Genomic DNA, 163,492 nt, shown 5'->3' with positions numbered 1-163,492 from the left:
GCGCCCTGCCGGGCGCCCCTTTTCCGTATGCCTACCGCTACGCGGACTTCTCGTGCCGCCCGCCGTCGCCCTTGCCGATCGTCCGCGGCTCGCGCGGGACCAGCGTCGGGTTCACGTTGTCGCGGACGACGTCGGCCGTGATGACGACCCGGGCGACGTCCTTGCGGGACGGCACCTCGTACATCACGGACTGGAGGACCTCCTCCATGATGGCCCGCAGGCCACGCGCGCCGGTGCCGCGCAGGATCGCCTGGTCGGCGATGGCCTCCAGGGCCGGGCGGTCGAAGTCCAGCTCGACGCCGTCGAGTTCGAACAGCCGCTGGTACTGCTTCACCAGCGCGTTGCGCGGCTCGACCAGGATCTGCAGCAGCGCCTCGCGGTCCAGGTTGTGGACCGAGGTCAGGACGGGCAGCCGGCCGATGAACTCCGGGATCATCCCGAACTTCACCAGGTCCTCCGGCATGACCTCCTGGAACTGGTCGCTCGCCTCGATCTCCCGCTTGGACCGGATCGTGGCGCCGAAGCCGATGCCCTTGGCACCCGCACGGGACTCGATGATCCGCTCCAGACCGGAGAAGGCGCCGCCCACGATGAACAGCACGTTCGTCGTGTCGATCTGGATGAACTCCTGGTGCGGGTGCTTCCGGCCGCCCTGCGGCGGTACGGAGGCGGTGGTGCCCTCCAGGATCTTCAGCAGGGCCTGCTGGACGCCCTCGCCGGAGACATCACGAGTGATCGACGGGTTCTCGCTCTTGCGGGCGACCTTGTCGATCTCGTCGATGTAGATGATCCCGGTCTCGGCCTTCTTGACGTCGTAGTCCGCGGCCTGGATCAGCTTCAGCAGGATGTTCTCGACGTCCTCGCCGACATAGCCGGCCTCCGTCAGCGCCGTCGCGTCGGCGATGGCGAACGGGACGTTGAGCATGCGGGCCAGCGTCTGCGCGAGCAGCGTCTTGCCGGAGCCGGTGGGGCCCAGCAGCAGGATGTTGGACTTGGCCAGTTCGATGGCGTCGTCACGGCCCTGCGCGCCGCCGTTCTCACCCGCCTGGACCCGCTTGTAGTGGTTGTACACAGCGACCGAGAGGGCCTTCTTCGCGGGCTCCTGCCCGACGACGTACCCCTCGAGGAACTCGTAGATCTCGCGCGGCTTGGGGAGTTCCTCCCACCGCACCTCGGAGGTCTCCGCGAGCTCCTCCTCGATGATCTCGTTACAGAGATCGATGCACTCGTCGCAGATGTACACACCGGGTCCTGCGATGAGCTTCTTCACCTGCTTCTGGCTCTTTCCGCAGAACGAGCACTTGAGCAGGTCGCCGCCATCACCGATGCGTGCCACGAGGTGCTTCCCCTTCGCCTGGGAGCAGCTTGGTTCAGCGGCTCCTGGTGCCTCTATCCGACGGTACCTTGCCTTGCCCCCCGTTCGGGCCCCCCTTGGCACGGTTCACACGGCAGAGACCGGGCGAATGTGGTGTGCCAAGGGGTGAAGGCGGACGTCAGGCGGCCGCTCCGGCCGCGCTCTTGCGGGTCGACACGATCTGGTCGACGAGACCGTAGGCGAGGGCGTCCTCGGCGGTCAGGATCTTGTCGCGCTCGATGTCGTCGCGGATCTTGTCGATCGGCGTGGTGGAGTGCTTGGCCAGCATCTCCTCCAGCTGGGTGCGCATCCGCAGGATCTCGTTGGCCGCGATCTCCAGGTCGGAGAGCTGCTCACGGCCGGTCTGCGAGGACGGCTGGTGGATCAGCACACGGGCGTTGGGCAGCGCCATCCGCTTGCCGGGCGTACCCGCGGCGAGCAGCACGGCCGCGGCGGAGGCCGCCTGGCCCATGCAGACCGTCTGGATGTCCGGCTTCACGAACTGCATCGTGTCGTAGATCGCGGTGAGCGCGGTGAACGAGCCGCCGGGGCTGTTGATGTAGATCGAGATGTCCCGGTCCGGGTCCATCGACTCCAGGCACAGCAGCTGCGCCATGACGTCGTTGGCGGAGGCGTCGTCGATCTGCACGCCGAGGAAGATCACGCGCTCCTCGAAGAGCTTCGCGTACGGGTCGTACTCACGCACGCCCTGCGAGGTGCGCTCCACGAAGCGCGGCACGATGTAGCGGTTGTCCACCTGCGGGCCGGTGTAGAGGCCGCTCGCGGAGGCGCCGGGGAAGTTGTTCATGTGGGTGTTCACCATCCTGGTGGCGTTCTGTGGCTGGGTGTCTCGGCGTACGAGAGGTGCGCGGGGCGGTGGAGCCGGATCCGGTGGGTACCGGATCAGGCGCCGGTGCCGCCGCCGCCCGGAACGCCCGATGCGATCGTGATGATCTCGTCGATGAGGCCGTACTCCTTGGCCTCCTCCGCGGTGTACCAGCGGTCGCGGTCGCCGTCGCGGATGATCGTCTCGACGGTCTGACCGGAGTGACGGGCGGTGATCTCCGCCATCCGCTGCTTGGTGCGCAGCAGGTACTGGGCCTGGATCTTGATGTCCGAGGCCGTACCGCCGATGCCGGCCGAACCCTGGTGCATGAGGATGTCGGTGTTCGGGAGCGCGAAGCGCTTGCCCGCGGTGCCGCCGGTGAGCAGGAACTGGCCCATCGAGGCCGCCATGCCCATTCCGATGGTGACGACGTCGTTCGGGATGTACTGCATGGTGTCGTAGACCGCCATGCCGGCCGTCACCGAACCGCCGGGGCTGTTGATGTAGAGGTAGATGTCCTTCTCGGGCTCCGCGGCGAGAAGAAGCAGCTGCGCGGTGATCTTGTTGGCGATGTCATCGTCGACCTGCTGACCGAGGAAGATGATGCGCTCGCCGAGCAGCCGGCTGTAGACCTGGTCACCGAGGCCTCCACCGAGGGACGGCTCTCCGGCGGCGTAGGGCATCAGATTCGTCACGTATCCACCTGCTCGTCTCTGACGGCTCCGGCCGTCTCAGCGTCTTCGTACCGGGTGGGCGGGGACTCCCCTGCCCTTCCTATTCATGGACCCTAACGCGCAGGTAGGACAACGCCATCCCGCTTCCGCAACTGTTCGCTGGGAGCGCAAGCTCCGCAGTCCGCACAAGGGTTGTGGGGCACCGTACGCCATACGGCGACGGGCTCCGGACGCACATGCGTCCGGAGCCCGTCGTTCGGGTTCAGCGCGAGGCTCAGGCCTCGTTCTTCTCCTCGGCGGCCTCGACGGCGTCGGCCGCGGCCTCGGTGGTGCCCTCGGCGGCCTCGACGGCCTCCTCCGCCACCTCTTCGTCGTCCTCCAGCTCGACGACCTCACCGTTGGTGTCGACGACCTTGGCGGCCTCGACGACCACGGCCAGCGCCTTGCCGCGGGCGACCTCGCCGACGAGCATCGGCACCTGGCCGCCCTCGACGACGGCCTGGGCGAACTGGTCGGGGCTCATGCCGGAGGAAGCAGCGCGCCGCATGAGGTGCTCGGTGAGCTCCTCCTGGTTGACGTTCAGCTTCTCCTTGTTGACGATCTCGTCCAGGATGAACTGGGTCTTGATGCCCTTGACCGCCTGCTCGGAGGTCTCGGCGTCGAACTCCTCGGCCGTCTTGCCCTGGATCTCCAGGTACTTGTCGAGGGTCAGGCCCATCTGGCCGAGCTGGTGGTGCTCCAGGTTGTGCTTGCGGGTCTGGACCTCGTCCGCGAGCAGCTTCTCCGGGATCGGGACCTCGGCGAGCTTGAGCAGCTCGTCCAGGACACGCTCCTGGGCCTGGGTGGCCTGGTCGTACTGCTTGGTGTTCTCCAGGCGCTTGCGGCTGTCCGCCTTCAGCTCGTCCAGGGTGTCGAACTCGCTCGCCATCTGGGCGAACTCGTCGTCCAGCTCGGGGAGCTCACGGGCGGCGACCGTGGCGACCTTGACGGTGACCTCGGCCTCCTTGCCCTCGGCGGAGCCGCCCTTCAGCTCGGAGGTGAAGGTGGCCTCGCCACCCGCCTCCAGGCCGGTGACAGCGGCGTCGATGCCGTCGAGGAGCTCTCCGGAACCGATGGTGTACGAGACACCCTCGGCCACGCCGTCCTCCAGGACCTCGCCGTCGACCTTGGCCTGCAGGTCGATCGTCACGACGTCGCCCTCGGCGGCGGCGCGCTCGACCGGGTTGGTGGAGGCGAAGCGCTCGCGGAGCTGCTCCACGGCCTTCTCGACGTCCTCGTCGCTGACCTCAAGGGCGTCGACGGTGACCTCGATGCCGGAGTAGTCCGGAATCTCGATCTCGGGGCGTACGTCAACCTCGGCGGTGAAGGCCAGCAGTTCGCCGTCCTTCAGCTCGGTGATGTCGACCTCGGGCTGGCCGAGGACGTTCAGCTCACCCTCGTTGACGGCCTCGGTGTAGAACTTCGGGAGGGCGTCGTTGACGGCCTCCTCCAGCACCGCACCGCGGCCGAAGCGCTGGTCGATGACCCGGGCAGGGATCTTGCCCTTGCGGAAGCCCTTCACCGTGACCTGCTGGTTGATCTTCTTGTACGCCGCGTCGAGGCTGTCCTTGAGCTCCTCGAAGGGCACCTCGACAGTGAGCCGAACCCGGGTCGGGTTCAGGGTCTCCACGGCGCTCTTCACGGTTCGGTCTCCTTGTGGCTGACTTCTTGGGGTTCTGCTCCACCGCACTGGAGGCGGCTTCGCGGACCGAGCCCGGTACATCAGACACACGGGCACGCATTTTGCATAGTAACGGCAAGGAGTCGGACTCCCACAATGCGATCTTGCCCGTGGTCTGCGATCTTGCGGGTGGTCCCTGATCCTGCTTGCGATGGTCCTGGATCTTGCCGGTGGTCGGGGTGGCCGGATTCGAACCGACGACCTTCCGCTCCCAAAGCGGACGCGCTACCAAGCTGCGCCACACCCCGTCGGTGCGACACGTAGGGTACATGCAGTCAGGCACCGCATCGGCCGCTTTGCGCGGGCACCGCCGAACGCGACACCGGCCGGCCGCAATCGGGTGTGCGGGCAGCGCCCGCGACCCGCTACGATGCTTCACGTACCGCCGGTCCCCGGACCTGCGGTGCGGCTTTGCGGGCGTAGCTCAATGGTAGAGCCCTAGTCTTCCAAACTAGCTACGCGGGTTCGATTCCCGTCGCCCGCTCCATGCTTGGGCCCGGTCCGGCGAATTCCTCGCCGGACCGGGCCTTTTGCGTTCCGTATGTGCTCCGCCCGTATGCGGTCCGCCGCCCGTGCCGGAGCGCGGGCGGCGGACCGGCCGGGTTCAGAAGGAGATCTGATTGATGGTCTCCGCTATCGAGTTCATGAACCTGTTGATCGACGGCGCCATGCCGGTCGATGCCAGGAAGAAGCCGAAGAGCGCCGCGACGATCGCCGGCCCGGGCTTGATCGAGCCGCCCCGGATCAGGACCACCAGGATGATCGCCAACATCAGCACCACAGACAGTGAAATGGCCACGACTGCTCACACCCTTGGTCGGTCCGCCTTGCCGGCCCGGAGGTGTGCGGCCGAGCACTCCTCCGTCCCGTCCATCGTGCCACCAACTCCCCTGTGGTCGCTGCCGGGTGACGGATCGAAGCGACGGGATCGCGCCATCCTTGCGCCCCGCGCGCACTCGGGGCGCACGGCTGCACGAGGGGTCGCACGGCGCCCCGCCCTTGCCCCGCGGGCCTGCGGACGGCGTCGCGCAATCCTGTGGGTGAACTGTGAATCGATCATTCGCAATGGCTTGCGAATGTGACGGTTTCCATATCCACACACTTCATTCACAGGCAATTCCAAGCATTGAGTGCGATTAAATTCACGCTCCCCAACTGCCTGCCGATATGCCCCATTTAAGGTGGATGAATCGGTGCATAGCAGGCGGTTGTCGGTGGTTTCACTTTCGATTGGACCGGAACACGCGATATCCGGGAGCGGTTTTACGAATTGCAATCGGGGCGTCTAAGGTGCATGAGATGTTCCACGCTCCGAACGTATTTCAGAGGGCCCCGCTCCCATCGGTGACCCGGGAGTCGGAGCCCAGACACCGAGGGACGACGACAGCCACCGCGCCACCACCCGCGCCGGTCGCGAACAGGCCTCCGGCCGCCACGCCGGCGAAGCGGCGTGATGCCTACTTCGACAACGTCAAATATCTGGCCATCGTGCTCGTCGCGGTGGCGCACTCGTGGGAACCGGTGATGGACGGCAGCCGGACCGCCCGGGCGCTGTACATGGTGGCGTACACCTTCCACATGCCGGCGTTCATCATCGTCTCCGGCTACTTCTCCCGCTCCTTCGACATGTCCGCCGCGAAGGTGAAGCGCCTGATCACCGGCGTCGCCGTGCCCTACGTGGTGTTCGAGACGGCGTACTCGCTGTTCAAGCGGTACGCGGACGACGCGGCCGATCAGTCGATCAGCCTGCTCGACCCCTGGTACCTCACGTGGTTCCTGATCGCGCTGTTCATCTGGCGGATCACCACTCCGCTCTGGCAGGCGCTGCGCCATCCGCTGCCGGTCGCGCTCGTCATCGCCGCGCTCGCCTCCTTCTCCCCGACGATCGGCAACGACCTCGATCTCCAGCGTGTCCTGCAGTTCCTGCCGTTCTTCGTGCTGGGGCTGCGGCTGAAGCCCGAGCACTTCGAGCTGGTGCGCCGGCGTGAGGTGCGGATGGCCGCGCTGCCGCTGTTCGCCGGGGCCCTGCTGTTCGCGTACTGGGCGGCGCCGCGGATGCAGCTGGGCTGGTTCTACCGCAGCAACAGCGCTCAGGAGATGGGCGCGCCGTGGTGGTCCGGTGCCGTGATGACCCTGGCGATGTTCGGCTGCGCGCTGCTGCTCACCGCGGGGTTCCTGGCCTGGGTGCCGCGCCGCCACATGTGGTTCACGGTGCTCGGCGCCGGCACGATCTGCGGCTATCTGCTGCACGGCTTCCTGATCAAGGGAGCCGAGTACGCCGGGGTGTTCGACGTCTACGACTGGCTCGCGGCCCCCGTCGGCCTGGTCCTCGTCTCGGTGGTCGCGGCGGTCGCCGTGACGCTGATGTGCACGCCGGTGGTGCGGCGGGTGCTGCGCCCGGTGACGGAGCCGGACATGGACTGGGCGTTCCGGCGGGCCTCCGCCCGGCTCTGAGCCGGGCGGAGAAGTGGATCAGTCCTTCGCCGTGTTGGCTTGAACCGATTGCTCGGCGGGCGATTCGCCCGGGGTGAGCCCCAGCATCGCCCGTACCTGCGCATACTTCTCCGTCAGCCGGGTACGGGTCGCCGGTTCCAGCACGGCGAGGCGGGCCGGGTCCGCGTTGTGCGCCAGGTCGGACTCCTTGATCAGCAGGGCGCCCGGGGTGTCCAGGATGCGCCGGGTGTACGCACGGAGGTCCTCGCCGTCACGTTTGGTGACGGCGAGGACCATGTCCTTCACCTGTTGCGGCAGCGCCGCCTCCGCCAGCCAGCGGGCCGACAGCGCGTCGTCCTCGACCGCGTCGTGCAGCCAGGCCGCGGCGATCTGTTCGTCGCTGCCGCCCCGGATCCGTACCCCCTCGGCGACCGCGGCGAGATGTTCGGTGTACGGGCGTCCCGCCTTGTCCCGCTGCTCGGCGTGGGCCTCGCGGGCGATCGCCTCGACTTCGGCCAGGGTCAGGTGTGCGTGCGGCTCGGTCATGGGCCGACTCTACGGACGGGCGGCCGTCCTGCGCAGGGCGGCCCGGGCCGGGATCAGGGTGGCGGCGAGGCCGAGGCCGACGGTCGCGGCGACGAAGCTCCCGTACAGGACCGGCGGGATGTAGGGCGATTCGCCCGTCAGGCCCTTCATCATCGGGAAGAGCGTGGCCAGCGCGATTGCGGTGCCGAGGGCGGCGCCGGCCACCGTGACCAGCAGTGTCTCCCAGCGGATCATGCCCATGACCTGGCGGCGGGTGGAGCCGACCAGGCGCAGCATGGTCAGTTCGCGGCGGCGGTCCAGGACGGTCATCACCAGGGTGTTGATGGCGGCGACGGCGGCGAATCCGCCGAGCACCGAGGCCATGACGGTGTTGGCCCAGGCGTTGAGTTCGCGGTCCTTGTCCTGTGCGGCGGCGTAGCCGGAGCGGTCGGTGACGGTGCCGAGCGCGGTCAGTTTCTGTGCGGCTGCGGGGGTGGCCCGTACCAGCACGTCGGAGACGTACGGCGAGGTCAGGTGGGCCTTCAGGTCGGCCGCGGGGAACGTGACGAGGCTGGTGCCGAGGCCACGTCCGTAGACGGCGACGATCTTCGGGTTCGCCTCGGTGCCGTCCGGGAGGCGCAGGGGCAGCCGGTCGCCGGTGCCGACCTTCGTGGAGCCGGCGAGGCTGGTGTCGATGGCGACGGTGCCGGGCCGCAGGCCGCTGAGCGATCCGGTCCTGACGTCGAGGTCCTGGACCTCGGCGAGGTCGCCGCCGGAGCCGGTGACCCCCTGGGCGGAGGTGCTCTGGAGCCTGCGGTCCCCGCCCGATCCGGTGGGTACCAGGACGGAGCTGCGGAGCAGCCCGACGGCGGTCGTGACACCGGGTGTGGCGGCGGCCCGTTCGGTCGCGTCGGAGGCGAGCGGGCCCGGGGCGGAGACGATGTGGTCGGCGGTGATGGCGTCACGCTGCTGGTGAGCGATCACCCGCTCCTCGCTGGTCTGCATGAAGACGAGCGTGGAGGAGAAGGCCATGGCGAGCACGATCGGGGTGATCGCGGAGGCCAGCCGGCGCGAGTTCGTCAGGGAGTTGGCGGCGGCCAGCGAGCCCGACGCGCCTGCCGCGCGCAGCGGGAGGCCGATGACGGCGGCGCAGGTCCGGGCGATCAGCGGGCCGAGCAGGCCCACCGCGAGCATGAAGAACATGACGACGCCGAGTGCGGCGTTCGCCGCGTCCTCGCCACTCGTGGACGCGGCGAGTCCCGCGAAGAGTCCGCCGCCGACGAGGGCGGCGATGCCGAGCGGGGTGCGGATCCAGCCGAACGGGGGGCGTTCCACGGCGGACTGCGCGAGGGCCTGCCCCGGCTTGCTCTTCGACGGCTTGCGGGCGGCGAAGTATCCGGCGCACAGCGCTGTGAGCATCGTGGCGGCCGTGGCGATGGCCGGCGGCAGCCAGGAGACGTGCAGATCGACGGGCCCGGGGATGGCTCCCCGGTCCTGGAGCTGACCGAACCACCAGTGGGCCAGGGCGATTCCGGGCAGGCAGCCGAGCGCTCCGGCGAGCGGGGCGATGAGCAGGGATTCGGTGGCGATGGAGCGGCGCAGCTGGCGCGGGGTGGCACCGATGGCGCGCAGCAGGGCGAACTCGCGGCTGCGCTGGCCGACGGAGAGGGCGACCGTACCGGCGGCGGTGAAGACGGCGACCATGGTGGCGACGCCGCCGAAGGATCCGCCGAGGCCCACGAGGAGTTCCGTGGCGCCCGCGAGTTGCGCGTCCTCGACGGCGCCCCGGTCGTCACCGGTGTGGACCTCGGCACGGGCGGTGTGGCCGACGGCCTCGCGCACCTGGCCTGCGAGGGTGTCGGTGGTGGTGCCCCGGGCGGCGAGCACGGCGATGGCGTCGACGCGGCCGGGGTGGCCGGAGAGCTCGACGGCCTGCCGGTCGGCGAACCAGGCGGTGGCGTCGGTGGCGGTGGTGCCCGCGACGCGGAACTCCCGTGCGCCCGCGGGGGTGTCGAGGGTGATCCGCTCGCCGATCCGGGCCCCGGTGCCGGTGGGGACGAGGACTTCGCCGGTCCCGGGCGCCTCGCCGGTGAGCAGCCGTGTGCCGGTGAGGGCGGCGGAGCCCCAGCCGTGAGCGGTGAGGGGGGTGCCGCCGTGTCGTACGGAGTAGCTCACGTCCCCGATCGCGGCCGCCGCGCCGGAGGCCGAGGCGACCTTGGCCACCAGGGATTCGGGGAGCCGTGCGGTGTCCGGTACGGGGTGGGCGGCGTCGTACTCGCCCTCGCCGCTGCCGACCGTCATGTGGACCTGCTGGTCGGCGGCGACGACCACGGGGGCCTTCGCGTAGCGGTCCGCGGGTACGGAGGCGCGCACGCCGGTCTCCAGCAGGATGCCGCAGGCGGAGACGATGGCCGCGGCCAGCAGGAGCGCGACGAAGGTCCCGATGAACGACGAGGGTTTGAAGCGGACGGCCGCGCGGGCGAGGCCGTTCGGGGCGTGCGGGCTGAACATCAGGCTGCTGCTCCTGCATGAGCGGGGGTGGTCCGGGTGGTCAGTGCGGCCATCCGGGCGGCGATCTGCGCGGCACCGGCGCGCGGCAGGCGGTCCACGATCGCGCCGTCGGCGAGGAAGAGCACCTGGTCGGCATGGGAGGCGGCAGCCGGGTCGTGGGTGACCATGACGACGGTGGCGCCGAGGCCGTCCACCGCGTCGCGGAGCAGGGCGAGGATCTCGGCGGCGGTGGTGGTGTCCAGGGCGCCGGTCGGCTCGTCGGCGAAGATCACGTCGGGGCGGGTGACCAGGGCGCGGGCGACGGCGACGCGCTGCTGCTGGCCGCCGGAGAGCTGGCTGGGGCGGCGTCCGCCCTTGTCGCCGAGGCCGACCCGGGTGAGCATCTCGGTGGCTTCGCGGCGGCTGCGGGTGGAGCCGGTGCGCTGTCCGGCCAGGCGCATCGGCAGGACGACGTTCTGCTCGACCGTGAGGGACGGCAGCAGGTTGAAGGACTGGAAGACGAAGCCGAGGCGGGTGCGGCGCAGCTCGGTGAGCCGGTTCTCGCTCAGGCCGGTGATCTCGGTGCCACCGAGGCGTACGGAGCCCTCGGTGGGGCGGTCGAGTCCGGCCGCGCACTGGAGGAAGGTGGACTTGCCGGAGCCGGAGGGGCCCATCACGGCGGTGAAGGTGGCGCGCGGGAGGGCGAGGTCGATGCCCCGCAGCGCGTGGACGGCGGAGCCGCCGCGGCCGTACTGCCTGCGGACACCGCGCAGTTCGACGGCGAGGTCCATGGGCACGGGCCCCCGGTGGAAGTCCGCCGTGTGCTGCCTGTCCTGCGCGCGCTGCCTGCTGCGTCGCAGCCCCATGATGTCCGCCTTCCGTTGCTCGACGGCCGCTTCTTCGACCGTGATTCGAACCTACGGATCGGGGCGGGCCGGGAACATGGCGGCTGCTGGCGGATCGGGGGTGGGGAAAACCCCAGGTCCGTACTGGGGAAGGCGGAGCCGGGCAGGTCGGGGCAGGGGACTCGGGGCCGGCGACTCGACGGGGCACACAGTTGCAAGGTCAATCGTTCGGTAAACTAATTACTGACGCTTTCTTGACGCTCTCTTGACCTAACGAAGGACCGGGCTCATCGGACACGCAGACACGCTCATCGCCATGGGCGGCGCCTTCCTCGCCGCCGCCGTTCTCGCCCGCGTCGGCAGCCGCATCGGACTGCCCACCATCCCTCTCTTCATCCTGGCCGGAATCCTGCTCGGCCCGCACACCCCGGGCATCGTGCTCGTCGCCGACCCGCACGAGCTGGAGATGCTCTCCGCACTCGGTCTGGTGCTGCTGCTCTTCTACCTCGGTCTCGAATTCCATCTCGACGACCTCAAGACCGGCGGCCGCAAGATGGCGATCGCCGGTGGCACCTATCTCGCCCTGAACGTCGGCGCCGGGCTCGGCTTCGGCTTCGCGCTGGGCTGGGGCACGTCCGAGGCGCTGGTCCTCGCCGGTGTGCTCGGCATCTCGTCCTCCGCCATCGTCACCAAGGTCCTGGTCGACCTGGGCCGGATCGGCAACCCCGAGACCAAGCCGATCCTCGGCATCATCGTGGTCGAGGACGTCTTCCTCGCCCTCTACCTGGCCGCCCTCCAGCCCATCCTGTCGGGCGCCGACAGCCTCTCCGCCGCGGCGGTCGACGGCGGCAAGGCCTTCGGCTTCCTGCTGCTGCTCGCGCTGGCCGCCCGGTTCGGCACCAGGGTCATCGGCAAGCTGATCAACACCCGGGACGACGAACTCCTGGTCATCTCCTTCCTCGGTGCCGCGGTCCTCGTGGCCGGTGTCTCGGAGTGGTTCGGGGTCGCGGACGCGATCGGCGCCTTCATGGTCGGCCTGATGCTCGGCAGCACGGCCTCCGGGCCACGCATCCTCAAACTGGTCCACCCGCTGCGGGACGCCTTCGGCGCGGTCTTCTTCTTCGCCTTCGGGCTCTCCATCGACCCGGGCGATCTGCCGACCGTGCTCTGGCCGGTGCTGGCCGCCGTCGCGGTGACCCTGGTGATGAACGTATGCGCCGGCATCGCCGCCGCGAAGGTGTACTCGTTCGGTCCGCAGGCCACCGCGAACATCTCCACCACTCTGGTGGCGCGCGGCGAGTTCGCCCTGATCCTCGCCACGATGGCGGCGGCCGCCGGGCTGGACGAGCGGCTCTCCCCGTTCATCGCGGGCTACGTACTGCTCCTCGCGGTGCTCGCACCGCTGGCGGCCGGGCGCTCGCACTGGCTGGCCCGCGTCCTGCCGGGCGGCCGGGGCCGGGGTGAGGACAGTGGCCGCGAATCCGGGAAGCTCTCGGTCCCGGCCTGAGCCGGCGCCCGCCGCGTTCCGGGTACGGGGAGACGGGCTTCGGCCCGCCCGGCCCCGTGCCCGGAGACGCCGGTGTCCGGCGGTTCAGGACCTGCGCGACAGCAGCAGCAGCGCCCGGTCGTCGTTGACGTCCTTGGCGCACGCCTCGATCAGATGCCAGGCCGCGCCCTCGAAACCGGTGGTGACATAGCGGTCGGCCTCGCCGGTCAGCCGGTCGATGCCCTCCGCGATGTCCCGGTCGGACGCCTCGACCAGGCCGTCCGTGAACAGCATCAGCACGTCGCCGGGGGCCAGCGAGCCCTTCACGGCGTCGAACTGCGCCCCGTCGTACACCCCCAGCAGCGGCCCCTCGGCCGCCTTCTCCTCCCACTGGCCGCTGCCCGAGTGGAGCTGGAGGGCGGGCGGGTGTCCGGCCGACAGGATTTCGTAGTCGCCCGATTCGAGGTCCAGGACCAGATGGATCGAGGTGGCGAACCCCTCGTCCCAGTCCTGGCGCAGCAGATAGCCGTTGGCCGCCGGCAGGAAGCCGTGCGGTGGAAGCGAACCGAGCAGCCCGCCGAAGGCCCCGGACAGCAGGAGGGCGCGGGAGCCCGCGTCCATGCCCTTGCCGGAGACATCGGTGAGTACGGCTTCCAGGGTGCGTCCGCCGTTGGTGCGCGCGGCGACGACGAAGTCCCCGGAGAAGGACTGCCCGCCCGCCGGGCGCAGCGCCATCTCGCGGTGCCAGCCCTGCGGCAGCCGGGGCAGGGCGCTCTGTACCCGGATGCGTTCGCGCAGGTCGAAGAGCATGGTGCCGCCGCGCCGCCACGGCACTCCGACCCTGGCCCGGAACTGGGCGAGGACCAGTCCGAAGAAGCCGCAGGCCGCGACCACCAGGACGATTCCGGGGGTCACCCGGGCCGGGCCGTCGCCGTACGGGCCCAGCGCGACCGACTCCACGATCAGGGCGGTGGCGGCGGTCGCGTACAGCCCCAGCAGGCTGGCCGGGCGCAGCAGCAGGCCGCCCGCGACGATCGGCAGGACGAGCGCGGCCGGGGAACACCACACCGCGTTGAAGAGGGTGGCGCAGGTGATGGCCGGAATGGTGAGCAGCAGACCGGCCAGCGCGATCCAGTCCGATCCGTCGCCGCGGAAGTAGTCGACCCCGGACTTGCGCAGCGCGACGCGTGCCCGGTGCGCCGATTTCCTCAATCGGGCCGGGTACGTGTCTGCTCCTGCGCGACGGGCCATTGCGGGGACCTTATCTACCCGGCCGCCCGAGGTGCAGGGGGACCCCGCGACAATGCGTTCGAAATCGGGTCGCACTCGCTGCGTCGCCCCTGGTAGGCATGGCCCATGACTACAGAGCTTCGCGTCCTGCGCCCGTCCGAATGGAATCAATGGTTCGACTGTCTTGAACTGGCGTTCGGCGGGGATCCGGAGACTCCCGAGGAGCGCGAGCTGTTCGAGCAGCTGACCGAGCACGAGCGGTCGCTCGGCATCTGGGACGGCGACGACGTGGTCGGCACGGCGGGAGCGTTCAGCTTCCGGGTCGCCGTGCCGGGCGGGGCGCTGGTGCCCGCCGCCGCGATCACGATGGTGAGCGTCGCCTCCACACACCGCAGGCGCGGTCTGCTGACCTCGATGATGCGCCGGCAACTGGACGACATCCGCGCGCTGGGCGAACCGTTCGCCGTACTGACGGCCTCGGAACCGGCGATCTACGGCCGGTTCGGCTACGGCGCCGCCTCGCGGCAGATGTCCCTGACGATCGACAAGGACCGGGTCCGGCTGGACGTACCGCCGGGCACGGACGAGGTGCGGCTGCGCCACGCGAAGCCGGACGAAGCGATGGCGGCGTGCGAGAGCGTGTACGAGCGGCTGGTCTCCGGCCGTCCCGGCGTCCCGGTCCACGCGCCCGGCTGGGAGCGCAAGCCCATGGTCGACCCGGTCGCCAGCCGGCAGGGCTCCTCGGCGCAGCAGTGCGTGCTGGCGGAGCGGGACGGGGAGATCGTCGGCAATGTGACGTACCACATCAAGCCGGAGTGGGAGCCGTCCGGCCCCAAGGGCACCATCGTGGTCAACGACCTGGCCGCCCTGGACCCGGCGGCGTACGCGGCGCTGTGGCGGTTCGTCTTCGAGATCGACCTGATGACGACGGTCGTGGCCCGCAACCGGCCGGTCGACGACGCGGTGCTGCACCTGGTGTCGGACGTGCGGCGGTGCAACATCCGGGTCCGCGATTCGCTCCACGTGCGCCTGGTGGAGCTGGGCGCGGCGCTGGAGGCCCGGTCCTACCGGGGCCCGCTGGACGTGGTGTTCGAGGTGGAGGACGCGTTCTGCCCCTGGAACGAGGGGCGTTGGCGGCTGACGGCCGACGAGAAGGGCGTCGCGTCCTGCCGGCGGACCGATGACCCGGCCGATCTGGCGCTCTCGGTCCGGGAGTTGGGCTCGGCCTACCTGGGCGGCGAGTCGCTCGGCTCCCTGGGTCAGGCCGGGCGGGTGCGGGAGCTGCGGGCGGGCGCGCTGGCGGAGGCGTCGTCGGCGTTCCTGTCCGACGTGGCGCCGTGGCTGCCGCGTGGCTTCTAGGAGCCTGCCAGGGCCTTTCGCCCGGATCAGGCCGGATCCGGGCGCAAGCCCCTAGCCCTTCTGGCACCCCGGGCACCAGAAGAGATTGCGGGCGGCGAGATCGGCGGTGCGGATCTCGCCGCCACAGATGTGGCAGGACTGCCGGGCCCTGCGGTAGACGTACACCTCACCGCCGTGGTCGTCGACTCGCGGCGGGCGGCCCATCGCCTCCGGCATGTGCTCGGGGCGGACCGTGTCGATCCGGTTGTTCCGCACGCCCTCGCGCATCAGCACCACCAGGTCCGCCCAGATCGCGTCCCACTCCGCGCGCGTGAGGTCCCTGCCCGCGCGGTACGGGTCGATCCCGTGCCGGAACAGCACCTCCGCGCGGTAGACGTTGCCGACGCCCGCGATGATCTTCTGGTCCATCAGCAGGGCCGCGACGGTGATCCGGCTGCGCGAGATCCGCTGCCAGGCCCGCTCGCCGTCCTCGTCGGTCCGCAGCGGGTCCGGTCCGAGGCGGTCGTGTATCGCGCGCTTCTCCGGCTCGGTGATCAGCGCACAGGCCGTCGGGCCGCGCAGATCCGCGTGGTGCTCCTCGTTCAGCAGGCGCAGCCGGACCGTGTCGGTGGGCGGCGGGGCCGGGACCGTACCGAATCCGAGCTTGCCGAACAGGCCCAGGTGGATATGGACCCAGCCGGCGCCCTCGAAGCCGAGGAAGAGGTGCTTGCCGTGGGCGTCCACGTCGGTGAGGGGCAGGCCGTCGAGCAGCGCGGCGCCCGCGGCGAACTTGCCCTGCGGGCTGCTCACCCGCACCGGGCGCCCGGCGAACCTGTCCCGGTGGTCCGCGGCGAGGCGGTGGATCGTGTGTCCCTCGGGCACGGTGGCGGCTCTCCTCGGTGGGATGCGGGGGCGGACATGACTGTGCCGCCGGCAGCACCGGCGGCACAGGAGTGGAGGCCGGTCAGCCCTGCTGCGGGTGGTGGGCCGGGATCGGGGGGAGCTCGCCGGTCGTCTCGTACGCCGTCAGCATCTCGATGCGACGGGTGTGACGCTCCTCGTTGGAGTACGGGGTGGCGAGGAAGATCTCGACGAACTTGGTGGACTCCTCCACCGAGTGCATCCGGCCGCCGATGGCGACCACGTTGGCGTTGTTGTGCTCGCGGCCCAGGGCGGCGGTCTGCTCGCTCCAGGCAAGTGCGGCACGGACGCCCTTGACCTTGTTGGCGGCGATCTGCTCGCCGTTGCCGGAGCCGCCGATCACGATGCCGAGGCTGTCCGGATCCGCGGCGGTCCGCTCGGCGGCGCGCAGGCAGAACGGCGGGTAGTCGTCCTGGGCGTCGTAGATGTGGGGGCCGCAGTCGACGGCCTCGTGGCCCTGGGCCGTGAGCCACTCGACGAGGTGGTTCTTGAGTTCATAGCCGGCATGGTCCGAGCCGAGGTACACGCGCATGTTCCGAGTGTGGCACGTGCGACGCGGGGTAGCCGCCATCGGGGTCGGAACGTTCCGGCCGGGCCGCCCGGACCTGCGGCGGACCCCGTGCGACCGCGATGCGCGGCTTCGGTGTGAGCGGGGACACATGGGCAACGATCGGGTCAACGATTCGGAGGAAGGGGTTCCGTTTTTACCGTTCGCCGGGCTTCAATGCATCACTCGCTGCCGCACCCCACTGCGGCGGCCGGGCGCGCAACGCGTGATCCGAGAACGTAAGGATTCGATCCATGACGTCGCAGACGACCACGGCCGGGCCGGTCGACCGGCCCGCCGAGCCGGACTCCCCCCACTCCTCGGACGGTCTCAAGCCGGGACTCAAGAACCGCCACCTGTCGATGATCGCCATCGGCGGCGTGATCGGCGCGGGCCTCTTCGTGGGCTCCGGCGCCGGTATCGCCGCCGCCGGACCCGCCATCCTGTTGTCGTACGCCCTGGTCGGCCTGATGGTCGTCTTCGTGATGCGGATGCTCGGGGAGATGGCCGCGGCCCGCCCCAGCTCGGGCTCCTTCTCCGCCTACGCCGACCAGGCGCTGGGCCGCTGGGCCGGTTTCTCGATCGGCTGGCTGTACTGGTTCTTCTGGGTCGTGGTGCTCGCCGTCGAGGCCACGGCGGGTGCCAAGATCCTGGAGGGCTGGGTGCCGGGCATCCCGCAGTGGGCGTGGGCGCTGATCGTGATGGTGGTGCTGACCGCGACGAACCTGGTCTCGGTCGGGTCGTACGGCGAGTTCGAGTTCTGGTTCGCCGGGATCAAGGTCGTGGCGATCGGCGCCTTCGTGGTCGTCGGACTGCTCGCCGTCTTCGGGCTGCTGCCCGGTTCGGACAACCCCGGCGCGGGGCTCGCGCACCTCACCGACACCGGCGGGTTCTTCCCCGAGGGGCCGGGCGCCATCCTCACCGGTGTGCTGATGGTCGTCTTCTCCTTCATGGGCAGCGAGATCGTCACCCTCGCCGCCGGCGAGTCGGAGAACCCGCAGCGCGCCGTCCAGAAGGCCACCAACAGCGTGATCTGGCGGATCGCCGTCTTCTACCTGGGCTCGATCTTCATCGTGCTCACCCTGCTGCCGTGGAACGACGCGTCGATCGTGAAGGACGGCAGCTATGTCGCCGCCCTCAACTCCATCGGCATCCCGCACGCCGGCCAGGTCATGAACGTCATCGTGCTCACCGCCGTGCTGTCCTGCCTGAACTCCGGCCTCTACACGGCCTCCCGGATGGCCTTCTCGCTCGGCGGCCGCGGGGACGCGCCGAAGGCGTTCGCCCGGACGAACAAGCGGGGCGTGCCGCAGGCCGCGATCCTGTCCTCGGTGGTCTTCGGCTTCGTCGCGGTGTTCTTCAACTACAAGTGGCCCGACACCGTCTTCCAGTTCCTGCTGAACTCCTCCGGCGCGGTCGCCCTGTTCGTCTGGCTGGTCATCTGCTTCACCCAGCTGCGGATGCGCGGCATGATCCTGCGCGAGTCGCCGGAGAAGCTGGTCGTACGGATGTGGCTCTTCCCGTACCTGACCTGGGCGACCATCGCGATGATCTCGTTCGTCCTGGTCTACATGCTGACCGACGACAGCGGACGTGAGCAGGTGCTGCTCTCGCTGCTCGTCGCGGCGCTGGTGGTGGCGGTCTCGCTGGTCCGCGAGGCCAGGAACCGCCGGAACCGCACGGCCGGGAAGACACCCGCCAATACCTGACGGCCGTTGTCAGGTTTACCGGAAAGGCTCTCCCCGCAACGCCACCGAGCGAGCGAGCGGAGAGCCTTTCCATGACCACCACCCCGTCCGGCTTCCAGACCGGTTTCGCGATCCGCCCCGACCTCGTCGTCGAGGCCGCCCACGCCCGCGACGTGCGGAGCGCCGTGGCCGACGCCGCCGCGCGCGGCCTCCCGGTCCATGTCCACGCCACCGGCCACGGGCTGCCCGGCGCCATCGAGGGCGGGGTTCTGATCAGCACCCGCCGGATGGACTCCGTCGGGATCGACCCGGTCCGCCGCACCGCCCGGATCGGCGCGGGCGTCACCTGGGGGCAGGTGATCGAGGCCGCCGCGCCGTACGGCCTCGCCCCGCTGAACGGATCGTCCCCGTCGGTAGGCGCGGTCTCCTACACCCTCGGCGGCGGGCTCCCCATCCTGGCCAGGGAGTTCGGATACGCGGCCGACCATGTGCACGCGCTGGACGTGGTGACGGCCGACGGGACGCTGCGCCAGGTCTCCCCGGACAGCGAGCCCGATCTCTTCTGGGCGCTGCGCGGCGGGGGCCACCGGCTCGGCGTGGTGACCGCCATGGAGATCGGCCTGGTGAAGGCCGAGCGGCTGTACGGCGGCTCGATCGCCTTCTACGGGGACGGGACCGCCGCCGCCGAGGTGGCCGGCCGCTGTCTGGAGTGGGCCGGGACCGTGCCCGACACCCTGACGTCCTCGATGGCGGCGATCCGCTACCCCGGCCTCCCGCAGCTGCCGGAGCCGCTGCGCGGGCGGTACGTGATCTCGGTGCGGGTCGCGTACACCGGGAGCGCGGCCGAGGGCGAGCGGCTGGTCGCGCCGCTGCGGGCGATCGGGCCGGCCGCGGCGGATTCGCTGCGGGAGATGACGTACGCCGACAGCCACACCATTCACAGCGACCCGCCGTTCCCGCACGCCTACTACGGCGACAGCGTGGTCCTCGACGACCTGGACGGGGACCTTGCCGCGCGCGTGCTGGAGCTGACCGGGCCGAAGGCGCCGATGATGACCGTGGTCCAGCTCAACCACCTGGGCGGCGCGCTCGCCGCCCGGCCCGCCGTGGACAACGCTGTGCCCTACCGCGAGGCCGGGTTCCTGCTGCGGCTGCTCTCACCGCTGGACGGCACGGACGTGGCGTCGGTGCGGGCCCTGTACGCGGAGGTGGCCGAGCTGCTCGCCCCCGGCGCCCTGGGCCGGTCGCTCGGCTTCTCCTTCGGCGGCGGGGACCGGACCGAGGGCTTCCACGATGCCCGGACACGGCGGAGGCTCGCCGGTCTGGTGTCGCGTCACGACCCGGCGAGCCTCTTCGGGGGAAGTTACGGGATCAGCCCCGGCGGCCGATGAGCTTCCAGGCCGCGGGCAGCGCGCCCATGGCCAGCGCGGCCTTCAGCGCGTCACCGATCAGGAACGGCACCAGGCCGGCCGCGATCGCGGCGCTCGCCGACATGCCGGTGGCCAGCGCCAGGTACGGGACGCCGACCGCGTAGATGATCGCGGAGCCCAGCACCATCGTGCCCGCGGTGCGCAGCACGGAGCGGTCGCCGCCGCGGCGGGCGAGGCCGCCGACCACGGAAGCGGCGAGGAGCATGCCGAGGACGTAGCCGAACGAGGGGAAGCCCATTCCGGAGGTGCCCTCGGAGAACCACGGCATGCCCGCCATGCCCACCAGCGCGTACACCGCGAGGGAGAGGAAGCCGCGGCGGGCGCCGAGCGCGGTGCCGACGAGGAGCGCGGCGAAGGTCTGGCCGGTGACCGGTACCGGGGAACCGGGGACCGGCACGGCGATCTGGGCGGCGATGCCGGTGAGCGCGGCGCCACCGAGGACCAGGGCCGTGTCGACGGCGTAACGGTGCCTGGCGGCGGGCAGCAGGTCGGCGAGGACCGCTCCGGTGCGGGCAGGGGCGGCGGCAGCAGTGCTCATCGGGACTCCGCGGGGTGAGGACAGGTGGGGACAGACTGAGCCCGACGTTAGCCCACGGGTTAACGCCCGATCACCATCAGTGGCCCACAAAGCGTCGACCGGGCCATTGGTGGGGTCCGCACAAAGGGCGGTGCGCAATCGTGCGGCGGCGTGATGCTCGTCACTGAGGTGGGGGCGGAGCGACCCCGATCCGGCCGGGCGGCGTCACCGGGACGGACTGTAGGTTCCCGCCAATTCCGCCCGGGGCCGACCGCCGGCTTCCACTCGGGGTCGACCGATGGCCGAGCGGGCGCCGACCCGGCCGCGACCCGTACGGCCGCCCCTCGTGTCCGGGTGTGCACCTTGTGTGAGCATCGTGCCCGTATGGCGGACAGTGGTTCCCCGTCGGCGGGGCGCGTGCTCAGACTGTGCGCGCACGTTCCCCCACGTATCCACCACGTGCCCCCACGTCTCGCCTACCGAACAGAGCTTGTGCATGTCTCGGAATTCCGCGTCTCCCCCCACCGGCTCCCCGGCCGCCGTCTCCGACGCCGGGGCCGATTCGGCTCTCACCCACGGGCTCAAGCAGCGCCATCTGTCGATGATCGCCCTCGGCGGGGTCATCGGCGCCGGACTCTTCGTCGGCTCGGGCGCGGGCATCGCCGCCGCGGGCCCGTCGATCATCATCGCGTACGCCGTCTCCGGGCTGCTGGTCATGCTCGTGATGCGCATGCTCGGCGAGATGTCCGCCGCGAACCCGGCGTCCGGCTCGTTCTCCGTCCACGCGGAGCGGGCGATCGGCCCCTGGGCGGGATTCACCGCCGGCTGGGCGTTCTGGGTGCTGCTCTGTGTCGCCGTCGGCCTGGAGGGCATCGGCGCCGCGAAGATCGTCACCGGCTGGCTGCCCGGCACCCCGGAGTGGGCCTGGGTCGCGCTGTTCATGGTGGTCTTCCTGGGCACCAACCTGGCCTCGGTGAAGAAGTTCGGCGAGTTCGAGTTCTGGTTCGCCACCCTGAAGGTCGTGGCGATCACGCTCTTCCTGGTCCTCGGCGTGCTGGCGATCCTCGGCGTGCTGCCCGGCACCGACGCCCCCGGCACCGCCAACCTCAGCGGTGAGGGCGGCTTCATGCCGAACGGCACCGAGGGCCTGGTGATCGGGCTGCTCGCCTCCGTCTTCGCGTACGGCGGTCTGGAGACCGTCACCATCGCCGCGGCCGAGTCCGAGAACCCGGTGCAGGGTGTCGCCAAGGCCGTTCGGACGGCGATGTGGCGGATCGCGCTGTTCTACGTCGGCTCGATGGCGGTCGTCGTCACGCTCGTCCCGTGGGACGACCCGAAGGTCGTGAAGGTCGGCCCGTTCTACGCGGCCCTGGACCATCTCGGCATCAACGGCGCGGCCGAGATCATGAACGTGGTCATCCTGATCGCCCTGCTCTCCGCGATGAACGCCAACATCTACGGCGCCTCGCGGATGGCCTGCTCGCTGGTCGCCCGCGGCCAGGGCCCGAAGCGGCTCGGCAAGGTCTCCTCGGGCGTCCCGCGCACCGCCGTCCTGATCTCGTCCGTCTTCGGCTTCCTGTGCGTGCTGCTCAGCTACTGGCGCCCCGACGACGTCTTCCCGTGGCTGCTCAACATGATCGGCGCGGTGATCCTGGTCGTCTGGATCTTCATCGCCGTCTCCCAGCTGATCCTGCGCGACCGGCTGGAGCGCGAGGCCCCGGAGAAGCTCGTCGTACGGATGTGGCTCTTCCCGGTCCTGACGGTGGTGGCGCTCCTGGCGATGGCGGGCATCTTCGTCCTGATGCTGCGCCAGCCGGACACCCGTGACCAGCTGATGGCCAGCGGCGCACTGACCCTGGTGCTCGGCGTCATCGGTCTCGTCCGGCAGCGGCGGGCGTCGGCCGTCAGGGGCTGACGCCGGGGGCGTCCGGCGCGCAGGGCACATTGAGGGAGAGCAGCGCACCGCCCGTCGCCCCGATCCGCACCTCGCTCACCGCCGCGTTCCGCAGCTGCGGGAAGACCCGGCGGTAGGAGCCCAGCGGAATCGACAGCAGTTCGCACAGCACGAGCCGCAGCAGGGTGTTGTGCGCGACGACGAGCACCCGCTGCCCCGGGTGCCCGTCCGCGATCCGGCGCAGCGCCGCCGTCCCCCGGGCCGCCGCGGCCCGGGGGTCCTCGGCCCCCGGGAAGGGGTGGGCCACCGGGTCGGCGCGGTACTGCCGGGCCCGCTCCGGGTGCTCGTCCGCGAATTCCGCCAGGGTGCGCCCCTCCACCTCGCCGAAGTCGCATTCGCGCAGCTCGTGTTCGCGCCGGGGGACGAGGCCGAGCGCCTCGCACGCGGGCTGCGCGGTCTCGATCGCGCGGCCGACCGTCGAGGTCCAGACCGCGTCGATCCCGCTCCGGGCCGCCCACTGCCCCAGCCGCCGGGCCTGGCGGCGGCCCTCGTCGGTGAGGGCGATGTCGCTGACCCCGGCGTAGCGGTTCTCCGCGTGCCAGACGGTCTGGCCGTGGCGGGCGAGCAGCAGGGTGGCCGGGCTCCTGGTCATGGCTTCTCCATTCGGGTCCGGGTGGTGGCGCGTGGTCACGACCGCTCCGCCCGGGTGCGGGCGTGGGCGGCGACCGGGCCGGGGAGCCAGCCGCGTCGCTCCAGTTCGTCCACCAGCGTGAGGTACGGCTCGGTGTACCACGCCGTGCGCACCGGGTGCGGGTGCAGCACGTGGCGCATCCGCACCATCGCACCCGCCGTCCTGATCAGGCTGGTCCCGGGCCCCGCCCCGTACGCGGCGAGGACGGCCATGCCGAGTGCGGGTTCGCTGTACTGCGGGACGCACACGGACCGGCCCAGGATGTCGGCGCGCAGCCGGCTCCAGTAGCCGCTGCGGGCCGCGCCGCCGGTGAAGGTGAGCCGGTCGTGCTGCTGGGCGCCGAGCAGGTCGAGGTAGTCGAAGCAGAGCCGTTCGACCAGGCCCACCCCGGTCAGCAGGGCCAGCCAGTGCTCGGCTTCGGAGGCGGGCTCGCCGAGCAGGAACCCGGTGGCCTCCGGCGCCACGAACGGGAACCGCTCCCCCGTCGCCACCAGCGGATACGCCACCACCCGCGCCGGTTCACGGTCGCGGGCCAGCGCGTCCATGCGGATCGGGTCCACCGCCGGGAAGGCGGCCGTCAGCACCCCGCCACCGACCCCCGAGGCGCCGCCCGGCAGCCAGCTCCCGTCCGGCGCGCGGTGGTTGTAGACGACCCCGGCCGGGTCCTCGACCGGCGACGAGGTGACCCCCTTCAGGACCAGTGTCGTACCGAGCACCGAATTCCAGGAGCCGACGTTCAGCGAACCGGAGGCGAGCTGTGCCGCGCACCCGTCCGTCATCCCGGCCACCAGGAGCGTGCCCTCCGGGATCCCGGTCTCCTCGGCCGCCGCCCGCCCCACCTCGCCGATCCGGGTGCCCGGCCGCACCACGTCCGGAAACAGCCCCTCGGGCAGGCCCAGTTTCCAAAACCGCCGCCGGGGCCAGTCCTCCCGCTCCAGGTCGTAGCCGGTCTTCAGGGCATGGCTGGAGTCGGTGGGCAGCGGTGTTCCGGCGAGCCGCGCCAGGACCAGATCGGCCTGGTGCATGACCCGTACGGACTCGTCCGCCCCGCCCCCGTACTCCCGCAGCAGCCACATCAGCTTGGGCAGTGCCCAGCTCGGCGCGGTCCCTGCCCTGGCGGCCTCCGCGACGGCCCGCCCGTCGTCGTACATCACCCCCGGCGTCAGCGGCCTGCCTGCCCGGTCGCCGAGCAGCACGGTGCCGGAGGTGGCGCAGACGGCCAGCGCACGCGGGGCGGGGCAGTCGCGCAGCGCCTGCCGGCTGGCCGCGCACAGCGCCGTCCACCAGTCGAGGGGCCGCTGCTCATGCCGTACGCCGTCACGTCTGCCCGTGAGCGGGGCGGAGCCGCTGCCGAGGATCTCGCCGTCGTCCGCCGCCACCACCGCCCGGACGCTCTGCGTGCCGAGATCGATGCCCATCCACATATCGGTCCCCTCTGTGAAGTTCTCACTCTGCACCGAGAATTTCCGTTGCGCGAGGGATTGACGGCCAACTTGCGTTGTTCCAAGCTCTGTTAACCAGTCGATTCAACGTGTGAACGGGCACCCCACCCATCTCCGGCCGGACCGTGGAGGTCACGGATGGACATGCACGCGCACGACCGGCGACGGTTCCTCGCCATCGGTGCGGCCGCGGCCGCGTCCGCCGCCCCGCTGCTGACCGCCTGCGGCGCGGGCTTCGGCGGCGGCGGGTCCGAGGGCGGCGGCTCCGCGGCCGACGACGTCACCGGCCCGTTCGACTGGAAGCGGGCCAAGGGCACGACCGTCAAGGCGCTGCTCAACAAGCATCCGTACACCGATGCGCTGATCGCCGACCTGAAGGCGTTCACCGAGAAGACCGGGATCAAGGTCGAGTACGACGTCTTCCCCGAGGACAACTACTTCGACAAGCTCACCGTCGACCTCTCCAGCGGGCGCGCCTCCTACGACGTGTTCATGCTCGGCGCGTACATGGTGTGGCAGTACGGGCCGCCGGGCTGGCTGGAGGATCTCGGCCCCTGGATGCGCAACTCCTCCGCCACCGGGGACGACTGGGACCGGGAGGACTTCTTCCCCAACCTGCTGGCGGCCGACCAGTGGTCGCTGGAGGCGGGCGCGCCGCTCGGGCAGGGCGGGCAGTACGCGCTGCCGTGGGGCTGGGAGACCAATGTCGTCGCGTACAACACCGAGGTGTTCCGCAAGCTCGGCCTGAAGCCCGCCGAGACCTTCGACGAGCTGCGCGAGATCGCCGGCGCGATCACCCGCCGGGCGCCGGGGGCGGGCTTCGACGGGATGTACGGGGTCGCGGTGCGCGGCTCGCGGAGCTGGGCGACGATCCATCCCGGCTTCATGACGATGTACGCCCGCAACGGCCTGAAGGACTTCACCGTCGAGGGCGGGAAGGTGAAGCCCGCGATGAACTCCCCGGAGGCGATCGCGTTCACCCGGGACTGGGCGGAGATGGTCAGGAAGGGCGGGCCGCCGTCCTGGACCTCGTACACCTGGTACCAGTGCTCCGGCGACCTCGGGGCGAAGAAGGCGGGGATGCTCTTCGACGCGGACACCGCCGCGTACTTCCAGGCGGTGAAGGGGGCCTCGCCCGCCTCCGGGAAGATCGCCTTCCACCCCGGCCCGAAGGGCCCCGGCGGCTCGCTCGCCACGAACATGTGGATCTGGTCGCTCGGCATGAACGCCCGCAGCCGCAACAAGTCCGCCGCCTGGCTGTTCCTCCAGTGGGCGACCGGCAAGGAGCATCTGCGCAAGGGCGCCGTCGAGCACAACCACATCGACCCGGTACGGAAGTCGATCGGCCGGGACGCCGCGTACAAGGACAAGATGCGGGCCATCCCCGGCTTCATCGAGACCTTCGAGACGGTCGTCGACGAGACGAGCATCCAGTTCACCCCGCAGGAGCAGTTCTTCGACGCGACGACCAGCTGGGCCGCCGCGCTCCAGGAGATCTACGGCGGGAAGAACGCCTCGTCCGTGCTGAACGGCCTGGCCGGCGATCTGGCGTCGAAGGTCGGCTGACCGATGCCGGGACGCGCGGCCACCGTGCCGGAGACCGGCCACGCGGCGGCGGCCGGCCCGGAGGCGGGGAAGCGGGCGGTGCCGGCGTGGCGCCGCTCGCTGCGGCCGTATCTGCTGATCGTGCCGGCGCTGCTGCTGACCGGCGGCATCCTCTACCCGTTCGGGCTCGGCCTCTACTACACGGTGTTCGACTTCGCGGCGAGCAAGCCGCAGCCCGACCTGGTGGGCATCGAGAACTACCGGCGGATCTTCACCCAGCCGGCGTTCTGGGACTCGGCGCGGGTGACGGTGGCGTACGCGGTCGGCGCGGCGGCCGTCGAGACGGTGCTCGGGGTGTCCGTGGCGCTGCTGCTGCACCGGTCGAGCCGGGTCGGGCGGGTGCTGGAGAAGATCCTGATCCTGCCGCTGATGATCGCGCCGGTGATCGCCGCGATCATGTGGAAGCTGATGCTCCAGCCGTCGGTCGGCGTCATCAACCATCTCCTGGAGCCGTTCGGCCTCGGCGGTGTGCAGTGGACTGACACCCCGACGGGTGCGCTGCTCTCCTCGATCACGGTGGACGTGTGGGTCTACACCCCGTTCGTCGCGATCCTCGCGCTGGCCGGTCTGCGCTCGCTGCCCGCCTCGCCGTTCGAGGCGGCGGCGGTCGACGGGGCGGGCTGGTGGTTCACCTTCCGGCGCCTGACCCTGCCGATGCTCTGGCCGTACGTGCTGGTCGCCGTGATCTTCCGGTTCATGGACTCGCTGAAGGTCTTCGACATCATCTACGCGCTGACCGAGGGCGGGCCCGGCGACTCGACGATGGTGCTCCAGATCCGGGCCTATCTGGAGGCGATCCGCTTCCAGCGCTACTCGTTCGGGATCAGCTACATGATCGTGCTCTGGGCCGTGGTCTACCTGGTCACGATGGTGTTGGTGCGCTATCTGGGCCGCATCCAGAACCGGGCGGCGGAGGTGCCGGGATGAGGCGCAGGGTGCTCTCCGTCGCCGCCGATCTGGCGCTGATCGGCTACTTCGTCTTCGCGCTGTTCCCGGTCGCCTGGATGGTGGTCCTGTCGCTGAAGCCGACGAACGAGCTGTTCAGCACGTACTTCTCGTTCACCCCGACCCTCGACTCGTACCGCACGGTGCTGGGGGCCGGGGACGACCAGGGGGTGCCGTTCCTCCGGTTCTTCGTGAACAGCCTCGTCGTGTCGCTGGGCGCGGTCGCGCTGTCGCTGGTGATCGGGCTGCCCGCCGCGTACGCCGCCGCGCGGTGGCGGTTCCGCGGCTCGGAGAACCTGATGTTCACCCTGCTCTCGTTCCGCTTCGCGCCCGAACTCACCGTGATCATCCCGCTGTTCGTGCTCTACCAGAAGCTCGGGCTCTTCGACACCTACGTCGGCATGGTGTGGGTGCTGCAACTGGTGACCCTCCCGCTGATCGTCTGGATCATGCGGTCGTACTTCTCCGATCTCTCCCCCGAGCTGGAGCAGGCGGCGCTGCTGGACGGCTACACCCGCAAGCAGGCGTTCTTCAGGGTCGCGCTGCCACTGGTGAAGCCGGGGATCGCGGCCGTCTCGCTGCTGGCGTTCATCTTCGCGTGGAACAACTTCGTCTTCCCGCTGATCCTCACCTCGTCGAACGCGCAGACGGTGACGGTCGGGGCGCTGTCCTTCCTCGGCGGCGACCGGCCCAAGTACAACCTGACGGCCGCCGCGGCGCTGGTCTCGGTGGTCCCGCCGCTGCTGCTGGCGCTCACCATCCAGCGGTATCTGGTGCGCGGGCTGTCGTTCGGGGCGGTGAAGTCATGACCGGCCCGGCGGCCATCGTGCTGCGCGGGGTCGGCAAGCGGTACGGGAAGCACACCGCGCTCGACGGCCTGGACCTGGAGGTGGCCGAGGGCGAGTTCTTCTGTCTGCTCGGCCCGTCCGGCGCCGGGAAGACGACCACGCTCAAGACGATCGCGGGCCTGGAGCAGCCGCAGGCCGGGACGGTCGAGCTGGGCGGTGCGGACATGGCGGGCGTGGAGCCCTACGACCGGGGCGTGGCCATGTGCTTCGAGTCGTACGCGCTCTACCCGCACCGCACCGCGTACGACAACCTCGCTTCCCCGCTCCGCTCGCCGCGCCACCGCCTCCCCGCGTCCGAGGCGCGCGAGCGGATCGGGGAGGTCGCCGAGCTCCTCGGCATCGGCGCCCTGCTGGACCGTCAGGTGGGCCGGCTCTCCAACGGCCAGCGGCAAAGGGTGGCGCTCGGCCGGGTGCTGGTGCGGCCGGCCAGGGCGTTCCTGCTCGACGAGCCGCTGTCGCACCTGGACGCGAAGCTGCGGCAGGCGATGCGCGCGGAGCTGCGGGCGATCGGTGCGGTGCGGCGCACCACCACGCTGTACGTCACCCATGACTCGGTGGAGGCGCTGGCGCTCGGCGACCGGATCGGGGTGATCCGGGACGGCCGGATGGTGCAGACCGGCACCCGTGAGGAGCTGTGGCACCGCCCGTACGACACCTTCGTCGCCCGGTCCTTCGGCCGGCCGCGGATCAATCTGCTGCCCGGGACGGTGACGTCCGAGGGGCACTTCCGGTCGCCGGACGGGGCGTACGAGCTGCCGCTGACGGTGCCCGCACCGCCGGGCACCGCCGTCCAGCTGGGCGTACGGCCCAGGGACATCGGCCTTCGCGGCCCGGCGGATGGCCGCGGGAGTCCGGCCCTGGAGCTGACCGGCGCCGTCCATGTCACCGAGCTGCTCGGCCGGGCCACCGAGGTGACCGTACGGATCGGCGGTCAGCGGCTGTCCCTCGTCGTCCCGCGCGCCGAGGCGGCCGGCCTGAGTCCCGACCATCCGGTCCGGCTCTCGGTACCGCCTGAGAGTCTGCTGCTGTTCGAGGCCGACCGGCCGGCACGTCCAGGACGAAGGATCAGCACGTGAGCAACGTTCCGCAGCGGGGCCCCGCCCCGCGCCAGGCATCCATAGCCGAGTACGTCCTCGCGCAGGGCGAGGTGAGCGCCGCAGAGCTGGCGGAGCGCTTCGACGTCAGCCTGATGACCATTCACCGCGATCTGGACGAGCTGGAACGGCAGGGCATCGTCCGCAAGTTCCGCGGCGGCGTCACCGCCCAGCCGTCCGGTGTCTTCGAGTCGAACGTCTCCTACCGGCTGAAGACGATGCGGGCCGAGAAGGCCGCCGTCGCCGAGCGGGCCGTGAAACTCATAGAGCCGGGCATGGCGGTGATGCTCGACGACTCGACGTCCACGCTGGAGATAGCGCGCCGGCTGCGCTCCATCACCCCGCTGACCGTCGTCACCAACTTCCTGGAGGCGATCAATCTGCTGTCGCAGGAGCGCGGCATCCATCTGATGGGCCTCGGCGGGGACTTCGACCCGCTGCACTCCTCGTTCCTCGGTGTCTCCTGCGTGGAGGCGGTGCAGTCGCTCCAGGTCGACATCTGCTTCACCTCCACCTCGGCCGCGTCCGGCGGCTTCGCCTACCACCAGGAGCAGCACATCATCTCCGTGAAGCGGGCGATGCTCGACTCGGCGAGCCGCAATGTGCTGCTGCTGGACCACTCGAAGCTGGGCCGGGTCGCCCTGCACCGGCTGGCTCCGCTCTCCCGCTTCGATCTGCTGCTGGTCGACGACGGGGCGTCCCCGCAGGCGCTGCGCGAGCTCGACGAGCACAAGGTGCCCTACGAGGTCTGCTCCACCGGCCGGGACCCCGGAGCGGGGGACGGCGATGACGGGTGACGGTGAGGCGGCGGTGACGGATGACTGAACTGGCCCTGCGCGCGCTGCGCAAGACCTACACCGGGCGGGGCCGGGTGGCCGTCGAGGCCGTCCGGTCCGTCGACGTCGAGCTGCGCTCCGGCGAGCTGCTGGGGCTGCTCGGCCCGTCCGGCTGCGGCAAGTCCACCACCCTGCGGATGATCGCCGGCCTGGAGACGGTCACCGGCGGCGACATCCTCATCGGCGGTTCGTCGGTGGTGCCGCTCCCGGCCCGGCAGCGCAACATCGGGGTGGCGTTCGAGAACTACGCGCTGTACCCGCCGCTGACGGTCGCGGAGAATCTCGGTTTCGGGCTGGCCGCCCGGGGCGGGTGCGGCCGGGCCGAGATCCGCCGCCGGGTCACCGCGATGGCCGAACGGCTCGGGATCACCGACCTCCTGGACGCCCGCCCGGCCGGGCTCTCCAGCGGCCAGAAGCAGCGGGTCGCCCTGGCCCGGGCACTGATCCGGGTGCCCGACGTGCTTCTCCTGGACGAGCCGCTCTCCCATCTCGACGCCGGCCAACGGGACACCACCCGGCGAGAGTTGAAACGCATCCAGCGCGACAGCGGCCACACCACCATCCTGGTGACGCACGACCAGGAGGAGGCGCTGTCGCTCGCCGACCGGATCGCGGTGATGCGGGACGGCGAGATCCAGCAGCTCGGCACCCCCGAGGAGATCTACGACGCCCCGGCGAACCTGTTCGTCGCCGACTTCGTCGGGGAGCCGGCCATCAATCTGCTGCCGGGCACGGCCACCGGGTCGGGCGGGGTGCGCCTCTCGGACTCCGTGCGCGTTCCCGTACCGCACCGGATCGCGGCGGGACGCGCGGTGGTGCTCGGCATCCGCCCGGAGGATGTGCGCCTGGACGACACTGGTGCACGGGCCCGGGTCGCCGCCCATGAGCCCCTGCTGGAATCCGGCATCGCCACGCTCTCGCTCGACGGGGTGGCGGAGCCACTGGTCGTCGTGACCGGTCCGGAGGTACGGCTCGACCGGGACGACACCGTACGCATCACCGCCGATCCCCGGCACGTCCATGTCTTCGACGCCCAGACAGGAGACGCTCTGCGATGACCCGCCCCCAGACGGTCCGCCCCGCCACGAGGATTCTGCTCGCCGGTGACCACTTCGTCCGCAACTCGCTGCTCGCCGAGGCCCTGCACCACGCGCTCGGCCCGACCGGCACGGAGCCGCAGCTCGCCGAACTCACCCTGCCCTGGCCCCTGGAACCCTTCGGCAAGGTCGCCGAGGTCGACGAGGCGAGCGATGTCGAGGACGCGCTGATCGCCGCCCTGGACGGGGTCGCGGTGTGCGTGACCCAGATGGGCCCGTTCACCGAGCGGGTGCTGGCCGCCGCCCCCGATCTCCGCCTGATCGTGGTCTGCCGGGGCGGTCCGGTCAATGTGAACGCGGCCGCCGCGCGCGCCCGGGGCGTACGGGTGTGCTTCGCGCCGGGGCGCAACGCGGCGGCGACCGCCGAGTTCACCGTCGGGCTGATCCTCTCCGCGCTGCGCCGCATCCCCGAGGCCCACCACTCCCTCGCCTCGGACGGCCGCTGGGACACCACCCACTACACGTACGAGAACTGCGGCCTGGAGCTGGAGGACACCCCGGTCGGCCTGATCGGGTACGGCGCGGTGGGCAGCCGGGTGGCCCGGGTGCTGTCCGCGTTCGGTGCCGAGGTCGAGGTGTACGACCCGTATGTGCGCGGCGACGTCCACGGCATGCGCGCCGCTTCGCTGGAGGCGCTGCTGTCCCGCTCCCGGGTCCTCACCCTGCACGCCAGGCTCACCCCGGAGTCCCGGCATCTCATCGGCGCCCGCGAGCTGGCGCTGCTGCCGCACGGTGCGGTGCTGGTGAACGCGGCCCGGGGCGGGCTGCTGGACACGGACGCGCTGTGCGACGCCCTGGACTCGGGGCAGTTGCGGGCGGCGGCGCTCGACACGTACGAGCAGGAGCCGCCACCGGCCACGTCTCGGCTCTTCCGTACCCCGCATCTGCTGATGACCCCGCATGTGGCGGGGGCCAGCCAGGCCGTCGCGCAGAAGGCGGCCCGGATCGCGGCGGCCGAGGTGGCGCGCTACGTGCGGGACGAGCCACTCGCCCACGCGCTGTGAGAGGAGCCGTGACGATGACCGGAAGCACGACGCGATACATCGGCATCGATGTCGGCACGTCCGTGGTGAAGGCCGCGGCCTTCGACCCGTGCGGCCGCACCCTGGCCGTCGAGTCCCGCCCGGTGGGGCTCGCGATCCACGACGGGTCCGTGGAGCAGGACATGGACGAGGTGTACGGCGCGGTCCGCGAGGTGCTGGCCGCGCTCGGCCCCGACCAAGTGGGGTTCGTCGGCCTCACCGGCCAGGGCGACGGCGTCTGGCTGGTCGACGCGGCGGGCCGGCCGGTCCGCAAGGCGATCTCCTGGATGGACGGCCGGGCCCACGAACTGGTCGGCTCCTGGCTGGCGTCCGGGGTCTTCGAGACCGTCTACCGGCGCACCGGCAGCGCGATGTTCCCCGGCTGTCCGGGCCCGCTGCTGGCCTGGCTCGACCGGCACGAACCGGCCTCGCTCGACGCCGCGACGACCGCCCTGTACTGCAAGGACATGGTGTTCCAGCGGCTGACGGGGGTCCGGGCCACGGACGTGTCCGACGCGTCGATGCCGTTCCTGGACCCGGTGACCCGCGCGTACGCCCCGGACGTCGTGGCCGCGCTCGGCCTCACCCACCGGGCCCCGCTCCTCGCCCCCGTCAGCGACCCGGTGGCCACCGCCGAACTCCCCTCCGGGGCACGGATCTCCAACGGCCCGTACGACCTGCCGGCCTGCGCCCTCGGCGCGGGCGTCACCCGCCCGGGCGACGGGCTGCTGATCGTCGGCACCTGCCTGGCCTCACTGGTGGCCACCGAGCGGCTCGACCTGGACGGCGAACCGGCCGGCCTGCACATCTCCACCGACAGTCCCGGCCACTGGCTGCGCGCCATGCCGGCGATGGTCGGCACGGCGGCCCTGGACTGGGTCCTGACCACCACCGGCGTACGCCACACGGAGGTCGACGCGCTGCTCGCCACCACCCCGCCCGGCGCGAACGGGGTCCGGGTGCTCCCCTACTTCGCCCCGTCCGGCGAACGCGCCCCGTTCGTCGAGCCGAGGCTGCGCGCCGAGTTCACCGGGGTGTCCCTGGAGACGACCCCCGCCGATCTGATCCGCGCCGTCTGCGAGGGCATCGGCTTCGCCGCCCGGCACTGTCTGGAGGCCGCGGGTCTCACCGGCACCCTCGCCCTGTGCGGCGGCGGCACCCGCTCCCCCGCGTGGATGCGGCTGTTCGCCGATGTGCTGGGCCGGCCGGTCCGGATCGTGGAGGGCGAGGTCGGGGCGCGCGGCGCGGTTCTCGCGGCGGCGGAGCGCTTCGGAGTGGGGCTGGACACGGCCGCGTGGACGGCCCCCACATCGATCGTCGAACCGGACCCGGCGCACGCGGCGCACTACGCGAAGGCGTACGAGGACCACCTGAACCGGCTCACGGAGGCCCGCGCGCACGCCCGCACCTGATCACTCACTCCCGTCGGGCCGCCGGCGCCCCGGAGACACGTCCTAGGTCGAAGGACTGATCACTTCGCCACCCTTCCTGCTGTTAGCCTGCTCTTGCATATAGGTTGCAATAACAACAGGACAGCAGCTGGAGGGTTCGACCACATGGCCACGTACACGCTTCCGGAACTCCCGTACGACTACGCGGCGCTCGAACCGGTCATCAATCCGCAGATCATCGAGCTCCACCACGACAAGCACCACGCCGCCTATGTGAAGGGTGCGAACGACACCCTGGAGCAGCTGGCGGAGGCACGCGACAAGGAAGCCTGGGGCGCGATCAACGGGCTTCAGAAGAGCCTCGCGTTCCACCTCTCCGGCCACATCCTGCACTCGATCTACTGGCACAACATGACCGGCGACGGCGGCGGCGAGCCGCTCGCCGCGGACGGTGTCGGGGACCTGGCGGACGCGATCACCGAGTCGTTCGGCTCGTTCGCCGGCTTCAAGGCCCAGCTGACGAAGGCCGCGGCCACCACGCAGGGCTCCGGCTGGGGCGTCCTGGCGTACGAGCCGGTCAGCGACAAGCTGATCGTCGAGCAGGTCTACGACCACCAGGGCAACGTCGGCCAGGGCTCCGTCCCGGTCCTGGTCTTCGACGCCTGGGAGCACGCCTTCTACCTCCAGTACAAGAACCAGAAGGTCGACTTCATCGAGGCGATGTGGGCCGTCGTCAACTGGCAGGACGTGGCGAAGCGTTACGCGGCCGCCAAGGAGCGCGCCGACGTCCTGCTGCTCGCTCCCTGACCGGAGCGCCCGAACGTCCTGCCTCGTGATCGTCTTCTCAACCTTCACCGGGCAGGCGGATGAAGGGAGAACCCCCGCCTGGACGTGACAGGCGGGGGTTCTTCTGTGCGTTCTCGCCGGCTCAGGCGGCCGTGGCGCGCCCCAGCAGTGTGCTCAGCACCTGCTCGGCGTGGGTCCAGAGCACCGCCCCGCCCGCCTCCGGCACCAGGTGCCGGACCGCGCCCGGGATGCGCGAGGCCAGTCCGGCCCCCTGGTCGGGCGAGTGACCGGTGTCCTTCTCCCCGTACCAGAGGTCGACGGGTACGGCGATGCCCGACAGGTCGATCCCCCAGCGCCCCATGGCCAGGACGGTGTCCCGGGCGTAGCCGGCCGCTCCCTGCGCGAAGGCCTCGTCGAGGGCCCGGCGGTAGGCGGCGGCGAAGGCGGGCTGCCGGTACACGGCGAGGTCGCACGCCGGGCTGCCGGACATGACCATGTCCCACATCGCCTGCGCACCGAATCCGGCGAAGACCTGCTCGGCGGCGGCCGGATCGGCCACGGCCAGGCCGACGAGGCGCCGCAGCTCCTCCGGGAGCGCGTCGGCGAAGCGCGGCTCGGCGACCTCGTCCGCACCGGAGACCACCGCGAGCGCCCGGACCGCTCCGGCAGCGGCGCACGCCAGCGCGAAGGGCGCCCCCTGCGAGTTGCCGACCATCAGTGGCCGCTCCAGGCCGCGCAGGGCGGCGAACGCGCGGACGTCGTCCACGAAGTCGTCGAAGGTGCGGCCGGGCCGGGGCGAGGAGGCGCCCAGGCCGGGGCGGTCGACGGAGATCAGCCGCACGCCGAGCGCGTCCAGCGCATCGGCGCCGAAGCCGAGATGCCTGCTGGTGGCCGCCCCCGGCGAGAACAGCACCGGCACCCCGTCCCCCGGTCCCCACTCGGCCCAGCCCAGCGACCGCCCGCCCGGGAGCTGTTCCGTACCGAGGCGAACCGGGTCGATCACGTACACAGTCATGTGCCCGATCATGACCGGATCCGCTGCCGGCGTCGAAGGATTTTCCCCCGAGGTCCCGACCGGACCGCTACGCAGGACGGCGCGTCCGCGTCACCGGTCATGACCGGCAAAATCCGTCGACCGGCCCGCCGCCGGCTCCTACGCTCTGCGCATGCACGAGGACCGAACCGACGCCCGCGAGCTCTTCCGCACCCTCGTCGACCACGAAGGGCCCGATGCCTTCGGCCGGGTGGCCGTGCCGTGGCTGGCGAAGGCCGGACGGGAGTACCGCGACGCCCTCGCGCATGCCTCCGCCGACGGCGCCTGGCGCACCGGCGAAGGGGTGCCGGAGCGCCCTGATCTGCATCTCCCCCACGAGCTCTACGCCCTCAGCCGCGTCAGCGACGCCCTGCTCCACCACTTCCAGCCCGCGCCGGACCCGGACGGCACCCGACCGTGGGCCCGGAAGCTCAGCACGTACGACGGATGGCCGGTGGTTTCCCCCGCCGAATACCTGGAGCTGTTCACCGCCCTGGGCATGAGCCCGTTCGGCGGCACCGGTTTCGACCCGTTCCTGCACGAGATCGCCGAGGTGGAGCAGAGCGACGACCCGGACGAGCCGATCCGGATCACGGAAGTGGTCTGGCCGGGGCTGATGCTCGGGCAGCTGCTCTTCGGCCGGTCCGGGGTCCGGGTCCGGGCGGGGGCGAACCACGCGCGGCGCGGCGTCGCCGACTGCTCCCCGCTGTACTGGACGTATCTGCGCCGCCACCGCCCGACCGTCGATCTGTCCCAGGGCTGGGGAAGCAACTCGCAGTGGAGGACCGATCTCCGGCTCGACTACCGGACTCCGGCATCCACACACCTCAATGTGGCCGAGCACACGGACATCGACGACCCGGCGAACCTCGGCGACGAGGAGCGCCTGCTGACCTCGGCCGAGCGGCGCGAACTCCTGCGCCACCGCTGCCTGCTGAAGGCTCCCGCCGCCGCCGAGGAGCTGGGCGACCCGTCCCGGTGGGCCGGGGATTTCTTCCCCTACTCGTGGCGGCTGCCCGGTCCCCAGGAGAACACCGGGCAGGCCCGGTGAGCCGTCCCCCGCGCGGAGGCACTTCACCGACCGGCCGCCGCCCCGCGCACCACAATCGCCCGGCGTATCGCGCCCGCCCCGCGCTTCGCGGGCGGCGATCAGCCGGTGACCAGCGCCATCATCAGCCCGTCGTACCCCTTGCTCCCGACGGTCTGCAGTGCGGTCGCGCTCAACGTCGGCTCGGCCGCGACGAGTTCGGTGAACCGGCGTACGCCCTGCACCTTCGGGTCCTCGCTGGCACCGTCGACGACCTCTCCGTCGCGCACGACGTTGTCGGCGACGATCAGGCTCCCGGGCCGGGTCAGCTTCAGGGACCAGGCCAGGTAGTCGGGGTTGCTCGGCTTGTCGGCGTCGATGAACACGACGTCGAACGGCCCGTACCCCTCCTCCGCCAGCTCCGGCAGCGTGTCGAGCGCCGGGCCGACCCGGATCTCGACGACGTCCGCGAGCCCCGCCCGCTCGATGTTGGCCCGTGCCACCTCCGCGTACGCCGGATCGGCCTCCAGCGACACGACCTTGCCGCCCTCCGGCAGCGCGCGGGCCAGCCAGATGGTGCTGTAGCCGCCCAGGGTGCCGATCTCCAGCACGGTGCGCGCGCCCTGGAGCCGGGCCAGCAGGTTCAGCAGCTTGCCCTGGTTGGCCGCGACCTGGATCGCCGGGAGGCCCGCTCCGTCACTGGCCTCCACGGCCGCGTCCAGCGCTTCGTCCGGCCCCACCAGCAGGCCGTCGAAGTAGTCGTCGACCTCGGCCCACCGCGCATCCGTCATGGCTTTCCCTCTCTCCGGACCCAATCAGTTCCCAAAAGGAACTTACATCATGCGAGGTGGATGCGATGATGAGCGCCATGGACACGAGCCCGGCCCCCGCCGACCCCACCGTTCTGCACCCGATGCCCGGTCAGCCCCGGGTCGTGCTGCTCAAGCCCCTGGTGAAGTCCGGGCTGATCGAGGTCGGGGACTTCTCGTACTACGACGACCCGGACGACGCGACCGCGTTCGAGACCCGCAACGTGCTGTACCACTACGGCCCGGAGAAGCTCGTCATAGGCAAGTTCTGCGCGCTGGGGACCGGGACGCGGTTCATCATGAACGGCGCCAACCACCGGATGGACGGCCCGTCCACCTTCCCGTTCCCCTCCATGGGCGGCTCCTGGGCCGAGCACTTCGACCTGCTGACCGGACTGCCGGGCCGGGGCGACACGGTCGTGGGCAACGACGTCTGGTTCGGGTACAACTCCATGGTGATGCCGGGCGTACGCATCGGACACGGCGCGATCATCGGCGCCGGCTCGGTCGTCACCTCCGACGTACCCGACTACGGCATCGTCGGCGGCAACCCGGCCCGGCTGATCCGCACCCGGTACGACGAGGAGACCGTCGCCCGGCTCCTTGCCGTCGCCTGGTGGGACTGGCCCACCGACCATCTCACCCGCCACATCCGCACCATCATGTCGGGCAGCGTCGACGCCCTCGAAGCGGCTGCCCCGGAGGGGACACCATGACGATCACCGTCCGCGAACTGGCGTACTACCCGGTCAAGGGCTGCGCCGGGACCACGGTCGACTCCGCGCAGGTCCTCGGGACGGGGCTGGAGCACGACCGTACGTTCATGGTGGTGGACGCGGCCGACGGCTCCTTCCGCAGCCAGCGCACGCACCCCGCGATGGCCGCGATCAGGGTCGGCGTCCTGGACGGCGGGGCGGCGTTGGCCCTGGCCGCCGAGGGCGTCGAGCCGTTGCGCCTGGACGTGGACCGGGACGGCGCGCGCCGCGACGTCAGCATGTTCGACCGCCCCCTCGGCATGGCCGCCGACCAGGGGGACGAGGTCGCGGAGTGGTTCTCCGACGCGCTCGGCGTGAAGTCCCGTCTGGTGCGGGTGCTTCCCGGCTTCGACCGGGACGGCTGGGGCGACACCCCCGGCAAGGTCAACTTCGCGGACGCGCACGCGGTGCTGGTCACCTCGACGGCCTCCCTGGACGACCTCAACGCCCGCATCACCGCCCGGGGCGACGCGAAGGCCGTCCCGATGAACCGCTTCCGCCCCAACATCGTCCTGACCGGCGACGACGAGCCCCACTTCGAGGACCGGGTACGCCGGATGCTCCTCGGCACGGTGGAACTCGCCCACTCGACCCGGGCGACGCGCTGCGCCGTCCCCATGGTCGACCAGACCACCGGTCACCGCGCGGGCCCGGAGCCGATCCGCACCCTGTCGACGTACCGCCGCGAACCGGAGTTCAACAACAAGGTCAGCTTCGGCGCGAAGAACGCGGTGGTCTGCGAGGGCGTGGTGAGCGTCGGGGACGTGGTCGAGGTCGCGGAGTGGCTCGGCGCGTGAGCACGCCGGGCGTCACCGCACCCCGCGATGGCCGGGCTGCCGGGCATGGGCATGGCGATCCCGCTTCCGAACGGGCCCGCATCCCGGACTGAGACACCACTCTTGTTCCCTTGTGGGTTACAGCGGATTCAGCCTCCTGGTGGTGGGGCGAGTGGGCCACGCCCCCCGACAAGCAAAGGGGCGAAGAGAGCCAAACGGCGATTTTTGGTTTATCTCTGTGGCCAATCGGCATATCAGGCCGTTTGGGTGACCTCTCCGAGCAGCAAAATCCCCCTCGCAAGGTTCGAGGTAAGGGGACAGGAAAATGGCTGACTGGAAGAACGTCTCCGGTGGTCTCACTTCGATCTCGGTCGGGTCCAGGACTCATGTCTGGGGCGTGAACTCCCTGGGCCAGATGTACCGCTACACCGGCCACGACTCCAACCCATGGGTAGGCATCCCCGGCAAGGCCGTCGACATCGGCGTAGCGGCCGACGGCACCGTATGGCACGTCAACTCAGCAGGCGGCATCTACCGCTACACCGGAGACCAGGGCTCCACCGACTGGGTCTCCGTCCCGGGCGGCCTGACCCGCATCTCCGTCGGATCCAGGACCCACGTCTGGGGCGTGAACTCCCTGGGCCAGATGTACCGCTACACCGGCCACGACACCAACCCATGGGTAGGCATCCCCGGTAACGCCGTCGACATCGGCGTAGCAGCCGACGGCACCGTATGGCACGTCAACTCAGCAGGCGGCATCTACCGCTACACCGGAGACCAGCCGAGCTGATCCCGGACGCCGGGGAGAGTGGGCCCACGTGTGGTGTGCGTGGGCCCACTCTCGTTGGCGGCGGACGCAGTCGGTAAAACGTGTATGCGTACGGGATCCCCGCCGTGCAGGATGGCGTCGGAAAGCGAGGTCTCGTGGACGAGTTGAGGCGATTCCGTCAGGCGGTGGTCGCATGGGCGGCCGGTGGAGCGGGGGCGGACGCGGCAGCCGTGGAGGCGCGGGAGCTGGCCGGCGGTGTGCGTACGGTCGTGCTCGTCGAGGGAAGCAGCGACCAGGTCGCGATCGAGGCCCTGGCCACGCGCCACGGCCGCGACCTCGGCGCGGAGGGCGTCGCGGTCGTACCGCTCGGCGGCGCGACGAGCATCGGGCGCTTCCTGAACGTGTGCGGCCCGCCGGGGCTCGGCCTCCCGCTGGCGGGGCTCTGCGACATCGGCGAGGAGCGGCACTTCCGGCGCCATCTGGAGCGGGTCGGGCTCGGCTCCGGCCTCACCCGTGCCGGGCTGGAATCCCTCGGTTTCCAGGTGTGCGTCGCCGACCTGGAGGACGAGCTGATCCGCGCCCTCGGCGCCGACGACGTACAGCAAGTGATCGAGGCCCAGGGGGAGATCCGCCCGTTCCTCACGTTCCAGGGCCAGCCGGCACAGCGGGAACGCCCTGTGGAACACCAACTGCGGCGGTTCATGGGCACGCACAGCGGCCGCAAGGCGCTCTACGCGCAGGCCCTGATCGCCCACCTGGACCTCAAGCACGTGCCCCGGCCGCTGGAGCGCCTTCTCGCGAACGTCTAGCCCCCGCCCCCGGGTGCGTCAGCCCCCGAAGGCCGCACCGCGCGGGCGGGGCCGCCGTGTTCAACGGGCCCGCACGCCGCGTGCGGGTCCTGCCGTGACTGCGGTCACCGCGGTTCTGTGGCCGGCCCCGGCCGCTTCCGGCGGGTTGTACCGAAGCCGGCCGCCCGGCCGGTCGGGCATCGGCCGCCGGATCTAGCATGGCGGCCATGGCGTTCATGGCGGAGGCGCAGGTAGGAGCGGCGGAACGGATGCTGCGCGGCATTCTCGGCGTTGCCCGGGGTGCGGACGGGACGGACCCGGCGGATGAGGGCACCGCTCTGCGGGCGGTGGAGCGGGGGCGGCCCGCGCGTACGGTGGCGGCGAAGGTCGCCGCGGCCGGTGGGGTCGACGGCCGAGCGGCCGGGCTGTTGCGGGAGTTGTCCGGGCGTCACCTCGGCTCCGACGTGGGCCGGTGGCGCGGCCTGTTCGACGCGCTCCCCGGGTACCGGGGCGACCTGCCCGCACTGCTCGCCGAGCAGCCGGCGCCCCAGGGGCCCGGCGACACGCTCCGCGCGCCCGCGCCCCGCAGCGTCCACGCCACACTGGGTCTGCTCCTGGAGCACGCCGAGCCGTGCGACGCCGCCGCCGCGCTGGCCGCCCTGCCCGAGCGGGCGACGACGGATCTGCTCGCCGGTGGGGCACCGCCCGCGCCCGCCCTCGTCACCGCCGTGCTCGACCACGGCGACAGCCGTTCCCGTACCGCGCTGGCCCGCCATTCCCGGCTCGACACCCGGGTTCTCGCCCGGCTGGCCGCGATCGGCGACTCCCGCGTCTCGGCCGCCGTCTACCGCAACCCGCGCACCACCGCATCCCTGCGCCGCACCATCGCGCACCGGACCGACACCGTCCCCCTCGACGACACGCTGCTCGCCGAGCTGACGGCACCGCACGGCGATGTGCCGCACTCCTGGCTGGCGCCGCTGCTCGGCTCCGGCGACCCGCGGCTCGTGGGCCTCGCGCTGCGGGTCGGGTTCCGCCAGGCCGCGCAGCAGTACGCGCTGTTGCGGGTCTGGGAGCGCAGCGGCCCGGACGCCGTACGCGCACTGCTCGACGACCCCGCCGCGACCGCCTGGCTGAGCCGGGCCGTCGTGACCACGGTGACCGGGGCCCTGTCCGATACCGGCGGCGACGCCCGGCACCGGCTGCGCGCGCGGTGCGAACCGTACGAGGACCCCGCCCGGCTGCCCGCGCTGCTGGCCACCGCGCGGGGCACCAGCACCCTGCGCGATCTGCTGGCCGAGCCGTACGCGCACGATCTCGGCGCCCTGGCCGCGGCCCATGCCTCTACCCCGTTCATGCCCAAGGCCTGCGAGGAGCTGGCCCGCCACGAGGCGGCGGACGACACACAGCGCCTGGCGTTCCGGCTGAGCGTCCTCAACGAGCCGTGGCGGGCCGGCGGACGCCGTGCGGGCAACAGCACCCCGCCCGCGCGACGCCTGGCCGAGGAGGCGCTCGACGACAGCGCGACCCGCTGGGCGGAGGGCATGGTGGGAGCGGGTCTCCTCGACCCCGTCGAGCTGGTCCGCACCGCGCGGCCCGCCGTCCACGCCATGGCCGCGCTCGCCCGGCTCGCCGAACGGAACCTGCTCGACGAGGCGACCGCCGCCGAACTCCGGGCACTGGCCGCCGCCCACCTGGGCGAACGGCCGCACACCTGGGCGGCGCTCGACACCCTGCTGCCCGAACACCGCGGAACGGTCGTGGAGTTGATCGCCGGGGCGGGAGCGGCCCCCGTCGCGGAGACCGGCGACCCCGGCGCGCCGGCCGCGGCGGCGCCACCGCCCCGGCCGCCCCTGAACCGGGCGGAACGGGTCCACGCCCTGGCCGCCCTCGATCTGCTGTACTCCCTCGCGCCCGCCGATGCGCCACGGCCCGCCTCCCCCGACGTCCTGCGCGCGCTGAGCGTGTACGACTGGAGCGACGCGCCCGGCCTCGCCACCCCCGATTGGTTCGCCGACGCCTGCGCCGCCGAGGGCATCCCCGCGTCCGAGGACGGCTTCGCGTACGCCGCGCCCAGCCTCGACGAGATACGGGCGAAGCTCCCGGCGACGCAGGGATCGGGCGCACAGCTCACCGAACACGCCTACCGCCAGGGCGTGTTGCCCGCGGAAGAGCTGATCGCCCTGCTGCCCGCACACCGACTGCTCGCGCTGCCCCACGACTGGCGCCGGCTGGCATTCGCGGAGGCATGGCGCTCCGCGCTCGCCCGGCGGCTGCGCTCCGGGCTCGGCACCGACCCCGACGCATGGCTCCGCCTGGCCGCGACGGTGACGGCGTCCGAGGCCGCCTCGGAGGGGCTGACCTGGGCGGAGTTGCTGGGGCGCGCACAGTCGCGGTCCGGTGAAGCCGTCGGGGCGACGGGCGGCGGGCCACTCGTGCCGAAGCCCGGACCGGGCACACCCGACGAGGCGATCAAGCTCCTGGAGCGCGGCAACCACCTGTGGACGTGGCCGGTGGGCACTCTGCTCTGCCTGGCCGATGCCGAGGTCGTCGATGCCGTGCTGCCCCGGCTCGGCCCCGACGGGCCCTGGCTCCTGGCCGCGTACCTGCTGCGGTACGACCGCACTCCGCGCCGGGTCCTGGACCGGCTGCTCGCCGGACGCGACCGCGACGCGCTGCGCGTCCTGGCCGCGCAGGCCCGCTGGATGAAGAAGAGCGGGTCGGTGGAGCGCCTCGTCGACCTCGACGACCCCGACGTGGACCTCGCCCTGCTGCGGCACTGGAGCCCCCGGCGCACCGTCCACCGGATCGTGACCCGCTCACGGCCCGGCGCGGGGAGGATGTCGCTGGGCGGCCGGGTGCTGGCCGACTGGCGCGCCCGCGGCTCCGCCCGCCCCGCCGGGGGCCTGATGTGGCTCTGTTCCGCCGAACCCGATCTCGTCGGGGAACTGCTCGCCAAGGAAGGGACGAAGCTCGACGTCGCCCATCAAATCCTCGGCTGTCTGCGGCTGTTCGAGCACGGTGGCGCCGACCGGCTGGCCCGCGTCGCGGGCGCGGACCTGCTGGGCCGGGCCGCCACCACCGTGTGCGCGAAGGCTCTGGCCGCCGCCGACCCCGCCACCGTGCTCCGCGCCCGGCTCGACCGCGAGCTGGCACCGGGCAAGCTCGTCGCGAAGCTGCGGCGCGCCCGGCACGCCGCGTTCGCGCGCCACATCATCGAGTCGCTGCCGCCGGGCGAGGCCGTGGACTGGGCGGCCCTCGAAGCCGCCCACGCCGAGGACCCGCTCCCGTACTGGTCCGACGTGGTCCGCCTCGACGACGTGCCGGAGGAGGTCCGGCTGCGGCACGCGGCGCTGCTGCCCGAGCCGGGCCCCGACGGCCTGTCCGGGAGCGTGCGGCTGACCCGGGAACGGGCCCGGCACGGGCTCGGCGGCCTGTTCCACTGCGCACCGGCCACCCAGTTGGACGGCCTGCTCGCGGCGGGCCTGCTGACCGGCGCGGACCTGCTGCGGTCGGCCGCCCCGGCCGCGCGGATCCTCGCCTACCTGGGCGGAACCGCCCGCCGCACGGACGCCCCGCCCGAGGCCACCACCGCCCGGACCGGCCTCGCGGAGCTCGTACACTCCCGGCTCGGCACGGACGAGACGGCCTGGACCCACGTCGCCGAGCGCCTGACCGGGCAGGACCCCGAGTGGGAGCCCATGTCACCGGTGACCGCCCTGCTCAGCGGGTGCTCCACCGGGGAGAACCATTCACCGGAGAAGTGGCCGAGTACCGGTACGGGCACCTGATCAGCCTGGACGAGGTGGACGGCCGGGGCTTCGACCGGTACGAGGTGTACCGCTTGGTCCGGGTCACCGCCGCCGAGGTGGCGGCGGTGCGGGTGGAGACCGATGAGGCGCGGTACGGGCATCGCCGGTGGACGGTGGACGAGTTGGCGACCACCCGGGAGTCGGTCCGGCCGAAGGGGATGGGCGGGCTGCTGCGGCCCCTGCTCGGCGCCCCGTCCCCGCCCCGTGCGCCGCTGCATCCGGGCGACTTCGGCCGGGACAACGTCCCGGCCGGGCCGGGCGCCGGCGTGCGCGGCTGACGCCGGCCGTGGTGCGGTGCGGGCCGGCAGCCGCCGGGCCCCGCACCGCCCCGTGCGGGTCAGTCGAAGATCGGGCCCTGTGTGCGGGTGCGCTTGATCTCGTAGAAGCCGGGGATCGACGCCACCAGCAGCGTGCCGTCCCACAGCTTCGCCGCCTCCTCGCCCTTCGGGGCGGGGGTGACGACCGGGCCGAAGAAGGCGATCTGCTCGCCGTCCGCGCCCGGAACGGCGATGACCGGGGTGCCGACGTCCTGGCCGACCTTGTCGATGCCCTCCTTGTGGGAGGCGCGCAGCTCGGTGTCGTACACGTCCGAGTCCGCGAAGTCGGCCAGCTCGGCCGGCAGGCCGACGTCCTGGAGCGCGGCCACGACCGCCTCGCGGGTGGCGCCCTCGCCCTGGTTGTGGAAGCGGGTGCCGAGCGCGGTGTACAGCGGGCCCACGACGTCGTCGCCGTGCTTCTGCTGGGCGGCGACGACGACGCGGACCGGGCCCCAGCCCTTCTCCAGCAGCTCGCGGTACTCCTCCGACAGCTCGTCGAGCCTGTCCTCGTTGAGGACGGACAGGCTCATCACGTGCCAGCGGACCTCGACGTCACGGACCTTCTCCACCTCCAGCATCCAGCGCGATGTCATCCAGGCCCAGGGGCAGAGCGGGTCGAACCAGAAATCGACGGGGGTCTTTCCGGTCGTCGCCGTGCTGTTGTCAGACATGTCTCTCCTCATGAGGGCAATCGCATCCGTGCGCGAGAACGTCCCGGGGCACATCAGCCATTCCCGTATGCCGGGGCGAGTGACGGCATGGGAGGATCAAAGTATTCGAACGTGACACAAAGGAGTGTGCCCGTGCCCGGTGAGAACCTGTCCCGCGACGAGGCCCGCGAGCGGGCCGAGCTGCTCAGCGTCGACGGCTACGAGGTCGATCTCGATCTGCGTTCCGCCGTCGGCGGGCCCGACGGGGACGGGGACGCCGCCTCCGGTCCGCGGACCTTCCGCTCGGTGACCACGATCCGGTTCCGCAACGCGCGGGCGGGGGCGTCGACCTTCGCGGATCTGGTGGCGCCTGCCGTGAACGCGGTGACGCTGAACGGGCAGCCGCTCGACCCCGCCGCCGTCTTCGACGGCACCCGGGTGGCGCTGGAGGACCTCCCGGAGGGTGCCAACACCCTGGTGGTCGACGCGCAGTGCGCGTACAGCCGGACCGGTGAGGGTCTGCACCGGTTCGTCGACCCGGAGGACGGCGAGGTCTACCTCTACACGCAGTACGAGCCGGCCGACTCGCGTCGTGTCTTCGCGAACTTCGAGCAGCCCGACCTGAAGGCCCCCTTCCGCTTCCAGGTGACGGCGCCCGAGGGCTGGACGGTCCGGAGCAACGGAGCAGAGGAGTCGCGGGACGGCGAGGTCCGGCGGTTCGCCGAGACGAAGCCGATCTCCACGTACATCACGGCGGTCGTCGCCGGTCCGTACCACTACGTGACGGACTCCTACAGCCGCACCTTCGAGGACGGCACGACGCTGGAGATCCCGCTCGGCGCGATGTGCCGCAAAGGTCTCGCCCGGCACTTCGACGCGGACGACATCTTCCTGATCACCAAGCAGGGCCTGGACTTCTTCCACGACAACTTCGACTATCCGTACCCGTTCGGGAAGTACGACCAGGCGTTCGTGCCCGAGTACAACCTCGGCGCGATGGAGAACCCGGGCTGTGTCACGTTCCGCGAGGAGTACATCTTCCGCGGCAAGGTGACGCAGGCGGCGTACGAGAGCCGGGCCAATGTCATCCTGCACGAGATGGCCCACATGTGGTTCGGGGACCTCGTCACCATGCAGTGGTGGGACGACCTGTGGCTGAAGGAGTCGTTCGCCGACTTCATGGGTGCCTTCACGATGGTCGAGTCGACCCGTTTCAAGGACGGCTGGGTCACCTTCGCCAACAACCGCAAGTCCTGGGCGTACCGCGCCGACCAGCTGCCGTCCACCCACCCGGTCACGGCCGACATCCGTGACCTGGAGGACGCCAAGCTCAACTTCGACGGCATCACGTACGCCAAGGGCGCCTCGGTGCTGAAGCAACTGGTGGCGTACGTGGGGCGGGAGGCGTTCCTGGAGGGCGCCCGGCGCTACTTCAAGAAGCACGCCTACGGCAACACGCAGCTGGGCGATCTGCTGTCGGTGCTGACCGAGACGTCGGGGCGGGACATGGCCGCCTGGTCGCGGTCGTGGCTGCAGACCGCGGGCGTCAACTCGCTGGCCCCGGTGGCGACGTACGACGCGGCCGGCCGGATCACGGAGCTGGCGGTCATCCAGGAGGCGGCCGAGTCGCACCCGGAGCTGCGGCCGCACCGGGTCGCGGTCGGCCTGTACCGGCGTGCCGCCGACGGCGACCTGGTGCGCTACGCCCGCGCCGAGGTGGACGTGGCCGGGCCGCGCACGGTGGTCGGGGAGCTGGCGGGGGCCGAGCGGCCCGAGCTGATCCTGGTCAACGACGACGACCTCACGTACTGCAAGGTCCGCTTCGACGAGGTGTCGCTGGCCACGCTGCGGGCGCACCTCGGCGACATGACCGACCCGCTGGCACGGGCGCTGTGCTGGTCCGCGCTGTGGAACATGACCCGGGACGGGCTGATGCCGGCCCGCGACTTCGTCTCCCTGGTGCTGGCCTTCGCCGGCCGGGAGTCCGACATCGGCGTGCTCCAGATGCTGCACGCCTGGACCCGGACCTCGCTGACGCAGTACGCGACGCCCGGGTGGCGCGAGGAGGGCGGCCGGGCGCTGGCCGAGGGCGCGCTGCGGGAGCTGCGGGTCGCCGAGCCGGGCAGCGAGCACCAGCTGGCGTGGGCGCGGTTCTTCGCGTCGGTGGCCGACTCGGAGGCGGACTTCCGGCTGCTGTCGGGGCTGCTGGACGGCTCGGCCCGGATCGACGGGCTCGACGTCGACCAGGAGCTGCGGTGGGCGTTCCTGTCCCCGCTGGCCGCGCACGGGGTGGCCGACGAGTCGGTCATCGATGCCGAACTGGCCCGCGACGACACGGCGTCCGGCAAGCGGCACCAGGTGCGGTGCCTGGCGTCGCGGCCCTCCGCCGCGGTCAAGGCACAGGCGTGGGCGGGTGTCGTGGAGTCGGACGCGCTGTCCAACGCACTGGTGGAGGCGACGATCTCGGGCTTCACGCAGTCGTCGCAGCGGGAGCTGCTGGCGCCGTACACGGGCAAATACTTCGACGCGATCGAGCGGGTCTGGGCCGAGCGGTCGATCCAGATCGGGGTGATCGTGGTCAAGGGCCTGTTCCCGGCACTTCAGGACGACCCGGCGACGCTGGCCGCGACGGACGAATGGCTGTCCGCCCACGCGGACGCGGCGCCGGCGCTGCGCAGGCTGGTACTGGAGGCCCGGGACGATCTGGCGCGGGCGCTGCGGGCACAGGCCTGCGACGCGAACGCGGCGGAGGCCGGGGCAGCGGCCGGGCTCTGAGGACGCGGACGGGGTGGGGCGGGGCCGGCGTGTCCGGTGCCGCCCCGCTCCGGCCCGCACGGCTGTCGGAAGGGGTCGGGCCGGGCCTTTTCGGTCGCCGAGCGTGCGTACTTCAGGACGGCGTTGTCCTGAATTGTCGACGAGCGTGTAACAGGGGTTAGCGCCGCCACGCCCTGCGGGATACCCCGGAGCATGACCAAGAACACCCCACCCTCCGCCGCCTCCCCCTGCCACTCCCGTACCGCCGCCGATCTCCGTCAACGCGTGCTGTCCGCAGCGCAGTTGAAGATGCGGGGCGTGTCCGTCGCGGAGGCCGCCGCGCGCTGCGGGGACGGCGGGCCGTGGCAGCGGCCGCTGCCCGGCGTGTACCTGCTGCACCGGGAACCGCCCACCGGCGAGGAACGGCTGCGTGCCGCCCTGCTGTACGCCGGCCGGCCACCGGCCTCCGGCCGCCGGAGCGTACCGGTGCAGCCGGGCCGGGAGACGGAGCCGGAGTCCGGGTACGGCGAGGCCATGATCACCGGGCTCGCCGCGCTCGCCCTGCACGGGTTGGCCGCCGCCCCGCCGCCCTCGTCGGCGGACGCCGTCGACGTACTGGTGCCGCGCACCCGGCGACTGCGCTCGGTCGGGTACGTACGCCTGGTGCGCTCCGCCGGGACGCCCCGTGCCGCGCAGTTGCGCGGCCTGCCCGTGGCCCCCGTGGAGCGGGCGCTCACGGATGCGATCGCCGGGCTCGGTGATCCCCTGGCCGTACGCGGGCTGCTCATCGAGGCGGTGCGCGGCGGGCACTGCGAACCGGCCGTCGTCGTACGCGAGTTGAACCGCGCCAAGCTGCTGGGGCGGCCCCAGGTGGTGGCGGCCGTCGACTCCTTCCTCGCCGAGGGCCGGGCGCTGGCGGAGGGCCGGCTCTACGACCTGGTGCGGACGTACGACCTGCCGGAGCCGTTGTGGAACGTGGAGCTGCGGCTGCCCGGCGGCCCCCCGCTCGGCGGCGTGGACGCCTACTGGCCCGAGCAGGCGGTCGCCGTGGAGCTGGAGACCAGGGCGCCGCGGCGCGGCGGGCCCGGGAACGGCCGGTACCGGGAGGAGCGCGAGGACCGGTGGTCCGCGTACGCCGCCCGGCGGGAGCACCTGGAGCGGCTGGGCATCACCGTCGTCCACCTCTCGCCGAGGAAACTCCGCGACACGGGCGAGCAGCAGGCGGTCGTGGTGCGTACGGCGCTGATGGCGGCGGCCTACCGCGAACCGGCCGCGCAGGTGATGGTCCTGCCCCGTTGAGGCGGAACGGCGAAGAACGGCGGAGCGGGCCACAGGCGCCACATATCCACCGCTTCATCCCTGATGGCGCATCGGTACCGGTGGCGGGATTCTGCCATGTCCACATCTCGCCCCCTCCAACTCTCCACAAACCCCTGTCATTTACGAAAGGGTGAGCGGTCATCCGGTACCGAATTCCGGACTCTCTCTTTCATATCCAGGGATGCTGATGACCTCCGAATCCCCCAGTTCCATACCCGGGGCGAGACGCGTGGCCCGAGTCGCGGCTGCCGCCGGTCTGGTGGCCGCACTGGCCGCCACCGGCGTCGCCCCCGTCTTCGCCGCCGACGCGCCCGACACCGCTCCCGTCAAGTCGGCTGCCGAGGGCGCCACGGCGGACAAGCTCGGCACCAACGACGAGCAGCTTCTGGCCAAGGCGAAGGCCAAGGGCCAGAAGAACATCACGATGATGGTCGCCACCGCTCCCGGTGCGACCGAGCAGGTCTCCAAGCAACTGGACGCCGTCAAGGGCTCCGTGCTGGGACGCACGTACGACAAGCTCGGCTACGTACGGGCCACCGTGCCCACCGCGACCGCCGACGCGACCATCAAGGCGGCGTCCAAGCTGTCGTCCGTCCACGGCATCGATCTCAAGCAGGAGATCAAGCTGGACGACCCGACGCCGACCGCGGACCGGGCCACCGGCGCCAAGGTCAGCACCCGGTCGACCGGTTCCTACCCGGCGCCCGGCAAGAAGACCCCGGCGAGGAACCCGTACAACCCGTCCTTCGAGACGGGCGCGGTCGACTTCGTCCAGCAGCACCCGAAGGCCGACGGCCGCGGGGTGACCATCGGCATCCTCGACTCGGGTGTCGACCTCGGCCACCCGGCGCTGCAGAAGACCACCACCGGTGCCCGCAAGATCGTCGACTGGGTGACCGCGACCGACCCGGTCAGTGACGGCGACGGCACCTGGCTGCGGATGACGGACGCCGTGTCCGGCCCGACGTTCACGTACAAGGGCAGCACGTACAAGGCGCCCGAGGGCGACTACCGGATCAAGCTGTTCGCCGAGGCCGCCACCAGGGGCGGCGACATGGCGGGCGACCTGAACCGCGACGGTGACACCACCGATGTCTGGGCCGTGCTCTACGACCCGGTCACCGGCACCACCCGCGTCGACCTGAACGGCAACGCGGACTTCTCCGACGACGGCGTGCTCAAGCCGTACAAGGAGAAGCACCAGGTCTCCTACTTCGGCAAGGACGACCCGCGGACCGATGTCGCCGAGCGGATCCCGTTCGTCGTCGAGACCCGCAAGAACGTCGTCTACAACGCCGCCGGCGACACCTCCGACTACGTCAACATCGGTGTCATCGAGAGCGAGCACGGCACCCACGTCGCGGGCATCACCGCCGCGAACGGCCTGTTCGGCGGCAAGATGAACGGTGCCGCGCCGGGCGCGAAGATCGTCTCCTCGCGTGCCTGCACCTGGGACGGCGGCTGCACCAACATCGCGCTCACCGAGGGCATGATCGACCTCGTCGTGAACCGCGGTGTCGACGTCGTCAACATGTCGATCGGCGGTCTGCCGCCGCTCAACGACGGCAACAACGCCCGCGCCGCGCTCTACAAGCGGCTCATCGACATCTACGGCGTCCAGCTGGTCATCTCGGCCGGCAACGACGGCCCGGGCGTCAACACCATCGGTGACCCCGGCCTCGCCGACCACGTGATCTCCGTCGGCGCGTCGATCTCCAAGGAGACCTGGGCCGCCAACTACGGCTCCAACGTCACCAAGAAGTACGACATGATGCCCTTCTCCTCGCGCGGTCCGCGTGAGGACGGCGGCTTCGCGCCGATCCTGACGGCCCCGGGCGCGGCCATCAACACCACCCAGACCTGGCTGCCCGGCGGCCCGGTCAAGGAGTCGGGCTACTCGCTCCCGGCCGGCTACTCCATGCTGCAGGGCACCTCCATGGCCTCGCCGCAGGCCGCCGGTGCGACCGCGCTGCTGCTGTCCGCCGCGAAGCAGAAGCACATCGAGCTGCCCCCGGCAGACCTGCGCACCGCGCTGACCAGCACCGCCACCCACATCAAGGGTGTGCCCGCGCACGCCCAGGGCTCCGGTCTGATCGACATCGTCGGCGCCTGGAAGCAGATCGAGAAGCAGGGCACCCCGGCGCACGAATACTCGGTGAAGGCCCCGGTCGACACCGCGATCGACTTCGCGCTGGCGACCCCCGGCTTCGGCACCGGCCTGTACGACCGCGAGGGCGGTCTCAAGGTCGGCCAGACGAAGACGTACGACGTCACGGTCACCCGCACCACGGGCCCGGACAAGGCCGTCAAGCACAAGCTGTCGTGGAAGAACAACGACGGCACCTTCAAGCTGACCGGTCCGAGCACCGTCTCGCTGCCGCTGGACAAGCCGGTCACCGTCAAGGTGCAGGCGAAGCCGGGCAGCAAGGGCGTGCACAGCGCGATCCTGAAGGTGGACGACAGCAAGACCGTCGGCGTGGACCAGCAGATCCTCACCACGGTCGTCGTCTCCACGAAGCTGGTGAAGCCCGCCTACGCGTTCAAGGCGTCCGGTTCGGTGCAGCGCAACAGCAGCGAGTCGTACTTCCTGACCGTTCCGGAGGGCGCCAAGACCCTTGAGGTCGCCATCGGCGCGCTGCGCTCGGGCAGCCAGACCCGCTTCATCTCGATCCACCCGTACGGGGTGCAGATGGAGGACAGCTCCACGATCTTCTGCTACCCGAACTACGAGAACCCGGCCAACACCTGCCGCCCCGACGTGCGCTCCTACAAGGACCCGCAGCCGGGCGTCTGGGAGATCGAGGTCGAGGCACGGCGTACGTCGCCGCTGCTGGACAACCCGTACAAGCTCGACGTCTCGCTGCTCGGCGCCACCTTCGACCCGGCGGTGCAGACCATCCCCGAGGCGAAGATCGGCACCCCGGCCGCGGTGGACTGGAAGGTCACCAACAACGCGGGTGACCTGGAGGGCAAGCTCAAGGGCGGCTCGCTGGGCTCGGCCAAGGTCGACAAGCCGTCGATCAGGACGGGCGACCAGCAGGAGTACACGGTCACCATCGGTGAGGGCGTCGAGAAGCTGGACGTCAACATCGGCGGCACGGCGGACGCCAACGCGGACCTGGACCTGTACGTCTACCTGGGCGACACCGAGGTCGGGAAGTCCACCACGGCGGGCTCCGAAGAGGCCGTCAGCCTGGCCAAGCCGGCCGCCGGCACGTACACCGTCGTCATCGACGGCTACGACGTCCCGGCCGGGACCACCACGTACGACTACCGCGACGTGTACTACGCACCGTCGCTCGGCACGATCAAGGTCGACGAGTCGAAGGCCGTGAACCTGGCCAACGGCGCCTCCGCCCGGATCGCCGCCGAGGTCGCGGTCGCCGGGGCGGCCCCCGAGGGCCGGCAGTTCTTCGGCGAGGTCCACCTGGTGAACAGCCGCGGCACCGCCGCGGGCACCGGCAGCGTCGTGATCGAGAAGGTCACGAAGTAACGGTCACCGTGTGATCCGTACGACAGGTACGGCGGTGGGGCGGGCGCTCGATGGAGCTCCCGCCCCACTTCTGTGTGCCCGGCCGGGCGGTTGCTGTCCGTACCCCGGACAATGGATTGGACAAGAAAGCCGTGGACATACGCATCATGGAGCGGCAACCGTCTCAGTTCGTACGTTCGAAGGAGTCCCTGTGAAGGTCGGAATCGTCGGCGCCACCGGTCAGGTCGGCACAGTCATGCGCGGGATCCTGGCCGAGCGGAAATTCCCGGCCGACGAACTGCGACTGTTCGCCTCCGCACGCTCCGCGGGCTCGACGATCGAGTGGGAAGGCCGGGAGATCACCGTCGAGGACGCCTCGACGGCCGACTACACCGGGCTGGACATCGTGCTGTTCTCGGCCGGCGGCGCCACGTCGAAGGCGCTCGCCGAGAAGGTCGCCTCGCAGGGCGCCGTCGTGATCGACAACTCCTCCGCCTGGCGCAAGGACCCCGAGGTCCCGCTGGTCGTCTCCGAGGTCAACGCGCACGCGATCGCCGACCGGCCCAAGGGCATCATCGCCAACCCGAACTGCACCACGATGGCCGCCATGCCCGTGCTGCGCCCGCTGCACGACGAGGCCGGTCTCCAAACGCTGACCGTCGCCACCTACCAGGCGGTGTCCGGCTCCGGTCTGGCCGGTGTCGCCGAGCTGCACGGCCAGGCTTCCAAGGTCGTCGCCGAGGCCGACAGGCTCACCCACGACGGCGAGGCCGTCGAGTTCCCCGAGCCGAACGTCTACAAGCGCCCGATCGCCTTCAACGTGCTGCCGCTGGCCGGTTCGATCGTGGACGACGGCTCCTTCGAGACCGACGAGGAGCAGAAGCTCCGCAACGAGTCCCGCAAGATCCTGGAGATCCCGGAGCTGAAGGTGTCCGGCACCTGCGTCCGGGTGCCGGTCTTCTCCGGCCACTCGCTCCAGGTCAACGCCCGTTTCGCCCGCCCGATCAGTGTGGAGCGCGCGTACGAGCTGCTGAAGGACGCGCCGGGCGTCGAGATCTCCGAGATCCCCACCCCGCTCCAGGCGGCCGGCAAGGACGCCTCCTTCGTCGGCCGGATCCGGGTCGACGAGACCGTGGAGAACGGCCTCGCGCTCTTCGTCTCCAACGACAACCTGCGCAAGGGCGCGGCGCTGAACGCGGTGCAGATCGCGGAGCTGGTCGCGGCGGAGCTGAACGGCTGACGCCGAACGCGTGAAAGGGCGGCCACCGGGTCCGGTGGCCGCCCTTTCGTGTGCGTGGTGTCCGGTGTCCGTCAGAGGGCGAGGTGGCGCCGCAGGGCGGCGTCGATCTCGGCCATGCGCCGGCGGGGGACGGTGCCGATCCGCTTCAGCACACGTTCCGGGGTGACTGCCCGAACCTGTTCGCACTGGGCCTTCGAGTCCTTCGGCAGACGGCACTCGTCGGCCCTGAGCAAGACCTGGAACGTGAGAACACGGGCGGTGTTGGACGTCAGAGGCACCACGGTGACGACGCCCCTGCCGTTGAGCTCGACCGACTGGTTCGCGGCGTTGTTGGACACGATCACGGCCGGTCTGACCTTGTTGGCCTCGCTCCCCCTGGCCGGCTCCAGATCGACCAGGTGGATGTCCCCCCTACGCATCTGCGATGCCGTCCCCGACCGTGCGGTCCCAGAGCTCGGCGTCCTCGCTCGCGTCCCACTCCTCGAACGCCTCCGTGTACTCCGCCTCCAGTCCGGCGGCACGCAGCAGCTCGATCGCGGCGTGTATCACCGCGGACCGGGAGTCGGCGTTGGTCTTCACGGCGTACTCGTCGACGAAGGCGACGTCCTCCTGCGGCAAGCTCACACTGATCTTCACACCATCGATGCTACCGCTGGTGGCACGCATATGGCCACTCCACCGGGGCCTGCGACGTGGAAGGATGACCGGAAACGTCACATACCAAGGAGATGACCGCGTGCCTGGCACGAATCTGACCCGCGAAGAGGCACAGGAGCGGGCGCGCCTGCTGACCGTGGACGCGTACGAGATCGATCTCGACCTCTCCGGAGCGCAGGAGGGCGGCACCTACCGGTCCGTGACCACCGTGCGCTTCGACTCCGCCGAAGCCGGTGCGGAGACCTTCATCGACCTGGTCGCCCCGGCCGTGCACGAGGTCGAGCTGAACGGCAAGTCGCTGGACGTCGCGGCCGTGTTCCGCGACTCGCGCATCGCCCTGCCGCACCTGGTCGCGGGCTCCAACGAGCTGAAGGTCGTCGCCGACTGCGCGTACACCAACACGGGCGAGGGCCTGCACCGCTTCGTCGACCCGGTCGACCAGCAGGCGTACCTCTACACCCAGTTCGAGGTGCCGGACGCCCGCCGTGTCTTCGCGAGCTTCGAGCAGCCGGACCTGAAGGCGACGTTCCGGTTCACCGTGACGGCTCCGGAGGGCTGGACGGTCATCTCGAACTCGCCGACGCCCGAGCCGCGGGACAACGTCTGGTCCTTCGAGCCGACGCCGCGCATCTCGTCGTACATCACGGCCCTGATCGTCGGCCCGTACCACTCGGTGCACAGCAGCTACGAGAAGGACGGCCAGTCCGTCCCGCTCGGCATCTACTGCCGTCCGTCGCTGGCCGAGTTCCTCGACGCGGACGAGATCTTCGACGTCACCCGGCAGGGCTTCGACTGGTTCCAGGAGAAGTTCGACTACGACTACCCGTTCGCCAAGTACGACCAGCTCTTCGTCCCGGAGTTCAACGCCGGCGCGATGGAGAACGCGGGCGCGGTCACCATCCGCGACCAGTACGTGTTCCGCTCGAAGGTGACGGACGCGGCGTACGAGCGGCGTGCCGAGACCATCCTGCACGAGCTGGCGCACATGTGGTTCGGCGACCTCGTCACCATGGAGTGGTGGAACGACCTGTGGCTGAACGAGTCGTTCGCCACGTACACCTCGGTCGCCTGCCAGGCGTACGCCGAGGGCTCGAAGTGGCCGAACTCCTGGACCACGTTCGCCAACTCCGAGAAGACCTGGGCCTACCGCCAGGACCAGCTGCCCTCCACGCACCCGATCATGGCGGACATCCGTGACCTGGACGACGTGCTGGTCAACTTCGACGGGATCACCTACGCCAAGGGCGCCTCGGTCCTGAAGCAGCTGGTGGCGTACGTCGGCATGGACGAGTTCTTCAAGGGCGTCCAGGCGTACTTCAAGGCGCACGCGTTCGGCAACACCCGGCTGTCCGACCTGCTGGGCGCGCTGGAGGAGACCTCCGGCCGCGACCTGAAGACCTGGTCGAAGGCGTGGCTGGAGACGGCGGGCATCAACATCCTGCGCCCGGAGCTCACCACGGACGAGAACGGCCACGTCACGTCGTTCACCGTGCTCCAGGAGGCCCCGGCCCTCCCGGCCGGCGCGAAGGGCGAGCCGACGCTGCGGCCGCACCGCATCGCCATCGGCTGCTACGACCTCGACGGCTCCGGCAAGCTGGTCCGTGCGAACCGGATCGAGCTGGACGTCGACGGCGCGCGCACGGCCGTGCCGTTCCCGGCCGGTACCGCCCGCCCCGCCGTGATCCTGCTCAACGACGACGACCTCTCGTACGCGAAGGTCCGGCTCGACGAGGAGTCGCTGCGCGTCGTCACCGAGCACCTCGGTGACTTCACCGAGTCCCTCCCCCGCGCCCTGTGCTGGGCCTCCGCCTGGGACATGACCCGCGACGGCGAGCTGGCCACCCGCGACTACCTGGCCCTGGTGCTCTCCGGCATCGGCAAGGAGTCGGACATCGGCGTCGTCCAGTCGCTGCACCGTCAGGTGAAGCTCGCGCTGGACCTGTACGCGGCGCCGGAGTGGCGCGAGGCCGGGCTGACCCGGTGGACCGAGGCCACGCTCGCGCACCTGCGCGCGGCGGAGCCGGGCAGCGACCACCAGTTGGCCTGGGCCCGTGCCTTCGCGGCGACGGCCCGCACCCCGCAGCAGACGGACCTGCTCCAGTCGCTGCTGGACGGCCGGGAGACGATCGAGGGCCTGGCCGTCGACACCGAGCTGCGCTGGGCGTTCGTCGAGCGGCTCGCCGCGACCGGTCTCATCGAAGAGGACGAGATCGCCGCCGAGTACGAGCGCGACAGGACGGCGGCGGGCGAGCGCCACGCGGCGACCGCCCGCGCGGCACGCCCCACCGAGGAGGCGAAGGCGGAGGCGTGGGCCTCGGTCATCGAGTCCGACAAGCTGCCGAACTCCCTCCAGGAGGCGGTCATCGCCGGCTTCGTCCAGACGGACCAGCGCGAACTGCTGGCCCCGTACACGGAGAAGTTCTTCGCCGCGGTCAAGGACGTCTGGGACTCGCGCAGCCACGAGATGGCCCAGCAGGTCGCGATCGGCCTCTACCCGAGCCTCCAGGTCTCGCAGGCCACCCTGGACGCCACGGACGCCTGGCTCTCCTCGACGGAGCCGAGCGCGGCCCTGCGCCGTCTGATGTCGGAGTCCCGCTCGGGCGTGGAACGCGCCCTGAAGGCCCGCACGGCCGACGCGGCGGCGGCGACGGTGTAACGGCCGTCCCCGCGCCCGCCGGGGGCAGGAGAACAGGGGCGCCCCGGACCGTGCGAACGGTCCGGGGCGCCCCTGCCGTTCCGCGCTTCGCCGGGAGGCGCGCTCCGGTCCGGGCTCCCGCCCGGCTCACACCCAAAACGTATTGCCGCCCGGGTCGACCACCGCCTCGATCCGTGCGCCGACGCATGCCCGTGCCGCGCTGTGGGCATCAGGCAGTTCGCCTCGAAGGGCGGGAACCCGGGGCCTTCGAGGCGCATGCGGAGCCAGATCATCCGGGAGGTGCCGTCCTGGCTCACGTCCTCGGGGCCGACCTCGATCACTTCCGCCACGGCCTCGATTCCGTCCGCTTCGAGGCCGATCGTCGACTGCCGGACGGTCCAGTCGTACAGCACCGTGCCGAATCCCACGTGGGCGACGAGCGCCGCGAACAGGGCGGCGGCGGCCGTGAGCACCAGGTCCACGTCCCTCACCTCGCCGGACGCCGCCCGCAGCCCCATGACCACGGCCGTGCCGGCGCCGCCGAGGAGGAGCGCCAGGCCGATGGCGCAGGCGATCACGGCCAGGACCGGTCCGATCGGGGCCATCCGCTCGGCTCCGGTGCTGCTCTCCTCGGGCATGGCGGCACCGTAGCCCGCACCGGCCCCGGGCAACAGGCTTGCCGCCGGGGGCCGTTGGCGGTGCTGGAGACCGCCCGTCGGACGGGCGCCGATCGCGCAGCCGTCCGACGGGCGGAAGCAGGGAGGCGCGGGGCCCGGGTCAGGCGCCCGACTCCTCGTAGCGGTGGGCGAGTTCGGTCGCGCCGGATTCCGTCAGGCTGCCGTGCAGGCGCATGCGGGCGACGCCGCCGTCCGGGAAGGCGTCGAGGCGGACATGGGTGACGATCGCCCGGGCGCGGAGCGGGAAGCGGTGCAGGGTGTCGGGCTGGAGCCGGGTGCGGGGGATGATCTCGAACCATTCGCCGGTCTCGCCGTTGCGGCCCTGGAGGGCGATCCAGCCGGCCGAGTTGCCCTTGAGGTAGGCCGTGTCGATCTCGATCGCGCGGACCGCGCCCTGGGCGGGCAGGCGGAAGCGGACCCAGTCGTTCGTGTCGCGGACCCGGCGGCGGCGGTTCTCCCAGCCGTCGTCCATCTTGCGGGAGGTGCCGGGCAGGATGATCTGGGTCGGCGAGGAGTAGAAGCGGTCGGAGGCGTCCTCGTAACTGCCGCCGTTCAGGACCGAGATCAGGTCGAACGTGCCGAGCGTGGCGAGCCAGGACGGGTCGGGGAGGACCTCCCCGTGGACGCGGAGGCGGGCGATGCCGCCGTCGGGGTGCTGGCACAGGCGTACGTGGGTGTAGCGGCGGCCGCCGGTGATCTCGAAGCCGTTGGCGGCGTGGCCGCGCACAGGGGTCGGCGGGACGATCTCCTCCCACTTCACGTCGTCGGCGAGGAGTTCGGCGGGGCTGGGCGAGCCCTCGACCGAGGTGGCCTGGACCGAGACGCGCTGCGGGTAGTTGCCGCGGAAGTGGGCCGTGTCGACGACGATGCCGCGGATGATGCCGGGCGCGCCGAGGCGGATCAGCGCCCAGTCGTGCTCGTCGGGGGCCGGGAACGGGTGCTCCGCGTCCGCGCCGCGCCGGCGGCGGGTCTCCCAGCCGTCCATGATCTTGCCCTTGTGGCCGAAGTGCTCGGGGTCGAAGACCGCGCGCTCCCGGAGCAGGAGGTTCTCGCGCTGGGCGAAGAACTCGTCGTTGGCGGCGATCACGCCCGCGCCGAGGCGGCGGTCGGCGAGGTCGACGAGTTCGGTGAAGGGGAGGTCGGTGGTCCGGTAGTCGGCGTACGGGTCACCACCGCTGTACGGGGCGGCGTCGTTGGCGTGGGGGTCCTCGTGGTGGTTCTCATTCTGGTCGAAGGTCATGCGCCTACTGTCACGGCGGATCACCCATCAGGTCCAGTGAAAGTTTTTGCACTGTTCATTCAGTCGAAGTGAATGATTCGGCGGTCGTGGTGAGCGCGGCGAGGACCCTGGCCACCGCGGGGCCCCGCTCGGCGCCCTGCCGTACCGCCGCCACTACATGACGGCGCGGCTGGTCGGCGTCGAGCGCCCGCATCACCACGCCGCCCCGGCTGCGGCGTTCCGCCGACGCCATGCGCGGGACCAGGGCCACGCCCATGCCCGCCTCGACCATGGCCAGGATCGCCGTCCAGCCGGAGGCGCTGTGCGCCTGCTCGGGCACGAACCCGGCGGCCTCGCAGGCGGCCGTCGTGATCTGCGACCAGGGCCCCGAGCCGCCGAAGATCCACGGCTCGCCGGAGAGGTCCGCCAGCCGGAGTGCGGGCGCGGCGGCGAGGCGGTGGTCCGCGGGCAGTGCCACGTCCAGGGGGTCCGCGAGCAGCGGCAGCACCGCGAACCGGGGATCGCGGGCCGTCGGGGCGTGCGCGGCGAGGGACAGCGCGAGGTCCACGTCACCGGCGGCCAGGAGCTCGTACGCCTGCGCCGCCTCCGCCTCCCGCACCCGCACGTCGGGCCCCGGGCGGTCCTCGGCGCGCAGCCGCTGGATCGCCGGTACGACGAGGGCGGACACCGCCGTGGAGAACGCCGCGATCCGCACCTCGCCGGCCTCGCCGCGCAGATAACCGGTCAGTTCGGCGTCGGCGCGCTCCAGTTGGGCGAAGACCGCCTCGGCGTGGCGCAGCACCAGGTGCGCGGCGTCGGTGAGCCTGACCCGCCTGCCCTGGGCCTCCAGGAGCGGTACGCCGAGCTGCCTGGACAGGCCGGCGAGCTGCTGCGAGACCCCGGAGGGGGTCATCAGCAGGGCCTGTGCGGTGGCGGTGACCGTGCCCCGGTCGCGCAGGGTGCGCAGGATGCGGAGCTTCTTGACGTCCCACTCGATCATGGCCGCAACCTACCCGGCACCCCGGGCGGGGGAGACCGGCCGCGGACATGCGTGTGCGCCGCGCGGTACTCGGGGAGTACCTGCGGCGCACTCGGGACGGGCGTGGAGCGTCAGGCCTGCTTCTTGGACTTGTCCAGGACCATGACCAGGCCCGTGATGACCAGGAACAGGACGATGGGTGCCACGACGTAGAGGCCGATGGTCTCCATCGCGCTCAGGCCGGGCCCCGGGTCGTCACCGTCGTCGCGGGTGAGCGCGAGCGCGGGGGACGACATGAGCAGCATCATCAGCGTCGTTCCGGCCGCGACGGCGCCGGCGCGCATAGCGTTCTTCTTGTCCACGGTGCAAACGTAGCGAACGCCCGCGAGGGGCGCGCGCCCGGGGGTGCCGTACGGGGTTCGGGGCGGGATCCCGGGCGGAGTTCGGGTGGCGTCGCTGCCCTGGTCGCGGGACTCGCCGCGGCCTCGATCGCGGGCCGGGTCACCGGCCGGACTCCGGGTGGTCCCCCTGGGGTTCGAAGACTTCCATCAGCCGGTGCAGGCGGGGCGCGGCGGCCAGTTCCTCCAGGGTGACCGGGTGGCCCTCCGCGTCGGCGACGGGCAGGCGCCAGTTGGGGTACTGGTCCCAGGTGCCGGGGAGGTTCTGCGGGCGGCGGTCCCCCAGGGCGTCGGGCAGCCAGACGCCGGTCATGCGGGCGGGGGTGCGCAGCAGGAAGCGGTGCACGGCGCGTACGGCGCCTTCCTCATCGCCCTCGCCCTCGGGGAGCAGGCCGAGCCTGGAGAGGTACCCCAGCCATTCGGTGGTGTCCGCCGCGTCCGCCGTCACCTCCTGGTCGAGTGGGCGGGTGAGCAGGCCGAGGCGGTGGCGCAGCGTCACATGGTCGCCGCTCAGCCGGGCCGCGGTGGACGGCAGGTCGTGGGTGGTGACCGTCGCCAGGCAGTCCTCGCGCCACTGCTCGGGGGCCAGTGGGCGGCCGGTGCCCGCCCAGTCCCGTTCGAACCAGAGGACGGAGGTGCCGAGCACCCCGCGCCGGGCCAGCTCCTCGCGCACCCCGGGCTCGACGGTGCCGAGGTCCTCCCCCATGACGACCGCGCCGGCCCGGTGCGCCTCCAGGACGAGGACGGCGAGCATCGCCTCGGCGTCGTGGCCGACGTAGGTGCCCTCGGTGGGCGGGCGCCCCTCGGGCACCCACCAGAGCCGGAACAGGCCCATGACGTGGTCGATGCGCAGGGCGCCCGCGTGGGCGAGGAGCCCGCGCAGCAGTCCGCGGTACGGGGCGTAGCCGGACGCGGCGAGGACGTCCGGGCGCCAGGGCGGCAGGCCCCAGTCCTGGCCGCGGGCGTTGAAGGCGTCCGGGGGCGCGCCCACGGACATGCCGTGCGCGAAGGCGTCCTGCTGGGCCCAGGCGTCGGCGCCGCCGGGGTGCACGCCGACGGCGAGGTCGTGGACGATGCCGACGGACATGCCCGCGTCGAGGGCGGCGCGCTGGGCGTCGGCGAGCTGACCGTCGGTCAGCCAGGCGAGCCGGCAGTGGAGGTCGACCCGGTCCAGCAGCTCGCCGCGGGCGCGGGCGGTCTCCGTGGAGCGGGGGTCGCGCAGCCCGTCGGGCCAGGTGTGCCAGTCGGGACCGTGCACCTCGGCGAGGGCGCACCACAGGGCGTGGTCCTCCAGGGCCTGCCCCTGCTCGGCCAGGAAGTCGCAGTACGCGGCGCGGCGGCCCGGGGTGAGGGGCACGTTCCGTACGAGTTCGAGAGCCTGGCGCTTGAGCTCCCAGACGGCGTCACGGTCGATCAGTGCGCCCTTGTTCAGGACGGTGTCGCTGAGCGTCGCGGCGTCCTGCCGCAGGTCGTCGAGGGTGGCCCGGTCCGTCACGTGTCCGTACTCGGGGATGGACTCGATGTGCAGATGCACGGGGTCGGGGAAGCGCCGCGAGGAGGGGCGGTACGGGGACGGGTCGGAGGGGCGGCCGGGCACCGCGGCGTGGAGCGGGTTGACCTGGACGAATCCGGCGCCCAGCATCCGCCCGGACCAGGCGGCGAGGTCGGCGAGGTCACCGAGGTCGCCCATGCCCCAGGAACGGGCGGAGAGCAGGGAGTAGAGCTGGACGAGGAAGCCGTGGCTGCGGCCGGCCGGCCCGGGCGCCCGGGGCGGGGCGACGACGAGCGTGCCGGACCCGGTCCGGCCGCCGGGTGCCCGTACGGCCAGCCGGTGCACCCCGAGCGGCGGCTCGGTCCACCAGGCGGGGGCCGCGGGCGCGTGCGCACCGGCGCCCGCCGCCGCGCCCGTACCGCCGGCGCCCCGGCCGCCCCCCGGGTCCGTACGCGCGTCGGCGGCGCCCCACGCCGAAACGGCCGGATCCGGTCGGTCGGCCGGAATGCGCATCCGCGGGGGCGGGCCCGAGCCGGGGTCTTCGAGGCCGATGTCCAGAGTGGTGCCGGGCGGCAGGGCGGTCAGGGCCGCGGGCAGCGGCTCGCCGGTCCACACCACCAGCGTCGGCGGGAGCAGCCGGGAGCGGGCCGCGGACTCGGCGGCGGCGAGCGACTCCCGTACCGCCTCGGGTGTGGCGGCGTCCACGCCCAGCGCGGCGAGCACGGCAATGACCGTGTCGTCGGGGACGGACACCGTCACATCGGCGGACGGGGAGTAGGAGGTGGCGACACCGTGCAGTGCGGCGAGCCGGGACAAGCCCATTCAGACTCCTGGGGACTCCGTGCCCCATGCGCCGCCGGACGTGGCCGGCTCGCTGGTCAGCGGGGCGTTTACGGCGAGCGGGGGTTCGCTGGTCAGAGGTGTGGCGTCGGCGAGCGGCGGCTCGCTGGTGAGGGGTATCGCGTCGGCGAGCGGCGGCTCGCTCGTCAGCGGGCCGGTGCGGGGCGCCGGAACCAGGAGCGCGTCGGGGCCGGGAGCCGGGGACGCGCCGGCCGGCGGGGCGGTGGCACCCGGCGCCTGTCCGGAGAGGGCGGAGAGCAGAAGCTGTGCGGCAGCGGGCATGGCGGCCTCCTGGCCGTGGGGATACAGGACACAGCAGACCTACCCGGCGGGCTCGACCACAGACGTAGGCGTCATCACAACGAGTCCAACGTGCCCTGGGTCACATTCCGTTCCCCCCGGGCCGGTTCCCCGCAAGTTGTCCGCTCCTTTCGGCCATCCGGCGTCATCTTTGGCGTCCGCCGCCGCGCCCGATCAACGCCCGCCCCATCTGCGACTTCGGGCATTTCCGGCACACCACCCACGCGCATTGACACCCTCGCGCGCGGGTGGTGGGCTCGGAGCCCACCGGCGGCAACGAGGGAGACGAGCTATGCGGCTCAGGCGCGGAAAGCAGGCAGCGGCCATCGCGGTCGCCGTGCTCGGCGGACTGCTCTCCACAGGAGCTCCGGCCGCCGTCGCGGCCCCTTCGGCACCCGGCTCCCTCGCCGTCACCACCCCCGACCGCACGGACGACGCCGGGCTGCCCGCCGTATGGCCCCGTCCGCAGTCCATCGAGGCCGCCGGGCAGTCCGTACCGCTCTCCGCCGAGGCCACCCTCGTCGCCGACGCGCACGCCGATCCGTACGCGGTCGACGCGCTCCGGCGCGTACTGCGGGACGCGGGCGTGCGCACCGTCCACGAGGGCCTGCCCGGCCGCGGCCCGGTCCTCAGGCTCGGCGGCGACGGCGCCCGCGACGCGCTGCGCACCCTGCGCGCCCCGGAGCGCGGCGATCTGCCCACCGGGGGCTACCGGATCGCGGTGGGCCGGGTCGCCGGCCGGGACACCGTCGCCGTGGACGGTGTCGGCGAGGACGGCCTCTTCCACGGCGTGCAGACGCTGCGGCAGCTGATCCGGGACGGAGCTGTCGCCGGAGTCACCGTCAGGGACTGGCCGGGCACCGCCGTGCGCGGGATGACCGAGGGCTTCTACGGGCAGCCGTGGAGCCGCGAGGAGCGGCTGGCCCAGATCGGCTTCATGGGGCGCACCAAGCAGAACAGGTATCTGTACGCGGCGGGCGACGACCCGTACCGGCAGGCCCGTTGGCGCGACCCCTACCCGGCCGGCCGGCGCGCCGACTTCCGGGCGCTGGCCGAGCGGGCCCGCGCCGAGCATGTGACGCTCGGCTGGGCCGTCGCCCCCGGCCAGGCGATGTGCATGTCGTCGGCCGGTGACGTGAAGGCGCTGACGAAGAAGCTCGACGCGATGTGGGCGCTGGGCGTGCGGGTCTTCCAGCTCCAGTTCCAGGACGTCAGCTACAGCGAATGGCACTGCGACAGCGACGCCGAGACCTTCGGCAGCGGCCCCCGGGCGGCGGCCAGGGCGCAGGCCCGGGTGGCCGGCGAGGTGGCGCGGCACCTCGCGGACCGGTATCCGGGTTCGCAGCCGCTGTCGGTGATGCCGACGGAGTTCTACCAGGACGGGTCCACCGACTACCGCAAGGCGCTCGCCGAGGAGCTGGACGACCGGGTCCAGATCGCCTGGACCGGGGTCGGGGTCGTGCCGAGGACCATCACCGGCGGGGAACTGGCCGGTGCCCGCGCCGCGTTCGGGCACCCGCTGGTCACGATGGACAACTACCCGGTCAACGACTACGCCCAGGACCGGATCTTCCTCGGCCCGTACACCGGCCGGGATCCCGCGGTGGCCACAGGTTCCGCGGCGCTGCTCGCCAATGCGATGGAGCAGCCCTCCGCGTCCCGCATCCCGCTGTTCACCGCCGCCGACTTCGCCTGGAACCCGAAGGGGTACCGGCCGCAGGAGTCCTGGCGGGCGGCGATAGACGATCTGGCGGGCGGTGACGCACGCACCAGGGAGGCGCTGCGCGCCCTGGCCGGGAACAGCGCGACGTCGGTGCTGGGCGGTGACGAGTCCGCGTATCTGCGGCCGCTGCTGGCCGCCTTCTGGAAGTCCCGCGCGGCGCACGACGTCACGGCCCGGGACGACGCGGCGCGCGCGCTGCGGGAGGCGTTCACCGTGATGCGGGAGGCCCCGCAGCGGCTGAAGGGCCTGGCGGACGGGCGTCTGGACGACGAAGTGCGTCCGTGGACCGAGCAGTTGTCGCGGTACGGCCGGGCGGGCGAGCTGGCCGTGGATCTGCTCCAGGCCCAGTCTCGCGGCGACGGCGACGCCGCCTGGCAGGCGTCGCTGGCCCTGGAGCCGGTACGCAAGGCGGCGAAGGCGGACGGCGCGACGGTCGGCAAGGGGGTCCTGGGCCCGTTCCTGGACCGGGTGCGCCGGGAGGCGGACGCCTGGACGGGCGCGGACCGCGACGCCGGTACGGTCACGAAGGCCGCGGGCAGCTACACGGTCCGGCTTAACCGGTCGCGTCCGGTGGAGGCCGTGACGGCGATGACCCTGCCCGGCGGCGGCACGGTGGCCGGCGCGGCGCTGGAGGCGCATGTGCCCGGCGAGGGCTGGCGCCGCCTGGGCGCGCTGTCGGAGACCGGCTGGACCCAGACGGCGGGCAAGGGGCTGCGGGCCGACGCGATCCGGATCAGCTGGCCCACGGGCGGCCCGTCGATGCCCCCGGTCATCGCGGGCCCGGTGGCTCCGATGGCCCCCGGGGGCAGCGCCGCCGGAAACACCTCGGCGCCTGCTCCCCGGGTGCACGCGCTGGTGCCCTGGTTCGGCGACGAGCCCGCGGCCCGGCTCGATCTCGCGAGCGGCGAGACGGACGCCGAGATCGGCGGCGGGCCGCAGCGGGTCGACGCGCGCCTGGCCGCCCGGCGCCCCACCGAGGTACGCGGCGCACTCACCGCGAAGGCGCCCAAGGGCATCAAGGTGGACATCCCGAAGCAGACGAGGGTGCCGCGAGGTTCGCGTACCGAGGTCCCGGTCGAGATCACGGTCCCGGCGGGCACCCCGGCCGGGGAGTACGAGGTGCCGCTGAGCTTCGGCGACGAGCGCAGCACGCTCACCGTCCGGGCGTTCCCGCGCACCGCGGGCCCCGATCTGCTGCGTACCGCCACCGCGTCCTCGTCCGGCGACGAGACCGCGGACTTCCCGGCGTCGGCCGCCGCCGACGGCGATCCGGAGACCCGCTGGTCCTCACCGGTGGAGGACAACGCCTGGTGGCAGGCGGAGCTGCCGCGGTCCGCCCGGATCGGCCGGGTGGTGCTGAACTGGCAGGACGCGTACGCCACCCGCTACCGGCTCCAGGTCTCCTCGGACGGCCGCAGCTGGCGCACGGCGGCGACCGTCCGGGACGGCAGGGGCGGGCGCGAGTCGGTCCGGATGGACGCGAAGGACGCCCGCTACCTCAGGGTCCAGGGCGACGCCCGGGGCAGCGAGTTCGGCTACTCGCTCTGGTCGGTGGAGGCGTACGCCGTCGCCGGGACGGAGTAACGATCCGGGCCCCTGCCGCCCCGGGGACGACGAAGGCCCGGATCTCTCAGGCAGAAATGCCGTCGATCCGGGCCATGGCGTCGTCCGCGCCGAACGGTTGCAAGTACGGCAACCAGCGCGGGTCGCGATGTCCCGTGCCGATGATCCGCCAGGCCAGGCCCGTGGGCGGGGCGGGTTGCTGGTGCAGCCGCCAGCCGAGCTCCGGCAGGTGCCGGTCCGCCTTGACGTGGTTGCAGCGGCGGCAGGCAGCCACCACGTTGTCCCAGACGTGCTGTCCGCCGCGACTGCGCGGAATCACGTGGTCGACACTGGTCGCGGCGGCGCCGCAGTACATGCAGCGCCCCCCGTCCCGGGCGAACAGCGCCCTGCGGGTCAGCGGTACGGGCCCCCGGTAGGGGACGCGTACGAACCGCTTCAGGCGGACGACGCTGGGGGCCGGGACGGCCCGGGTGGCACTGTGCATGAAGGCGCCGGACTCCTCTAGGCAGATGGCCTTGTTTTCGAGGACGAGGACGAGCGCGCGGCGAAGCGGTACGACGCCGAGTGGCTCGTACGACGCGTTGAGAACCAGGACATGCGGCACGGTGGATGCCTCCTTGTACGCCGGCGGCGCGTGGCTCGCGCCGGGACGATCCGATCTCAGTCTCTACTCCTGCCTGGTCGGAGCGCCACCACGTGCGGGTAACGGGCCGGGAGGATTTTTCTCCCGGCCAACCGCGGTGCGTGCCGCTGCCGTGCGCCGGAAGCGGGCGTTCCGGCGCCGCTGTCCGGGCGGCCGCACCCGATGTGCGATCGGCCACAGACGGCCTCGGCGGCCGCTCGCCGCACCCGCTTCCCGACCTCGGTATCCCCTCGTGAGACGTGTCTCTCCCCCCGGTCACGGCAACGGAGCACTCACGATGCCCCGTTAGTGTGGTCGGGCCGTCGTCGCCCAGCTGGAGGTCCCACCGTGTCCCTGTCCGCCCTGTTGGCCGCAGCCCCGTCACCCGAGCCCGGCAGCTCGTTGGACGAAGCCGCCAAGCAGGCCGGCGACGCCGCGGGCTGGGTGGAGGAGAACTGGTCCACCTGGCTGAACACCGGTCTGCGCATCATCCTCATCGCGGCGATCGCGATCGTGTTGCGGATAGCGATCCGGCGTGCTCTGACCAAGCTCATAGAACGGATGAACCGCAGCGCCCAGGCGGTGGAGGGCACCGCGCTCGGCGGGCTGCTGGTCAACGCGGAACGCCGCCGCCAGCGCTCGGAGGCGATCGGTTCGGTACTCCGCTCGGTCGCGTCGTTCCTGATCCTCGGTACGGCCGCCCTGATGATCCTGGGCGCCTTCCAGATCAACCTGGCCCCGCTGCTGGCCTCCGCCGGTGTGGCCGGTGTGGCGCTCGGTTTCGGTGCGCGCAACCTGGTCACCGACTTCCTCTCCGGTGTCTTCATGATCCTGGAGGACCAGTACGGCGTGGGCGACACCGTCGACGCGGGCGTCGCCTCCGGCGAGGTCATAGAGGTCGGCCTGCGGGTCACGAAGCTGCGTGGCGACAACGGTGAGATCTGGTACGTCCGCAACGGCGAGGTGAAGCGGATCGGCAACCTCAGCCAGGGCTGGTCCACGGCCGGCGTCGATGTGACGGTGCGCCCCACCGAGGACCTGGGCAAGGTCCGTACGGTGATCACCGAGGCCGCCGCGGCCATGGCCAAGGAAGACCCCTGGAACGAGCGCCTGTGGGGCCCGGTGGAGATCCTGGGCCTGGACTCCGTGCTCCTGGACTCGATGACGGTCCGGCTGAGCGCCAAGACGATGCCGGGCAAGGCGCTGGGCGTGGAGCGCGAGCTGCGCTGGCGGATCAAGCAGGCCTTCGACGAGGCGGGCATCCGTATCGTCGGCGGCGTCCCGGCCCAGGCGGACGAGCCCTCCGCGGCCGACCCGGCGGCCTCCGTGGCCGCCCCCTCGGCCTATGCCTCGACCACCTCGCCCCAGTCACTGGCCACGGCTCCGATCACGCCGCCGAACATCTCGAAGTAGTCCGCCGTCCGGCCCGGGCGGCCGACGGACCGGCGTCTCCCCAACTCGGTTCGCCGACGGCCCGATCGGGCATGCGCCACCATGGACCCGGGGATTCCGGAAGTGACCCGGGTAACGCTTTGGTTGCCACCGGGGCGCTGCCCATTGACGCCCCGGTGACGTGCGCATACCGTCCTCTCACCGAATAGGAAACTTTCCTAACAGAGGGCAGGTGCAGCACTCATGGCCGGAACCACACCGGGTACCCCCCGCGTTCTGCGGGCCATGAACGACCGGGCCGCCCTCGATCTGCTGCTGGAGCACGGCCCCCTTTCCCGGACCAGGATCGGGAAGCTGACCGGGCTCTCCAAGCCGACCGCCTCCCAGTTGCTGGCCCGGCTGGAGGCGGCCGGGCTGGTCGTGGCGACCGGGACGGTGGCAGGACGCCCGGGGCCCAACGCGCAGTTGTACGGGGTGAACGCGCGGGCCGCCCATGTCGCGGGGCTGGACGTGAACGCGCGCCGGATCGTCGCCGCCGTCGCCGATGTGACCGGCGAGACGGTCGGCGAGTTCGAGCTGCGCACCCCGGGACGGCGGGCCGACAGCGTGGTGCGGCAGGTGGCGGACGCGCTGGACGGGGCGGTGAAGGACGCCGGGCTCACCCGTTCCGATGTGCACCGGGTCGTCATCGGCACCCCGGGCGCCTTCGACCCCGGGACCGGGCGGCTGCGGTACGCCTCGCACCTGCCGGGCTGGCACTCCCCCACGCTGCTGGAGGAGCTGGCCGCCTTCCTGCCGATGCCGGTGGAGTACGAGAACGACGTGAACCTGGTCGCGGTGGCCGAGCAGCGGCTGGGCGCGGCACGGGGACACGACGACTTCGTCCTGCTGTGGAACGAGGAGGGGCTCGGTGCCGCCCTCGTCATAAACGGACGGCTGCACCGCGGCTTCACCGGGGGCGCCGGCGAGGTCGGCTTCCTGCCGGTGCCGGGCGCCCCGCTGGTCCGTCAGGTCACCAAGGTGAACGCGGGCGGCTTCCAGGAGCTGGCCGGCGCCCAGGTGCTGTCCCGGCTGGGCCGGGAGCTCGGCATCGACGACGAGCCTATCCGCGCCTCCGGCACCCACCACGAGGTCGCGGCCCGGCTGCTCGCCCGCGCCGCCGAGGCCGCGGAGGCCGGCGAGGAAGGCCCGTACCCCCGGCTGCTCGATCAGTTCGCCACCGGCCTCGCGACCGGTCTCGCCTCCATGATCGCCGTGCTCGACCCGGAGATCGTCGTGCTGTCCGGCGAGGTCATCGCGGCCGGCGGGGAGCCGCTGCGCTGCCGGGTGGAGTCCGAGCTCACCCAGCTGGCGGCCTCCCGTCCCCGGCTGATCGCCGGGGAAGTGATGCACCGCCCCGTACTGCGCGGCGCGCTGGAGAGCGCCCTCGCCACCACTCGTGACGAAGTCTTCGACACGTCCCGCTGAACCCTTCTCGGCCCGCCCGTTCCCTCCGTGCCCCCTGCCCCATTCCTTCACCGGGAGACCGCCATGTCCGGAAACCGCCGGAAAACGGCCGCCGCGCTCGCCGCGACCGCCGCCATATCTCTGCTCGCCTCGGCCTGTACGGGTCAGAGCAACTCCGGTGCCAGTGATGACCCGTCCAAGGAGACGACCATCAACTTCTGGCACGGCTGGAACTCCCCGAACGAGGTCAAGGGAATCCAGGCGACGGTCGACGCCTTCGAGAAGGCGCACCCCAACATCCATGTGAAGGTCATCGGCAACATGACCGACGACAAGGTCAACCAGGCATTGCGGGCGGGCGGCTCGAAGGCCCCGGACGTCATCTCGTCGTTCACCACGAACAACGTCGGCAAGTTCTGTTCGTCGAAGGCGTTCCTCGACCTCAATCCCTTCCTGAAGAAGGACGGGATCGACCCGGACAAGACCTTCCCGAAGGCGATGAACGAGTACACCCAGTTCGACGGGGTGCGCTGCACCGTGCCGCTGCTCGGTGACGCGTACGGCCTCTACTACAACAAGGACGCGTTCGAGAAGGCCGGCATCAAGAGGCCCCCGCAGACCTGGTCGGAGCTGGCCGCGACCGCCAAGCAGCTGACGAAGACCAAGGGCGACTCGTACGAGCAGCTCGGCTTCATGCCGAACTACCACGGCTACGAATCGACCACCGAGCACTACCTCGGTGGCTGGAACCCGAAGTACTTCGACGCGGACGGCAAGTCGAACATCGCCCAGGACCCGGCGTTCGCCGCCATGCTCAAGACCCAGAAGAAGCTGGTCGACGACCTGGGCGGCTACGAGAAGCTGGAGAAGTACCGCACGTCGTTCGGTGACGAGTGGGGCGCCAAGCACCCGTTCCACACCGGCCAGGTGGCCATGCAGCTGGACGGCGAGTGGCGGCTCGGGATGGCCGAGGAGACCAAGCCGAAGTTCGAGATCGGCGTCGCCCCGATGCCCGTCGCCGACGACGAGGCCGACACCTACGGCAAGGGCTATCTGACCGGCACCATCGCCGGTATCGCCGCCACCTCGAAGAAGCAGAACGCGGCCTGGGAGCTGGTGAAGTTCATGACGACCGACACCGACGCCGTGGTGAACTTCGCCAATGCCATCCACAACGTGCCCTCCACCCTGGCGGCGCTGAAGTCGCCGAAGCTGAAGTACGACCCGCGGTTCAAGACCTTCCTCGACATCGCCGCGGACCCGAAGAGCACCACCACCCCGCCCTCGGTGAACGGCGGCGCGTACCTGGTGTCCCTGCAGAACCTCGGATTCGACATCGAGAAGGGCAAGCAGAAGGACATCGAGGCGGGTCTGAGGAACACCGCCGAGGAGATCGACGCAGCCATCGCGCAGGCGAAGTAGCGCCGCGATGACCACGTACACACTCCGTGCGAAGCGCCGCCGGTCGGCGCTTCGGACAGCGGCCTTCATGTCGCCGTGGCTGATCGGGTTCTGCGTCTTCTTCGCCTACCCGCTGATCTCCACCGTCTACTTCTCCTTCACCTCGTACGACGGTTTCACGGCCCCCGAGTTCAGCGGGCTGAAGAACTGGTCGTTCGTCTTCAACGACTACCCGCTGTTCTGGCCGGCGCTGCGCAACACGCTCTGGCTGGTCGTGGTCATGGTCACCTGCCGGGTGGTGTTCGGCCTCGGTGTCGGGCTGCTGATCACGAAGATCAAGACGGGTGCCGGGGTCTTCCGGACCCTGTTCTACCTGCCCTACCTGGCCCCGCCGGTCGCGGCGACCCTCGGCTTCGTCTTCCTGCTCAACCCGGGTACCGGGCCGGTCAATTCGATCCTCGGCGAGATCGGGCTGCCCACGCCCGGCTGGTTCACCGACGCCACCTGGTCCAAGCCGGCCCTGACCGCGCTCGCGGTCTGGGGGGTGGGCGACCTGATGGTGATCTTCATGGCCGCGCTGCTCGACGTACCGAAGGAGCAGTACGAGGCGGCGGAGCTGGACGGGGCGACCGCGTTCCAGCGGTTCCGCTTCGTCACCCTGCCGAACATCTCGCCGATCATCCTGTTCGCGGTGGTCACGGGGATCATCCAGACGATGCAGTACTACACCCAGCCGTTCGTGGCCGGGAAGGTCGCCTCGGGCGTGATGGGCGGCTCCGGGCAGCAGTTCGAACCGGGCTATCCCGACAAGTCGACACTGACGCTGCCGCAGGTCGTCTACAACCTCGGTTTCCAGCGCTTCGACTACGGCTCCGCCTGCGTGGTCGCGCTCGTCCTCTTCGTACTCGCCATGGCGTTCACCGCACTGCTGATGCGGCGCCGCAGCGGACTGATCCAGGCAGGTGAGTGACGTGGCGCAGACTCTCGACGCCGTGAAGACGGCCGGCCCCGCGACCGGCCCGGCCACCCCGGCCGAACGCGTCGCGCGGCGCAAGTCGCTGCTGAACTGGATCGCGGTGCACGCGCTCGGCGTCGCCGCCGCGCTCTTCTTCGTGCTGCCGTTCGTCTTCCTGCTGCTCACCTCGCTGATGAGCGACCAGCAGGCGCTGACCCGCGATCTGTGGCCGCACCCCTTCGAGTGGAGCAACTACCGGCGGGTCTTCGAGACCGACGGCTTCCTGACCTGGTGGCGCAACACCCTGCTGTACGCGGGGCTCGGCACCGTCCTCACAGTCGTCTCGTCGCTGCCCGTGGCCTACGCGCTCGCCAAGTTCCGCTTCCGCGGCCGGCATCTGTCGCTGATGCTGGTCATCTCGATGATGATGCTGCCGCCGCAGGTCGTCGTCATCCCGATGTATCTGTTCTGGGCCAAGCAGCTGGACATGTCCGGCACGCTCTGGCCGCTGATCATCCCGATGGCGTTCGGCGACGCGTTCTCCATCTTCCTGCTGCGGCAGTTCCTGCTGACCATCCCGAACGAGTACCTCGACGCGGCGAAGGTCGACGGCTGCGGCGAGTTCCGCACCCTGATGCGCGTCGTGGTGCCGATGGCCAAGCCGGGCATCGCCGCCGTCGCCCTCTTCCAGTTCTTCTACGCCTGGAACGACTACTTCGGCCCGCAGATCTACGCCTCGGAGAACCCCGGTGCCTGGACGCTCAGTTACGGCCTGGATTCCTTCAAGAGCGCACACCACACCGACTGGAACCTGACCATGGCCGCGACCGTACTGGTCATGGCCCCCGTGATCCTCGTCTTCTTCTTCGCCCAGAAGGCATTCGTCGAGGGCGTCACACTGACCGGAGTAAAGGGCTGACCTATGAAGCTCGCAGTAGTTGGTGGCGGGTCCACCTACACACCTGAACTGATCGACGGTTTCGCCCGGTTGCGGGACACGCTGCCCATCGAGGAGCTGGTGCTCGTCGACCCGGCGGCCGACCGCCTGGAGCTCGTCGGCGGCCTCGCCCGGCGGATCTTCGCCAAGCAGGGCCACCCGGGGAGGATCGTCACCACCTCCGACCTGGACGCGGGCGTCGCCGACGCCGACGCGGTCCTGCTCCAGCTGCGCGTCGGCGGCCAGGCCGCCCGCAACCAGGACGAGACCTGGCCGCTGGAGTGCGGCTGCGTCGGCCAGGAGACCACCGGCGCCGGCGGCCTCGCCAAGGCGCTGCGCACCGTGCCGGTCGTCCTGGACATCGCCGAGCGGGTCCGCCGGACCAACCCGGACGCCTGGATCATCGACTTCACCAACCCGGTCGGCATCGTCACCCGGGCGCTGCTCCAGGCCGGCCACAAGGCCGTCGGCCTGTGCAACGTGGCGATCGGCTTCCAGCGCAAGTTCGCGCGGCTGCTCGATGTCACCCCCGCCGAGGTGCACCTCGACCATGTCGGGCTCAACCACCTGACCTGGGAGCTCGGGGTGCGCCTCGGCGGCCCGGACGGCGAGAACGTGCTGCCGAAGCTGCTCGCCGAGCACGGCGACGCGATCGCGGACGATCTGCGCATGCCCCGGGCGATCACCGACCGGCTCGGCGTCGTCCCCTCCTACTACCTGCGTTACTTCTACGCGCACGACGCGGTCGTGCGGGAACTCGGCACCAAGCCGTCCCGGGCGGCCGAGGTGGCCGCGATGGAGAAGGAACTGCTCGCCATGTACGGCGACCCGGCGCTGGACGAGAAGCCCGCGCTGCTCGCCAAGCGCGGCGGCGCCTTCTACTCCGAGGCGGCCGTGGACCTGGCGTCCTCGCTGCTCGGCTCGGGCGGCTCCGCGGTGCAGGTGGTCAACACGTACAACCGGGGCACGCTGCCGTTCCTGCCGGACGACGCGGTGATCGAGGTGCAGGCCCGGGTCGACGGGACGGGCGCGACGCCGCTCGCCGTTCCCGAGCTGGACCCGCTGTACGCCGGTCTGATCTCCAACGTGACGGCGTACGAGGACCTCGCCCTGGAGGCAGCGCTGCGCGGTGGCCGCGACCGGGTGTTCAAGGCGCTGCTCGCGCACCCGTTGATCGGCCAGTTCGAGTACGCCGAGGCGCTCACCGACAAGCTGATCGCGCACAACCGGGAGCACCTGGCGTGGGCGTGAACGCTTCGGTCCTCGCGATCGACGCGGGGAACAGCAAGACCGACGTGGCGCTGATCGGGGCGGACGGAACAGTGCTATCGACGGCCCGGGGCGGTGGCTTCCAGCCGCCTGCCGTGGGCATCGAGACGGCCGTCGACGCCCTCGGTGCGGCGGTCGGCCGGGCGCTGGAGCAGTCCGGCGGACCGGTCGGCTCCGTCGCGCACGTGTCCGCCTGTCTCGCCAACGCCGACCTTCCGGTGGAGGAGGAACAGCTGGCCGCCGCGCTGCGCGCGCGGGGCTGGGGCGACACCGTCGAGGTACGCAACGACACCTTCGCGATACTGCGCGCGGGGGTGGACGAGCCGCGGGGCGTGGCCGTCGTCTGCGGTGCGGGGATCAACTGTGTCGGCATGGTGCCGGACGGGCGGACCGCGCGCTTTCCCGCCATAGGCCGGATGTCCGGCGACTGGGGCGGTGGCTCCGGGCTGGCCGAGGAGGCGATGTGGGTCGCCGCGCGGGCCGAGGACGGCCGCGGCGCGCCGACCGAGCTGGCCCGTACGCTGCCCGGGCACTTCGGGCTCGACTCGATGTACGCGCTGATCGAGGCGCTGCACCTGGGCCGGATCGAGCCCGAGCGCCGGCACGAGCTGGCTCCGGTGCTCTTCGCGACCGCGGCGGCCGGGGATCCGGCGGCGGGCGCGCTGGTGGACCGGCTGGCCGAGGAGGTCGTGGCGATGGCCTCGGTCGCGCTGGGCCGGCTCGGTCTGCTGGCCGACGAGGCGCCGGTGGTGCTGGGCGGCAGCGTACTGGCCGCCCGCCACCCGCAGTTGGACGCGAAAATCGCCGAACTCCTCGCGGCGCGCGCCCCGAAGGCGGTGATCCGGGTCGTGACCCAGCCGCCGGTGCTGGGCGCCGCGCTGCTCGGCCTGGACCACACGGGTGCGGCGGCCCCGGTGCACGAGAGGCTGCGCGCGCAGTACGGCTGACGCGTCGTCCGCCGCCAAGGGGCGTCCCCCGGTGCCTGTGCGCCGGGGGACGCCCCTTGCGTACGGGAACCGATCAGTTGTCCCGGACGTGTTCATGAGTGGGGAGATCGGCCCGCATCGGGTACTGGTCCGCCGATCGTCTTGATCGGCGGCGCAGGCCTTGATCGAATGCGGGGTGACCGCAGTCGGATGTGTGCGAGCGCATCCGTGGGCCGATGCAGGATCCGGACGTTCCAGGTGTGGATGTCGGTCCCTGCGGCCATACTTCATGGCCGGGCACCAGCTCCCGATCGGCCGGGGGCCGGGCCACCGTCAGTGACCGAGGGGGAGGTCGAGTGACATACCCGCCGAATGTACGCACGGCGCCGGAACACGAGCAGGCATCGCCGCCCGCGCCCGCGACCGTACCCGCTCCGCCGCATCGCGGTGTGCTGTCCACGACGGCCGGCAAGGTGCGGGCCGCGGCCACCACCGAGCCCGGCAGGCTGCAGATCATCGGGGCCGTGCTGGCCCTGCTCGTCGTGGCGTTCGGGGCCGTGACGGCGTTCGAGGTCGCCGACCGGGAGTCCGCCGCGAGTGATGTGGTGGGCCGCAGCCAGCCGCTGAGCGCCGACGCGGCGGCCGTCTACCGCTCGCTGGCGGATGCCGACACCGCCGCTGCGAGCGGCTTCCTGGCGGGGGCGCAGGAGCCGCAGGACGTCCACGACCAGTACGAGCGGGACATCAAGGAGGCGTCCCGGCTGCTGGTGAAGGCCGCCGCCAACACGGACGCGGCGACGAAGTCCGGGCAGGAGATCGCCACCCTCAACGTGGAACTCCCCCGCTACACGGGCCTGATCGAGCGGGCCCGCGCCAACAACCGGCAGGGCCTGCCGCTGGGCGGCGCCTATCTCCGGTACGCCAACCAGAAGATGAGCAACGTACTGCTGCCGGCCGCCGAGCGGCTGTACGCGGCGGAGACGGGCAGGCTCGGCGAGGACAACGACTCGGCGCGTACCTGGCCGTTCCTCTCGCTGGGGCTCGGTGCGGTGGCCCTGGCCGGGCTGTTCTGGGCGCAGCGGCGCAACTACCGCCGCACGAACCGGGTCTTCAACCACGGGCTGCTCGTGGCGACGGCCGCGTCCACCGTGATCCTGCTGTGGCTGGCCGTGGGGCACACGGTGGCCCGGTCCCAGCTGCATGCCGCGGATGTGAACGGGCAGCAGTCCCTCGATGTGCTCAACCACGCGCGGATCGACTCGCTGAAGGCCCGCGCCAACGAGAACCTCACGCTCGTCGCCCGGGGCGCGGTGCTCACCCCGGACGGCAAGAACGACAAGTACGAGTCGGACTACACGACGGACATGAAGGCACTGCGCGAAGCGCTGGGGAGCGCCGGTGGGCTGGCCGAGGACGACGGGGGGCAGTCCCCGGTGAAGGCCGCCGTCACCGCCGCCACCGAGTGGCAGGAGCGTCACCGGGCCGCCCGTACCACCGACGACAACGGTGACTACGAGGGCGCCCTGGAACAGATCATCGGGCCGGAGGAATCGACCGGCCGGTCCTTCCAGCAGGTGGACGACGCGCTGGCGAAGGCGCTCGCCCACGAGCAGGACCAGTTCACCCGGGCCGCCGAGGACGGGCGGGGGGCGCTGTGGGGGCTGTCGGCCGGGGCCGCCGCGCTGGCCGTGCTGGGCGCCGCCGCCGCGATCGTCGGGGTCAACCGCAGGCTCTCGGAGTACCGATGAGAAGGGGAGCGATGACCGACAAGCGCATGGGCGCGCGGTCCGCCCGGGTCAGGCTGCGCGGCTGGGGCGGGGTGACGGCCATGGCCGCGGCCTGCGCGGTGACGGCCTCGCTGACCCTGCTGCCGCTCTCCCACGGCGGCGCCGAGGCCCTCGGCGGGGTCGTCGCGGGCCAGCGGGCCGCGCAGGCGATGCAGGCCGGGGCGGACGGCTGCACGGACCCGGAGGCGAGCCTCCCGCCGTCCTCCGCCGACGGCCCGAACATCGAGAGGATCAAGAAGCGCGGCAAGCTGATCGCGGGCGTCGACCAGAACAGCTTCCGCTGGGGCTACCGCAACCCGGAGAACCGCCGGATCGAGGGCTTCGACATCGATCTGGTGCGGGCCATCGCCGAGAACATCCTGAACGACCGCGACGCGGTGATCTTCCGGGCCATCCCCACCAACAAGCGGGCCGAGCTCCTGGCGGACGGCAAGGTCGACGTCGTCGTCCGTACGATGACGATCAACTGCAAGCAGGCGCGCAAGGTCTCGTTCTCCACCGCCTACTTCCAGGCCGGTCAGCAGGTCCTCGCGCCGAAGGATTCGACGATCACCGGGTACGACAAGTCCCTGGCCGGCAAGCGGGTCTGCACCGCCAACGGCTCCACCGCCTACGACGCGCTGAAGAAGCAGTCGTTCGGCGCGGTCTTCGAGGACCCGCACGACGGCACCGCCGCGGACGAGAACCAGCTCACCGTCCCCAACCAGCTGGACTGCCTGGTGCGGTTGCAGATGGGCGAGGTCGACGCGGTGGTCACGGACAACGCCCTGGCGGCCGGACAGGCCGCCCAGGACCCGGCGGTCGAGCTGAAGGGCGACAAGCCGTTCACCACCGAGTACTACGGTGTGGCGGCGAAGCTCGGGGCGGACGATCTGGTCGCCAGGGTCAACCAGGTGCTGGTCGACTACCGCAGTGGCGGTGCGAAGAGCGACTGGATGCTGTCGTACCAGGAGTGGTTGGAGGCCGGGCTGCCGGGGATAAAGGGACCGCCGGCCCCCAAGTACCGGAGCAACTGACCGCCGGTTCCGGCCGGGTGAGCGCGATGGCGCGGATCCGGGCGGTGAGGCAGTGGCACTGATCCTGCCGGGCACGTCCCGGCAGTAAGAGCGGAGAGGTGATCGATGGGCGCGGGCCCCTTCCCCGGCTATGCGGCCAGGCCCCCCGGCCCGGTCATGGACCGGGACGAGGCGGACCGTGCGCTGGCCCGGCTCGGCGCGGAGCACGAGGCGATCGAGACCTCGCTGCTCGCCCTCCAGGACCACGCGGGCCGCCGGCTCCTGGAGGGCGCCGAGCTGACCGGTGTCACCAGGGAACGCTGGGCCTCCACCGAGCAGTCGATCACGCTGCTGTGGGGGTATTTCGACGCCTACGCGGGGGCGCTCGCCCAGGCCCGTTCGGTGCGGGCCCGCCGTCGCTATCCCAACCGGGACGATCTGGTGGCCCTGACCGAGCTGCTGCGCGGCCAGGGCGTCACCGTGGCGCACGCGGCGGCCCGCCCCGACCCTTCGGTCAACGGTCCGGCCAAGCTCTCCGAGCGGTTCACGCTGGAGGAGCTGGTCGCCCGGATGAACGAGCTGTACGCCCGCTCGCTGGACATGGTCGTCGCCTCCGACTCCGTGTGGTCCGCGCTGCCCGCCCGGATAGATCTGCTCGCCGCCGAACTGCACCGCACCCGTTCGCTGGCGCACTCCGTGGGGGTGCGGCCCGGTGAGCACCCGGCGGGCGACGACCTGGAGGCGATCACCCACGAGCTGACCACGCTGCGGGTGCAGGTGATCTCCGATCCCCTGGCGTTCTGGCTGCCGGGGCCCGGCAGTTCGGCCCCGGGCGGCGGTCGCCCCGACACGGCGCGCTACGACCGGGCGGCCCGCGCCCTGGACGACGTACGCCGGGAGATCGAGGCGGTGCTCGCGGTCCGGCAGGACGCCGAGCAGCGCCTGGTCCAGCTGCGCGATGTGCTCTCCCGCGCGGACCGCACCCTGACCGAGGCCCGGTCGGCGCGCGGCGAGGTGCTGGCGAAGATCGCGGCCTCCGAGGTGCCCGCGGTCAGCGGCCCGGCGACGGTCCTCCAGGAACGGCTGGCCGCCGCCTCGGAGTACCGCAGGCACGCCCAGTGGCACCGGCTGTCCCCGCTGCTGGAGACGCTGGAGCGGGAGGCGGAGGAGGAACTGCTGCGGGCCCGCGAGTCGTTGACCGCGGTCACGGCCCCACTGGCCGTACGGGCGGAGCTGCGCGGCAGGCTCGACGCGTACAAGGCGAAGGTCGCCCGGCACGGTCTGGCCGAGGATCCACTGCTGATCGAGCGGTACGACGCGGCGCGCCGGATGCTGTGGAGCGCGCCGTGCGATCTGCGGGTCGCCGGGCAGGCGGTGCTGCGCTACCAGGAGGCGGCGGCCGAGCTGCTGTCCCAGCGCCGGGCGTCGGGGTCGGAGGACCGGCGATGACCACAGACGTGTGCAAGGTGGCAGGGCCGCTGCGGCGGCGGGGCGATCAGGGGGACCGACCATGAGTACGCAGTGCCAGCGCCCCGCGTGCGAGGGCAATTACGAGGACATGGGCGGCGGCGAGCTGTACTGCGACACCTGCGGTCTGGCTCCGGTCGTCTCGCCGAACGGAATGGTGAGCTCGCCGGCCACCGGGATCGCGGGCGGCGGTGCGAACAGCCGCGGCAGCCGGGGCAGCAACAGCAGTTCGCGGTCCTCGTCCCGGGCGTCCTCGCGTTCGTCCCGCTCGTCGACCTCACGTCGTTCGGTGTCGGGGCGGCTCTCGCGTTCGCTTTCCGGCGCCGCCACCTCCCCCTCGGTCTCGGTCCGTTCCTCCGGTTCGTCCTCGGGCGCGTCCGCCCGGGGCAGGCTGGGCGTGGGCCTGGTCGAGGTGCCGGACGTGCCGCGTCCCGACCCGCGCTCGGCGGTGATGGAGAACCCGGAGGTGCCGGAGCGGAAGCGTTTCTGTTCGCGTTCCGACTGCGGGGCGCCGGTGGGCCGGTCGCGCGGGGACCGGGTGGGCCGCACGGAGGGGTTCTGCACCAAGTGCGGCCACCCGTACTCCTTCGTGCCCAAGCTCCACGGGGGCGACATCGTCCACGGCCAGTACGAGGTGGCCGGCTGTCTGGCGCACGGCGGGCTCGGCTGGGTCTATCTCGCGGTCGACCGTGCGGTCTCCGACCGCTGGGTGGTCCTCAAGGGCCTGCTCGACACCGGTGACCAGGACGCCATGGAGGCCGCGATCTCCGAGCGCCGCTTCCTCGCCGAGATCGAGCACTCCAACATCGTCCGGATCTACAACTTCGTCGAGCACCTCGACCAGCGCACCGGCTCGCTCGACGGCTACATCGTGATGGAGTACGTCGGCGGCAAGGCGCTCAAGGACATCGCCAACGAGCGCCGCACCGCCGCCGGGAAGCGCGATCCGCTGCCGGTCGAGCAGGCGTGCGCGTACGGCATCGAGGCGCTGGAGGCGCTCGGTCATCTGCACAGCCGCAACCTGCTGTACTGCGACTTCAAGGTCGACAACGCGATCCAGACCGAGGACCAGCTGAAGCTGATCGACATGGGCGCCGTCCGCCGGATGGACGACGACGAGTCGGCCATCTACGGCACGGTGGGGTACCAGGCGCCGGAGGTCGCGGAGGTCGGCCCGTCGGTCGCCTCCGACCTGTACACCGTCGCGCGGACGCTCGCGGTGCTCACCTTCGACTTCCAGGGCTACACCAACGTCTTCGTGGACTCGCTGCCCGACCCGGACAACATCGAGGTGTTCCGGACCTACGAGTCGTTCTACCGGCTGCTGGTGCGGGCCACCGACCCGGATCCGGTGCGGCGGTTCGCCTCGGCGGCGGAGATGGCGGAGCAGCTGACGGGTGTGCTGCGCGAGGTGGTGTCGCTCCAGACGGGGCGGCCCCGCCCGGCGCTCTCGACGCTGTTCGGCACGGAAGTGCGGGTCACCGACACGGAGTTGTTCCCGGAGCTGATGGGCGATGTGTCGCAGCTGGGTGGCCGGGCCACCGCTCCGGCCCGGTCCGGCCGCTTCGGGCGTCGCGGCGGGGCCGGCACCACGCCCCGGACCGCGGCACCGCTGACACCCGCCGCACCGGCGCCGGGCGCGCTGCCCGCGGGCGCCCCGCCCGCGCCCGGGCACCCCGTGCCGGGGGCCGCTCCGCTGACCGCGCCGCCCACCCACGTACGGGCGGGCAACGGGCCGGGCGGGAACGGCTCGGCCATGGCGTACGCGCAGCCGCAGGCCGCGATTCCGGCCCCCCGCGTCCCGGCCGCCGTCCCCGGTGCGCCGTCGCTCTCCCCCGTCCCGGGCGTCCCCCGGCTGTCCAGGCTCGACGTACGGTCCACCTCGCTCGCGCTGCCGGTGCCCCGGGTCGACGCGAGCGACCCCAACGCGGGTTTCCTCGCCGGTCTGATGACCACCGCCCCGTCCGAACTGGTCTCCGCGCTGGGCGCGGTGCCGGTGGCCTCGCTGGAGACCCGGCTGCGCGAGCTGCGCGCCCGGCTGGAGCTGAACGACCTCGTTGCGGCGGGGCAGACCCTGACGGCGCTGGAGGGCCAGTACCCGGACGACTGGCGGGTCGTCTGGTACCGCGGCGTCACCTCGCTGGTGACCGGTGACAACGAGAACGCGGCACTGTCCTTCGACGCGGTGTACGACGCGTTCCCCGGTGAGCCGGCGCCCAAGCTGGCGCTGGGGATCTGTGCGGAGGTGCTGGGCCAGCTGGACAACGCCGCCGAGTACTACCGGCTGGTGTGGACGACCGACCCGAGTTTCGTCAGCGCCGCCTTCGGGCTGGCCAGGGTGCAGCTCGCCGCCGGGGACCGGGCCGGGGCCGTGCGGGCGCTGGAGTCGGTGCCGGAGGCGTCGATCCACTACACGGCGGCCCGGGTGGCCGCGGTGCGTGCCCGGCTGCGCGGGCGGGCCCCGGACGAGCCGCTGATCGCCGATCTGATGGCCGCCTCGGCCCAGGTCTCGGGGCTGGCCGGTTTCGGTCTGGACGCGGTGCGCCGGGAGCGGCTGTCGACCGAGGTGCTGGGCACGGCGCTCGACTGGGTACTCTCCGGTAGCCCCACGGCCCGCCCGTCGGTCGGGCCGGCCGGGCCGAGCACGCTGCTGGGCAGTGAGCTGGACGAGCGGGGCCTGCGCTTCGGGTTGGAGCGTTCGTACCGGATGCTCGCCAGGCTTGCGGAGCCCGGCGATGAGAGGATCGAACTGGTGGAGCGGGCCAACCGTTTCCGCCCCCGGACGTGGGTGTGAAAATGTCGCAGAAGCCCCAGGAGACGGCCCTGTCGAAGTGCCCCGGCTGCGAGGAGCCGCTGGAGCCCGGGGACCTGTTCTGCGGTGCGTGCGGGTACGACCTGTCGGCCGTGCCCGCCGTTCCCCAGGACCATCCGACGATCGCCATGACCGTGCCGGCGGGCGGCGCGGCGGAGGTCCGCTTCGGCCGGCGGCGCGACTCGGACGGCGCGGGCGGCTCCGGCGGGCCGGGCGGATCGGACGACTTCGAGCTGGCCGCACCCGCGCCGGCCGGTGCCCCGTCCGCCGACGCACCGGCACCGGCACCGGCGGGCGATGCCCCGGCGCCGACGGCCGCGCCCGACCCCCGTACCCCCGCCGTGGATCCGGTGGCGGCCACCCCGCCGGCCGGAGCCAAGCGCTGTGTGGCCTGCCGGGCGGGCAGTGTCGACACGGACGGCTACTGCGAGAACTGCGGGCACGCCCAGCCGCGCGAGCGCGACCACATGGAGCAGGAGCTCGGTTCGGTGGCCGCCGTCAGCGACCGGGGCCTGCGCCATCACCGCAACGAGGACTCGTTCGCGGTGTCGACCACCGCCCTGCCCGACGGTTCACCGGCCGTCGTCGCGATCGTCTGCGACGGCGTCTCGTCGGCCAGCCGGCCGGACGAGGCGTCGGCGGCCGCCGCGAGCGCGGCCAACGAGGCGCTCCTGGAGTCGTTGCCGCGCGGCACCCATCCGCAGCAGGCGATGCACGAGGCGATCCTCGCGGCCGCCGAGGCGGTCAACGCCCTGGCCCAGGAGCCCGCCCGGGCGAGGGAGCGCGACCAGCACCGTCATCAGAACGCCCCGGCGTGCACCCTGGTCGGCTCGATCATGGCGGGCGGTCTGCTGATCGTCGGCTGGGTCGGCGACAGCCGCGTCTACTGGGTGCCCGACGACCGCTCCACCCCGCCCGCCCGGCTGACCGAGGACGACTCCTGGGCCGCGCAGATGGTGGCGGCGGGCCTGATGAACGAGGCGGAGGCGTACGCGGACGAGCGGGCCCACGCGATCACGGGGTGGCTCGGTGCCGACGCGTACGACTTGGAACCGCACACCGCGTCCTTCAAGCCGGACCGGTCCGGTCTGGTGGTCGTCTGCACGGACGGCCTGTGGAACTACGCGGAGTCCGCGGTCGAGATGGCCGCGGCGGTGCCGGCCGACGCGCATCAACGGCCGTTGCACGGCGCCCAGGTGCTGGTGGGTCATGCGCTCGACGGCGGGGGCCACGACAACGTAACAGTGGCTCTGCTGCCGTTCGCCGTGGAGCCTCAGGGGGCAGGATCGGCCTGCGGTACCACGTGAGTCCCGTTCCGTAACGCTTGATTCCAGTTCCGACCGCCCAGTCCGCCACCGCTGCCTTCGTCCGTTTTTCTTCCCTCACAGCTGTCTTCATCCGACACCTGGAGTCCCAAGGAGCCGACCAGATGGCCAACTTCTCCAAGTCGAACGTGCCGCAGTTCTCCGTCGAGGTGTACCAGAACGAATATCTGCCGGAGGGCGGTCGCGAGGTCAACGCGATCGTCACGGTCACCTCGACCGGGGGCGGCACCACCGGCGGCGTCCCGCTGTCCGGTGGTGCCGCGTCGCCCGCGCACGTTCCCGGGCAGGCGCCGAACGCCGCCGTGGTGATCATGGTCGACTGCTCCGGTTCGATGGACTATCCGCCGACCAAGATGCGCAACGCCCGCGACGCGACGGCCGCGGCCATCGACACCCTGCGCGACGGCACCTCGTTCGCCGTCGTCGGCGGCACGCACGTCGCCAAGGAGGTCTACCCGGGCAACGGCAGGCTCGCCGTGGCCGACGCGCAGACCAGGGCCCAGGCGAAGGGCGCCCTGCGGGCGCTCAGCGCCGGTGGCGGTACGGCGATCGGCACCTGGCTGCGGCTGACCGACCGGCTGCTCGGCGCGGCCGATGCAGAGATCCGGCACGGCATCCTGCTCACCGACGGCCGCAACGAGCACGAGGCTCCGGAGGACCTGCGGGCCGCGCTCGAATCCTGCGCGGGCCGGTTCACCTGTGACGCCCGCGGTGTCGGCACCGACTGGGAGGTGAAAGAGGTCACAGCCATCGCCTCCGCACTGCTCGGCACGGCCGACATCGTCGCCGACCCGGCGGGGCTGGCCACCGACTTCACGCAGATGATGGAGAACGCGATGGGCAAGGAGGTCGCGGACGTGGCGCTGCGGCTCTGGACGCCCGTCGGGGTCGAGATCAAGTTCGTGAAACAGGTCGCACCGACGGTCGTCGATCTGACCGGCCGGCGCACCGAGACGGGGCCCCGCGCCGGGGACTACCCCACGGGCTCCTGGGGCGACGAGTCCCGCGACTACCACGTGTGCGTGACCGTTCCGCAGGCCGGGATCGGCCAGGAAATGCTGGCGTCCCGGGTGTCGCTGGTCCTCCCCGACCCGTCGGGCGGGGCTCCGCAGACCCTCTCGCAGGGCCTGGTCCGGGCCGTGTGGACCGAGGACATGGTGGCATCCACCTCGATCAATCCGCAGGTCGCGCACTACACCGGCCAGGCGGAACTGGCCCAGGTCATCCAGCAGGGGCTCGATGCCCGCAAGTCGGGCGACTTCGACGGCGCGACCGCGAAACTGGGCCGCGCGGTGCAGCTGGCGTCGGCCTCCGGGAACGAGGACACTGCGAAACTGCTTTCGAAGGTGGTGGACGTCGTGGACGCGGCGACCGGTACTGTGCGACTGAAGGCAAAGGTCGCGGACGCCGACGAGATGACACTCGAAACGCGCTCGACCAAGACGGTTCGCGTCAAGAAGTAGAACCGTTCAACAATCAGCAAACAGTAGGCACAGAGCCACGCAGTCGAGCCGCCCGGCCGGAATGATCCACCGGGAGGCGAAGAGCAGAAAAATACGCCGGCCACGAAGCCGGCCCAGGAGAGGGGGAAGCGCCGACATGCCGACCTGCCCGAACGGACACCAGTCGGGTTCCGATGACTGGTGCGAGGTCTGCGGCCATCGCATGACCGGCGCGGGCGCGCCTGCGGGCGCGGTCCCCCCGCCGCCGCCTCCGCCGCCCGCCCCCGGTTACGGCTTCCCGCCGGGCCCCGGTTCCGACGCGACCCAGGCCGCGGAACTCTGCCCGCAGTGCCGCACGCCGCGTGAGGCGATGGCGCCGTTCTGCGAGGAGTGCCGCTGGAACTTCCTCACGAACACGGCGACCTCGTACACCCCGCTGGCCCCGGCCCACGGCGTTCCGGGCCCGCCGCCCGGGCTCAACCTGCCGCCCGGCTTCCAGGCCCAGCAGCCGCCGGCCGCGCCGCAGCAGCGCGACCCGTTCGACTACCAGGGCTCGCGGCCCTCGCAGATGAACCGCCCGGCCGAGCCGCTCTCCGCCGAGCAGGGCAACCGGCCCGGTCCCCCGGCCCCCGGCCCCGGTCCGCAGTCGCCGTCGGTCCCCGGCCCGGGCCCGCAGGTACCGCCCGGCCCTGGCCCCGGTCCGGGTCCGCAGTCGCCCCCGCCGCCGTTCCAGCAGCAGGGTCCGCCGCCGCCCTTCCAGCAGCAGTCGGCCCCGCCCGCACCGTTCCAGCAGCAGTCCGCGCCGTCGCCGTTCCAGCAGCAGTCGGCGCCGCCCGCGTTCCCGCAGCCCGGTCCGCCGGCTCCGCAGCCGCCCGCCCCGCCGCAGCAACCGCAGGGGCCGCAGAGCAGCGACGACGACTGGATGCTGTCGCCGCCGTCCCGCACCCAGGGCCCGCAGCAGGCGCCCCCGGCGCAGCAGCAGCCGCCGTTCCCGGGGCAGAACCAGAACCAGCCGCCTGCGAGCTGGACCGCGGTCATCGCCCCGGACCGGGAATATTTCCTGGCGATGATGCAGCGCAGCGGCCCCGAGGCGACCGGGCTGAACCTGCCCGCGTACTCCCCGGAACAGCAGCTTCCGCTGGCCGGCAACCAGATCACGATCGGCCGCCGCAGGCACAGCACCGGCGAGTCCCCCGACATCGATCTGTCCGTGCCGCCGGAGGACCCGGGCGTCTCGCACCAGCACGCTGTGCTGGTGCAGCAGCCCGACGGCAGCTGGGCCGTGGTCGACCAGAACTCCACCAACGGCACCACGCTCAACGGCGCCGAGGACCCGATCCAGCCCTATGTCCCCGTCCCGCTCCAGGACGGCGACAAGGTGCACGTCGGGGCGTGGACGACGATCACGATCCGCCGCGACTGATCCGCGTCACACGCGGTCACCCACGTCACACGCGTCACACGGGCGGCAGTGGCCAGGCGTACGGCCCCTCGGGGTCGTCCAGCCAGGCCCACTGCCGCCCGTTCCTGACCGTGATGCCGAACCTCTCCCGCTCGGGGCGCTTCTCGCGCTGCCAGAGGGAGAGGGCCTCGTGCGGGTCGAGGGAACCCTCGGTCAGCGCCAGCAGGAACCGGAAGAGGTCGTTCTCGCTGACGCGCCTCGGCACCGCGCGGGTGTGCGGGCGCCGGACGTGCCGCACCGGAGCGCCGCGCAGCGGTACGAAGTAGGCGGCCGTGTGCAGGAACCGGCCCTCGGCGTACTTCCCGTGCGCCGCTTCCCGCACCCGCAGCGCGATCAGTCCGGTGGCGAACGGGGCCAGGATCCGGGCGCCCGGCACACACTGCTCCAGCCAGGACTGCGGTACGGACGGCAGGGTGCAGGTCGCGATGATCCGGTCGTACGGGCCGCGCCGGGGCCAGCCCCGGGCCCCGTCCCCGGTGATCACCGCCGGGTGGTAGCCGGCCGCGGCCAGGTGCCGGCGGGCCGACTCGGTGATCTCCGGGTCGAGGTCGACGGTGGTCACGGCGTCGTCGCCGAGCCGGTGGGCGAGCAGTGCCGCGTTGTAGCCGCTGCCCGCGCCGATCTCCAGGACCCGGTGTCCCTCCTGTATGTCCAGCTCTTCGAGCATCCGGGCCATCAGTGACGGCTGGCTGCTCGAAGAGATCAGTTCGCCGTCCCGGATCCGGGTGGCCAGCGGCCCGTCGGCGTACGCCCCGCGCAGCCACCGGGCCTGCCGGTCCGGGTCGGGGTCCTCGCACCACAGCCGGTCATGGCCGCCGCCCACGAAGTAGTACGGCACGAACAGGTGCCGCGGCACCTCCTCGAAGGCGGCCCGCCAGCCGGGATCGCCCAGCGCCCCGCCGGCCACGATGGACCGCACCATCGCCCACCGCTCCTCGGCGGCGGCAGCGGCGAACCGGTCGGTGTGCGCGTCCATACCTCCACCTTCCTGCGCCGGGGGCCGGGGTGCCAGGAACCCGGGCCGGCCGGCGGTTCGGTGAGAGGGACCAGTCTCTTTCGTTCGGATCGGGCCTGTCCGAGCGAGAAGCCCTAGGTCCCCGGTCCTCGGCCGGTGCGTCTGCGACGATGGACGGGTGACAGAGAATCCGCGCGACACGCTTCAGGAGCAGACCTTCTACGAGCAGGTCGGCGGCGAGGAGACCTTCCGGCGCCTGGTGCACCGCTTCTACCAGGGGGTCGCCGAGGACTCGCTGCTCCGGCCGATGTACCCGGAGGAGGATCTGGGCCCGGCCGAGGAGCGGTTCGCGCTGTTCCTGATGCAGTACTGGGGCGGGCCCCGTACCTACGGCGAGCAGCGGGGGCATCCCCGGCTGCGGATGCGGCACGTCCCGTTCCGGGTGGACCGGGCGGCGCACGACGCCTGGCTGAGCCATATGCGGGTGGCCCTCGACGAACTCGGACTGGCGCCGGAGCACGAGCGTCAGCTGTGGGACTACCTGACGTACGCGGCCGCCTCGATGGTGAACACCCAGGGCTGACCCCCGCCACCTGCGACTCTTCCCCGGGCACGGAATTCGGTCTTCCATCGCCGATAAACGGTCACAATCGGATCAAGTAGTCACGCAAGCGGTTTCCAAGAGCACATGCGTCTTGAAAGCATCCGTGGAACGCCGGGGGGCGTGTGTGTTTTTAGGGCCCAGGGGGGCGTGAGTGACGGGGTTCGTCTTTCTCCGGGTACGGGCCCACCGGCTCCTGCTCTCCGCGGCGGTGCTCGCCGTTCTGCTGACCACCTCGGTGCTGGCCGCGCTGACCGCCTTCTCCGGTTCGGTCGGTGACGCCGCGCTCCGCCACGCCCTCACCCACCGTTCGGCGGCCGAAGCCTCCCTCGTGATGTCCTCCCAGGTGGCGTCCGCGCAGCGGGAGGCGGCCGACGCGGTCGCCCGGAAGGCGGCCCGCGAGACCTTTAGCGGGCTTCCGGTGACCGTCCGGACGATGGAGACATCGGGGGCGTACGCGCTGCCGCGCGACCCGCGCGCCGGCGGCGGCGAGCCCGATCTCGCCCACTTCGCCTCGCTCGACCGCAGCCGCGTCCGGATCGCCGCGGGCCGCATGCCGGCGTCGGGCGGCGGGAAGCCGGGCGGCCCCGTCCAGGTGGCGCTGCCGCGGACCGCCGCCGAGGCGCTGAAGCTGAAGCCGGGTGCCCGGCTCACCGTCACCGACCGGCTGACCGACAAGCCGCTGCGCGTCCTGGTCACCGGCGTGTACGAGGTGTCCGACCCGGCCGATCCGTACTGGCAGCTGGACGAGCTCGGCGGGCGCGGCATCCGCAAGGTCGCCTTCACCACCTACGGTCCGCTGCTCACCGATCCCGCCGCGACCGGATCCGGACGGGTCAGTTCCGGGACGATGTCCTGGCTGGCGGCGGCCGACTTCCGCACGGTCACCACCGGCCGCATCGACGCGCTGCACGACGCCGCCACCGCCGCACCGAAGGCGCTGCTGGCCGCCCCCGAGTTCAAGAGCGGTGCCACCGCGCGGACTTCGCTCCCCCGGGTGCTGGAGCAGATCGACCGGGCGCTGCTGGTCTCCCGCTCCACGCTGATGATCGTGGCCGTCCAGCTGGTGCTGCTCGCCGGGTACGCGCTGCTGCTGGTGGCCCGGCTGCTGAGCAGCGAGCGCGACGGGGAGACCCGGCTGCTGCGGGCCCGGGGCGGATCGCGCGGCCGCATCACGGCGCTCGCCGCGATCGAGGCGCTGCTGCTGGCCCTGCCCGCCGCGCTGATCGCCCCGCTGCTCGCCGGGCCGCTGACCCGGCTGCTCGCGGGGCGCGGCGCGCTGTCCCGGATCGGGCTGCGGATCGACGGCGGAGCCACCGCCGCCGTATGGCTGGTCGCCGTCGTCACCGCGCTCTGCTGCGCGCTGGCCGTCGTGGCGCCCGCGCTGGCGGCGGGTGCCGGGGAGCGTCGGCCGGGCCGGGCCGCGGCGCTGCCCGCGCCGCTGCGTGCGGGTGCCGACCTCGGCCTGCTGGTGATCGCGGCGGTGGCGTACTGGCAGCTCGACCGACGGGCCACCGGGGTCGGCGGCGGTGTGCTGAGCGGGGACCGGGAGGGGCGGCTCGGCGTCGATCCGCTGCTGGTCGCGGCGCCCGCGCTGCTGCTGCTCGCGGGCACCGTGCTGACGCTGCGGCTGCTGCCGCCCGCGGCCCGGCTCGCGGAGCGCGGCGCGGCGGGCGGCCGGGGGCTGATCGCGGCCCTGTCCGGCTGGCAGTTCAGCCGGCGCCCGCTGCGCAACGCCGGGCCCGTGCTGCTGCTGGTCCTCGCGGTGGCGATGGGCATGCTGGCCGTCGGGCAGCGCGCCTCCTGGGACCGTTCGCAGGGCGACCAGGCGGACTTCAGGGCCGGTGCGTCGCTGCGCGTGATCACCGGCGTCGAGGACGATCCGGTGAAGTCGGGCGGGTACGCGCGACTGCCGGGCGTACGGGACGCGGCGCCCGCGTTCCGTACCACCACCGAACTCTCGGGCGACCGGACCGCCTCGGTCCTCGCTCTGGACACCGCTCACGCCTCCGAGCGGATGCTGATCCGCGACGATCTCGGCGACCGGCCGCGGGAGCGGCTGTTCGACCCGCTCGACCGGCCGGACACCGCACGGGCCGGACTGGTGCTGCCGCAGAAGAGCGAGCGGCTCATGTTCGACGTACGGATCACGGCGGCCGGGGCGCACGGACGGCAGGGCGAGGACCCGGTCCTCGCCGTGCTGCTGGAGGACCGCTACGGCCTGCCCTACCGGGTGTCGGCCGGAGCCGTGCCCACCGACGGCAGGGTGCACCCGGTCGCCTTCGCGGTGTCGGCCGCGGGTGACCTGGCCGTGACCGGCTTCGAGCTGAACGGCAACCGGCCGACCGGGGCGAGCGCGTCGTACCGGTTCGGCGTCGGCGCCCTGCGGACCGTGGCGTCCGACGGCACCGAGCGGCCGGTCCCGGTCCCCGAAGGCTTCCGCTGGGACGCCGGACTGACCGGCACCGGATCCGGTGCCGAGACGCGGGCCGGCGATCCCCTGGACGCGACGGCCTCCGCGAGGAGCCCGCTGGCCCTCACGTACGAGACCGGCGCCGCCCCGAACATGTGGGAGTACACGCCCGCCTACTCCGTACGGGCCACCGTGCCCCGCCCGAAGGCGCCGACGCCGAAGGCCATCGTCACCGACGCGTATCTGAAGGCCGCCGGAGCGAAGAAGGGGCAGCACGTCGATGTCACGCTGGCCGGTGAGACGGTCCGGGTGAAGATCGTGGACTCGGTGCGCAGGCTGCCGACCACCGGCCCCGGTTCGGACGACTCCGTCACCGGGGGCGGCCCGGACCGCGACGGCGGCGCGCTGCTGCTCGACTTCAGGGCCGTCGGCCAGGTCTTCGCGCAGCGCCCGAACGCCTCGCTCACCGCCAACGAATGGTGGCTGAGCACCGCCCCCGGGCAGGCCGCGAAGGCCGCCGCCACACTGCGGGCGCAGCCGGACACCGATCCGGCGCAGGTCCTGGTGCGGGACGAGATCGCGCGGGAGCTGGTCGGCGACCCGCTGGGGGCCGGGCCGCAGTCCGCGCTGCCCGCGGTGGCGGTGGTCGCCGCGGCCCTGGCGGCGGTCGGCTTCGCGGTGAGCGCCGTCGGCGCGCAGCGGGAGCGGGCCGCCGAGTTCGCCGTCCTGCGTGCGCTGGGCACCCCGCGCCGCAGGCTGACCAGGATGATCGCCGTCGAGCAGGGCGTGCTGATCGCGATCGCGCTGCTGGTCGGGACCGTGCTCGGGGCGGTGCTGAACCGCGCCGTCGTACCGCTCGTCGTACTGACCGGGCAGGCCACCGCGCCGGTGCCCGGGGTGCTGGTGCAACTGCCGGCCGGGCAGATCGCGGCGCTGCTGGCGGGCGTCGCCGCGCTGCCGCTGGTGATCGTCGTGTCCCTCGCCCTGCGCGGTGCCGACCCCGCGGCCTCGCTGCGTGTCCAGGGGGACAACTGACATGACTCCGCGTTCCGTCCGAGACCGCCGCACCCCCGCCGGTGCGCCCTGGGTCCGTACCCGGCTGCGCACCGCTCCCGGCACGGCCTGGGCGCTGGGACTGCTGGTGCTGCTGACGTCGTTCCTCGCGGCCGCCTTCCCGCGCGCCGTCGAGCGATACGAGAACGAGGGGCTGCGCCACGATGTCGCCGTCGCGGACCCCGGCCACAGTGTGCTGGAGCTGACCGCGCCGGAGCCCGAGCTCCAGATGCCCTCGGCGGAGCGCGCGGCGGCCGTCCGTGAGGCGGCGCTGGCGTCCGTCCACGACGGGGCGCGGTCCCTGCTGCCCGGTCTGGTGGTGCCCGGCACCGCCGAGTCCTCGTACGGCTTCCGCACCGGGAAGCCGATCGCCGCGCCGGACCGCTGGCTGGCCCGGCCGGACCTCGTCGACCCCCAGCTGACCTACTCCACGCTTTCCGCCCTCCCGGACCACGCCACCCTGCGCGCCGGGAAGTGGCCCGCCGTGCGCGGCGAGGTCACCGAGAACACCCCCGAGGTGGAGGGCGCGGTCACCGAACAGACGGCGAAGGCCCTGAAGGCCAGGGTCGGTTCGGTCATCTCCGTACCGACGCAGAGCGGGAAGCGGCTGGCCGTACGGATCACCGGCATCGTCGCCCCGACCCACCCCCGGTCCGCCTACTGGTCGGCCGATCCGCTGCTCCGGACCCCGGCCCTGGTCCCCCAACCGGCGCTGTACCCGCCGCGTTTCTACTGGACCGCGGCCGTTCTGCTGCCGCCGGACGCCGCGCCCGCGCTGCTCGCCACGGCGGGCGAACCGGAGTCGTTCTGGCAGTTCGCACCGGACGCCTCCCGCCTCACCGCCCCCGACGTGGCGGGGCTCCGTTCGTCGATCGCCTCGTTGGAGGGCGGCCCGGGTCTGGTCCGGCTGCGCGGAGTGGCCGGTGTCAACGCCTCGTTCGCGACCGACCTGGACAAGATCCTCACCGGGTACGGATCCCTGCGTTCGGCGATCGGCCCGGTCGTCACGGTCGCCGCCGTGGGCATCGGGGCCGTCGCCGCCGTCGTACTGCTGATGACCGTCGGGCTGATCGGCGGACGGCGCCGCGCCGAGCTGGCGCTGCTGCGGGCGCGCGGCGGGTCGCTGCGCGGGATCGGTGGCCGGCTGTTCGCCGAGACGGTGGTGATCGCGGTGCCCGCGGCGGCGCTGGGTCTGCTGATCGCCGTACCGCTCTTCGACCGGGCCCGGCTGTGGCCCTCCGCCGTCGGGCCGGCCGCTGTCGCCGCGCTGGTCTGCGTGGCCCTGCCGCTGGGCTCGGTGCTGCCGCACCGCAAACCACAACTGCCCGGGGCCCGCGACGACCTGATGGACGCCCGCCCGTCGCGGCGCCGTACGGTGGCCGAACTCACCATGCTGGTGCTGGCCGTCGGCGCGGTCGCCGGCCTGCGCCGACGCGGTACCGGAGCCGACGGCGGCAGCGACCTGCTGGTCAGCGCCGCCCCCGTGCTCGTGGGGCTGATCGCCGCCCTGGTCCTGGTACGGCTCCTGCCACTGCCGCTGCGGCTCGCCTCGCGCGCCGTCGCCCGGCGGCGCGGTGCGGTCGGCTTCCTGTCGCTGGCCCGTGCCGGGCGCGGCTCGGCGGGCGGCACCCTGCCGCTGCTGGCGCTGCTGCTCGCGCTGACCACGGCGGCGTTCGGCGGCTCGGTGCTCGCCGGGGTCGCGGACGCACGGGACCGGGCGGCGGTGCACACGATCGGCGCGGACGCCCGGATCAGCGGCCTCCTCGACTCCGTGCCGTTGCCGGACCGCCTGATCCGGCAGGTGCGGAAGGCGGACGGTGTGCGGGAGGTGGCGGCGGTCCAGGTCGTGTCCGGCGTGCCGCTGCCCGCCGACCCGGCCGGGAACAACCGCATGAAGAGCGCCGTCCTGCTGGGCGTCGACCCGGCGGCATACGCCCGGCTGGCCCGTACGACGGGCCTCGGCCCGTTCTCCGCCGACCGGCTGCGGGCCGCCGGACGCACGGCGGTGCCCGTGATCGCGTCGCCGTCCGTCGCCGCGGAGCTCGGTGACCGGCCGCGCGAGCTGTCCACGGCGGCCGGGGACCTCACGGTGCGGGTGGCCGGCATCGCCCCGCGCACCGCGGCCGTTCCCGACAGCGACTTCCTGATCGTCGACGCCCGGTCGCTCACCCGCCGGCAGACCACCACCCTGCTGGTGACCGGCGGCTCCCCGGACGCGAAGGAGCTGCGGGCGGCGGCCCGGGACGCGGGCAAGGGTTTCTCCGTACGGCTGCGCTCCGAGGAACGCGAGGCGTTCGTCGACACCCCCATGCAGCGGGGTGCCTGGGACATCTACGCGGCGGCGATCGTGGCCGGGGCGGGTTACGCCCTGCTCGCCGTCCTGCTGTCGCTGCTGCGGACCGCCCCGGAGCGCACCGCCCTGCTGGCCCGGCTGCGGACCATGGGCCTCACCTCCCGGCAGGGCAGACGGCTGCTCGGCCTCGAAGCGCTGCCGCAGGCGCTGCTGGCGGCCGTGGGCGGGGTGCTCGTCGGCTGGGCGGCGATCGCGCTGCTGGCACCGGGCGTCGACCTGGTGGGCCTGGCGCTCTCGGCCGGTCCCGGCTCCACCGCACTCGACACCGCTCCGTTGCGGGCCGACCCGTGGTCGCTGACGCTCCCGGCGCTCGGCGTGGTCGTCCTCACCGCCGCGGTGGCCGCCGGCCAGGCCCGGTGGGCCGCCCGCCGCGGACCGATCACCGAACTCAGGTCAGGAGACCCCCGATGACGCCGCCGGCCGACACCACACTCGCCGAGCTCGAACAGCGCGCCGCCGCACACCGCGACCGGCCCTCGTACGGGCACGACGCGCTGATCGCCTGCGACCGGCTGGTCCGCATCTTCTCCGCGGACGGGGTGGAGGTGCAGGCCCTCCAGGGCCTGGATCTCCTGGTCACCGAGGGCGAGTTGATGGCCCTGGTCGGCGCGTCGGGCAGCGGCAAGTCGACTTTGATGAACATCCTGGCGGGCCTGGACGTGCCGACGGCCGGGTCGGCGCAGGTCGCGGGCTGCGATCTGCTGTCGATGGGGCCGAAGGAACGGCTGCGCTACCGGCGGGACGTCGTCGGGTTCGTCTGGCAGCAGACCGCCCGCAATCTGCTCCCGTACCTCACCGCCGTCCAGAACGTCACCCTGCCGATGCAGCTGCGCGGCCGGGGCCGGGTCCGGGGGGCCGAACGGGCCGCCCGCGCCGAGTCGCTGCTCAAGATCCTGGAGGTCGCGGACTGCCGAGACCGGCGCCCCCAGCAGCTCTCCGGCGGCCAGCAGCAACGGGTGGCGATCGCGGTCGCGCTCGCCAACAACCCGTCGGTGCTGCTCGCCGACGAACCGACCGGCGAGCTCGACTCGGCCACCGGCGAGCAGGTCTTCGCGGCGTTCCGCCGTGCCAACGAGGAGCTGGGCACCACGATCGTGATCGTCACCCACGACCAGGCGGTGGCCTCCGAGGTCCGCCGCACGGTCGCCATCCGGGACGGCCGTACGTCCTCCGAGGTGCTGCGCCGCACCGAGGTCGACGCCACGACGGGCCTGGAGTCCCAGGTGGCCCGGGAGTACGCGATGCTCGACCGCGCGGGCCGGCTCCAGCTGCCCGCCGACTACACCCGGACGCTCGGGATGGAGCACCGGGTGATGCTGGAACTGGAGCACGACCACATCGGCATCTGGCCGGACGACGCCGAGCGGTGACGGGCCGGGGTGGTGCTGGCCCCAGGTCGCTTCGGCCGGGTGGCCCGATGTTCCCGCACCGGGTACGCGCCTAGCGTCGTGCGGGAGTCATCCACCTGATCCGAGGAGCACGATGCGCGTCGCCTCACTGGTCACCACCGGCCTGGGCCTGACCTGCTTACTCGCGGGCAGCGTGCCCGCGTCGGCCACCCCCGCCACCCCTGCCTCGCCCACCCACCAGCGGCTCGTCTGGGGCCCCTGCTCACCGCAGCAGCGGGAGCTGAACGAGGCGGGCGCGCAGTGCACGAAGGTGACCGTTCCCCTCGACTATTCCGACCCCGGCGGCCCGACGATCCGGATCGCGGTCTCCCGCATCGAGGCCGACACCGAGCACGGCGAGCGGCGGGGCATCCTGCTGTCCGATCCGGGCGGCCCGGGCGGCACCGGACTCGCCAACACCCTCTATCTGCGCCCCGCGTTGAAGGACGTCGCCGACCGCTACGACCTGATCGGCTTCGATCCCCGCTTCCTCGGCGAGTCCACCCCCATCGCCTGCGCCCCCGCCACCCCGACGCCCGCGCCCGGCCCGACCACGACCCGCCGCAAGGACTTCGAACAGTCGGTACGGTCCGCCCGTGACACCGCACGCCGCTGCCAGGAACACGGGGACAACGCCCGGCTCCTCCCGCACGCCACGTCCAGGAACGTCGCCCGCGACATGGACGCGATCCGCGCGGCACTGGGCGAGCGCAGGCTCTCGTACTACGGCGTCTCGTACGGCGCCGATCTGGGCGCCGTCTACACCCAGATGTTCCCCCGCCGCGCCGACCGCGTCGTCCTGGACTCCTCGACCGACCCGACGGCCACCCAGTACGAACTTTTCCAGCGGGCGGGCAGACCGCTCGAAGAGGCCCTGGACGCCTGGGCCGGATGGGCCGCACGGCAGGACGGCACCTACCGGCTCGGCAGGACACCCGCCCAAGTGCGGTCGAACGTCCAGCGGTTGCTCGACGGGGCCGAGCGGCGCCCGGTCACCGTCTCCGGCATCCGGCTCGACGCACCGTTGCTGCGGCTGGTGCTGAGACAGCTCATCCAGCACGAGGAGTACGACCCGGCGCTCGCCGGTACGGTGCGCGATCTGATCGATGCCGCCGCGGGCAGGCCGGTCGAGCCCGGCCCGGAGCTCGCCGCCATGCTCGAACTGCTCGCCTCGCCGGAACTGGCGGACAGCATGCTGGGCGGGGCCCTGTTCATGTGCGGCGACCACGGCTGGCCGGCCGGCGGCTGGCCGAAGAACCCGGAGACGTACTGGAAGAACATGGAGCGCAGCCGCGCCACCCAGCCCGTCTTCGGCCCGCTCGTCAACGGCATGATGGCCCCGTGCGCGTTCTGGAGGAGCACCTCGCGTGAACCCGCCACGGTGATCGGCAACGACGTACCCGTGCTGATGCTCCAGGCCCGGCGCGACAACAACGTCCCCTACGAAGGGGCACTGGCCCTGCACCACCGGCTGACCGGTTCACGGCTGGTGACGGCCGACATCCGCTCGCACGGGGTGTACGGGCGCGGACTCGACGGCCTCACCCCCGTCCCCTGCGCCGACGAGGCCGTCAACGGCTATCTGCGCGACGGCACCCTGCCCGGCACCGACCTGACCTGGCCCGGCACCGGGGAGGACCGGTGATCAGCAGACGAACGGGCCTGGCGGCCACGGCAGCGGCCCTGCTCACCGGAGCGGGCGGCCCCGCGGCGGCGGCCACCGCGCCCCGCCGAGCCTCCGGGCTCCGCGACCGGCTCCAGAGCGATGTGGACGCCATCCTGGCCACCGGCGCCACCGGCGTACTGGCCGAAGTGCAGAGCGCCCGCGGCCGGACGACGGCCCGCGCCGGATCCGCCGGGCTTCGGACCCCGCACCAGCCGGTCCCGTGGGACGCCTACTACCGGATCGGCAGCGACACCAAGACGTTCACGGCCACGCTCGCCCTCCAGCTGGCGGGCGAGGGGCGGCTCGCGCTCACGGACACCGTCGAGCGGTGGCTGCCCGGCGCCGTGCGGGGCAACGGCAACGACGGCCGCCGGATCACGGTCGCCGATCTGCTGCGCCAGACCAGCGGGCTCAACGACTACCTCGCCGTCTCACCGGACTCGGCCGACGCGTTCACCCCGGACGGCTACCGCCGCTCGCGGTTCCGCACCACCGACCCCGAGGAACAGCTGAAGGCGGCGCTGAGCCGGCCGCCCCTGTGGGTACCGGACCCGGAACATCCGGCCCGGGAGCGGCGCTGGGGCTACTCCAACACCAACTACGTGGTGGCGGGTCTGATCATCGAGCAGGTGACCGGCAACTCCTGGGCGCAGGAGATCCACGACCGGATCATCGAACCCCTGGGCCTGCGCCACACGTTCACCCCGGGAACCTCCCCGTACGTGCCCCGGCCCACGGCCGGCGCGTACACCTGGTTCCCCGGCTGCGCCCGGCCGACCGACACGACGTCGGCCTCCGGCGGCGGGGCGGACGGCTCCGTCATCAGCACCACCCACGACCACGGTGTCTTCCTGCGTGCCCTGATGAGCGGCCGGCTGCTGCGCCCGGCCCAGCTGGCCGCGATGAAGGAGACGGTCGTGGCCGGGGACTGGAGTGCGGCTGAGGGGGTCCGTTACGGACTGGGCATCGCCTGGCGCCCGGTGGCGGGGAGCAGCGGCGGGATCTGGTTCCACGGCGGAACCCATCTGGGGATCGTCTCCGAGAGCGGGGTGACGCCGGACGGTGCGCGGGCCGCGACCAGCGCCACGTTCACCCTGCGGATGGGCGACCCGGCACAGGACGCCCAGGACCTGGCCGCACTCCGGCTGGTGGACCGGGCTCTGACCGGCTAGGGCCCTGCGTCGGGATCAGGCCGGATCAGGGAGCGGGGTCCGGTGTCGTGCGTCGCGGGGCGGAAGAGGGAGTCATGGCTGAGCCGTGCCGAGTGACGACGACGCGGCGAGGCGCGGCACCGGGGCACGCGAGCCCGGCCTGATCCGAGCGAGAGGACCTGGGCCGCGTGGGTCCGGCCGCTCAGCCCGCGCCCACCGTCACCGCGAGCGTGCCGAGCCCGCTGCCGGGGCTACGCAGGGCGATGGAACCGAACGGGGTGCGCAGCCGAAGCCAGGACCCGGCCGCGAGCAGGGCGACGGGGAAGTCCGGAGCCGGGCGGAGGAATCCCAGCGACTGGGCGGCGTGCACGGCGCGCAGCGGGAGCGGGGTGCCGCCGACCGTCCGCGACCAGATCTCGCGGCCGATCAGATCCCGCTCCGCCCGCGTACGGCGTTCCTCGGGCAACTCCTCGTCGCGGCCCCGGAATTCGGCCACGGCGGCAGCCACGGCGCCGCGCAGGGCCATCGGCCCGGGCAGGCCGGGCTGTTCCCGCCAGCCGCCGCGCGGCGGGAGGACGCCCGTCCACGGCGGTCCGGTGACGGGTGCCGGGATCGCACCGGCTTCGGTGGACTCCCCGAGGGATTCGAGGAGTTCACCGGCGGAGACGGTGACGTCGAAGCCGTCGCCCGGACCGGCCAGCCGCGCCGTCCGGATCGCCAGGACCTCGAACGACGGCGGCCTGCCGAACACGGCCAGCGCACCGCCGCCCGCCTGCATCCGCACCGCGGCGGCCCGGTCGTAGTGGAGCAGCCGGCCGAGGAAGGCCGCGAGATCCGCGGCCTCCCTCGTGTCGGCGAACTCCAGCGACCGTACGGGCACCGTCATGCTGCGGCGGGCTCCTCGGCCAGGTACTGCTGGAGGAAGAGCTTCTCCTCGGCGGAGATCCGCCGGGGCCGCTCCTCGGCCAGGTCGTACGGCACGACGACGGTCGAGGCCCGGACGTACACCTGGTCCGGGTCCTTGATCTCGTACGCGATCGTCAGCGACGCGGCACCGATCTTCGTGACCCACGACTCGACGGTCACCGGCTCGTGCCGGTGGACCAGCGGTCGTACGTAGTCGATCTCGTGCCGGGCGACGACGGAGCCGCCCGCGAAGGACGGCGAACCGTCCCCCGGCGCCAGCCGGAACATGAAGTCGATGCGCGCCTCCTCCAGGTAGCGGAGGAAGACCACGTTGTTCACATGGCCGAAGGCGTCCATGTCCGACCAGCGCAGCGGGCAGTTGTAGATGTGACGAGCCAAGACGATCAGCCTCGCGTGAGCTTCTTGTACGTGGCACGGTGCGGGCGGGCCGCGTCCGCACCGAGGCGCTCGACCTTGTTCTTCTCGTACGACTCGAAGTTGCCCTCGAACCAGTACCACTTGGAGTCACCCTCGTAGGCGAGGATGTGCGTGGCGACCCGGTCCAGGAACCAGCGGTCGTGGGAGATGACCACGGCCGCGCCCGGGAATTCGAGCAGCGCGTTCTCCAGTGAGGAGAGCGTCTCCACGTCGAGGTCGTTGGTGGGCTCGTCGAGGAGCAGCAGGTTGCCGCCCTCCTTGAGCGTCAGTGCCAGGTTGAGGCGGTTGCGCTCACCACCGGAGAGGACCCCGGCCGGCTTCTGCTGGTCCGGGCCCTTGAAGCCGAACGCGGAGACGTAGGCCCGCGAAGGCATCTCGACCTGGCCGACGTTGATGTAGTCCAGCTCGTCCGAGACGACGGCCCAGAGGGTCTTCTTCGGGTCGATGTTGGCACGGGACTGGTCGACGTAGGAGATCTTGACCGTGTCACCGATCTTGACCGAGCCGCTGTCGGGGGTCTCCAGGCCCTGGATCATCTTGAACAGCGTGGTCTTGCCCGCGCCGTTCGGACCGATGACGCCGACGATGCCGTTGCGCGGCAGCGTGAACGACAGGTCGTCGATGAGGACCTTGTCGCCGAAGGCCTTCGAGAGGTTCTCGACCTCGACGACGATGGAACCGAGCCGGGGGCCCGGCGGGATCTGGATCTCCTCGAAGTCCAGCTTCCGCATCTTGTCCGCCTCGGCCGCCATCTCCTCGTAACGGGCGAGTCGGGCCTTGGACTTGGTCTGCCGGCCCTTGGCGTTGGAGCGGACCCACTCCAGCTCTTCCTTGAGCCGCTTGGCGCGCTTCTCGTCCTTGCGGCCCTCGACCTTGAGGCGGGCGGCCTTCTTGTCGAGGTACGTGGAGTAGTTGCCCTCGTAGGGGATGGCGCGGCCGCGGTCGAGTTCGAGGATCCACTCGGCGACGTTGTTCAGGAAGTACCGGTCGTGCGTGACGGCGACGACGGCGCCGGCGTACTTCGAGAGGTGCTGCTCCAGCCAGTTGACCGACTCGGCGTCGAGGTGGTTGGTGGGCTCGTCGAGGAGCAGCAGGTCGGGGGCCTCGATCAGCAGCTTGCAGAGCGCGACGCGGCGCTTCTCGCCACCGGAGAGGTTGACGACCGGCCAGTCACCGGGCGGGCAGCCCAGCGCGTCCATGGCCTGCTCCAGCTGGGCGTCCAGGTCCCACGCGTTGGCGTGGTCCAGGTCCTCCTGGAGCTTGCCCATCTCGTCCATGAGCGCGTCGGAGTAGTCGGTCGCCATGAGCTCGGCGACCTCGTTGAAGCGCTTGAGCTTGCCCATGACCTCGGCGGCCCCGTCCTGGACGTTCTCCAGGACGGTCTTGGTCTCGTCGAGGTGCGGCTCCTGCATGAGGATGCCGACGCTGAAACCGGGCGACAGGAACGCGTCACCGTTGGACGGCTGCTCCAGGCCCGCCATGATCTTCAGCACCGTGGACTTACCGGCGCCGTTGGGGCCCACCACACCGATCTTCGCCCCGGGCAGGAAGCTCAGCGTGACGTCGTCAAGGATCACCTTGTCGCCGTGCGCCTTGCGCGTCTTGCGCATCGTGTAGATGTACTCAGCCAAGAGAAACCGTCCGGCAATCGATGTGTGGGCAGATACACCCCATCTTGCCTGACGTCCATCCCCGGATGGAAACCAGTCTCAGCAGAGGCCCTGTGAACTGCCCTTTCGCCATCCGCACTGGTAGCTGACCTGTCACTGGTTGTCGCCGTCGATCGCCGCCGAGCACCCTCGCACGGCCCGAGGACGGCCCAGGAACGATCACTCGGCGGACGTCGTCCGCTCATCGAGCCCGGCCTGCACCTGACGGTTGTGCCCGGCGCGCAGGAGGACGTCACCGCCCACGACTGCAAGGCCGTCCTTGACAGACAGCTTCTCGGCCCGCCGGGGACGGTCGGTTCCCAACCTGGCATCCTGCGTCCGTGAGAATGACGTGGGTCGACTTCTGGGCACTTATAGACACCTTGAACGGTGAGGCCAACGAGGCGAACTGCCAGCGGCTCGCCGAAGAGCTGGGCTGTCGCTCGGTCGCGGACATCGTGGGCTTCACCGAACGCCATGCCGAGGCTCTCTACCGTCTGGACCAGGAAAAATTCGGTGTCCTGCCGGTCGCCGACCTGACGGATCGCGACGGGAGCCCTTTCCCCCAGTCGGCCGACCAGTTCCTGTACACGCGTTGCTCCGTGGTCGCCGCCGGCCGAGCCGTCTGGGAAAGCGTCTTCTTCGACGTCGACAAGTTCGCCCCGTATACCTCCACCAAGTACAACGCCGAGTGGCTGCTCTACGTGCCGGACAAGGCATACGAGCTGGCCACTGGCCAGGAGTGGGACCGCTCAACCCGGTACTGCTTCGAGACCTTCTCCAACAAAGACGGCTGGCCACACCTGCAGAACTGAGGTCGGCGCAGCCTCAGCTACCCCACTATCGCCCGGTGGGAATCTCGTAAACGATCTCGCACAGGGCGGCAGGCACGACGATGTCCGCGGTCTCCACGGGTCGACCTTGGTCGCTGTAGTACGTCCGCCTGATGTGGGTGACGAGAGCAGCTTTCTGGATGCCAAGGAGCGAGGCCTCCTCGGCAGTCGCCTGGCGGGGCTCCGGCTGCTCGACGGCGTGGCTGACCGTGATGCCGATCGCAGCCATACGGTTCACGACACCCGCCCCGGCATGCGGCCCTCCCTCGGGGAGAACGACGAGCGTGCCGGCGGTGAGGTCGTACGGCTCCCAGCTTGTCGACAACTGCACCGGCTTCCCGTCGGCCAGGAACTCGTACACGGTCCGGACACACAGATCGCCATCGGCGACACCGAGACGCGTTGCGATCTCTGCCGGTGCCGGGATCTTGGCCTCGGTCCGGCTCTCCCAGTCCCCGTGCCTGCCCACAGCCTGCATGTCCGCACGGAACGGGGAATCGTCACGCTGCTCGCGTGCCGAGGAACGCACCACCCGGACACGCCGACGTGGTTCGGCGACATACGTACCGGAACCTGCGCGGCCTTCCAGAACGCCCTGCGAGATCAGCAGCTCCTGCGCCCGACGGACCACGTTCTCGCCGACGCCGCACTCCTCGCCGATCTGAGCACGTGAGGGCAGCCGGTCCCCCGGTGTCCACTCATGCTCCGCGATCCGTTGTCGGAGAACGTCCGCGATGCGGAGATAAGGCGGCTGCTCAGGCATATGGAAAATCTAGTCCACTAGCTCTAATCTAGTTAACTAGCTTCACGTAACGTGGCGATCACTCGGCGACGGAGATACCTGTGCCCGCTTCTGAACTGAGCGCCGAGGACATCGCCGCCCGGTTGTCCGCCGCCGGACTGACCACACGCGCAATACAGCACGCCCACCACACATCGATCGAAGCGGAGGTGCCGGACGACTTCCCCGCCGACTCATGGCGGGAGGTCCTGGATGCAGTGGCGAAAGCCGATCGATTCGGCCTCCTCGCCAGCAACGTGGACGGCCGCGTCTTATGGGCCGCCGTACGCAAAGCAGTCCCCGCGATGGGCGATGTCCGGGGACCTGGCCATCAGCGATAGGAGCTGATCAGCGTGTTCAACCGTATCCGCCGTGCCGTCTCACGGACCAGTGAGCGGTACTTCCCGAGGGGCCGTCACCGTCGCCCCTTAACGCCTATCCGCTCGGGGGCCGTTCACCTCGGACATGCCGACTCTCCTGCGCCGCACATGGGGTGGCTTCGAGACGGCATGAATGTTCTCGCAGATGACGAGATCGCGCTCGTCCGCCCGAACGTGCTGGCAAGCGGCGAAGGCGCGAAGGGGATCTCAACGGCCGTAGCTCATGATCCCGTCTCGCAAACCTGGTTCGCACCGCCGGAGCCCATCTGATGCCTTCTCATCAGCGACCAGGCGTGACGAAGGCGAATGCCGCTCCCTACAGGTCGAGTTCGTGCCTGATTGGCACGCACCATGAGTGTGCGCATTCCTCCCCCATCGCGGCACCGATCGGTGTCCCCGTGGTCTACGAAGCGTGCAACTGCCCCTGCCACCCTTCCGCTTCAAGGGAGGTGTCCCAGTGAGGAGATGGACACCCAGTGGCGCACTTGCCGCAACCGTCGAGATCACCGCGACCAGCGTGCAGCGAGGCGACGTGATCCAGATCGGAGGTCAGTCGTGTCGCGTGGCCAATCTTCTCCAGCTTGCAGGTGCGGCAAAGCGGCTTCGTTTCGAGTCGGGAGAGCTGCTGACCATGCACTCCCGGACCCGCCTCGTCGCCCTGCGGATGCTGAGAAGGAGGTGATTCCATCCGTGGCTCCTCGCCGTGATGCCATCGCCGACGACCTTCGGACACAGATCTCAACGGGCCGCCTCAAGGCTGGGGAGCGTCTCCCTTCTGAGGCACAACTGGCCGGCCGCTATGCGGTCAGCACCCCGACGCTGCGGAACGCCCTCGCCGTACTCCAGGGCGAAGGGCTCATCGAGAAGGTTCACGGCAGAGGCAACTTCGTCCGCCATCCCGTCCGAAGAATCACGTACGTCGGCGGTGGTCGCACGCCCGACGCTCAGACCGCGACCGATGCGGCACTACGCATGAGCATCCGCACCACGCATCTCCCGGCGCGAGGGGATCTGACCGCTCTCCTGAGGGTGTCCGCGAGCAGCCCACTGACCGAATTCCTATGCATCAGCCACGCGGGCAAGTCACCGCACAGCCTGGCCAGGATCTATGTCCCCCGCGACTTGGCGCCGGCCGACGGTCCAAGCGAGTCGACCCTGTGCAAGGGGGTGCGGGCAAGGCTGGCGGAACTGCGCACGCCGCTGGCCGAGGTACAGGAGCGGGTCAGCGCACGCTTCCCAACCCCGAGAGAAGCGGCAACCCTCCGCATCAGCTCAGCCCTGCCCGTACTGGCGGTCACCCGTGTGGCAACCGACACAACCGGACGGGTCGTCGAGGCAGCGCGGCTGGTGCTTCCCGGCGATCGCGCCGACGCGCTGTTCACGCACCACACGATGAGCGGAGACAGGAGGACAGAAGGATGACCCACCACAACGAACTGCGGCTCCTCCCATGGCTGGGCCCCGAGGGCAAGCCCTGCTACCTGAGCACCGACGACAACAGCGGCCACCTGTCTCGCCTGGCAGACAATGTCGAAGCGGTACAACTCGGCATGGCAACCGACCTCCTGGAGCGCGCATCCGAAACACTCGGAGACGAGGACGCCGAGCCGCAAGAGCTGCGCCACCTGGCGACGGCCCTGGCTGAAGCCCTCCACGAGGTGCTCCGCGTGGCAACAAGCCGCGGCCGCCGCCTACCGACACCGGTTCCCTCCCGTAAAGGAGACGAAGACCCACATCTCCCGGCGGCAGCATTCGGCTAGCAATAGCGCGCATCCAGTATTAGAGAAGCCCCAGACTCGTTCTGGGGCTTCTCTGCTGGGTCAATCCCTCCGCTCACCGCTCGTCGACCTGGCGTGCACGCCCGCCGACCGTCCGCATGAGCCCTTCACGAACGGTGTCACGAGCGCTAGGGGATCGGCGCTCCGCGTAGCAGTAAGTCGCGGGCATCGCGTGCTAACGACGAATCTCTCCACCAGTAGAGGAGACTACGAGGGCCCCAACTCCCGGCGGCCTTTAGCTAGAGATTATCAAACTCGCTGAAACCGATACCCCCGGCGAAAGTCCGGGCCTTGCTAGTGACGCTCACGCCGCCTCGCGTCACTCCGACGGAGAGCCGTGCTTTACCGAAACCAGACGCGCAGCACTACGAGGCTCAAGGTTCTTTTGCCTACCCTTGACGAACTTAACGTCCGTTACGGCACCGAGAAATCCTTCAGGAGCGGTTACAACAACCCGCCTGACGGAGCGTTTCTTGAAGGCGAGCTCTGCACGCACCTGCGCCGTCAGCTCCTTCGATACCTCCCACGTGCCGGCGTAACACTGATCCAACTCGGCAGTGGATTCAGCATACTTCTCGCCATCTGCTCCATGATGGATGAGGCACTTCATAGTCAACCAGCTCCAGCCAGCGAGTGAAGCTAACCACAAGCTAAACAGGTATCTGGTTTCCTCGGATGCGAAGGAGTCCACACGTGCTGTAAATTCCTGCCATTCTTCTGAATCTAGGTCGCGCGCAAGGAGTTCCATTCCGTCCGAAGGTTGACCGTCTGCATGCCCTCTCCCCACAAAACCTTCGGGGGATGGTCTCCTCGTGGGGTCCAGGTCTCGTAGAGCTCGCAGAATCTCGGTATAGGTGTCGGTCCGCTTCTCCCACATCCTCGTCGATAGTTCGCGTGCACCCGTGTCTCTACTAGACTTGTGCGTGAAGGCCACTGCGGCTGCTGCGACAGCGAGTGTCGCAGCTTGAGACACATACGGAAGCGCTTCAGACCAGCTCACCATTCTATTTTCCCCATCAGATACCCGGATTCATACAGTCGTTACCCGCTTCCGATCGCTCAAGAGGCGGCTTCTGCACCTTCGATCACCCTGGACTACGTCCTTTCTGTGACAGTTCACCGTTGTCAACGGGGTATTTGGACATGCAGCGCGGCGGAAGCGGGATGTCTCCACCCAAGGCTGGCAGAGAGGGTCGAACGCTCAGACCTCGCTCAATACGGCTCTACGAATGACATCCGCACCATGCATCTCCCGGCGAGAGGGGAATCGAAAAGTCCGACAGCACATCAGAAGAGCCTGTCACACGATGCGACGGGCATGCTGGGCAATGTTCAAGGCTGTTCCATTTGGCAGTACTCCACGACGCCGGATTGCCTCTTCGGTGACCCAGGCCACGTTTGGCGTATCCGTCATTGCGAGCCGCCTCAGTGCCGATTCTTGATCAGGGCTGGGTAGCAGCTCGTAGACATCTGCAATCAAAATTTCCCACGATTGAGCGTGCTCGCTGTACCTGATTCGGTCGACCTCTCGCTTGACGTAATCCTGGAAAGTGAAGGGGAATGCGTCAGCAGGTAATATCCCTGTACTAACGAGCTCCTCGTGAAATTCACGCCATGGAGAATCTTCACGCCCGGAACGCGAATCAAACCACGCATAAAATTTGGGAATCTGCGACCCTTTTATACGTATCCGTAGGTCATTGCTGCTTTGGCTATCGAAAGGTATCAATGAATCATCTTGTGCATCGATGCTTGAAAGAAATGACCTTCCGGAGGTTGAAATTTTATAAACGCCGCCTACAGGTTGGAGTTGCGGAAAACGACGTCCTTGGACCAGTAGATACTTGTCGTCTATTTTAACCCTGAAGAGGTAAGCCGCAGATATCCTCACGTCCCGGGATGCAAAACGAACGGAATACCATAGGTGGCGCATGTTAGTGCGATTTGCAATCAAAGCATCAGCTACAGGAATAACGAGAGTTATAACGGCACCACTGGCCAGATCGCCCACAGTCGAATCGTGGGCCATGAATGAGAGGGCCAAAGAAGTTAGGAAAAGGGTGAAGTAGAGAGAAAATCTCGCCATTGCCGAATCCTCTTGATCGTGGATTCCTAGAATTTAGGAATAGGGACTTCGTCGGGTGCTGTGAGCAAATATTTAGCGGTCCACTTAAGCATCGTGGATGAGTTCTCGAGATTTCTGAGTAGACCAGGGGGTATGTAATCGGCCTCATACATTGCCACCAGGAGAGCTCGACGTACGTCAATATGAGACTCTCCTTCGTACTCCATTTTAAGAAGCTGCCCGTCATTTGGAGTCCCGAGTCTCCCTATGTACCTAGCTGCGAATTCACGAGGATAGCTACTCCTGTTGCGATCACGAACTGCCGTCCAGGCTCTGCTTCGTATCACCTCTGAACGGATCCCGCACCGAATCGCCGTCTCAAATACATTGCGCTCCAGAAAGGGGTAGTCAACGATCGGCACCCGATCGAGTACCCCCTCCAGCATGACCCGCAGATCTTTACGCTTATGGGGAAGTCTTTCCAGATACCTGAGGATGCGGGCGGACAGGTGATGCCAAGTCTTAATGCTTTCCACGGCCCACGAAAATGCGAAATCATCCTTCCTGATGCCCAGCGTGGGCAGTGAGAATTTGATATCCCTTTCATTCGCGGGCGTTTCGTTAATGGCAGAAATGAATAGGTCTCGCAGATCCTTTACCGCCCAAGGCTCGCCTAGCCCAAGGAAGTAGATAATCAAGTCCTTTCGCATGTCATCTAAATACTCCTCTGCGCTATTGCGCGCGAGTATCCCAGTCTTTGGTGCCGACATATTCAGTCGTCTTGCCCTGAATGCTCGATTGACTTGCTGCAGGATCGAGCGCAGCTTTTCCTCATCTGAGTCAAATAGGTACATGTCATCCGAGTAGCGGATGAACTTTATATCAAACTGCTGAATGAAATTATCAATCGGAAGTAGGTAGGCATTGGCCAATATCCCGGAAGCGGCAGATCCTTGCGGGAGGCCCCATGTGTGACACTGCCGCTCGAATCCTTCGAGAAAACTCTGGAGCTGCACTATGACTGCGTTATCGACGCCAACTGCCGACAGATCCATCGTAAGTACGTCGATTTCAATATGCTCATAGAAAGAAGCAATATCAGTCTTTGCCATCAACATACTCTTGTCATCATTCAGGAATCCGCGCGCTTTTTTGCGCATCGCCTTCCAGTCTGCGACCGAATGCACTGATAGGCGCCGGGATCGATGATTGAATACCGATTCCGACAAAAGCGGATCTATGGATTCTGCGGCTTCAAACGCCAATGCCTCATATATGAGGCGATCTTGAACAGAGAGCCTTGCGAGCGGGCGCGTATTTATGTAATTCTTGGGATGCTCAACAAGCTCAATATGGTTTGGGGTGTAGTGGACGTTGGCAAGATGATCCAGCACTTCGGATCGATAGTCTTTCCAGAACGGCTTCAAGTCACGGAAATTAATCACATCGGGAAGATCAAGTCTCCCTTCGACGGCCCATAGACGATTGGCGGCGCGATCCAAGAAACTGCTGCGTAGCTGGCTCCCCCTCATAACCTCACAGAGTACGCGCAGCATGAAGGTCGGTGGAGCGGGTTTGGCCGGTGTCCTGCCCGGTTTGGGGTCGAGCATGATCAGGGGGCCGTACGCTGGCCGGCAACTCGGGCAGGCTGTGATCCTGCCCGGAATTTGAACGAGTGGCCCCCTGGTCTTGCTCGACGCGGGACCCGAACCGGGGAGGTGGCTAAAGCCGTGGAGCCGACCGCCCCAGCCACAGCGGGTCTCCCCACCTTCAGCCCGCAGCCCGTAGCGCGCCGCCTGGCGCGGCCAGCCGGGGCGAAGACAGAGGCAGGCCGCGCCGCTGAGGCGGCGCGCGCCCGCGCCGTGCGCGGGTCTTGATGAAGTAGGGAAAGTTCTACCGCGCTGGGATCAGGTGCTTGCCGTCGTGGCTTCGCACGTGGGGGCCGGCTCCGTCGAGGGCGTCCAGCAGGCGGATCGCGTAGACCTCGGACATGCGCTCGCTGATCTGCTCCTGGGTGAGCCAGTCGACTGCCGTTGATTCCGCGGACGTGCGCTCAGTGCCTCCAGAAGGCTTGCACCGGAAGACCAAGGCGACGATGCCCCGGGTCGTGTTCTTGTAGACCCCGGTGAGTTCGTCCACCTCGACGTGGATACCCGTCTCTTCCAGGACCTCGCGCACGACGCCCGCCTCCGGGGTCTCGTCGAGTTCGAGCACGCCGCCGGGTAGCTCCCAAGTGCCGTTGTCGGCGCGCCTGATCGCCAGAAGACGTCCGTCCTCGCGCACCACTACCCCGGCTACAGATACGGAGTGCAGCGGCGTCGAGGTTGCCCCCTGTGATTGACTCATATACAGGAGCATAGGAGGCAGAGAGGGACTATGGGAACCGCGGTAGGTGGAGAACGGTCTGTGCCTCGGTACGTACAGATCGCCGACGAGATCGTGCAGCAGATCCGGGCAGGGGTCCTAGGTCCTGGGGACATGGTGCCCAGCGAGTCGGAACTCGTCGAGCGCTACGGCGTCGCGGGCGGGACGATCCGCAAGGCGATGGTCGAGGTGCGCGCGAGTGGGCTGGTCGAGACTCGGCACGGCAAGGGCTCGATCGTCAAGGATCGTCCGCCCGTGCGGCACCGGTCGTCGGACCGCTTCCGGCGCTCGCTTCGGCAGGGCGGCAAGGCCGCCTATCTCGCCGAGTCCGCGCAATCTGGCGCTGCGGCGAAGGTGAGCGTCCTCTACATCGGCCCCATGGAAGCCTCTGAGGATGCCGCTCGGCGATTGGGGATCTCCGCCGGCACTCAGGTGCTCGCCAGGCGACGCCTGTACTTCCGCAACGGCACGCCCGTCGAGACGGCGACGTCGTATCTCCCATGGGACGTCGTGAAGGACATCCCCGAGCTGTTCGCCGAGAACCCCGGCGGTGGCGGCATCTACGCCCGACTCGAAGACCACGGGCACGAGTTCGCCGAGTTCGTCGAGACGCTCCAAGGGCGTCCGGCCACCAAGGCTGAGTCCTCGGAACTGGCTCTCAGCCCCGGTGCTCCGGTCATCCACCTGATTCGCGAGGCCCGTACGACGCAGGGCCGCGTGGTCGAGGTCTGCGACACCCTCATGGCCGCTGACCAGTTCGTCTTCGAGTATCGGATCCCTGCCGCCGACTGACGCCACCTCAACTCCATTCAGCCCGTCGCGAGTTCTTCTCCGCGGCGGGTTGACTCATGTACAGGAGTGATGCACTCTTCTTCATGTCACTCATATACATGAGTGAGGGAGTTCAATACCTATAGAGGAGTGATCGTTGTGCGTCAGATTCCCGTCGACACCACCAACGCCACCGTGATGGTCGCCAAGGCTCCCCAGCCCAAGGTCAAGGACCGTCGGACCGGCGAGATCGCCCTCGACAAGGACGGCGTCACGCTGATGACGGTGGAGGTCATGTTCTCCACGCCGGACGAGGTGGAGATCCTCAAGCTCACCGTTCCGCAGCCGGGTGTCTCCGAGGACCTGGCCATGGGTGCCCCGGTCGCGCTGACGGGGCTGGTCGCCTCGGCGTGGGAGAACGAGTTCAACGGCCAGAAGCGGCACGGGATCGCGTTCCGCGCGGTCGCCGTCACCTCGCTCGCCGGCGCCACTTCGAAGGCGGCCTGATCATGACCGGGTTAACGGTCGCCCTGGTGCTGGTCGTCGCTGCCGCAGTGGTCCTGCGGTGGCGGCGCCCCGCCTGGTACTGGCTGGCCTTCGGCGCCGCAGTCGCCACCCTGCGAGTCCTGATCCGCTACGCCTCCGTGATGGATGCCTGCGGGCTGACCGTCCCGCCCTCCCGCTGGCGCCTGGCCCTCGCCCGCATCGCCAACCGCCCCGTCCCTGAGTCCCGCGCTCCGCGCATCCTGCGCGTTCATCCCACCCGCACCGGCCTGCTGCTCCGCCTCAAACTCCGCCCCGGACAGGACGCCTTCGACGTCTCCGCTGCCTCCGACAGGCTGCGGCACTCCTTCGCGATGTACGGCGTCACTTCGCGGGAGCTCCGCTCGGGGGTCGTCGAAGTCCGGATGACCGGATACGACGTTCTCAAGCGGGTCCACATACCCGCAAGGACCGACCCGGCCCCGATGCGCGTTCCGGTCGCGTTGCGGGAGGACGGAGCAGTTCACTACCGCGACTACCGTGCCGTGCCCCACGGCCTCACCCTCGGCGCCACGGAGTCAGGGAAATCCGTCTATCAGCGCAACCTGGTCGCCGGCCTCGCGCCCATGGATGTTGCGCTGGTCGGCATCGACTGCAAGCAAGGGGTCGAACTCTTCCCGCTGGCACGCCGGTTCTCCGCGCTCGCCGACAACCCGGACAGCGCCCTCGACCTACTCGAAGCTCTCGTCTCCTACATGGCGGACGTCTACCAACTGATCCGCGCCGAGCAACGGATGACGGTCAACGTGCCGGACGCGGAGATCGCTGCCGACATCTGGGACCTGCCTGAGCACCTGCGACCGGTGCCGATCGTTGTCCTGGTGGACGAGGTCGCCGAACTCGCCCTGTTCGCCTCCAAGGACGAGGAGAAGCGGCGCGACAGAATCATCACCGCCCTCGTGCGGCTGGCCCAGCTCGGCCGGGCCGCCGGCATCCATCTGGAGATCTGCGGGCAGCGCTTCGGCTCCGAACTCGGCAAGGGCATCACCATGCTCCGCGCCCAGCTCACCGGCCGCACCGCCCATCGCGTCAACGACGAATCCTCCGCCAACATGGCCTTCGGGGACATCGCCCCGGACGCGGTCCTGGCTGCGATCCAGATTCCGACCGACACCCCCGGTATTGCCGTCACCGGCGACTCGTCCGGTGGCTGGGCCCGCATTCGCGCCCCGCATACCTCGCTGCGGCAGGCCGTGAACCTCTGCAACAGGTACGCGGACCGCACCCCGGAACTGCCGGCCCTCGCGCCCTTCCGGCCTGCCACCGCCGCGCTGCCTTCGGAACGTGTGCGGCTGTCCAAGTCGGCCCCCGCGACCGTCTGACCCTTTCGCTTCCCGGTTGGCGCGACCGTCTCGTGCCAGGTCCCTACCCGCTCCATGCCTGCCGAAGGGAGAACACGTCATGTGCCCCGACTGCGAGGACGTCGCCCGCACCGTGCTCATGCTGGGCCACCTCGCCCTCTACGCCGACGGACTCGACGCCGACCAAAGCTTCATCGAGGCTGTGGGCCCGTCCCTCACCGCGTCCCTGCCGGAGCCACCGCACGGTACGTTCCCGCCCGGCCACGACCCCGTTGACGGCCCCGACTACCCAGGCGGCTCGTGATGGCCCGCCCCGCGTTCCGCGTGGACGCCGTCCTCGTCCAAGCCATCATCGCCGGGGCTCTGTCCTTCGCCCACCTGCACGACCTCGCCGACGCCGCCGGACAGGACGGCTGGAAAGCCTGGGCCTACCCGATCTCGGTGGACCTGCTTCTGGTCGCTGCCTGGCGACGGCTGCGCAGTGAGGGGCCGTCCCGGCTGGCGTGGTGCTGGTTCCTGATCGCCCTGTTCGCCTCGCTCGGAGCCAACGTGGCCACCGCGGGGTTCCTCGACCTCGCCCACCCCCCGGCCTGGCTGCGCTTCGGCATCGCGGGATGGCCTGCCCTCGCCTTCCTCGGCGGCACGCTCCTCGCCCACTCGCACGTCTCCAAGGACCAGGAACCGGTTCTGCCGGCGCCAGAAGCCGAGCCGGGCATCGCTCCCGAGCCGCTGCCCGTACCGGCTCCGCTGCCCGTGGCCGAAGACACCCCGACTATCGCCTCCACTGCCTCGACGCCGACCGGTCCGCCGGTTCCGGCCGCGCTGGTCGACCACGCGCGAAAGGTCGCCGCCGACCACCGGGCCCGCACCGGCGCCCGGATCGACACCGACACCCTGCGCGCCCGCCTCGGCGTCCCGCCTCACCTGGCCGACACCATCGCCGCCCAACTCACCTGACCTGAAGGGAGAACCACCCTCGTGCCTGCCCGCGACCACTTCCACTCCTTGATGCGGATCGGACCGGTGCAGGTCGGCACCCATCGCGACCGCCACGGCCGCACCGAACACGCAGCCGTGTGCACCAAGGACGGCTGCGGCTGGTCCGCCGGCTACTCCAGCCAGACCGCCGCGCAGCTCGCAGCCCGCACCCACCGCTGCACCGCTCGATAGGAGAACCGTCCATGGATGTCCCGCTCTGGCTCGCCCTGATCATCGTCGGCTGGCTCGGCGTCAAGCTCATCCGCCCGCCCTGGTGGCTCGTCGCCGTCCTCCTCCTCGGCGGCTACCTCCTCGCCGACAGCCTGCTCTCCCCCGCCATCGACACCGCCGTCAAGTAGCCACCGCTGAAGGGAGATCCATCATGCTCCGCCCAAAGATCCCGACCATGCCTCAGCCCACCGGCCACCTCGCCCCGCCCGCCGTGGTTGTCGAGCCGACCGCCGTCATCCACCACGCCCCGGAAACCCTCGCCCCCATGACGGCTCCGGTCCGGCCGACCGTGCGGCTCACCCCAGGCGGCGTCATCGCGCTCGTGGGTGGCGGGACGGCCGTGGTGCTGGTCGTCGGCGCCGTCCTGGTCTCGATGCTGCTCGCGGTCGCCATCACCGGCGCATCCGTGGCCATCTGCGCCCTGGTCATCCGCTCGCTCATCAGCGCCGAGCACAAGGGCCGCTGACCGGCCCCGGGCGGCCTCAACCGCCAAGTCTCCGCCGCCCGGGAGCCGTCCCCTGTCCGATCTCGCAACCAGAAGGAAACCCCAGCATGACCCACCGCACCCGCCCGCCGTCCCGCAGCTGCCCGAACTGCGACGGCGTCGCCTCTGCTGCCGTCACTCTTGGCGGTCGCGACCGGCATGGCCACCTCCGCACCATCAGCGCGCACTGCCCGGCCTGCCACGGCACAGGCACCGCCCACCGCCTCGCTCGTCTGCGGGAGGACGCCCGTGCCTGACACGCTCCTCGACCCGACCACCCTCGGAGACCTGCTGAGGGTGGCTTCGGCCGACGACTTCGACCGCTGGCACGAGCAGATCCGCCGCACCGGCGGCTGCGCCGATCCGATTCACCTGACCGGCTGGACCCTCGCCAAGGACAAGACAACCGGCGAGACCCTCCACCACTACTCGACCGAGAACGAGCCGGGCGGACGGCTCCGGGTCGCGTGCGGCAACCGGCGGGCCTCCCGTTGCCCTTCCTGCGCCTGGACCTACGCGGGCGACACCTACCACCTCATCCGCGCGGGCCTGGCCGGAGACGACCGCCGCGACATCCCGTCCACGGTCCGCGAACACCCCCGAGTCTTCGCCACCCTCACCGCCCCGTCCTTCGGCCCCGTCCACAACCGGCCCGAGCGCGCCGTCTGCCGCTGCGGCATTCGCCATGCCTCCGATGATCCGGCGCTCGGCACGGCGCTCGACCCGGCCACCTACGACTACGCGGGCGCCGTCCTCTTCAACAACCACGCGGGCGACCTCTGGCAGCGCTTCACCAACCGACTCCGCCGCGAGATCGCCGCCCGCGCCGGGCTCAGCCAGCGGGAACTGAAGGAGTCAGCCCGGCTTTCCTACGGCAAGGTCGCCGAGTTCCAGAAGCGCGGCGCCCTGCACTTCCATGCTGTGATCCGCCTCGACGGACCGGACGGGCCCGATACTCCGCCCCCGTCCTGGGCGAGTTCCGGCCTACTCACGGACGCGATCCGCGCCGCAGCCTCGCACTCGTACACCTCGGTCTCCGTCCCGGCCTCCGCGGAGCAGCCTGCCCGTACCTTCCGCTGGGGCACACAGCTTGATGTCCGACCCGTGAAGGCGTTCGGCGACGGCTCCGACATCACTGAACAGGCAGTCGCCTCCTACGTCGCCAAGTACGCCACCAAGGCTGCCGAGAGCACCGGCACCATCGATCGACGGATCGGTGAACTCTCCGAACTCGACAGCCATCAGGTCCCCGACCACACCCGCCGCCTCATCGCGACCTGCAAGCAGCTCGATCCGCTCTACCCCGAACGTCGTCTCTGGGCCTGGGCGCACATGCTCGGCTTCCGCGGCCACTTCTCCTCCAAGTCGCGCCGGTACTCGACCACCCTCCGCGAACTCCGCCAGGCCCGCGCCGATTTCCGCGCCGCACAGGAACGTGACGCCCTCGGCCTGGAGGAGCGCGAGCCGGACACCGTCCTCGTCCTCGCCGACTGGCAGTACGCCGGGCACGGCCACACACCGGGTGAATCGGCCCTCGCCGCCACCATCGCCCGCGACCTCCGGCTCAACCGAGAAACCGCACGCGAGGAACTTCGGTCAGCCTCTGACGAGAGGGAGTGGTGACCATGGCAACGCGGCTCCCGGTCCGCTACCTGACGCCGGACGACCTGGTGGAGATGTTCGACCTCCCCAGCGTCGAAACGGTCTACCAATGGCGTCGCAAGCGGGTTGGTCCTCGCGGATTCCGTGTCGGCCGGCACCTGCGCTATGACCCGGATGACGTGCGTGCCTGGGTCGAGTGCCTCCAGAAAGGGGCTGCCGCCTGATGGCCGGACATATCCAAGACCGCTGGTACAAGGTCGAAATCGGCACGGACGGCAAGCCCCGCAGGATGAAGAGCGATCGGTACGGCGTCGGTCTCCGCTACCGCGCCCGCTACATCGGCCCGGACGGCACCGAGAAGTCCAAGAGCTTCCCGGACAAGCAGAAGCGCCTGGCCGACGTGTGGCTGACCAACATCGAAGCCGACATGGCGCGCGGCCAGTACATCGACCCGCGAGCAGCACGGACCACCTTCCGTGAGTACACCGAGCGCTGGATCGCGGCACTGACCACGGACCTCGCGAGCCGGGCCGCGGTGGAGGGGCGGCTACGTCTTCATGCCCTGCCTTACCTTGGAACGCGTCCGATCGGCTCGTTCCAGCCGGAACACATCCGCGACTGGAACCGTCAGCTCGAAAATGCCGTGGCGACAGCCTCCTATCGGCGTCTGATCTTCGATGCGGTCTCCTCCGTGCTCACCGCGGCCGTGGATGACCGCCTGCTGGCCTCGAATCCCTGCCGTGCCCGTTCGGTCAAGGCGCCTCGCCCCGCACCCTCTCGCGTCCATCCGTGGTCGGCCTCGCAAGTCTTCGCCGTGCGGGCCGGCCTCCCCGAGCGCTACCAGGCGATGGCCGACGTCGGCGGCGGCTGTGGCCTGCGCCAGGGCGAGATCTTCGGTCTCGCGGTCGACAACATTGGGGACCTCGGCTGGCTCTACGTCCGGCAGCAGGTGAAGAAGGTCCGCGGCTCTCTCGTCTTCGCGCCGCCGAAGCGAGGCAAGCTCCGGGATGTTCCGCTGGACCCCGAGGTGTCAGTGGCCCTGACCGAGCATATGAAGCGCTTCCCGCCGGTCGACGTGACCTTGCCCTGGGTGACGCCCACCGGGCCCAAGGTCACCCACCGGCTTGCCTTCACAAGCAGCGTCGGCACGGCCCTGTGGAGCAACGGCTTCAACGACGAACGGTGGAAGCCCGCACTCGCCGCCGCCGGCATCATCCCGGTGCCGGACAAGGGCCAGCGCTACGCAGCGGCCCGTGAACACGGCATGCACGCCTTGCGGCACTTCTACGCCTCGGTCCTCCTGGACGCTGGCGAGAACATCAAGGCGCTGAGTCTCTATCTCGGGCACAGCGATCCGGGCTTCACGCTCCGGGTGTACACGCACCTGATGCCGAGCAGCGAGACCCGCACCCGGAAAGCCATCAGTGCGATGTACCGGGCCTCCGGTCACGCCCATGACGACCCAGAGGCGGCCCAAGCCGCCTGACACGGCCCCTCATCGACGGGAAACCCGCTGGTGAGGGGCTGTTTTGCGCCCTCGCCCGGAGAGAAACACCCCATCTTGCCTGACGTCCATCCCAGGATGAAAACCCGTATCACCCGGAGCCCGTGACCTGCCCCTTAGCCGTCCCCGCCCGTAGCCGATCGGTCACCGGTCGTCGCTGCCGATCACTGACGGGCCACCGGCGGCCGGGCCGGGGTGTGGTCACCGGGGCGGCGGCCACACCCGTTCCTCACTGTGCGTAGGCGACCAGCAGGTGGGGGGCCGGGACCACCGCGAGTCCGCCGTCCACGCCGAGGCCGGTCAGGGGCTCGGACACGTTCTGCTCGTCGGGCCCGTCGATCGGCGCACCGACGTCGGTGGACCGGCGACGGCGATGGTTCTTCGAAGATTCACTCGGGCATCCCCCATCGTCCGGCATCGCCGTGGCGATGCGCACAGGGCGGACCGGCCACCGGATCCGGTGGCCCGCTTCGGGCCGGATGATCCCCTGCGTATGCCTCAACCGCCTTTTGTTTTTTTGGGGGTTGAACCTGCCCTGTGGCATGCGACGGCCCCGGTACGCGTCTGCGTGCCGGGGCCGTCATCGGGTGGACGTGACCGTCCGCCCGTCGTTCGTCACTCCGCGGTCAGTGTGCGGAGGGGTGGTGCGGGGTTACTGCGCGGAGGGCTGGGCCTTGCGCTTGCGGAGGAGGAAGACCGCGCCGCCGCCGACCACGACGAGGGCGATCGCGACGCCCGCGATGACCGGGGTGGCGCTGGAGCCACCGGTCTCGGCGAGGTCGCCCGAGCCGCCGGAGGTGCTGCCGCCGGAGGTGGCCGGGGCAGGCTTGTCACCGCCGGTCTGGGTGTCGGTGCCGCCGGTGGCGCTGCCGCTGGTCTTGCAGTCCAGGACGCCCTTGAACGTCTTGGTGAAGCCGCCGGGGCCGGTGATCGTGAAGTCGTACGCCTGGTCCTCGGCGACCGGGACGGTGACCGTCTCGGACTTGCCGGCCTCGATGGTGTGCTTCACACCGGCCAGCTCGAAGGTGAAGGCCTCGTCGCCCGTGTTGGCGGCGGTGACGTCCACGCCGCCCTTGGCGCAGTTCTTCTTGGCCGTGACGGCCGGGATCGCGCCCTTCTTGGCCCAGGTGCCGGTGGCGGTCGCGGAGACCGTGGTCTCGCTGGAGCCGGCCAGGATCATGGTCTGGCTCTTGGTGACACCGGCGAACGCCCGGCCGACCGGCACCGAGGTGGTGGCCTGGACCGTCAGCGAGGCGGAGCCGTCGGCGGCGCCCTCGGGCACGTCGAAGTAGAGCTCGGCGCCGTTGGCGGCGGCGGTGACGGGCTTGCCGGCCTTGTCGGTGACCTTGACGCCGCTGGCGGCGTCGGCGGGCGGGGTCACGGAGACCTGGCCGGCGTTGGTGCGGACGGTGACCGGGCCGAGCCGCTCACCGGACTTGCCGGAGACCGCGGCCGGGTCCAGGGCGAGGGACGCCTTCGGCTCGGCCTGGTCGACGGCGCTGTGCTCCAGCCAGTCCGCGAGCTTCTCGGCCTGGCCGTCGGTGGCCTCGACGTCGACGTTGTCCGAGTAGCGCCAGATGGCGACCTGGGTGCCCGCCGCCGCGGTCTTCTCGGTGAGCGGGCCGGTGCCGGCCTCCTTGGCGAGCGCCGCGAGGTCGTCGACCTGCGGGTAGGAGTGCTCCAGGATCCAGCGGATCTTGCCGGCGTTCTTGTTGGCGCCGAGCGAGGTCTGGTTCCAGGGGGTCTCCAGGTACTTCGCCTGGTCCTGGGTGGGGTTGTGGATGTCGATGCAGTACGTCTTGAGCTGGCCGCCGCCGTCGACGGTCATCTCGAAGAGGCCGGCGGGCAGTTGCTGGTCCCGGCCGTCGGTGTGCAGCACGGCGCGGTCGAAGGTCTTCAACCCGTCCAGCACCGCGGCCGCGCCGCCCTGGTGCTGCGGTGCCTCGTCGGCGACCGCGCCGCCCGCGCCGACGAGGGCGCCTGCCATGACCAGACCGGATGCCACCACCGACGCGGCCAGTCGGGCTATGCCGCGCCGCCGTGGAGAATTGGCCGTCGCCGCCGAGGACGGCGAAGCGGTCGCTGAAGAAGCAGAAAACACAGAATTCCCCTCCGGGCGGGGCCCTCCGCGCCTGATGCGCGTGTGGGGATTGCCCCGCCAGTCGACTCAAGTGCCCCGTGAGTACGGGGGAATCCTAAGGACGAAGCGATGAACAGTCCCCCGTCATACCGTCGTACAACCATTCCGAATCGGAATCGTTATCGCCGGTATCACTCGCGTTCGCTTCCCAAGCCCGATTCCGGCACGCCCCGGCCCGTTCCCACGGTCTTCCCCGGCATCGTTCCCGGGTCTCCGCCGGCTCGCTCCCGGTCCGTCACGGCACCGACACGAGTTCCTGACCGGCCTTCTGACGGTCCGTCGAGTGCCTGGCTCCGGAACTGCCCGGTTTCCCTGAATCGCCCGGATCACCCGGGCCGTCCGGCTCGTCCGGCCCGGTGAACCCCTCCGGTCGTGCCGATGTGCCCGCCCTCTGCGGGCTGCCCACCCGGGCCGTCAGCCCGGGTTCACCCCGCAGCACCCGCCGGAACGCGGCCGTCCCCCGTGTCAGATCGTGGCCCACCGCCACCGCCTCGATGTCCACGAACGTCCGGCGCTGCCCCTCCCGTTCCTCTTCGCGCACTTTCAGCCTGCCGTGCACGACCAGTGGTTCCCCGACGGAAACGGAACCGGACAGATTCAATGCCAGAGTCCGCCAGGCCCACACCGTGTAAAAGCTGGTGTGCCCGTCCGTCCAGAGCTGTTTCTCGCGGTCCCAGCGGCGCGGTGTCACCGCGAACCGGAATCGCGCCATTCCACCGGTCGCGGTCTCCCGGAACTCCACGCCCGTAGCCGCGTTGCCCACCAGTGTCACCAAGGTGTCGTTCATGACTCCGCCTCCCCTTCGGCCTTCGGAACAGCGATCGCGTCCGCGCGGTCACTGATCCCAGATTGAAGGGGAGGCGGAAATCCTGCCGGGGCCTGTGGACTACCGGCCGGTTGTGGAAATCTCCGTCACCGTCGCGTACCTCTCGCGCACCTCGCGATACCGCACCAGCTCCGCGGCCACCGGATCGAGCACCCGTGCCCGCCCGCAGGCCGCCGCCGCCTCGCGCAGCTGCCGCTCGGCCTCCTGCCCGTACCGCCGCGCCGGCCCACGCGCCGCCGCCGCGCACGACCACTCCACGAGGGGCCCGCCGATCACCCCGATCAGCATCACCATCGCGGGCGTGAGGTAGCCCGGTTCGAGCACGCCGACGATCTGCCCGACCAGCCAGAGCCCGCCGAAGATCTGCAGCAGCGTCATCGCGGCCTGCGCCAGCACCGCGGCGGGCCACCACTTCGGCCGCGGCGGCTTCCCGCCCACCCGGCCGCTGTGCGCCACCCCGGAGGCCCCGGCCACACCCGTCGCCACCACCGCCGGACCGCCCGAGACGTGCTCCGAGCCGGCCCGTTCCACCAGCGCGTCCAGCGCCTCCGGCAGCCCGTCCGCGCCGTGCACCGCCGCCTCGCGGACCGCCTGCGCCCAGGGGCCCGGCAGCCCGCCGGCGGCCTCGTCCGCCACCGTCCGTACCGCCTGCTCGACGCGCTGCCGGGCGGTGAGCTCCTCCTCGGGGGGCTCGGGCTGCGCCGGGCGCTCCAGGGTTCCGGGCCGCCGGGTCGACTCGTACCAGCGCCACAGACGCAGCCATGGCGTGCCGCACGCCCGTCCGGCGTTCCTGCGCCACTCGCGCTCGGCCGCCTGGCCCGCCGCGGCCGCCCCGACGGCCTCCGCCAGCCGGTCGGCGAACTCCTCCCGGCTCTGTTCGCCGAGGCCGGGCCGCCCCTCGGCCACATACACCGGGCGGAGCCTGGCCGCGGCTGCGTCCACATCGGCGGAGAGCCGGCGCGCCGCCGCGGTGCGCTCCTGGACGAACCGGCCGAGCACCTCGCGCAGTTCGCCGACGCCCTCGCCGGTGAGCGCGGACAGGGACATGACGGTGGCGCCCGGTTCGCCGTGTTCGCCGAGTGCCATGCCGTCCTCGTCGAGCAGCCGGCGCAGATCGTCGAGGACCTGGTCGGCGGCGTCGCCGGGCAGCCGGTCGATCTGGTTGAGCACGACGAAGGTGATCTCGGCGTGCCCGGCGAGCGGCCGCAGATAGCGCTCGTGCAGGGCCGCGTCCGCGTACTTCTCCGGGTCGACGACCCAGATCACGGCGTCGACCAGCGCCAGTACCCGGTCGACCTGTTCCCGGTGTTCGGTCGAGGCCGAGTCGTGGTCGGGCAGGTCGACGAGCACGAGTCCCTGGAGGGCCTCGTCGGTGTCCGCGCCGCCCTGCTGCGGCCTGCGCCTGAGCCGTCCCGGAATGGCGAGCCGGTCGAGCAGTCCGGCGGCCCCGTCGGTCCAGGAGCAGGCGATGGGGGCTGCGGTGGTCGGCCTGCGCAGTCCGGTTTCGGAGATCTGGGCGCCCGCGAGGGTGTTGAAGAGCATCGACTTGCCGCTGCCGGTGGCCCCGGCGATGGCGACGACGGTGTGCCGGGAGGAGAGCCGCTGCCGGGCCGCCGCCTCGTCGAGCACCCGTCCCGCTTCGGCGAGGGTGTCCCCGTCGAGCCGGGCCCGGGACAGCCCGACGAGTTCGCGCAGCGCGTCGAGCCTCGGCCGGAGCGGGCCGCCGGAGGGCACGTAGGCCTCGACCTGGGGCGGCCGTACGTCGTCGTCCCGGGCGGTCTCGGGCTCGGGGTCCACCGCCTTGGCCGCCGCCCGCCGGGCGATGAGCCCGTCGTTCCAGTCCCGGTCCGGCTCCGGTGCCCGGCCGGGTACCGGCACCAGGACCGCCCCGTCCGCGTCCTGGTCCTCGTGGGAAGCGGGGCTCCCGGCCGGGCCGGTCCCCTCGTCAGTGACGGCAGTCATCGCTGCCACCTCTCCTTCTGCAGTACGGACAGCGCGGCGATCAGTTCGGCCTGCGGCTCCGGGGCCACGTCGAGCGCGTCGAGCGGAGCGAGCCGCCGGTCGCGCTCGCCGTTCAGCACCCGGTCGAGGCATTCGGTGAGCAGTGCCCCTCCCTTGTCGCGCAGCCGCAGCGCGCCCTGGGCGCCGATCCGTTCGGCGAGCTGCTCTCCGGCGCCCCGGGTGCGGCGGCCGCCGAGCAGTGCGGCGGCCAGCAGCGCCGCCACGGTCTCGGCGTCGGGTGCGGCATTGCGTTCCAGCCGGCGCACCTCTTCCTCGGCCAGTTCCTCCAGGACCCGCCACCACCGCCGTACGGCCATGGTGATCCGGCCCCGGATGTCCTCGGCCGGCCCCCATCCCCCGGCCTCCCGGCCGACGTCCTCGAAGCCGAACTCCCGGGCCGCGGGTTCGCGCTGCCAGGTCGTGCGGATCTGTTCGTCGGCGGCGGCCACGGCGCACCGCAGGAGCGCGGCAAGGCTCTCGACCAGCGCTTCGAGGAGTTCCCCCGAGGTGCTGTACTGCGGGTAGCCGCGCCACCTGGTCCGGGCGTCCCCGGCGAGCACGCCGCCGTTGCGCAGCCTGCGCCGGACCCGGGCACCCTCCGCCCGGTACGCGTCCTCGACCACACCGGTCAGCCGCACGGCCGCCGCGTACTGCGCCGCGACGGCCCCGGCCAGCTCGGGCATCCGTACGTCCAGCGAGTCGATGACCCCGGCCGCCGTACGTCCGACCGCCTGCTGGCGGGCCGCCGGGTCCTGGGCGCGGTGGCAGAGCCAGGCCCGCAGCGGGGCGACGGCTGTCGTGGGCAGCAGCCCGCTGCCGCCACCGGCCGATTCGGGCAGTTCGGGAATGGTGAAGCGCGGCACCTCGCCGAGCCCGGCCCGCGTGAGCAGCGCCCCGTACTGCCGGGACACCTCGGGGATCACCTGGTGCGGCACCCGGTCGAGGACGGTGACGAGCGAGGCGTCGTACTGCTTGGCGGTACGCAGCAGATGCCAGGGCACCGCGTCCGCGTACCGGGAGGCCGTGGTCACCATCACCCACACGTCCGCGGCGCAGATCAGCTCGGCGGCCAGCCTCCGGTTGCGCACCACGAGCGAGTCGATGTCGGGCGCGTCGAGCAGGGCGAGCCCGCGCGGCAGCCCCGGCGAGGTCTCGACCCGCAGACAGGTCCCGCCCTGCTCGTCGTCCCCGTCGAGTCCGTCGAGTGCGTCGAGCTCGTCGCACCGGCCGGGCTCCTCCGACTCCTCCGGCGGCAGCCAGACCCGGGTCAGCCGCGGCAGTACACGCGCCCCCGCGAACCAGTGGTGATCGTCCGGGTGACAGACGAGCACGGGTGTCCGGGTGGTCGGCCGCAGCACCCCGGCCTCGCTGACCGGCCGCCCCACCAGGGAATTGACCAGCGTCGACTTCCCCGCCCCGGTGGACCCGCCGATGACGGCGAGCAGCGGCGCTTCGGGATCCCTGAGCCGGGGAAGCAGATAGTCGTCGAGCTGGGCGAGCAGCTCGCTCCGGGTCTGCCGGGCGCGCGCGGCCCCCGGTAGCGGAAGTGGAAGACGCACGGCAGCGACACGGTCGCGCAGGGCGGAAAGTGCGTCGATGAGCTGAGGCCGTACGTCCAAGGTCACCACATGCGAAGAATGCCCAATTTTGGCGCCTTTTTGAAGCGTATAGCCACCTCTGCGCGCCGGTTCTCTCCCAGGGATGAAGTCGGGACAGAGGGGACGAGTGGGGCGCAGGCATAACGAGTGCACAACACCCGGGGCGCGAGGCGTCAAAAGCGGTGCACGAATCCCACCCACCTGCGATTATCGGTTCGCTTCACCGAACCTCCACATCGTGCCACGCAGGTGAAGCAACCAGGACGAGGCGATCGGAGCCCTATCCTTGTCCCGGCAGGTCACCGACCGGCCCGGCCCCAGGGCTCCAGGCCGCCGAGGCCAACACCCGGCCCCCGTAGCTCAGTGGATAGAGCAGGCGCCTTCTAAGCGCTTGGCCGCAGGTTCGAGTCCTGCCGGGGGCGCTCTGCCCGTACGACATCAGGCCCTCCCTCGGGAGGGCCTTTTCTGCGGGTCACCGCACCGTAGCGAGGGCCGCGTAGCGAAGGCGTAAACGCCGGACCGGCCCCGGGGCGCGGCCCGGGAGGATCCGGCAGGTGTCCGACAGTGCACCGGGCCTGGGCGCCGATCGCTCGGGCACGCGGGTACGGGGGGCGGCATCGTCGGCCGAGCTGCCGGGGAGCCGGGGAGCCGGAGTGGGCGAGAGGGGGAAGGAGGGCGGTCGTGGGCGCGCCTGCGGCGGGATGTCCGCCAGTTGCCTCCTGAATGCCAGGCGGATCGGGGTTCTGCCTCGCCTCTGAGGTTGCGGGTCCGGCCGATCGGGCATGAGCTGTACGCACCTGTCATGGCGGACCGCGTTCAGGGGGCAGCCGGATGGATCAGCGCGGTACCCGCACCAGGGCGTTCACCCTGTGGGGCGATCTGGACCGTCCGGTGACCCTCACCGTCCCGGAGCTGCGCGCCGGATGGGAGCAGCACCGCGCGGAGGTCACCTTCGACTGTGCGACCGAGGGGCCCCGGCGCCATGTCTTCGAGGGGCCGCTGCTGCGGGAGGTGGTCGCGGACGCCGGGCCCCCCTTCGATGGGCGGCGGCGCAAGGACCGGTCCCGCTTCCTGCTCGCCGTCGCCGGGGAGGACAGCCATCACACCGTGCTCTCCTGGGCGGAGATCGACGCCGACTTCGGCAACGTACCGGTGCTGTTGGCCACCGCGATGGACGGGCAGGGGCTCGACCGGGCGGGCAGTCAGCTGGTGGTGCCGTCGGACCGGTGCGGGGCGCGGTACGTCAGTGGGGTCACTCAGGTGTGGGCCGGGGTCTGTGCCGGGCCGGCGGGGGTTGCTCCGGGGTTCTGATCCGGGGCGGCAGGGGGTTTGCTCCGGGGTTCTGATGCAGGGCGGCGGGGGGGTGCTCCGGGGTTCTGATCCGGGGCCGTCAGGCGCGCAGGAAGGTCAGGACCGCCAGCACCCTGCGGTGTGTCTCGTCGGCCGGCGGGAGGTCCAGCTTCGCGAGGATGTTGCCGATGTGCTTGCCAACCGCCGCCTCGGAGACGACCAGTTCGCGGGCGATCGCGCCGTTCGACCGGCCCTGGGCCACCAGCGTGAGCACCTCTCGCTCCCTGGCGGTGAGGCGTTCCAGCGGGTCGCGGCGGCGGCGCAGGAGCTGGCGTACGACCTCCGGGTCGACGACCGTGCCACCGTCGGCGACCTCGCGCAGCGCGTCGATGAACTCCTCGATCTGGCCGACCCGGTCCTTGAGCAGATAGCCGACGCCCGAGCCGTCGCCGGAGTCCAGGAGGTCGGCGGCGTAGGCGCGTTGCACGTACTGGCTCAGGACCAGGACCGGGAGGGCGGGCTGCCGCTCGCGGAGCCGGACCGCCGCGTGCAGGCCCTCGTCCTGGAAGCCGGGTGGCATCCGGACGTCGGTCACGACGATGTCCGGTCCGTGTTCGGCGACGGCCGCCCGGAGCGCTTCCGCGTCGCCCACGGCGGCGACCACCTCGTGGCCGAAGCGGCCGAGCAGGCCCGTCAGTCCCTCGCGCAGCAGCACGCTGTCCTCGGCCAGGACTACACGGAGCGATCGGTCCACTCGCAAGGAATCTCCACACGCAATCGGGTCGGGCCCCCGGCCGGACTGGTCAGCGCAAGTCTGCCATCGAGCACGGACACCCGGTCGGCCAGGCCGGTCAGTCCGCTGCCGCCCGCGGACGTGCTCGCGCCACCCCGTCCGTCGTCGTGGATCTCCAGGAACAGCCGGCCCCCGCGGTGGCCGCCGCTGACCCCGGCGCGGCGGGCGCCGCTGTGCCGGGCGACGTTGGCCAGGGCCTCGCAGACCACGAAGTAGGCGGCGGCCTCGACGGCTTCGGGAAGTCTGCCGGGGAGTTCGACGTCCAGCTCGACGGGGATCACGGAGCGCTCGGCGGCGTCGGCGACCGCGGCCTGGAGGCCGTAGTCGGCCAGCACCTGGGGGTGGATGCCGTGGATCAGTTCGCGCAGCTCCGCGAGGGTTCTGCCCGCTTCCTCGTGGGCCCTGGCCAGTTGGTCGGCGAGGGGACCGGGCGGGGCGTCCAGCCGGGCCAGGCCGAGCATCATGGTGAGGGCGACGATGCGCTGTTGGGCGCCGTCGTGCAGATCGCGTTCGATACGGCGGCGCTCGGCCTCGAAGGCGTCGACCAGCCGGACCCGGGAGCGGGTCAGCTCCATGACGCGTTCGTCCGGCCCCGTCGGCCCGGGGGTGAGCAGGAGGCGGGTCAGTTCCGCGCGCGCCCCGGCCAGCGCGCCCAGGGCGTAGCAGCCGAGCAGCAGGAGCACCAGCCCGCCCGCCGCCGTCGCGAAGGCCTCGGGCCAGGTCGTGACCGTCCACAGCTTCGCCACCCGGGCCTCCGCGCCGTCCCCGTAGACCTCCATCACCACGGGGGTGCCCATCACCACGAGGGGCACGACCGCGCAGAAGCCCACCGCGAGGGCGTCGAGCGGCCACAGGACCACGGCGAACAGCACCGCGTACCCGAGCTCCCACCAGGTCGCCCGCTCCCGGAACCGGCACACCGCCCAGCTCCGCAGCCCCGGTTCGGCCGGGCTGCGGTGCGGGTCCGGGGCCGGGGCAGGGCCCATCAGGGCGAGCCTGCGGCGCTCCAGGGCCGCCACCGGGATGCCGGTCAGGGCCAGGAGGGCGAGCAGCGGCAGCCCGATCAGTACGACGGAGAGCAGACCGCCCACGATCACGCCGGTCACCGTCACCACCAGGAGGACCGCACCGGCCAGGGCGCCGCTGATCAGGTAGCCCGCCGACCGCCAGGGCCAGCAGGACAGCGGATAGCGGCGCGCCGGCAGGGCCTGCCAGACAGTGCTGGGGTCTTTCGTTCGGATCAGGCCGGGCTCGTGTGCCCCGGTGCCGCACCTCGCCGCGTTGTCGTCACTCGCCAGGGCTCCTTCCCCGATCTCTCGGCACCGCTCGACCAGGAGCAGGGGAGACCCCATCCGGCTCCCTCCTTTGCCCTGCGATGCACGACACCGGCCCCCGCTCCCCGACCCGGCCCGATCCGAACGAAAGACCCTGAGGCTCATGGCCTCACCGTAGAAGGCGTCCCCGGGCCGGTACATCCGTGCTGCCCGACTCCCGGGGGTGGGGCCTGCCATACCCCCGGGGCGGGTTCGCGGGGTCAGCGGTTGAAGGACGATCCCAGCGTCGCGTTCGTGCCCACGGTGCCGAGCGTTCCGTGGCCGAAGGTGAACGAGCCCTTGGCCGTCGGGCCGGCCGCCGTGGTCGGGAAGATCCACAGGGAGCCGGCGTCGGTGTTCTCGCCGGGGGCGCCGACGGCCAGTTCGCTGCGGCCGTCACGGTTGGCGTCGACCAGCTTGGCGGCGCCGCCGAACCGGTCCTTCGCCTCGGCGGCTCCGGGCACGTCCGCCGTGTCCTGGTTGAAGCCGAAGGTGCCGGTCCCGGTCGGGCCGGACGCGGTGCCGGGGAGGACCAGGACGGAGCCCGCGTCCTTCGTCGTGCCGAGGTCCTCGTAGGGGACGCCGACGGCGATGTCACCGTAGCCGTCGCCGTTCACGTCACCGATCGACACCGAGGCCCCGAAACCGTCGCCCTTCTCGGCGGCGCCCGGGACACCGGCGCTGTCCTGGTTGAAGACCTTGGCCCGGTCGCCCCGCGGGCCGTTCGCGCCGCCCGGCACGTAGGTGATCATGCCGCCCTTGGCGAGCGGGAGGCCGAGGTCGCTGTCGTAGCCGTCGACCGGGCGGCCCACGACGAGGTCGGCGTACTTGTCGCCGTCGACCTGGCCGGCCGTGATGGTCTCGCCGGCCTGGAGGCGGTCGCCGTCGGCCTTGTCGACGACGGTGTAGTCCTCGGCGAGGCCGGTGGCGCCGCCGTCGCGGACGAGGATGCGGCGGGCGTCGTACTCGTCGCCGTCGTGGACGACACCGGCCAGGTCGTCGCGGCCGTCGCCGTCGAAGTCGCCCGCGGTGACGTCCATGTAGCGCAGGTCGTCCATGTCGCGGATCTCCCGGGCGGGGGCCGCGGTGCTGCCGTCGCGCTTGAACGGGCCCGACAGGACATAGGTGTTGTGCATACCGACGGTGGCGATGTCCATGGCGCCGTCGCCGTCGAAGTCACCGGCCGCTGTCAGGGCGCCGACCTCGTCGTACGGTTCGTCGCCGTTCAGGAGGGTCGCGCCGCCGGACAGGCCCTGTGCGCCGCCCCAGATCACGGTGAGCGTACCGGCGGACCCGGCCGTGCCGATCTTCTCGTTGCTCGCACCGACCACGAGGTCGCTGTAGCCGTCCTTGTCGAGGTCGGCGGAGACCATCGAGCCGCCGAACCCGTCGCCGGCCTCGGCGGAGTCCGGTATGCCGGGCGAGTTCTGGGTGAAGACCTGCTTGGTGGAGGTCTGCGGTCCGTTCTTGGAGCCGTACACCACACCCACGTATCCGGCCTTGGTCCTGCCGTCGACCGTGGCACCCGGCGCGGTGAACGCGAGGTCCGGGTAGCCGTCCCCGTTGAAGTCGTCGCGGCGCGGGGCCGGTGCGGGCACCGCCCCGTTCGCGGACGCCGAGACCGTGGTCGGGGCGCGGTCGGGCGTCGCTGCCTGGGCGGTGGGGAAGGTGGTCACGGCGGTCGCCACGGTGATGGCGAGGACCACGGTGGTTCCTAGGGCACGGGATGCCACGTGGACTCCTTCGTTCGGGTGCGGGAGGTTTGTGCAAGCGGAAGTTCATCGACAGTTCGCTGTGCCGGTACGGCACCGTTGCTGTGCAGAGTCAGACCGGCTGGGGCGCGTGTCGGTTGCGTTCACACGGCAACCGTCACAGCTCCTCCACTCGCGCGGGCGGTGGCAGCCGGGGACTGCGGGCCCCGGACCGGTGGGTGCGGAACAGGGATGCGGCACCGCACCGTTGACTGTGCCCGCACTCCCCGTCTAGCTTCCCAGCTACCTCATTGAATCCTTTCACGGTGTGTGGGGCACCGCGTCCCACCGGTGCGTGCCTCCGCTGAGGAGCCCTCATGAACCAGCCCGCCAAGGGCCCGGCCCCGGCTCCCGCCGGCCCGGTCCTGGCACTGAAAGACGTGAGCAAGTCCTTCGGCGCCGTACGCGCCCTGCACGGTGTTTCGCTGTCCCTGCGCCCCGGCGAGGTCCACGCGCTCGCCGGGGAGAACGGCGCGGGGAAGTCCACCCTCATCAAGACGCTCGCCGGGGTGCACCGGCCGGACGGCGGGCAGGTGCTGCTCGACGGCCGGCCGGTCGTCTTCCACGGGCCCGCCGATGCCCGGGACGCCGGGATCGCCGTCATCTACCAGGAGCCGAATCTCTTTCCCGATCTGTCCGTCGCCGAAAACATCTTCATGGGCCGTCAGCCCCGGCGCGGCCTCGGCCGGATCGACCGCCGTGCCGTGCACGGGGCCACCGCGGGGCTGATGCGCCGGCTCGGCGTGGACCTGGCGCCCGAGCGGCCGGCCCGCGGGCTCTCCATCGCGGACCAGCAGATCGTCGAGATCGCCAAGGCGCTCTCCTTCGACGCCCGGGTCCTGATCATGGACGAGCCGACGGCCGCGCTCACCGGCGGTGAGACGGCCCGGCTCTTCTCCGTGGTGCGGACGCTGCGCGACGAGGGCGCGGCCGTGCTGTTCATCTCGCACCGGCTCGACGAGATCTTCGAGCTGTGCGGGCGGGTCACGACGCTGCGCGACGGCCGCCTGATCTCCTGCGAACCGCTGGCCGGGCTGACCGACGACGACCTGGTGCGCCGGATGATCGGCCGCGAGCTGGACGGGCTCTACCCGAAGCAGCGGGCGACGGTCGGCGAAGTCGCCCTGTCCGTGAGCCGGTTGACCCGTGAGGGCGTCTTCCGCGATGTGTCGTTCGAGGTCCGGCGCGGGGAGATCGTCGCGCTCGCCGGGCTCGTCGGCGCCGGCCGGACCGAGGTCGCCCAGGCGGTCTTCGGCGTCGACCGCGCGGACGCCGGGGAGGTACGGGTGAACGGCACCGTGCTGCGCCCCGGGTCGCCGACCGCCGCGATGGCCGCCGGGCTGGCGCTCGTACCGGAGGACCGCCGTCAGCGCGGGCTCGTCATGGCGATGTCCATCGAGCGCAACATCGGCCTCACCGGCCTCGGCGACATCCGCAGACGCGGGCTGGTCCGCCGCGCCCTGGAGCACGACCGGGCCGCCGACTGGGCGGTGCGCCTCCGGCTCAAGTACAACCGGCTCGGCGACGCCGTCGGCGTGCTGTCCGGCGGCAACCAGCAGAAGGTCGTGCTCGCCAAGTGGCTGGCGACCGAACCGTCCGTGCTCATCGTCGACGAGCCGACCCGTGGCATCGACGTCGGCACCAAGGCCGAGGTCCACCGGCTGCTCTCCTCATCGGCGGCGGACGGACTCGCGGTGCTGATGATCTCCTCCGATCTGCCCGAGGTGATCGGGATGGCCGACCGGGTGCTGGTCATGCACGAGGGCCGGCTCGTCGCCGAACTCCCGCGCCGCAGTGCCACCGAGGAGACCGTCATGGCCGCGGCGACCGGACTGGCCGGAAGGGCGGCTCCATGACCACCACCGTCGAAGGGCCGCCGGACATCGGCGCCGGAGCCCCGGCCCGCAGCGCCTCCGCGCTCGTGGACGCCGTGTTCCGGGCCCGGGAGGTCTCCATCGCCGGGGCGCTCCTCCTGCTGGTCCTCGCCACCTCCGTCGCCAACCCGCGGTTCCTGTCCGGCCAGGGCATCAAGGACCTGCTGCTCAACGCGTCGATCCTGGTGCTGCTCGCGGTCGGCCAGTCGGCCGTCGTCATCACCCGCAACATCGATCTGTCGGTCGGGTCCGTCGTCGGTCTCTCCGCCTTCGCCTGCGGCAGGTTCGTCGCCGGGACGGACCACGGGGTGCTCGCCGTGATGCTGCTCGGCGCCGCCGTCGGGGTGGTCTGCGGGCTCGTCTCCGGCGCCCTGGTCAGCTTCGGCAAGGTCCCGGCGCTCGTCGTGACGCTGGGCATGCTCTACATCATCCAGGGCGTCGACTACTGGTGGGCACAGGGCGACCAGATCAGCGCCGCCGAGGTGCCGGACCCGGTCCTGGGACTCGGCAGCGGCAGCGTTCTCGGGGTGCCCTGCCTGCCGCTGATCGCCCTGCTGCTGCTCGCCGCGACCGCGTACTTCCTGCGCTGCCACCGCTCGGGCCGGGAGCTGTACGCGATCGGTTCGAGCCCCGAGGCCGCCCTGCTCGCCGGGATCCCGATCCGCCGCCGGATCCTGGCCGCGTACGTCTTCTCCGGGGCCGTCGCCGGATTCGCCGGGGCCCTGTGGCTGGCCCGCTTCGGCACGGTCGTCGCGGACAACGCGCACGGCTGGGAACTGACCGTGGTCAGCGCCGTGGTCGTCGGGGGCGTCGCCATCACCGGCGGTACGGGGACGGTCTGGGGCGCGGCGCTGGGCGCCCTGCTGCTCACCACCATCGGCAGCGTCCTGGTCGTGCTGAAGGTCGACTCCTTCTGGCAGGGCGCCATCACCGGTGCGCTGCTGCTGCTCGCCATCAGTGTCGACCGGATCGTGAACCTGCGGATGACCGCCGCACTGAGGAAGAGGAGTGCCCGGCATGGGAACGGCGGCTGAGACGCGGGAGGCGGCGGACGCCGCGCGGACCGGGAAGGACCGGGCCGGCCGGGTACGGAGCCTGGCGCTGCGCTGGGACACCGCGGTCGGGGTGCTCCTGGTGGCGGTCCTCGTCGTGGGCCTCGGTTCCACGGACGGTTTCGGCTCCGGCGGGAATCTCGCCTTCGCGTTCAACGACATCGTCGAGGTCGCCATCATCGCGCTGCCGATGACGCTGCTCGTCGTCGCCGGTCAGGTCGATCTGTCGGTCGCCTCGATGCTGGGCCTGGGCAGTGCGCTGACCGGTGCGCTGTGGAACGCCGGCTGGGCCTTCGAGGCGATCGTGCCGGTGGTGCTGCTGGCCGGTGTGGCGGGCGGGCTGCTCAACGGCTGGCTGGTCACCCGGGTGGGGCTGCCGTCGCTGGCCGTCACCATCGGCACCCTGGCCCTGTACCGGGGCCTGGCCTCGGTGGTGCTGGGCAGCGACGCGGTGACCGGCTTCCCCGGCACGTACGCGCGGTGGACCGTCGACACGACCACGGTGCCCGGCACCTTCCTCACGTACCCGGTCCTGCTCTTCGCCGTTCTCGCGGTGATCACCGCGGTCGTGCTGCACGCCACCGGTTTCGGCCGTTCGCTGTTCGCCATCGGCTCCCAGGAGGAGGCGGCGTACTTCGCGGGCATCCGGGTCAAGCGGATCAAGCTGCTGCTGTTCGTCGTCACGGGGCTGTTCGCCTCGTTCACCGGTGTCCTGTTCACGCTGCGGTACGGCAGTGCCCGCGCCGACAACGGCCTCGGCTTCGAGATGCTCGTGATCGCCTCCGTGCTGCTCGGCGGGATCGACTTCGACGGCGGGAAGGGCACCCTCTTCGGCGCGGTCGCCGGGGTGCTGCTGATCGGGGTGCTGAAGAACCTCCTGACGCTCAACGACATCGCCAACGAGGTGCAGGTGATCGTGACCGGCCTGCTGCTCGTGGCGTCCGTACTCACCCCCCGGGTGATCGCCACCGTCGTCGAACGACGGCACCGGCGCGCCGCCGACACCCCGTCCTGAGCACTCCCCCGTACCTCGTCGAAAGGCAGATCGCCGCCATGATGCTCCGCAGCACCGCCGGGCGCCGCGCCGTCGCGACCGCCGCGGCCGCCGTGTCTCTCGCCCTCGCCCTGGCCGCCTGTTCCGGCACCACGAAGGACAGCGTGGGCAAGGACTCCGCGGAGTCCGGGGCCACGGCGAAGGCCGATCCGGACGCGCCGCTGAAGAAGGGCCTGAAGCTTGCCTTCCTGCCCAAGCAGATCAACAACCCGTACGAGAAGATCGTGGACGACGCGGGCATCGCGGCGGCCCTGGAGTACGGCGGCACGGGCAAGGAGGTCGGCCCCTCCGACGCCGGCGCCTCCTCGCAGGTCAGCTACATCAACACGCTGATCCAGCAGCGCCAGGACGCGATCCTGGTCGCGGCCAACGACCCCAACGCGGTGTGCGGCCCGCTGAAGCAGGCCATGAAGAAGGGCATCAAGGTCGTCGCGTACGACTCCGACACCGCGAAGGACTGCCGCCAGCTCTTCATCAACCAGGCGAGCTCCGAGCAGATCGGCCGCAGCCTGGTCCAGCACCTCGGCGAGCAGATCGGCCACAAGGGGAAGATCGCGATCCTCTCGGCCACCCAGAACGCCACCAACCAGAACACCTGGATCGGCTTCATGCAGGACGAGTTGAAGCTGCCGAAGTACAAGGGCATGAAGCTGGTGAAGGTGGCGTACGGGGACGACGCCGACCAGAAGTCGTTCCAGCAGACGCAGGGCCTGATGCAGGCGTACCCGGACCTGAAGGGCATCATCTCGCCCACCACCGTCGGCATCGCCGCCGCCGCCCGCTACCTGAGCGACTCCTCGTACAAGGGCAAGGTCGTACTGAACGGTCTGGGCACACCGAACCAGATGCGCAAGTACGTCAAGGACGGCACCGTCGAGCAGTTCTCGCTGTGGAACCCGGAGAAGCTGGGCCACCTCGGTTCGTACGCCGCCGCCGCGCTGGCCTCGGGGCAGATCACCGGTGCGCAGGGGGAGAAGTTCAAGGCGGGCGAACTCGGCGAGTACACGGTCGGCAAGGACGGCGAGGTCATCCTCGGCGAGCCGACCGTCTTCGACCGCAGGAACATCGACAAGTTCGACTTCTGACCGGACACGGAATCCGACGCGGCGATGGTCCCGCTCACCGAGGTCCTCCACCTCGCGTGAGCGGGACCGCTGCCCGGCTCAGAGATCCGTCCCGACCACCGCCAGCAGGACGAACGCGGCGAGGGAGAGCACCGTCCGGACCAGGTGGAGCCTGTTCCAGGGGGCCTCGAAGGCCGCGCGGGCGGCGCTGTCGTCGCCGCCCTCGGACTCCGCGAGCGCCTTGTTCAGCGGGATGTTGCCGGCGATCGTGATCAGGTGCCCGGCGATCGCGCAGACCAGTGCCGCGACGGCGAGCACCCGGTCCGTGCCGCCGTCGCCGCCGAACGCCACGACGGCCGGAAGGGCGATCACACCGAGGAAGAGGACCAGGAAGGCCGGCCCCGGCACCTTCTCGTTGAAGCGGCGCATGGCGTCGGTGAACCGCTCGTCGGGCAGTGCCGCGATGCCGGGCATGACCGCGATCCGGAACGTCAGCATGAATCCGGCGTAGAGGCCCGTCGTGATCACGGCGAGCGCCAGGAACAGGGAGGACAGGGAGGACGGCATGAGGGACATCATGTCGTCGGCGGATACCCCCTGTTCCCCGTTCAGTCCAGTTCGCCCTCCGGCGCTCCCCCGGAACCGCCGTCGCCCGAGCCGCCCTTGAGCCGGTCGGCCTGCCCGATCGCGGTCGCCAGCTTCCGTACGGACTCGTCCTCGGTGGCGGACGCCAGCTTGCCCGCACGCGAGGCGAGTTCACCGAGTCCGGGTGTTCCGGGCAGCTGTTCGCCGCGCAGTGACCCGGCGAAGTAGGCGGCGACCGCGGTCACTTGGAGGCGCTTGCTGTCGCCGCCCCACAGCGGTCCGTCGATCGCGCCCGTCGCGACCGTGCCCTTCTCCTCGTGCGGTGCCCGGGTCCTGGGGTCCAGCCAGCGCACGGTGGCCGTCGCCACGTGCCCCGAGGCTCCTGCCCTGAGGCGTACGGCGTAGAGCGCGGTCACCGTGTGGCCGGGGCCGACCTCGCCGCCGTCGACGCGGTCGTCACGGAAGTCCTCGTCGGCGACCTTGCGGTCCTCGTACCCGATGAGTTTGAACTGCTTGACGGTCTTCGGGTCGAAGGCGACCTGCGCCTTGGCGTCGCGCGCCGTCAGTTCGAGGTGGGCGGGCAGCTGGTCGACGAAGACCTTCCGGGCCTGCTCCTCGTCGGCGATGTAGGTGGTGTGGCCGTCGCCCTTGTTGGTGAGCTGCTCCATGAACGCGTCGCCGTAGTCGCTGCCGACGCCGACCCCGAAGAGGGTGATGCCGTGGTCGCGGCGGGCGGAGCCGATGCGTTCCAGGATGGCCGCGGCGTCGGTCTCGCCGGTGTTGGCGAGGGCGTCGGAGAGCAGCACGACCCGGTTGTTGGCGCCCTCGACGTGACCGTCGACCGCCTCGTCGTACCCGCGGCGGATACCGGCCTCCACATTGGTGGAGTCGGTGGGTTCCATGGAGTCGACCCGGTCGCGGATCCTGCCCCGGTGGTCCCGCAGCCGGGTCATCGGCAGCAGGGTCTTCGCCTCGTCGCTGAAGGTGACCAGGGAGACGGAGTCGTCGTCGCGGAGCTCGTCGGTGAGGATGTCCAGGGACTTCTTCACCAGGTCGAGGCGGCCCGCCTCGGCCATCGAGCCGGAGATGTCGACGACGAAGGTGAGCGCGGCGGGCGGGCGTTCGTCACGGGCGGGGGCGGCCCGGGTGGCCAGCCCCACCCGCACCAGCGACCAGTCCTCGCCCTTGTCCCCGGCGCGGGCCCCGTCGACGTTCACGGTGAAACCGTTGCCGTCCGGGCGCCGGTAGCCCTGGCGGAAGCTGTTGACGAACTCCTCGGGCCGTACGGTCGACGGCTCCGGCAGCCCGCCGTCGGCGAGGGTGCGGCGGGCGTAGCCGTACGAGGCGGTGTCGACGTCCAGGGCGAAGGTCGACAGGTAGTCGGGGGGTGCGGACTCCCGCAGCCCGTCCTGCTTCCCGGCGCTGTCGCTCTCGGCGGCGCCGGCCGAGGCGGCGGGCCCGGGGCCCGGACGTGCGCCGCCCCTGCTGTCGGTGGCCGCCTTGGTGCCGCTCGACGTACCCGAGCACCCGGTGAGCAGCACCCCGCCCGCCAGCAGCACCCCGAGCGCTCCCCGCCATGTCCGTACGTGCCGCCCTGTGTGTTTGTCCGTCCGGCGTTCCATCGCCTGCCCCCAACGTCGTCGTGCCAGCACTTGTGAATGTGACGTGCGGGGCGGCGCCGGGGAGCAGACGAAGACGTTGCGGATCCGTCTCGATGCGGCAACGAAGGCCGGGAATCCGGCGGAGCGCCGGGGTCTCCCGCTCGATCGGGCCGGACCCGGCCCGGTCCGAACGGCAGACCCCGGGTCAGGACACGATGTCCTTGCGGCCGAAGCCCCGGAAGGCGAGCGCGAACAGGATCAGGGCATAGGTCACCGAGATCGCCGCCCCCTTGGCCATGCCGCCCCATTCCAGGTCCGGCTGGAGGGCGTCCGCCCAGGCGAACTGCCAGTGTGCGGGCAGGAATTCGCGCCAGGAACCCAGCGCGGTGACGGCGTCCAGCACATTGCCGACGATGGTCAGCCCGACCGCGCCGCCGACCGCGCCGAGCGGTGCGTCGGTCTTCGTGGACAGCCAGAACGCCAGTCCGGCGGTGACCAGTTGGGACACGAAGACGAACGCGACGACGAGCGCGAGCCGGGGGACGGTCGCCGGGGCGGCGAGCGCGCCCCCGGTGGGCAGTTCGAGCGGCCCCCAGCCGTACGCGGCGGCTCCCGCGGCCAGTGCGACGAGCGGCAGCAGCACCATCGCGGCCAGACTGAAGCCGAGCGCCACGACGAGCTTGCTCCACAGCAGCCTGGCCCGTGGCACCGGCGCCGCCAGCAGATAGCGCAGCGACGACCAGCCGGCCTCGGAGGCGACGGTGTCCCCGCAGAACAGCGCGACCGGGATGACGAGCAGGAATCCGGCGGAGACGAACAGGCAGGTCGCGGCGAAGTTAGCGGCGGACGCGGTCGCGGTGTCCATCAGGGTGATCCGGTCGCCGCCGCCCCGCGAGTCCGGGGTGCCGCCGATCGCGAACGCGGCGATCAGGACGAACGGCAGCGCGGCCAGCACCCCGCCCATGAGCAGGGTGCGGCGCCTGCGCAGCTGGCGCATCGCCTCGACGCGCAGCGGCAGGGTGTGCCGGGCCCGGTAGCCGGGAGCCTCGGCGCCCCCGGTGAGATCGACTGCGGCACTCATGCGGAGCCTCCGGAGATCAGGGTGAGGAACGCGTCCTCCAGGCGGCGGTGCGGTCCGACACCGGTCAACGGCACGTCCAGCCTGACCAGTTCGGTGATCAGCCCGGACGCGGTGGCGCCGTCGAGCCGTACCAGCACTCCGAGTCCGTCGTCGGTGCGGACCGCCGAGCCGATCCCCGCGAGCGCGGCGATCTTCTCCACCAGCGGTTCGGGGACCTCCCGCGCGGTGGTGACGAGCAGCATGTCCCCGGAGCCGGTGATCTCGGCGACCGGGCCCGCCTGGACGAGCCGGCCGCGGTCCATGACCACGAGGTGGGTGCAGGACTGTTCGACCTCGGAGAGCAGATGGCTGGAGACGATGACGGTCCGGCCCCCGGCCGCGTAGCGGATCATCACGTCACGCATCTCGCGGATCTGGGGCGGGTCGAGTCCGTTGGTCGGTTCGTCGAGGATCAGCAGGTCCGGCATGCCGAGCATGGCCTGGGCGATGGCGAGCCGCTGCCGCATGCCCTGCGAGTAGGTGCGGACGGCGCGGGCCAGGGCGTCGCCGAGCCCGGCGATCTCCAGTGCCTCCTCCAGGTGCGCGTCCTCGGCGGGGCGCCCGGTGGCCTGCCAGTACAGCTCCAGGTTGGCGCGCCCGGACAGGTGCGGCAGGAAGCCGGCGCCCTCGACGAACGAGCCGACCCGGGACAGCACGGGCGCCCCCGGCCGAATGGCCTGGCCGAAGACCCGGATCTCGCCGTCGTCGGGGGTGATGAGCCCCATCAGCATCCGCAGGGTCGTGGTCTTGCCCGCGCCGTTGGGCCCGAGGAGACCGAGCACCTGGCCCTTCTCGACCCGGAAGGACAGCTCCCGCACGGCGTACCGGTCGGCGGAGCGGGCGTACTTCTTCGACAGGCCGGTGATCCGGAGCGGTACGTCGGCCAGGGCCGGATCGGGTGCGGGCGTCGCGGTGCGGCGGCGGGCGGTGAGCAGCAACAGGGCGGCGATCACCGCGGCGGCGGCCGGGAGTGCCCAGGTCCACCGGGGCAGGCCGGCCGCGGCGGTCTTCAGGGCGGGTGCCGTGGGCAGGCTCAGCGGTCCCGCGGGGGTGACGGTGTACGTCGTCGGCTCGGCCGGTGAGGCGTAGCCGAGGTCGGTGGCGGAGAGGACGAGCCGGAGCCGGTGTCCGGCGTCGAACCGGTGGTCGATGGCGGGGAGGGTCAGCCGGACCGGTCCGGCCTGCTGGTCCGGGGTGATCCGGAAGGGGGCGACGAGCTGTGCGGGCAGCACCTGCTGCTTGCCGTCCGGCGACACGTCGTACACCTTGCCGAACAGCACCGCGTCGCCGTGCTCGGCCTTGACGCCGACCTGGACGGTCGGCGAGCCGGTGACGCTCAGCGGCTCGTCCAGCGGGGCGGAGTCGAAGCGGGCGTACTGGCCGGGGAAGTCGATCGAGAGGCCGACGCCGAGGGAGGACAGCTGGGCGAGGCCGCCGCCGACTCCGGGAACGGCGGAGATGGCGGGCGGATTGGCCCCGGCGGGGTTGCGGAACGTCTTCGTGCGCCCGCCCAGGCCGACGCTGCGCGCGCCGCTGTTCAGCCCCGGGTAGGTGGCGCTGGTCGCCCCCCGGGTGAGGGCGGCCCCGTCGGTGGAGTCGATGCCTCCGGTGCGGGTGACGCGGAAGCCGGGACCGGTGCCGGCGCCCTTGTCGTCCTTCAGGTAGCGGTCGAACCAGTTGCCGATCCGCTGCTGGACCCGGCCGGTCTCCGGGTCGCCGCCGTCGTGTCCGCCGGCGATCCAGTCGACGGCGACCGGTGCGCCGTTGCCGCTGATGGCCTCGGCCATGGCGTCGGCCTGGCCGAGCGGGAAGAGGGAGTCGGACTGGCCCTGCACGATGAGCGCGGGCACCTTGATCCGGTCGGCGACGGCGCTCGGCGAACGCTCGGTGAGCAGGGCGCGCGCGGCCGCGTCGGGTTTTCCGCTGACGGCGACGCGTTCGTACATCTCGCAGAGCCGCTTCTCGAACTTCTGGCAGCCGCCGCCGGTGGTGACGAAGATCCCGGCCCAGAGCTTCTTGAAGACCCCGCCCGGGAACAGCGCGTCGGCGAGGTTCCAGTAGGTGATCTGCGGGGCGATGGCGTCGACCCGCTTGTCGTACCCGGCGGCGAGCAGGGATACGGCTCCGCCGTAGGAGGCGCCGGTGACCCCTACGCGGGGGTCGCCCTTCGCGTCGAGTTCCACCTCGGGCCGGTCCGCGAGCCAGTCGATCAGCCGGGACACGTCCGCGACCTCCCGGTCGGGGGCGTTGAGCGCGATGTCCCCGCCCGACTTCCCGAACCCGCGGGCGGACCAGGTCAGCACGGCGTACCCGGAGCGGGCCAACTGCTCGGCCTGCGCCCGCACATCGTCCTTGCTGCCGCCGAAGCCGTGACCGATCAGCACGGCGGGCCGGCGCCCGGTGGAGCCGGCGGTGAAGTACGAGGTGTCGATGGACACCCCGTCGGCCTTCATCATCCGGTCCTGGCGGTGCACGGCGGGCCCGCCGCCGTCGGCCGCGGCGTTCCAGGTGCCGGCGCCGGCCAGCAGGGCGAGCGCCGCGAGGCCCGCGACCCACCGGCCGCGTCTGCGGGGCAGCGGCAGCCGCCACCTGGACCTGCTCGCTTCGGAAGTCTCCATGGTGCGACCCTAAGCGGGCCGCCGCGGTGTGCGGCCGTCCACCGGGGGGAGGTCTCCGGCCTCCTTGCGGCGTACGGCGTTCCCCGCCGTACTCCAGGCGCGGTATGCCGGGCCGTTCGCGTGCGGAGGCCCGCCGGATGCCGGGTGGCTCACATGGTGTTGACGATGAGGCCGATGTGGGTGAAGTAGTTGAGCCCGCCGAAGAGCAGGAACGCCAGGCCGGCCAGTGCCCAGACGACGCCGGTCACCGGGGCCAGCCGGCTCGACGGCCGCCGCAGCACGAACGGGAACAGCAGCGCGCCGATGCCCACCAGGACGTACAGCCCGGACATGAAGCTCGCCTCCAGGATCGGCCACCGGGCGAACTCCCCGGAGATGGGTTCCTCGGGCGGTGCGGCGAAGAGGGTGTACTTCCAGCCCGCGGCGGCGATTCCGAAGCAGGCGAGCCCGATCCCGAACACGAAGACGGAGATGGGCATGGCGACACGGGCCGACCGGTCGATGCGGTCCGCGCTGTTGAGTTCGGCTCCGCGTCTCCAGAGGTAGAAGGACGCGGCGAAGAGGAACACTCCGAAGGCGAGCGCGGGTTCACCGAAGATGATGTTGTCGAAGGGGAAGCCCTGTCCGGCGAGCGGCCAGGTCAGGGTCATATGGAGGCCCGTGGTCACCAGGGTGAAGCCGAGGGCCCCGAACGCGAGGACCCAGCCTTCGGGGTTGACGGCGCGTCCGGGCGTGAGGAGTTGGCGGCCCAGCGCCACCACGAGCAGCAGCCCCGCGCCGGCGGCCACCGACATGATCGTGTTGTACGTCGGCATCCTTGCCCAGTCGATCTTCAGGCCGGATGCCGCCAGAGGGATGACATGGTGAATCATCCCCGGAGCGTATCGAGTGATATGTAACTGATGCGGCATTTGTTCACTTACCCGGGTCGCGGGAGTGCGTGAGCCTCCGCCCCTTCGAGCCGTCCGTCACGCATCGGCGACGTCCGGGCGAAACCCATGCGGTCTTGTCATGGACACTCGGTCACGCTCTACTCGCATAGACCGATGCGATCGCCCCCTCCACCACTCACCGGATGCCGGTGGTCGCTTCGACGCCCCCCGCAGTGCTCCGACTCCCGGCAGGAGAGATCCCCTTGATTGCTTCCACACCGCTGCGCACGGCACTGATCGGTGTCGCCCTGGCCGCGACCGCCCTGGTCCCGCTCCAGGGCACCGCGCTGGCAGCACCGTCCGGAACGGCCACGGCGGCCACCGCCGCCGCCTCCTCGGTCTCCGGAATCGAGGACGCCACCGCGCTCGCGCTCGCCCGGTCCCTGGCCGATCCGGACTGGAACAGAGAGGTCCGCAGAGCCGCCCTGGCCGCGGACTCGGTCGGCCTCGGCGCACTGGCCGACGACGCCACCGCCCCGGCCGGGCGGAAGCTCGCCGCCCGGATCACCGCCGCCGACCGGGGCGTCGCCGCCGCCAAGGGCCTGGGCAGCGACGCTGGTTCACTGCTGCGGCTCGGCCTGGCGGACGCGTCGATGAAGGACCGGCTCGCCTCGGGCGCGGCCCCTCTGGTGGCGGCCGCTCCGTCCGACGACGACGGCGCCGCGACGTTCACCGCGTACGACAGCCGGGGCGCGGCCCATGAACTGCCCCTGGACAGCGCCACCGACCGGCCGGTCTACCTCGTCGACATCGATGGCGCGAAGGCCGTCGCCGAGGGGCTGAAGGTCATCGACAAGACCCTGGAGGCCAAGGGTCTCGGCCTCCCCGCACCGTCCGCCGGAACCAGCCTGTCCGCGGCCTCGGGCATCGACACCACCCGGATCGACTCGGTGCGGCTCGGCGACGTCGAGGAACCGTTCTTCAAGGGCGACGCCGAGATCTTCACCCTCGTCACCGGCTTCGGCAAGGACGGCAAACCGCGCGTCGACACCGTCGAGATGCCCTATCTGAACGACGAGGACACGACCTACTACCCGGGCCAGGTCCTGGTGAACTGGTCCTCCTACAAGTACGACATGGCCGACGCGGTCATGATGGAGGACGACGGGGACACCAACTACCAGGCTCTGGCCAAGGCCATCGCCGCGGTCCTGCTCACCATCACCGACCAGGGCGCGTACATCCCCCTGGTCGACGCGCTGCTCGACGCCATCCCCACCAACTGGTGGACCGACGACCCGGACTACGTCGACTCCTGGTACACCCTCGCCAGGACCAGCAGCGGCCAGCGCAACGGCGCCGCGGGCAACGGCTGGATGACCGTCTCGCCGTACCACGTGCCGGAGCTCTGACCACCCGCGCCGTGACGCGCCGGAGCATGCGCGGAGCGCGCTGCCGCGCATGCCTCCGGGGTCAGGCCGCCGCCCGCGCCGGGAGCGGGACGCCGCCCGGCGGGTACGGCGACTCGTGGGGCAGGAGCGCCACCGCCTCGTCGAGCCGTCCGTCACGCACCAGTTGATGGATCTGCCGCGCGAGCGGGGTGACGTCGCGGATGGACACCGTCCACTCGTCCGCGTACCGCCGTGACGCCTCGCCGCGGAGCCCGAGCTGGAGGGAGCGGTACGGCAGCCGGTCCAGGCGCAGGTCGCGCTCGGGATCCCACTGGACGCGGGCCGGGGCGCGGCGCAGGTCCCGCTGCCAGGTGGCGCGGTCCGGGTGAACTCTGCTGACGTAGTGCGAGAGTTCGGCGTTCTCCAGCGCCCAGTCGAATCCCTCGCGGGTGATCTCGACGGCCAGCACGGTCTCCTGACCCTCCTTCAGCCCCCAGCCGCAGCGGTACATCATCCACAGGAAGCTCGGCTTGATCCATGTCATGCGATCACGCTTCCAGGCTTCGGGGAAGCGCCCGTCACGGACGGCGGGGACGCCGATGAGGGGGGAATACGCCTGGTAGACGGTGACGGTGGTGTCCGTGTGCTGGGCGCGGATCTCGTACTGCGGCCTGGTCAAAGCGGTCATGTCCCCATCAGAACACCGGCCCGGCGGGCACGGCGAACGGTTTACCGGCGCACCGGAGTCCAGGATTCCGCCGGGCGTCGGGCGGGGCTGTCACCCGCGGGGACTGACATTCGTCATACGGAGCCCGGTACACGCGGCTCTGCCGGGCAGCGGGCCCCGACGGCCAGTCTGTACGTATCGAGAGCGGGGCCGGGAAGGCACCGCCGATACGCGGGAGAGGAACCCCTCATGACCAGCCCGGCCGCCACCGTCACCGCTCCGGTCGCAGATGCTCCGGCCGCCACCGCCGCGCACGCGCCGCGCAATGCCCTGCTGGACAGCATGGTGCCGCTGCTGGTGGACGTGGCGGTGCCGCTCGCCTCGTACTACGCGCTGAAGGCGGCGGGCCTGAGCACCTTCGCCGCGCTGGCCTGGAGCAGTGTGCTGCCGGCCGTGCGCACCGTGTGGGGCGTGGCGCGCAAGCGCGTACTCAACGGGCTGGCCGCGCTGATCGTGACGGTCAACGCGGTGAGCCTGCTGACCAGCCTGATCGTCGGCGACCCGAGGCTGATGCTCGCCAAGGACAGCGGGGTGAGCAGCGTCATCGGGCTGGTGATCCTGGTGACCGCGCTGAAGGGGCAGCCGATGATGACCGCTGGGCTGCGGCCCGTGCTGGTGAAGGGTGACGCGGCCAAGAACGCCGCCTGGCAACGGCTCTCGGCCCGCTCGGCGGCGTTCCGGCGGGCGGAACTCCGGTTCTCGGCGGTGTGGGGTGCGGCGCTGCTGGGCGAGTGCGTGGTGCGGGCCGTGGGCGCGTACACGCTGCCGGTGGAGACGATGGTGTGGCTCGGCACGGTGGTCATGGTGGCGACGATGGTGTTCGCGTTCCTGCTCTCGGGCCGGGTGGGCGCGGTCCCGATGCAGCGGATGATCGCCGAGGCGGTCGGTGCCGGGAAGCCGGCGGACACCGCCCGCTGACGGTCCGGGCCCGGCGAAGGGACCGGTGGGAGAGCCGCGAACGGCTCCCCCACCGGCCCTTTCCGCGTCTCTTCGGGGCTCCGGCGATTACCTGGGAGGTAATTGAGCGGCCCCCCGCCCGTCCCTACCGTTCCCGTACGGGCCGGCCGGGGGCTTTCCGCCGCCCGCGCGACCGCACGACAACGGAAGGAAGACCCCATGATGTCGTCCCACGACGCGGGTACGGTCACGGCGCCGGACGCCGCCCGTTCCGACAGCCTGCTCCGGTTCGCCCTGCTGGCCGACGTGGTCCTCACCGGCGCCAACGGCATCGGCTATCTGGCGCTCGCCACGGTCCTGGACTCGTTCCTCGGCGTGGACCGCTCGGTGCTCTACCCGGTGGGCGTGTTCCTCACGGGGTACGCCCTGTGGCTGCTGACCGTCGCCCGCCGGGAGGACATCGGCCGCGGCGCGGTCGCCGTCGTCATCGCCCTGAACACGGCGTGGGCGCTCGCCGGTGTGCTGGCCGTCGCCGTGGACGCGCTGACCGCCACCGGTGCCGGCAACGGCTGGATCGTCTTCCAGGGCGTGGTGGTGGCGGCGATGGGGGCGTTGCAGTACGCGGGTCTGCGGCGGCTGTGAGCCGTACGGCGACGGCCCGCACGGACGCGGGGGCGTCCGTACGGGCCGTCGGGCCGGGCCGCTGATCAGTGGTTGCGGGGGAAGCCCAGGTCGACACCGGCCGGGGCGTCGGCCGGGTCCGGCCAGCGGGTGGTGACGACCTTGCCGCGGGTGTAGAAGTGCACGCCGTCGTTGCCGTAGATGTGGTGGTCGCCGAAGAGCGAGTCCTTCCAGCCACCGAAGGAGTGGTAGCCCACCGGCACCGGGATCGGCACGTTGACGCCGACCATGCCGGCCTCGATCTCCAGCTGGAAGCGGCGGGCGGCACCGCCGTCGCGGGTGAAGATCGCGGTGCCGTTGCCGAACGGCGAGGCGTTCATGAGGGCGACGCCCTCCTCGTACGTCTCGGTGCGCAGCACGCACAGGACCGGGCCGAAGATCTCGTCCTTGTACGCGTCCGAGTCGGTGGACACGTTGTCGAGGAGGGAGAGGCCGATCCAGTGGCCGTCCTCGAAGCCCTCGACGGTGAAGCCGGTGCCGTCCAGGACGACGTCGGCGCCCTGGGCGGCGGCGCCCGTGACGTAGGAGGCGACCTTGTCGCGGTGGGCGGCGGTGATCAGCGGGCCCATCTCGGACGCCGGGTCGTTGCCGGGGCCGATCTTGATCTTCTCGGCGCGCTCCTTGATCTTCGCGACGAGCTCGTCGGCGATGGAGCCGACGGCGACGACCGCGGAGATGGCCATGCAGCGCTCACCGGCGGAGCCGTACGCGGCGGAGACGGCGGCGTCGGCCGCGGCGTCCAGGTCCGCGTCGGGCAGCACCAGCATGTGGTTCTTCGCGCCGCCGAGCGCCTGGACGCGCTTGCCGTTGGCGGAAGCGGTGGCGTGGATGTGGCGGGCGATCGGGGTGGAGCCCACGAAGGAGACCGCGGCGACGTCCGGGTGGTTCAGCAGCCCGTCGACGGCGACCTTGTCACCGTGCAGGACGTTGAGCACACCGTCCGGCAGACCGGCCTCGGCGGCCAGCTCGGCCAGCAGGTTCGCGGCCGAGGGGTCCTTCTCGCTGGGCTTGAGGACGAAGGTGTTGCCGCAGGCGATGGCGAGCGGGAACATCCACATCGGCACCATGGCCGGGAAGTTGAACGGGGTGATGCCGGCGACGACGCCGAGCGACTGGCGGATCGAGGAGACGTCGACCCGGCTGGAGACCTGGGTGGACAGCTCGCCCTTGAGCTGGGTGGTGATGCCGCAGGCCAGCTCGACGATCTCCAGACCACGGGCGACCTCGCCGAGCGCGTCCGAGTGCACCTTGCCGTGCTCGGCGGTGATCAGCGCGGCGATCTCGTCGCGGTGGGCGTCGAGCAGCGCCCGGTAGCGGAACAGCACCGCGGTGCGGGTGGCCAGCGAGGACGTGCCCCAGGTGGCGTAGGCGTCCTTGGCGGCGGCGACCGCGGCGTCGACCTCTTCGAGGGAGGCGAGCGCGACCTGGGTGGTGACGGCGCCGGTGGCCGGGTCGGTGACCGGGCCGTAGTTGCCCGACGCGCCCTCGACGGTCTTGCCACCGATCCAGTGGTTGACGGTCTTCATGACAGAACTCCTTCAGAGGTGGGGGCGTCGGTCGGCGACGTGACGTTCGTACACTTCCCGGGCTTTCACAGCCGAGGGCCGGGTGGCCGTCTCGGCTACGGGAACATCCCACCACGCCTGCGCCGGAGGGGGGCCCGACACAGTGTCTGCCGTTTCGGTCTCGACGTAGACACAAGTGGGACGGTCCGCACCGCGCGCCTCGGCGAGGGCTTCACGCAGGTCACGCACCGTCCTGGCGCGCAGTACCCGCATGCCGAGCGAACCGGCGTTGGCCGCGAGATCCACGGGCAGCGGCGGGCCGGTGAACGTGCCGTCCGCACCCCGGTGCCGGTAGGCGGTACCGAGGCGTTCGGCGCCGACCTGCTCGGACAGGCCGCCGATGGAGGCGTAGCCGTGGTTCTGGAGGACGACCAGCTTCACCGGGAGTTCCAGCTGGACGGCGGTGACGATCTCGGTGGGGTTCATCAGATACGTGCCGTCGCCGACCAGTGCCCAGACGGGACGGCCGGGGGCGGCGAGCTGCACCCCGATCGCGGCCGGGATCTCGTAGCCCATGCAGGAGTAGCCGTACTCCACGTGGTACTGGTGCGGGGAGCGGGCCCGCCAGAGCTTGTGCAGGTCGCCGGGGAGCGAACCGGCCGCGTTGATCAGGATGTCGTCCTCGGTGACCAGGGCGTCGAGGAGGCCGAGGACCTGGGCCTGGGTGGGCCGGGCGTGCGGGTCCGGGGCGGTGAACGCGGCGGTGACGCGCCGCTCCCACTGCTCCTTGGCGTCGGTGTACTCCGTCTCGTGGGCGGGGTCGACGCGGTGGTTGCGGGCGGCGAGCGCGGCGGTGAGGGCTTCGAGGGCGGCGCGGGCGTCGGCGACGAGCGGGAGCGCGCCGAGCTTGTGGGCGTCGAAGCCGGTGATGTTGATGTTGAGGAAGCGGACCGCCGGGTCGGCGAAGAGCGTGCCGGAGGCGGTGGTGAAGTCGGAGTAACGGGTGCCGATGCCGATGACCAGGTCGGCGGTGCGGGCCAGCTCGTCGGCGGTCGCGGTGCCGGTGTGGCCGATGCCGCCGACGTCGGCGGGGTGGTCGTGGCGCAGCGAGCCCTTGCCTGCCTGGGTGGAGGCGACGGGGATGCGGGTGGCGGCGGCGAACGCGGCGAGGGTCTCCTCGGCGGCGCTGTGGTGGATCCCGCCGCCCGCCACGATCAGCGGCCTGCGGGCGCCGCGCACCGCCCGTACCGCCCGGTCGAGTTCGTACGGATCGGGGGCGGGGCGGCGTACGTACCAGACGCGTTCGGCGAAGAACTCCGCCGGCCAGTCGTACGCCTGGGCCTGCACGTCCTGGGGCAGCGCCAGCGTCACGGCGCCGGTCTCCGCCGGGTCCGTCAGGGTCCGCATCGCCTGGAGAGCGGCCGGGACCAGGGCCTCGGGGCGGGTGATCCGGTCGAAGTAGCGGGAGACGGGGCGCAGGCAGTCGTTGACGGAGATGTCGCCCGCGGAGGGGACTTCGAGCTGCTGGAGCACGGGGTCGGCGGGCCGGGTCGCGAAGGTGTCCCCGGGCAGCAGGAGGACCGGGAGGTGATTGACGGTGGCGAGGGCGGCACCGGTGACGAGGTTGGTGGCGCCGGGGCCGATGGAGGTGGTGACGGCCTGCGCGGAGAGCCGGCCCGACTGGCGGGCGTAGCCGACGGCGGCGTGCACCATGGCCTGTTCGTTGCGGCCCTGGAGGTAGGGCATCGCGCGGCCGGACTCGACGAGCGCCTGGCCGATCCCGGCGACGTTGCCATGGCCGAAGATGCCCCAGGTGGCGCTGATCAGCCGCTGCCGGCGGCCGTCGCGCTCGGTGTACTGCCGGGACAGGAAGGCCATCAGGGCCTGCGCCGTGGTGAGGCGGCGGGTGCTCATGGGCGGGTCTCCGTCCGGTGGAAGGGGAGTCTGGGATCCACCGGCTGCGCGGGCCAGGTCTCGCGGATCCAGCCGTGGTCCGGGTGGTCGCTGATCAGCCACTCCCGCTGCTCCCCCGGTCCCGCCATCACATTGAGGTAGTAGAGGGTGCGGCCGGGCGGGGCGATGGACGGGCCGTGCCAGCCGTCGGGGATCAGGACCGCGTCGCCGCTGCCGACCTCGGCGAGGACGTCCGTGCCGCCGGCCCGGGACGGCGACACCCGGTGGTAGCCGAGGCCGTCGTGCTCCACCTCGAAGTAGTAGATCTCCTCCAGCACGGATTCGGCGCCGGGCCGGTGCTCGTCGTGCTTGTGGGGCGGGTAGGACGACCAGTTGCCGCCGGGGGTGAGTACCTCGACGGCGATCAGCCGGTCGCACTCGAAGGTGTCGGCGGCGGCGAAGTTGTTGACCTGGCGGGAGCAGTTCCCGGAGCCGCGCAGCTCGACGGGTACCTCCGGCGCGGGGCCGTAGCGAGCGGGGAGTCGTCGCTCGCACTTCGCTCCTGCCAGGGCGAAGCGGCCTCCTGCGCCGGAGGCGATCTGTGCATGGGCGTCACGCGGTACGTACGCGAAGTCGGATACCCCGCTGAACACGCTTTCCCGGCCCAGCAGTTCAAAGATCTCACCTGAGGAGTGCACCGTACAGCCACCGGTCAACGGCAGAACGATCCACTCGCTCCCACCGGTGACGAGCGTGTGAACTCCGCCGGGAGCGAGTTCCAGGACCCGCAGGCTCGACCGGTCCCAGCCGGCCCGCTCCGGGTCGATGTCCAGGATGTACGAACCGTTCGCCGTGCTCCCTGCCTTCAGGTGGTACCGCGATCCGCCGTCGTCCGTCGTCATGCCCTCGGCTCCTTTTCTCCCGGCCCCGTCTCCCCCGGCTCCGACCCTCTCGGCTCCAGCAGCGAGACAGCCGTGTCGACGGCCGAGGCCACCTCTCCGTCGGCCGGGTAGAGCAGCGAACGCCCCACCACAAGCCCCTGGACGGTGGGCAGTCGCAGCGCCGTGCGCCATTTCTCGAACGCCCCGTCCAGGTCGTCGCCCACCTCCCCGCCCAGCAGCACCGCGGGCAGTGTCGACGCCTCCATCACCCGGGCCATGTCCTCGGGGTTCTCGGTGACGGGGACCTTGAGCCAGGTGTACGCGGACGTCCCGGCCAGCCCGGACGCGATGGCGATCGAGGTGGTGACCGCCTCGGCGCCGAGGTCGTTGCGGACGTGGCCGTCGGTGCGGCGGCAGAGGAACGGCTCGACGAAGACCGGCAGCCGGTGCGCGGCCATGGCGTCGATGGCGCGGGCGGTGGCGTGCATGGTGTCGAGCGAGCCGGGGTCGTCGTAGTCGATCCGGAGCAGCAGTTTGCCCGCGTCGAAGCGGAGCCGGGCGAGGTCCTCGGGGCGGTGGCCGGTGAACCGGTCGTCGAGTTCGAAGGCCGCGCCCGCGAGTCCGCCTCGGTTCATCGAGCCGATGACGACCTTGTTCTCCAGCGCACCGAGGAGCAGCAGGTCGTCGAGGATGTCGGCGGTGGCGAGCACTCCGTCGACGCCGGGGCGGGAGAGGGCCAGCCGGAGCCGTTCCAGCAGCTCGAAGCGGTTGGCCATGGCCAGTGCGCGGTCGCCGACGGAGAGCGAGCCGCGGGCCGGATGGTCGGCCGCGATGATCATCAGCCGTCCGCCGCTGCCGACCAGGGGGCGTCTGCGGCGTCGCGCGGCGGCTTCGGCGACGGCCTCGGGGTGGCGCATGCGCAGCTGGACGAGTTCGGAGACGGAGGAGGCCGGGGGTGTCATGGGGTGGCTCCGGTGGGGCGGGAGGTGACGGCGCCTTCGGTCAGGGCCGCTTCGACCTCGTACGGGAACGGCATGGCCGACGAGCAGGCGAGCCGGGAGGCGACGATGGCCCCGGCGGCGTTGGCGTACCGCATGACGCGCGTGATCCCCCAGCCCGCGAGGAGCCCGTGGCAGAGCGCCCCTCCGAAGGCGTCTCCGGCGCCGAGTCCGTTGACCACCTCGACGGGCAGTGGCGGCACCTCGGCCACCGTGCCGTCGCGGTGGACGGCGAGCACGCCCTCGGGGCCCTGTTTGACGACGGCGAGTTCGACGCCCGCGCCGATCAGGGCGCGGGCGGCCGCGTGCGGTTCGCGTTCGCCGGTCGCGATCTCGCACTCGTCGAGGTTGCCGACGGCGACGGTGGCGAGGGCGAGGGCCTCGCGGTAGCGGGCGGCGGGGATGTCCTGCGGGGTGGTCCAGAACATCGGGCGCCAGTCGAGGTCGAAGACGGTGATGCCGGAGCGGTCGCGGGCGCGCAGTGCGGCGAGGGTCGCGGTCCGGCTCGGTTCGGCGCAGAGCCCGGTGCCGGTCATCCAGAAGACCCGGGCGGAGCGGATCGCTCCGAGGTCCAGCTCCGGGACGTGGATCTCCAGATCGGGGGCCTTGGGCTGCCGGTAGAAGTAGAGGGGGAAGTCGTCGGGCGGGAAGATCTCGCAGAAGGTGACCGGGGTCGGATACGCGTCGACGGGCGTCACCCACCGGTCGTCCACCCCGAACTCCCGCAGCTGGTGGTGGAGATACTCCCCGAAGGCGTCCCGGCCGGTGCGTGTCACCACCGCCGTCCGCCGGCCGAGCCGGGCCGCCGCGACGGCGACGTTGGACGGTGAGCCGCCGAGGAACTTCCCGAAGCTTTCGACCCGGGCCAGTGGCAGACCGGTCTGAAGGGGGTAGAGATCCACACCGATGCGGCCCATGGTGATGACGTCGTACCGCTCAGGCATGACCATCCCTTCGACCGCCGTCCGGGGTGACTGCCCCCAGGTCTAGCCCTCCCCCGGAACCCTGTCAATGCTTTGTCCGGACATACGGACGAATGATTGACACCCGCTCCCCCGGCCGGAACCCTGGACGGCATGACCTCCTCCGCAGTGGCCCCGGCCCGTATCCGTATCGGTTCGGCACCCGACTCGTGGGGGGTGTGGTTCCCCGACGATCCGCGCCAAGTGCCCTGGCGGCGCTTCCTCGACGAGGTCTCCGCGGCGGGTTACGAGTGGATCGAGCTGGGCCCGTACGGCTATCTCCCGACCGACCCGGTCCGCCTCGCCGACGAGACCCGCCGCCGGGGGCTCTCGGTCTCGGCCGGGACCGTCTTCACCGGATTGCACCACGGACCGGGCGTCTGGGACCGGACCTGGGCGCATGTCGCCGACATCGCGGCACTCACCCGGGCGATGGGCGCCGGGCATCTGGTGGTCATCCCCTCGTTCTGGCGCGACGACAGGACGGGCGAGGTCCTGGAGGACCGCAGCCTCACCGCGGAGCAGTGGCGCGATCTCACCGCCCAGACGGAGCGGCTGGGCCGCGAGGTGCTGGACCGCTTCGGGCTCCGCATCGTCGTCCATCCGCACGCCGACACCCACATCGACACCGAGGAGAACGTCGCCCGCTTCCTCGACGCCACCGATCCGGACCTCGTCTCGCTCTGCCTCGACACCGGGCACTACGCCTACTGCGGCGGTGACAGCGTCAAGCTGATCGAGACCTACGGCGAGCGGATCGGCTATCTGCACCTCAAGCAGGTCGACCCGGAGATCCTGGCCCGGGTGGTGGCGGACGAGATGCCGTTCGGCCCGGCCGTGGCGCGCGGTGTGATGTGCGAACCGCCGGGCGGGGTGCCCGCGTTGGAACCCGTGCTGGCCGCCGCCCGCGCGCTGGACGTCGACCTGTTCGCCATCGTCGAGCAGGACATGTACCCGTGCCCGCCCGACCGGCCGTTCCCGATCGCCCGCCGCACCCGGGACTTCCTCCGCTCCTGCGGCGGTCCGGGGCGGGGCCCGGACACGCCGAGCGGCCCGGGGACGTGACGTGGCGGCGGTGTGCGGTGTTGTCCTCGGTGAGAGGCCGCGGCGCGGCCCCGGTCGCGCCCCGCCGCCGTACGCCACACCACCGCACAAGGAGCAGCCCACCATGATCCGAAAGACGCCGCCGTCCCGCGGGACGGCCGCGGCCCCGGCACTGACCGCGGCCGCCCTGACCACGGTCGCCCTGGTCGCCGCCCTCGCCTCCGCGCCGGGAGCCTCCGCCGACGCGGGCAACCCCGCGCCGCCGCCCGGCTCCAGCCCGGTCTGCGCCTTCTACGACGGCGACCGGCCGACCGCCTTCGGCGAGCAGGGCGAGCGGGTCTCCCAGGTGCAGTGCCTGCTGGCCAACCGTCACTATCTGCGGTGGTCCGCGGTCGACGGGACGTTCGGGGCCGAGACGCTCGTCGCGGTGCAGCGCTTCCAGGCGGACCACCCGCCGCTGGTGCCGGACGGCCGGGTCAACGGGGCCACCTGGTCGGCGCTCTGGCACGCGGGACCGAACCGCGTGACCCCGCTGCCCTTCCCGTGATCCCCCCGCCAAGACCCGGCAGCCGGGGGCGCGGGGCCTGACACCTCCGCTCCCGTACGGCGGCGAGCACCCCCACCCGCCGCCGTACGGGACCTCGCTCCCGCGCCCCTCCCTCTCGCTGTTCCTCGCCCGAATGCCGCACGGCGCCATACGCCATAGGGTCGGACAAATCAGTAGATATGTGCGACGCGCACGCGAGACGCAGAGGGAGTCCGTGTGAATTGGTACAGCGACCCCGCCGGCCCGTCATCCGCCACCCCTTCCGCCGGGCAGTCACCGTCCGCCCCGGACCGGCCCCAGTCCCCGCCGCAACCACGTCCGGGACTCTGGAAGCGGTGCCTGTGGGGCGGCATCGCCCTCTGGCTGCTGACCGCGATCGTCACGTACACCACCCAGAACACCACCCTGCTGCCGACCCTCATCCTGCTCGGCAGCTTTCTGGTCCCGGCCGTCTTCGTGCTGTGGGCGTACGAGCGGCACGGCCGGGATCTCGGCGTGAGCCTCATCCTCGGCTGCTTCCTGACGGGCGGAATCCTGGGTGTGCTCGGTGCCTCCGTCATGGAGTCCTACCTGCTGCACCCGTCCGTCTGGATGTTCCTTGGTGTCGGCCTGATCGAGGAGGCGGTGAAGCTCCTGGCGCTGATGTTCGTACTCCGCCGCCACCCCGGCGTCCACGGCATGCGGGCCGGGCTGGTGCTCGGCGCGACCGTCGGATTCGGGTTCGCCGCGTTCGAGAGCGCGGGCTACGCCTTCAACGCCGCCGTCACCATGAAGGGCATCGACCTGCGCGCACTGCTGGAGACGGAGGTGCTGCGCGGGGTGCTCGCGCCGTTCGGGCACGGGCTCTGGACCGCGATCGCCGGTGGCGTACTGCTCTCGTTCCGGAAGCCGAACGGGCGGTTCCGCCTCGCCGCGCCAGTGATCGGCACGTATCTCGGCGTCGCCGTGCTGCACTCGCTCTGGGACTCGATGCACGGGATCGCGATCTGGCTGGTGGCCAGGGTCACCGACACGGGCCTGAGCCGTGCGCTCTTCGCGCAGGGATACATCCCGGCCCCCACCGAGGAGCAGCAGCACCTGTTCACCGTCTTCTCGATCGGCGGGATGGTCGTGATCACGCTCGTCGCGCTGGCCTGGCTGCGGTCCCTGGCACGCGGCGCACGGAACGCCGGAACGGACGGACGGCCGGACACTCGCCTTCATACCCCCTAGGGGTATAGTGTGAAGTGTGTCGGGGCGCACCGTGCTCCCGACGCACCACCTTCTGCACTCGTCACCCTTTGTGCTCGTCGAAGAGGAGAACACCATGACCACCGAGACCCAGCTCCCCCAGGCCACCGGCTCCTGCTGCTCGCCCAGCGGCTCCTGCCACGACGGCGCGGACGCCGGTGTCCCGTCGGACGGGGTGACCACCGTCTACCAGGTGTCCGGCATGACCTGTGGGCACTGCGAGGGCGCCGTCTCCGAGGAGATCTCCGGCATCGAGGGTGTCACCTCGGTGAAGGCCGTGGCCTCCACCGGCCAGGTGACCGTCGTCTCCGCGGCCCCGCTGACCGACGACGCCGTGCGCGCCGCGGTCGACGAGGCGGGCTACGAGCTCGTCGGCCGGGCCTGAACACCGTCGGCGACAGCCGATACGCCGGACGCACCCGCGTCCCCCCTTTGCCGCCGGGCCGAACCTGCCAGCAGATACTGGTGGGGTACGGCCCGGTCGGCGTTTCAGGAGTTCGGACATGCACAGCACAGCAGAGGCCGAGGCCCGGACGGCTCAGGACTCGACCGCCGAGCTCACGATCGGCGGGATGACCTGCGCCTCCTGTGCGGCCCGCGTCGAGAAGAAGCTCAACCGGATGGACGGCGTCACCGCCACCGTCAATTACGCGACCGAGAAGGCCAAGGTCGCCTTCGGTCCGGGGACCGGCCTCGCGGATCTGATCGCCACGGTCGAGAGAACCGGCTACACGGCGCAGCCGGTACACCACCCCGGACTGCCCGCACCCACCCCACCGGCAACGGCAACGACCGGAGCCCGCGCCGACGACAGGACCGGGAACGGCACCGAAACCGACGCCGACACCGACAGCGGCGCTTCCGACCAGCAGGGCGCCGACCCGGATCTCGCCTCGCTGCGGCAGCGCCTGATCGTGTCGGCCCTTCTCGCCGCCCCCGTCGTCCTGCTCGCGATGGTCCCGGCCCTCCAGTTCGACAACTGGCAGTGGCTCTCGCTCACCCTCGCCGCTCCCGTCGTCGTCTGGGGCGGGCTGCCCTTCCACCGCGCGACCTGGACCAACCTCCGGCACGGCGCGGCCACCATGGACACCCTGGTCTCGATCGGCACCCTCGCCGCCTTCGGCTGGTCCCTGTGGGCGCTCTTCCTCGGCGACGCGGGCATGACCGGGATGCGGCACGGCTTCGACTTCACCGTCTCGCGCGCCGGTGCCTCGTCCACCATCTATCTGGAAGTCGCGGCCGGGGTCGTCACCTTCATCCTGCTGGGCCGCCATCTGGAGGCGAGGTCCAAGCGGAAGGCCGGTTCCGCCCTGCGTGCGCTGATGCACCTGGGCGCCAGGGACGTCTCCGTGCTCCGGGACGGTACGGAGGTACGCGTCCCCGTCGCCCGGCTCGCCGTCGGCGACCGCTTCGTGGTCCGTCCCGGCGAGAAGATCGCCACCGACGGCACCGTCGTCGAGGGCGCCTCGGCCGTGGACGCGTCGATGCTGACCGGTGAGTCCGTACCCGTGGAGGCCGGCGTCGGCGACCCCGTCACCGGGGCCACCGTCAACACCTCCGGCCGGCTCGTCGTCGAAGCCACCCGGATCGGCGCCGACACCCGGCTCGCCAGGATGGCGAAGCTCGTCGAGGACGCCCAGAACGGCAAGGCCGAGGTGCAGCGCCTCGCCGACCGGATCTCCGCCGTCTTCGTACCCGTGGTGCTGTTGATCGCGCTCGTCACCCTGGTCGTATGGCTGCTCGTCACGGGCGACGTGACCGCCGCGTTCACCGCGGCCGTGGCCGTACTGATCATCGCCTGCCCCTGCGCCCTGGGCCTGGCCACCCCCACCGCCCTCATGGTCGGCACCGGACGAGGCGCCCAGCTCGGCATCCTCATCAAGGGCCCGGAGGTCCTGGAGACCACCCGCCGCGTCGACACCATCGTCCTCGACAAGACCGGCACCGTCACCACCGGCCGGATGACCCTCCTCGACGTCCACACCGCCGACGGCACCACCGAGACCGACGTACTCCGCCTCGCCGGCGCCCTGGAACACGCCTCCGAACACCCCATCGCCCAGGCCGTCGCCACCGGAGCCGCCGAACGCACCACCGACCCCCTCCCCACCCCCGAGGACTTCACCAGCATCCCCGGCCTCGGAGTCCAGGGCGTCGTCGAGGGCCACGCCGTCCTCGTCGGCCGCGAGCAGCTCCTCGCCGATGCGGGCATCGACGTCCCCGAGGCCCTGTCCGACGCGGTCTCGGACGCGGCGGCCGAGGGCCGTACCGCGGTCATGGTCGCCTGGGACGGGAAGGCGCGCGGCGTCCTCGCGGTGGCCGACAGGATCAAGGGTTCCAGCGCGGAGGCCGTCGCCGGATTCCGCGCACTGGGACTCCACCCCGTTCTGCTGACCGGAGACAACCGTGCCGTGGCCGACGCCGTGGCCCGTGCCGTCGGGATCGACGAGGTCCACGCCGAAGTGCTCCCCGAGGAAAAGGTGCACGTCATCGAGGGGCTGCGGGCCCGAGGGCACTCCGTCGCCATGGTCGGTGACGGGGTCAATGACGCGGCCGCCCTCGCCACCGCGGACCTCGGGCTGGCGATGGGGACCGGCACGGACGCCGCGATCGAGGCGAGCGACCTCACCCTGGTTCGTGGAGATCTCAAGGTGGCCGTGGACGCGATCCGGCTCTCCAGACGCACTCTGACCACGATCAAAGGCAACCTTTTCTGGGCATTCGGCTATAACGCAGCCGCCCTGCCCCTTGCGGCATTTGGCCTGCTCAACCCTATGATTGCGGGAGCGGCGATGGCGTTCTCATCAATCTTCGTCGTGACGAACAGCCTGCGGTTGCGCGCCTTCACGTAATTTCCACAAAGAGATCCAGATCACATGGATTTCGGGGTAACCATCCGGCGGGTTCGTGAGTCTAAGAGTGCGATGCCAAGGATGTCTTGGGGGACGTCCGTCGGAGCGTCTTGGGGGACGCTGCGGGCAAGCGTTGGCCGGGGCACGTGCACCGGGGAGCTTTGAGCGGCCCTCCCGTGCGTACGTACCCCGGCAGACCGCACCGGAAGGACAACTGAAGAGCGCGGTAATCGAGGAACGCAGGAGCTTCGGCTCCCACAGACGCCCGGCCGGATCCCGTGGGGGGAATCCGCTCCGGGACATGGGAAGCGCCTCGCTGTCGGCCCGTGGGGGGATCGATGGCGGGGCGCTTCTTTCTGCCCTGTACGCGGGCCGCCCGGCCCTTGTCACGCGCCGGGCACGCAAATCGCCCCGGACACCGCGCTCTGTGCGAAAGCGCGGTACGCGGGGCGAAGTCGACCGGCCTCGGCGGCCGGGGGTCGTGCGAGGGGTGTTACGAGGTTCAGCGAGCCTCGACCGGGACGAAGTCGCGCAGGACCTCACCGGTGTAGATCTGGCGCGGGCGGCCGATGCGGGAACCCGGCTCCTTGATCATCTCGTGCCACTGGGCGATCCAGCCGGGGAGACGGCCGAGCGCGAAGAGCACGGTGAACATCTCGGTCGGGAAGCCCATGGCCCGGTAGATCAGACCCGTGTAGAAGTCCACGTTCGGGTAGAGGTTGCGCGAGACGAAGTATTCGTCGGAGAGCGCGTGCTCCTCCAGCTTCAGCGCGATGTCGAGCAGCTCGTCGGACTTGCCGAGCGCGGACAGCACGTCGTGGGCGGCAGCCTTGATGATCTTGGCGCGCGGGTCGAAGGACTTGTACACCCGGTGACCGAAGCCCATCAGGCGGACGCCGTCCTCCTTGTTCTTCACCTTGCGGATGAAGGAGTCGACATCGCCGCCGTTGGCCTGGATGCCTTCCAGCATCTCCAGCACCGACTGGTTGGCGCCACCGTGCAGCGGGCCCCACAGCGCCGAGATGCCGGCGGAGATCGAGGCGAACATGTTCGCCTGCGAGGAGCCGACCAGACGCACGGTGGAGGTCGAACAGTTCTGCTCGTGGTCCGCGTGCAGGATGAGCAGCTTGTCGAGCGCGGAGACGACGACCGGGTCCAGGTCGTACTCCTGGGCGGGGACCGAGAAGGTCATGCGCAGGAAGTTCTCGACGTACCCGAGGTCGTTGCGCGGGTAGACGAAGGGGTGGCCGATCGACTTCTTGTACGCGTACGCCGCGATCGTCGGCAGCTTGGCGAGCAGCCGGATCGTGGAGAGGTGGCGCTGCTCCTCGTCGAACGGGTTGTGGCTGTCCTGGTAGAACGTGGACAGCGCGCTGACGACCGAGGACAGCATGGCCATCGGGTGGGCGTCGCGCGGGAACCCGTCGAAGAAACGCTTGACGTCTTCGTGCAGCAGCGTGTGCTGGGTGATCTCGTTCTTGAAGGTCGACAGCTCGTCGACCTTGGGAAGCTCGCCGTTGATGAGCGTGTACGCGACCTCCAGGAACGTCGAGCGCTCGGCGAGCTGCTCGATGGGGTAGCCGCGGTAGCGGAGGATGCCCTGCTCACCGTCGAGGTAGGTGATGGCGGATTTATAGGCTGCGGTGTTGCCGTATCCGCTGTCCAGTGTCACCAGACCGGTATTGGCCCGGAGCTTCCCGATGTCGAAGCCCTTGTCGCCGACGGTGCTGTCGATCACCGGGTAGGTGTACTCGCCGTCGCCGTACCGCAGTACTACAGAGTTGTCGCTCACGTCATCCCTCACCGACGTAGTGCCTCTTCTTCGAGGTTCCCTGACTGTCTCCACCCTCCCCCATTTGGCTCAGGAGAGTGCACTCGGGGTCGTCCATTGGACCTACTCGCGGCACTGAGTGCCGCGAACTTACTCATCCTGCCCCCTCGGTTCCGGTTCCGGAAGGGCTGCGTGATGTTTCCCACCGATTTGATCGATCATTTTTTCCGCCGATCCTCCGCCCGAGCCGCCGGACAGCCGGTAATCCAGCGCCGTACAGCGCCTGCCTGCGGAAACCGTGCGGACGGCCTGGCCGATCGCCTGCCGTGAGCCGACCAGCACGACGAGCTTCTTGGCCCTGGTCACGGCGGTGTACAGCAGGTTCCGCTGGAGCATCATCCAGGCGCTCTTGGTGACGGGGATGACGACGGCCGGGTACTCGCTGCCCTGGGAGCGATGGATCGTCATGGCATACGCGTGGGCCAGCTCGTCGAGCTCGTCGAAGTCGTAGCCGATCTCCTCGTCCTCGTCGGTGAGCACCGTCAGCGTCTGTTCGTCCAGGTCAAGGGCGGTGACGACGCCGACCGTGCCGTTGAAGACGCCGTTCTCCCCCTTGTCGTAGTTGTTGCGGATCTGGGTGACCTTGTCGCCGACCCGGAAGACCCGGCCGCCGAACCGCTTCTCGGGGAGGTTCGGGCGGGCCGGGGTGATGGCCTGCTGGAGGAGTCCGTTGAGCGTGCCCGCGCCGGCCGGGCCACGGTGCATCGGGGCGAGGACCTGTACGTCCCGGCGCGCGTCCAGCCCGAACTTGGCCGGAATGCGCCGGGCCGCGACATCCACCGCGAGCACTCCGGCGTCCTCCGTCTCGTCCTCCACGAAGAGGAAGAAGTCCTTGAGCCCCTGGGTGAGGGGCGGCACACCGGAGTTGATCCGGTGTGCGTTGGTGACCACGCCGGACTGCTGGGCCTGGCGGAAGATCGTGGTGAGCCGGACCGCGGGAACGGGGCTGCCGTCGGCGAGCAGATCGCGCAGCACCTCCCCCGCACCGACCGAGGGCAGCTGGTCGACGTCCCCGACGAGCAGCAGATGGGCACCGGGTGCCACCGCTTTCAGCAACTTGTTGGCCAGCAGCAGATCCAGCATCGACGCCTCGTCGACGACGACCAGATCGGCGTCCAGCGGACGCTCCCTGTCGTACGCGGCGTCGCCGCCCGGCTTCAGTTCGAGCAGCCGGTGGACGGTGGACGCCTCGGCCCCGGTCAGCTCGGAGAGCCGCTTGGCCGCCCGCCCGGTCGGCGCGGCCAGCACCACCTTGGCCTTCTTGGCCCGCGCCAGCTCCACGATCGACCGGACCGTGAACGACTTCCCGCAGCCGGGCCCGCCGGTCAGCACGGCGACCTTCCGGCTGAGCGCGAGCCGGACCGCCGCCTCCTGCTCGGGCGCCAGCTCCGCCCCCGTACGCGTACCGAGCCAGGCCAGTGCCTTGTCCCAGTCCACGTCCGCGAAGGCCGGCATCCGCTCCTCGGGCGTCCGCAGCAGCCGCTGCACCTGGGCGGCGAGGGCGATCTCGGCGCGGTGGAAGGGCACGAGGTAGACGGCCGTGACGAGTTCGCCGCCCTCGGGCGACGGCACCTTCTCCCGTACGACTCCCTCCGGGTCCTCGGCCAGTTCGGCGAGGCACTCGATGACCAGGCCGGTGTCGACCTGGAGCAGCTTCACCCCGTCCGCGATCAGCCGCTCCTCGGGGAGGAAGCAGTGCCCCTGGTCGGTGGACTGCGACAGCGCGTACTGGAGGCCGGCCTTGACCCTTTCCGGGCTGTCGTGCGGGATGCCGACCGCCTGGGCGATCTTGTCGGCGGTGAGGAAACCGATGCCCCAGACGTCGGCGGCCAGCCGGTAGGGCTGGTTCTTCACGACGGAGATCGAGGCGTCCTCGTACTTCTTGTAGATGCGGACGGCGATGGAGGTGGAGACGCCGACGCCCTGGAGGAAGACCATCACCTCCTTGATCGCCTTCTGCTCCTCCCACGCGGCCGCGATCATCTTGGTGCGCTTGGGGCCGAGGCCGGGGACCTCGACGAGCCGCTTCGGTTCCTTCTCGATGATGTCGAGGGTGTCGACGCCGAAGTGGGTGGTGATCCGGTCGGCCATCACCGGGCCGATGCCCTTGATCAGCCCGGAGCCGAGATAGCGGCGGATGCCCTGGATGGTGGCGGGCAGGATCGTCGTGTAGTTCTCGACGGTGAACTGCTTGCCGTACTGCGAGTGCGAACTCCAGCGCCCTTCCATGCGCAGCGACTCGCCGGGCTGCGCACCGAGCAGCGAACCGACCACGGTGAGCAGATCGTTGGCGCCGCGACCGGTGTCGACGCGCGCGACCGTGTATCCGTTCTCCTCGTTGGCGTACGTGATGCGCTCCAGCACACCTTCGAGGACGGCCATGTTGGACATGCTCCCGACGGTATCGCCTGCCACTGACACCGCGTTCGCGGCCTCGGCTGGCACCTGCGGGCACGCAGGGGCGGGGTGCTCGCTCCCGCCCGGCCCGCTGCCGGTGGGTGAGCACCCCGCCTTGGGCGTCGCGGTGGTTCAGCGCTTGGTGGTGCTGTTGAAGAGCGAGCGCGACCAGAGGTAGCCGACCAGGGTGATGCCGGCGCACCAGGCCAGGGAGATCCAGCCGCTGTTGCCGATCGCCGAGCCGGTGAGCAGGCCGCGCAGGGTCTCGGTCATCGGCGTGAACGGCTGGTACTCGGCGAACCAGCGCAGGCCGGGCGCCATCGAACCGGCCGGCACGAACGCCGAGCCGAGGAACGGCAGGAACTGGATGAGCAGCGGCTTGTTGCTCGCGGACTCGACCGTCTTGGAGATCAGGCCGAGCGCCGCCGACAGCCAGGCCACGGCAAACGCGATGGCCGCGATCAGCCCGGCAGCGGCCAGCCACTCCAGCGGGTTCGCGTCGGGGCGGAAGCCGAGCGCGAGGGCCACGCCCACCACCAGGACCAGGCTCACCACCGTGGTGATGACGGAGCCGATGACATGACCCGTCATGAACGACGAGCGCGTGATGTTCATGGTGCGGAAGCGGTTGATGATGCCCTCGGTCATGTCCTGGCAGACCGCGATCGAGGTCGACATGGCCCCGGCGGCCACGCCCATGATGATGACGCCGGGCGTCAGATACTCCAGATACGCGTCCCGGCCGCCGGAGCCCGGCAGACCGGCGCCGATCGAGTCCCCGAAGGCGTACACGAAGAGCAGCAGCATCAGGATGGGCATCATGGCCGGGCCGAGCGAGACGGCCGGGTAGCGCAGCGCGTGCTTGAGGTTGCGCCGCAGCATCGTCATCGAGTCGTGCACGGCGTACGTGAGGGTGCTCATCGCAGGGTCTCCTTGACGTGGAGCGGAGTGGCGTCGGTGCCGTCGCCGGTCAGGGCGAGGAACACGTCGTCGAGGTCGGGGGTGTGCACGGAGAAGTCGGCGGCCCGCACTCCGGCCGCGTCCAGCCGGTCGAACAGGGCGCGCAGCGCCTCCATGCCGGCGTCGCTCGCCACCCGCAGGGAGAGGTTCTCGTCGTCGCGGGCGGCGCCGGGGAAGGCGGCGGCCGCGCGCTCGAACTCGTCGACGGTGTCGAACCGCAGCCGCACATGGCTGCCGGGGATCTGCGCCTTGAGCTCGTCGGCGGTGCCCTCGGCGACGATCCGGCCGCCGTCGAGCACCGCGATCCGGTCCGCCAGCTGGTCGGCCTCCTCCAGGTACTGCGTGGTGAGGAAGACCGTGACGCCGCTCTCGACCAGCGTGCGCACCGTGTCCCACATCGTGCGGCGGCTGCGCGGGTCGAGCCCGGTCGTCGGCTCGTCCAGGAAGATCACCTTCGGGTCGCCGACCAGCGTCATCGCGAGGTCGAGACGGCGCCGCATGCCGCCGGAGAAGGTCGCGGCACGGTTCTTGGCGACGTCCGCGATGCCGAACCGCTCCAGCAACTCCCCGGCCCGCCTGCGTCCTTCGCGCTTTCCGAGGTGCAGCAGGTCGGCCATGAGGAGCAGGTTCTCCTCGGCGGTGAGCAGATCGTCGAGTGCGGCGAACTGTCCGGTGACGCCGATCGCGGCGCGTACCCCGTCCGGCGCGGTGGCGACGTCGTGGCCCGCGACCCGGGCCTGCCCGCCGTCGGCGGCGATGAGCGTGGACAGGATCTGCACGGTGGTGGTCTTGCCGGCGCCGTTCGGCCCGAGCAGGGCGAACACGGTGCCGGCGGGGATCCGCAGATCGATGCCGTCGAGCACGGTCTTGTCGCCGTACGACTTGCGCAGATCGGCGGTGGAGACGGCGAAGGCGGGCGGCTGCGCGCCGTCACTCCTTGGCGTGGGCATGACAGAAAAAGACATGGGGTCCTCCCCCTGGAAGGCGTGGCGAACGGTGAAGTGGCTTGCTGTGTCTCCGACTCGGGCGGGTCAGGCCCTGGCGCGGAGGATGTCGATGTTGCCCCAGTTGGTCCGGGCGCGGACCTTGACGGAGTCCTCGGCCCGCTCGGGGGCCCCGGACGCGGCGAGCGAGTTGCGCACCTGCCCCCGGTTGGAGCTGACGTCGAGCCAGGCGGCGGCGCCCTCGCGGATGCCGATCTCGATGGAGCCGTTGGAGGTCTCCAGCTGGACTTCGCCGCGGGCGACATCGGCGACGCGCAGGAGTCCGTTGGTCGCGGTGCCGGTGACCGACGCCTCGGCACGTGCGATGTCGATGGTGCCGTTGGCGCCGCCCACCCGCAGTTCGCCGGTCACGGTGCCGACGGTCGTGGTGCCGTTCGAGTTCTTCAGGACGGCGGGGCCGTCCACGAAGCCGACGCGCACATTGCCGGTGCTGGTGGTGACCTCGGCCCGGCCCTCGACCCGGTCCACGGCGATCGAGCCGTGCGACGTGGCGAGCGTCAGCGGGCCGGTGGTGTCGAGGCGGACGTCACCCACGGACGTCTTCACCCGGACCTCGCCGAACCGGCCCTCGCCCTGCACCTGGACCCAGGCGCCGGTCACCTCCACCTGCGAGCCCGTGGGCAGTTCGACCGTCACGTCGACGGCGCCGGAGGGGCCGAGGACGCGGCGCCCCTTGGGCGTCCTGACGGTCAGCAGGCCGCTCGCGCAAGAGGCTTCGGTCTGCTCGGCCGCCCGCACGTCCTGGTCCTTCTTCGGGTCGCGGGGGCGCGCCTCGACGACGGTGTCGGACCGGTCGGCGGCGACGAACCGGATGGATCCGGCGTCCACGTTGGCGGTCACGGAGATCGGCTGGGGTGTGTCGAAAGAAGGCATGGCTGTCCCGTCCTCTTGGGTCTCAGGGTGAAATTCCGGGTGAATCCGGGCGGGTGGGGCGCGCGCTCAGCGCACCCAGCCCGTGAAGCTCTGTCCGTAGCTGCGGGTGGTGCGGGTCTTCTCCGCCGTACGCGGCTGGGCGCCGCCGTCGACCGCGGCCGACACGGCTCGTACCAGCCACGCGTTGACCGACAGGCCCTCGCGGTTCGCGGCCTCCTCGGCGCGCGCCTTGAGGTGGGCGGGCAGGCGCAGATTGACGCGGGCGGTGCCGCCCTCGTCGCCGTCGGCGGGTGCCGGGGCCGGGGCCCTGAGCGGCTCGGCGGGCGCACTCCGGTCCTCGGACACTTCCTCGCCCGCCGGCCGCGTCACCACGAAGTCGGGGTCGAGCCCGCGCAGCCGTACGTCGACCGAGCCGGGGGCGAGTTCACGGGTGATCTCGTCCATCGCGGCGGAGAGCACGTTGAGCATCGTCAGGCGGGTCGCCGACTCCAGCGGAGCGGTGAGCCGCTCGGCCAGCTCGCGGGCTTCTTCGCCGCCGGCTTCGGCGGCCACCGCGAGTTCGCGGCGGAGGTTGTCGACATACGGCGTGAGGTCCATGACGCCATCATGGCACCACTATGGCGCCACCTGCAACCCCACAAGGGAAGCAATCGCGCGACATCGCCCGCGCGACCCCTGTGACCTGCAAAAAAGCTCCGACATCACATTGCACCAATGCGGTGCCACATGGAGTCCCGACCTCCCTGGCGCCTCCGGTGGCACTACGTGGCACCACGTGATGCCACATGGCACCACTATGGCCACCCGGGCTCCCGCTCGTCCGGGAGTGCCCGGCCGAGGGTCCGGCCGCGCGACCCGTCGTCCAGCAGCTCGCGGAGCGCACGAAGGACACCGGGAGGGACATCCGGCCGACGCCGGAGGTACCGGCCCGACCGGGGCGACACGCCGGGGCATCGCACGCACGAGCCCCCGGGGCCGCTCTCCGACACGTTGCGGCGGGCGCGTTCGCCCTCGGCCTGTTCCTGCTGCCGTACGACGCCCTCGGGACCTCGGCCGATTCGGCGAGGCACTCGATGACCGGGCCGGTCCCGACCTGGAGCAGCTTCACCCCGCCCGCGATCAGCCGCTGCTCGGGAAGGAAGCGGTCCATCGACCGGG

General features: G+C 71.2%; 137 protein-coding genes, 3 tRNA genes and 1 pseudogene. 80 read left to right on the top strand and 61 right to left on the bottom strand.

What is annotated here, in order from left to right:
- Positions 1-37 precede the first annotated feature (37 nt).
- The 5 genes from clpX to ACFVH0_RS17630 form a co-directional block, all read right to left on the bottom strand.
- Positions 38-1,336, bottom strand: coding sequence for an ATP-dependent Clp protease ATP-binding subunit ClpX (clpX, locus tag ACFVH0_RS17650; protein ID WP_189541480.1), 1,299 nt, complete (start codon positions 1,334-1,336; stop codon positions 38-40).
- Between the two features lie 157 nt (positions 1,337-1,493).
- Complete coding sequence (locus tag ACFVH0_RS17645; RefSeq protein WP_124717721.1) at positions 1,494-2,177, bottom strand: ATP-dependent Clp protease proteolytic subunit; 684 nt, start codon at positions 2,175-2,177, stop codon at positions 1,494-1,496.
- Positions 2,178-2,257: 80 nt separating this feature from the next.
- Entirely contained in the window at positions 2,258-2,863 is a 606-nt protein-coding gene (locus tag ACFVH0_RS17640) for an ATP-dependent Clp protease proteolytic subunit (RefSeq protein ID WP_164495234.1), read from the bottom strand.
- Positions 2,864-3,128: 265 nt separating this feature from the next.
- Complete coding sequence (gene tig, locus ACFVH0_RS17635) at positions 3,129-4,535, bottom strand: trigger factor (RefSeq protein ID WP_385821102.1); 1,407 nt, start codon at positions 4,533-4,535, stop codon at positions 3,129-3,131.
- A gap of 210 nt (positions 4,536-4,745) precedes the next feature.
- Positions 4,746-4,822 (bottom strand) — tRNA-Pro (locus ACFVH0_RS17630).
- 165 nt (positions 4,823-4,987) lie between these two features.
- Here ACFVH0_RS17630 and ACFVH0_RS17625 point away from each other — a divergent pair.
- A tRNA-Gly gene (locus ACFVH0_RS17625) sits at positions 4,988-5,061 on the top strand.
- 117 nt (positions 5,062-5,178) lie between these two features.
- Here ACFVH0_RS17625 and ACFVH0_RS17620 read toward each other — a convergent pair.
- Positions 5,179-5,373, bottom strand: coding sequence for a hypothetical protein (locus ACFVH0_RS17620; RefSeq protein ID WP_124717718.1), 195 nt, complete (start codon positions 5,371-5,373; stop codon positions 5,179-5,181).
- A 500-nt stretch (positions 5,374-5,873) separates the two neighbouring features.
- Between ACFVH0_RS17620 and ACFVH0_RS17615 the strand changes: the two genes are divergently transcribed.
- Positions 5,874-7,028, top strand: a complete 1,155-nt coding sequence (locus tag ACFVH0_RS17615; RefSeq protein ID WP_385821100.1) for an acyltransferase family protein — start codon at positions 5,874-5,876, stop codon at positions 7,026-7,028.
- 18 nt (positions 7,029-7,046) lie between these two features.
- Here the strand turns inward: ACFVH0_RS17615 and ACFVH0_RS17610 are convergent, their stop codons facing one another.
- From ACFVH0_RS17610 to ACFVH0_RS17600, 3 genes are read right to left on the bottom strand one after another with little or no spacing between them, the layout of a single operon-like run.
- A complete protein-coding gene (locus tag ACFVH0_RS17610) occupies positions 7,047-7,553 on the bottom strand; it encodes an HD domain-containing protein (RefSeq protein ID WP_385821098.1) in 507 nt (168 codons plus the stop codon).
- A 9-nt stretch (positions 7,554-7,562) separates the two neighbouring features.
- Positions 7,563-10,043: an FtsX-like permease family protein gene (locus ACFVH0_RS17605; RefSeq protein WP_385821096.1), complete on the bottom strand. Its 2,481-nt coding sequence runs from the start codon at positions 10,041-10,043 to the stop codon at positions 7,563-7,565.
- A complete protein-coding gene (locus tag ACFVH0_RS17600; protein WP_385821094.1) occupies positions 10,043-10,888 on the bottom strand; it encodes an ABC transporter ATP-binding protein in 846 nt (281 codons plus the stop codon). Before ACFVH0_RS17600 ends, ACFVH0_RS17605 begins: the two co-directional genes overlap by 1 nt.
- Before the next feature lie 295 nt (positions 10,889-11,183).
- On the opposite strand from ACFVH0_RS17600, the gene ACFVH0_RS17595 reads away from it, so the two are divergent.
- Complete coding sequence (locus ACFVH0_RS17595; RefSeq protein WP_385821091.1) at positions 11,184-12,374, top strand: cation:proton antiporter; 1,191 nt, start codon at positions 11,184-11,186, stop codon at positions 12,372-12,374.
- Positions 12,375-12,458: 84 nt separating this feature from the next.
- Here the strand turns inward: ACFVH0_RS17595 and ACFVH0_RS17590 are convergent, their stop codons facing one another.
- Entirely contained in the window at positions 12,459-13,604 is a 1,146-nt protein-coding gene (locus ACFVH0_RS17590; protein ID WP_385821089.1) for a PP2C family protein-serine/threonine phosphatase, read from the bottom strand.
- 105 nt (positions 13,605-13,709) lie between these two features.
- Here ACFVH0_RS17590 and ACFVH0_RS17585 point away from each other — a divergent pair, with 105 nt between their 5' ends.
- Positions 13,710-14,942, top strand: a complete 1,233-nt coding sequence (locus ACFVH0_RS17585) for a GNAT family N-acetyltransferase (RefSeq protein ID WP_385821087.1) — start codon at positions 13,710-13,712, stop codon at positions 14,940-14,942.
- 51 nt (positions 14,943-14,993) lie between these two features.
- Here ACFVH0_RS17585 and ACFVH0_RS17580 read toward each other — a convergent pair whose 3' ends face one another.
- Together ACFVH0_RS17580 and ACFVH0_RS17575 are read right to left on the bottom strand one after the other, a co-directional pair.
- On the bottom strand, positions 14,994-15,803 hold the full coding sequence (locus ACFVH0_RS17580; RefSeq protein ID WP_385821085.1) for an Fpg/Nei family DNA glycosylase: 810 nt from the start codon (positions 15,801-15,803) through the stop codon (positions 14,994-14,996).
- Between the two features lie 82 nt (positions 15,804-15,885).
- A complete protein-coding gene (locus ACFVH0_RS17575) occupies positions 15,886-16,374 on the bottom strand; it encodes a ribose-5-phosphate isomerase (protein WP_072483643.1) in 489 nt (162 codons plus the stop codon).
- Between the two features lie 269 nt (positions 16,375-16,643).
- On the opposite strand from ACFVH0_RS17575, the gene ACFVH0_RS17570 reads away from it, so the two are divergent.
- Both ACFVH0_RS17570 and ACFVH0_RS17565 read left to right on the top strand, forming a co-directional pair.
- A complete protein-coding gene (locus ACFVH0_RS17570) occupies positions 16,644-18,098 on the top strand; it encodes an amino acid permease (RefSeq protein WP_385821083.1) in 1,455 nt (484 codons plus the stop codon).
- A 71-nt stretch (positions 18,099-18,169) separates the two neighbouring features.
- On the top strand, positions 18,170-19,468 hold the full coding sequence (locus tag ACFVH0_RS17565; protein ID WP_385821081.1) for an FAD-binding oxidoreductase: 1,299 nt from the start codon (positions 18,170-18,172) through the stop codon (positions 19,466-19,468).
- Here ACFVH0_RS17565 and ACFVH0_RS17560 read toward each other — a convergent pair.
- Positions 19,449-20,045 (bottom strand): biotin transporter BioY, encoded by a 597-nt coding sequence (locus ACFVH0_RS17560; protein ID WP_259931165.1) that lies wholly within the window; start codon positions 20,043-20,045, stop codon positions 19,449-19,451. The genes ACFVH0_RS17565 and ACFVH0_RS17560 overlap by 20 nt on opposite strands.
- A 475-nt stretch (positions 20,046-20,520) precedes the next feature.
- Between ACFVH0_RS17560 and ACFVH0_RS17555 the strand changes: the two genes are divergently transcribed.
- Entirely contained in the window at positions 20,521-21,939 is a 1,419-nt protein-coding gene (locus ACFVH0_RS17555) for an amino acid permease (RefSeq protein WP_385821079.1), read from the top strand.
- Here ACFVH0_RS17555 and ACFVH0_RS17550 read toward each other — a convergent pair.
- Both ACFVH0_RS17550 and ACFVH0_RS17545 read right to left on the bottom strand, forming a co-directional pair.
- A complete protein-coding gene (locus tag ACFVH0_RS17550; RefSeq protein ID WP_385821078.1) occupies positions 21,929-22,570 on the bottom strand; it encodes a histidine phosphatase family protein in 642 nt (213 codons plus the stop codon). The genes ACFVH0_RS17555 and ACFVH0_RS17550 overlap by 11 nt on opposite strands.
- 35 nt (positions 22,571-22,605) lie before the next feature.
- The gene (locus ACFVH0_RS17545) at positions 22,606-24,033 is read right to left on the bottom strand and encodes an FGGY-family carbohydrate kinase (RefSeq protein ID WP_385821077.1); all 1,428 of its coding nucleotides are present in this window, start codon (positions 24,031-24,033) and stop codon (positions 22,606-22,608) included.
- A gap of 156 nt (positions 24,034-24,189) precedes the next feature.
- On the opposite strand from ACFVH0_RS17545, the gene ACFVH0_RS17540 reads away from it, so the two are divergent.
- The 9 genes from ACFVH0_RS17540 (at position 24,190) to ACFVH0_RS17500 (ending at position 33,696) form a co-directional block, all read left to right on the top strand.
- The gene (locus ACFVH0_RS17540; protein WP_385821076.1) at positions 24,190-25,617 is read left to right on the top strand and encodes an ABC transporter substrate-binding protein; all 1,428 of its coding nucleotides are present in this window, start codon (positions 24,190-24,192) and stop codon (positions 25,615-25,617) included.
- A 3-nt stretch (positions 25,618-25,620) separates the two neighbouring features.
- Positions 25,621-26,583, top strand: coding sequence for a carbohydrate ABC transporter permease (locus tag ACFVH0_RS17535; protein ID WP_385821074.1), 963 nt, complete (start codon positions 25,621-25,623; stop codon positions 26,581-26,583).
- The gene (locus ACFVH0_RS17530; RefSeq protein ID WP_385821072.1) at positions 26,580-27,410 is read left to right on the top strand and encodes a carbohydrate ABC transporter permease; all 831 of its coding nucleotides are present in this window, start codon (positions 26,580-26,582) and stop codon (positions 27,408-27,410) included. Before ACFVH0_RS17535 ends, ACFVH0_RS17530 begins: the two co-directional genes overlap by 4 nt.
- Positions 27,407-28,525: an ABC transporter ATP-binding protein gene (locus tag ACFVH0_RS17525; RefSeq protein WP_385821070.1), complete on the top strand. Its 1,119-nt coding sequence runs from the start codon at positions 27,407-27,409 to the stop codon at positions 28,523-28,525. Before ACFVH0_RS17530 ends, ACFVH0_RS17525 begins: the two co-directional genes overlap by 4 nt.
- A complete protein-coding gene (locus ACFVH0_RS17520; protein WP_385821068.1) occupies positions 28,522-29,340 on the top strand; it encodes a DeoR/GlpR family DNA-binding transcription regulator in 819 nt (272 codons plus the stop codon). Before ACFVH0_RS17525 ends, ACFVH0_RS17520 begins: the two co-directional genes overlap by 4 nt.
- A 20-nt stretch (positions 29,341-29,360) precedes the next feature.
- On the top strand, positions 29,361-30,437 hold the full coding sequence (locus tag ACFVH0_RS17515) for an ABC transporter ATP-binding protein (RefSeq protein ID WP_385821066.1): 1,077 nt from the start codon (positions 29,361-29,363) through the stop codon (positions 30,435-30,437).
- The gene (locus ACFVH0_RS17510; RefSeq protein WP_385821063.1) at positions 30,434-31,480 is read left to right on the top strand and encodes an NAD(P)-dependent oxidoreductase; all 1,047 of its coding nucleotides are present in this window, start codon (positions 30,434-30,436) and stop codon (positions 31,478-31,480) included. Before ACFVH0_RS17515 ends, ACFVH0_RS17510 begins: the two co-directional genes overlap by 4 nt.
- 14 nt (positions 31,481-31,494) lie before the next feature.
- Positions 31,495-32,910 (top strand): FGGY family carbohydrate kinase, encoded by a 1,416-nt coding sequence (locus tag ACFVH0_RS17505; protein ID WP_385821061.1) that lies wholly within the window; start codon positions 31,495-31,497, stop codon positions 32,908-32,910.
- A gap of 144 nt (positions 32,911-33,054) precedes the next feature.
- Positions 33,055-33,696 carry a superoxide dismutase gene (locus tag ACFVH0_RS17500; RefSeq protein ID WP_259931174.1) on the top strand — a complete coding sequence of 214 codons (642 nt, stop codon included), beginning with the start codon at positions 33,055-33,057 and terminating at the stop codon, positions 33,694-33,696.
- 121 nt (positions 33,697-33,817) lie between these two features.
- Here the strand turns inward: ACFVH0_RS17500 and ACFVH0_RS17495 are convergent, their stop codons facing one another.
- On the bottom strand, positions 33,818-34,690 hold the full coding sequence (locus ACFVH0_RS17495) for an alpha/beta fold hydrolase (RefSeq protein ID WP_385821059.1): 873 nt from the start codon (positions 34,688-34,690) through the stop codon (positions 33,818-33,820).
- 151 nt (positions 34,691-34,841) lie between these two features.
- Here ACFVH0_RS17495 and ACFVH0_RS17490 point away from each other — a divergent pair, with 151 nt between their 5' ends.
- Positions 34,842-35,759 carry a hypothetical protein gene (locus ACFVH0_RS17490; RefSeq protein ID WP_385821057.1) on the top strand — a complete coding sequence of 306 codons (918 nt, stop codon included), beginning with the start codon at positions 34,842-34,844 and terminating at the stop codon, positions 35,757-35,759.
- A 98-nt stretch (positions 35,760-35,857) separates the two neighbouring features.
- Here ACFVH0_RS17490 and ACFVH0_RS17485 read toward each other — a convergent pair whose 3' ends face one another.
- Positions 35,858-36,526 (bottom strand): O-methyltransferase, encoded by a 669-nt coding sequence (locus ACFVH0_RS17485; protein ID WP_385821055.1) that lies wholly within the window; start codon positions 36,524-36,526, stop codon positions 35,858-35,860.
- A gap of 77 nt (positions 36,527-36,603) precedes the next feature.
- Between ACFVH0_RS17485 and ACFVH0_RS17480 the strand changes: the two genes are divergently transcribed.
- The 6 genes from ACFVH0_RS17480 to ACFVH0_RS17455 all read left to right on the top strand — a co-directional run bounded on the left by ACFVH0_RS17480 (position 36,604) and on the right by ACFVH0_RS17455 (position 43,725).
- The gene (locus tag ACFVH0_RS17480) at positions 36,604-37,260 is read left to right on the top strand and encodes a CatB-related O-acetyltransferase (RefSeq protein ID WP_385821053.1); all 657 of its coding nucleotides are present in this window, start codon (positions 36,604-36,606) and stop codon (positions 37,258-37,260) included.
- Positions 37,257-38,096 (top strand): MOSC domain-containing protein, encoded by an 840-nt coding sequence (locus tag ACFVH0_RS17475; protein WP_385821051.1) that lies wholly within the window; start codon positions 37,257-37,259, stop codon positions 38,094-38,096. The genes ACFVH0_RS17480 and ACFVH0_RS17475 overlap by 4 nt, the downstream gene beginning before the upstream one ends.
- A gap of 304 nt (positions 38,097-38,400) precedes the next feature.
- Positions 38,401-38,868 (top strand): tectonin domain-containing protein, encoded by a 468-nt coding sequence (locus tag ACFVH0_RS17470; protein ID WP_385821049.1) that lies wholly within the window; start codon positions 38,401-38,403, stop codon positions 38,866-38,868.
- Positions 38,869-39,002: 134 nt separating this feature from the next.
- On the top strand, positions 39,003-39,656 hold the full coding sequence (locus ACFVH0_RS17465) for a TOPRIM nucleotidyl transferase/hydrolase domain-containing protein (RefSeq protein WP_385821047.1): 654 nt from the start codon (positions 39,003-39,005) through the stop codon (positions 39,654-39,656).
- Positions 39,657-39,862: 206 nt separating this feature from the next.
- Positions 39,863-43,426, top strand: a complete 3,564-nt coding sequence (locus ACFVH0_RS17460; protein WP_385821045.1) for a hypothetical protein — start codon at positions 39,863-39,865, stop codon at positions 43,424-43,426.
- Complete coding sequence (locus tag ACFVH0_RS17455) at positions 43,399-43,725, top strand: hypothetical protein (RefSeq protein WP_385821043.1); 327 nt, start codon at positions 43,399-43,401, stop codon at positions 43,723-43,725. The genes ACFVH0_RS17460 and ACFVH0_RS17455 overlap by 28 nt, the downstream gene beginning before the upstream one ends.
- 59 nt (positions 43,726-43,784) lie before the next feature.
- Here the strand turns inward: ACFVH0_RS17455 and ACFVH0_RS17450 are convergent, their stop codons facing one another.
- Complete coding sequence (locus tag ACFVH0_RS17450) at positions 43,785-44,435, bottom strand: DsbA family protein (RefSeq protein WP_385821040.1); 651 nt, start codon at positions 44,433-44,435, stop codon at positions 43,785-43,787.
- A 132-nt stretch (positions 44,436-44,567) separates the two neighbouring features.
- On the opposite strand from ACFVH0_RS17450, the gene pepN (ACFVH0_RS17445) reads away from it, so the two are divergent.
- The 4 genes from pepN (ACFVH0_RS17445) to ACFVH0_RS17430 all read left to right on the top strand — a co-directional run bounded on the left by pepN (ACFVH0_RS17445) (position 44,568) and on the right by ACFVH0_RS17430 (position 53,200).
- Entirely contained in the window at positions 44,568-47,189 is a 2,622-nt protein-coding gene (gene pepN / locus ACFVH0_RS17445) for an aminopeptidase N (RefSeq protein WP_385821038.1), read from the top strand.
- A gap of 192 nt (positions 47,190-47,381) precedes the next feature.
- Positions 47,382-48,467, top strand: coding sequence for a hypothetical protein (locus tag ACFVH0_RS17440; RefSeq protein WP_385821036.1), 1,086 nt, complete (start codon positions 47,382-47,384; stop codon positions 48,465-48,467).
- 202 nt (positions 48,468-48,669) lie between these two features.
- Positions 48,670-51,981: a S8 family serine peptidase gene (locus ACFVH0_RS17435; RefSeq protein ID WP_385821034.1), complete on the top strand. Its 3,312-nt coding sequence runs from the start codon at positions 48,670-48,672 to the stop codon at positions 51,979-51,981.
- A gap of 190 nt (positions 51,982-52,171) precedes the next feature.
- On the top strand, positions 52,172-53,200 hold the full coding sequence (locus ACFVH0_RS17430) for an aspartate-semialdehyde dehydrogenase (RefSeq protein WP_385821032.1): 1,029 nt from the start codon (positions 52,172-52,174) through the stop codon (positions 53,198-53,200).
- A gap of 71 nt (positions 53,201-53,271) precedes the next feature.
- Here the strand turns inward: ACFVH0_RS17430 and ACFVH0_RS17425 are convergent, their stop codons facing one another.
- Entirely contained in the window at positions 53,272-53,619 is a 348-nt protein-coding gene (locus ACFVH0_RS17425; RefSeq protein ID WP_385821030.1) for a type II toxin-antitoxin system PemK/MazF family toxin, read from the bottom strand.
- Positions 53,612-53,836, bottom strand: coding sequence for a ribbon-helix-helix domain-containing protein (locus ACFVH0_RS17420; protein WP_385821028.1), 225 nt, complete (start codon positions 53,834-53,836; stop codon positions 53,612-53,614). The genes ACFVH0_RS17425 and ACFVH0_RS17420 overlap by 8 nt, the downstream gene beginning before the upstream one ends.
- Positions 53,837-53,936: 100 nt before the next feature.
- Here ACFVH0_RS17420 and pepN (ACFVH0_RS17415) point away from each other — a divergent pair, with 100 nt between their 5' ends.
- Entirely contained in the window at positions 53,937-56,513 is a 2,577-nt protein-coding gene (gene pepN, locus ACFVH0_RS17415; protein WP_385821026.1) for an aminopeptidase N, read from the top strand.
- A 756-nt stretch (positions 56,514-57,269) separates the two neighbouring features.
- Here pepN (ACFVH0_RS17415) and alc read toward each other — a convergent pair.
- The 5 genes from alc to ACFVH0_RS17390 all read right to left on the bottom strand — a co-directional run bounded on the left by alc (position 57,270) and on the right by ACFVH0_RS17390 (position 62,379).
- Positions 57,270-58,409, bottom strand: a complete 1,140-nt coding sequence (gene alc / locus ACFVH0_RS17410) for an allantoicase (RefSeq protein WP_385821024.1) — start codon at positions 58,407-58,409, stop codon at positions 57,270-57,272.
- Between the two features lie 55 nt (positions 58,410-58,464).
- Positions 58,465-59,388, bottom strand: coding sequence for a LysR family transcriptional regulator (locus tag ACFVH0_RS17405; protein WP_385821022.1), 924 nt, complete (start codon positions 59,386-59,388; stop codon positions 58,465-58,467).
- Positions 59,389-59,498: 110 nt separating this feature from the next.
- A complete protein-coding gene (locus ACFVH0_RS17400; RefSeq protein WP_124717671.1) occupies positions 59,499-59,729 on the bottom strand; it encodes a hypothetical protein in 231 nt (76 codons plus the stop codon).
- A 139-nt stretch (positions 59,730-59,868) separates the two neighbouring features.
- Positions 59,869-62,079 (bottom strand): 4-alpha-glucanotransferase, encoded by a 2,211-nt coding sequence (gene malQ / locus ACFVH0_RS17395; RefSeq protein WP_385821020.1) that lies wholly within the window; start codon positions 62,077-62,079, stop codon positions 59,869-59,871.
- Positions 62,080-62,379, bottom strand: coding sequence for a hypothetical protein (locus ACFVH0_RS17390; protein WP_385821018.1), 300 nt, complete (start codon positions 62,377-62,379; stop codon positions 62,080-62,082). It abuts the gene before it with no gap.
- 310 nt (positions 62,380-62,689) lie between these two features.
- Between ACFVH0_RS17390 and ACFVH0_RS17385 the strand changes: the two genes are divergently transcribed.
- Complete coding sequence (locus ACFVH0_RS17385; protein ID WP_385821016.1) at positions 62,690-65,704, top strand: beta-N-acetylglucosaminidase domain-containing protein; 3,015 nt, start codon at positions 62,690-62,692, stop codon at positions 65,702-65,704.
- Between the two features lie 46 nt (positions 65,705-65,750).
- Here the strand turns inward: ACFVH0_RS17385 and ACFVH0_RS17380 are convergent, their stop codons facing one another.
- Positions 65,751-66,287, bottom strand: a complete 537-nt coding sequence (locus ACFVH0_RS17380) for an HNH endonuclease (RefSeq protein ID WP_350995451.1) — start codon at positions 66,285-66,287, stop codon at positions 65,751-65,753.
- A gap of 366 nt (positions 66,288-66,653) precedes the next feature.
- Between ACFVH0_RS17380 and ACFVH0_RS17375 the strand changes: the two genes are divergently transcribed.
- The 14 genes from ACFVH0_RS17375 to ACFVH0_RS17310 all read left to right on the top strand — a co-directional run bounded on the left by ACFVH0_RS17375 (position 66,654) and on the right by ACFVH0_RS17310 (position 85,882).
- The gene (locus tag ACFVH0_RS17375) at positions 66,654-67,718 is read left to right on the top strand and encodes a mechanosensitive ion channel family protein (RefSeq protein ID WP_385821014.1); all 1,065 of its coding nucleotides are present in this window, start codon (positions 66,654-66,656) and stop codon (positions 67,716-67,718) included.
- A 222-nt stretch (positions 67,719-67,940) separates the two neighbouring features.
- Positions 67,941-69,164: an ROK family transcriptional regulator gene (locus ACFVH0_RS17370; RefSeq protein ID WP_385821012.1), complete on the top strand. Its 1,224-nt coding sequence runs from the start codon at positions 67,941-67,943 to the stop codon at positions 69,162-69,164.
- Positions 69,165-69,227: 63 nt separating this feature from the next.
- Entirely contained in the window at positions 69,228-70,565 is a 1,338-nt protein-coding gene (locus tag ACFVH0_RS17365) for an ABC transporter substrate-binding protein (protein WP_385821010.1), read from the top strand.
- Positions 70,566-70,572: 7 nt separating this feature from the next.
- Positions 70,573-71,514, top strand: a complete 942-nt coding sequence (locus tag ACFVH0_RS17360) for a carbohydrate ABC transporter permease (protein WP_266690846.1) — start codon at positions 70,573-70,575, stop codon at positions 71,512-71,514.
- Between the two features lies 1 nt (position 71,515).
- Positions 71,516-72,418 (top strand): carbohydrate ABC transporter permease, encoded by a 903-nt coding sequence (locus tag ACFVH0_RS17355; RefSeq protein WP_114244534.1) that lies wholly within the window; start codon positions 71,516-71,518, stop codon positions 72,416-72,418.
- Positions 72,419-72,421: 3 nt separating this feature from the next.
- Positions 72,422-73,687, top strand: coding sequence for a 6-phospho-beta-glucosidase (locus ACFVH0_RS17350; protein ID WP_385821007.1), 1,266 nt, complete (start codon positions 72,422-72,424; stop codon positions 73,685-73,687).
- A complete protein-coding gene (locus ACFVH0_RS17345) occupies positions 73,678-74,652 on the top strand; it encodes an N-acetylglucosamine kinase (protein WP_385821005.1) in 975 nt (324 codons plus the stop codon). The genes ACFVH0_RS17350 and ACFVH0_RS17345 overlap by 10 nt, the downstream gene beginning before the upstream one ends.
- 335 nt (positions 74,653-74,987) lie before the next feature.
- Complete coding sequence (locus tag ACFVH0_RS17340) at positions 74,988-76,379, top strand: hypothetical protein (protein WP_385821003.1); 1,392 nt, start codon at positions 74,988-74,990, stop codon at positions 76,377-76,379.
- A gap of 11 nt (positions 76,380-76,390) precedes the next feature.
- The gene (locus ACFVH0_RS17335) at positions 76,391-77,434 is read left to right on the top strand and encodes a glutamate ABC transporter substrate-binding protein (protein WP_385821001.1); all 1,044 of its coding nucleotides are present in this window, start codon (positions 76,391-76,393) and stop codon (positions 77,432-77,434) included.
- 105 nt (positions 77,435-77,539) lie between these two features.
- Positions 77,540-78,862 (top strand): hypothetical protein, encoded by a 1,323-nt coding sequence (locus ACFVH0_RS17330; RefSeq protein ID WP_385820999.1) that lies wholly within the window; start codon positions 77,540-77,542, stop codon positions 78,860-78,862.
- 61 nt (positions 78,863-78,923) lie between these two features.
- The gene (locus tag ACFVH0_RS17325) at positions 78,924-81,674 is read left to right on the top strand and encodes a tetratricopeptide repeat protein (RefSeq protein WP_385820997.1); all 2,751 of its coding nucleotides are present in this window, start codon (positions 78,924-78,926) and stop codon (positions 81,672-81,674) included.
- A complete protein-coding gene (locus ACFVH0_RS17320; RefSeq protein WP_385820995.1) occupies positions 81,671-82,999 on the top strand; it encodes a protein phosphatase 2C domain-containing protein in 1,329 nt (442 codons plus the stop codon). Before ACFVH0_RS17325 ends, ACFVH0_RS17320 begins: the two co-directional genes overlap by 4 nt.
- 122 nt (positions 83,000-83,121) lie before the next feature.
- Positions 83,122-84,480: a VWA domain-containing protein gene (locus tag ACFVH0_RS17315; protein ID WP_385820993.1), complete on the top strand. Its 1,359-nt coding sequence runs from the start codon at positions 83,122-83,124 to the stop codon at positions 84,478-84,480.
- A 136-nt stretch (positions 84,481-84,616) separates the two neighbouring features.
- A complete protein-coding gene (locus ACFVH0_RS17310; RefSeq protein WP_385820991.1) occupies positions 84,617-85,882 on the top strand; it encodes an FHA domain-containing protein in 1,266 nt (421 codons plus the stop codon).
- Between the two features lie 34 nt (positions 85,883-85,916).
- Here the strand turns inward: ACFVH0_RS17310 and ACFVH0_RS17305 are convergent, their stop codons facing one another.
- Entirely contained in the window at positions 85,917-86,897 is a 981-nt protein-coding gene (locus tag ACFVH0_RS17305) for a methyltransferase domain-containing protein (protein ID WP_385820989.1), read from the bottom strand.
- A gap of 157 nt (positions 86,898-87,054) precedes the next feature.
- Here ACFVH0_RS17305 and ACFVH0_RS17300 point away from each other — a divergent pair, with 157 nt between their 5' ends.
- From ACFVH0_RS17300 to ACFVH0_RS17275, 6 genes are all read left to right on the top strand, one after another.
- Positions 87,055-87,459, top strand: a complete 405-nt coding sequence (locus ACFVH0_RS17300; RefSeq protein ID WP_385820987.1) for a globin — start codon at positions 87,055-87,057, stop codon at positions 87,457-87,459.
- A gap of 172 nt (positions 87,460-87,631) precedes the next feature.
- A complete protein-coding gene (locus ACFVH0_RS17295; protein WP_385820985.1) occupies positions 87,632-90,925 on the top strand; it encodes an FtsX-like permease family protein in 3,294 nt (1,097 codons plus the stop codon).
- Between the two features lies 1 nt (position 90,926).
- Positions 90,927-93,707, top strand: coding sequence for an FtsX-like permease family protein (locus ACFVH0_RS17290; protein WP_385820983.1), 2,781 nt, complete (start codon positions 90,927-90,929; stop codon positions 93,705-93,707).
- On the top strand, positions 93,704-94,666 hold the full coding sequence (locus ACFVH0_RS17285; protein ID WP_385820981.1) for an ABC transporter ATP-binding protein: 963 nt from the start codon (positions 93,704-93,706) through the stop codon (positions 94,664-94,666). The genes ACFVH0_RS17290 and ACFVH0_RS17285 overlap by 4 nt, the downstream gene beginning before the upstream one ends.
- Before the next feature lie 112 nt (positions 94,667-94,778).
- On the top strand, positions 94,779-96,329 hold the full coding sequence (locus ACFVH0_RS17280) for an alpha/beta hydrolase (RefSeq protein WP_385820979.1): 1,551 nt from the start codon (positions 94,779-94,781) through the stop codon (positions 96,327-96,329).
- Entirely contained in the window at positions 96,326-97,522 is a 1,197-nt protein-coding gene (locus ACFVH0_RS17275; RefSeq protein ID WP_385820977.1) for a serine hydrolase domain-containing protein, read from the top strand. Before ACFVH0_RS17280 ends, ACFVH0_RS17275 begins: the two co-directional genes overlap by 4 nt.
- Before the next feature lie 181 nt (positions 97,523-97,703).
- Here the strand turns inward: ACFVH0_RS17275 and ACFVH0_RS17270 are convergent, their stop codons facing one another.
- The 4 genes from ACFVH0_RS17270 to ACFVH0_RS17255 form a co-directional block, all read right to left on the bottom strand.
- A complete protein-coding gene (locus ACFVH0_RS17270; protein ID WP_385820975.1) occupies positions 97,704-98,387 on the bottom strand; it encodes a hypothetical protein in 684 nt (227 codons plus the stop codon).
- On the bottom strand, positions 98,384-98,806 hold the full coding sequence (locus ACFVH0_RS17265) for a thioesterase family protein (RefSeq protein WP_124717647.1): 423 nt from the start codon (positions 98,804-98,806) through the stop codon (positions 98,384-98,386). The genes ACFVH0_RS17270 and ACFVH0_RS17265 overlap by 4 nt, the downstream gene beginning before the upstream one ends.
- A 5-nt stretch (positions 98,807-98,811) precedes the next feature.
- Positions 98,812-100,476, bottom strand: coding sequence for an energy-dependent translational throttle protein EttA (ettA, locus tag ACFVH0_RS17260; protein WP_259932619.1), 1,665 nt, complete (start codon positions 100,474-100,476; stop codon positions 98,812-98,814).
- Between the two features lie 198 nt (positions 100,477-100,674).
- A complete protein-coding gene (locus ACFVH0_RS17255; RefSeq protein ID WP_385820973.1) occupies positions 100,675-100,818 on the bottom strand; it encodes a hypothetical protein in 144 nt (47 codons plus the stop codon).
- 23 nt (positions 100,819-100,841) lie between these two features.
- On the opposite strand from ACFVH0_RS17255, the gene ACFVH0_RS17250 reads away from it, so the two are divergent.
- Complete coding sequence (locus tag ACFVH0_RS17250) at positions 100,842-101,309, top strand: DUF4240 domain-containing protein (protein WP_385821110.1); 468 nt, start codon at positions 100,842-100,844, stop codon at positions 101,307-101,309.
- Between the two features lie 25 nt (positions 101,310-101,334).
- Here ACFVH0_RS17250 and ACFVH0_RS17245 read toward each other — a convergent pair whose 3' ends face one another.
- Positions 101,335-102,090: a GntR family transcriptional regulator gene (locus ACFVH0_RS17245; protein WP_385820971.1), complete on the bottom strand. Its 756-nt coding sequence runs from the start codon at positions 102,088-102,090 to the stop codon at positions 101,335-101,337.
- Between the two features lie 80 nt (positions 102,091-102,170).
- Between ACFVH0_RS17245 and ACFVH0_RS17240 the strand changes: the two genes are divergently transcribed.
- The 3 genes from ACFVH0_RS17240 (at position 102,171) to ACFVH0_RS17230 (ending at position 104,248) form a co-directional block, all read left to right on the top strand.
- Positions 102,171-102,449, top strand: a complete 279-nt coding sequence (locus tag ACFVH0_RS17240) for a hypothetical protein (RefSeq protein ID WP_385820969.1) — start codon at positions 102,171-102,173, stop codon at positions 102,447-102,449.
- Positions 102,450-103,178: 729 nt separating this feature from the next.
- Complete coding sequence (locus tag ACFVH0_RS17235; protein WP_385820967.1) at positions 103,179-103,910, top strand: GntR family transcriptional regulator; 732 nt, start codon at positions 103,179-103,181, stop codon at positions 103,908-103,910.
- Entirely contained in the window at positions 103,907-104,248 is a 342-nt protein-coding gene (locus ACFVH0_RS17230; RefSeq protein ID WP_385820965.1) for a hypothetical protein, read from the top strand. The genes ACFVH0_RS17235 and ACFVH0_RS17230 overlap by 4 nt, the downstream gene beginning before the upstream one ends.
- Positions 104,249-104,585: 337 nt before the next feature.
- Here ACFVH0_RS17230 and ACFVH0_RS17225 read toward each other — a convergent pair whose 3' ends face one another.
- The 4 genes from ACFVH0_RS17225 to ACFVH0_RS17210 all read right to left on the bottom strand — a co-directional run bounded on the left by ACFVH0_RS17225 (position 104,586) and on the right by ACFVH0_RS17210 (position 108,689).
- A complete protein-coding gene (locus ACFVH0_RS17225; RefSeq protein ID WP_385820963.1) occupies positions 104,586-105,014 on the bottom strand; it encodes a hypothetical protein in 429 nt (142 codons plus the stop codon).
- Between the two features lie 552 nt (positions 105,015-105,566).
- Entirely contained in the window at positions 105,567-106,277 is a 711-nt protein-coding gene (locus tag ACFVH0_RS17220) for a hypothetical protein (protein ID WP_385820961.1), read from the bottom strand.
- Between the two features lie 101 nt (positions 106,278-106,378).
- Positions 106,379-107,941, bottom strand: a complete 1,563-nt coding sequence (locus tag ACFVH0_RS17215; RefSeq protein ID WP_385820959.1) for an RNA-directed DNA polymerase — start codon at positions 107,939-107,941, stop codon at positions 106,379-106,381.
- A gap of 283 nt (positions 107,942-108,224) precedes the next feature.
- The gene (locus ACFVH0_RS17210) at positions 108,225-108,689 is read right to left on the bottom strand and encodes an NUDIX hydrolase (RefSeq protein WP_385820957.1); all 465 of its coding nucleotides are present in this window, start codon (positions 108,687-108,689) and stop codon (positions 108,225-108,227) included.
- A gap of 18 nt (positions 108,690-108,707) precedes the next feature.
- Between ACFVH0_RS17210 and ACFVH0_RS17205 the strand changes: the two genes are divergently transcribed.
- The 12 genes from ACFVH0_RS17205 to ACFVH0_RS17150 all read left to right on the top strand — a co-directional run bounded on the left by ACFVH0_RS17205 (position 108,708) and on the right by ACFVH0_RS17150 (position 116,091).
- Positions 108,708-109,487: a GntR family transcriptional regulator gene (locus tag ACFVH0_RS17205; protein ID WP_385820955.1), complete on the top strand. Its 780-nt coding sequence runs from the start codon at positions 108,708-108,710 to the stop codon at positions 109,485-109,487.
- A gap of 138 nt (positions 109,488-109,625) precedes the next feature.
- Complete coding sequence (locus ACFVH0_RS17200; protein ID WP_145763555.1) at positions 109,626-109,973, top strand: hypothetical protein; 348 nt, start codon at positions 109,626-109,628, stop codon at positions 109,971-109,973.
- Positions 109,974-109,975: 2 nt separating this feature from the next.
- Positions 109,976-111,331 (top strand): FtsK/SpoIIIE domain-containing protein, encoded by a 1,356-nt coding sequence (locus tag ACFVH0_RS17195; RefSeq protein ID WP_385820953.1) that lies wholly within the window; start codon positions 109,976-109,978, stop codon positions 111,329-111,331.
- A 79-nt stretch (positions 111,332-111,410) separates the two neighbouring features.
- Positions 111,411-111,614 carry a hypothetical protein gene (locus tag ACFVH0_RS17190; RefSeq protein ID WP_385820951.1) on the top strand — a complete coding sequence of 68 codons (204 nt, stop codon included), beginning with the start codon at positions 111,411-111,413 and terminating at the stop codon, positions 111,612-111,614.
- A complete protein-coding gene (locus tag ACFVH0_RS17185; RefSeq protein ID WP_385820949.1) occupies positions 111,614-112,267 on the top strand; it encodes a DUF2637 domain-containing protein in 654 nt (217 codons plus the stop codon). Before ACFVH0_RS17190 ends, ACFVH0_RS17185 begins: the two co-directional genes overlap by 1 nt.
- A gap of 21 nt (positions 112,268-112,288) precedes the next feature.
- The gene (locus ACFVH0_RS17180) at positions 112,289-112,480 is read left to right on the top strand and encodes a mobile element transfer protein (RefSeq protein ID WP_385820946.1); all 192 of its coding nucleotides are present in this window, start codon (positions 112,289-112,291) and stop codon (positions 112,478-112,480) included.
- Positions 112,481-112,491: 11 nt separating this feature from the next.
- Positions 112,492-112,647, top strand: coding sequence for a hypothetical protein (locus tag ACFVH0_RS17175; RefSeq protein WP_376466634.1), 156 nt, complete (start codon positions 112,492-112,494; stop codon positions 112,645-112,647).
- A gap of 23 nt (positions 112,648-112,670) precedes the next feature.
- Positions 112,671-112,985 carry a SpdD-like protein gene (locus tag ACFVH0_RS17170; RefSeq protein ID WP_385820944.1) on the top strand — a complete coding sequence of 105 codons (315 nt, stop codon included), beginning with the start codon at positions 112,671-112,673 and terminating at the stop codon, positions 112,983-112,985.
- Between the two features lie 86 nt (positions 112,986-113,071).
- The gene (locus ACFVH0_RS17165; protein WP_385820942.1) at positions 113,072-113,260 is read left to right on the top strand and encodes a hypothetical protein; all 189 of its coding nucleotides are present in this window, start codon (positions 113,072-113,074) and stop codon (positions 113,258-113,260) included.
- Positions 113,253-114,626, top strand: coding sequence for a replication initiator protein RepSA (repSA, locus tag ACFVH0_RS17160; protein ID WP_385820940.1), 1,374 nt, complete (start codon positions 113,253-113,255; stop codon positions 114,624-114,626). The genes ACFVH0_RS17165 and repSA overlap by 8 nt, the downstream gene beginning before the upstream one ends.
- Before the next feature lie 2 nt (positions 114,627-114,628).
- Entirely contained in the window at positions 114,629-114,829 is a 201-nt protein-coding gene (locus ACFVH0_RS17155) for a helix-turn-helix domain-containing protein (RefSeq protein WP_385820938.1), read from the top strand.
- Positions 114,829-116,091, top strand: a complete 1,263-nt coding sequence (locus ACFVH0_RS17150; RefSeq protein WP_385820937.1) for a tyrosine-type recombinase/integrase — start codon at positions 114,829-114,831, stop codon at positions 116,089-116,091. The genes ACFVH0_RS17155 and ACFVH0_RS17150 overlap by 1 nt, the downstream gene beginning before the upstream one ends.
- A gap of 247 nt (positions 116,092-116,338) precedes the next feature.
- Here ACFVH0_RS17150 and ACFVH0_RS17145 read toward each other — a convergent pair whose 3' ends face one another.
- From ACFVH0_RS17145 to ACFVH0_RS17125, 5 genes are all read right to left on the bottom strand, one after another.
- Positions 116,339-116,545 (bottom strand): hypothetical protein, encoded by a 207-nt coding sequence (locus ACFVH0_RS17145; protein WP_385820935.1) that lies wholly within the window; start codon positions 116,543-116,545, stop codon positions 116,339-116,341.
- A gap of 216 nt (positions 116,546-116,761) precedes the next feature.
- Positions 116,762-118,210 (bottom strand): LAETG motif-containing sortase-dependent surface protein, encoded by a 1,449-nt coding sequence (locus ACFVH0_RS17140; RefSeq protein WP_385820933.1) that lies wholly within the window; start codon positions 118,208-118,210, stop codon positions 116,762-116,764.
- A 274-nt stretch (positions 118,211-118,484) separates the two neighbouring features.
- Positions 118,485-119,036, bottom strand: coding sequence for a single-stranded DNA-binding protein (locus ACFVH0_RS17135; protein ID WP_385820931.1), 552 nt, complete (start codon positions 119,034-119,036; stop codon positions 118,485-118,487).
- Positions 119,037-119,135: 99 nt separating this feature from the next.
- Entirely contained in the window at positions 119,136-121,037 is a 1,902-nt protein-coding gene (locus ACFVH0_RS17130) for a YfjP family GTPase (RefSeq protein WP_385820929.1), read from the bottom strand.
- The gene (locus ACFVH0_RS17125; RefSeq protein ID WP_385821108.1) at positions 121,034-122,695 is read right to left on the bottom strand and encodes a dynamin family protein; all 1,662 of its coding nucleotides are present in this window, start codon (positions 122,693-122,695) and stop codon (positions 121,034-121,036) included. The genes ACFVH0_RS17130 and ACFVH0_RS17125 overlap by 4 nt, the downstream gene beginning before the upstream one ends.
- A 328-nt stretch (positions 122,696-123,023) precedes the next feature.
- On the opposite strand from ACFVH0_RS17125, the gene ACFVH0_RS17120 reads away from it, so the two are divergent.
- Both ACFVH0_RS17120 and ACFVH0_RS17115 read left to right on the top strand, forming a co-directional pair.
- Positions 123,024-123,096 (top strand) — tRNA-Arg (locus tag ACFVH0_RS17120).
- A 409-nt stretch (positions 123,097-123,505) separates the two neighbouring features.
- Positions 123,506-123,985, top strand: coding sequence for a molybdopterin-dependent oxidoreductase (locus ACFVH0_RS17115; RefSeq protein ID WP_385820927.1), 480 nt, complete (start codon positions 123,506-123,508; stop codon positions 123,983-123,985).
- Between the two features lie 79 nt (positions 123,986-124,064).
- Here ACFVH0_RS17115 and ACFVH0_RS17110 read toward each other — a convergent pair whose 3' ends face one another.
- The 3 genes from ACFVH0_RS17110 to ACFVH0_RS17100 form a co-directional block, all read right to left on the bottom strand.
- Positions 124,065-124,724 carry a response regulator gene (locus tag ACFVH0_RS17110; protein ID WP_385820925.1) on the bottom strand — a complete coding sequence of 220 codons (660 nt, stop codon included), beginning with the start codon at positions 124,722-124,724 and terminating at the stop codon, positions 124,065-124,067.
- Entirely contained in the window at positions 124,697-125,998 is a 1,302-nt protein-coding gene (locus ACFVH0_RS17105) for a sensor histidine kinase (RefSeq protein ID WP_385821106.1), read from the bottom strand. Before ACFVH0_RS17105 ends, ACFVH0_RS17110 begins: the two co-directional genes overlap by 28 nt.
- 293 nt (positions 125,999-126,291) lie before the next feature.
- The gene (locus ACFVH0_RS17100; RefSeq protein WP_385820923.1) at positions 126,292-127,803 is read right to left on the bottom strand and encodes an FG-GAP and VCBS repeat-containing protein; all 1,512 of its coding nucleotides are present in this window, start codon (positions 127,801-127,803) and stop codon (positions 126,292-126,294) included.
- A 335-nt stretch (positions 127,804-128,138) separates the two neighbouring features.
- Here ACFVH0_RS17100 and ACFVH0_RS17095 point away from each other — a divergent pair, with 335 nt between their 5' ends.
- From ACFVH0_RS17095 to rhaS, 4 genes are read left to right on the top strand one after another with little or no spacing between them, the layout of a single operon-like run.
- On the top strand, positions 128,139-129,677 hold the full coding sequence (locus ACFVH0_RS17095; protein ID WP_385820921.1) for a sugar ABC transporter ATP-binding protein: 1,539 nt from the start codon (positions 128,139-128,141) through the stop codon (positions 129,675-129,677).
- Positions 129,674-130,729 carry an ABC transporter permease gene (locus ACFVH0_RS17090; RefSeq protein ID WP_385820919.1) on the top strand — a complete coding sequence of 352 codons (1,056 nt, stop codon included), beginning with the start codon at positions 129,674-129,676 and terminating at the stop codon, positions 130,727-130,729. The genes ACFVH0_RS17095 and ACFVH0_RS17090 overlap by 4 nt, the downstream gene beginning before the upstream one ends.
- The gene (locus tag ACFVH0_RS17085; RefSeq protein ID WP_385820917.1) at positions 130,713-131,762 is read left to right on the top strand and encodes an ABC transporter permease; all 1,050 of its coding nucleotides are present in this window, start codon (positions 130,713-130,715) and stop codon (positions 131,760-131,762) included. Before ACFVH0_RS17090 ends, ACFVH0_RS17085 begins: the two co-directional genes overlap by 17 nt.
- A 38-nt stretch (positions 131,763-131,800) precedes the next feature.
- Positions 131,801-132,886: a rhamnose ABC transporter substrate-binding protein gene (gene rhaS, locus ACFVH0_RS17080; RefSeq protein WP_385820915.1), complete on the top strand. Its 1,086-nt coding sequence runs from the start codon at positions 131,801-131,803 to the stop codon at positions 132,884-132,886.
- Positions 132,887-132,964: 78 nt separating this feature from the next.
- Here rhaS and ACFVH0_RS17075 read toward each other — a convergent pair whose 3' ends face one another.
- From ACFVH0_RS17075 to ACFVH0_RS17055, 5 genes are all read right to left on the bottom strand, one after another.
- Entirely contained in the window at positions 132,965-133,432 is a 468-nt protein-coding gene (locus ACFVH0_RS17075; RefSeq protein WP_385820913.1) for a DUF1772 domain-containing protein, read from the bottom strand.
- A gap of 41 nt (positions 133,433-133,473) precedes the next feature.
- Positions 133,474-135,072, bottom strand: a complete 1,599-nt coding sequence (locus ACFVH0_RS17070; RefSeq protein WP_385820911.1) for a von Willebrand factor type A domain-containing protein — start codon at positions 135,070-135,072, stop codon at positions 133,474-133,476.
- Positions 135,073-135,256: 184 nt separating this feature from the next.
- On the bottom strand, positions 135,257-136,132 hold the full coding sequence (locus ACFVH0_RS17065; RefSeq protein ID WP_385820909.1) for an ABC transporter permease: 876 nt from the start codon (positions 136,130-136,132) through the stop codon (positions 135,257-135,259).
- Positions 136,129-138,699: an alpha/beta fold hydrolase gene (locus ACFVH0_RS17060; protein WP_385821104.1), complete on the bottom strand. Its 2,571-nt coding sequence runs from the start codon at positions 138,697-138,699 to the stop codon at positions 136,129-136,131. The genes ACFVH0_RS17065 and ACFVH0_RS17060 overlap by 4 nt, the downstream gene beginning before the upstream one ends.
- 239 nt (positions 138,700-138,938) lie before the next feature.
- Complete coding sequence (locus ACFVH0_RS17055) at positions 138,939-139,661, bottom strand: DUF981 family protein (RefSeq protein WP_385820907.1); 723 nt, start codon at positions 139,659-139,661, stop codon at positions 138,939-138,941.
- Between the two features lie 263 nt (positions 139,662-139,924).
- Here ACFVH0_RS17055 and ACFVH0_RS17050 point away from each other — a divergent pair, with 263 nt between their 5' ends.
- On the top strand, positions 139,925-141,073 hold the full coding sequence (locus ACFVH0_RS17050; protein WP_385820905.1) for a DUF3103 family protein: 1,149 nt from the start codon (positions 139,925-139,927) through the stop codon (positions 141,071-141,073).
- A gap of 61 nt (positions 141,074-141,134) precedes the next feature.
- Here the strand turns inward: ACFVH0_RS17050 and ACFVH0_RS17045 are convergent, their stop codons facing one another.
- The gene (locus ACFVH0_RS17045; protein ID WP_385820903.1) at positions 141,135-141,740 is read right to left on the bottom strand and encodes a DUF4291 domain-containing protein; all 606 of its coding nucleotides are present in this window, start codon (positions 141,738-141,740) and stop codon (positions 141,135-141,137) included.
- Positions 141,741-141,968: 228 nt separating this feature from the next.
- Between ACFVH0_RS17045 and ACFVH0_RS17040 the strand changes: the two genes are divergently transcribed.
- Both ACFVH0_RS17040 and ACFVH0_RS17035 read left to right on the top strand, forming a co-directional pair.
- Positions 141,969-142,697, top strand: coding sequence for a VC0807 family protein (locus ACFVH0_RS17040; protein WP_385820901.1), 729 nt, complete (start codon positions 141,969-141,971; stop codon positions 142,695-142,697).
- Positions 142,698-142,895: 198 nt separating this feature from the next.
- Positions 142,896-143,318, top strand: coding sequence for a hypothetical protein (locus ACFVH0_RS17035; protein WP_385820899.1), 423 nt, complete (start codon positions 142,896-142,898; stop codon positions 143,316-143,318).
- A 65-nt stretch (positions 143,319-143,383) separates the two neighbouring features.
- On the opposite strand, the gene mmsA is transcribed toward ACFVH0_RS17035, so the two are convergent.
- From mmsA to iolC, 5 genes are read right to left on the bottom strand one after another with little or no spacing between them, the layout of a single operon-like run.
- Entirely contained in the window at positions 143,384-144,883 is a 1,500-nt protein-coding gene (mmsA, locus tag ACFVH0_RS17030; RefSeq protein ID WP_385820897.1) for a CoA-acylating methylmalonate-semialdehyde dehydrogenase, read from the bottom strand.
- A gap of 12 nt (positions 144,884-144,895) precedes the next feature.
- The gene (iolD, locus tag ACFVH0_RS17025) at positions 144,896-146,776 is read right to left on the bottom strand and encodes a 3D-(3,5/4)-trihydroxycyclohexane-1,2-dione acylhydrolase (decyclizing) (RefSeq protein WP_385820895.1); all 1,881 of its coding nucleotides are present in this window, start codon (positions 146,774-146,776) and stop codon (positions 144,896-144,898) included.
- A complete protein-coding gene (iolB, locus tag ACFVH0_RS17020) occupies positions 146,773-147,657 on the bottom strand; it encodes a 5-deoxy-glucuronate isomerase (protein ID WP_385820893.1) in 885 nt (294 codons plus the stop codon). The genes iolD and iolB overlap by 4 nt, the downstream gene beginning before the upstream one ends.
- A complete protein-coding gene (locus tag ACFVH0_RS17015; protein WP_385820891.1) occupies positions 147,654-148,598 on the bottom strand; it encodes a deoxyribose-phosphate aldolase in 945 nt (314 codons plus the stop codon). The genes iolB and ACFVH0_RS17015 overlap by 4 nt, the downstream gene beginning before the upstream one ends.
- Positions 148,595-149,578: a 5-dehydro-2-deoxygluconokinase gene (gene iolC, locus ACFVH0_RS17010; protein ID WP_385820889.1), complete on the bottom strand. Its 984-nt coding sequence runs from the start codon at positions 149,576-149,578 to the stop codon at positions 148,595-148,597. The genes ACFVH0_RS17015 and iolC overlap by 4 nt, the downstream gene beginning before the upstream one ends.
- A gap of 132 nt (positions 149,579-149,710) precedes the next feature.
- Here iolC and ACFVH0_RS17005 point away from each other — a divergent pair, with 132 nt between their 5' ends.
- The 5 genes from ACFVH0_RS17005 (at position 149,711) to ACFVH0_RS16985 (ending at position 155,269) form a co-directional block, all read left to right on the top strand.
- Positions 149,711-150,661: a sugar phosphate isomerase/epimerase family protein gene (locus ACFVH0_RS17005; RefSeq protein ID WP_385820888.1), complete on the top strand. Its 951-nt coding sequence runs from the start codon at positions 149,711-149,713 to the stop codon at positions 150,659-150,661.
- Positions 150,662-150,764: 103 nt separating this feature from the next.
- Entirely contained in the window at positions 150,765-151,187 is a 423-nt protein-coding gene (locus ACFVH0_RS17000) for a peptidoglycan-binding protein (protein WP_385820886.1), read from the top strand.
- Positions 151,188-151,403: 216 nt separating this feature from the next.
- The gene (locus ACFVH0_RS16995) at positions 151,404-152,399 is read left to right on the top strand and encodes a PrsW family intramembrane metalloprotease (protein WP_385820883.1); all 996 of its coding nucleotides are present in this window, start codon (positions 151,404-151,406) and stop codon (positions 152,397-152,399) included.
- Positions 152,400-152,493: 94 nt separating this feature from the next.
- Positions 152,494-152,802, top strand: a complete 309-nt coding sequence (locus tag ACFVH0_RS16990; RefSeq protein WP_385820881.1) for a heavy-metal-associated domain-containing protein — start codon at positions 152,494-152,496, stop codon at positions 152,800-152,802.
- Between the two features lie 118 nt (positions 152,803-152,920).
- Positions 152,921-155,269 carry a heavy metal translocating P-type ATPase gene (locus tag ACFVH0_RS16985; protein WP_385820879.1) on the top strand — a complete coding sequence of 783 codons (2,349 nt, stop codon included), beginning with the start codon at positions 152,921-152,923 and terminating at the stop codon, positions 155,267-155,269.
- Between the two features lie 502 nt (positions 155,270-155,771).
- On the opposite strand, the gene ACFVH0_RS16980 is transcribed toward ACFVH0_RS16985, so the two are convergent.
- The 6 genes from ACFVH0_RS16980 to ACFVH0_RS16955 all read right to left on the bottom strand — a co-directional run bounded on the left by ACFVH0_RS16980 (position 155,772) and on the right by ACFVH0_RS16955 (position 162,931).
- Positions 155,772-157,061 (bottom strand): citrate synthase, encoded by a 1,290-nt coding sequence (locus ACFVH0_RS16980; RefSeq protein ID WP_072489174.1) that lies wholly within the window; start codon positions 157,059-157,061, stop codon positions 155,772-155,774.
- A gap of 129 nt (positions 157,062-157,190) precedes the next feature.
- A complete protein-coding gene (locus tag ACFVH0_RS16975; protein WP_385820877.1) occupies positions 157,191-159,491 on the bottom strand; it encodes an ATP-dependent RecD-like DNA helicase in 2,301 nt (766 codons plus the stop codon).
- Between the two features lie 138 nt (positions 159,492-159,629).
- Positions 159,630-160,418, bottom strand: coding sequence for an ABC transporter permease (locus ACFVH0_RS16970; RefSeq protein WP_385820875.1), 789 nt, complete (start codon positions 160,416-160,418; stop codon positions 159,630-159,632).
- Positions 160,415-161,407, bottom strand: coding sequence for an ATP-binding cassette domain-containing protein (locus ACFVH0_RS16965; RefSeq protein ID WP_385820873.1), 993 nt, complete (start codon positions 161,405-161,407; stop codon positions 160,415-160,417). The genes ACFVH0_RS16970 and ACFVH0_RS16965 overlap by 4 nt, the downstream gene beginning before the upstream one ends.
- 81 nt (positions 161,408-161,488) lie before the next feature.
- Positions 161,489-162,334, bottom strand: coding sequence for a DUF4097 domain-containing protein (locus ACFVH0_RS16960; protein ID WP_385820871.1), 846 nt, complete (start codon positions 162,332-162,334; stop codon positions 161,489-161,491).
- Positions 162,335-162,400: 66 nt separating this feature from the next.
- Positions 162,401-162,931, bottom strand: a complete 531-nt coding sequence (locus tag ACFVH0_RS16955) for a hypothetical protein (protein ID WP_385820869.1) — start codon at positions 162,929-162,931, stop codon at positions 162,401-162,403.
- A 188-nt stretch (positions 162,932-163,119) separates the two neighbouring features.
- Here ACFVH0_RS16955 and ACFVH0_RS16950 point away from each other — a divergent pair.
- Positions 163,120-163,492, top strand: a pseudogene (locus ACFVH0_RS16950) (hypothetical protein); the annotation flags it as partial.

It is taken from the genome of Streptomyces sp. NPDC127117 (assembly GCF_042677325.1).
Lineage (GTDB): Bacteria > Actinomycetota > Actinomycetes > Streptomycetales > Streptomycetaceae > Streptomyces.
This window is presented reverse-complemented; position numbering and strand designations above follow the sequence as displayed.

What these genes read in the sequence shown, in the direction of transcription:
- ACFVH0_RS17645 (WP_124717721.1), bottom strand. Translation starts at nt 2,177, where the DNA reads ATGGTGAACACCCACATGAACAACTTCCCCGGCGCCTCCGCGAGCGGC.
- ACFVH0_RS17640 (WP_164495234.1), bottom strand. Translation starts at nt 2,863, where the DNA reads ATGCCCTACGCCGCCGGAGAGCCGTCCCTCGGTGGAGGCCTCGGTGAC.
- ACFVH0_RS17615 (WP_385821100.1), top strand. Translation starts at nt 5,874, where the DNA reads ATGTTCCACGCTCCGAACGTATTTCAGAGGGCCCCGCTCCCATCGGTG.
- ACFVH0_RS17610 (WP_385821098.1), bottom strand. Translation starts at nt 7,553, where the DNA reads ATGACCGAGCCGCACGCACACCTGACCCTGGCCGAAGTCGAGGCGATC.
- ACFVH0_RS17605 (WP_385821096.1), bottom strand. Translation starts at nt 10,043, where the DNA reads ATGTTCAGCCCGCACGCCCCGAACGGCCTCGCCCGCGCGGCCGTCCGC.
- ACFVH0_RS17600 (WP_385821094.1), bottom strand. Translation starts at nt 10,888, where the DNA reads ATGGGGCTGCGACGCAGCAGGCAGCGCGCGCAGGACAGGCAGCACACG.
- ACFVH0_RS17595 (WP_385821091.1), top strand. Translation starts at nt 11,184, where the DNA reads ATGGGCGGCGCCTTCCTCGCCGCCGCCGTTCTCGCCCGCGTCGGCAGC.
- ACFVH0_RS17590 (WP_385821089.1), bottom strand. Translation starts at nt 13,604, where the DNA reads ATGGCCCGTCGCGCAGGAGCAGACACGTACCCGGCCCGATTGAGGAAA.
- ACFVH0_RS17585 (WP_385821087.1), top strand. Translation starts at nt 13,710, where the DNA reads ATGACTACAGAGCTTCGCGTCCTGCGCCCGTCCGAATGGAATCAATGG.
- ACFVH0_RS17575 (WP_072483643.1), bottom strand. Translation starts at nt 16,374, where the DNA reads ATGCGCGTGTACCTCGGCTCGGACCATGCCGGCTATGAACTCAAGAAC.
- ACFVH0_RS17570 (WP_385821083.1), top strand. Translation starts at nt 16,644, where the DNA reads ATGACGTCGCAGACGACCACGGCCGGGCCGGTCGACCGGCCCGCCGAG.
- ACFVH0_RS17565 (WP_385821081.1), top strand. Translation starts at nt 18,170, where the DNA reads ATGACCACCACCCCGTCCGGCTTCCAGACCGGTTTCGCGATCCGCCCC.
- ACFVH0_RS17560 (WP_259931165.1), bottom strand. Translation starts at nt 20,045, where the DNA reads ATGAGCACTGCTGCCGCCGCCCCTGCCCGCACCGGAGCGGTCCTCGCC.
- ACFVH0_RS17555 (WP_385821079.1), top strand. Translation starts at nt 20,521, where the DNA reads ATGTCTCGGAATTCCGCGTCTCCCCCCACCGGCTCCCCGGCCGCCGTC.
- ACFVH0_RS17550 (WP_385821078.1), bottom strand. Translation starts at nt 22,570, where the DNA reads ATGACCAGGAGCCCGGCCACCCTGCTGCTCGCCCGCCACGGCCAGACC.
- ACFVH0_RS17545 (WP_385821077.1), bottom strand. Translation starts at nt 24,033, where the DNA reads ATGTGGATGGGCATCGATCTCGGCACGCAGAGCGTCCGGGCGGTGGTG.
- ACFVH0_RS17540 (WP_385821076.1), top strand. Translation starts at nt 24,190, where the DNA reads ATGGACATGCACGCGCACGACCGGCGACGGTTCCTCGCCATCGGTGCG.
- ACFVH0_RS17535 (WP_385821074.1), top strand. Translation starts at nt 25,621, where the DNA reads ATGCCGGGACGCGCGGCCACCGTGCCGGAGACCGGCCACGCGGCGGCG.
- ACFVH0_RS17530 (WP_385821072.1), top strand. Translation starts at nt 26,580, where the DNA reads ATGAGGCGCAGGGTGCTCTCCGTCGCCGCCGATCTGGCGCTGATCGGC.
- ACFVH0_RS17525 (WP_385821070.1), top strand. Translation starts at nt 27,407, where the DNA reads ATGACCGGCCCGGCGGCCATCGTGCTGCGCGGGGTCGGCAAGCGGTAC.
- ACFVH0_RS17515 (WP_385821066.1), top strand. Translation starts at nt 29,361, where the DNA reads ATGACTGAACTGGCCCTGCGCGCGCTGCGCAAGACCTACACCGGGCGG.
- ACFVH0_RS17510 (WP_385821063.1), top strand. Translation starts at nt 30,434, where the DNA reads ATGACCCGCCCCCAGACGGTCCGCCCCGCCACGAGGATTCTGCTCGCC.
- ACFVH0_RS17505 (WP_385821061.1), top strand. Translation starts at nt 31,495, where the DNA reads ATGACCGGAAGCACGACGCGATACATCGGCATCGATGTCGGCACGTCC.
- ACFVH0_RS17500 (WP_259931174.1), top strand. Translation starts at nt 33,055, where the DNA reads ATGGCCACGTACACGCTTCCGGAACTCCCGTACGACTACGCGGCGCTC.
- ACFVH0_RS17495 (WP_385821059.1), bottom strand. Translation starts at nt 34,690, where the DNA reads ATGACTGTGTACGTGATCGACCCGGTTCGCCTCGGTACGGAACAGCTC.
- ACFVH0_RS17490 (WP_385821057.1), top strand. Translation starts at nt 34,842, where the DNA reads ATGCACGAGGACCGAACCGACGCCCGCGAGCTCTTCCGCACCCTCGTC.
- ACFVH0_RS17485 (WP_385821055.1), bottom strand. Translation starts at nt 36,526, where the DNA reads ATGACGGATGCGCGGTGGGCCGAGGTCGACGACTACTTCGACGGCCTG.
- ACFVH0_RS17480 (WP_385821053.1), top strand. Translation starts at nt 36,604, where the DNA reads ATGGACACGAGCCCGGCCCCCGCCGACCCCACCGTTCTGCACCCGATG.
- ACFVH0_RS17475 (WP_385821051.1), top strand. Translation starts at nt 37,257, where the DNA reads ATGACGATCACCGTCCGCGAACTGGCGTACTACCCGGTCAAGGGCTGC.
- ACFVH0_RS17470 (WP_385821049.1), top strand. Translation starts at nt 38,401, where the DNA reads ATGGCTGACTGGAAGAACGTCTCCGGTGGTCTCACTTCGATCTCGGTC.
- ACFVH0_RS17460 (WP_385821045.1), top strand. Translation starts at nt 39,863, where the DNA reads ATGGCGTTCATGGCGGAGGCGCAGGTAGGAGCGGCGGAACGGATGCTG.
- ACFVH0_RS17450 (WP_385821040.1), bottom strand. Translation starts at nt 44,435, where the DNA reads ATGTCTGACAACAGCACGGCGACGACCGGAAAGACCCCCGTCGATTTC.
- ACFVH0_RS17440 (WP_385821036.1), top strand. Translation starts at nt 47,382, where the DNA reads ATGACCAAGAACACCCCACCCTCCGCCGCCTCCCCCTGCCACTCCCGT.
- ACFVH0_RS17435 (WP_385821034.1), top strand. Translation starts at nt 48,670, where the DNA reads ATGCTGATGACCTCCGAATCCCCCAGTTCCATACCCGGGGCGAGACGC.
- ACFVH0_RS17425 (WP_385821030.1), bottom strand. Translation starts at nt 53,619, where the DNA reads ATGCGTAGGGGGGACATCCACCTGGTCGATCTGGAGCCGGCCAGGGGG.
- alc (WP_385821024.1), bottom strand. Translation starts at nt 58,409, where the DNA reads ATGACCTTCGACCAGAATGAGAACCACCACGAGGACCCCCACGCCAAC.
- ACFVH0_RS17405 (WP_385821022.1), bottom strand. Translation starts at nt 59,388, where the DNA reads ATGATCGAGTGGGACGTCAAGAAGCTCCGCATCCTGCGCACCCTGCGC.
- malQ (WP_385821020.1), bottom strand. Translation starts at nt 62,079, where the DNA reads ATGGGCTTGTCCCGGCTCGCCGCACTGCACGGTGTCGCCACCTCCTAC.
- ACFVH0_RS17390 (WP_385821018.1), bottom strand. Translation starts at nt 62,379, where the DNA reads ATGCCCGCTGCCGCACAGCTTCTGCTCTCCGCCCTCTCCGGACAGGCG.
- ACFVH0_RS17385 (WP_385821016.1), top strand. Translation starts at nt 62,690, where the DNA reads ATGCGGCTCAGGCGCGGAAAGCAGGCAGCGGCCATCGCGGTCGCCGTG.
- ACFVH0_RS17370 (WP_385821012.1), top strand. Translation starts at nt 67,941, where the DNA reads ATGGCCGGAACCACACCGGGTACCCCCCGCGTTCTGCGGGCCATGAAC.
- ACFVH0_RS17365 (WP_385821010.1), top strand. Translation starts at nt 69,228, where the DNA reads ATGTCCGGAAACCGCCGGAAAACGGCCGCCGCGCTCGCCGCGACCGCC.
- ACFVH0_RS17360 (WP_266690846.1), top strand. Translation starts at nt 70,573, where the DNA reads ATGACCACGTACACACTCCGTGCGAAGCGCCGCCGGTCGGCGCTTCGG.
- ACFVH0_RS17350 (WP_385821007.1), top strand. Translation starts at nt 72,422, where the DNA reads ATGAAGCTCGCAGTAGTTGGTGGCGGGTCCACCTACACACCTGAACTG.
- ACFVH0_RS17335 (WP_385821001.1), top strand. Translation starts at nt 76,391, where the DNA reads ATGACCGACAAGCGCATGGGCGCGCGGTCCGCCCGGGTCAGGCTGCGC.
- ACFVH0_RS17330 (WP_385820999.1), top strand. Translation starts at nt 77,540, where the DNA reads ATGGGCGCGGGCCCCTTCCCCGGCTATGCGGCCAGGCCCCCCGGCCCG.
- ACFVH0_RS17325 (WP_385820997.1), top strand. Translation starts at nt 78,924, where the DNA reads ATGAGTACGCAGTGCCAGCGCCCCGCGTGCGAGGGCAATTACGAGGAC.
- ACFVH0_RS17315 (WP_385820993.1), top strand. Translation starts at nt 83,122, where the DNA reads ATGGCCAACTTCTCCAAGTCGAACGTGCCGCAGTTCTCCGTCGAGGTG.
- ACFVH0_RS17310 (WP_385820991.1), top strand. Translation starts at nt 84,617, where the DNA reads ATGCCGACCTGCCCGAACGGACACCAGTCGGGTTCCGATGACTGGTGC.
- ACFVH0_RS17305 (WP_385820989.1), bottom strand. Translation starts at nt 86,897, where the DNA reads ATGGACGCGCACACCGACCGGTTCGCCGCTGCCGCCGCCGAGGAGCGG.
- ACFVH0_RS17290 (WP_385820983.1), top strand. Translation starts at nt 90,927, where the DNA reads ATGACTCCGCGTTCCGTCCGAGACCGCCGCACCCCCGCCGGTGCGCCC.
- ACFVH0_RS17285 (WP_385820981.1), top strand. Translation starts at nt 93,704, where the DNA reads ATGACGCCGCCGGCCGACACCACACTCGCCGAGCTCGAACAGCGCGCC.
- ACFVH0_RS17280 (WP_385820979.1), top strand. Translation starts at nt 94,779, where the DNA reads ATGCGCGTCGCCTCACTGGTCACCACCGGCCTGGGCCTGACCTGCTTA.
- ACFVH0_RS17270 (WP_385820975.1), bottom strand. Translation starts at nt 98,387, where the DNA reads ATGACGGTGCCCGTACGGTCGCTGGAGTTCGCCGACACGAGGGAGGCC.
- ACFVH0_RS17250 (WP_385821110.1), top strand. Translation starts at nt 100,842, where the DNA reads ATGACGTGGGTCGACTTCTGGGCACTTATAGACACCTTGAACGGTGAG.
- ACFVH0_RS17245 (WP_385820971.1), bottom strand. Translation starts at nt 102,090, where the DNA reads ATGCCTGAGCAGCCGCCTTATCTCCGCATCGCGGACGTTCTCCGACAA.
- ACFVH0_RS17230 (WP_385820965.1), top strand. Translation starts at nt 103,907, where the DNA reads ATGACCCACCACAACGAACTGCGGCTCCTCCCATGGCTGGGCCCCGAG.
- ACFVH0_RS17225 (WP_385820963.1), bottom strand. Translation starts at nt 105,014, where the DNA reads ATGGAACTCCTTGCGCGCGACCTAGATTCAGAAGAATGGCAGGAATTT.
- ACFVH0_RS17215 (WP_385820959.1), bottom strand. Translation starts at nt 107,941, where the DNA reads ATGCTCGACCCCAAACCGGGCAGGACACCGGCCAAACCCGCTCCACCG.
- ACFVH0_RS17210 (WP_385820957.1), bottom strand. Translation starts at nt 108,689, where the DNA reads ATGCTCCTGTATATGAGTCAATCACAGGGGGCAACCTCGACGCCGCTG.
- ACFVH0_RS17205 (WP_385820955.1), top strand. Translation starts at nt 108,708, where the DNA reads ATGGGAACCGCGGTAGGTGGAGAACGGTCTGTGCCTCGGTACGTACAG.
- ACFVH0_RS17195 (WP_385820953.1), top strand. Translation starts at nt 109,976, where the DNA reads ATGACCGGGTTAACGGTCGCCCTGGTGCTGGTCGTCGCTGCCGCAGTG.
- ACFVH0_RS17190 (WP_385820951.1), top strand. Translation starts at nt 111,411, where the DNA reads ATGTGCCCCGACTGCGAGGACGTCGCCCGCACCGTGCTCATGCTGGGC.
- ACFVH0_RS17185 (WP_385820949.1), top strand. Translation starts at nt 111,614, where the DNA reads ATGGCCCGCCCCGCGTTCCGCGTGGACGCCGTCCTCGTCCAAGCCATC.
- ACFVH0_RS17175 (WP_376466634.1), top strand. Translation starts at nt 112,492, where the DNA reads ATGGATGTCCCGCTCTGGCTCGCCCTGATCATCGTCGGCTGGCTCGGC.
- ACFVH0_RS17170 (WP_385820944.1), top strand. Translation starts at nt 112,671, where the DNA reads ATGCTCCGCCCAAAGATCCCGACCATGCCTCAGCCCACCGGCCACCTC.
- ACFVH0_RS17165 (WP_385820942.1), top strand. Translation starts at nt 113,072, where the DNA reads ATGACCCACCGCACCCGCCCGCCGTCCCGCAGCTGCCCGAACTGCGAC.
- ACFVH0_RS17155 (WP_385820938.1), top strand. Translation starts at nt 114,629, where the DNA reads ATGGCAACGCGGCTCCCGGTCCGCTACCTGACGCCGGACGACCTGGTG.
- ACFVH0_RS17150 (WP_385820937.1), top strand. Translation starts at nt 114,829, where the DNA reads ATGGCCGGACATATCCAAGACCGCTGGTACAAGGTCGAAATCGGCACG.
- ACFVH0_RS17135 (WP_385820931.1), bottom strand. Translation starts at nt 119,036, where the DNA reads ATGAACGACACCTTGGTGACACTGGTGGGCAACGCGGCTACGGGCGTG.
- ACFVH0_RS17130 (WP_385820929.1), bottom strand. Translation starts at nt 121,037, where the DNA reads ATGACTGCCGTCACTGACGAGGGGACCGGCCCGGCCGGGAGCCCCGCT.
- ACFVH0_RS17115 (WP_385820927.1), top strand. Translation starts at nt 123,506, where the DNA reads ATGGATCAGCGCGGTACCCGCACCAGGGCGTTCACCCTGTGGGGCGAT.
- ACFVH0_RS17095 (WP_385820921.1), top strand. Translation starts at nt 128,139, where the DNA reads ATGAACCAGCCCGCCAAGGGCCCGGCCCCGGCTCCCGCCGGCCCGGTC.
- ACFVH0_RS17090 (WP_385820919.1), top strand. Translation starts at nt 129,674, where the DNA reads ATGACCACCACCGTCGAAGGGCCGCCGGACATCGGCGCCGGAGCCCCG.
- ACFVH0_RS17085 (WP_385820917.1), top strand. Translation starts at nt 130,713, where the DNA reads ATGGGAACGGCGGCTGAGACGCGGGAGGCGGCGGACGCCGCGCGGACC.
- rhaS (WP_385820915.1), top strand. Translation starts at nt 131,801, where the DNA reads ATGATGCTCCGCAGCACCGCCGGGCGCCGCGCCGTCGCGACCGCCGCG.
- ACFVH0_RS17075 (WP_385820913.1), bottom strand. Translation starts at nt 133,432, where the DNA reads ATGCCGTCCTCCCTGTCCTCCCTGTTCCTGGCGCTCGCCGTGATCACG.
- ACFVH0_RS17070 (WP_385820911.1), bottom strand. Translation starts at nt 135,072, where the DNA reads ATGGAACGCCGGACGGACAAACACACAGGGCGGCACGTACGGACATGG.
- ACFVH0_RS17065 (WP_385820909.1), bottom strand. Translation starts at nt 136,132, where the DNA reads ATGAGTGCCGCAGTCGATCTCACCGGGGGCGCCGAGGCTCCCGGCTAC.
- ACFVH0_RS17055 (WP_385820907.1), bottom strand. Translation starts at nt 139,661, where the DNA reads ATGATTCACCATGTCATCCCTCTGGCGGCATCCGGCCTGAAGATCGAC.
- ACFVH0_RS17045 (WP_385820903.1), bottom strand. Translation starts at nt 141,740, where the DNA reads ATGACCGCTTTGACCAGGCCGCAGTACGAGATCCGCGCCCAGCACACG.
- ACFVH0_RS17040 (WP_385820901.1), top strand. Translation starts at nt 141,969, where the DNA reads ATGACCAGCCCGGCCGCCACCGTCACCGCTCCGGTCGCAGATGCTCCG.
- ACFVH0_RS17035 (WP_385820899.1), top strand. Translation starts at nt 142,896, where the DNA reads ATGATGTCGTCCCACGACGCGGGTACGGTCACGGCGCCGGACGCCGCC.
- mmsA (WP_385820897.1), bottom strand. Translation starts at nt 144,883, where the DNA reads ATGAAGACCGTCAACCACTGGATCGGTGGCAAGACCGTCGAGGGCGCG.
- iolD (WP_385820895.1), bottom strand. Translation starts at nt 146,776, where the DNA reads ATGAGCACCCGCCGCCTCACCACGGCGCAGGCCCTGATGGCCTTCCTG.
- iolB (WP_385820893.1), bottom strand. Translation starts at nt 147,657, where the DNA reads ATGACGACGGACGACGGCGGATCGCGGTACCACCTGAAGGCAGGGAGC.
- ACFVH0_RS17015 (WP_385820891.1), bottom strand. Translation starts at nt 148,598, where the DNA reads ATGACACCCCCGGCCTCCTCCGTCTCCGAACTCGTCCAGCTGCGCATG.
- iolC (WP_385820889.1), bottom strand. Translation starts at nt 149,578, where the DNA reads ATGCCTGAGCGGTACGACGTCATCACCATGGGCCGCATCGGTGTGGAT.
- ACFVH0_RS17005 (WP_385820888.1), top strand. Translation starts at nt 149,711, where the DNA reads ATGACCTCCTCCGCAGTGGCCCCGGCCCGTATCCGTATCGGTTCGGCA.
- ACFVH0_RS17000 (WP_385820886.1), top strand. Translation starts at nt 150,765, where the DNA reads ATGATCCGAAAGACGCCGCCGTCCCGCGGGACGGCCGCGGCCCCGGCA.
- ACFVH0_RS16990 (WP_385820881.1), top strand. Translation starts at nt 152,494, where the DNA reads ATGACCACCGAGACCCAGCTCCCCCAGGCCACCGGCTCCTGCTGCTCG.
- ACFVH0_RS16985 (WP_385820879.1), top strand. Translation starts at nt 152,921, where the DNA reads ATGCACAGCACAGCAGAGGCCGAGGCCCGGACGGCTCAGGACTCGACC.
- ACFVH0_RS16975 (WP_385820877.1), bottom strand. Translation starts at nt 159,491, where the DNA reads ATGTCCAACATGGCCGTCCTCGAAGGTGTGCTGGAGCGCATCACGTAC.
- ACFVH0_RS16970 (WP_385820875.1), bottom strand. Translation starts at nt 160,418, where the DNA reads ATGAGCACCCTCACGTACGCCGTGCACGACTCGATGACGATGCTGCGG.
- ACFVH0_RS16965 (WP_385820873.1), bottom strand. Translation starts at nt 161,407, where the DNA reads ATGCCCACGCCAAGGAGTGACGGCGCGCAGCCGCCCGCCTTCGCCGTC.
- ACFVH0_RS16960 (WP_385820871.1), bottom strand. Translation starts at nt 162,334, where the DNA reads ATGCCTTCTTTCGACACACCCCAGCCGATCTCCGTGACCGCCAACGTG.
- ACFVH0_RS16955 (WP_385820869.1), bottom strand. Translation starts at nt 162,931, where the DNA reads ATGGACCTCACGCCGTATGTCGACAACCTCCGCCGCGAACTCGCGGTG.